At 70.1% G+C, this 228,215-nt stretch carries 203 protein-coding genes and 18 pseudogenes (2 of these 221 cut by a window edge); 96 read left to right on the forward strand and 125 right to left on the reverse strand.

Annotated features, from left to right (window positions below; all coding sequences use genetic code 11):
- A protein-coding gene (locus Rai3103_RS04715; protein WP_153571609.1) for a hypothetical protein crosses the window boundary here: on the reverse strand, positions 1–187 show its 5' end (the start). The gene continues 485 nt to the left of window position 1, outside the view; only the first 187 of its 672 coding nucleotides appear in the window; the start codon lies at positions 185–187; the stop codon falls past the left edge of the window.
- Between the two features lie 100 nt (positions 188–287).
- Between Rai3103_RS04715 and Rai3103_RS04720 the strand changes: the two genes are divergently transcribed.
- From Rai3103_RS04720 to Rai3103_RS04730, 4 genes are read left to right on the forward strand one after another with little or no spacing between them, the layout of a single operon-like run.
- Complete coding sequence (locus Rai3103_RS04720) at positions 288–443, forward strand: hypothetical protein (RefSeq protein ID WP_194793270.1); 156 nt, start codon at positions 288–290, stop codon at positions 441–443.
- A 14-nt stretch (positions 444–457) separates the two neighbouring features.
- A complete protein-coding gene (locus tag Rai3103_RS16895; RefSeq protein ID WP_194793271.1) occupies positions 458–1,039 on the forward strand; it encodes a P-loop NTPase family protein in 582 nt (193 codons plus the stop codon).
- A 2-nt stretch (positions 1,040–1,041) separates the two neighbouring features.
- On the forward strand, positions 1,042–3,231 hold the full coding sequence (locus tag Rai3103_RS04725) for a YhgE/Pip family protein (protein ID WP_194793272.1): 2,190 nt from the start codon (positions 1,042–1,044) through the stop codon (positions 3,229–3,231).
- The gene (locus Rai3103_RS04730) at positions 3,231–3,872 is read left to right on the forward strand and encodes a TetR/AcrR family transcriptional regulator (protein ID WP_153571612.1); all 642 of its coding nucleotides are present in this window, start codon (positions 3,231–3,233) and stop codon (positions 3,870–3,872) included. The genes Rai3103_RS04725 and Rai3103_RS04730 overlap by 1 nt, the downstream gene beginning before the upstream one ends.
- Positions 3,873–3,875: 3 nt before the next feature.
- Here the strand turns inward: Rai3103_RS04730 and Rai3103_RS04735 are convergent, their stop codons facing one another.
- The 6 genes and pseudogenes from Rai3103_RS04735 to Rai3103_RS18395 form a co-directional block, all read right to left on the reverse strand.
- On the reverse strand, positions 3,876–4,118 hold the full coding sequence (locus Rai3103_RS04735; RefSeq protein ID WP_153571613.1) for a hypothetical protein: 243 nt from the start codon (positions 4,116–4,118) through the stop codon (positions 3,876–3,878).
- Positions 4,119–4,197: 79 nt separating this feature from the next.
- Positions 4,198–4,824: a DUF2207 family protein gene (locus Rai3103_RS18380; protein ID WP_422396035.1), complete on the reverse strand. Its 627-nt coding sequence runs from the start codon at positions 4,822–4,824 to the stop codon at positions 4,198–4,200.
- Positions 4,824–6,122 (reverse strand): DUF2207 domain-containing protein, encoded by a 1,299-nt coding sequence (locus Rai3103_RS18385; RefSeq protein ID WP_194793273.1) that lies wholly within the window; start codon positions 6,120–6,122, stop codon positions 4,824–4,826. Before Rai3103_RS18385 ends, Rai3103_RS18380 begins: the two co-directional genes overlap by 1 nt.
- Positions 6,123–6,175: 53 nt before the next feature.
- Positions 6,176–6,937: a precorrin-6A/cobalt-precorrin-6A reductase gene (locus Rai3103_RS04750; RefSeq protein WP_153571616.1), complete on the reverse strand. Its 762-nt coding sequence runs from the start codon at positions 6,935–6,937 to the stop codon at positions 6,176–6,178.
- Positions 6,934–7,095 carry a bifunctional adenosylcobinamide kinase/adenosylcobinamide-phosphate guanylyltransferase gene (locus Rai3103_RS18390; RefSeq protein WP_277872998.1) on the reverse strand — a complete coding sequence of 54 codons (162 nt, stop codon included), beginning with the start codon at positions 7,093–7,095 and terminating at the stop codon, positions 6,934–6,936. Before Rai3103_RS18390 ends, Rai3103_RS04750 begins: the two co-directional genes overlap by 4 nt.
- 143 nt (positions 7,096–7,238) lie before the next feature.
- A pseudogene (locus Rai3103_RS18395) lies at positions 7,239–7,469 on the reverse strand (bifunctional adenosylcobinamide kinase/adenosylcobinamide-phosphate guanylyltransferase); the annotation flags it as partial.
- A 46-nt stretch (positions 7,470–7,515) separates the two neighbouring features.
- Here Rai3103_RS18395 and Rai3103_RS04760 point away from each other — a divergent pair.
- The 4 genes from Rai3103_RS04760 (at position 7,516) to Rai3103_RS04775 (ending at position 11,077) form a co-directional block, all read left to right on the forward strand.
- Complete coding sequence (locus Rai3103_RS04760) at positions 7,516–8,013, forward strand: low molecular weight protein-tyrosine-phosphatase (protein ID WP_153571617.1); 498 nt, start codon at positions 7,516–7,518, stop codon at positions 8,011–8,013.
- A gap of 109 nt (positions 8,014–8,122) precedes the next feature.
- Positions 8,123–9,436, forward strand: a complete 1,314-nt coding sequence (locus tag Rai3103_RS04765; protein WP_153571618.1) for a YibE/F family protein — start codon at positions 8,123–8,125, stop codon at positions 9,434–9,436.
- A 99-nt stretch (positions 9,437–9,535) separates the two neighbouring features.
- The gene (locus tag Rai3103_RS04770) at positions 9,536–9,943 is read left to right on the forward strand and encodes a VOC family protein (RefSeq protein WP_153571619.1); all 408 of its coding nucleotides are present in this window, start codon (positions 9,536–9,538) and stop codon (positions 9,941–9,943) included.
- 519 nt (positions 9,944–10,462) lie between these two features.
- Positions 10,463–11,077, forward strand: coding sequence for a cation diffusion facilitator family transporter (locus Rai3103_RS04775; RefSeq protein ID WP_153571620.1), 615 nt, complete (start codon positions 10,463–10,465; stop codon positions 11,075–11,077).
- 31 nt (positions 11,078–11,108) lie between these two features.
- Here Rai3103_RS04775 and Rai3103_RS04780 read toward each other — a convergent pair whose 3' ends face one another.
- The 3 genes from Rai3103_RS04780 to Rai3103_RS18405 are packed head-to-tail and all read right to left on the reverse strand — an operon-like array spanning position 11,109 to position 13,624.
- Positions 11,109–11,423: a type II toxin-antitoxin system PemK/MazF family toxin gene (locus Rai3103_RS04780; protein WP_153571621.1), complete on the reverse strand. Its 315-nt coding sequence runs from the start codon at positions 11,421–11,423 to the stop codon at positions 11,109–11,111.
- 3 nt (positions 11,424–11,426) lie between these two features.
- The gene (locus tag Rai3103_RS18400; protein WP_277872999.1) at positions 11,427–12,893 is read right to left on the reverse strand and encodes a ribbon-helix-helix domain-containing protein; all 1,467 of its coding nucleotides are present in this window, start codon (positions 12,891–12,893) and stop codon (positions 11,427–11,429) included.
- Positions 12,890–13,624: a hypothetical protein gene (locus Rai3103_RS18405; protein WP_194793274.1), complete on the reverse strand. Its 735-nt coding sequence runs from the start codon at positions 13,622–13,624 to the stop codon at positions 12,890–12,892. Before Rai3103_RS18405 ends, Rai3103_RS18400 begins: the two co-directional genes overlap by 4 nt.
- 89 nt (positions 13,625–13,713) lie before the next feature.
- Here Rai3103_RS18405 and Rai3103_RS04795 point away from each other — a divergent pair, with 89 nt between their 5' ends.
- The 3 genes from Rai3103_RS04795 (at position 13,714) to ade (ending at position 16,814) form a co-directional block, all read left to right on the forward strand.
- Positions 13,714–14,277 carry a hypothetical protein gene (locus Rai3103_RS04795; protein WP_153571622.1) on the forward strand — a complete coding sequence of 188 codons (564 nt, stop codon included), beginning with the start codon at positions 13,714–13,716 and terminating at the stop codon, positions 14,275–14,277.
- Positions 14,278–14,434: 157 nt separating this feature from the next.
- Positions 14,435–15,130 carry an NAD-dependent deacylase gene (locus Rai3103_RS04800; protein WP_153571623.1) on the forward strand — a complete coding sequence of 232 codons (696 nt, stop codon included), beginning with the start codon at positions 14,435–14,437 and terminating at the stop codon, positions 15,128–15,130.
- Positions 15,123–16,814, forward strand: coding sequence for an adenine deaminase (gene ade / locus Rai3103_RS04805; protein ID WP_153571624.1), 1,692 nt, complete (start codon positions 15,123–15,125; stop codon positions 16,812–16,814). Before Rai3103_RS04800 ends, ade begins: the two co-directional genes overlap by 8 nt.
- On the opposite strand, the gene Rai3103_RS04810 is transcribed toward ade, so the two are convergent.
- From Rai3103_RS04810 to Rai3103_RS04820, 3 genes are all read right to left on the reverse strand, one after another.
- Positions 16,740–17,051, reverse strand: a complete 312-nt coding sequence (locus Rai3103_RS04810) for a HypC/HybG/HupF family hydrogenase formation chaperone (protein ID WP_239022388.1) — start codon at positions 17,049–17,051, stop codon at positions 16,740–16,742. The genes ade and Rai3103_RS04810 overlap by 75 nt on opposite strands.
- 7 nt (positions 17,052–17,058) lie before the next feature.
- Positions 17,059–17,463: a hypothetical protein gene (locus Rai3103_RS04815; RefSeq protein WP_153571626.1), complete on the reverse strand. Its 405-nt coding sequence runs from the start codon at positions 17,461–17,463 to the stop codon at positions 17,059–17,061.
- A gap of 89 nt (positions 17,464–17,552) precedes the next feature.
- Positions 17,553–18,353: a nickel-dependent hydrogenase large subunit gene (locus Rai3103_RS04820; RefSeq protein WP_194793275.1), complete on the reverse strand. Its 801-nt coding sequence runs from the start codon at positions 18,351–18,353 to the stop codon at positions 17,553–17,555.
- Between the two features lie 38 nt (positions 18,354–18,391).
- On the opposite strand from Rai3103_RS04820, the gene Rai3103_RS04825 reads away from it, so the two are divergent.
- Positions 18,392–18,835 (forward strand): hydrogenase maturation nickel metallochaperone HypA/HybF, encoded by a 444-nt coding sequence (locus Rai3103_RS04825; RefSeq protein ID WP_153571628.1) that lies wholly within the window; start codon positions 18,392–18,394, stop codon positions 18,833–18,835.
- Here the strand turns inward: Rai3103_RS04825 and Rai3103_RS04830 are convergent.
- The 5 genes from Rai3103_RS04830 to hypB form a co-directional block, all read right to left on the reverse strand.
- Positions 18,765–19,304, reverse strand: coding sequence for a hydrogenase maturation protease (locus tag Rai3103_RS04830; RefSeq protein WP_153571629.1), 540 nt, complete (start codon positions 19,302–19,304; stop codon positions 18,765–18,767). The two genes, Rai3103_RS04825 and Rai3103_RS04830, sit on opposite strands and share 71 nt — an antisense overlap.
- Entirely contained in the window at positions 19,301–20,557 is a 1,257-nt protein-coding gene (gene cybH, locus Rai3103_RS04835) for a Ni/Fe-hydrogenase, b-type cytochrome subunit (protein ID WP_228489173.1), read from the reverse strand. Before cybH ends, Rai3103_RS04830 begins: the two co-directional genes overlap by 4 nt.
- Entirely contained in the window at positions 20,554–22,293 is a 1,740-nt protein-coding gene (locus Rai3103_RS04840) for a nickel-dependent hydrogenase large subunit (RefSeq protein ID WP_153571630.1), read from the reverse strand. Before Rai3103_RS04840 ends, cybH begins: the two co-directional genes overlap by 4 nt.
- A 3-nt stretch (positions 22,294–22,296) precedes the next feature.
- Positions 22,297–23,523 (reverse strand): hydrogenase small subunit, encoded by a 1,227-nt coding sequence (locus tag Rai3103_RS04845; RefSeq protein ID WP_153571631.1) that lies wholly within the window; start codon positions 23,521–23,523, stop codon positions 22,297–22,299.
- A gap of 133 nt (positions 23,524–23,656) precedes the next feature.
- Entirely contained in the window at positions 23,657–24,949 is a 1,293-nt protein-coding gene (gene hypB / locus Rai3103_RS18410; protein WP_153571632.1) for a hydrogenase nickel incorporation protein HypB, read from the reverse strand.
- 91 nt (positions 24,950–25,040) lie between these two features.
- Here hypB and Rai3103_RS18960 point away from each other — a divergent pair.
- Together Rai3103_RS18960 and hypF are read left to right on the forward strand one after the other, a co-directional pair.
- Positions 25,041–25,250: pseudogene (locus tag Rai3103_RS18960) on the forward strand (acylphosphatase); the annotation flags it as partial.
- Between the two features lie 107 nt (positions 25,251–25,357).
- Positions 25,358–27,394, forward strand: a complete 2,037-nt coding sequence (gene hypF, locus Rai3103_RS04855) for a carbamoyltransferase HypF (RefSeq protein ID WP_228489175.1) — start codon at positions 25,358–25,360, stop codon at positions 27,392–27,394.
- 44 nt (positions 27,395–27,438) lie between these two features.
- Here the strand turns inward: hypF and hypE are convergent, their stop codons facing one another.
- Both hypE and Rai3103_RS18965 read right to left on the reverse strand, forming a co-directional pair.
- Positions 27,439–28,149: a hydrogenase expression/formation protein HypE gene (hypE, locus tag Rai3103_RS17505; RefSeq protein ID WP_338420091.1), complete on the reverse strand. Its 711-nt coding sequence runs from the start codon at positions 28,147–28,149 to the stop codon at positions 27,439–27,441.
- Between the two features lie 14 nt (positions 28,150–28,163).
- Positions 28,164–28,784 (reverse strand): annotated as a pseudogene (locus Rai3103_RS18965) (AIR synthase related protein); the annotation flags it as partial.
- On the opposite strand from Rai3103_RS18965, the gene Rai3103_RS04865 reads away from it, so the two are divergent.
- The 5 genes and pseudogenes from Rai3103_RS04865 (at position 28,678) to Rai3103_RS04885 (ending at position 31,977) form a co-directional block, all read left to right on the forward strand.
- Entirely contained in the window at positions 28,678–28,953 is a 276-nt protein-coding gene (locus Rai3103_RS04865) for a HypC/HybG/HupF family hydrogenase formation chaperone (RefSeq protein WP_153571633.1), read from the forward strand. The pseudogene Rai3103_RS18965 and the gene Rai3103_RS04865 overlap by 107 nt on opposite strands.
- A 7-nt stretch (positions 28,954–28,960) precedes the next feature.
- Positions 28,961–30,109: a hydrogenase formation protein HypD gene (hypD, locus tag Rai3103_RS04870; RefSeq protein ID WP_153571634.1), complete on the forward strand. Its 1,149-nt coding sequence runs from the start codon at positions 28,961–28,963 to the stop codon at positions 30,107–30,109.
- Positions 30,106–30,555: a helix-turn-helix transcriptional regulator gene (locus tag Rai3103_RS04875; RefSeq protein ID WP_153571635.1), complete on the forward strand. Its 450-nt coding sequence runs from the start codon at positions 30,106–30,108 to the stop codon at positions 30,553–30,555. Before hypD ends, Rai3103_RS04875 begins: the two co-directional genes overlap by 4 nt.
- Positions 30,556–30,593: 38 nt before the next feature.
- A pseudogene (locus Rai3103_RS04880) lies at positions 30,594–31,000 on the forward strand (VOC family protein).
- Between the two features lie 143 nt (positions 31,001–31,143).
- Entirely contained in the window at positions 31,144–31,977 is an 834-nt protein-coding gene (locus Rai3103_RS04885) for a trypsin-like serine peptidase (protein WP_153571636.1), read from the forward strand.
- Here the strand turns inward: Rai3103_RS04885 and Rai3103_RS04890 are convergent, their stop codons facing one another.
- Positions 31,978–32,808, reverse strand: coding sequence for a DUF542 domain-containing protein (locus tag Rai3103_RS04890; RefSeq protein WP_153571637.1), 831 nt, complete (start codon positions 32,806–32,808; stop codon positions 31,978–31,980).
- 158 nt (positions 32,809–32,966) lie between these two features.
- On the opposite strand from Rai3103_RS04890, the gene Rai3103_RS04895 reads away from it, so the two are divergent.
- Positions 32,967–33,743 carry an SDR family oxidoreductase gene (locus Rai3103_RS04895; protein WP_153571638.1) on the forward strand — a complete coding sequence of 259 codons (777 nt, stop codon included), beginning with the start codon at positions 32,967–32,969 and terminating at the stop codon, positions 33,741–33,743.
- A gap of 23 nt (positions 33,744–33,766) precedes the next feature.
- On the opposite strand, the gene Rai3103_RS04900 is transcribed toward Rai3103_RS04895, so the two are convergent.
- Positions 33,767–34,774 (reverse strand): aldo/keto reductase family protein, encoded by a 1,008-nt coding sequence (locus Rai3103_RS04900; RefSeq protein ID WP_153571639.1) that lies wholly within the window; start codon positions 34,772–34,774, stop codon positions 33,767–33,769.
- 129 nt (positions 34,775–34,903) lie between these two features.
- Between Rai3103_RS04900 and Rai3103_RS04905 the strand changes: the two genes are divergently transcribed.
- Positions 34,904–36,286, forward strand: a complete 1,383-nt coding sequence (locus Rai3103_RS04905) for an HNH endonuclease signature motif containing protein (RefSeq protein ID WP_194793276.1) — start codon at positions 34,904–34,906, stop codon at positions 36,284–36,286.
- Positions 36,287–36,344: 58 nt separating this feature from the next.
- On the opposite strand, the pseudogene Rai3103_RS04910 reads toward Rai3103_RS04905, so the two are convergent.
- From Rai3103_RS04910 to Rai3103_RS04920, 3 genes and pseudogenes are all read right to left on the reverse strand, one after another.
- Positions 36,345–38,527, reverse strand: a pseudogene (locus Rai3103_RS04910) (RecQ family ATP-dependent DNA helicase).
- 9 nt (positions 38,528–38,536) lie between these two features.
- Complete coding sequence (locus Rai3103_RS04915) at positions 38,537–40,486, reverse strand: M3 family metallopeptidase (RefSeq protein WP_153571641.1); 1,950 nt, start codon at positions 40,484–40,486, stop codon at positions 38,537–38,539.
- 40 nt (positions 40,487–40,526) lie between these two features.
- Positions 40,527–41,279 (reverse strand): HEAT repeat domain-containing protein, encoded by a 753-nt coding sequence (locus Rai3103_RS04920; protein WP_153571642.1) that lies wholly within the window; start codon positions 41,277–41,279, stop codon positions 40,527–40,529.
- Positions 41,280–41,453: 174 nt separating this feature from the next.
- Here Rai3103_RS04920 and Rai3103_RS04925 point away from each other — a divergent pair, with 174 nt between their 5' ends.
- Positions 41,454–42,698 carry a hypothetical protein gene (locus Rai3103_RS04925; RefSeq protein WP_153571643.1) on the forward strand — a complete coding sequence of 415 codons (1,245 nt, stop codon included), beginning with the start codon at positions 41,454–41,456 and terminating at the stop codon, positions 42,696–42,698.
- A gap of 60 nt (positions 42,699–42,758) precedes the next feature.
- Here the strand turns inward: Rai3103_RS04925 and Rai3103_RS04930 are convergent, their stop codons facing one another.
- Both Rai3103_RS04930 and Rai3103_RS04935 read right to left on the reverse strand, forming a co-directional pair.
- A complete protein-coding gene (locus tag Rai3103_RS04930; RefSeq protein ID WP_153571644.1) occupies positions 42,759–43,841 on the reverse strand; it encodes an oxidoreductase in 1,083 nt (360 codons plus the stop codon).
- A 124-nt stretch (positions 43,842–43,965) separates the two neighbouring features.
- Complete coding sequence (locus Rai3103_RS04935; protein ID WP_153571645.1) at positions 43,966–44,841, reverse strand: helix-turn-helix domain-containing protein; 876 nt, start codon at positions 44,839–44,841, stop codon at positions 43,966–43,968.
- A gap of 101 nt (positions 44,842–44,942) precedes the next feature.
- Between Rai3103_RS04935 and Rai3103_RS04940 the strand changes: the two genes are divergently transcribed.
- The 3 genes and pseudogenes from Rai3103_RS04940 (at position 44,943) to Rai3103_RS04950 (ending at position 47,880) form a co-directional block, all read left to right on the forward strand.
- Positions 44,943–46,193 (forward strand): multidrug effflux MFS transporter, encoded by a 1,251-nt coding sequence (locus tag Rai3103_RS04940; RefSeq protein ID WP_228489178.1) that lies wholly within the window; start codon positions 44,943–44,945, stop codon positions 46,191–46,193.
- A 60-nt stretch (positions 46,194–46,253) separates the two neighbouring features.
- A pseudogene (locus Rai3103_RS04945) lies at positions 46,254–47,275 on the forward strand (zinc-dependent alcohol dehydrogenase family protein).
- A 224-nt stretch (positions 47,276–47,499) separates the two neighbouring features.
- A complete protein-coding gene (locus Rai3103_RS04950; RefSeq protein WP_153571647.1) occupies positions 47,500–47,880 on the forward strand; it encodes a cyclophilin-like fold protein in 381 nt (126 codons plus the stop codon).
- 122 nt (positions 47,881–48,002) lie between these two features.
- On the opposite strand, the gene Rai3103_RS04955 is transcribed toward Rai3103_RS04950, so the two are convergent.
- The 5 genes from Rai3103_RS04955 to nirD are packed head-to-tail and all read right to left on the reverse strand — an operon-like array spanning position 48,003 to position 53,587.
- Positions 48,003–49,562 (reverse strand): FAD-dependent oxidoreductase, encoded by a 1,560-nt coding sequence (locus Rai3103_RS04955; RefSeq protein ID WP_153571648.1) that lies wholly within the window; start codon positions 49,560–49,562, stop codon positions 48,003–48,005.
- Entirely contained in the window at positions 49,559–49,948 is a 390-nt protein-coding gene (locus Rai3103_RS17510; RefSeq protein ID WP_228489179.1) for a molybdopterin dinucleotide binding domain-containing protein, read from the reverse strand. Before Rai3103_RS17510 ends, Rai3103_RS04955 begins: the two co-directional genes overlap by 4 nt.
- Positions 49,863–51,716 carry a molybdopterin oxidoreductase family protein gene (locus tag Rai3103_RS04960; RefSeq protein ID WP_228489180.1) on the reverse strand — a complete coding sequence of 618 codons (1,854 nt, stop codon included), beginning with the start codon at positions 51,714–51,716 and terminating at the stop codon, positions 49,863–49,865. The genes Rai3103_RS17510 and Rai3103_RS04960 overlap by 86 nt, the downstream gene beginning before the upstream one ends.
- Before the next feature lie 11 nt (positions 51,717–51,727).
- Positions 51,728–53,167, reverse strand: a complete 1,440-nt coding sequence (locus tag Rai3103_RS04965; protein WP_153571649.1) for an MFS transporter — start codon at positions 53,165–53,167, stop codon at positions 51,728–51,730.
- 48 nt (positions 53,168–53,215) lie between these two features.
- Entirely contained in the window at positions 53,216–53,587 is a 372-nt protein-coding gene (gene nirD, locus Rai3103_RS04970; protein WP_153571650.1) for a nitrite reductase small subunit NirD, read from the reverse strand.
- Between the two features lie 217 nt (positions 53,588–53,804).
- Here nirD and Rai3103_RS17515 point away from each other — a divergent pair, with 217 nt between their 5' ends.
- The 7 genes from Rai3103_RS17515 to Rai3103_RS04995 all read left to right on the forward strand — a co-directional run bounded on the left by Rai3103_RS17515 (position 53,805) and on the right by Rai3103_RS04995 (position 65,471).
- The gene (locus tag Rai3103_RS17515) at positions 53,805–55,613 is read left to right on the forward strand and encodes an FAD-dependent oxidoreductase (protein ID WP_228489181.1); all 1,809 of its coding nucleotides are present in this window, start codon (positions 53,805–53,807) and stop codon (positions 55,611–55,613) included.
- Complete coding sequence (locus Rai3103_RS17520; RefSeq protein ID WP_228489182.1) at positions 55,610–56,515, forward strand: nitrite reductase large subunit NirB family protein; 906 nt, start codon at positions 55,610–55,612, stop codon at positions 56,513–56,515. Before Rai3103_RS17515 ends, Rai3103_RS17520 begins: the two co-directional genes overlap by 4 nt.
- 62 nt (positions 56,516–56,577) lie before the next feature.
- A complete protein-coding gene (locus Rai3103_RS04980; protein ID WP_277873000.1) occupies positions 56,578–57,162 on the forward strand; it encodes a uroporphyrinogen-III synthase in 585 nt (194 codons plus the stop codon).
- 32 nt (positions 57,163–57,194) lie between these two features.
- A complete protein-coding gene (locus tag Rai3103_RS18415) occupies positions 57,195–57,725 on the forward strand; it encodes a winged helix-turn-helix domain-containing protein (RefSeq protein WP_277873002.1) in 531 nt (176 codons plus the stop codon).
- Between the two features lie 70 nt (positions 57,726–57,795).
- The gene (locus tag Rai3103_RS04985) at positions 57,796–58,965 is read left to right on the forward strand and encodes a type IV secretory system conjugative DNA transfer family protein (RefSeq protein WP_228489292.1); all 1,170 of its coding nucleotides are present in this window, start codon (positions 57,796–57,798) and stop codon (positions 58,963–58,965) included.
- Positions 58,962–60,026, forward strand: a complete 1,065-nt coding sequence (locus Rai3103_RS04990) for a DUF4913 domain-containing protein (protein ID WP_153571652.1) — start codon at positions 58,962–58,964, stop codon at positions 60,024–60,026. Before Rai3103_RS04985 ends, Rai3103_RS04990 begins: the two co-directional genes overlap by 4 nt.
- Before the next feature lie 540 nt (positions 60,027–60,566).
- The gene (locus tag Rai3103_RS04995) at positions 60,567–65,471 is read left to right on the forward strand and encodes an IPT/TIG domain-containing protein (RefSeq protein ID WP_153571653.1); all 4,905 of its coding nucleotides are present in this window, start codon (positions 60,567–60,569) and stop codon (positions 65,469–65,471) included.
- Here the strand turns inward: Rai3103_RS04995 and Rai3103_RS05000 are convergent.
- Both Rai3103_RS05000 and Rai3103_RS05005 read right to left on the reverse strand, forming a co-directional pair.
- Positions 65,468–65,944, reverse strand: a complete 477-nt coding sequence (locus Rai3103_RS05000) for a DUF4411 family protein (RefSeq protein ID WP_153571654.1) — start codon at positions 65,942–65,944, stop codon at positions 65,468–65,470. The two genes, Rai3103_RS04995 and Rai3103_RS05000, sit on opposite strands and share 4 nt — an antisense overlap.
- Before the next feature lie 3 nt (positions 65,945–65,947).
- A complete protein-coding gene (locus Rai3103_RS05005; protein ID WP_153571655.1) occupies positions 65,948–67,117 on the reverse strand; it encodes an XRE family transcriptional regulator in 1,170 nt (389 codons plus the stop codon).
- Positions 67,118–67,465: 348 nt separating this feature from the next.
- On the opposite strand from Rai3103_RS05005, the pseudogene istA reads away from it, so the two are divergent.
- Both istA and Rai3103_RS05015 read left to right on the forward strand, forming a co-directional pair.
- Positions 67,466–69,027 (forward strand): annotated as a pseudogene (gene istA / locus Rai3103_RS05010) (IS21 family transposase).
- Entirely contained in the window at positions 69,024–69,776 is a 753-nt protein-coding gene (locus Rai3103_RS05015; RefSeq protein ID WP_153571656.1) for an ATP-binding protein, read from the forward strand. The pseudogene istA and the gene Rai3103_RS05015 overlap by 4 nt, the downstream one beginning before the upstream one ends.
- 570 nt (positions 69,777–70,346) lie before the next feature.
- Here Rai3103_RS05015 and Rai3103_RS05020 read toward each other — a convergent pair.
- On the reverse strand, positions 70,347–71,321 hold the full coding sequence (locus Rai3103_RS05020) for a hypothetical protein (RefSeq protein WP_153571657.1): 975 nt from the start codon (positions 71,319–71,321) through the stop codon (positions 70,347–70,349).
- 417 nt (positions 71,322–71,738) lie between these two features.
- Between Rai3103_RS05020 and Rai3103_RS05025 the strand changes: the two genes are divergently transcribed.
- Positions 71,739–73,091, forward strand: a complete 1,353-nt coding sequence (locus Rai3103_RS05025) for an acetamidase/formamidase family protein (RefSeq protein ID WP_153571658.1) — start codon at positions 71,739–71,741, stop codon at positions 73,089–73,091.
- A gap of 286 nt (positions 73,092–73,377) precedes the next feature.
- On the forward strand, positions 73,378–74,103 hold the full coding sequence (locus Rai3103_RS05030; RefSeq protein WP_153571659.1) for a GTP pyrophosphokinase: 726 nt from the start codon (positions 73,378–73,380) through the stop codon (positions 74,101–74,103).
- A 3-nt stretch (positions 74,104–74,106) separates the two neighbouring features.
- On the opposite strand, the gene Rai3103_RS05035 is transcribed toward Rai3103_RS05030, so the two are convergent.
- The 7 genes and pseudogenes from Rai3103_RS05035 to Rai3103_RS05060 form a co-directional block, all read right to left on the reverse strand.
- Entirely contained in the window at positions 74,107–74,790 is a 684-nt protein-coding gene (locus tag Rai3103_RS05035; RefSeq protein ID WP_228489183.1) for a TetR/AcrR family transcriptional regulator, read from the reverse strand.
- Positions 74,791–74,825: 35 nt separating this feature from the next.
- Positions 74,826–76,517, reverse strand: coding sequence for an allophanate hydrolase (gene atzF, locus Rai3103_RS05040; protein ID WP_153571661.1), 1,692 nt, complete (start codon positions 76,515–76,517; stop codon positions 74,826–74,828).
- Entirely contained in the window at positions 76,514–77,233 is a 720-nt protein-coding gene (locus tag Rai3103_RS17530; RefSeq protein ID WP_338420092.1) for a biotin/lipoyl-containing protein, read from the reverse strand. The genes atzF and Rai3103_RS17530 overlap by 4 nt, the downstream gene beginning before the upstream one ends.
- A pseudogene (gene uca / locus Rai3103_RS05045) lies at positions 77,231–80,244 on the reverse strand (urea carboxylase); the annotation flags it as partial. The gene Rai3103_RS17530 and the pseudogene uca, both read right to left, overlap by 3 nt.
- The gene (locus tag Rai3103_RS05050; RefSeq protein WP_239022391.1) at positions 80,241–80,816 is read right to left on the reverse strand and encodes a DUF1989 domain-containing protein; all 576 of its coding nucleotides are present in this window, start codon (positions 80,814–80,816) and stop codon (positions 80,241–80,243) included. The pseudogene uca and the gene Rai3103_RS05050, both read right to left, overlap by 4 nt.
- 171 nt (positions 80,817–80,987) lie before the next feature.
- A complete protein-coding gene (locus tag Rai3103_RS05055; RefSeq protein WP_153571662.1) occupies positions 80,988–81,872 on the reverse strand; it encodes an urea amidolyase associated protein UAAP1 in 885 nt (294 codons plus the stop codon).
- A 61-nt stretch (positions 81,873–81,933) separates the two neighbouring features.
- Positions 81,934–83,538: an APC family permease gene (locus tag Rai3103_RS05060; RefSeq protein WP_153571663.1), complete on the reverse strand. Its 1,605-nt coding sequence runs from the start codon at positions 83,536–83,538 to the stop codon at positions 81,934–81,936.
- Positions 83,539–83,843: 305 nt separating this feature from the next.
- Here Rai3103_RS05060 and Rai3103_RS05065 point away from each other — a divergent pair, with 305 nt between their 5' ends.
- Complete coding sequence (locus Rai3103_RS05065) at positions 83,844–84,371, forward strand: hypothetical protein (RefSeq protein ID WP_153571664.1); 528 nt, start codon at positions 83,844–83,846, stop codon at positions 84,369–84,371.
- Between the two features lie 137 nt (positions 84,372–84,508).
- Positions 84,509–85,363: a hypothetical protein gene (locus Rai3103_RS05070; protein WP_153571665.1), complete on the forward strand. Its 855-nt coding sequence runs from the start codon at positions 84,509–84,511 to the stop codon at positions 85,361–85,363.
- Positions 85,364–85,503: 140 nt separating this feature from the next.
- On the opposite strand, the gene Rai3103_RS05075 is transcribed toward Rai3103_RS05070, so the two are convergent.
- The 9 genes from Rai3103_RS05075 to Rai3103_RS05115 all read right to left on the reverse strand — a co-directional run bounded on the left by Rai3103_RS05075 (position 85,504) and on the right by Rai3103_RS05115 (position 95,439).
- Positions 85,504–86,220, reverse strand: a complete 717-nt coding sequence (locus Rai3103_RS05075; protein ID WP_153571666.1) for an L-ribulose-5-phosphate 4-epimerase — start codon at positions 86,218–86,220, stop codon at positions 85,504–85,506.
- Between the two features lie 241 nt (positions 86,221–86,461).
- On the reverse strand, positions 86,462–86,920 hold the full coding sequence (locus tag Rai3103_RS05080) for a ribose-5-phosphate isomerase (protein WP_153571667.1): 459 nt from the start codon (positions 86,918–86,920) through the stop codon (positions 86,462–86,464).
- Complete coding sequence (locus Rai3103_RS05085; protein ID WP_153571668.1) at positions 86,917–88,659, reverse strand: dihydroxyacetone kinase family protein; 1,743 nt, start codon at positions 88,657–88,659, stop codon at positions 86,917–86,919. The genes Rai3103_RS05080 and Rai3103_RS05085 overlap by 4 nt, the downstream gene beginning before the upstream one ends.
- 107 nt (positions 88,660–88,766) lie before the next feature.
- The gene (locus tag Rai3103_RS05090) at positions 88,767–89,888 is read right to left on the reverse strand and encodes an ABC transporter ATP-binding protein (RefSeq protein ID WP_153571669.1); all 1,122 of its coding nucleotides are present in this window, start codon (positions 89,886–89,888) and stop codon (positions 88,767–88,769) included.
- Positions 89,885–91,045 (reverse strand): ABC transporter ATP-binding protein, encoded by a 1,161-nt coding sequence (locus tag Rai3103_RS05095; RefSeq protein WP_153571670.1) that lies wholly within the window; start codon positions 91,043–91,045, stop codon positions 89,885–89,887. The genes Rai3103_RS05090 and Rai3103_RS05095 overlap by 4 nt, the downstream gene beginning before the upstream one ends.
- On the reverse strand, positions 91,045–91,908 hold the full coding sequence (locus Rai3103_RS05100) for a carbohydrate ABC transporter permease (protein WP_153571671.1): 864 nt from the start codon (positions 91,906–91,908) through the stop codon (positions 91,045–91,047). Before Rai3103_RS05100 ends, Rai3103_RS05095 begins: the two co-directional genes overlap by 1 nt.
- Before the next feature lies 1 nt (position 91,909).
- Entirely contained in the window at positions 91,910–92,857 is a 948-nt protein-coding gene (locus Rai3103_RS05105) for a carbohydrate ABC transporter permease (RefSeq protein ID WP_153571672.1), read from the reverse strand.
- A 47-nt stretch (positions 92,858–92,904) separates the two neighbouring features.
- Positions 92,905–94,308 (reverse strand): ABC transporter substrate-binding protein, encoded by a 1,404-nt coding sequence (locus Rai3103_RS05110; protein ID WP_228489184.1) that lies wholly within the window; start codon positions 94,306–94,308, stop codon positions 92,905–92,907.
- Positions 94,309–94,353: 45 nt separating this feature from the next.
- The gene (locus tag Rai3103_RS05115; RefSeq protein ID WP_153573614.1) at positions 94,354–95,439 is read right to left on the reverse strand and encodes a zinc-binding dehydrogenase; all 1,086 of its coding nucleotides are present in this window, start codon (positions 95,437–95,439) and stop codon (positions 94,354–94,356) included.
- 178 nt (positions 95,440–95,617) lie between these two features.
- Here Rai3103_RS05115 and Rai3103_RS05120 point away from each other — a divergent pair, with 178 nt between their 5' ends.
- Positions 95,618–96,604, forward strand: coding sequence for a sugar-binding transcriptional regulator (locus Rai3103_RS05120; RefSeq protein WP_153571673.1), 987 nt, complete (start codon positions 95,618–95,620; stop codon positions 96,602–96,604).
- Between the two features lie 35 nt (positions 96,605–96,639).
- On the opposite strand, the gene Rai3103_RS17535 is transcribed toward Rai3103_RS05120, so the two are convergent.
- The 7 genes and pseudogenes from Rai3103_RS17535 to Rai3103_RS18170 form a co-directional block, all read right to left on the reverse strand.
- Complete coding sequence (locus Rai3103_RS17535; RefSeq protein ID WP_228489185.1) at positions 96,640–97,365, reverse strand: phosphoribosylanthranilate isomerase; 726 nt, start codon at positions 97,363–97,365, stop codon at positions 96,640–96,642.
- Positions 97,362–97,499 carry a PEP-utilizing enzyme gene (locus Rai3103_RS05130; RefSeq protein ID WP_153571674.1) on the reverse strand — a complete coding sequence of 46 codons (138 nt, stop codon included), beginning with the start codon at positions 97,497–97,499 and terminating at the stop codon, positions 97,362–97,364. The genes Rai3103_RS17535 and Rai3103_RS05130 overlap by 4 nt, the downstream gene beginning before the upstream one ends.
- Entirely contained in the window at positions 97,499–99,133 is a 1,635-nt protein-coding gene (locus Rai3103_RS18970) for a PEP-utilizing enzyme (protein ID WP_239022392.1), read from the reverse strand. The genes Rai3103_RS05130 and Rai3103_RS18970 overlap by 1 nt, the downstream gene beginning before the upstream one ends.
- Before the next feature lie 33 nt (positions 99,134–99,166).
- Positions 99,167–99,214: pseudogene (locus Rai3103_RS18975) on the reverse strand (hypothetical protein); the annotation flags it as partial.
- Between the two features lie 101 nt (positions 99,215–99,315).
- A pseudogene (locus Rai3103_RS18420) lies at positions 99,316–100,071 on the reverse strand (PEP/pyruvate-binding domain-containing protein); the annotation flags it as partial.
- Between the two features lie 29 nt (positions 100,072–100,100).
- Complete coding sequence (locus Rai3103_RS17540) at positions 100,101–101,294, reverse strand: mannitol dehydrogenase family protein (RefSeq protein WP_239022393.1); 1,194 nt, start codon at positions 101,292–101,294, stop codon at positions 100,101–100,103.
- Positions 101,261–102,739 (reverse strand): substrate-binding domain-containing protein, encoded by a 1,479-nt coding sequence (locus tag Rai3103_RS18170; protein ID WP_239022394.1) that lies wholly within the window; start codon positions 102,737–102,739, stop codon positions 101,261–101,263. Before Rai3103_RS18170 ends, Rai3103_RS17540 begins: the two co-directional genes overlap by 34 nt.
- A 203-nt stretch (positions 102,740–102,942) precedes the next feature.
- Between Rai3103_RS18170 and uxaC the strand changes: the two genes are divergently transcribed.
- The 8 genes and pseudogenes from uxaC (at position 102,943) to Rai3103_RS05185 (ending at position 112,072) form a co-directional block, all read left to right on the forward strand.
- Positions 102,943–104,409 carry a glucuronate isomerase gene (gene uxaC, locus Rai3103_RS05155; protein WP_153571677.1) on the forward strand — a complete coding sequence of 489 codons (1,467 nt, stop codon included), beginning with the start codon at positions 102,943–102,945 and terminating at the stop codon, positions 104,407–104,409.
- A gap of 17 nt (positions 104,410–104,426) precedes the next feature.
- Positions 104,427–105,854 (forward strand): glycoside-pentoside-hexuronide (GPH):cation symporter, encoded by a 1,428-nt coding sequence (locus Rai3103_RS05160; RefSeq protein ID WP_153571678.1) that lies wholly within the window; start codon positions 104,427–104,429, stop codon positions 105,852–105,854.
- Between the two features lies 1 nt (position 105,855).
- Positions 105,856–106,478 (forward strand): annotated as a pseudogene (gene eda / locus Rai3103_RS05165) (bifunctional 4-hydroxy-2-oxoglutarate aldolase/2-dehydro-3-deoxy-phosphogluconate aldolase).
- A gap of 10 nt (positions 106,479–106,488) precedes the next feature.
- Positions 106,489–107,613: a sugar kinase gene (locus Rai3103_RS05170; protein ID WP_153571679.1), complete on the forward strand. Its 1,125-nt coding sequence runs from the start codon at positions 106,489–106,491 to the stop codon at positions 107,611–107,613.
- Positions 107,614–107,624: 11 nt separating this feature from the next.
- Positions 107,625–107,987 (forward strand): UxaA family hydrolase, encoded by a 363-nt coding sequence (locus Rai3103_RS17550; RefSeq protein ID WP_228489186.1) that lies wholly within the window; start codon positions 107,625–107,627, stop codon positions 107,985–107,987.
- A pseudogene (locus tag Rai3103_RS05175) lies at positions 107,984–109,209 on the forward strand (UxaA family hydrolase). Before Rai3103_RS17550 ends, Rai3103_RS05175 begins: the two are co-directional and overlap by 4 nt.
- A 277-nt stretch (positions 109,210–109,486) precedes the next feature.
- Positions 109,487–109,702 (forward strand): heavy-metal-associated domain-containing protein, encoded by a 216-nt coding sequence (locus Rai3103_RS05180; RefSeq protein WP_153571680.1) that lies wholly within the window; start codon positions 109,487–109,489, stop codon positions 109,700–109,702.
- A gap of 162 nt (positions 109,703–109,864) precedes the next feature.
- A complete protein-coding gene (locus tag Rai3103_RS05185; RefSeq protein WP_153573616.1) occupies positions 109,865–112,072 on the forward strand; it encodes a heavy metal translocating P-type ATPase in 2,208 nt (735 codons plus the stop codon).
- A 23-nt stretch (positions 112,073–112,095) separates the two neighbouring features.
- On the opposite strand, the gene Rai3103_RS05190 is transcribed toward Rai3103_RS05185, so the two are convergent.
- Positions 112,096–113,103, reverse strand: coding sequence for a DUF808 domain-containing protein (locus tag Rai3103_RS05190; RefSeq protein WP_153571681.1), 1,008 nt, complete (start codon positions 113,101–113,103; stop codon positions 112,096–112,098).
- Between the two features lie 162 nt (positions 113,104–113,265).
- Between Rai3103_RS05190 and Rai3103_RS05195 the strand changes: the two genes are divergently transcribed.
- Entirely contained in the window at positions 113,266–113,913 is a 648-nt protein-coding gene (locus Rai3103_RS05195; RefSeq protein ID WP_228489187.1) for a DUF1345 domain-containing protein, read from the forward strand.
- Positions 113,914–113,986: 73 nt separating this feature from the next.
- Here Rai3103_RS05195 and Rai3103_RS05200 read toward each other — a convergent pair whose 3' ends face one another.
- A complete protein-coding gene (locus tag Rai3103_RS05200; RefSeq protein ID WP_153571682.1) occupies positions 113,987–114,658 on the reverse strand; it encodes a DedA family protein in 672 nt (223 codons plus the stop codon).
- A gap of 460 nt (positions 114,659–115,118) precedes the next feature.
- On the opposite strand from Rai3103_RS05200, the gene Rai3103_RS05205 reads away from it, so the two are divergent.
- A complete protein-coding gene (locus Rai3103_RS05205; protein WP_194793278.1) occupies positions 115,119–115,550 on the forward strand; it encodes a DinB family protein in 432 nt (143 codons plus the stop codon).
- 28 nt (positions 115,551–115,578) lie between these two features.
- Here the strand turns inward: Rai3103_RS05205 and Rai3103_RS05210 are convergent, their stop codons facing one another.
- Positions 115,579–116,904 (reverse strand): MFS transporter, encoded by a 1,326-nt coding sequence (locus tag Rai3103_RS05210; protein ID WP_153571684.1) that lies wholly within the window; start codon positions 116,902–116,904, stop codon positions 115,579–115,581.
- A 62-nt stretch (positions 116,905–116,966) separates the two neighbouring features.
- A complete protein-coding gene (locus Rai3103_RS05215) occupies positions 116,967–117,908 on the reverse strand; it encodes an aldo/keto reductase (protein WP_153571685.1) in 942 nt (313 codons plus the stop codon).
- A gap of 123 nt (positions 117,909–118,031) precedes the next feature.
- Between Rai3103_RS05215 and Rai3103_RS05220 the strand changes: the two genes are divergently transcribed.
- From Rai3103_RS05220 to Rai3103_RS05230, 3 genes are all read left to right on the forward strand, one after another.
- Positions 118,032–118,661, forward strand: coding sequence for a hypothetical protein (locus tag Rai3103_RS05220; RefSeq protein WP_153571686.1), 630 nt, complete (start codon positions 118,032–118,034; stop codon positions 118,659–118,661).
- Between the two features lie 144 nt (positions 118,662–118,805).
- Complete coding sequence (locus tag Rai3103_RS05225) at positions 118,806–120,614, forward strand: ATP-binding cassette domain-containing protein (RefSeq protein WP_228489188.1); 1,809 nt, start codon at positions 118,806–118,808, stop codon at positions 120,612–120,614.
- Between the two features lie 68 nt (positions 120,615–120,682).
- Positions 120,683–121,579: a DMT family protein gene (locus tag Rai3103_RS05230; protein ID WP_153571687.1), complete on the forward strand. Its 897-nt coding sequence runs from the start codon at positions 120,683–120,685 to the stop codon at positions 121,577–121,579.
- Between the two features lie 43 nt (positions 121,580–121,622).
- On the opposite strand, the gene Rai3103_RS05235 is transcribed toward Rai3103_RS05230, so the two are convergent.
- The 3 genes and pseudogenes from Rai3103_RS05235 to Rai3103_RS05245 all read right to left on the reverse strand — a co-directional run bounded on the left by Rai3103_RS05235 (position 121,623) and on the right by Rai3103_RS05245 (position 125,482).
- Complete coding sequence (locus tag Rai3103_RS05235) at positions 121,623–122,657, reverse strand: glycosyltransferase family 2 protein (protein WP_153571688.1); 1,035 nt, start codon at positions 122,655–122,657, stop codon at positions 121,623–121,625.
- Entirely contained in the window at positions 122,658–123,911 is a 1,254-nt protein-coding gene (gene glf, locus Rai3103_RS05240; protein WP_153571689.1) for a UDP-galactopyranose mutase, read from the reverse strand.
- Between the two features lie 285 nt (positions 123,912–124,196).
- Positions 124,197–125,482: pseudogene (locus Rai3103_RS05245) on the reverse strand (alpha-amylase family protein).
- A gap of 97 nt (positions 125,483–125,579) precedes the next feature.
- Between Rai3103_RS05245 and Rai3103_RS05250 the strand changes: the two are divergent.
- Positions 125,580–126,209 carry a TetR/AcrR family transcriptional regulator gene (locus Rai3103_RS05250; RefSeq protein WP_153571690.1) on the forward strand — a complete coding sequence of 210 codons (630 nt, stop codon included), beginning with the start codon at positions 125,580–125,582 and terminating at the stop codon, positions 126,207–126,209.
- 107 nt (positions 126,210–126,316) lie between these two features.
- On the opposite strand, the gene Rai3103_RS05255 is transcribed toward Rai3103_RS05250, so the two are convergent.
- On the reverse strand, positions 126,317–126,664 hold the full coding sequence (locus Rai3103_RS05255) for an HNH endonuclease signature motif containing protein (RefSeq protein ID WP_228489190.1): 348 nt from the start codon (positions 126,662–126,664) through the stop codon (positions 126,317–126,319).
- Positions 126,607–127,641, reverse strand: a complete 1,035-nt coding sequence (locus Rai3103_RS17555) for a DUF222 domain-containing protein (RefSeq protein WP_228489191.1) — start codon at positions 127,639–127,641, stop codon at positions 126,607–126,609. The genes Rai3103_RS05255 and Rai3103_RS17555 overlap by 58 nt, the downstream gene beginning before the upstream one ends.
- Before the next feature lie 130 nt (positions 127,642–127,771).
- Here Rai3103_RS17555 and Rai3103_RS05265 point away from each other — a divergent pair, with 130 nt between their 5' ends.
- Complete coding sequence (locus Rai3103_RS05265; RefSeq protein WP_228489192.1) at positions 127,772–128,554, forward strand: queuosine precursor transporter; 783 nt, start codon at positions 127,772–127,774, stop codon at positions 128,552–128,554.
- Positions 128,555–128,559: 5 nt separating this feature from the next.
- Here Rai3103_RS05265 and Rai3103_RS05270 read toward each other — a convergent pair whose 3' ends face one another.
- Complete coding sequence (locus Rai3103_RS05270) at positions 128,560–129,621, reverse strand: alpha/beta fold hydrolase (protein WP_228489296.1); 1,062 nt, start codon at positions 129,619–129,621, stop codon at positions 128,560–128,562.
- 204 nt (positions 129,622–129,825) lie between these two features.
- Between Rai3103_RS05270 and Rai3103_RS05275 the strand changes: the two genes are divergently transcribed.
- Positions 129,826–130,266: an ACT domain-containing protein gene (locus Rai3103_RS05275; RefSeq protein ID WP_153571694.1), complete on the forward strand. Its 441-nt coding sequence runs from the start codon at positions 129,826–129,828 to the stop codon at positions 130,264–130,266.
- Positions 130,267–130,326: 60 nt separating this feature from the next.
- Here the strand turns inward: Rai3103_RS05275 and Rai3103_RS05280 are convergent, their stop codons facing one another.
- Positions 130,327–130,758: a GNAT family N-acetyltransferase gene (locus tag Rai3103_RS05280; protein WP_153571695.1), complete on the reverse strand. Its 432-nt coding sequence runs from the start codon at positions 130,756–130,758 to the stop codon at positions 130,327–130,329.
- A gap of 471 nt (positions 130,759–131,229) precedes the next feature.
- The gene (locus Rai3103_RS05285) at positions 131,230–131,991 is read right to left on the reverse strand and encodes a glycerophosphodiester phosphodiesterase (RefSeq protein ID WP_153571696.1); all 762 of its coding nucleotides are present in this window, start codon (positions 131,989–131,991) and stop codon (positions 131,230–131,232) included.
- A gap of 127 nt (positions 131,992–132,118) precedes the next feature.
- On the opposite strand from Rai3103_RS05285, the gene Rai3103_RS05290 reads away from it, so the two are divergent.
- Positions 132,119–132,802: a response regulator transcription factor gene (locus Rai3103_RS05290; protein WP_153571697.1), complete on the forward strand. Its 684-nt coding sequence runs from the start codon at positions 132,119–132,121 to the stop codon at positions 132,800–132,802.
- Here Rai3103_RS05290 and Rai3103_RS05295 read toward each other — a convergent pair.
- Together Rai3103_RS05295 and Rai3103_RS05300 are read right to left on the reverse strand one after the other, a co-directional pair.
- The gene (locus Rai3103_RS05295) at positions 132,769–133,848 is read right to left on the reverse strand and encodes a sensor histidine kinase (protein WP_194793279.1); all 1,080 of its coding nucleotides are present in this window, start codon (positions 133,846–133,848) and stop codon (positions 132,769–132,771) included. The two genes, Rai3103_RS05290 and Rai3103_RS05295, sit on opposite strands and share 34 nt — an antisense overlap.
- Entirely contained in the window at positions 133,755–134,177 is a 423-nt protein-coding gene (locus Rai3103_RS05300) for a hypothetical protein (protein WP_153571699.1), read from the reverse strand. Before Rai3103_RS05300 ends, Rai3103_RS05295 begins: the two co-directional genes overlap by 94 nt.
- A 166-nt stretch (positions 134,178–134,343) precedes the next feature.
- Between Rai3103_RS05300 and Rai3103_RS17560 the strand changes: the two genes are divergently transcribed.
- From Rai3103_RS17560 to Rai3103_RS05325, 6 genes are all read left to right on the forward strand, one after another.
- Positions 134,344–135,423, forward strand: a complete 1,080-nt coding sequence (locus tag Rai3103_RS17560; protein WP_228489193.1) for a hypothetical protein — start codon at positions 134,344–134,346, stop codon at positions 135,421–135,423.
- A complete protein-coding gene (locus Rai3103_RS16905; RefSeq protein ID WP_228489194.1) occupies positions 135,324–135,635 on the forward strand; it encodes a phosphodiester glycosidase family protein in 312 nt (103 codons plus the stop codon). Before Rai3103_RS17560 ends, Rai3103_RS16905 begins: the two co-directional genes overlap by 100 nt.
- Before the next feature lie 104 nt (positions 135,636–135,739).
- Positions 135,740–136,246 carry a GNAT family N-acetyltransferase gene (locus tag Rai3103_RS05310; RefSeq protein ID WP_153571701.1) on the forward strand — a complete coding sequence of 169 codons (507 nt, stop codon included), beginning with the start codon at positions 135,740–135,742 and terminating at the stop codon, positions 136,244–136,246.
- Positions 136,247–136,409: 163 nt separating this feature from the next.
- Positions 136,410–137,066 carry a CueP family metal-binding protein gene (locus Rai3103_RS05315; protein ID WP_153571702.1) on the forward strand — a complete coding sequence of 219 codons (657 nt, stop codon included), beginning with the start codon at positions 136,410–136,412 and terminating at the stop codon, positions 137,064–137,066.
- A gap of 62 nt (positions 137,067–137,128) precedes the next feature.
- Positions 137,129–137,881, forward strand: a complete 753-nt coding sequence (locus tag Rai3103_RS05320) for a response regulator transcription factor (RefSeq protein ID WP_228489195.1) — start codon at positions 137,129–137,131, stop codon at positions 137,879–137,881.
- 5 nt (positions 137,882–137,886) lie between these two features.
- Positions 137,887–139,050 (forward strand): sensor histidine kinase, encoded by a 1,164-nt coding sequence (locus tag Rai3103_RS05325; RefSeq protein WP_153571704.1) that lies wholly within the window; start codon positions 137,887–137,889, stop codon positions 139,048–139,050.
- Between the two features lie 30 nt (positions 139,051–139,080).
- Here Rai3103_RS05325 and Rai3103_RS05330 read toward each other — a convergent pair whose 3' ends face one another.
- Positions 139,081–139,797: a response regulator transcription factor gene (locus Rai3103_RS05330; protein ID WP_153571705.1), complete on the reverse strand. Its 717-nt coding sequence runs from the start codon at positions 139,795–139,797 to the stop codon at positions 139,081–139,083.
- The gene (locus tag Rai3103_RS05335; protein WP_153571706.1) at positions 139,794–141,956 is read right to left on the reverse strand and encodes a sensor histidine kinase; all 2,163 of its coding nucleotides are present in this window, start codon (positions 141,954–141,956) and stop codon (positions 139,794–139,796) included. Before Rai3103_RS05335 ends, Rai3103_RS05330 begins: the two co-directional genes overlap by 4 nt.
- Before the next feature lie 193 nt (positions 141,957–142,149).
- On the opposite strand from Rai3103_RS05335, the gene Rai3103_RS05340 reads away from it, so the two are divergent.
- Together Rai3103_RS05340 and Rai3103_RS05345 are read left to right on the forward strand one after the other, a co-directional pair.
- Positions 142,150–142,848 (forward strand): hypothetical protein, encoded by a 699-nt coding sequence (locus Rai3103_RS05340; protein ID WP_153571707.1) that lies wholly within the window; start codon positions 142,150–142,152, stop codon positions 142,846–142,848.
- Between the two features lie 249 nt (positions 142,849–143,097).
- Positions 143,098–143,952 (forward strand): aminodeoxychorismate lyase, encoded by an 855-nt coding sequence (locus Rai3103_RS05345; RefSeq protein ID WP_153571708.1) that lies wholly within the window; start codon positions 143,098–143,100, stop codon positions 143,950–143,952.
- A 283-nt stretch (positions 143,953–144,235) separates the two neighbouring features.
- Here the strand turns inward: Rai3103_RS05345 and Rai3103_RS05350 are convergent, their stop codons facing one another.
- The 4 genes from Rai3103_RS05350 to Rai3103_RS05365 form a co-directional block, all read right to left on the reverse strand.
- Entirely contained in the window at positions 144,236–145,375 is a 1,140-nt protein-coding gene (locus Rai3103_RS05350; protein WP_228489196.1) for a cation diffusion facilitator family transporter, read from the reverse strand.
- The gene (locus Rai3103_RS05355; RefSeq protein WP_153571709.1) at positions 145,375–145,737 is read right to left on the reverse strand and encodes an ArsR/SmtB family transcription factor; all 363 of its coding nucleotides are present in this window, start codon (positions 145,735–145,737) and stop codon (positions 145,375–145,377) included. Before Rai3103_RS05355 ends, Rai3103_RS05350 begins: the two co-directional genes overlap by 1 nt.
- A gap of 118 nt (positions 145,738–145,855) precedes the next feature.
- Complete coding sequence (dctA, locus tag Rai3103_RS05360; protein WP_153571710.1) at positions 145,856–147,166, reverse strand: C4-dicarboxylate transporter DctA; 1,311 nt, start codon at positions 147,164–147,166, stop codon at positions 145,856–145,858.
- A gap of 53 nt (positions 147,167–147,219) precedes the next feature.
- Positions 147,220–148,350, reverse strand: a complete 1,131-nt coding sequence (locus tag Rai3103_RS05365) for a PrpF domain-containing protein (protein ID WP_153571711.1) — start codon at positions 148,348–148,350, stop codon at positions 147,220–147,222.
- A 125-nt stretch (positions 148,351–148,475) separates the two neighbouring features.
- On the opposite strand from Rai3103_RS05365, the gene Rai3103_RS05370 reads away from it, so the two are divergent.
- Both Rai3103_RS05370 and Rai3103_RS05375 read left to right on the forward strand, forming a co-directional pair.
- Positions 148,476–149,396 (forward strand): LysR family transcriptional regulator, encoded by a 921-nt coding sequence (locus Rai3103_RS05370; RefSeq protein WP_153571712.1) that lies wholly within the window; start codon positions 148,476–148,478, stop codon positions 149,394–149,396.
- 53 nt (positions 149,397–149,449) lie between these two features.
- A complete protein-coding gene (locus Rai3103_RS05375) occupies positions 149,450–150,784 on the forward strand; it encodes an FUSC family protein (RefSeq protein ID WP_153571713.1) in 1,335 nt (444 codons plus the stop codon).
- Here Rai3103_RS05375 and Rai3103_RS05380 read toward each other — a convergent pair whose 3' ends face one another.
- Positions 150,785–151,297, reverse strand: coding sequence for an NUDIX domain-containing protein (locus Rai3103_RS05380; RefSeq protein WP_153571714.1), 513 nt, complete (start codon positions 151,295–151,297; stop codon positions 150,785–150,787).
- Between the two features lie 149 nt (positions 151,298–151,446).
- On the opposite strand from Rai3103_RS05380, the pseudogene Rai3103_RS18690 reads away from it, so the two are divergent.
- From Rai3103_RS18690 to Rai3103_RS05400, 5 genes and pseudogenes are all read left to right on the forward strand, one after another.
- Positions 151,447–151,695, forward strand: a pseudogene (locus Rai3103_RS18690) (4a-hydroxytetrahydrobiopterin dehydratase); the annotation flags it as partial.
- 110 nt (positions 151,696–151,805) lie between these two features.
- Positions 151,806–152,117 (forward strand): VOC family protein, encoded by a 312-nt coding sequence (locus Rai3103_RS18695; protein WP_194793346.1) that lies wholly within the window; start codon positions 151,806–151,808, stop codon positions 152,115–152,117.
- A gap of 10 nt (positions 152,118–152,127) precedes the next feature.
- On the forward strand, positions 152,128–153,975 hold the full coding sequence (locus Rai3103_RS05390; protein WP_153571716.1) for a cation:proton antiporter domain-containing protein: 1,848 nt from the start codon (positions 152,128–152,130) through the stop codon (positions 153,973–153,975).
- Between the two features lie 172 nt (positions 153,976–154,147).
- A complete protein-coding gene (locus Rai3103_RS05395; protein ID WP_153571717.1) occupies positions 154,148–154,810 on the forward strand; it encodes a PadR family transcriptional regulator in 663 nt (220 codons plus the stop codon).
- Complete coding sequence (locus tag Rai3103_RS05400) at positions 154,807–156,432, forward strand: DHA2 family efflux MFS transporter permease subunit (protein ID WP_153571718.1); 1,626 nt, start codon at positions 154,807–154,809, stop codon at positions 156,430–156,432. The genes Rai3103_RS05395 and Rai3103_RS05400 overlap by 4 nt, the downstream gene beginning before the upstream one ends.
- A 131-nt stretch (positions 156,433–156,563) precedes the next feature.
- Here Rai3103_RS05400 and Rai3103_RS05405 read toward each other — a convergent pair whose 3' ends face one another.
- The 10 genes from Rai3103_RS05405 to Rai3103_RS05435 form a co-directional block, all read right to left on the reverse strand.
- The gene (locus Rai3103_RS05405; protein ID WP_153571719.1) at positions 156,564–157,355 is read right to left on the reverse strand and encodes an ABC transporter ATP-binding protein; all 792 of its coding nucleotides are present in this window, start codon (positions 157,353–157,355) and stop codon (positions 156,564–156,566) included.
- On the reverse strand, positions 157,352–158,284 hold the full coding sequence (locus Rai3103_RS05410) for an ABC transporter ATP-binding protein (RefSeq protein WP_153571720.1): 933 nt from the start codon (positions 158,282–158,284) through the stop codon (positions 157,352–157,354). Before Rai3103_RS05410 ends, Rai3103_RS05405 begins: the two co-directional genes overlap by 4 nt.
- Complete coding sequence (locus Rai3103_RS17575; protein WP_228489199.1) at positions 158,281–158,796, reverse strand: branched-chain amino acid ABC transporter permease; 516 nt, start codon at positions 158,794–158,796, stop codon at positions 158,281–158,283. Before Rai3103_RS17575 ends, Rai3103_RS05410 begins: the two co-directional genes overlap by 4 nt.
- A gap of 64 nt (positions 158,797–158,860) precedes the next feature.
- Positions 158,861–160,081 (reverse strand): ABC transporter permease subunit, encoded by a 1,221-nt coding sequence (locus Rai3103_RS05415; protein WP_228489200.1) that lies wholly within the window; start codon positions 160,079–160,081, stop codon positions 158,861–158,863.
- A 17-nt stretch (positions 160,082–160,098) separates the two neighbouring features.
- Entirely contained in the window at positions 160,099–161,019 is a 921-nt protein-coding gene (locus Rai3103_RS05420) for an ABC transporter substrate-binding protein (RefSeq protein WP_194793281.1), read from the reverse strand.
- Positions 160,935–161,264 (reverse strand): hypothetical protein, encoded by a 330-nt coding sequence (locus tag Rai3103_RS16915; RefSeq protein WP_194793282.1) that lies wholly within the window; start codon positions 161,262–161,264, stop codon positions 160,935–160,937. The genes Rai3103_RS05420 and Rai3103_RS16915 overlap by 85 nt, the downstream gene beginning before the upstream one ends.
- Before the next feature lie 95 nt (positions 161,265–161,359).
- Positions 161,360–161,920 (reverse strand): uroporphyrinogen decarboxylase family protein, encoded by a 561-nt coding sequence (locus Rai3103_RS17580; protein WP_228489201.1) that lies wholly within the window; start codon positions 161,918–161,920, stop codon positions 161,360–161,362.
- Positions 161,893–162,447 carry a hypothetical protein gene (locus Rai3103_RS17585; RefSeq protein WP_228489202.1) on the reverse strand — a complete coding sequence of 185 codons (555 nt, stop codon included), beginning with the start codon at positions 162,445–162,447 and terminating at the stop codon, positions 161,893–161,895. Before Rai3103_RS17585 ends, Rai3103_RS17580 begins: the two co-directional genes overlap by 28 nt.
- Positions 162,448–162,732: 285 nt before the next feature.
- Complete coding sequence (locus Rai3103_RS05430) at positions 162,733–165,108, reverse strand: nitric-oxide reductase large subunit (RefSeq protein WP_153571722.1); 2,376 nt, start codon at positions 165,106–165,108, stop codon at positions 162,733–162,735.
- A gap of 160 nt (positions 165,109–165,268) precedes the next feature.
- Positions 165,269–166,111 (reverse strand): YhfC family intramembrane metalloprotease, encoded by an 843-nt coding sequence (locus Rai3103_RS05435; protein ID WP_194793283.1) that lies wholly within the window; start codon positions 166,109–166,111, stop codon positions 165,269–165,271.
- 106 nt (positions 166,112–166,217) lie between these two features.
- On the opposite strand from Rai3103_RS05435, the gene Rai3103_RS05440 reads away from it, so the two are divergent.
- The 3 genes from Rai3103_RS05440 to Rai3103_RS05450 are packed head-to-tail and all read left to right on the forward strand — an operon-like array spanning position 166,218 to position 168,720.
- Entirely contained in the window at positions 166,218–166,553 is a 336-nt protein-coding gene (locus Rai3103_RS05440) for a PadR family transcriptional regulator (protein ID WP_153571724.1), read from the forward strand.
- Positions 166,550–167,437, forward strand: a complete 888-nt coding sequence (locus tag Rai3103_RS05445) for a DUF5808 domain-containing protein (protein ID WP_153571725.1) — start codon at positions 166,550–166,552, stop codon at positions 167,435–167,437. The genes Rai3103_RS05440 and Rai3103_RS05445 overlap by 4 nt, the downstream gene beginning before the upstream one ends.
- Before the next feature lie 44 nt (positions 167,438–167,481).
- Complete coding sequence (locus Rai3103_RS05450) at positions 167,482–168,720, forward strand: FAD-dependent monooxygenase (protein WP_153571726.1); 1,239 nt, start codon at positions 167,482–167,484, stop codon at positions 168,718–168,720.
- 10 nt (positions 168,721–168,730) lie between these two features.
- Here Rai3103_RS05450 and Rai3103_RS18425 read toward each other — a convergent pair whose 3' ends face one another.
- Positions 168,731–169,921, reverse strand: coding sequence for a PucR family transcriptional regulator (locus Rai3103_RS18425; RefSeq protein WP_153571727.1), 1,191 nt, complete (start codon positions 169,919–169,921; stop codon positions 168,731–168,733).
- Between the two features lie 22 nt (positions 169,922–169,943).
- Positions 169,944–170,297 carry a GNAT family N-acetyltransferase gene (locus Rai3103_RS05460; RefSeq protein ID WP_153571728.1) on the reverse strand — a complete coding sequence of 118 codons (354 nt, stop codon included), beginning with the start codon at positions 170,295–170,297 and terminating at the stop codon, positions 169,944–169,946.
- A 303-nt stretch (positions 170,298–170,600) separates the two neighbouring features.
- On the opposite strand from Rai3103_RS05460, the gene Rai3103_RS05465 reads away from it, so the two are divergent.
- Positions 170,601–171,266, forward strand: coding sequence for a hypothetical protein (locus Rai3103_RS05465; RefSeq protein WP_153571729.1), 666 nt, complete (start codon positions 170,601–170,603; stop codon positions 171,264–171,266).
- 43 nt (positions 171,267–171,309) lie between these two features.
- Entirely contained in the window at positions 171,310–172,005 is a 696-nt protein-coding gene (locus tag Rai3103_RS05470) for an NADPH-dependent F420 reductase (protein ID WP_194793284.1), read from the forward strand.
- 176 nt (positions 172,006–172,181) lie between these two features.
- Here Rai3103_RS05470 and Rai3103_RS05475 read toward each other — a convergent pair whose 3' ends face one another.
- Positions 172,182–172,772 carry an SRPBCC domain-containing protein gene (locus Rai3103_RS05475; protein WP_153571731.1) on the reverse strand — a complete coding sequence of 197 codons (591 nt, stop codon included), beginning with the start codon at positions 172,770–172,772 and terminating at the stop codon, positions 172,182–172,184.
- 174 nt (positions 172,773–172,946) lie between these two features.
- Between Rai3103_RS05475 and Rai3103_RS05480 the strand changes: the two genes are divergently transcribed.
- Both Rai3103_RS05480 and Rai3103_RS05485 read left to right on the forward strand, forming a co-directional pair.
- Positions 172,947–173,510: a GNAT family N-acetyltransferase gene (locus Rai3103_RS05480; protein ID WP_153571732.1), complete on the forward strand. Its 564-nt coding sequence runs from the start codon at positions 172,947–172,949 to the stop codon at positions 173,508–173,510.
- Between the two features lie 135 nt (positions 173,511–173,645).
- Positions 173,646–174,839, forward strand: a complete 1,194-nt coding sequence (locus Rai3103_RS05485) for an amino acid aminotransferase (protein WP_153571733.1) — start codon at positions 173,646–173,648, stop codon at positions 174,837–174,839.
- Between the two features lie 70 nt (positions 174,840–174,909).
- On the opposite strand, the gene Rai3103_RS05490 is transcribed toward Rai3103_RS05485, so the two are convergent.
- Together Rai3103_RS05490 and katG are read right to left on the reverse strand one after the other, a co-directional pair.
- Positions 174,910–175,293: a nuclear transport factor 2 family protein gene (locus Rai3103_RS05490; protein ID WP_153571734.1), complete on the reverse strand. Its 384-nt coding sequence runs from the start codon at positions 175,291–175,293 to the stop codon at positions 174,910–174,912.
- A 79-nt stretch (positions 175,294–175,372) separates the two neighbouring features.
- Entirely contained in the window at positions 175,373–177,604 is a 2,232-nt protein-coding gene (katG, locus tag Rai3103_RS05495) for a catalase/peroxidase HPI (protein ID WP_153571735.1), read from the reverse strand.
- Positions 177,605–177,754: 150 nt separating this feature from the next.
- On the opposite strand from katG, the gene Rai3103_RS05500 reads away from it, so the two are divergent.
- Positions 177,755–178,609, forward strand: a complete 855-nt coding sequence (locus Rai3103_RS05500; protein ID WP_228489204.1) for an MOSC domain-containing protein — start codon at positions 177,755–177,757, stop codon at positions 178,607–178,609.
- Between the two features lie 39 nt (positions 178,610–178,648).
- Positions 178,649–179,968, forward strand: a complete 1,320-nt coding sequence (locus Rai3103_RS05505; protein ID WP_194793285.1) for an MATE family efflux transporter — start codon at positions 178,649–178,651, stop codon at positions 179,966–179,968.
- Between the two features lie 245 nt (positions 179,969–180,213).
- Here Rai3103_RS05505 and rplI read toward each other — a convergent pair whose 3' ends face one another.
- From rplI to rpsF, 4 genes are all read right to left on the reverse strand, one after another.
- On the reverse strand, positions 180,214–180,660 hold the full coding sequence (rplI, locus tag Rai3103_RS05510; protein WP_153571737.1) for a 50S ribosomal protein L9: 447 nt from the start codon (positions 180,658–180,660) through the stop codon (positions 180,214–180,216).
- 22 nt (positions 180,661–180,682) lie between these two features.
- Complete coding sequence (rpsR, locus tag Rai3103_RS05515; protein WP_153571738.1) at positions 180,683–180,916, reverse strand: 30S ribosomal protein S18; 234 nt, start codon at positions 180,914–180,916, stop codon at positions 180,683–180,685.
- An 81-nt stretch (positions 180,917–180,997) separates the two neighbouring features.
- Positions 180,998–181,582, reverse strand: a complete 585-nt coding sequence (locus tag Rai3103_RS05520; protein ID WP_153571739.1) for a single-stranded DNA-binding protein — start codon at positions 181,580–181,582, stop codon at positions 180,998–181,000.
- A gap of 162 nt (positions 181,583–181,744) precedes the next feature.
- On the reverse strand, positions 181,745–182,038 hold the full coding sequence (gene rpsF / locus Rai3103_RS05525; RefSeq protein ID WP_153571740.1) for a 30S ribosomal protein S6: 294 nt from the start codon (positions 182,036–182,038) through the stop codon (positions 181,745–181,747).
- Between the two features lie 256 nt (positions 182,039–182,294).
- Between rpsF and Rai3103_RS05530 the strand changes: the two genes are divergently transcribed.
- Both Rai3103_RS05530 and Rai3103_RS18980 read left to right on the forward strand, forming a co-directional pair.
- The gene (locus tag Rai3103_RS05530; protein WP_153571741.1) at positions 182,295–182,711 is read left to right on the forward strand and encodes a DUF805 domain-containing protein; all 417 of its coding nucleotides are present in this window, start codon (positions 182,295–182,297) and stop codon (positions 182,709–182,711) included.
- A 182-nt stretch (positions 182,712–182,893) separates the two neighbouring features.
- Positions 182,894–183,193, forward strand: a pseudogene (locus Rai3103_RS18980) (DUF805 domain-containing protein); the annotation flags it as partial.
- 612 nt (positions 183,194–183,805) lie between these two features.
- On the opposite strand, the gene Rai3103_RS05540 reads toward Rai3103_RS18980, so the two are convergent.
- The 3 genes from Rai3103_RS05540 to Rai3103_RS05550 all read right to left on the reverse strand — a co-directional run bounded on the left by Rai3103_RS05540 (position 183,806) and on the right by Rai3103_RS05550 (position 188,013).
- Positions 183,806–185,683, reverse strand: a complete 1,878-nt coding sequence (locus Rai3103_RS05540; protein ID WP_153571742.1) for an AMP-dependent synthetase/ligase — start codon at positions 185,681–185,683, stop codon at positions 183,806–183,808.
- A 7-nt stretch (positions 185,684–185,690) separates the two neighbouring features.
- On the reverse strand, positions 185,691–186,749 hold the full coding sequence (gene mgrA, locus Rai3103_RS05545; RefSeq protein ID WP_277873003.1) for an L-glyceraldehyde 3-phosphate reductase: 1,059 nt from the start codon (positions 186,747–186,749) through the stop codon (positions 185,691–185,693).
- A 139-nt stretch (positions 186,750–186,888) separates the two neighbouring features.
- Complete coding sequence (locus tag Rai3103_RS05550; RefSeq protein ID WP_228489206.1) at positions 186,889–188,013, reverse strand: ClC family H(+)/Cl(-) exchange transporter; 1,125 nt, start codon at positions 188,011–188,013, stop codon at positions 186,889–186,891.
- 294 nt (positions 188,014–188,307) lie between these two features.
- On the opposite strand from Rai3103_RS05550, the gene Rai3103_RS05555 reads away from it, so the two are divergent.
- A complete protein-coding gene (locus Rai3103_RS05555; RefSeq protein WP_153571743.1) occupies positions 188,308–188,943 on the forward strand; it encodes a TetR/AcrR family transcriptional regulator in 636 nt (211 codons plus the stop codon).
- Between the two features lie 140 nt (positions 188,944–189,083).
- Positions 189,084–190,262: an FAD-binding domain gene (locus Rai3103_RS05560; RefSeq protein ID WP_153571744.1), complete on the forward strand. Its 1,179-nt coding sequence runs from the start codon at positions 189,084–189,086 to the stop codon at positions 190,260–190,262.
- 29 nt (positions 190,263–190,291) lie between these two features.
- Here Rai3103_RS05560 and Rai3103_RS05565 read toward each other — a convergent pair whose 3' ends face one another.
- A complete protein-coding gene (locus tag Rai3103_RS05565; protein ID WP_153571745.1) occupies positions 190,292–190,807 on the reverse strand; it encodes a DUF3592 domain-containing protein in 516 nt (171 codons plus the stop codon).
- 81 nt (positions 190,808–190,888) lie between these two features.
- Between Rai3103_RS05565 and Rai3103_RS05570 the strand changes: the two genes are divergently transcribed.
- The 6 genes from Rai3103_RS05570 to Rai3103_RS05595 all read left to right on the forward strand — a co-directional run bounded on the left by Rai3103_RS05570 (position 190,889) and on the right by Rai3103_RS05595 (position 197,775).
- Positions 190,889–191,701: a deoxyribonuclease IV gene (locus tag Rai3103_RS05570; RefSeq protein WP_153571746.1), complete on the forward strand. Its 813-nt coding sequence runs from the start codon at positions 190,889–190,891 to the stop codon at positions 191,699–191,701.
- Positions 191,702–191,711: 10 nt separating this feature from the next.
- Positions 191,712–192,500 carry an SDR family NAD(P)-dependent oxidoreductase gene (locus tag Rai3103_RS05575; protein WP_153571747.1) on the forward strand — a complete coding sequence of 263 codons (789 nt, stop codon included), beginning with the start codon at positions 191,712–191,714 and terminating at the stop codon, positions 192,498–192,500.
- A 99-nt stretch (positions 192,501–192,599) separates the two neighbouring features.
- Entirely contained in the window at positions 192,600–193,421 is an 822-nt protein-coding gene (locus tag Rai3103_RS05580) for a lysophospholipid acyltransferase family protein (protein WP_153573621.1), read from the forward strand.
- Positions 193,422–193,494: 73 nt separating this feature from the next.
- Positions 193,495–195,234 (forward strand): FAD-binding oxidoreductase, encoded by a 1,740-nt coding sequence (locus tag Rai3103_RS05585; RefSeq protein WP_153571748.1) that lies wholly within the window; start codon positions 193,495–193,497, stop codon positions 195,232–195,234.
- Between the two features lie 267 nt (positions 195,235–195,501).
- Positions 195,502–196,635 (forward strand): lipid II:glycine glycyltransferase FemX, encoded by a 1,134-nt coding sequence (locus Rai3103_RS05590; protein ID WP_153571750.1) that lies wholly within the window; start codon positions 195,502–195,504, stop codon positions 196,633–196,635.
- Positions 196,636–196,692: 57 nt separating this feature from the next.
- Positions 196,693–197,775, forward strand: coding sequence for an alanine racemase (locus tag Rai3103_RS05595; protein ID WP_228489207.1), 1,083 nt, complete (start codon positions 196,693–196,695; stop codon positions 197,773–197,775).
- Positions 197,776–197,797: 22 nt separating this feature from the next.
- Here the strand turns inward: Rai3103_RS05595 and Rai3103_RS05600 are convergent, their stop codons facing one another.
- The 4 genes from Rai3103_RS05600 to Rai3103_RS05615 are packed head-to-tail and all read right to left on the reverse strand — an operon-like array spanning position 197,798 to position 204,442.
- A complete protein-coding gene (locus tag Rai3103_RS05600) occupies positions 197,798–198,646 on the reverse strand; it encodes a tyrosine-protein phosphatase (protein ID WP_228489208.1) in 849 nt (282 codons plus the stop codon).
- Positions 198,647–198,691: 45 nt separating this feature from the next.
- Positions 198,692–199,030: a hypothetical protein gene (locus Rai3103_RS05605; RefSeq protein ID WP_153571751.1), complete on the reverse strand. Its 339-nt coding sequence runs from the start codon at positions 199,028–199,030 to the stop codon at positions 198,692–198,694.
- A gap of 34 nt (positions 199,031–199,064) precedes the next feature.
- Positions 199,065–201,506: a YhgE/Pip domain-containing protein gene (locus tag Rai3103_RS05610; protein WP_153571752.1), complete on the reverse strand. Its 2,442-nt coding sequence runs from the start codon at positions 201,504–201,506 to the stop codon at positions 199,065–199,067.
- Positions 201,503–204,442: an MMPL family transporter gene (locus Rai3103_RS05615; RefSeq protein ID WP_153571753.1), complete on the reverse strand. Its 2,940-nt coding sequence runs from the start codon at positions 204,440–204,442 to the stop codon at positions 201,503–201,505. The genes Rai3103_RS05610 and Rai3103_RS05615 overlap by 4 nt, the downstream gene beginning before the upstream one ends.
- Positions 204,443–204,641: 199 nt before the next feature.
- Between Rai3103_RS05615 and Rai3103_RS05620 the strand changes: the two genes are divergently transcribed.
- The 3 genes from Rai3103_RS05620 (at position 204,642) to Rai3103_RS05630 (ending at position 206,330) form a co-directional block, all read left to right on the forward strand.
- Complete coding sequence (locus tag Rai3103_RS05620) at positions 204,642–204,905, forward strand: TetR/AcrR family transcriptional regulator (protein WP_153571754.1); 264 nt, start codon at positions 204,642–204,644, stop codon at positions 204,903–204,905.
- Positions 204,902–205,300 carry a hypothetical protein gene (locus Rai3103_RS05625; protein WP_153571755.1) on the forward strand — a complete coding sequence of 133 codons (399 nt, stop codon included), beginning with the start codon at positions 204,902–204,904 and terminating at the stop codon, positions 205,298–205,300. Before Rai3103_RS05620 ends, Rai3103_RS05625 begins: the two co-directional genes overlap by 4 nt.
- 91 nt (positions 205,301–205,391) lie before the next feature.
- Entirely contained in the window at positions 205,392–206,330 is a 939-nt protein-coding gene (locus Rai3103_RS05630; protein ID WP_153571756.1) for an SMP-30/gluconolactonase/LRE family protein, read from the forward strand.
- Here Rai3103_RS05630 and Rai3103_RS05635 read toward each other — a convergent pair.
- The 17 genes and pseudogenes from Rai3103_RS05635 to Rai3103_RS05715 form a co-directional block, all read right to left on the reverse strand.
- Complete coding sequence (locus tag Rai3103_RS05635) at positions 206,311–208,242, reverse strand: M48 family metalloprotease (RefSeq protein WP_153571758.1); 1,932 nt, start codon at positions 208,240–208,242, stop codon at positions 206,311–206,313. The two genes, Rai3103_RS05630 and Rai3103_RS05635, sit on opposite strands and share 20 nt — an antisense overlap.
- A 38-nt stretch (positions 208,243–208,280) precedes the next feature.
- Positions 208,281–208,793 (reverse strand): hypothetical protein, encoded by a 513-nt coding sequence (locus Rai3103_RS05640; protein ID WP_153571760.1) that lies wholly within the window; start codon positions 208,791–208,793, stop codon positions 208,281–208,283.
- A 125-nt stretch (positions 208,794–208,918) separates the two neighbouring features.
- Positions 208,919–209,944, reverse strand: a complete 1,026-nt coding sequence (galE, locus tag Rai3103_RS05645) for a UDP-glucose 4-epimerase GalE (protein WP_153571762.1) — start codon at positions 209,942–209,944, stop codon at positions 208,919–208,921.
- 255 nt (positions 209,945–210,199) lie between these two features.
- The gene (locus tag Rai3103_RS05650) at positions 210,200–211,183 is read right to left on the reverse strand and encodes an ROK family protein (RefSeq protein ID WP_228489209.1); all 984 of its coding nucleotides are present in this window, start codon (positions 211,181–211,183) and stop codon (positions 210,200–210,202) included.
- 71 nt (positions 211,184–211,254) lie between these two features.
- Positions 211,255–211,413, reverse strand: a pseudogene (locus tag Rai3103_RS18985) (winged helix-turn-helix domain-containing protein); the annotation flags it as partial.
- A 62-nt stretch (positions 211,414–211,475) separates the two neighbouring features.
- Positions 211,476–212,507 carry an ABC transporter permease gene (locus Rai3103_RS05660; protein WP_228489210.1) on the reverse strand — a complete coding sequence of 344 codons (1,032 nt, stop codon included), beginning with the start codon at positions 212,505–212,507 and terminating at the stop codon, positions 211,476–211,478.
- A 4-nt stretch (positions 212,508–212,511) separates the two neighbouring features.
- A complete protein-coding gene (locus Rai3103_RS05665) occupies positions 212,512–214,014 on the reverse strand; it encodes a sugar ABC transporter ATP-binding protein (protein ID WP_153571765.1) in 1,503 nt (500 codons plus the stop codon).
- 65 nt (positions 214,015–214,079) lie between these two features.
- On the reverse strand, positions 214,080–215,159 hold the full coding sequence (locus Rai3103_RS05670) for a sugar ABC transporter substrate-binding protein (RefSeq protein WP_153571766.1): 1,080 nt from the start codon (positions 215,157–215,159) through the stop codon (positions 214,080–214,082).
- 499 nt (positions 215,160–215,658) lie between these two features.
- Positions 215,659–216,509: pseudogene (locus Rai3103_RS05675) on the reverse strand (HAD-IIA family hydrolase).
- Positions 216,509–217,854 (reverse strand): annotated as a pseudogene (locus Rai3103_RS05680) (sn-glycerol-1-phosphate dehydrogenase). Before Rai3103_RS05680 ends, Rai3103_RS05675 begins: the two co-directional pseudogenes overlap by 1 nt.
- 45 nt (positions 217,855–217,899) lie before the next feature.
- Positions 217,900–218,157, reverse strand: a complete 258-nt coding sequence (locus Rai3103_RS05685) for an HPr family phosphocarrier protein (protein ID WP_153571767.1) — start codon at positions 218,155–218,157, stop codon at positions 217,900–217,902.
- Positions 218,154–218,522 (reverse strand): PTS glucitol/sorbitol transporter subunit IIA, encoded by a 369-nt coding sequence (locus Rai3103_RS05690; RefSeq protein ID WP_153571768.1) that lies wholly within the window; start codon positions 218,520–218,522, stop codon positions 218,154–218,156. The genes Rai3103_RS05685 and Rai3103_RS05690 overlap by 4 nt, the downstream gene beginning before the upstream one ends.
- An 18-nt stretch (positions 218,523–218,540) precedes the next feature.
- Entirely contained in the window at positions 218,541–219,587 is a 1,047-nt protein-coding gene (srlE, locus tag Rai3103_RS05695) for a PTS glucitol/sorbitol transporter subunit IIB (RefSeq protein WP_153571769.1), read from the reverse strand.
- A 5-nt stretch (positions 219,588–219,592) separates the two neighbouring features.
- Complete coding sequence (gene srlA, locus Rai3103_RS05700; RefSeq protein ID WP_153571770.1) at positions 219,593–220,144, reverse strand: PTS glucitol/sorbitol transporter subunit IIC; 552 nt, start codon at positions 220,142–220,144, stop codon at positions 219,593–219,595.
- 180 nt (positions 220,145–220,324) lie between these two features.
- Positions 220,325–220,783, reverse strand: a complete 459-nt coding sequence (locus Rai3103_RS05705) for a transcriptional regulator GutM (RefSeq protein ID WP_153571771.1) — start codon at positions 220,781–220,783, stop codon at positions 220,325–220,327.
- Positions 220,784–220,792: 9 nt separating this feature from the next.
- On the reverse strand, positions 220,793–222,694 hold the full coding sequence (locus Rai3103_RS05710; protein WP_153571772.1) for a BglG family transcription antiterminator: 1,902 nt from the start codon (positions 222,692–222,694) through the stop codon (positions 220,793–220,795).
- 287 nt (positions 222,695–222,981) lie between these two features.
- The gene (locus Rai3103_RS05715) at positions 222,982–223,899 is read right to left on the reverse strand and encodes an MmyB family transcriptional regulator (RefSeq protein ID WP_153571773.1); all 918 of its coding nucleotides are present in this window, start codon (positions 223,897–223,899) and stop codon (positions 222,982–222,984) included.
- Between the two features lie 146 nt (positions 223,900–224,045).
- Between Rai3103_RS05715 and Rai3103_RS05720 the strand changes: the two genes are divergently transcribed.
- The 3 genes from Rai3103_RS05720 (at position 224,046) to Rai3103_RS05730 (ending at position 227,172) form a co-directional block, all read left to right on the forward strand.
- Entirely contained in the window at positions 224,046–225,416 is a 1,371-nt protein-coding gene (locus Rai3103_RS05720; protein ID WP_153571774.1) for a DHA2 family efflux MFS transporter permease subunit, read from the forward strand.
- A 59-nt stretch (positions 225,417–225,475) separates the two neighbouring features.
- Positions 225,476–226,333 carry an aldo/keto reductase gene (locus Rai3103_RS05725; RefSeq protein WP_153571775.1) on the forward strand — a complete coding sequence of 286 codons (858 nt, stop codon included), beginning with the start codon at positions 225,476–225,478 and terminating at the stop codon, positions 226,331–226,333.
- A gap of 143 nt (positions 226,334–226,476) precedes the next feature.
- Positions 226,477–227,172: a flavodoxin gene (locus Rai3103_RS05730; RefSeq protein WP_153571776.1), complete on the forward strand. Its 696-nt coding sequence runs from the start codon at positions 226,477–226,479 to the stop codon at positions 227,170–227,172.
- Here the strand turns inward: Rai3103_RS05730 and Rai3103_RS05735 are convergent.
- Positions 227,163–227,870, reverse strand: coding sequence for a hypothetical protein (locus Rai3103_RS05735; protein ID WP_153571777.1), 708 nt, complete (start codon positions 227,868–227,870; stop codon positions 227,163–227,165). The two genes, Rai3103_RS05730 and Rai3103_RS05735, sit on opposite strands and share 10 nt — an antisense overlap.
- 207 nt (positions 227,871–228,077) lie before the next feature.
- Positions 228,078–228,215: the 3' end of a glycerol-3-phosphate dehydrogenase/oxidase gene (locus Rai3103_RS05740; RefSeq protein WP_153571778.1), read on the reverse strand. It continues 1,590 nt past the right edge of the window; the window shows 138 of its 1,728 coding nt (coding positions 1,591–1,728); its start codon lies off the right edge, out of view — the gene reads right to left on this strand; the stop codon is at positions 228,078–228,080.

Raw genomic sequence — 228,215 nt, forward strand, 5'->3', positions numbered from 1 at the left:
CGAGCAGCCCCATCCCGAGGGCACCGAGGACGACGAGGACCAGCGCGTTACCGGCGACGAAGCGCCAGCGGTCGGAGCGGCCCCGGTGGGCGACCACGGTGGAGGAGTTGAGGAACATCACCGGACTGATCATCGCCAGCACCGTCAGCGGCAGGAGCCACAGCAGGAGGCCGCCGATGCTGGTCATGGAGGCAAGCGTACGTGGACTGTGCCTGATGCCGAGATCCGGTGCGCCTCCCGACGTTGGACCACCGTTTGTTTTTAGACTGACTGGTCAGTATAAAGAAATGGTGACTTCCGAACCCCCCGTGATCCGTGCCCGCGACCTGCGGCTCGAGTCGACCCGCGGCACCGTCTACGGACCGGTCGACCTGGATGTGCCGGCCGGCCGCCTGCTCGGCCTGGTGTCCCCGAGGGCGGCGGGCGCACGAGCCTGCTGCTGACCCTCGCGGGCCGGATGCGCTTCAGCGCGGGGAGCCTGCAGGTCCTCGGCCACCCCTTGCCGCGGGCCACCGGGCAGGTGCAGCGGCACAGCGCCCTGGCCAACTTCGCCGACATCGACAGCCTCGACGACGGACTCACGCCGCGCGAGGTGCTGACCGAGCGAGCCGGACTGTTGACGCCGCTGTGGCGGCGCGTCCCCGGCTGGCGCGATCCCGCGATCGCCGGCCTGCTGGACCAGGTCTTCGTCGACCGGCCGATCCCCGACCCCGACGTACGCATCTGGGAGCTCAGCGCCCTCGACACCACGCTGCTGCGGATCGCGATGGCCCTGATGGGTGGCCCACTGCTGCTCGTCGTCGACGACATCGACGCGCTGCACGACCCGGCCGACCAGCTCGCCGTCTGGCGAACCCTGCAGCGGCTCACCGACGACGGCCCCGTCGCTCCCCGGCCGGAGCGCGCCGGCCTCCCCCTGACCGTGATCGCCTCCGCGGCGGCGCCCGATCTGGTGCCCCCACAGGTGCGCTGGGTCGACCCGCACGGCGCATCGGCCGCCACCCTCGTCCTCACTCCCGTTCCCGCCCAGGAGGGCTGACCGTGCTGCGTTTCATCCGTTTCGGCACCGAACTGCGCCGCTTCTCCCGCAGCCGGATGCAGCGGTTGGCGATCGTCGCCGCCTGCCTCATCCCGCTGCTCTACGGCGCCCTCTACCTGTGGGCCTTCTGGAACCCGACCGGCCACCTCGACCGCATCCCGGTGGCCATCGTCGACCAGGACACCGGTGCCACGAAGGACGGCACCGCCGTCCACGCCGGGCGCGACCTCACCGACGAACTCGTCCGTACGGGCACCCTGCAGTGGCACACCACCGACGGCGCGACGGCTCACGAGGGTCTGGTGAGCGGGGACTACTACGCGGTGCTGACCATCCCCGCCGGCTTCTCGCAGGCGCTGACCACGGCGGGCACCGACCATCCCAGGCAGGCTCCGCTGCAGGTGCAGTACAACGACGCCAACGGGTACACCACCCGGACCATCCTCTCGACGGTGATGAAGGAGGTGCGCTCCGGAGCCTCCGACGCGATCGGCGCCCAGCTGGTAGACAAACTGCTGATCGGCACCTCCGACATCCGCGCCGGCCTGGTGAGCGCCTCCGACGGTGCGGGCACCCTCAGCACGGGCGCCGACAGCGCCCACAGCGGGGCGGCCACCCTGACCGACGGTCTCGCCCGGCTGGACACGGGCGCCGGCCAACTCGCCAACGGCGCCGACTCCGCCGCCACCGGGGCCCACACTCTGGCCGACGGCACCGGCCGGCTCGCGGACGGGTCGGCCACGCTCGCCACCGGTGCCGGCCAGGTCGCCTCCGGCGCGTCGTCGCTGGCCACCGGCGCCGACCAGGCCCACCAGGGCGCCCAGCAACTCGCCACCGGTCTGGACACGCTCACCGCCAAGACCCAGGGCCTGCCGGCAGCGACCCAGAGGCTGGCCACCGGGTCGGCCCAGGTCGCTGCCGGCAACAAGCAACTCGCCGACAAGGCCTCCGTCGCGGCCGGGAAGATCGCCACCGCCTCCACCGATGTCCGCGCCGTGCTCGCGACGCTGCCCGCCGACGACCCACGGGTGCAGCAGGCGTACGCCGCCCTGGCGCGGGTGGACACCCAGACCACGACCCTCAACAGCCAGGTGCAGGCCCTCTCGACCGGCGCCCAGCAGGTGGCCGACGGCAATGCCCAGCTCGCCGCGTCCGCGACCGCGCTGAGCAGCGGCATCGCGGCGGCCGACCAGGGGGCCAACAGCCTGGCCACCGGCACCGGCCAGCTGGCCGACGGCGCCCGTACGCTCAGCAGCGGCGCCTCCTCGGTGGCGCAGGGCGCCGGCCAGGTGCACGACGGCGCTGTCCGGGCCCACGAGGGATCCACCGCCCTGGCCACGGGCCTGGACACTCTCGCCTCGGGCGCCCACACCCTGGCCGACGGGGTGCGCAGCGCCCGGACCGGGTCGTCGACGCTCACCGAGGGGCTCGGCCGGCTCGCCGACGGGGCCCGGACGCTCTCCTCAGGGCTGCACGACGCGGTGGGGCAGATCCCGTCGATGGATCGTGACACCCAGCAGGCCAATGCGGACATGATGAGCGCGCCGGTCTCCCTCGACTCCGCCTGGGTGCACCAGGCGGCGGCCAACGGCGAAGGCTTCGCCCCGTACTTCATGGGTCTGGCCCTCTACGTGGGGGTGCTGATCACCTGGATGCTGCTCCGCCCGGTGTCGGACCGCTCCCTCGCCGCCCCGGTGCCGGCGCTGCGGGTGGTGCTGGCCAGTTGGCTGCCGGGCGCCGTGGTCGCGGTCCTGCAGGTCGCCGCGCTCCTGGCCGTGCTCGTCCTCGCCCTCGGGCTGCACCTGGCCCACCCGCTCGCCACGATCGGCTTCACCCTCCTGGTCGGGCTGACGTTCCTCACCCTGCAGCAGACGATCAACGTGCTGCTCGGCCCGGCCGTGGGCCGGGTGGTGGTGCTGGTGCTGCTGATGCTGCAGCTCACCTCGGCCGGCGGCACCTATCCCGCGCTGACCACGCCGTCGTTCTTCCAGGCGATCCACGGCTGGCTGCCGATGACCCACGTGGTGAACGGGCTGCGGGAGGCGATCACCGGCGATCTGGGGGTGCAATTCCACGCGGCGGTGGCCTACCTTGTGGTGGTGATCGCCCTGAGCCTGGTGGCCAGCACGTGGTCGGCGATGCGCCGCCGCGTGTGGACCGTCCAGCGTCTGCACCCCGAAGTGTCGATCTGATGTCCGCGGAGGCGGCCGGTGAGGGTACGAGGACCGACGGGCGTACGGCCCGGCGGGTGGCCACCCGCGAACGGGTGATCGCCGCGGGACTCGAACTCTTCGCCGAACGCGGCTACAGCGCCACCTCCGTGGAGGAGATCGCCGAGCACGCCGGGGTGAGCAAGGGCACCGTCTTCTACAACTTCGGCTCGAAGCAGGGCCTGGGGGCGGCCGTGGTGCGGGAATCGGCCGACCGGATCGCCGCCGTGGTCGAGGCTGCCCGGGCACCCCACCGGGGGTGGGCGGCGCTCAACGCCATCGTGCTCGCCTTGCTGCGCGCATTCGACGCCGACCCGGCGACCTGTCAGGTGCTGCTCACCGAACTGTTCCGCAACGAACGTCCGTGGCACGAGGACCTGCCCGCGACCCGGGCCGCCCTGATCGCGCCGGTGGTGGCGGTGTCGATGGAGGTGCACGAGCAGCGGTACGCCGCGGGCCTGACACACGTCCGGCCGGAGGCTGAGCACTTCGAGATGATCGCGATCGCCATCCTCGGGGCCCTGGCGTTCTCGGCGCTGGATCGGGCGACGTTCCATCCGCGGCGCAGCATCGAGGACGTGCAGCGGGCCCTGATGGTGACGATCAGCGGCCTGGCGGTCTAGGAGTCAGTTGAGCTCGAGGCCACTGAGCGCCTCCGGGGCGAGGGTGCCGTTCGGCGGGGTGAGGTCGCGCAGCGCCGCGGCGGTGTCGGACCGGATCGGCAGGTGGCGATCACGGGCGAGCATCAGGTAGGTCTGGATCAGCACCAGCAGGTCGCCGCTCGCGCGGGCGGTGGCGACGTCGCCGTCGGGGACGACCCCCCGAAGATCCCGTTCGAGCAGCTGCGCGGCCTCGCGGTAGATGGACATGCCTCATCGTAGGACGCGGAGGGCCCGCGAGGGCCGGCGGAGCGAGCGGGATCACCGGCCTGGGATCACCGGCCTGGGATCACCAGCCGCCACCACCACCACCTCCGACGCCACCGCCCACCGAGCCGCCGCTCATCCCGGACATCCCGCCCGCCCCGGTGGAGGCCGACCAGACGCCGCTGGTCGAGGCGACGTCCATGAAGGCTCCCTCCGCCCCGAAGAAGCTGTTGTTGCCCAGGAAGACCGACGTACCCGCCCAGGTGTGGTACCAGGTCGGTTCCATCACCGGCCGGCCGCTGGCGATGATCTCGCGGAAGACGCCGACCCAGTGCGACTCGGCCCCGAAGGCGATCGCCCAGGGCAGGTAGCGGGAGAAGATGTCCTGATCCTCCTCGACCCGGATCTGGTCGGCCTCTGCGGTCATCAGGTACTCCTTGAAACCCAGCGCCTGGACCAGGATCGCGCTGCCCTCGGCGGTGCGCGACGAGGCGAACGCGCCCAGCACGATCACCAGGATCCCCAGCAGGATGGGTCCGAGACCGGCCAGGCCCCAGCCGATGGTGGCCCCCAGGGCGAGGCCCAGCCCGACCCCCAGCAGGACGAGCAGGACACCCGTCATGATCCACAGAGCCTTCTGCAGGTCAGGACGGATCCGGTACCAACCGCGGGCGACCACGCCCTTCTGCAGGGCGTTCTGCTCCTTCATCACGATCCGGGCGATGTCGGTGTCGAGGTCGTGGCGCAGGCGCGGGGCCTCGTGCTTGGCGAAGAGCGCGTCCTCGAGCGTACGCAGCGGAGCCGGCAGCGTCGTCCGGTCCGAGGGGAGCCGGACGAGCCGCCAGTCGGTGAAGGTGCCCTTCGAGCCGGCCATCGCCTTGGCGAGCATCCCGGCGTCCTCGCCGACCTCCGGGGGATCTCGTCGATGCGCAGGTGTCCACGGACGGCGAGGTCGACGATGCCGGCCACGACGTCGTTGCGACCGGCACGGCCGTCGATGAGGGTGCCGATCTCGCTCGGCGCGGCGTCCTCCGGCGGGGTGAAGCGGACGGCGACGGGCTCCTTCTGGCGCGGGCCGATGGCGCTCTCCTGCCCGGGCGCCGGGCGCAGCCCAGGGGTCAGCCCGGCGTACGCCAGGTCGCGGCCGCGGCGCCGGAACAGGATCAGCGCCAGCAGGCCGCCGAGCACCAGGGTGCCAGCCCCGAGCCCGAGGGCTCCGGGGCTGGGGGCGATGGTGGAGGCCGGCGAGAAGCGCTTGGCGTACGTGGGGGTGGCGTCGACGAAGGTGCCGACGGGCCACTGCCCCACCACGGTCAGCCCCTGCTTGGGGTCGAGGTGGGCTTGGGTGAAGACGGCGCGGTTGCCGGTGGCGATGGCGGAGCCGCAGGCGGCGCTGTCGGCCTTGGCCCCGGCGTAACAGGCGACGCCAGTGACGTCGGCGGGGCCCTGGAGGGTGACGCTCACCTGGTCCATCGGCGTCTCCCACCCGGTGCCGAGGACGTTCCAGTAGATCTCGTCACCGTGCCCGCCCCGGGCGTCGGGGTTGACCACGCCAGCGAGGTCGTAGGTGAGGATGTAGCGCTGGGTGCCGGAGACGGTGCGATTGGGGTCTCCGACGCGGATCTTGTACGTGCCGGCGGCGTCGTCCTTCTGCAGCTGGGTCGGCGCGCCGGTGGGGCTGGCGGCGCGAACGTTGCTCACGGTCAGCACGCGCCAGTGCTCGGAATCACCGGTGATGGCCTGGCGTGTGACGAAGTAGACGTAGGGACCGTGATTGCCGGACCCGAAGAACTGCATGTCGAAGTCCTGGGTGACGTGCATCGTTCCGCGCTCGCGGTCGGCGACAGCGGTGATGTCCATCCGGCGGATCACCGGGGTGTCGGCCGCTCGGGCCGGTGCCGGCGGGGCCAGCACGGGTGGGGTGACGACGAGGGCGAGGAGCGCGAGGACGAGGAGGATGCCCCGCAGCGAGTGGACGGGGTGAGAGGACCGGGGCGACGGTGCCATGTCCCTACGGTACGGGCCCGAAGGGGCACGCATCCGGGGATCCGAAGGCTGCGTCAGTAGTCCTGGGGGCGCCAATGGCGCGCCACCCAGGCGTGCGCGGCGTCGACGCTCTGGACGACGCGCAGTCCCGGCGGCAGCGCGGGACGGCGCAGCATCACCACGAAGATCCCCAACCGTTCGGCGACCCTCAGCTTGGCCTCGTCGAGGGTGCCGCCGGCGTCCTCGGTCACCATCACATCGATCCGCCGCGAGGAGAGCAGGGCGAATTCCCCCGCGTACGTGTGCGGGAATCCGCTGGAGCGGATCACCTCCCAACTGGCCGGGATCTCCCAGGCCGGTCGGGCGATGACGCGGGCCAGCACGTAGCGGTCGTCCCAGTCGATGAACTCCCGCAGCGGATCGCGCCCGAGGCTCAGGAAGGGCCGGCTACCACCGAGCCGCTCGACCGTACGCTTCGCGGCGGCCGCATCGTCCACCCAACGCCAGGCCTTCGGCCAGCGCTGCGCCTCCCAGGCCGGCGGGAGGAGCCGGACGTACGGCACACCCGCCGCCTCCGCGGCACCGAGCGCCGTCCGGGTCACCTCGGGGGCGAACGGATGGCTGGCGTCCACGACACCCCGTACGCCCCGGGATCTGAGGAAGCCGGCCGCCTGTTCCGGGCTGTCGAATCCGCCGGACATCAGCGCGATCGGCGAGTCGGGCAGGTGGATGTTCTCCTCGCCGAAGAGCACGGCCTGCACGGGGATCCCCGACTCCTCCAACCGGAGGGACAGGTCGCGGGCGTAGGCGGTGCCCCCAAGGACGAGGAAGGTCACGGCAGCTCCAGCGGCCGTCCGGCGACCAACAGCACCAGCCGGTCACTGGCGGCGGCGATCGCCTGGTTGGTGCGGCCGAGCAGGTCGGCGAAGACCCGGCCGGAGGGGTAGGAGGGGACGACGCCCCAGCCGACCTCGTTGGTGACGGCGACGAGCATCTGGTCGCTGGATGCCCAGGCGTCGACCAGGTCGTCGAGCCGGGCGAGGAAGTCGCCGACCCATTCCTTGCGGGGACGTCCCAGGTGCCCAGGTCGTCGACCGTACGGGTCACCCAGGTGCCGAGGCAGTCGACGAGCACCGGCGTCCGGGCGGCCCGCACCGCCGCGGCGACGTCAGCGGTCTCGACAGTGGTCCAGCCGTCGGGGCGGCGGGCCTGGTGGGCGGCGACCCGGGCGGCCCACTCGGGGTCGACGCTCGGGTCGGGCACCGGGCCGGGGGCGACGTACGTCACGGCCGGTTCGCCGGACAGTAGGCTCTCGGCGTAGGTGGACTTCCCGGACCGGACACCCCCGGTGACGACAGTGCGCGGCACGCGGACAGTCTAGAGGCCGGTCGCCGCGCCGAACGAGGAGGGAACCATGGGTCTGGACGTCGTCTTCCTGTGCCTGGGCAACATCTGCCGCTCACCGATGGGTGAGCGGGTGGCCCTGTCACACGTACGCGACACGCCGTGGGCGGGACTGGTCCGGGTGACCAGCGCCGGCGCGAGCGCCGAGGAAGAGGGCAACCCGATGGACCCGCGAGCCCGGGCGGCACTGACCGGGCGCGGCTACGACGGGCACACAGCGCATGTCGCGCACCGGATCACCGAGGCCGAGGCGCGGCGGGCCGACCTGATCGTGGCCGCCGAGCGCCGCCACCTCACCGCGCTCGAACGGCGCGGGATCGACCTCTCCCCCGATCGTGCCGTGCTGCTGACCTCGTACGTTCCGGGAGCCCGTGCGGGCAGCCCGCTGCCCGACCCCTGGTACGGGGCGGCGGCCGATTTCGAGGACACGCTGTCGGTGCTGGAGGCGGCGATGCCGGCGTTCCTGACCGACCTGGGGCGGCGGCTGGGGGGCGGTCCGCGGTCCTGAACGGGCCGCACCGGAGGGCCCGCCGGGTCTCGTTCCGTGGCCGACGTACGCGACGGCGCGGTAGCGTGGTGCCGTCCTGCCCGCATCACGAGGGAGACCAGGCACCATCGTGTCCCACTCTCATGCCCACGCATCCGCCGAGCCGACGACCCTCGAGGGTCGGCTCCGGCAACGTCGCGCCTCCCAGATCCTCATCGTCATCCTGGTCCCGCTGGCGATCTGGACGCTGGTGGGGCTGGTGCTGCTCTGGCCGACCAACCTCAGCGCCCACATCCAGAAGGACGTCGCACAGTTCTCCGTCGCCGGCCTGACGATGCCCAAGGGTGAGGTGCAGGCGGTCAACGAGATCAGCTGTGCCGGGCTCGAGGGCTCCACGTCCGCGTCGGCACAGGTCTGTGCCGCCCTCACGGTGAAACTGCTCGACGGTGAGGACACCGGCAAGGACGTCCAGGTGAACGTCACGGCACCGGTCTACCGGTCCGGGATCCGACCGGGCCAGCGGGTGGTCGTCTACCGGGTGCCGACCATCAACGGGCAGGCGAACTACCAGTTCGCCGACTTCGCCCGGACGGCACCGGTGATCTTCTTCGCCGTGCTGTTCCTGCTGGTGACGGTCGCGGTCGGGCGCCGGCGCGGGCTGATGTCGGTGCTCGGGCTGGTCTGGGCGGGCTTCATCATGATCGCCTTCGTCTTCCCCGCCCTGATCGCCGGTTCGAACGCCATCATGGTCACGCTGGTCGGCGCCTCGGCGATCATGTTCGTCGCGCTCTATCTCACCCACGGCTTCAACACCCGGACGACGACGGCCTTGCTGGGCACACTGTTCGGGCTGGGGTTGAGCGCCGTGCTGTCGTACGCGGCGCTGAACTGGGCCCACCTCACCGGTGTGGCGACGGAGGAGGACTACACCCTCGGCTCTGCCGCCCCGGACATGAAGCTCACCGCCGTGGTGCTCTCCGGCATGATCATCGCCGCCCTCGGTGGCCTCAACGACGTCACGATCACCCAGGCCTCGGCCGTCTGGGAACTGGCCGACGACCCCGGCAAGTCCGCCGGGCAGATCTATCGGCAGGCGATGCGGATCGGCCGCGACCACGTCGCCTCCACGGTCTACACCATCGTCTTCGCGACGGTGGGTACGAGCATGTCGGTGCTGCTCCTGCTGGCGATGTACGACCGGCCGCTCTACTCGACGATCATGACCGAACAGTTCGCGGTGGAGATCCTGCGAACGCTCGTCGGCGCCATCGGCCTGGCGTTGTCGATGCCGCTCACCACGGTGATCGGCGCCCTGCTGGTCAGCCGCAAGTCCGACTCCACCGACGAGATCGACGCGACGCGGCTCGCGGCCCCGAACACCAGTGACGAACTCGTCGACGTGGACGACTACCACCCACGACCTGCGGGCTCCTTTTCAGACTGAGTCGCAACGGCTCCTCTGCGGGCTTCCCCCGAGGGAGGCGGGTTCCTAGGCTGGACGTACGCGTCACTCCCGACGCATCGACTCCGGAGGAGCATGCCCATGTCATTGCCCACCCCCTATCTCTCCTTCCACGGCCAGGCCCGGGAAGCCATGGAGTTCTACCACTCCGTCTTCGGCGGCGAGCTGACGTTCTCGACGTACGGCGACTTCGGGTTCGAAGGCGGTCCCGCCGACGGGATCATGCACAGCACCCTGAAGGGTGACGGCTTCGACCTGATGGCGTCGGACACCCCGCCCGGGATGCCGCACCAGGAGGGCAGCTCGATCTCGCTGAGCCTCGCCGGCCCGAAGGCGGACGAGGACCGGCTGAGGGGCTGGTTCGAGAAGCTCTGCGAAGGCGGAAAGGTCACTATGCCCCTGGAGGAGCAGATGTGGGGCGACCTCTACGGCGCCTGCACCGATCGCTACGGCCTGAACTGGATGGTCGACATCGGCCAGGAGGACTGACGGCCCGCGAACCTCGGCACCCGGTGCTGGCGATGCCCCGTCGAGTCCAGCGCCGCTGGATCGGCGGGGCGTCGTGCGCATCCGGACATCGCGAGCGAGTTACACGGATGTAGTTATCCACAGGGGTTATCCCCACTGTGGAGAATCACACATGTGTAAGACCGGGCTGTCGGGCTGTTCGGCCTCGTCCTTCCCGATGCGACCGGTCGCGTGCTTCGGCAGAAGGTCTGCGCTCGGTCGCCTCGCGCGGGCTGAGCATCAACTCACCTCCACTGCTGGCCGCGCAGACGGCCACTACCGCAGAGATGCCCGCATCGCCAGACATTCCTGGCCGACGAAACCGGCCCCTTCGTACAGTCGTCGACCCGCCTCCGTGGCCATCAGCTCGGCACGTCCGGCCCCCGACGCCCGCGCCCACACCATCAGCGCGTCGAACGCGCCCCCCGGGAGTAGCCGGATCAGTCTCGCTTACTCGGTTGCCGAACAAATCGGAGCTGTGGCCTGGGCTAGGGTCTTCGGGTGAGTCAGGCCCGTCGCGTCACCCTCGTCCTCCTGCTGAACATCGCCATGATCGGAGGACTGGTGGTCGCCGGTCTCGCGGCCCACTCGCTCGCCCTGGTGTCCGAAGGCGGCGACTTCTTCGCCGATTCGGCGGCACTGGGCCTGGGGTTGCTGGCGATCTACCTCCGCGACCGGCACAAGAACGAGAACGCCACGACCTGGGTCGCCCTCATCAACGGGCTGTGGCTGGTGATCCTGTCGGTCTGGGTCACGGTGGCCGCACTCGTACGACTGGCCCATGGCAGCCCGGAGGTCCATGGCTTGCCGGTCCTGATCACGTCGGCGATCGCCGCCCTGGTGATGTTCAGCGCCGCGGCGATCCTGGGCGCGGACGCCGGCAGCGAGGACCTGCACATGCGTTCGATCCTTCTGGACACGCTAGCGGATGGCGCAGCAGCGGCCGTCGTCGCGGTTGTCGGCGCCGTCATCGCAATCGCCCACCGCTGGTTCTGGCTCGACGCGGCCGCCGCATGCCTGGTCTCGGTCATCGTGGCCATTTCGGCGGTGCGACTGCTGACTGACGTCGTGAAGGCACTCCGCTCGGGCGAGGCGTACGTGCCGGACGAGGACTAGGAGCCGGACGTGATCTCCGCGCGAGCGCGGATCAGTCCAACAGGGGCAGGTCAAGGTCGTACGCCAGAACCACGGCCCGCGCCAGCCCGGCTTCCTGGACCTCGGTGAGGAATCCGACGGTGCGTCCCAACAGGGCGACCGGGATGGTGACCACGTTGTCGAGCGATATCGCCCCGTCGTGATCCAATCCGTTCTCCGGCCCCACGGGCACCTCACTCGACAGCCCCTTGATGGTGGAGGTGATGGGTGCGACGGTCACCTTGGTCATGGCGGAGCGGGCGGCGTCTCGGGTCAGGACGACAACCGGTCGAGTCTTGTCCAGCCGCGCCAGACAGATCTCTCGCACCCGCTACTCCTCAACGGCGGAGTGCGAGGCCGCCCACGTGACGAGGTCGTCCAGGTCATCGGCCGGGCCCTTGGCGCGCAGGATGGCGGCGTCCCGCTCGGCGGCCTGCCTGCGCATCTCCCTCTCGAGGGCACGTGCGACCAGAGCAGCCCGGCTGGGCGCGTTCCCTGCTGCCACGGATTGATCGAGAAAGGCGACCATGTCGTCCGGCAGGCGGATGGCGATCTGAACGGACATGCGACTAGCATACCGTTCCTCATCCCAGAATGGGATGCACTGACCATCCGCGGAGGCACTGCCGGGCTCGGCGGTGTTCGCCGTGGGGGTGAGTCCCGCATCGGCAGTGAGTTCCAGCGCACAGGTCCACGCCGTCAACGGTTGAGCGGGATGACCTGCGCAGGAGCCCCCTCGCTGGCGCCCGGCCGGTCTCCCGCCGTTGCCGGGCGGCGCAGTGATCGGCAGAGGCTGGACGATGCCGGTGTTCACACCGGCGGGCAGATAGACGGTGATGTTGCCGTCGCTGGCGACACCGTTCCCACCGTCACCGCCGTCGCCACCCACACCGCCCGCACCGCCGGGGCCGGCATCGCCGCCCCCGTTGCCGGTGCAGTCGCAGGTCGCCCCCTGCCCTCCGTTTCCACCCTGCTGGCCGGGGCCGCCCGGGCCTCCGTCGCCGCCGTCGCCCCCCGGTCCCGACTGCGTGGCGACGAGGAGGGACGGGACGCCCGACAGTGTGATGGCGTTCGTGATCGAGATCGTGGCAATGCAACTGGGGATGCCATCGACGCCGCGGGTCCCGTTGGTCCCCTTCGTCCCGGCCGCCCCCGGGACTCCGGGACCACCGGCATCACCCGCTACGCTCCCGGGCAGGCACTGGCCGGCCGCACCGGATGGCGCCTGGCCGGGCGCCGGTGGGGCCGCGGGGGTCGGCACCGGATCACCCTTCCGCCCGAGGATGTTGAAGTCGCCGGCATATCCCGCAGGCGGCCTGCCGCTCCGGGTCAGGGACGAGCAGGTGAACTGCAGCGGCGTGGCCCGGGCGACGATGCACCCGCCGTCGACGAGTTCGAGGCCGTTGGGGAGATCGATCACCTTCATTTCCCCATTGGGCGTCGACACGTCCCAGACGGAGTCCACCCGCTTGGACGGCTCGGCGGGATCCTGGGCGAGGACGTGGGCCGTGAGGGGGAACGCCGGAGCGAGCGACGCTTCGTCGTCCGTAGGGAGATCCTGGCTGCCCACGACATGCCGGACCAGGCTGTGCACCAACCGGACCGCGGATCCCTCCTCGGGTCGAGCGAGGCCGTCGAGCAGGGCGTCGGCGTGCTCGCCACGTTGCCCCGGGCTCAGGCCGATGTCGAGCAGGTCGCGGAGCTCGCTCGCGTCCCGGAGGACGGCGATGCGGGTCTCCGGGTCGGCGCCTCGCGAACGGAGTGCGTCGGCCTCCTCTGGGATGTCGTCGATGCTCATGACCTGGTCTCTCCTTCTACGCGTCTTCCGTTGACGAACACCGCAGGACCGGGCCGGCGCAGCCCGTTGCGCCCGTCCGGACCAGCGCACCCGGGGGCGGCACGGGGCGACTCCACGTCCTCGGGCCGGACGCCGGTCACCGGGGCTCCGCTCCGGCCGCCCCTGCCTCCCTGACCGCCGACGCCTCCCCGACCGCCCTCGCCCGACACCGTGATGACCCGGAGCTGCCCCGCCGACGCCGGCGGCAACGAGATGAACACATTCGAGCTGATCCCACCGTTGCCGCCCTTGCCCCCTGCACCGCCGTCCCCGCCGTGACCGCCCGCACCTTGCCGCCCCGGTCCGAGGACGCCCGTCGGCGTACGCAGGGCGGGAGTACCCGTTCCCCCGTCGCCGCCATCCCCGCCGTCGCCGCCTGCCCCGCCACTGCCGCCCGCCCCGCCCGCGGCGAGGAGCAGCAGCGTGCCGCTGAGACGGCCGATCGTGACCTCGGCGATCTTTGTCGCACCGCCGGTGCGGCCAGGACTGCCCGCCTCACCCGCCGCACCAGGGCTCCCGTCCGCGCCGTCCATCCGCAGGTCGGGCGGCTCGGAGAGGACGTAGCCGATCATCGTCGGTCGTCCGGCGGGTCTGACCCCATCGATCCCGGCGGCCCCCTCCAGTCCGGGACGTCCCGGCTGGCCGTTCGTGGGGCCGGAGCGCCGGTCGACCGAGCCCGGGGTGGGCAGCACGCCGAACTGGTAATCGCGGTCGTCGGCGGGAGCATCAGGACACGCGAGGTGCTGACAGGAGAAGAAGAGGAGATTCCCCGGACGATCACGTGGGCGCCGGGTTCGACGACGAGCTCGCCGACATTGACGACATTGACGAGGTCGTCACGCTCGTCGAGGCCGAACTCCTCTCCCGCTGCCGTGAGGTCCCAGACCTCGCCTGCCGGGACGCGGCGGTGCAGCACGCTGAGCAGCCTTACGGGGAACGGAAGCCGCCCCGCCAGGCGCGCGAGGTCGGCCTCGTCGACCGTCCCATCGGCGAAAGCGTACGCCTCACATCGATCGTGGACGCCCTGGCCGAGGCGGCTGCGCATCGCGATGGCCCGGTGGAAGAAGACCTCCTGTCGGGCTCTGCGCTCAGCAGGGTCGGCGCAACTCAGTCCACGGAGCCGCTCGAGGGTGGCCATCACCTGGCGGGTCTCGACGGGAGCGCCAGCGAGCAAGGCTTCGGGGTCGTGACCGAGGCGGCGGGCCCGTTGCAGGAAGGCGGCGACCTCACGGTCCGTCAGCCCGTGCCCGGGGGATGTCGCGGACCGAGCCGCCCACCGCGGCGGTGGTGCCGGACTGTCGAGGACCACGGATCCCACCTTCTGTCGAGCGGGTACAGGCTGTGACGTCATGCACAGCCGACGTGCTGTCACGGACATCCGCACCGTTGATGACCGGCACGGCGGTGCGCCACGACGCCTGCCCGAAGCCAGCTGTGTCCTACGCCACAGAAACAGGGCCCGTACGGCGCCATGCGCTCCCGCGAGAAGCCAGAATCGACCTATGCGGATCGTGGTGCTGACCGGGGCGGGCATCTCTGAGGAGAGTGGCTTGGCGACCTTCCGGGGTGCTGGAGGTCTGTGGGAGGGGCACCGGGTGGAGGACGTCGCGACGCCCGAGGCGTTCGAGCTGGATCCCGAGACCGTGCAACGGTTCTACGACGCCCGGCGGCGGGCCGTCGCGTCCGTCGCCCCCAACGCAGCCCATCAGGCGCTGGCCCGGCTCGAACAGGCCATCGGTGACGACCTACTCGTGGTGACGCAGAACATCGACGACCTCCACGAGCGCGCGGGCACCCACCACCTCGTGCACATGCACGGGGAACTGCGGCGTGCCCGCTGCCTGCACTGCGGGGAGCGCCCGTGGTGGGACGGCGACCTGGTCGACCGCCCGCCGTGTCCCCTGTGCGGACAGCGGATGCTGCGGCCCGACGTCGTCTGGTTCGGCGAGATGCCGTACGACCTCGACGTGATCGAGGAGGCGGTGGTGGCCTGCGACGTGTTCGCGGCGGTCGGCACGTCCGGCGTGGTCTACCCGGCCGCCGGGTACGCCGCGATGGCGAAGGCCTTCGGCGCCCGTACGATCGAGCTCAATCTCTGGGCGACCGACGCCCCGCTACCGTTCGACGAGATCCGGGAGGGGCGGGCCACTGTGGTGGTCCCCGAATGGGTCGATGACATCATGGGGTCCCATGCGTGAAGGATCAGGGCGTGAAGGATCAGGGCGTGACGGATCGGGGTCCGTACGGGCCAACGTGGTCGACATCGAGGGCCGGCGGATCCGGCTGGCCGACGTCGAGTGGTCGGCCGGGGTGATCACGGCCATCACCGAGCTCGGACCGGAGACGGCCGGGTTCGGCTATCTGATCCCCGGCTTCGTGGATGCGCACGTCCACATCGAGAGCAGCCTGCTGGCCCCGACCGAGTTCGCCCGGATGGCCGTACGGCACGGGACCGTGGCGAGCGTGTCCGATCCGCACGAGATCGCGAACGTCCTCGGCGTCGACGGCGTCCGGTGGATGATCGACAACGCTGCGGCCACCCCGTTCCGGGTGCTCTTCGGGGCACCGAGCTGTGTCCCCGCCACCACCTTCGAGACCGCCGGCGCGCGCATCGGCCCCGAGGAGGTCGACGCGCTGCTCGCCCTGCCGGACGTCGGCTACCTGTCGGAGATGATGGACTTCCCCGGCGTCCTCTCCGGGGACGCGGCCGTGGGGGCGAAGATCGACGCGGCGCTGCGGCGGGGGTACCCGGTCGACGGGCACGCGCCGGGGGTGCTCGGCGACCAGGCCCGCGCGTACGCCGAGGCCGGCATCAGCACCGACCACGAGTGCGCGACGCTGGAGGAGGCTGAGGACAAGGTCGCGGCCGGCATGCTGATCCTCATCCGTGAGGGGTCCGCCGCCCGCAACTTCGAGGCCCTGCACCCGCTGCTCGACAGCCATCCGGGCCGGATCATGCTGTGCAGCGACGACCTCCACCCCAGCGAACTGATGCACGGCCAGATCGACCGGCTGGTGGCGCGCGCGGTGGCGTACGGACATGACGTCTTCACCGTCCTCGCGGCCGCCTGCCTCACCCCCCAGGACCACTACGGTCTGGACCTCGGCCGGCTGCGCCTCGGCGACCCGTTCACCGCGGTGCTGCTCGACGACCTGCGGGACTTCCGGGTGCGGCGGACGTGGATCGACGGCCGGCGGGCCGCCGAGGACGGGACGAGCCTGCTCCCCCGCCTGACCGCGGAGCCGCTGAACGCGTTCGCCGCGGCTCCCGTACGGCCCCAGGACCTGGCCGTGCCCGGTCCCGCAGCAGCGGGCAGCGTCGGGTGCCGTGTCATCACCGTCACCGACGGCGACCTGCTGACCGGCTCGGTGCTCGTCGACCTGCCCGTGCGGGACGGGATCGTGCAGCCCGACCCGGCCGACGACGTCCTGCTGATCACCGTCGTCAATCGCTATCGTCCGGCGCCGCCGGCCGTCGCGTTCATCCGCGGCTTCGGGTTCGTCCGTGGCGCGATCGCGTCCAGCGTGGCCCACGACTCCCACAACGTGATCGGGGTGGGGACCGACGCCGCGTCGCTCGCCCGGGCGGTCAACGCTGTGATCGAGCACCGCGGGGGATTCGCGGTCGCCGACGACGAGACCGTCGAGGTGCTACCGCTGCCGATCGCTGGGCTGATGAGCGATCGGCCTGCCGAGGAGGTCGCCCGGTCCTACCAGGGCCTGCTCAGCCGGGTCCGGACGGGCCTCGGCTCGCCCCTACAGGCGCCGTTCGGGACGTTGTCGTTCATGGGCCTGCTGGTCGTCCCGTCACTGAAGGTGAGCGACCGTGGCCTGTTCGACGGGGAGCGGTTCGCCTTCACGGAGGTCGTCCAGCCCGGCTGACATGCTGTCGGCCGAGGCGTCGATGAGCCCCAGTTCGGCGAAGGCGCTCAGCGACTGCGCGGCCGATGCGGGGTCGAGGAGCTCGATCGCGAAGCCGTTCTGCACCAGCACGAAGTCACCGACCTCTGCCTCCGGAACGTACGCCAGGCAGCAGGCCACCTCTCGCTCCCCGACCCGGACATCGGCCATCGGCAGGACGCCCGGGGTGATCCTGACGATCTTCGAGGGTACGGACACGCACACGCTAACGACCTCCTGCCGGATCGTGACGTACGACGCTGGTGGTCTCCTCGACCACCAGTCCCATCGCACCGGCGGGAGCCGACGAGCAGGGCAGACACGGGTCCGCCTCGCGGATGGCGTCCTCCAGGCCGAGGTCGGCGCGGGAGCTGGCGCCGGTCCCCGCCCCGACGGCCTGCCGCAGCAGGTGCGACAACCAGTACTCGTTCTGCGCCGTCGGGGTCAACACGACGGCGGCCGCTACCCGGCCGTCGCTCGCCGCCCGGTAGCGGTGCACGAGCAGGCCCCGCGGACCGTCGACCCAGCCGATGCCGACCCCCTCCCCCTCCGCTGCCGTGGACGGCAGGTCGGTGCGGAGCGGTCCGTCGAACAGGTCGGGGCGAGCGAGCAGGGCGGCGATCACCTCCACCGAGTGGACGGTGACGACCGTCCTGGCCCCGGCGGCATGACCACTCCGACGTGACCAGAGCTCCTGCAGCTCGGCGGCCCGCGGCGTGGTCAGGGTCCCGATGCGCAGTTGCGCGACCGGCCCGACGCGGTAGGCGCCCCGCCGCGGTCCCAGGGCGACGAGGTAGGGCCGGGGGCGGGCTGGCCCGGCGCCGATTCGGCGACCAGACCGTCCCACCCGCTCGTCCCGGCGGCGGCAACGAGCACCTCTCCGTCGGCCGACACGGCCCTCAGCCGGGAGCCGAGCAGGTCGGGCCGACCCTGGTCATCCACCAGGGCAACATCGGCACCGCGGAAGGCGTCGGTGGGGCCGGGGACGGGCAGCGTACGCTCCGCGATCCGGCCGGCGGCCGACAGGGCAGCGGGCAGCAGCTCGAGGCAGCGTCCGCGGTCCTCGACGCCGACCCGGGAGGCGACCCCTCCCGGCACCGCGGTGACGGGAAAATGCCCGGGCGAGCCGACCGCGGTCATCACGGCCTTGGCGAATCGGCGCAGCGTCACCGCACCCTCCCGATCGGTCCCGACGGCCCGCACGGCATGGGAGGCGATCGCGGAGGCGTGGTGCAGGAGGCGGCGCGAGGCGACGGCGGCCGCGGGCAGATCGACGCCGCCGGCGAGGGATTCGAGCGCCCGGATCCCCGCCAGGTGGTGGGCGGCGGGACAGACCCCGCAGAGCCGCTCCACGAGGGAGGGCACCTCGGCGACCTGCTGGCCGGTGAGCAGCGCGTCGATCCGCGGCAGCCCGGCGAGGTCGAACCTGGCCTCACGCACCGTCCCGTCGGGGGCCCGGTCCACGACGACCTTCGCGCCGTACGGGTCGACGATCTCGTCGAGCACCCACCGTTGCGTCACGCCTGACACCCCTTCCGGGTCGGTGGGAGGATAGGCCGGTGCACGAACTGGGACTGCTGCGCTCCGTGGCCGATGCGGTCAGTGCCGCCGCCGCGCGGGCCGGGGCCATCGGGGTGCAGGCGGTGGGGCTGCGCGTCGGAACGCTGAGCGGCACGGTCCCCGAAGCCCTCGAGGGCGCCTGGCCGATCGCCGTCGCCGACACCGTCGCCGAGGGAGCCAGGCTGGAGCTGGAAGTCGTCCCCGCCACGGTGTGGTGCCCGCGCTGTGCGACCGACCAGCCGATCGACGAGTTCTTCGCCCTGACCTGCCCGGTGTGTGGCACGCCGACCGGCACCCTGACGCACGGCCGGGAGTTCGAGGTGACCTGGGCGGATCTCGACATCGACCCCGACGAGCCCGGATCCGCGACCCTCAGCCATCATGGCTCTGCGCCCCGAGCCCGGCCGGCAGCCACTGGTCCAGGAGGCGCTCGGCCCACCTGACCGCCTCGGGGACGGCCGCGGCGACAGCCGGGCTGAGTCCGAGTCTCAGGTCCACCGACTCCGGGACGACACCGATCACCTCGACGATCGACGGCTCCCGGCCGAGCAGCCGGGCCGCCGCGAACACGTCCAGCAGCCCCACCTGGTGGGGCGACAACTTCGTGGACAGCATCCGCGGCACCTGGTCACCGGCCAGGTGCACGACGGTGCCGGGCACCGGGCCGGCCACCGCGTCGAGGACGAGCAGCCGATCGGCCTCCTCGACCAGCGGGAGCAGCGACATGCCGCCGGTGCCCCCGTCGACGTACTCGACCCGCACTCCGCCCGACTCGGCGTCGCTCGTCCCGCCACCGCGCGCCTCGCGCAGCGCGTCCAGCAGGGCCAAGCCGACACCGTCGTCACCCATGATCGGGTTGCCGACGCCGAGCACGACGGTCGCGCCGATCGCCCCTGCACCGGCCGGGATCATTCGACCTCCGGGGCGTCGACCGGCTTGGCGCCGCGTCGCAGCCACACGCCACCGTTGATCATCGACGACAGGCCGCCGTGGCGCTCCAGGGAGTCGGCCCGCACCGCCAGGTAGACGTGGATGATCACGAAGACCCACAGCAGGAACATCATCGCGGTGTGGAACAGCCGGACCCCGGGCACGCCGAACCAGTGGACCGGCAATGCCGCGACCCGCCACAACGCGTTGCCCTGGTTGTACAGGCCGAACAGGGTCAGGCCCGTGGCCATCTGGACGGCGCAGGCGACGTAGACCGCGGTATAGGTCAGTTGCTGCAGCGGATTGTGGGCCAGATAGAGGGGCCCCTCCTTCTTGATCAAGGCGTAGTGCTGGACGACCCGACCGAGGTTGCGGACGTCCTCCTTCTTCTTCAGTGGCCAGAACGCGGACCAGCGCAGATAAGGGTCGCGGGAGATGAAGGCCAGCACCACGCGGGTCGCGCCGACGACGAGCCAGACGAACGCGGCCCCGAAGTGGATGAGCCGCATCCACCCCATCAGGAAGCCGGTCGGGGTCCCGTTCGGTGCGGCGGGGCCGAAGAACGGATCCATGATGAAGTAGCCGGTGCAGCTGAGGATGAACACCATGGCGACGTTGATCCAGTGCTGGAGTCGCAGGGAGCCCGTCCACACGTTCACCCGCACCCAGTTGCCCGGGTGGGCGGCCATCGTCCCGCCCTCCAGTGCCGCCGCGTCGGGTCGTACGGTGACGTACCCCTCCAGCCGGTACTTCCCGGGGACGCCGTCGGGGCCGATCGGCGCCACCGCCACGGCAAGGGTCCGGCAGCCACGCCGCAGGGCGACCGCGGCGTTACGCCTGGCGACCGACTTCTCCTCCGGGCCGTTGCTGACCTGGCGCAGCACGTCGGTCATCCGTCCCCGCATCACCATCACATCGGCGCTGGAGCCGGCGGAGAGCGGAAAATCTCGCGCCCGGGTCAGGCTGTAGCGGCGGTCCACCCGGGCGGGATCGACGTCGGCGGGCTCGACCTCGGGCAGCCGGATGTCGGGACGCTCCGACCGCAGGGCGCGCCCGAGTGCCCGGTCCACCGGGTCGGTGCTGCCCCTCGGCGCCAGTGCGGCCAGGGCCAGCACGCGCGCCTCGCTCAGGTGTTCCAGGCTGAAGGCCGATCCGACCCACATCCGCGGCTCGGCACGAGGCGTGGTGGGCACCGAGGGCGCGGATGCGGAGGAGGAGTCGGCGGAGACGCTCATGACGTCGCCACCTGCAGTTCGGCTCCCTCCGGGTCCATCACGTGCACAGCGCATGACATGCACGGGTCGAAGGAGTGGATCGTCCGCAGCGGCTCGAGCGGCTGGGAGGGATCAGCCAGCGGGTGCTGGCCCTTGCCGGCCAGCGACTCCTCGTACGGTCCCTGTCTGCCCTGGGCGTCGCGGCCGCCAGCCAGCCACGTGGTGGGGACGACGGCCTGGTAGCGCGCCACCTTCCCCTTCTCGACGCTCACCCAGTGACTCAGGAAACCTCGCGGCACCTCGACCAGGGAGAAGCCGGAACTGCTCGCCGGCCACGACGACGGCTCCCACTTCGACGGGTCGAAGACGTCGATGTCGCCGCCCTTGAGGTTCTTCACGAACGTCGGGAAGGTGGTCCGGGCGAGGATGTCGGCCAGCACCGAGCACTCCAGGGCACGGGCCAGGGTCCGGCCGGCGGTCGAGTTGAGCTGGCCGACGGTGATGCCGAGTTTCTTGGTGGCGGCATCGACCAGTGCCTTCGTCGCCGGGTGCCCCTGCGCGTACGCGAGCATCACCCGCGCCACCGGCCCGACCTGGACCACCCGACCGTCGTACCGCGGAGCCTTGCTCCAGGTGTACTGGGGGTGATCGGCGACCCAGTCGTACGGGGGCTGGGGGCCGGTGTAGTGCGGGGTGGTCTCACCCTTGTCGGGGGTCAGACCGACGTCGCCGTCCTGGTAGGTGTACCAGGCCGAACTCACCCATTCGGCGATCCGGGTCGGGTCGAAGGGATGGACGGTGCCAAGGTCACCGTCGTAGATCGCCCCCGGCTTCACCGCGGTGAAGGCCGAGGTGAGCCGGGAAGCGGCAGGGTCACCGGCGTAGGTGGCTCCGGCCAGACCGACGGCCAGGTAGTTCGGCTGCGCGGCGCCGATGTCGAAATAGTCCTTGTAGACGCCCATGATCGCGGTGGCGTCGGGGAGGTAGCAGTCGTTGACGAACTCGGCCGACTCGGCGATCCATTGCCTGATCTGGTCGATCTGCACCTGGTTGATCGACTCGGAGTGGCTCGGGTCGATCGTGCAGGCCATGCCCCCGACGAGGAAGTTGGGGTGCGGGTTCTTGCCGCCGAAGACCGTGCCGATGCGGATCATGGAGCGCTGGAACTGGAGGGCATCCAGGTAGTGCGCGACGGCCATCAGGTTGGCCTCGGGTGGCAGCCGGTAGTCCGGGTGGTTCCAGTAGCCGCCGGTGAAGATGGTGAGCTGGCCGGAGTCGAGGATGCCCTTGACGGTGTCGCGCACCTCCGTCATCCGGGCGACGGTGTTGCCCTTCCAGGTGGACCCGATCGCCTTGGCGAAGTCCACCGCCTTCTGCGGGTCGGCGGTCGCCGCGGAGGGCACGTTCACCCAGTCGAGCGCGTGCAGGTGGTAGAAGTGGATGACGTGGTCCTGGATGTTCTGGGACGCCAGGACCATGTCGCGGATCAGCCGGGCCTGCGTCGGCGGATTCGAGCCGATGGCGTTCTCCACCGCGACGATCGACGCGACCGCGTGCACCGAGGTGCACACCCCGCAGATCCGCTGCACGAAGGCCCACGCGTCGCGCGGGTCTCGCCCGGCGACGATGGTCTCGATGCCACGGAACTGGGTGGTCTCGCTCCACGCCTTGTCGATCTTGTGGTTGCCGGTCTCCAGTTCGATCCGCAGGTGCCCCTCGATCCGGGTGAGGGGGTCGATCACGACTCGCTGTGCCATCGCCTACTCCGCCTTCTCCGAACCGTCCGTGGCCGCGTCATCCGGCCCCGGCGAGGAGGACTCCGACCGCCACTCCCGCTCGCTGTCGCCGAAGGCCTGCATCGGGCCCGCATCGGCGGCCGACCGACGAGCGGCAGCGTGGCGCACGCCGGTGAGGCCGGCGTGGACGCCGACTCCGGCGACGGTGGCGCCGACCAGACCCCAACCGATCTTCTCCGCCGTCGACTCGATACCGAGGCCCGTGACGTCGGGGAGCACCTGGTAGAAGGGGGTGAACCGGTCGAAGAACTGCTTCTCGGTGCAGCCGAGGCAGGGGTGTCCGGCACCGATCGGCCAACTGGTGTGCAGGTTCCACTGGAAGACCGGGCACGGGCTGAAGGTGCTCGGGCCCTTGCACCCCACCTCGTAGAGGCACCACCCAGAGCGGGCACCGGCATCGTCGAACGTACGGACGTACTGGCCGGCGTCGAAGTGCGGTCGGCGGGGGCATGAGTCGTGGATCCGCTGGTCGTAGGCGAAGAGCGGGCGGCCCTCCGCGTCGGTCTTCGGCAGGGCCCCGTCATGACTGAGGACGTACGCCACGGTGGCGGTGATCACCTCTCCGATCGGGGGGCAACCGGAGACGTTGATGACGGGCTTGTCCTTGATGATCTGGTCGACGCCGACGGCCCCGGTCGGGTTGGGCTTCGAGGCCTGCACCGACCCCCAGACGGCGCAGGCGCCGACGGCCAGGATCGCGGTGGCGTGTTGGGCGGACTCCCGGAGCACCTGCTCGGCGGACTTCCCCCCGATCGTGCAGTAGACGCCGTTCTCGTTGAGCGGCACGGATCCGTTCACGACCAGCAGATGGTCCTTGGCGTTCGTCTCGTCGAGTGCCTTGTTGGCCGCCTCGCCCGAGGCCGCCATCACCAGTTCGTTGTAGTTGACCGACAGGAGGCTGAGGACGACTTCCTCGATGGTGGTGCCACCGGATCGCAGCGTGCTCTCCATGCAGCCGGTGCACTCCTGAAGCTGCAGCCAGACCACGTTCGGCTTGGTGACCGCGCCCAGTTTCCCGGCGATCTCCTCGGCGGTGGCGGGAGGTGCGCCCGCGGCGGAGGCTGCGCCTCCCATCGCGAAGATCGCCGCCAGACCGCCACAGAACTTCAGGAAGTCCCGCCGCTCGACCCCGGCTCTCGCGAGGTTCTCGGCGAGCGTCGGCTCCCGCCAGCCCTCCGGTTGGTACGTCATACCCCTGCCATCTCCTCACACGCGCGGAAGCGCACGCCTCGGCAGCAGGCTGCGTCACGCCCCGATACGCGGCGAGTCTGCACTGAACCTGCTCAGAGTAGCGATGTACGGGACGTGTAGTGGACGATACGGCTCAGCCGTGCGGCGTGATCCGGTCGAGGGCCCGTGAGTCCTGCGTCACCCAGTCGATCCAGGCGTCGACCCCCGCCCCGGTGCGCGCCGAGGCCTCGATCACGACGGCGTCGGGGTTGACGGCTCGAAGGTTGCGCAGGAACAGGGCCCGGTCGAAGTCGAGGTAGGGGGCGAGGTCCATCTTGTTGAGCACGACCGCCTCGACGGCGCGGAACATCACCGGGTACTTCAGCGGCTTGTCCTCCCCTTCCGTGATGGAGAAGACCATCGCCTTGCGGTGCTCGCCGACATCGAACTCGGCCGGGCAGACCAGGTTGCCGACGTTCTCGATGATCACCAGGTCGAGAGAGCTCAGGTCCAGCCCGCGCAGGGCCGTCGCCACCATCGGGGCATCAAGGTGACACTCGCCACCGAACCCGTCACCGGTGTTGAGCAGCGAGATCTTCGCGCCGTACCCCGCCAGCCGTTCGGCGTCCAACGGGGTCTCGATGTCTCCCTCGACCACTCCGACGCGCAGCCGGCCCTCGAGCGCGGCCAGGGTCCTGGCGAGCAGCGTGGTCTTGCCCGCGCCGGGGGAGCTCATCAGGTTCACGGCGCGGACACCGGCAGCGTCGAGGGCCCGCCGATTGGCGGCGGCCAGCCGATCGTTCTCGGCGTAGATGTCCTCGAGGATCTCGATCCGCTCCCGGCCGGTGCCATAGCCGGAATGGTCACCGATCAGCTGGTCGAGCTCCGCGGACCCCGTCCGCGGCAGTCCGTCGTGGCTGTGCGTCCCCGGCCCGTGCTCGCCATGCCCGTGCTCGTCATGCCCGTGCTCGTCCTGCTCGTGCCCATGGCCCTCGTCGTCGTGCTCGTGGACGTGGACCGTGCCGTCGTCATGTCGGTGGAAGCGCCCCATCGCGATCTCCTTTCCCCGGGTCAGTCTCGCACCGGGCCGTACGGTCGTCGGTGGGGGCGGGGTGCGGACGTCGACGGCGGTGAGGACGAACTGCTCGCCGCTGGTCAGCACCGTCTCCGGTGACCCGCAGGCGCGGCAGTCGAAGCCGAGGTCGGACCCCAGTCGGCTGCTCGCCCCGCAGGCACGGCAGGCGAGCTCGGCCGGCAGCGTGCGCATCTCCAGGCTGGCGTCTTCCAGTGCCGTGCCCTTCACCACGAACGTCCAGGCGAACCCCATCGCCGCCGGCACGACCTGGCGGAGCTGGCCCACGTCCACGTACACGGTCTCGACCTCACGGCCTCCCGTGGCCCGCGCGACGGCGGCCGCCAGTTGGCGGCACAGGGAGACCTCATGCATGGGATCCAGTCTCGCACCCGCGGCCCGGCCGGGGTCGTGCCCGGTCGGGCCGCAGCCGGCAGTAGGGTGGCGCAGCGTCGAGGAGGGTGTGATGACCACGGTTCGCCAGGAGATCCTGCTCCGCGGGGTCGTGCAGGGCGTCGGATTCCGGCCCCACGTCGCGGTGGTGGCCGCCCGGCATGCGGTCACCGGGCTGTGCGGGAACGACGACCTGCAGGTGTTCGTGGAGACGCAGGGCCGCCCGGGCGAGCTCGACGACTTCCTGGCCGATCTGCTCGCCACGCTGCCACCGCTGGCCCGGGTGATCGACGTCACCCGCCGGGACCTGCCGCTGGTGCTCGACGAGGTGGGGTTCCGCATCGTGCCCAGTCGGCACGTGCCGGGTGCGCGTACCCTCATCCCCCGGATGTGGCGACCTGCCCCGACTGTCTCTCCGACATGGCCGATCCGGCGAACCGCCGCTACCGCTACCCGTTCACGACATGCACCAACTGCGGTCCACGACTGTCGATCATCGAGGACCTGCCGTACGACCGGCCGGCCACCACCCTGCGCGACTTCGCCCTGTGCCGGGCCTGCGCCGCGGAGTACGCCGATCCCTCCGACCGGCGCTTCCACGCCCAGCCGATCAGCTGCCCGGACTGCGGCCCTCGGCTGTGGCTCGCCCGCCCCGGTGAGGACGCCGCCGAACGCCCGATCGCCCCGGCGACGAGTACTGAGCAGGACGCGGTGATCACCGAGACACGACGCCGCCTCCTGGCCGGGGAGATCGTGGCCGTGAGGGGACTGGGCGGCTTCCACCTGATGTGCGATGCCCGCAACAGCACCGCGGTGGCCCGGCTGCGGGACCGCAAGCACCGCGCCGGCAAACCGTTCGCGGTGATGGTGGCCCAGCCCGCGACGGTCACCCGCCTGGCGCGACTCTCTCCCCCTCAGCTGGCCCTGCTCACCTCGCCGGCGCACCCGATCGTCATCGCCCCGAAGACCGAGACGTACGACCTGGCGGCAGCGGTGGCTCCGGACTCCGACGACGTCGGGCTGATGCTGCCGTACACACCGCTGCACACCCTGCTGCTGGACTCCGTTGACGGGACGGCCCTGGCTCTCGTCGCGACCTCCGGGAACCTGTCGGAGGAGCCGCTCTGCCACACGAACGCCGACGCCCTCGACCGGCTGGCGAGGGTCGCGGACAGCTTCCTGCTGCACGACCGCGGGATCTCGGTGCCGGTGGAGGACTCCGTCCTGCTGGCCCACCCGGACTCCGACGCACTCCCCCTGCGCCGCTCCCGGGGGTATGCACCCCTCCCCCTGATGCTGCCGCGGAGGCCGGGCAGCGATGAGGGGCCGGTGGTCCTGGCCGTCGGCGCCGAGCTGAAGAACACGTTCGCCCTGGCGACCGGGGACCTGGCCTTCGTGTCGGCCCACGTCGGCGACATGGGCTCACTCGCCTCCCAGCGGGCGTTCGACGCCTCGGTGCGGCAGCTCCTGACGATGCAGCGACGCGAACCGGAGGTGGTCGTCTGCGACCTGCATCCGGGCTACGCGACGACGGCATGGGCCGAGCGCTACGCCGAGGGGCATCCCGAGGTGACGCTGCTCCGGGTGCAGCACCACCACGCGCATGCCCTTTCCTTGCTCGCCGAACACGGCATCGCGGAAGGACCCGTCGTGGTGGCGGCCCTGGACGGCACCGGTTACGGCGATGACGCTGCGGCCGGCGCCACGATCTGGGGCGGGGAGGTGCTGGTGCTCGGGTCCCACGAGGACCCGTCGCCCTGGTCGTGGCGGCGCGCCTGGCACGTCCCCTGGTATCCCCTCGTCGGCGGGGACCGAGCCGTCCGCCAGCCGTGGCGGGTGGCGCGAGGCCTGGCCGCTTCCTGGGACCTGGACCTCCACGACACCCCCGCCATGACGTCCGCCCCGCTGGCGGAAGGTCGCCTGGTCGACTCCCAACTCGCCTCCGGCCGGGGGACAGTGGCGACCAGCTCGACCGGCCGGCTCTTCGACGCGGCGGCGGCCATCCTGGGCTTGTGCACGGAGGTCAGCTACGAAGCGCAGGCGGCCATGCTGCTCGAGCGCTCCGCCACCCGCTGGGCCGAGGCCCACCGACAGGAGGAGCCGTACGCTCCCGGCAGGGATCTGCGGGAGGTCTTCCTCGACCTGCTGGAGCGCCCCGGCGCCGGCGTCGAGGAACGAGCCTGGCGCTTCCACCGGGGCCTGGCGCACGTCTTCGCCGAGCGGATCACGGCGGCAGCCCTGGAATCAGGCACTGACACCGTGGGTCTCACGGGCGGGGTCGCCGTGAACCGCCTCTTCAGCGGCGCTCTGGTGTCCCTGCTGCGGGAGCGCGACCTGCACGTCCTCACCCACCGCATCGTGCCGCCCAACGACGGCGGGCTCTGCCTGGGGCAGGCGTGGGCGGGCAGGTTGGCCGAGGGCCGGTGACAGACGATCCCGCCTGCTCCCGGGAGGGGATCAGAGGATCAGCGTCAGCAGATCCGTGGCAGCGGGTCGCCGACGAGCATGTCGACCATCCGGGTGCCGCCGAAGCCGGTGACCAGCACGACCGACGCGGCGGGCTCCGCCACGATCCGGCCGATCAGCGCCGCACCCTCGCCACCGGGCAAGGCTCGCACCGCGGCCAGGGCGGCGTCGGCCTCGTCGGCCGGGACGACGGCGGCGAAGGTGCCCTCGTTGGCGACGTAGAGCGGGTCCAGCCCCAGCATGTCGCACGCCGCCCGGGTCATCTCCCGGACCGGGACGGCGTCGTCCTCGACGACCACGCCCAGTCCACACGCCCGGGCGAGCTCGTTGAGCACGGTCGCCAGACCGCCGCGGGTGGCGTCACGCATCCACCGCGTCCCCGGCGCCGCGGCCACCAGCGCCTCGACCAGACTGTTGATGGCTCGCGTGTCGGAGCGGATCGGTGCCTCGATCGCCAGGTCGCCGCGCGCGAGCATGACCGCCATGCCGTGGTCGGCGATCGGCCCCGACACCAGCACCCGATCACCTCGCTCGACCCGGGCGGCCCCCAGCGACCTCCCGGACGGGACGAGCCCGACACCCGCGGTGGTGATGAAGAGCCGGTCCGCCGCTCCGCGCGGGACGACCTTGGTGTCGCCGGTGACGATGCGTACGCCTGCCTCCGCCGCCGCTCGGTGCATGGCGGCGACGACCCGGCGCAGGGTGGAGATCTCCAGCCCTCCTCGAGCACGAAGGCGGCCGACACCACGGCGGGCCTGGCGCCGCTCACCGCGAGGTCGTTGACGGTGCCGTTGACGGCCAGTTCACCGATGCTGCCGCCGGGGAACTCGAGGGGATTGACCACGTACGAGTCGGTGGACATCGCCAGCCGCGCGTCCGGCCCCGCCTCCCCGAGGGCGGTCAGCCCCACGACACCGGCATCACCCAACTCGGCCAGGACGTCGTTGCCGTATCCGTCGAGGAACACCGCGTCGACGAGGGCGGCGGACGCCTTGCCGCCGGCCCCGTGGGCGAGCGTCACGTACTCGTCGGTGAACCGGGGTCGACGGGCCCGGACCCTGCTGATCCGCTCGTTGACGTCCTTCTCGTCGTCGTTGAGGCGATTCCTGGGGTCCATCGGTCCGCTCCGTTTCTCGCGCCGCGGGCCGACCCGTGCACTCGGTGACCTCGGTGACACCCCGGCTGCGTCCGGGAGGATGATAGTCCCGCACCGGCGGAGAGGCCGGGGCGGAGAGGATGCGCTCATGTGCCTGGGAGTGCCGGCGGAGGTCATCGCGATCCCGGAGTCCGGTGAACCGCGGGCCCGGGTCGCCATCAGCGGCGTGGAACGTACGGTCGCGACGGATCTCATCGCGGCTGAGGAGCTCCGTGCGGGCGACTGGGTCCTGGTCCATGTCGGGTTCGCCCTGAGCCGGATCGACGCGGAGGAGGCGGCCATCACCCTAGAACAGATCCGCCGGCTGGGCGGCACCGTCCTGGACGATGAACTGGCCGCCTTCGGCCGCTCGGCGATCGACTGAGGACACCGTGAAGTACGTCGACGAATTCCGCGACCCCGCCGCCGCCCGCGCCCTACTACGCCGCATCGACGACCTCGCCGAGCAACTCGAGCGGCCGCTGCGGGTGATGGAGATCTGCGGCAGCCACACCCACACCATCTACCGCCACGGACTGGAGCACCTGCTCCCGGAGTGGATCGAGTTCATCCACGGGCCGGGCTGCCCGGTCTGCGTCATTCCGATGGGCCGGATCGACGACGCCCTGTGGCTCGCGCGCCAGCCCGACGTGATCCTCACCACCTTCGGCGACATGATGCGCGTGCCCGGCTCGGAGGAGTCGCTGCTCCAGGTGCGGGCGACCGGCGCCGACGTACGCTTCGTCTACTCGCCGTTGGACGCCCTGCCGATCGCCCGCGACAACCCGGACAAGCAGGTGGTGTTCTTCGCCGTCGGATTCGAGACGACGGCGCCGTCCACCGCGGTCACCCTGGAACGGGCGCGCGGCGAGGGACTGGCGAACTTCTGCGTCTTCAGCAACCACGTCACCACCGAGCAGCCGCTGCGCGCCATCGTCGACGGTGGTGAGACCCAGATCGATGCCTTCATCGGCCCTGGGCACGTGGCGTCGGTGGTGGGTGTGCACGCCTTCGACTTCCTGGCGGAGGAATTCAACCGGCCGGTGGTCGTCACCGGCTTCGAACCACTCGACGTCCTCCAGGCGGTCGCGATGCTGCTGGAACAGTTCACCTCCGGGGAGGTCGCGGCCGGGCGGGCCACCGTACAGAACCAATACGCCCGCGTCGTGCGCTCCGACGGCAACGTCGTCGCCCAGAGGCTGATGGATCGGGTCTTCCGCACCCGGGACACGTTCGAGTGGCGTGGGCTGGGCTGGATCGAGCATTCCGGCCTGGGCATCTCACCCGAGTACGCGGCCTGGGACGCCGAGGAGCGGTTCGCGGTGCCGGGCGTACGGGTCGCCGATCCGCCCGCGTGCGAGTGCGGCTCGGTGCTGACCGGCAGGATCAAACCCTGGCAATGCCGCGTCTTCGGCACCGCCTGCACGCCGGCGACCCCGATCGGCACCTGCATGGTCTCCCCCGAAGGCGCATGCGCGGCGTACTACAACTTCGGCCGCCTCGACCGCGAGACGGCGAACGCCGTCACCATCCGGGAATGACGCCCGGTCCACGTGGCACCATCGCACACGTGACCGACAACACCTCGCGCCTGCGCGACCTGGCCCTCCTGCGGACGGTCCGCGACCGGATCGATCGGGACTACGACCAGCCGTTGGACGTGGAGGCGCTGGCTCGCGGCGTGCACATGTCGTCAGGTCACCTCAGTCGGATGTTCCGGGCGGCGTACGGTGAGTCGCCGTACGCCTACCTGATGACCCGGCGGATCGAGCGGGCGATGGCACTGCTCCAGCGCGGCGACCTCGACGTCACGGCGGTCTGCTTCGCTGTCGGCTACTCCTCGCTGGGCACCTTCAGCACCCGGTTCTCCGAGTTGGTCGGCATGCCGCCGAGCGCCTACCGGCAGACGGCGTCCCAGTGGGCCGGTCTGCCGGCGTGCGTGGTCAAACAGATCGCCCGACCGACCCGCAATACCGGTCAGGAATGAAGAAGCATCGTCACCGGCCCCCGTCCTAGCGTGGAGACATGGACATCACCATTCACTCCACGTTCCTCCCGCAGACCGATCCGGAGGCGTCCCTCGCGTTCTGGCGCGACACCCTCGGCTTCGAGGTCCGCCTCGACGTCGGTTCCGGGGCCATGCGCTGGCTCACCATCGGCCCGGCCGGTCAGCCCGACACCAACATCGTCCTCGCGCCCCCGCGGTCGACCCGACCTTGAGCGACGACGAGAAGCGCACCATCAACGAACTCATCGCCAAGGGCAGCTACGCCATGGTGCTGCTCAGCACCGACAACCTCGACGACACGTTCGCCACGGTGGAGGCGAGTGGCGCCGAGATCGTCCAGGAGCCCACCCAGCAGCCGTGGGGCGTCCGCGACTTCGCGGTCCGCGACCCCGCCGGCACCATGGTGCGGGTCAACCAGCGCTGAGCCGGCCGGCCCTGGCCTTCCTCGTTCGGGTCGCTTGGGCACACAGGGTCCACACATGATGGTCATACCCATGACATGCGACCGATGCCAAGATGAACGCAGGAGGCGGGGCACGGGACCGACCAGGGCACGGGGAGGCGAGCATGGCCATACGGCACATCCGCAGGCGTGGGCTCGCCGCCGGTGCGGCCGGTGTCGTCCTGGTCACGGCCGCGTACGGTCTGCCGGCGGCCGCCCACGGCGATCTGCTCGCGCGCTTCCTGCATCCCGGCGCCACGAGCGCAGCAGCCGCCCCTGCACTGACGACCCCGACCACCCCGGAGCCGACCACCCAGGAGCCGACCACCCCGGAGCCGACCACCCAGGAGCCGACCACCCAGGAGCCGACCACCCAGGAGCCGACCACCCAGGAGCCGACCTCGGCCTCGGCCTCGGCCTCGGACCTGCACGCGAGGATCGTCCAGGCCTCCTGCACCGCGGCGGTGCTCGACTCGCCCTCCGGTTCGTGGCTGGTCACCGCCGCGCACTGCGACGTGCCGGAGTCGATCGAGGCCGCGGGCCGTACCTGGACCGTCATCGACCACGTCACGACCGATGACGTCACCACCGCGGGCACGAGCACCGAGGACCTCGCCCTGCTGCGGGTGGACGGCGACATCGAAGCGGCAGTGGGCGGTGGATTCGTCGTCGGCACCGCGCCCGTTGACGGGTCGGCGGTGTCGATCTGGGGCTACCCCTCGGCGACCGGCGAGTTGATCGGCTGCGACCAGATCGCCGTGACCGTACGGTCCAACGCGATCGCCGTGGACGACTGCGACCTTCCCGACGGGACCAGCGGGTCGCCGTGGTACACCGCCGACGGCGTCCTGCACGGGGTGACCGGAGGGCCCGACGACGGCGGCACCAGCGACTGGGACACCGAATCGATCCGCTTCACCGACGACACCGTCGCGTGGATCAGGTCGGTGGTCGGCTGATCAGCGCAGGCCACCCACCCGGTAGTGCAGCTCCAGCGCCCTCGGCAGCAGGATGTTGCCCTCCTTGTGGACGTGCAGGTGCAGGTCGGTCTCCAGCACATGCAGCCGGAGCATCATCGCCGCGTAGGAGGAGCATCCGTCATCCGGGGTCGTGTAGCCCCCGGTGATCCGGCGGAGCTGGCCGACGAGGTCACCGATGATGTCGTGTTCGTCGGTCAACCTCTGCACCGCGTCCACGAAGGACGTTCCACGCATCCGTACCGGCGTCTGCGTACGTTCCAGCTGGGCGATCGCCGGGAAGACGATGCGCTCCTCCCGGGTGAGGTGGACGTCGAGATCCGCCACCAGTCGGTCGTACACGGCGAGGATCCGCTTCAGTTCCGGGTGGCGCTCCGCGTGCGCACTGACGACGGTGGCGACCAGCACCTGCAGCCGGGGCAGTTCCTCCCACAGATAGGCGTGGTGGGTGTCGACGATGTCGTGCGCCAGCCCGGCCAGATCGGCGCTCGTCACCCGAAGTGGCGCCGACTCGCCCGGCAGCTCCAGCGCCCGGGCGACGAGTTGGGCGTCCAGGCCCCGGGCGGTGGCGGCTTCGAAGAGACTGCGCTGTCCCCCACAGCAGTACTCCAGGCCGTACGCCTCGAGGACGGACGCGCGGCGCAGGTCCTCGGTGACGAGGTCGCTGAGCAGTGAAGAGGTGAGGACGGTCATGGTCGCTCCCTTGCGATGCGGTCGGATCTGCGATGCGGTCGGATCTCGCCCGGCGAGCCGGGCGATGTGGCGACCGTACGCGCGGTGGCGCCAGTGCGCCTTGACGCGGATCAAGAACACCGGCACTCCAGGTCGGGGTTCCCGCGTTCGAGCCTCGCGAAAGTGCCCAGAGCTTTACAGTGAAAATGTTCCGCCCCTCGCCGGTCACGATGAGGGCAGCGCCCCGCTGCGCACGAGCCCGGCCCGTACGAGGCAGGGCACGGCCAGAGGAGGCTGTCATGCGAACCATCGTGGTGACCGGTGCCGCATCAGGCATCGGCAGGACACTGGCGGGGATCCTCGCCGACCGAGGCGACAGGGTCATCGGCGTCGATCTCCACGATGCCGACGTCACAGCGGATCTGACCACCCCGGAGGGGCGGACGGCGCTGGTCGAGCGGGTGCGGGAGGTGTCGGGCGGCTCGATCGACGCGATCGTGGCGAACGCCGGACTCGCCCTCGCCATCCCGAAGACCGTCTCGGTCAACTTCTTCGGGGCGATCGCGACGCTGGAAGGGTTACGGCCCCTGCTCGCCGGGTCGGCCGCGCCGCGTGCGTCAGTGACGTGCTCGATGGCGTCGCTCTATCCGCCGGACCAGGAGCTGCTCGACGACCTGCTGGCCGACGACGAGACCGCAGCCCTTGCCCGAGCCGAGGTCCTCGCCGCCGACCCGAAGCTCTCTGCCCTGATCTACGGCACGACGAAGCAGGCGCTGGCGAAGTGGGTCCGCCGCCGCGCCGCGACCGCGGACTGGGCGGGAGCCGGCATCCCGCTCAACGGCATCGCCCCCGGCATCGTGCTGACACCGATGACGAAGGACCTGACGTCCACCCAGGAGGCGGTCGATGCGCTCCTGCAGCAGGTCCCGATGCCACTGAACGGGATGATGGGGCCCGAGGTCCCCGCCCGGCTGCACGCCTGGCTGGTCTCCGAGGAGAACAGCCACCTGTGCGGGCAGATCGTGTTCGTCGACGGAGGCTCGGACGTGGTGATCCGGGGCGATTCGACCTGGTGAACGTCAGGCCAACGAGCTGACGGTCAGGACGGGCGACCCGCCGGGGCCCGAGTCAGCGCGGGGTCCCGGACGACGACGTCACCGAGCACCTCGTCGATGCGGGTCATCAGTTCCGCCGGGATGGTGACGCCGGAGGCCGCGACGTTGTGGGCGATCTGCTCGGGTCGCGAGGCGCCGACCAGGGCGGCGGCGACGTTGCCGTTCTGCAGCACCCAGGCGATCGCCAACTGGGCCATCGACAGCTCCAGCTCGTCGGCGATCGGGCGCAGGTCCTGCACGCGGGCGACCAGGTCCTGGTTGTCGAGGAAGCGCTTGATGAAGGTGGCGCCGCCCTTCTCATCGGTGGCGCGGCTGCCTTCGGGGGCCGGGGCGCCAGGCTTGTACTTGCCGCTCAGTACGCCCTGGGCCATCGGGGACCAGACGATCTGGGAGATGCCCAACTCCTCGGAGGCGGGGATGACCTCGGGCTCGATCACCCGCCACAGCATCGAGTACTGCGGCTGGGAGCTGACGATCCGGAAGCCGAGCTGGGTGGCCAGTTCCTGGCCGGCGCGCAGCTGCTCGGCGGTCCACTCGGAAACGCCGATGTAGAGCGCCTTGCCCTGGCGGACGATGTCGCCGAAGGCCTGCATGGTCTCTTCGAGCGGCGTCTCCACGTCGTAGCGGTGCGCCTGGTAGAGGTCGACATAGTCGGTGCCGAGCCGCTTGAGTGAGCCGTTGATCGACTCCATGATGTGCTTGCGCGACAGGCCGCTGTCGTTGTGGCCCTTGGGACCGGTCGGCCAGTAGACCTTGGTGAAGATCTCCAGGGATTCGCGCCGCTCACCGTTCAGGGCTTCACCGAGGACGGTTTCGGCGGCGGTGTTCGCGTACGTGTCAGCGGTGTCGAAGGTGGTGATGCCGGCGTCCAGCGCGGCGTGCACGCAGGCGATCGCCGTCTCGCTCTGCACCTGCGAGCCGTGGGTGATCCAGTTGCCGTACGTGATCTCGGAGATCTTGAGACCGGAATTGCCGAGGTAACGGAACTTCATGCTGCGACTCTAGCCCGCTGCCCGCGCCGTGCGGGTTCCCTTCCGATGCCCTTCCGGTGCGCTTCCGGCGCCGTGTCAGTGGTCTGCCGGAGACTCTTCTTATCGAACGTACGTGTCTTTGGGGGAATCATGTGGGACTGGTCGGAGGCTGTCGATGCGGATCGGTTGCCGCGTCCGGAGGCGGAGGATCTGGGGATCGGGATCCAGGGTGCGGCGACGGCTCAGGCCCGAGGTGACGCCAGACTCCTGGAGCTGGTCGGACAGTTCGACGCGGGCGCGGGGTGGGCGTGGTTCGAGGGGATCACCTCGTGCGCCCATTGGCTGGGGTGGGCCTGCTCGATGAGTCCGGGCACGGCTCGGGAGCACGTGCGCGTCGCGCGAGCCCTGCGCTCCATGCCGAGGGTGGCGGAGCTCTTCGCCGACGGCGCCCTGACCTACTCGAAGGTTCGCGAAGTGACCCGGCTCGTCGGGCGGGTCGAGGAGGGCGGTCTGTGTGAGTTGGCCCGGGCCCAGACCGCCTCGCAGTTGGCCCGCACGGTCCGCTCGTACCGCGCGCACAGCGGGACGCATCTGGGTCAGGTCGAACGACGCCGGCTGTCGTGGCAGGAGACCGATGACGGCATGGTCACCCTCAGCGTTCGCATGTTGCCTGAGGAGGCCGCGACGGTACGCGGGGCCGTCGAGGCGGCGACTGATCGTCACCTCGACCAGCCGGACGATCCGCTCGCCTCGGATGGCGACCCGGCCGACCGGCCGGTGATCGACCCCGTCGCGGCACTGTGCGACGTGGCCCGCGGCTACCTCGACGGGGCCCCGACCACCAGCGTCGACGACCCGAACCTGGTGGTGGTCCATGTCGGCCTCGAGACGCTCGCCGGAGTGGCGCTTGCGCCCAGCGAGGACGTTCCCGCGGGAACGCCGCCGGACCCCACAGCCGGGTCGGGATCAGCGGATCTGCGGGCTTCGCAGGCCTGGATCGAACGTGGCGGACCGATCGAGGCGGCGACCGCGGCCCGGCACGCCTGTGACGGCGACGTCGTCGGGATGATCATCGATGCCGAGGGTGACGTGTTGGCCATGGGCAGGACCCGACGGTTCGCCACGCCTGCCCAACGACGCGCCCTGCGGGTCAGGGACGGGGGCTGTCAGTTCCCCGGCTGTCAGCAGCGACGGCGCTTGAAGGCGCACCACATCGCCTTCTGGGCCAATGGCGGATCCACCGATCTGGACAACCTGTTGCTCCTATGCCAAGCCCACCACACGTACGTGCACGAGGGCGGCGTGGAGGTGACCGGACGTGCCGGGGCCTGGGTCTTCACCCTGCCTGACGGACGGCCCATCAGCACCGGCGACGCTCCGGATCCCGACCTAGTGGAAAGCATCCTGCTGGACGCAGCCGCAACGGCTGCCGAAGAGCCGGACCGGATCTTCCCGCCCCTGGCCGGGGAAGGCTTCAGCCTCTATGAATGCGTCCAGGTCCTCTTCGACATCGAGCTGCCCAGCGCCGCCTGACCGCTGGATCCACCACCGGACTGGATCACCACCTGAAATCTCGCCGGACCTGCGCGCTTCAGCCCGCGATGCCCAGGGCCAACGGCAGGACGGCCGGCGCCCCCGCTCGGCGCAGCATCCGTCCCGCGACCGCCATCGTCCAGCGGGAGTCGACCAGGTCATCGACCAACAGGACGGGGCCGTCGAGTCCGGCCAGGCGGTCGGCGAGCTCGGCGGGCATCTCCCAGCGGTCCCAGACCGAGGCGAGCCGGAAGGCGCTGTTACCGGTCGTCGTCGGCCCTACGCCGGCGCGCACCGGAAGCAGGCCCAGGTCGGTCAGCCGCCCGACGCAGGCGAGGCCGGAGACGAGCGAGGCGACCAGTTGCGGACGGCCGACGGATCCGACCCCGATGACCGCGACCGGGCGTACGGCCCAGTCCCAGCCACTCAGTACCCGAACGCAGGCCTGGGCCAGGGAGGGCGGCAGAGGGCGGTCGACCGGCCGGCCCTCGCTGTCCGCGGCGAACAGTTCCCGCAGGGTCCGGCCATGCCCCAGATCTGTCAGTCGGGCGACGGCACGGCCCTCCTCGACGGTCTCGTCGGTCGGGATCCGCCCCTTGAGCCCGATGCCGAGCCGGTCCATGCCGGAGGGCCACTGGTGCCGGGCCTCGATCGGCACGCCGACGTGGTCGAGTTGGGCGCCGGCCAGCGCGAGGGCCCCCTCAGGGACGTCCTCCGCGTACCAGGCCTGCTCCCCCACCGCAGCCAGGCAGACATCACACCGCCCGCAGGGATGGGCCTGCGGATCGTCGAGCTGGGCTGTGAGGAACTCCATCCGGCAGGTGGCGCCCCGCTCGTACTCGAGCATGGCCTGCTGTTCGGCGGCCCTGGCGGCGGCGATCCGCCCATAGCGGTCGGCGTCGTACGTCCACGGGGTCCCGGTGGCGATCCAGCCCCGGTCGACCTTCTCGACGGCGCCGTCGACGGCGAGCACCTTCAGCAGCAGCTCCAACGGCGTACGGCGGATGTCGACGCGGGCCTCGAGCGCCGCGACCGACAGCGGCCGACCGGCCTCCGCCAGCGCGGTGAGGACGGCGGAGGCCTTGGCCTGGCTGGGCATCGAGGCGGACGCGAAGTACTGCCAGATGTCGCGGTCCTCCGGCCCGGGCAGCATCAGGACGTCGGCGCTCGCCACACCGCGGCCGGCGCGGCCGACCTGTTGGTAGTACGCGACAGGTGACGAGGGCGCCCCGAGGTGGAGGACGAAGCCCAGATCCGGCTTGTCGAAGCCCATTCCGAGCGCACTGGTCGCCACCAGTGCCTTCACCGCGTTGGTCTTCAGGGCCTGTTCGGCGGCCTCGCGGTCGGCGGGGTCGGTCCGGCCCGTGTAGGCGAGCACGCGGTGGCCGTGGGCGGCGAGCAGGCGCGCCGTGTCCTCCGCGGCTGAGACCGTGAGCGCGTAGATGATGCCGCTCCCGGGCAGGTCACCGAGGTGGGCGAGCAGCCAGCCGAGGCGGTGACGGGAGGTCGGCAGCGTTAGGACACCGAGGCGGAGGGAGTCCCGCGCGAGTGGGCCACGGACGACGAACACCTCGTCGGACGCCGCTGTGGCCGCGGCCGCGGCCGCGGTGGCGGTCGCGGGAGCATCCTCGAGACGTACGCCCAGTTGTTCCGCGACGTCGGTGATCACCCGACTGTTCGCGGTGGCGGTGGTGGCCAGGATCGGCACGCCCTCGGGGAGTCGGGCGATCAGGTCGCGGATCCGCCGGTAGTCGGGCCGGAAGTCGTGGCCCCAGTCGGAGATGCAGTGCGCCTCGTCGACGACCAGCAGTCCCATGTCGGCGACCAGGGCGGGGAGCACCGTCTCGCGGAACCGCGGATTGGTGAGCCGCTCCGGCGAGATCAACAGCAGGTCGATGTCGCCGGCGTGCACCGCGGCGATCGTCTCGTCCCACTCCGTGGCGTTCGCCGAGTTGATCGCCGCCGCACGGATGCCGGCCCGCCCCGCCGCGGCGAGCTGGTCCCGCATCAGCGCCAGCAGCGGCGAGACGATGACCGTCGCCCCGGCCCCTGGCGACGGCGGAGCAGGCAGGACACGAAATAGACGGCCGACTTCCCCCAGCCGGTGCGCTGGACCACCAGGGCCCGGCGCCGGTCGGCGACCAACGCCTCGATCGCCTCGAACTGCCCGTCGCGGAAATCCGCCCCCGGCACTCCGGTCAGGTCGTGCAGGATCGTCCGAGCCTCGTCACGCAGTGACATCGGCGAGCCCTACCGCGCCAACCAGGCGGCGTACGCGTCGAACGTCGACGGCCGGCCGAGGAAGTCCTCGACCAGTTCCGCGGCGTCCTTCTCCCCGCCACGCGCCAGGATGGTGTCGCGATAGCGGGCGGCCACAGCCGGTGCGAACAGGTCGTCAGGATCGAAGGCCGAGAACAGATCCTTGGCGATCACCTGCGACCACGCGTACGTGTAGTACCCGCTCGAGTAGCCGTCGAGATGGCCGAAGTTGCAGTGGAAATGCGTGTCCGCGATGTACGGGAACAGCGAGTAGCGCTCCTGCAGTTCCCGGACCCGCGCGGTGAGATCCGCATGGTCGTGGGCATGCAGGTCGTACGCCAGCGCCGCGTAGAACATCTGGGTGCGGGCGTGGTAACCCTTGCCGAAGTCCTCGGCGCGGCGCATCCGCTCGACCAGGTCGGCCGGGATCGGCACCCCCGCCTCATCGGTCGCGAAACTGGCCAGGACCATCGGGTCCCAGGCCCACTCCTCCAGCAACTGACTGGGCGCCTCCACGAAGTCCCATTCGGTGGCGACGCCGGAGAAGCGCACCCACTCCGACCGCCCGCCGAGCACGTGGTGCACCAGGTGGCCGAACTCGTGGAACAGCGTCACCACGTCGTCGTGCTGCATCAGGCCGCGCGGGAAGTTGCACACCAGCACGCCCTCGGGCAGCCGGCGATCCCGGACGCCCTCGGCGAGGGTGAACTGCGCGGCGTGCTTGTACTTGCCCTCGCGCGGGTGCAGGTCGAGGTGGATCCGGCCGATCCGCTCCCCCGCGCCCGAGCCCGCCCCGTCGTCCGGCGTGCGCAGGACGTCGTACGTCGCCACGTCCTCGTGCCAGACCCGTGCCTGTCCGGGGTCGACGGGGACGTACGTCAGGCCGAAGAGCCGGCCCGTGACCTCGAGCAGGCCGCTGCGGACCTTGGCGAAGTCGAAGTAACGGCGGACGTCCTGGGCGTCCACCTGGTACTGCTCGCGGCGGACCAGTTCGGCGTAGTACGCCGAGTCTGCGGCGTCGATGGCGGTGGCGCCGGGCCGGTCCTGACGCAGCCGCTCCAGCAACACGGCCCGGTCCCGCAGGCCCGGCTCGAGAGCGAGGGCGGCGATCCGGTCGACGAAGGCGGGGATCGCGTCCCCGGTGCCGATCATCATCACTTCGGAGGCGTAGTCCGGCCAGTCGTCGTAGCCCAGCAGGTCGGCCACCTCCCGGCGCACGGCGAACAGCTCCCGCAGCACCGCGTCGTTCTGCGGCCACCCCCGGTTGAGGAACTCCACCCGCAGCTCCCGGCGCGCCGCGGCGTCCTCGGCGAAGGTGAAGAACGGGACGGCGTCCGGGTAGTCGGTGCTGACCGCCACGAGCCCGTCGTCACCGACGGGGTGCGCGGCGATCCAGTCGTCCGGCAGTCCGGCCAGCCGGTCCGGGGCGATGCGGATGCAGCGTACGTCGGCCCGAATCGTCCGGCTCATCTGCTGGCCGAGGTCGACCTGCCGCGCCTCCAACTCCCGCAGCCGGCCCCGGGTGGCCTCGTCACGGTCGACACCGGCCCGCCGGAAGTCGCGCAGCACCCGGGCCAACAGCCGGTCGGCGATCGGGTCGAGGGCGTCCGGGTCGAGCTCGGCGAACACCGCGTAGAGCGCGGGATCCAGGGACAGCTCGGTGGAGACCTTGCTGGCCTCCTGGACGATGCGGTCGCCGAGCGTACGGACCTCCTCGTCGGGATGCACCTGGGCGTAGACCGAGCCGATCGCCGACAGATCACTGAGCGCGAGGGCGATGTCGTTCCACCGGCGCAGCGTCGCCTGCGGGTCACCGGTCGGCGCCACCCGCAGGTCGGCCACCCTCCGCTCCACCTCCGCGAGCAGGGTGGTCCGGCGCTCCTCCAGCCAGTCGGCGGCGCGCTCGGGGGCTGGAAGCTGCAGCGGTGCGGGGCAGGTCATGGGCAGCACTGTACGAGGTGCCGGGGACACTCCGGCCCCGTCAGCGCTGCAGCAGACGACCCGCCACGTAGGCCAGTTCGGGGTCGGCGCCCTCGGCCAGCTCTCGCAGCAGCCCTGTCGTCCGCACCGGGTCCAGCCGGCTCAGCGCACAGGCCATCGCCAGCCGGACATCCGGCTCAGGATCGATCAGGTGCCTCGCCAGTACGGGGATGGCGTCGTCGGCCCCGGGACTGCCGAGGTCGGACAGCGCGTCCGCCGCATGGATCCGGACGATCGGGTCACGGTCGTCGACGGCGGCGATCAGCGGCCCGGTCGACCACGCCGACAGCACGAGCAGGGCGTCGGTGAGGGCGTCGCGGACCGCCGCGTCGCCGTGCCCGAGGCGCGCGATCAGTGCGGGGACGACCTCGGGGCTGCCGGTCGAGGCCGCCGCCCGGCAGGCCTTGACCGCGACCACGGGATCCTCGTCGGCGAGCACCGGGATGATCGGGCGGACGACGACGTCACCGCCGATCTTGCTGAGGACGTGGGCGGCCTGCGCCCGGACCGCGCTCTCGGCGCTGTAGAGCTGCACCATCAGGGCGTCCATCGCCTGGTCGGCGTGCTGCACCGTCGCCCAGGTGATCATCTCCTTGACGGCGGGGTCGACCTCCGTGCCCAGCCGGGCCACGAGGACGGCGGCGGCCTCGGGATCATCGGAGGTGCCGAGGTCCATCGCGGCGCGCAGCCGCACGTTCTCGTCCTTGTGGGACAGCCGCTGGGTGAGGGCGCTGGTCGTGGGTCGGCTGGTCATGGTTCCTCCTCGTTCCGAGACTAGATGACGGCTCAACTCCCTGGCCGGCGCCCCGGCAGGTGCGCATCGACCGGCACCGCCGCGCGGGGAGAAGCACGCGCGTACGTGGGAGAACCATGAGAAGGAGCCCGACGGATTGGAGATCGGCCCGCGGGCGGTCCTAGGTTGGTAACGATGTCGTTATATTTCGCGCCGGACCAGACCGTGAGCCGCCGGTCGAGCGCCGATGCCTACGGGCGCCGTGTGTTCGCCACCGGTGCACGGCGTCGTACGGCACTGTGGACGGCGCTGGTCTGGTGGACGATCCTCTGGGCGGCCGTCAGCGCCTACCACGGGCTCTACTCGTGGCACTACTTTCGCACCGGCGGCACGGCCCTGCTCGACCCGACGTCGCACGGCGGCCTGCATGTGTTCGCCACCCATCCGGAACTCCAGATGGGTCCGCTGACGCTGGTGGTCGCCGCGCTGCTCGTCGCGGTCGCCGGAGCCTCCGCGAGTGGCTGGGTCGGCGCCGCCCTGATGCTGGGGCTCGGCATCCTCGACCTGTGGTTCCTCTGGCAGGCCGGAGCCGCCGGGTCGACGAGCGGGCGGACGACGGGGCGGACCGGCGGCGGGGCACCCGCCGGCCGGGTCGTGGCCGTGGCCGGGGCGATGATGTTGCCCGTCTGGTCGGTCGTCGCGGTGCACTACGGGCATCTGGACGACGTCTTGGCGATGAGCCTGGTCTGCGCCGGTCTGCTGCAGGCGACCCGGGGCCGGTCGTGGTCCGCCGTGGTCCTGCTGGCCCTGGCGACCGCCGCGAAGCCGTGGGCGCTCCCGATGATGCTGATCGCCTGGGGCGAGCGGGAGGGCCGGCTGCGCCGGGCGGTGGTGGGCCTGGTCGCCGTCGTGCTGCCGTGGCTGGCCTTCGTCATCGCCGATCCGCGCACGCTCACCGTGGGCTCGTTCACCATCACCACCGAGCTCGACTCGGTGCTGCGAGTGCTGGGCGTGACCTCCCCGACGACCCCGGCATGGGACCGTCCGGCACAGCTGCTGCTCGGCGTCCTCGTCGCCTGGCTGTGTGCCCGGCGCGGTCGGGTCGGCTGGATCCCGCTCGCCGTGATGGTGACCCGGCTGCTCCTCGATCCGGGCACCTACCTCTACTACACCAGCAGCCTGGCGCTGGCGGCGGTGGCCGCCGACCTCGTCGGCCGCCGCACCGGCCGGGTGCCGTGGCTGACGATCGGCGTGACGGCGTGGTTCGTCGTCGACCTGTTCCTCAAGCTGCAGTTGCGTTTCGGCCTCGCCGGCCGGTACCGATCCGTCGTCCTGCTCGCGCTGGTCGCGCTGGTCTGCGCGGTCACCGCGACGCCTGTCCGCTGGATGGATCGGCTCCGGTCGTCGGACCGTACGACCCTGGCCCGCAGGGCGGCCTGAGACCAGAACACCAGGTCGACGACTGTCGGGATGTGAGCGCCGCCGACCCGGCGAAGGGGGTCAGTGCGTCCCGGCGAAGGCGTAGTCGGTGTAGCCGCGGGCGCCGCCGATGTAGAAGGTCGTCATGTCCGGGACGTTCTCGCCCAGAGAGTCGCGCCACCGCTCCACGAGGTCCGGATTGGCGATGAACGCGCGACCGACGGTGACAGCGTCGGCGAGTCCGTCAGCGACGATGTGCCGCGCCTGTTCGTGATCGGTGACGTTGGAGAAGCCGCTGTTCAGCAGGAAGGCTCCGCCGTCGTAGTTCTCCCGCAGGTGGCGGACCAGGTCGCCGTCGATGTCCGCGTGCAGCACGGACAGGTAGGCAGTCCCGAGGCCGCGCAGGCCGTCGAGCAGGGCATCGTACGTGGCGAGCACATCCGTACGGTCGAGTTCGAGGACGCCTTGGATGTTGTGCTCGGGCGAGATGCGCAGGCCGACGCGCCCGGCGCCGATCGCCGCGGCCACGGCGCGGACGACCTCGACGACGAAGCGCGCACGGTTCCGTGGGGACCCGCCGTACTCGTCGGTGCGGGTGTTGGACACGGGGCTGAGGAACTCATGCAGCAGATAGCCGTTCGCGCCGTGGAGTTCGACCCCGTCGACCCCGGCATCGACGGCCCGGCGCGCCGCGGCGACGAACTCGTCGCGCACCCGCGCGAGGTCCTCGGTCGTCAGAGCGTGCGGCACCGGGGCGTCGGCCTTGCCCTCGGGCGTGTGGACCATGACCCCCGCGGCGACCGCACTGGGGGCTTCCGGCTCCTGACCGCGGGCGACCGCGGGATGGGCCATCCGACCGGCGTGCATGACCTGCATGACCAGGGTGCCGCCGCGGGCGTGCACGGCGTCGGCGACGCGGCGCCACCCGGCGGCCTGCTCGTCATCGGCGATGCCGGCCGCGCCCATGTAGCCGCGGCTGCGGAAGGAGGGGAACGTCCCCTCGGTGACGACGAGGCCGGCGGAGGCGCGCTGGGAGTAGTACTCGACCAGCAGGTCGTTCGGGACGCCGTCCTCACCGGCGCGCTGCCGGGTCATCGCCCCGATCGTCACGCGATTGCGCAGATGCAGGTCTCCGGCGTCGATGGGGTCGAACAGTTCGGTCACGGCAGGTCCTCTCGGGTCAACAACGGTCCGCTGGATCGACGCTGACCCGCCCCTGCTCAACCGCGGGCCGCCGCGGGCTATTCCCGGCGGCGGATCCGGTGCCCACGACGCCGGTCGGTGGTGGTCAATGGCCGGCCTCCACCACGGCGGTGGCGGCCCACGAGGCGAGCAGTCGCAGCGCGTCCTCCGTCCTCGAACCGGGCTCGGCCGCGTAGATCGTCAAGGTGAGCCCGGGCTCGGACAGCATGTCGACGCTCTCGTAGGCCAGCTCGAGATCACCCACCACCGGGTGGCGGAACATCTTCGTCCCCGCCCCGTGGAGCCGTACGTCATGGCTGCTCCAGCGCTGCCGGAAGGGTTCGCTCAGGGTGGACAGCTCCCCCACCAGGTCCTGCAACTGCCGGTCGTGCGGGGCCCGTCCGGCCTCGGTACGCAGGATCGAAACGCTGATGTCCGCGGCCGTCTCCCAGTCCGGATAGAAGTCGGACGCTTCCCGGTCGAGGAAGGTGAAGCGGGCGAAGTTCGGCACGCCGGCGCTCGTGCGCTCGTACAACGGGGAGTGCATCGCCCTGCCCAACGGGTTCGTCGCCAGCAGGTCCATCCGAGCGTTGCGGACGATGGCCGGACCACCCGTGATCGTGTCCAACACCCACTGCAGGCTCGGCGGCGGGGTCCACGGTCGGGCCGTCGAACGACGCGGACGCAGCAGGGCGCTGGTCCCTTCCGCCGCCTCCGCCAGCAACAGCAGGTGCGCCCGCTCCGCGTCGTCGAGCCGCAGCGCCTGGGCGATCGACTGCAGGACGGACGGGCTCACCCCGCCCAGCCCGCCGCGTTCAATCCGGGCGTAGTACTCGACGCTCATCCCTGCCAGCGCTGCCACCTCGCTGCGGCGCAACCCGGGCACGCGGCGACGCCCTGCCTCCGGGAGCCCCACGTCACGGGGCGTCACCTTCGCCCGACGCGACGTCAGGAACTCGCGCACCTCGGCCGAATTGTCCATGCCCCCACGGTACGGGCGAAGGCAGCGCCGTAGGGATGTCCTGCTGGTACACCCCTTCGCAGGGACTCCCGCACGCATCCGACGGCGGCCAGAGTGGTGGCGTGAGCGTACGCGAGATAGCCCGGGACGATGCAGCGGAGGAGGCCGACGTCGGCCGCGGGGCACGGCTGACCGGTGGGATGCAGGCGGCCGTCGTGCTGATCGGGGGGATCGCACCGCTGGCCACCGACCTGTACGTGCCGGGCTTCCCCCGCGTGGCCGCCGACCTGGGCGCCACCGCCACCCAGGTACAGCTCACCCTGACGACGTTCTTCCTCGGCATGGCGCTGGGTCAGCTTGTCGGCGGCCCTGTCTCCGATCAACGGGGACGGCGCCGCCCGCTTCTCGGGTCGCTGGTGGTCCTGGTGCTGACATCGCTGGCCTGCGCGGTCGTGCCGTCCGTCACCGCCTTGATGGCGTTGCGGTTCCTGCAGGGGCTCAGCGGCGGCTGGGCCATGGTGATGGCGAGGGCGATGGTGGTGGACCTGGCGCACGGTGACGCGCTGGTGCGGGCCATCAACCTGATCGCGGGCGTCGGCGGGATCGCCCCGATCGTCGGCCCGCTGCTGGGTGGAGTGATCCTCCAGCTGGCGTCGTGGCGCGCATCGTTCCTTGTCGTCGCAGGATTGGCGGCGACGATGGCAGCTGCGGTGACGCTCGTCGTTCCGGAGACCCTCCCGCCCGATCGTCGGCACAGCGGGGAAATGCGGGAGCTGGCCCACGCCGCCCGCGACGTGCTGGGCCAGCGGAGGTTCGTGGCGTACGCGGTGGTGGTCGCGTTCTCGATGGGCGTGACCTTCGCGTACGTGGCGACCTCGGCCTTCATCCTGCAGTCGATGAACGGCTTGTCCCCGATGCTCTACTCGGTCGCCTTTGCGGCCAATGCCGTCGGGCTCGCCGTGGCCACCCTGCTGGCGGGACGGCTGGCCGGACGTGTCCGCACCCGGTCGGTGATCGGGGTGGGATTGGCCCTCACCGGCGTCGTCGGACTGGTGCTGCTGGCCGCCGCGATCTCATGGGGGATGCCGCTGTGGGTCGCACTGATCGGATTCTTCACGTTGATGAGCGCCCAGGGACTGGTCGGCGCGAACGCCGGCGCACTGGCGTCCCTCGAGGTGCCCGACCATCCCGGCACCGGCTCGGCGGTGCTGGGCTTCCTGCAGTGGTGCATGGCGGGGGTCATCGCCCCGCTGGCCGGCCTCGGCGGCGACCGTACGGCCGTCCCCATGGCGGTGATCATCATCGTGCTGACCACCGGGTCCCTCACCGCGATGGCCCTGACCGTGCGGCGCACCCCACGACTGAACACCTGAAAGACCGAGACCCAGCAGAGAAGACCCAATGACTCACACCCCAACGAAAGGCAACCACCCATGCGTGCAGTGAAGTTGTACGGAAGCCATGACGTGCGCGTCGAGGACGTGCCGATGCCCACGATCCGCGAGGATGGCGATGCGATCATCAAGCTCGCTGCCGCCTGCGTGTGCGGCTCGGACCTGTGGGCCTACCGAGGCATCGACCCCATCACGGACCCGATCACGGTCGGCCACGAGTACTGCGGCACGGTCGTCGAGGTCGGCCCGAGCGTACGCAACGTGCAGGTGGGCGACTTCGTCGTCGGCTCGTTCTTCGCCTCCGACGGCACCTGCGAGATCTGCCGGTCGGGCTATCCCAGCGGCTGCGTCGACCGGCGCGGTATGGGCGGTGAGAACTGCCAGGCCGAGTACGTCCGCGTCCCGCTGGCCGACGGCACCCTGGTCGCCACCCCTGGCCAGCCCGAGCCCGATCTCATCCCCAGCCTGCTGGCGGCATCCGACGTCCTGGGCACCGGCTGGTTCGCCGCCAAGGCAGCCGAGGTCGGCCCGGGCAAGACCGTCGCCGTGATCGGGGACGGAGCCGTCGGCCTCCTCGCGGTCATGGCCGCTCAGCAGCTCGGCGCCGAGCGGATCATCGCGATGAGCCGCCACGCCGACCGGCAGAAGCTGGCCCTCGAGTTCGGCGCCACCGACATCGTCACTGAGCGTGGGGACGAGGGCGTGGCCAGGATCAAGGAGATGACCGGCGGGCTCGGCGTGCACAGCGCGCTCGAGGCGGTCGGCACCCAGGAGTCGATGATGCAGGCGATCCGGTCCACCCGGCGCGGCGGTCATGTCGGCTACGTCGGCGTCTCCCACGACGTCACTCTGCCGGGACTGGAGCTGTTCTTCAGCCACGTCCACCTGCACGGGGCCCGGCGCCCGTCCGCGCTTACCTGCCGGACCTGATCGATCGGATCATGACGCGCCGGATCGACCCCGGCCGTGTCTTCGACCTCGAGCTGCCCTTCGACCGAGCGGCCGAAGCGTACGCCGCAATGGACGAACGTCGCGCCATCAAGGCGCTCCTGCGGTTCTGATGTCGCGGGTCCTGAGCCGAGGTCAGCGTCCGGCTGGGGGTACGGGGCACCTGCGAAACGCGGTGCATCGACGTGGACTCACGGTGGTCCTGCTGGCAGCTGCCCTGCTGCCGGCAGGATGCGCCGGTGGGGCGCGGGGAACGGCCGCATCGGTCTCCCCTGCCGTATCGGTCTCCCCGGTCGCGACCTCCCCATCCGCCCAAGCGAGCCAGGAGGAAGCGAGCATGGCGCCCACCGAGCACGGCCGGACAACCCGAATCCGGGTGCGCGCAGAGGGCGTGGTGCTGCTCGGGCGTCTGGACGACAACCCCGCGGCGCGGGCGCTGGTCGAACAGCTCCCCGTCACCCTGACCTTCCGGCATTTCAACGCAGCGGAACTGATCTCCCCACTCCACAGGCCCCTGCCGATGGCCGGCATGCCGGCAGGCGCCGACCCGTCGCCGCAGGACATCGGCTACTACGCCCCCTCGCGTGACCTGGTGTTCTACTACGGCGACGTCGGGTTCTGGAACGGCATTGCCATTCTCGGGAGCTTCGAGAGCGACCTTGCCGCGCTCGCGCACCACGACGGCGACGTCACCGCCACCGTCGAACTGATGCAGTGAGGGCTGAGCACACGGCGCTCGGCCACGTGGGGGGCCAGCCTCGGCTCCCGGGTGGCCGAGACCGCCCGGACCTGGATCGCCGGTCGCGCAGGTTCCTTCGGCAAGGAGCTGGGACCCCGGGCTCAACCGGCCTGCGGCACCAACTCCCGCAGCAGCTTCTCCACCGATCCCCGGCACCCCCCACAGCCTGACCCGGCCCGGGTCGTCGTACGGACCTCCTCGACAGTGGAGCAGCCGCCGCTGATCGCCTCGCTGATCGTGCCGGCCGCCACCCCCGCGCAGCGGCAGACCGTCGAGGCGGGCGTGAGCTCCTCCTCCCCGCCGTCGGCACCGTCCAGGCGCAGCAGCACCGACAGGTCGACCGGGGCAGGCCGGCCGGAGGCGTGCAGCAGGGCGAGTTCGGCGCCAGCTCGAGGCATCCCGAGGCTGATCCAGCCCACCACGACGCCGTCGCGCACGACCGACTTCACCAGCTTCCCGCGGGCCCCGTCGACCCACAGGGCGACGCCCTGGCCGGCCGGCTGCGGCTGCCAGGGTTCGCCGGCCAGCAGACCGCCCGCGCCGAAGTCGAGCCGGCGGGCCTTCAGCCGGATGCTGTCGACGTCCTCCTCGACCAGCGGTTCGAGTGGACCCGGGTCGTTCCGGAGCGCCGCGAGGAGGCGGCGGGCGAGCCACTCGGCCTGGCGCCAGCCGGGGCCCACCAGGCCCATCGGCCCTCGGCCCACGCGCGCCGGGCAGACCGGGCAGGAGGGGTCGTCGCAGAGCACCTCGGCACAGTCGCCGAGGGCGAAGACCCGTGCCTCGGGATCGGCCTCCAGTTCGTGGTCGACGACGATGCCGCGGGCCACCCGCAGCCCCGCCCCCTCGGCGATCCGGGTCCTCGGCGTGACGCCACAGGACAGCACGAGGACGTCGCCTTCGACCGTACGACCGTCGGCGAGCCGCAGCGCACGGAAGGCGCCGGTCGCGTCGCGGAGCACCTCCTTGGCCACCGCGTCGGTGACCACCTCGACCCCGTGGCGGGCCAGCACGCCGTTGAGCATCGCGCCGGCGATGGCGTCGGTCGAGCGGGTGAGCAGCCACGGCCGGTGGTGCACGACGGTGACGGGGCAGCCCTCCTCATGCGCGGCCAGGGCCACCTCCACCCCGAGCACCCCGCCGCCGAGCACGACGACCCGGCCGCGACGCGCGACGGCCTCGCGCAGGTCGGCGGCGTCCTCGGGGGTCCGCAGGACGGTCACCCCGGGCGGCAACAGCGCGGCGGCACCGGGATCGGGGTTGATGCCGCGGAGCACCGGGAGGTTGGGCCGGGCACCGACGGCCAGCACGACGAGGTCGTAGTCGAGCGTCGCCGGGGTCCGGGTGACGGTGTCGACGACGTGCGCCTGCCGGGCGGAGCGGTCCAGCCAGGTCACCTCGGTGCCCGTGAGCACCTCGACGCCGCGGGAGGTCCAGTCCTCGAGGTCGAGAAGGGCCAGTCCGTCCTCGTCGAGGCGGCCGACGCCGTACTCGCCGACGAGCACCCGGTTGTAGCCCACACGGCTCTCGGCGCCGACCACGGTCAGGCGCAGGTCGCCGCTGGCGACGGCGGGCAGCAGTTCGTCGACCAGGCGAACGGCGACCGGGCCGAAGCCGATCACCAGCAGGTGGTCGCCGCGGCGGGGTTCGTACTTCTGGATCATCGGGGGTCCTTCCGGGACGACGGGACCCGTCCGGGACGCTCGGCCGCAGCGACCCGTACGGACACCGGGGTGGCCTTGAAGTCGGGCATCCCGGAGACGGGGTCGGTGCGCGATTCGACGACCCTGTTGACGGCGAGGGGGCCGGCGAAGTGGAACGGGACGAAGACGGTGTCGGGGCGGATGGTGGTGGACAGGACGGCGCGGGCGAGGGCGCACCCGGTGGTGGACCGCACCTCGGTGAGGTCTCCGTCGGCGATGCCCCAGCGCTGGGCGGTGTCCGGGTGGATCTCCAGTCGGGGCTCAGGGACGGCCGCGGCCAACGACGCGACCCGGCGAGTCTGGTTGCCGGACTGGTAATGCTCCAGCGTGCGGCCGGTCGTCAGCACCAGGGGGCGGCGCTGCGCCCCGGCGATCTGGCGGGACGGACAGGGACGAGGCGCGCCCGGCCGTCGGGGTGACCGAAGCGGTCACGGAAGACGCGGGGAGTGCCGTCGGGCCGGCTGCCCGGGGCGGGCCAGTGGTGGGCCGCGTCCTCCGCGTCGAGCAGGGCGTGGGAGAGCCCGGAGTAGTCCGCCCGGCCCCCGCCGAGGCTCGGGCGAGCTCGTCGAACACCTCCGCCGGGTCGGTCGACCACGTGCCCGGGGCGCCGAGTCGTGCGGCGAGGTCGGTGATGATCCGCAGTTCCCCGCGGACGCCGGGGGGAGGGTCGACCGCCCGGCGGCGCCGCAGCACGCGGCCCTCGAGGTTGGTCATCGTCCCCTCCTCCTCGGCCCACTGCGGCACCGGCAGCACCAGGTCGGCGTGCCTGGCGGTCTCGGAGAGGAAGAAGTCGGCGACGACAAGAAAGTCGAGCCGGTCGAGGGCCTGCGCGACGCCACCGGCGTCGGGGGCGCTGACGACCACATTGGCGCCGTTCACCCACAGGCAGCGGACGCCGCCCTCGCGGCCCAACCCCGCGAGCAACTCGACCGCAGGGAGGCCGGGGCCGGGGAGGGACGCGGGGTCGACACCCCACACCGCCGCCACCGCGGCGCGGTGCGCCGGGTCGGTGATCGAGCGGTAGCCGGGCAACTGGTCGGCCTTCTGGCCGTGTTCGCGGGCGCCCTGTCCGTTGCCCTGACCGGTGAGGGTGCCGTAGCCGGAGCCCTCTCCGCCGGGTAGCCCGAGCAGCAGGGCGAGGTTGATCGCGGCGGTGGCGGTGTCGGTGCCGTCGGCGTGTTGTTCGACGCCGCGGCCGGTGAGGACGTACGTCCCGCGGGGCCGGGCGGCGAGCCGGCGGGCGACCTCGCGGATCCGGTGGGCGGGGACGCCGGTGACGGTCTCGGCCCGCTCCGGCCACCAGGCGTTCAGTGTCGGGCGGAGCCGATCGAGCCCGACCGTACGCTCCGCGAGGTAGGCGTGGTCGACCAGGTCCTCGGCCACCACGACGTGCGCCAGGGCCAGCAGCAGGACGAGGTCGGTGCCCGGCGTGGGCTGCAGGTGCACCCCGCCCCCGTCGCCGGTCAGCGCGGCGGTCGCCGAGCGGCGAGGATCGATCACCAGCAGGCCCCCGGCGGCGCGGGCCGCGGCGAGGTGCTGGACGAAGGGCGGCATCGTGTCGGCCGGGTTGGAGCCGATCAGCAGCACGGTGTGGGCGTCGTCGAGGTCGGTGACCGGGAACGGCAGGCCGCGATCCAGGCCGAAGGAGCGGTTGCCGGCCGCCGCCGCGGACGACATGCAGAACCTGCCGTTGTAGTCGATCCGCGACGACCCCAGCGCGATCCGGACGAACTTGCCGAGTTGGTAGGCCTTCTCGTTGGTCAGGGAGGCGCCGCCGAACACGCCGACGGCATCCGGACCGTACGTCGCCTGCGCTCGCCGGATCGCGGCCACCCACCGGTCGTACGCCTCGTCCCAGCTGACCGGCTCGAAGCTTCCGTCGGCCCGCCGTGCCAGCGGCGTGGTGAGCCGGTCGGGGTGGTCGAGGAGTTCCGCGGCGGTCCAGCCCTTGCGACACAGGCCGCCGCGGTTGGTGGGGAACTCACGCGGTACCACGGTCAGCATCGGCGTCCCTGTGGGGGCCGTCGCCGCGGTGTCCGCACCGACGAGGCTCATCGCGCACTGCAGCGCACAGTAAGGACAGTGGGTCGAGGTCCGGGTCGTGGCGCGCTCCATGGGGTGCCCCGTCAGACCTTGGCCCGCGCCATGGCGCCCGACCGCAGGTAGACGACGACGGTCAGCAGCACCGCCAGCAGGTAGAAGGCGATGAACCCGTCGAAGGCGTCGGTGTAGGCACCGGTCGCCCGGCGGGAGGCCGCGAGGGCCTGCGGGATGAGGAAGCCCCCGTACGCCCCGACGGCCGCGATCAGCCCCAGCGCGGCCGAGGACATGCGTTCCACCGACACGGTGCCGCCGGCGGTCCGCCGCTCACCACGGGCGCGGTAGACGGCGGGGATCATCCGATAGGTCGACCCGTTGCCGATCCCCGCCGCGATGAACAGGGCCAGGAACAGCAGCAGGAAGGGCAGGAAACCGGCGCTGCGCGGGGTGACCGCCAAGGCGGTGGCGAGGCCCGCCATCGCGGCGAAGGCGAGCACGGTGATGCGCGCGCCGCCGAGCCGGTCGGCCAGCTTGCCACCGTACGGTCGGGACAGGGAGCCGACCAGCGGGCCGAGGAAGGACAGCGACACGGCCACGGTGCCGACCGCGACGGTCGAGTAGGTGGGGAACAGGTCGGCGATGAGCTTGGGGAACACCCCGGAGAAGCCGATGAACGACCCGAAGGTGCCGATGTAGAGCAGCGACAGCAGCCAGAAGTGGGGTTCGCGGATCGCGGCGAGCGAGCCGGCCAGGTCGCCGCGGGCGTGGGACAGGTTGTCCATCCAGCGCATCGCGGCAGCGGCGGCCAGCAGGATCAGCGGGACCCAGATCCATCCGGCCAGCGGCAGGCGCAGCGTGCCGGCGGCGCCGATGCTGATCACCAAGGGGACGACCAACTGCGCGACGGCCGCGCCGAGGTTGCCGCCGGCGGCGTTGAGCCCGAGCGCCCAGCCCTTCCGTTCGGCCGGGAAGAACCAACTGATGTTGGCCATCGACGAGGCGAAGTTCCCACCGCCGAAGCCGGCCGTGGCGGCGACGAGCAGCAGCCCCCAGAACGGCGTCTCGGGCCGCGACAGCACCGCACCCATACCGATCGTCGGGATGAGCAGGAGCAGGGCGGACACCACCGTCCAGTTGCGGCCGCCGAAGCGGGGGACCATGAAGGTGTACGGGACACGCAGCGTGGCACCGACCAAGGACGGCATGGAGATCAGCCAGAACAACTGGCTGTCGGTGAGGTGGAAGCCCGCGCCGGGCATCTTCACCACGGTGATCGACCAGAGCTGCCAGACGATGAAGCCGAGGAACTCACAGGCGATGGACCAGCGCAGGTTGCGGGCCGCGATCCTGCGCCCCTCGCCCTCCCACTGGACGTGGTCCTCGGGGTCGTACCCGTCGATCCAGCGGCCGGATCGTACGGACAGCGCGGCGGGGTGGTGCCCGGGGGGCGCGGAGGTGGCGGGGGGCGCGTGCTGGTCGGTCACCCCGGGGGTGGCCGGCTGGGGGGTCTCGTCGACGATGCTCATGGGGAGGCCTTCCGTACGTCGCGGGGTTTCGTGACTGGCTGGGGATGGTCAGGCGGCGAGGGACACTTCGACCCAGCCGTCGACCAGGCGGGTCGGGTGGACCGGCAGGGCCAGGGCGGGGTCCCCGACGCAGCGGCCGGTGGTGAGGTCGTAGACCTGCTTGTGCAGGGGGGAGGCGACGGTCGGCCGATCGGCGCCGTCGACGCGGGTCGAGCCGGTGATGCCGCGGGCGATGACGCCGGCCCCGGTGGCGGGGTCGACGTGGCCCACGGCGTGCACCCCGTCCTCGAGGAGGAAGAGGGCGACCTGGCGTCCGTCGACGAGGGCGGCCTCGCCGAAGCCCGGTTCGAGATCGGCGACGCGGCAGATCCGGCGCCAGTCGACGGCGTCCGCGGTGTCGGGGATGAGGGTCTGGGTCATGACGGCTCCCGGTGATCTGGGGGTTGCGGAGTGCTTTCGACGCTAAGGACGGGCTGTTACGCGCTCCGTCGCCGCCGGTGAACGCGGCGTTACAGGCCTCTCTCGCCGTGCGGCCGATGCCGTGAACTCGATGTCACGGAGCGGTGACGACAGCGGAACCGCGATGTGACGGCCGCTTCCTAGCGTGGAGTCAGGCCCGATAACCCCAGGAGGACCCATGACCCCCACGAGCCCGCACCCCACCGGTCCGATGGTCGGACGCCCCGCAGGCAGCCGCCACCTCGTCGTCGTCGGCGGAGGTCCCGCGGCCCACCGTGTCGCGCGCTCGCTGGCCGAGGCCGTCGACGCGGGTCGTACGGTCGGCTCCCCGGTGCACGTCACCGTGATCAGCGAGGAGCCGGCCCTGCCGTACGACCGGGTCGCCCTCTCCACCGCCCTGTCCGCCCCCGACACCGACCTCACCCTCGGCGATCCCGGCCTGTGGGAACGCCCCGACGTCGACCTACTCACGGGCGAGCGGGTGCTGGCGATCGACCCCGAACGGCGGCTTGTCACGACGACCCTGCAGGAGGTGGCGTACGACGAACTGGTGCTGGCCACCGGGTCGTACGCCTTCCGTCCGCCGATGCCGGGCGCGGAGGCCCTGCACGTCTACCGAACGCTGGCCGACATCGCCACGCTGACGGGCGAGGCCGAACGCCTGCGCGAGGAACTCGGCCGGGCGCCGCGGGCCGTCGTCATCGGTGGCGGCCTGCTCGGCCTGGAGGCGGCCGCCGGCATGAAGCACCTCGGCTGCGAGTCGGTCGTGCTGGAACGGGCCGACCGGCTGATGGCCACCCAGCTCGACCTCGGCGGCGGCGAGGCGCTCTCCCGACTGGTCACCCCGACCGGGATCGCCGTGCGGGCGGGTGTCACGACCACGCACGTCGAGGTCGTCGACGGTCGCGTGGTCGGCATCGGGCTGGAGGGCGAGGACCTGCTGCCGGCCGACCTGGTGGTGGCCGCCATCGGCGTACGTCCCCGCGACGAACTGGGACGCGAGGCGGGCCTGGAGATCGGGCCGCGCGGCGGCATCATCATCGATGCGGCCTGCGCGACCTCGACGCCGCACGTCTGGGCCATCGGCGAGGTGGCCTGCTTCGAGGGCCGTTGCGTCGGCCTGGTCGCCCCGGCCACCGCGATGGCCGACGTCGTCGCGGATCGGATCACCGGTGGCGCGGCGACCTTCGAGGGCTTCGACACCTCGACCAAGCTCAAGCTCTCCGGTGTCGACGTCGCGTCGTTCGGCGACGCGTTCGCCACCACGCCCGGCGCGCTGGAGGTGGTGTACGCCGACCCCGCCCGGGGCCTCTACCAGAAGCTGGTGGTCTCCGACGACGCCGGCACGCTGCTCGGCGGAGTGCTCGTCGGCGACGCCTCGGCGTACGCGGCGCTGCGTCCCCTGGTCGGACGGAAGCTCCCGGCCGAGCCCGCCGCCTACCTCGCCGCCGGCGGGGAGGGGGTGCCCGACACGGACCTCCCCGACGACGCGATGCTGTGCTCGTGCAACGGCGTGGCGGCGGGCACGGTCCGGGCCGCGGTGCGCGGTGAGCTGGGCGACCCGTGCCACGACGTGCCCTCGCTCAAGGCCTGCACCAGGGCCGGGACGACCTGCGGCTCCTGCGTCCCGTTGCTGAAGAAGACCCTCGACGCGGAGATGGCCGCGCAGGGCCTGGAGGTGTCGACCGCGCTGTGCGAACACTTCCCGATGCCCCGGGCGGCGCTGTTCGAGGCCGTGCGGGCGCTGCAGCTGCGCTCGTTCGAGGAGATCCTCGATCGGTTCGGCACCGGGCTGGGCTGCGACGTCTGCAAGCCGACAGTCGCGTCGATCCTGGCCACCCAGTACGACGAGTACGTCCTGGACGCCGGCCGGGCCGGGCTGCAGGACACCAACGACCGGGCGCTGGCGAACATGCAGAAGGACGGCACCTACTCGGTCGTGCCGCGGATCCCGGCCGGCGAGATCACCCCGAGGGCCTCGCGGTGATCGCACAGGTCGCCCAGGACTACGGCCTCTACACGAAGATCACCGGCGCGCAGCGGATCGACATGTTCGGCGCCCGGCTGGAGCAGCTGCCGGACATCTGGAAGCGGCTCGTCGACGCGGGGTTCGAGTCCGGGCAGGCGTACGGCAAGTCGCTGCGGACGGTGAAGTCGTGCGTCGGCAGCAGTTGGTGCCGCTACGGCGTGCAGGACTCGGTCGCCATGGCGATCGACCTCGAACTGCGCTACCGCGGCCTGCGCTCGCCGCACAAGCTGAAGATGGCCGTCTCCGGCTGCGCCCGGGAGTGCGCCGAGGCCCAGAGCAAGGACGTCGGCGTGATCGCGACCGACAAGGGCTGGAACCTGTGGGTCGGCGGCAACGGCGGGATGACCCCGCGCCACGCCCAGTTGCTCGCCCAGGACCTGAGCGACGAGATGCTGATCAGGTGCATCGACCGGTTCCTGATGTACTACATCCGCACGGCCGACCGGCTGCAGCGTACGGCTCGGTGGATCGAGGAGCTCGACGGTGGGCTCGACCACCTGCGCGAGGTCGTGGTGGAGGACTCGCTGGGTATCGGCGCCGACCTCGAGGCGGCGATGGCCCGGCACGTGGAGCACTACCAGGACGAATGGGCGGCGACGCTCAACGATCCGGAGCGGCTGCGCCGGTTCCGGTCCTTCGTCAATGCGCCGCTCACCCCCGACGACGGCCCGGCGTACGTGGTGGAACGGGGTCAGCGCCGCCCGGCCACCGCGGCCGAACGCGCCGGTGTGCTGGCCGAGGGCGTCGAGGCGTACGAGGCGCCGGCGCGCGAACCGGTGCTGCTGGCCGGGCCGCTGCTTCCGGTCGGGTCGCACCTGCCGGTCGGGTCGCAGACGGGACGCGATGGCGGCACGGCTTGATGGGCCTCCGCCGGGATCCGTACGCTGCGATCAGTGCCACTTCCGGGAGAGGGGACCGACCGATGAGCCAGGCCGAGACCCGCGGCTCCGGGCCTGACGCGCTGCCGCTGCTCGGGTTCCGGATCGGGGTGACCGCGCACCGGCGCGCCGAGGACCTGATCGCGGCCTTCGAACGACGCGGGGCGGTCGTGCTGCACGTTCCCGTGCTGCGGATCGGCCCGGTGGCCGAGGACACCGCGCTGCTGGCCGACACCCGCCAGGTCCTGGCCACCCCACCTGACATCACCATCGTGTCGACCGCGTACGGCATGCGCCGGTGGGCCGAGGCAGCCGACGCCGCGGGGCTGATGGACGACCTCGTCGAGGTGCTGGGCCGGTCCCGGCTGATGATCCGCGGGACGAAGGCCCGTGGGCAGGTCCGGGCCCTCGGACTCGACGACGCCGGGGCGCCGGACGGCGAACTGACCGCCGAACTGGTCGACCTGGCGCTGGCGGAGGGGGTGGCGGGGAAGACGATCGTCGTGCAACTGCACGGGTACACCGACCACCACCAGCTCGAGCGGCTGCGGGAGGCCGGGGCCACCGTCCTGGCCGTGGAACCGTACCGGTGGTTGTCCGGGGAGGACCTCGCCCCCTGGACCAGCTGATCGAGACCGTGGCCCGCGGCGCACTGGACGTCGTGACGTTCACCAGCGCACCGGCCGTGGATGCCCTGCTCGATCGGGCCCGCGACATCGGCGCGCTGGACGGGCTGCTCGAGTCACTGCGCTCCGGCGAGGTCGTCGCGGCGGCGGTGGGGCCGGTCACCGCGGGACCGCTGGAGGAGCTCGGCGTGCCGGTGCAGTACCCCGACCGGCACCGGATGGGCGCGATGATCAAGGAGGTCACGGACTTCCTCACCACTGCCCGCTGCCGGATCGTCGCCACCGGCGCCGGCCCCTTGGAGTTGCGCGGCCATGCGGTGATCGTGGACGGTGAGCCCGTCGACCTGTCCCCGGGATCGATGCGGATCCTGCGTCGCCTGGCGGCGACACCCGGTCATGTGGTGAGCCGAGAAGACCTGTTGGCCGAGCTGTCCCCCGGCACCACCCCGCACGCCCTCGACGTGGCGGTCAATCGACTGCGCGCCGCCCTGCCCGACGGGCGCGTGGTCCGGACGATTCCACGGCGGGGCCATCTGCTGGTGGTGGATCCGGCGGGTCTGGGCTGAGCTTCCGCCACCCGGTAAGGATCGTCGGCTCGAGCACCACGGCCAAGACTCTGCAACGGTCAGCGGTGTGATGCCGAGCACATCGCGCCTAAGAGGGTTGCGTCTGCGGACAAACGGGGCGGTGTGGGTGTTCGACCCCCAGAACATCATCGGCGAACCCGCCACCTGGTGGTGGAACCCCCTGTCCTACGTCACCGGCATCGCCCAGGCCGAGGAAATGGCCGCCCTGTTCGCCGCCTCCAGCAAGGACGCCGATGCCAGAACCGACGCCTACTTCGACACCGCCGCTTCGAACTACCTCGCCTGCCTGCTCCTGGCCGCCGCCACCGGTAACGAACCCATCACCACCCTCTACCGGTGGGCGTCGAACCCCGACGACGAAACCCCCGCCCTCATCCTCCGCATGGCCGGACACACCGGCCCCGCGACCACCCTGTTCGCCATCATCGCCCTCTCGGAGCGCCAACGCGACGGCGTCATCGGGACCGCCGCCAAGATGCTGACCTGGCTCACCAACCCCGACCTGCTGCCCTGGATCACCCCCGGGGCAGGTGAGCGGCCCGAGTTCCGGCCCGACGCGTTCGTGCGCTCCACCCAGACCCTCTACCTGGTCTCCATGGAAGGACGCGGCACCGCCCGCGCCATCGCCGCCGCCCTCACCGTCGCCGTCGTCAGAGCAGGCGAGCAGTACGCCTCCCACTCCCCCGGCGGCCGACTCCCCGTCCCGCTGATGGTCATCCTGGACGAGGCCGCCAACGTCGTGCGCTGGCCCGACCTCCCCGACCTCTACTCCCACTTCGGCTCCCGCGGGATCGTGATCTCCACGTTCCTGCAGTCCTGGAACCAGGGCGTGGCCGCCTGGGGCCGCGACGGCATGGAAAAACTCTGGTCCGCCGCCAACCTGCGCGTCATCGGCGCCGGCATCGCCCAAGCCGACTTCCTCACCAACACCTCCCGCCTCATCGGCGACCACGACGTCGTCCGCCACGACACCTCCACCTCCGGCAAAGGCGGCGGCATCTTCGACTCGGGGCGCTCGACCTCGACCCGGCTGCAACGTGAGTCGATCTTCGAGCCCGGCGAACTGGCCTCCCTGCCCCGGGGACGGGCGGTCATGCTCTCCTCCGGCGCCCCCGCCGCCCTCGTCGAACTACGGCACTGGAGCACCTGCGACTACGCCGACCAGGTACGGGCCTCCGAGACCTACTACACCAACCTCGCCACCCAGAAGGCACCATGAGCGACCCCACCAGCCAGGAGACGACCAGCGAGAAGGCGACCAGCCAGGACGCCGCTGCCAACGAGATGACGCAGTCACCTCTGCAGGCGGCCGAGGAGGCTCTGCGCGCCGCACGGGCCGCCCTCGACGACGCTGTGGCCAACGGGTCCTCGGCCGACGTGCTCACCGCCCAGGACGTCGTGGACCGGGCACAAGCCCAGGTCGACGCCCTGCGCACCGGCGCCATCGAGGCCGACAACGCCGCCTACAGCGCCACCGTCGCCGACGACCTCGAACAGGCCACCGCCGATGAGCACCCGATGCTCTACTCGAACTCGGCCGACTGGCTGGTCGGCTACATGCTCCCCATGTGGCGACGCGGACCCGAAGCCCGCTGGTGCACCAAATGGTGGCTCCACGCCGAGGCCTACACCCGCATCGAAGCCCTCTGGCGCACCTGGGAAGCCCTCCGCTACGAAGGACCCCACGGCATCGCCACCTGGCTCCTCACCTACGCCGACCCCCTCATGCGCGAACTCACCACCCCCACCGGACCCGTCCGCAAATGCCACCCCCTCACCGGCGAACACGACCAACTACCCGCCTGGACCGCCGAACCACCACCCCCGGCATCTTCAACTGAAAGGAGACACAAGATGGACCTTGGTTTGATCACGTCGGGGGTCGGCCGGGACGCGCTCATGTGGGCTTTCAAGACTCGAGCCCAACTTCTCAGGGCCCAACTGAACGAATGGGACGACCTCGACCAGGCCGTCGAGCGGGTCACCGACATAGAACGACGAACAGGCGTCAAGCTGCCCGCTGCGAAGGCGGGCCTCCGTGACGAGGCAGCACGCAAGCTTGCTCACCGGCTGGTCTGGAACGACTGGATCGCGGGGCGACATGCCATCTGGCGGTGGGTCGAGGGGATCTTGCTGGCCGTTGGGGGCCTCTCGTTCTTGGTGGGTGTGTTCCTTCTCTCGTTGCCCCACCCCGCCCGCGGCTTCCTGGCTTTGGTCGGCACCGTCATCATGGCGGCCCCCTCGGGATGCACTGGTTGGTGGGAAAGACGCCGAAGCTGAAAGACAAAGAGAACAAGCTGTACAAGGCACTCAATGGGGATGCCCCCGAACAGGCCAGCACCCCCGAAGAGCCCAGCGCCCTCCAAGAACGTTTGAGCACCGAGAAGATGCCCGACGCCACCACCGAACTCCCCGAAGCTCTACCGCTTGGCTAACCCCCAGTCCGACCACTAGCGTGCGAGACCTTGGGGCGACTTCACCAGGGTTCTTGCACGTTCGTGGTGCGATCAAGAACTCCCGGCAGCAGCACTGACCCGGTCTATATTCCTCTCGGTGTGAGCGAATCCATACGGTCCCGTACAGGGCTGTCGGTTCGTTCGAACCTGGGCTGAGCCACTCCTCGGTAGTGTCTGCCTCGATCGTGTGGGCGAAACTTGGGGGCTGGTCATGCGGAAACTCGGCGTTGCGATTTATCAGCTCCTAGCTGCTTTGCTGCGACGAGTTGTCGCCCACGCCTGGGGAGAGCGGCACCACGCGGCGGCTCCCAGGGGCCGCAGGCGGATATGGATCGAGCTGATCACTCTAGATCGCCCCCGTCGCATGGAACGAATCTTCAAGGCCGTGCTGACCAGCTTGCTCGCTGTCGCTCTATTCCTGCCGGGTTCGGTCGGCACTGCAATCACCAGTGCCAGTGCAGCTCCTGGCGCAACCATTCCAGTGGTGGGGTCGCTGAGTCCCTCGACCGGTTCGACCTCGGGTGGGGTCCTGGTCACGATCACCGGCACCGGCCTGACCGGGGCGACCTCAGTGATGTTCGGCAAGACCGCGGGCACCCAGATATCCGTGATTTCCGACACGAGCCTGAGTGTGCTGAGTCCAGCCGCGTCCGCCGGGACTGTCGACGTGCGCGTGACGACTCCCGGCGGAACATCACAGAAGAGTAAGGCCGACTCGTTCACGTTCGTGCCCGCACCAGTACCGACCGTGGGGTCGCTGAGTCCCTCGACCGGTTCGACCTCGGGTGGGGTCCTGGTCACGATCACCGGCACCGGCCTGACCGGGGCGACCTCAGTGATGTTCGGCAAGACCGCGGGCACCCAGATATCCGTGATTTCCGACACGAGCCTGAGTGTGCTGAGTCCAGCCGCGTCCGCCGGGACTGTCGACGTGCGCGTGACGACTCCCGGCGGAACATCACAGAAGAGTAAGGCCGACTCGTTCACGTTCGTGCCCGCACCAGTACCGACCGTGGGGTCGCTGAGTCCCTCGACCGGTTCGACCTCGGGTGGGGTCCTGGTCACGATCACGGGCACCGGCCTGACCGGGGCGACCGCGGTGATGTTCGGCACCGTGGCAGCCACCAACGTCGTGGTGGTCTCTGACACCCAACTCACCGCGACCAGCCCCGCGATGAAGACCGCGGGCGGCATCGACATCACCGTGACCACCCCCGGCGGGACCACCGCCACCACCCCCACCGACCGGTTCACCTTCGCCGATGTTCCGACCCTGACCCAGGTCTCCCCGGCAGCGGGCCCGACCGCGGGAGGGACCACCGTCACGATCACCGGCACCGGCCTGACCGGGGCGACCGCGGTGATGTTCGGCACCGTGGCAGCCACCAACGTCGTGGTGGTCTCTGACACCCAACTCACCGCGACCAGCCCCGCGATGAAGACCGCGGGCGGCATCGACATCACCGTGACCACCCCCGGCGGGACCACCGCCACCACCCCCACCGACCGGTTCACCTTCGCCGATGTTCCGACCCTGACCCAGGTCTCCCCGGCAGCGGGCCCGACCGCGGGAGGGACCACCGTCACGATCACCGGCACCGGCCTGACCGGGGCGACCGCGGTGATGTTCGGCACCGTGGCAGCCACCAACGTCGTGGTGGTCTCTGACACCCAACTCACCGCGACCAGCCCCGCGATGAAGACCGCGGGCGGCATCGACATCACCGTGACCACCCCCGGCGGGACCACCGCCACCACCCCCACCGACCGGTTCACCTTCGCCGATGTTCCGACCCTGACCCAGGTCTCCCCGGCAGCGGGCCCGACCGCGGGAGGGACCACCGTCACGATCACCGGCACCGGCCTGACCGGGGCGACCGCGGTGATGTTCGGCACCGTGGCAGCCACCAACGTCGTGGTGGTCTCTGACACCCAACTCACCGCGACCAGCCCCGCGATGAAGACCGCGGGCGGCATCGACATCACCGTGACCACCCCCGGCGGGACCACCGCCACCACCCCCACCGACCGGTTCACCTTCGCCGATGTTCCGACCCTGACCCAGGTCTCCCCGGCAGCGGGCCCGACCGCGGGAGGGACCACCGTCACGATCACCGGCACCGGCCTGACCGGGGCGACCGCGGTGATGTTCGGCACCGTGGCAGCCACCAACGTCGTGGTGGTCTCTGACACCCAACTCACCGCGACCAGCCCCGCGATGAAGACCGCGGGCGGCATCGACATCACCGTGACCACCCCCGGCGGGACCACCGCCACCACCCCCACCGACCGGTTCACCTTCGAGAGCGCCTGCGGCAGCACCTACTCCCAGTTTGTGGACGTGTACGGAGCGATCACGTCGAACACCGATTGGGGGCCCGAATGTGCCAATGTCTACGTGCTCCACGGAATTGTCGGTGTGGCCCCCGGTGTCCAGCTCACTCTTGAGCCGGGGAGCTTGATCGAGGCAAACAGCGACGGCTCCTTGCAGGTCGGCGGCACGCTGACCATATCCGGCAACGGAGCATCGCCTGTGGTGGTCACATCCACAGGCGACGCCTCCGGCGGTCAGCCCATTCCCAACGTCGCTTACCCGCCCCCAGCGAGCACAACCTGGGGAGGCGTGAATGTGTTGGCTGGTGGTGTGGCCCGGGTCTCTGGGGCCAGCATCCGATACGCGAGTTACAACGGGCTGAGCGTCGCCAATGGCGGATCCGCCGACGTGACCGGCTCCCAGTTCATCAGCAACGGAACCGGGATCTCGTTCGATCCGGGTAGCAGCGGGTCGGTGACGGGGGACCAGTTCACCGGAGGTACCACCGGCCTGGTCGTGACAGATGGCGCCAACGTCACCATCGACGCTGACAGCTTCACCGCAATGCAGACCGGCATCTCCTTGTCGAACCCGGCCACGATCGTGTCGAACTGCACCTTCGACACCATCAACGCCGACACGATCAAGGTGAGCACGTCCTCGCCGTTCGATCCGGCCAAGATCACCCAGGGCAACACCGCCACCAACTCCCCCATCAACGGCGTCCACCTCAAAGACCCCGTCTTCGCCGACGGAGCCACACTCTTCGGCCGCCCCGGGTGGGGCCTCGTCCTCTCCAACGCATCCGGGTCCACGGTCAACGTACCCGCCGGTTCTTCCGTCACGGTCCCCGCGGGGGCGGTCATCAAGTTCCAATTCCTGGACCACTGGCCCTTTGGTGCGGATCGGGGCGTCCTCGCTGTCGCGGGTGTTCTCAACGTCAATGGGACGTTGACCAAGCTCAACGACGACACCGCCGGCGGCCCCATCTCCACCACCGTCACCTACACGGACTCCTACTACGGCTCGCACTTCCAAAGCGTCGACGTGTTGGCTGGTGGTGTGGCCCGGGTCTCTGGGGCCAGCATCCGATACGCGAGTTACAACGGGCTGAGCGTCGCCAATGGCGGATCCGCCGACGTGACCGGCTCCCAGTTCATCAGCAACGGAACCGGGATCTCGTTCGATCCGGGTAGCAGCGGGTCGGTGACGGGGGACCAGTTCACCGGAGGTACCACCGGCCTGGTCGTGACAGATGGCGCCAACGTCACCATCGACGCTGACAGCTTCACCGCAATGCAGACCGGCATCTCCTTGTCGAACCCGGCCACGATCGTGTCGAACTGCACCTTCGACACCATCAACGCCGACACGATCAAGGTGAGCACGTCCTCGCCGTTCGATCCGGCCAAGATCACCCAGGGCAACACCGCCACCAACTCCCCCATCAACGGCGTCCACCTCAAAGACCCCGTCTTCGCCGACGGAGCCACACTCTTCGGCCGCCCCGGGTGGGGCCTCGTCCTCTCCAACGCATCCGGGTCCACGGTCAACGTACCCGCCGGTTCTTCCGTCACGGTCCCCGCGGGGGCGGTCATCAAGTTCCAATTCCTGGACCACTGGCCCTTTGGTGCGGATCGGGGCGTCCTCGCTGTCGCGGGTGTTCTCAACGTCAATGGGACGTTGACCAAGCTCAACGACGACACCGCCGGCGGCCCCATCTCCACCACCGTCACCTACACGGACTCCTACTACGGCTCGCACTTCCAAAGCGTCGACGTGTTGGCTGGTGGTGTGGCCCGGGTCTCTGCAGCCAGCATCCGATACGCGAACAACGGACTAAACGTGGCCAGCGGCGGATCCGCCGAGGTAACCGGCTCCCAGTTCATCAACAACGGAACCGCGGTCACTGTGGCCGGCGTCTTGGAAGCTACTGGCGTGGACGTGCGCAACACCGGGACCGGAATCAAGGCAGTCTCAGCCTCACGAACGCTATTTCGTGGCTCGTTCACGCAAGTGAATACAGGAATCTCAGCTGATGATTCTTCTTATGTCGATGCTCGCGACGTGAATTGGGGGGCAGCTTCTGGTCCTGCTCCAACTGGGGCTGGCGCCGCAGCGATCGGACCAGTCCTCTATTACCCTTGGAGCGGCTATACTGCTCCCGTAGTAGCACCCATCGCAGCAACGACTAACGTTCCGAATGTATCGACATGCTCAAACATTCTCGCTTTCGGTCTACGTGGATCGGGCGAGTTGCCTCAATGGAGCGGTCAGGTGGATAATGGACTAGAAGCGGCATATTTCAGCACATGGGAGGAGGGAATGGGGAAACCTGGCCAGACTGCCTACGACGCCTACAAATCAGTAGCGCAGGCCAAGGATCCCTCGCTCACAATCGAACAAATCGGAGTCAGGTATGAGGCTAAGCCGGTCGCAGTCTTGCCGTGGGAGTTCCAGCACAGCATTGATGATGGAGTGGCAAAGACGCTGCAGTACCTACGAGATGCTCACGACAGGTGTGGCTACGCTGGCCAGCGCTACGTGCTTATCGGGTACTCACAAGGTGCTGCCGTGATCCATAAAGCACTGACCCAGCTCACGCCGGAAGAGCTCGACCTGATCCAAGGGGTGATTCTAGTTGGCGACGCAGGACGTCAGCCCGACGCGCGTGAGCATCTCTTCGAAGGGCTGGACGCTTCCGGGAATCTGAAGGTGGCCGGTTGGTGGGTCGCTGGCGCGAACGGCATGCTTGCACTGCAAACTCAGGGCATCCCAGACAGTCTGACCTCCAAGACCTACTCGTTGTGCCACGCAGGAGACCCGATCTGCACGATGACACCCACCAACGGAATGGGTGTGTGGCTGCAAATGGCGCTCCAATGGCCCAGCCACACCGGTTACTCGGAGCCCGAACTCGCAGCCTTGACAGAGGAGATGTTTCGCAGCTACTAGAACGTCCATCCCTGCGCCGCCACGAACTGCGGCAGCGTCAAGCACGGCACGTCCATGGCTTCGCACACGTCTGGGATTCGCGGCTTGGTCAACTTGCCGCTCCGCGTCTCCTGCGTGACGACTGTTCCCTCGTGGGCGAGTGCGAGGGCGATCACGAAGGGATCCGCGCCGCTCTTGTTACTTCCCAGGCTGATCAGTTTCGGATGGGCATCCAAAACTCTTGACGTGGCCTCTTGGACCTCGCGGGTTAGCGGCACGAAGAGCCCCTTCTGTGCCCGCACCCATTTGGCCGTGTCATCGTCGTGTCGGGACACTTCCCGCTTCACCTCATCCACCGCACGCACTAGCCCTGAGGCGATCATCACCTCGATGTTCTTCCACACGCCGAGGAAGGCGGAGGGGATGAAGATGTCACGCCGCCCGTTGATGAACGCGCCGGAGTCGAACGAATAGTAGGGCAGCAATTGCTTCATCCTCTAGGAACCGGACACCTCGGCCAGTCGGGCAATCTGCCCCACTTTGGCGTCCAAGTACTCGGCGGCAGTGGTGCTGTCGATCAAGGAGCGTCTATGCGCACCTGCGACGGTCCTGACATATCCCTTCCCAAGATCACGAGCCTTGGTGAAGTAGAACGATCCACCCGAGGGCCTCTTCTTGACTGCGGCGGATCCTTGCTGCGCTTCCCTGAACGCTTGATAATCGGCCAGCGATACTTGCTGGAGGGTGACCAGCCGTCGCAGAAGTGCCTCGACGCTAACACCAAACGGCCTGGCGGCCTCGATGAGGTCTCCCAAAATCCATGGATCGCCTGGGTGGTGTTGCCTGACAAGCACGGAGCCCAGGACACTCTCGCGGGGCATCAGGATCTCAGCAGCGAGGGCGTTGCAGCGGGCTTCCAATCGACGGTCCTCGGTGACTGCGTACTGGTCGGTGGTCATATCGCACAGGCCCTCCGTGTGGAGCAGGAGGTGCATGTACTCGTGGAGCAGTGAGAAGAGCCTGCCGCGGGGTGCGTCCGCACCATTGAGCATGATGACAGGCACCTCATCGAAATAGAGGCTGAATGCACGCATCTCTTCCACAGAGACGAGCCCACCCTGCGTAGACATGACAAGAACACCCGCATCCTCCAGCGCCCGCGTCCAGTAGCCGAGGTGGCTGTACTCGTCAGACGATGCTGTGGGTACCTTCAAGTCCACGAGGCTCATGAGACGCCGGCGGACGCTCTCGGCAAGCTGCTCGTCCGTTCCACGAAGTTGCGACAGGCGCCAATCGCTGGGTGGCCTTTCCTGGTCCAGCTCCGCGAGCTCCAGGAGAACATCTCTTTGGAAGTGGGCACGGCGATACTCCCCGTGCAGCGCGGTAGACCACCCACCCGATTGACTCGGACCCAACCGGCGGAAGTTCCGCAGAGTCTCGTATCCCTCGGGCGGTTCGGGCAGGTAGAACACCGCCAAGGGCCGACGATAGACCGTGGTGGCCTTGCGCAGTTGCGTGATCGTGGGACGTTTTTGACCCGCTTCCCACGCTGCAATCAAGTCCTCAGGGACGCCAATCTTGCGCGCGGCCGCAATCGGCTGGATATTTGCGCTGGTGCGCGCCCACTTCAGCAACTCCGGCTTGACGTAGGCGGAGATCGAAGGCATGTAGCCAGTCTCTCCCAAAGCTCTAACATTTGTTCCGCGTTAAGTAACTTCGCAGCCAGAGGAGTCGGTCCGGCCACCCCGGCATGGCCCAGGTGATCGGCAGTTGGACTCAAGCCGGCGACGGGGGCGCTCCCACGTCAGCCTTCACTGCAGGTCTCGCCGTACGTCCCGCCGGTCAGGACGGATTGGGTGAATATTCGGTCTGAGGGGCACCACCAGTAGTGGGTTCGAGCGCCACCGTCCGGGTGACGGGTTAGTTGGCTTGAGCGCCGGGGTTGGCGTGGTTCAGCGCCATCCTGTCAGGCTCCTTCTGCCATGCGCCTACCGCATGGCAGAAGGAGTATCGCAATGGTACGAAGGATTCAGGCGAAGTCAGTGCTTCGTCTCCGGGCCGAGGGCCTGTCAGGGCGAGCGATCGCCGCGTCCCAGCAGATGTCGCGTCACAGTGTCGCGGCGGTGATCGACGCCGCGCAGGAGGCCGGGGTCGGCTGGGACGACGTCGCCGACCTGCCCGAGGCCGAGGTGTATGGCCTGTTGTTCCCGGGCCGGGGTGAGCATGTCAGTGTGTTCAGCGAGCCGGACTGGGCCGGGGTCCACCGGGAGTTGGCCCGGGTCGGGGTGACGCTGCGTCTGCTGCACGCCGAGTACGTCGACGCCACGACCGGTGCTGGCCAGGTGGCGATGGGCTATGACCGGTTCTGCAAGTCCTACGGCCACTATCTGCTGGTGACCGGCGCCTCTTCGCGGGTTGGTCACAAGGCCGGCAGGACCGTCGAGGTCGACTGGTCGGGCCCACCATGAAGCTCACCGACCCGATGGCCGGGACGACGCAGAAGGTGTACTTGTTCGTGGGGTGTCTGCCGTTCAGCCGGTATGCGTTCGTGGAGCCGGCCCAGGACATGCGCCAGGACACCTGGCTGCGGGCGCACGTGGCGATGTTCGAGTTCTTCGGCGGGTCGGTGCCCCGGATCGTGTCGGACAACCTGAAGACCGGCGTGATCACCCATCCCCGGGAGGGTGAGATCGTGCTGAACGACGCCTACCGCGAACTCGCTGCCCACTACTCGGCGGCCGTGCTGCCGGGGCGGGTCCGCAAGCCGAAGGACAAGCCGAGCGTGGAGAACACGGTCGGCAACATCGCCACCGCCGTGATCGCCGCGCTGCGCGCCGAGACGTTCACCAGCCTGGCGCAGTTGCGGGCGGCGATCCGGGAACGACTGGCCGACTACAACGCCGCACCCTTCCAGAAGCGCGCGGGCTCACGGGCCTCGGTGTTCACCAGCGAGGAGGCGCCGCTGCTGCGGCCTCTGCCGGCCGTGGCGTTCGAGATCTCCGCCTGGGTCCGGGGCCGGCGGGTCGGGCGCGATGGGCACGTGGTCTGGGCGCGCAACCGGTACTCGGTGCCGTTCGTCCACATCGGGACCCATGTCGACCTGCGCGTCACCGACACCACGCTGGAGGTCTGGCGCCACGACGAACGCCTGGCCTCCCACCCGCTGCTAGCGGCCACGGCGGTCAACCAGTACCGCACCCGGCCCGCCGACCTGCCCGACGGCAAGCCCTGGCGCGAATGGGACCCCGACCGGGTCAGGGCCTGGGCGGGCCGGATCGGCCCCGACACCACCACCGTCGTGGATCGGATCTTCGCGTCCGTGACGGTCGACGAGCAGGGCCTGGACCCGGCCCTGGCCGTCCTGCGCCTGTCACGGCGCTACTCCGCGGCCCGGCTGGAAGCCGCCAGCCGGATCGCGCTCACGGCGGGCATCCGCTCGCCCCGCTACGCCCACCTGCAGCCGATTCTGGCGACCGGGCAGGACAAGACCCGCCCCGACCACACCCCACCACCGCGCGAGAGCGCCGACGCCGGGTTCGTCCGCGGGGCCGACTACTACGCCGGAGGGGCCCGATGAGCGCCCTGGACATGGAGACCAAGCGCAAGCTGCGCGAGATGGGCGCGGCCGACCTGGCCGCCGCGCTCGAAGCCCAGGACGAGGCCCTCACGATGGATCTGCCGTTCGCCGAACGGGTCCGGCTCGCGGTCGACGACGCGCACGGCGCGTTCACCGACACCAAGGTCGCCGGCCTGATCCGCCGGGCCGGGCTGCGCTACCCGCACGCCGACCTACGCGCCCTCGACCTGATCGAGCAACGTGGCCTGGACCGCACTGTTCTGGCCGAACTGGCGACCTGCCGGTTCATCACCGCCAACCGCAGCGTGGTCCTGGAAGGCTTCACCGGCTCGGGCAAGTCCTACCTCGCCTCCGCGCTGGCCCGCAACGCCTGCCACCACCGGATCCGGGCCCACGTGATCCGGATGCCCGACCTGGTCGAGGCCTGGACCCTGGCTCGCGACCAGACCCAGGGCGCCACCAAGTTCCTGCGCAAGTACGCCGCGTTCAACCTCCTCGTGCTGGACGAGTGGCTCCTCGACCAGCCAGACGAGGCCACCCGGACCATGCTGCTCGAACTGATGGAACGCCGCCACGACACCGGCTCCACCGTGTTCGCCACCCAGTACCCCAAGAAGGACTGGCACCAGCGCCTCGGCGGCGGAGTCCGCGCCGACGCGATCATGGACCGGATCGTCCACACCGCCATCTGGATCAACACCGGCACCATCAATATGCGCGAACGAGCGGCCCGGACCCAGACCCCCTGACCCCCGGTGAGCGCCAGCGGCACCCACCCACGCCGCTGGCGCTCTCCCGCACGACCAGGTGGCGCTCAAACCCGATAACCGGTGGCACCCAGCGTCCAGAACGGGTGGCTCTCAGACCACCAAATACTCAATTGGGCGCCCCTGTTGGACGTGAGGTCACCCCGAGGGGGTGCGACCCACTTCCGGCTGGAGGTCCTGAAGAGGCGCATGGGGGGAGCGTCTCCCCAGGACCAGATTGAGTGTAGTGAGTCGATCGATCAGCCTCGTCGTTGGATCGATGTGGCGCCTGACACGGAGTTCGGTCAGGAGCTGATCTTATAGGCGTCGCACGCCACAAAGCGATGTCGCCGCTGTCGCAACCCGGCGCGGAGAATGCCACGGCTCTTGCCACGCTCAGCCCCTCCCGGCATCAACGTCATCCTTGTGGCCGGGCACGTGGACAGGTAGAAGGCACCCACTGATGAGTAGGCGAGGCCGAACCTTCCCCATCGTGGGTCGATGAACTCGTCCGGCGCTTCGCCCAGATAGAGGTTGCCCTGGCGACGCTGGCAATCCTGACCATGGTTAGCCTCAGTCAGGACCGCTGGCCACGACACGCTGCCAGACCCACGGCGCGATCGATACGGGGAATTCGATGAATGTGTAGGCAGCCCGCAACTGGGGAGACAATAGGTAGACCGCCCAGAATGCGAGGACAACCAAAGCCGTCAACATGACTGCCGCAGTGCGCTCATCCTCATTCAAAGCATCCTTGGCGTTCGAGGATCTGCTCGCTGCCGCCAGCGAGGCGGCAGCAGCGATCTCCAGAGGGGGTGCAGTAAGCCCCGCCTCTTCCGCCAAGTCCCCGGGCACCAGATCTTCAGGGAAAGAGCCATCCGCCAAGAGACGATCCCAGGTCGCATCTTCCAGGCCAGCCACCCTCGACCCGCCCGGAGCGGACGAGTCGGTTCCACCGACCGTCTTCGACAGCGCAGCGAACGCATCCTTCATGATCGTGGTCGTGTCGAACCCGGCCAACGCCCCCTGCATCAACTTGGACGTGTTGAAGAGGTTGGCCACGGTCGCCGTCGTGTCGAACCCGGCCAACGCCCCCTGCATCAACTTGGACGTGTTGAAGAGGTTGGCCATGGTCGCCGTCGTGTCGAACCCGGCCAACGCCCCCTGCATCAACTTGGACGTGTTGAAGAGGTTGGCCACGGTCGCCGTCGTGTCGAACCCGGCCAACGCCCCCTGCATCAACTTGGACGTGTTGAAGAGGTTGGCCATGGTCGCCGTCGTGTCGAACCCGGCCAACGCCCCCTGCATCAACTTGGACGTGTTGAAGAGGTTGGCCACGGTCGCCGTCGTGTCGAGCCCGGCCAACGCCATGCTCGCCCGAGAAGCGGGAATTTCGGACTGCCTCGTCTGTTGAGACTTGGAATCAGCAGCCTGATCACCCGGCTGTCTGTGTTGGTAGCAGAACGGATCCCCCGGCCGCTTGCATCGTCGCCCGGACCTAGTTACTGCTTGACATCTACTGTGCTCCGGTTCGACGAGCTCGTCCATGCCGGGACCATACCGCGAGGTCAATCCTTCATGGTGCTCTCACTGTTGAGGCAGCCGAGAGCGGAGGCAACAGTCAATGAACGGCCACTGCTCCTTGCTGAGCTTGGAGCAGACGCCAACCCGAGATCCTGCTTGACACGTTCCCCGTCAGAACCATCTAACAATCTCGTTCGTTTGATAGACACCAGCCCAGTGAGTGCGAGACGCGGGCAAAGAACCGTCGGATTCTGTCCAACAAACTATGTCCGGTCAACGTATGAGTTGACGGTCACCCAATCCGCGTCTCCCGAGTTCCCTGGATGGCTCCCCAGCCGTAACAGCTCCGTCGATCCCCTGTCACCGCACGCGTCATCACCCTCACTAGCGTCCGGAACGGGCTATCCGGCTCGGACAGAAATACAACGACGGGGAGACACCATGGCACCCACGGGCAAGGAAGCAGCAGAGCTCATCGAACGCGGGGTGGGCCGTCGCGGTCTCCTGGGAGCTGCGGCCGCCATGGGCGCGATTGCCACCCTCGGCGGCTCCACGAATCGGGCCTTCGCCGCCCCGAAGGCGACCACATCCACCGGCGGCGGCGATTTCTTCCGCGGCGTGCTGCAGCCGGGCCAGGGCCCCATCGCCGGCCAGCACTACCTGTCGTCGCGAACAGAGGACGTGCTGTGGGGGTACGTCCCGACCGTCCACGCGGCACCGGTGGCGACCATCGGCTCCGGCGAGACGATCACCATCGACGCCCTGTCGCACGAGGGGATCCTCGAGGACCAGGGCCGCGATCCTTTGGGCTGGTTCGGCGCCCACGGTGTGCCGCGGACCCGGGTCCTCGACGACGCCATCGACGTCGCCGCGAACTACCACCGCACCCAGCGGTCCTTCGACATCGACGGCCCGCACGTGGTGACCGGTCCGGTCGCGGTCACCGGCGCCGAACCGGGCGATGTGCTGAAGATCGAGACGCTGGACCTGCTCGCCCGGGTCCCGTACGGCGTGGTGTCGAGTCGCCACGGCAAGGGAGCCCTCGGGCGGACCGCCACGGGAGCTCCGGCGGGGATCACCCTCGACGAGGTGATGCCGCCCATCGCCACCGACGGCCGGGCCACGAAGGATCCCACCCGGTACGGCAACGTCTCGGTCTTCGCGTCGGTCAACGGCAACCACGGGATGATGAATGACGGGGCGCACACCTTGCAGTTCCCGCTCCGGCCGTTCTTCGGCATGATGGGCGTCGCGTTCAGCGAGGCCCAGGGCCTCACCGACCCGAGTGCCAACTCGATCCCCCCGACGCTCGGCGGGGGCAACATCGACATCCGCCAGCTCGGGGTCGGTTCGGCCTTCTACCTCCCGGTGAAGGCGCCCGGCGCACTGTTCTACGTCGGTGATCCGCACATGGCGATGGGTGACGGGGAGGTCGCCCTCACGGCGATGGAGGGATCGATCCGCGGGACCTTCCGGTTGACCGTGTGCAAGCCGGGCAGCGGTGACGCCCCGAGCGTGGCCTATCACTACCCCTTCGCGGAGACCGCCGAGCACTGGATCCCGATCGGCCTCTCCGATCCGGACGGCTCGAGCGGCGGCCAGATCAACGACCTGAACATCGGCATGCGAAGGGCAGTGGTCAATGCCCTCGACTTCCTCGAGCACGACAAGGGGTTGAGCCGGTCCGTGGCGTACGCCTACCTCTCGGCCGCGGCGGATTTCGTGGTGTCGCAGGTGGTCGACCGTACGGTCGGCGTGCATGGCCTGATCAGCAAGAGCGACCTGGTCGGCTGACCGTGCGGGATCCGGCGGAGCCCGGCCCACCAACCTCGTGGACCGAGGCCGGGGAACGTGGTCACGACGGCCGAGGATGGCCGAGGATGGCCGACGGTTCTCAGGGCCGCCGATGACTCTGAGCCTGGCCGACCTTGCAAGATCGGCCAGGCTGAGAATCGTCGCGCTGCCTGAGAATCGTCGCGCTGCCTGAGAACCTTCACGCCGTCCGAGAGAGACCGCACCGCCGGGATCCATCGGCCACCTCCGGGGCCACCGTCGTGTCACGGGCCCTACCCTGGAAGCTATGGGCGATGACATCGATGCTGATGATCCCCGCGAGGACACCTTCGCAGCGCACGAGCGGCTGGTGGACCACGGCAGCGAACTCGCCCGGGTGCTGATGACCTATCAGGCCGGCATCGACGAGATCATGACCAAGCTGACGATCCTGCGGCGCGAGTACGAGAACGCCTACGACTACAACCCCATCGAGCACCTGGCGGCCCGGCTCAAGTCCCCCACCAGCATCCTCGCCAAGGCTCGCCGGCGACACGTCGAGCCGACGATCGAGGGGGTACGCGGGGCGATCACCGACATCGCCGGGGTCCGGGTGATCACGTCATTCGAGAGCGACGTCTACCGCGTCCGCGACGTCCTCTGCCAGCAGGAGGACCTCACCGTGCTGCTGGTGAAGGACTACATCGCCGAGCCGAAGCCGAACGGCTACCGCAGCCTCCACGTCATCGTCGAGGTCCCCGTCTTCTTCACCGACCGGATCGCCCGGGTCCCGGTGGAGGTGCAGTTCCGCACCATCGCCATGGACTTCTGGGCCGCGCTGGAGCACAAGATCTACTACAAGTTCGACCGTACGGTGCCCGAGGCACTGCTCGACAGTCTCTACAGCACCGCGTTGACCTCGGCGAAGCTGGACGCCGACATGGAGGCACTGCACCGCCAGATCCGTGGCGCGGAACCCCAACTGCTCGACGGCGTTCATCCCCCGACGGACGGGGGGTCGGTGCCGTTCTGAGGGTCAGGCCGGATCCTCGAGGAACGCCCTCGCCTCTCGTACGGCCAGATCGATCTCCACGTCGCCCACTCCGAGCATCCGCAAGCAGGCCTTGGCGATGTCGCCCTCGTACTCGGTCCGGAAGCGATCCGCCGTTCGCAGGCCGATCACCGACTCGACGAGTTGCATCACCAGGGTTCCGCAGAGCGTACGGTCGACCAGCGGCACCACCGCCCCGGCGAAGTCGCCGTAGACAGTGATCAGCTCGTGCCTCTCGGCGCGGAACCCCGCGAACTGCGCCTTCTCCTGGACCTCCGGAAGGCCGTACAGGCTGGCGATGTTGTGCCGGGCACCCGCAAGCAGCCGGACGTCCGCGATCACCAGCGCACACAGCCTGACGGCCGGGTCATCGGGCGCGTCCGGATCCTCCCGGAGCCGGACGGCGAAGGCCAGGCTCGGCCGGATCGAAGAGGAGAGCAGCACCAACAGGACCTCGTCCTTGCTGGCGAAGTGGTAGTACACCGAGGCCTGCCGGATCCCGGCGCGCTCGGCGATCTGCCGGGTGGTGCAGGCGCCGAAGCCCTCTTCCACGAACAGCGCCGCCGCCGCGTCGAGGATCTGGTCGCGGGTGGAGAGACCGGACGCCTGGGTCGCCGGGTTGGCCCGCGGCCGACCCGGGCGCCGGGGATGATCCGTTGCCTGGGTCACGTCAGGCATTATGGCACCGGCGGGCCACAGGGCCGTCATCTCGCGGCCACCCAGGAACGCCAGCCTCCCCAGGCGGTGATGTCCTCGGCGTCGGCCACGGCCGCCGGTTCGCAGAGGAAGCCCGGGACCACGCGGCCGTCCTCCAGCTCGACCGAGCCGATCGTCATCGGCCGGGGCAAGCCGGCGACGAGGTGGCCCAGGCCCGCCACCGGCAGCCGCCACAGCTCTCCGACGACGGACGCACCCCCGGCGTCCCCCCGGACCCGGACCAGCCCCGGCTTGGCCGGGGTGGTCGCCAACGCGTACAGGCGATAGATCGGCCCCGTCCGCACCGGCCCGACCAGGACACCACCGCGAGCGGTGAGCTCATGGTTGAGCGGCATCCCGGACAGGTGCGCGCCGACCACGACGAGCTCGACGCCATCGCCGTCCCGAGAGATCTCCGCGACGATCCCGGCCAGCAGGTCGTCCGCCCCAGCCGGAGCCGTGAGCATGGCTCCGAAGGGCAGACCCGAGACGGTTCCGGCGGGGAAGGCGATCGACGCCATGTCGAGCAGGTTCGCGTAGTTGGTGAACCTGCCCATTGCCGCGTTGATCGCCACCGGATCCGCCCTCACGGCCTCGATCGTCGGGTGGCGGGTGGTGGTCGGCGTCAGCAGCGCGTCGACGTCGGCGAACGTCCGCTCCGCCGCCACCGCCAGGAACTCGAGCCGCGCCAGGTCGTCGAACAGGTCCGCGGCCGTCGGCTCGCCGGAGGCCAGCACGATCGCCGCGACCGTGGGATCGATCTCCTCCCCCACCAGGTCACGGTGCCGGGCGATGAACGGCCCCACCGCGGCGAACCGTTCCGCCACGAACGCCCCGTCGTACAGCAGGCCGGCGGCCTCCAGGAAGGGGTCCAGGTCGACCGGTACGACCTCGGCGCCGGCGGCCCGGCACCGCGTCACCAGGGCGTCGTACGCCTCGCGCCAGCCGGGCTCCAGCTCCCCCAATTGCTCGGGGAACGGCACCCCCAAGCGGACCTGGCGGGCCGGTCGCGCGGCAGGTCTCAGGGCTCGGTCCCGGATCCTGCGGGCCGCGATCTCCTGGTCATCACCGGTGATGGCCCGGACGGCCGTCCGGGCGGCGTCCAGTGATCGGGCGAAGACCGTGACGCAGTCCAGACTGCGGCAGGCCGGGACGACACCGGCGGTGGAGACCAGCCCCCGCGTGGGCTTGATGCCGACGATGCCGTTCAACGCCGCTGGCACCCGCCCCGAGCCGGCCGTGTCGGTGCCCAGGGCGAGGTCGACGAGACCGAGTGCGACGGCGACTGCCGAGCCGGAGCTCGACCCGCCGGAGACCCGCGATGGGTCCCAGGCGTTGCGCACCGCGCCGTACGGGCTGCGGGTGCCGACCAGCCCGGTGGCGAACTGGTCGAGGTTGGTCTTCCCGATCAGCACCGCGCCCGCCGCCCGGAGCCGCGCGACGGCCTCCGCGTCCTCCGCCGGATCGTACGCGTACGCGGGGCAGCCGGCCGTCGTCGGCAGGCCCGCCACGTCGATGTTGTCCTTCACCGCCACGACCGACCCGGCGAGCGGCAACTCCTCCCCGGCGGCCACCCGCGCGTCGACGGCTGCCGCCTGGGCGAGCAGCGTGTCGGGATCGGCGAGGGAGATCCAGATCTCCGGCCGCCCCGACGAGGCGATGGCGTCCAGAGCGGCGGCAGCCCGCTCCACGGCCGTCATCGCCCGGCCCCTGCCGCAACCGTCAGCCCTGCGGACCGGCCGGCCGGGTCCGCTGGGGCGTCGGGCGCCTCCGACGAGGCTGGCGCGTCCGAGCCGCCCACAGGACCATGCGGCCCCACGACCGCCAGCACCTGGCCGGCCGACACCTGGTTGCCCGCCGTGACGTGGAGCGCCGTGACGATCCCGTCGCCTGGGGCGGTGACGCGGGTCTCCATCTTCATCGCCTCCAGGGACACGAGCCGGTCACCCTTGCGGACACGATCGCCGACAGCCACGTCGACGTTCAGCACGTTGGAGACGAACGGCGCCTCGACCCCGACGTGCCCCGCGGGCACCTCGATCGTCGCGACGGCTTCCACGTGGGGGTGCTGGAGCTGGACGTCGAATTCCCCCGAAGCGTGCCAGCGCTCCTTCTCCTCGGCGAACGCCCGCTCCTGGGTGCTGCGGAAACGGTCGATCGACGCGGAGTTCTCCGCAAGGAAGCGGGTGTAGTCCCCGTAGTCGAAGACGCCGTCGGTCACCTCGGCATGGGAGGCCCGACCGGCCTCGACGTCGGCGCGCATCGAGAGGAGTTCGTCGGCCTCGACCGGGTACCACTGGATCCGGTCGAAGAACCGCAGTGACCACGGGTGCTCGGCGAACATGCCGGCACGACGGAAGCGGTTCCACACCTGGGTGGTCCGGCCGACGAACTGATAGCCGCCGGGCCCTTCCATCCCGTAGATGCAGAGGTAGGCACCGCCGATGCCGACCGAGTTCTCCGCGGTCCAGGTCCTGGCCGGGTTGTACTTGGTGGTGACGAGACGGTGGCGGGGATCCAGCGGCGTGGCGACCGGGGCGCCCAGGTAGACATCGCCCAGCCCGAGGACCAGGTAGCTGGCGTCGAACACGATCCGCTTGACGTCCTCGACGCTGTCCAGACCGTTGATCCGGCGGATGAACTCGATGTTCCACGGCGTCCAGGGTGCGTCGCTGCGGACGCTGTGCATGTAGCGCTCGATCGCCACCCGGGTCGCCGGGTCGTCCCAGGACAGCGGTAGCCGGACGACGCGGGACGGCACGGTGAGCTCGCGGGTGTCCGGGAGGGCATCGTCCAACTCCCGGAGCAGCCCCATCAGCGTGCTGGCCCGTCGGCGGGTGGGATCGGTGTGCACCTGGAGGGAGCGGATGCCCGGGGTGGCGTCGATGACGCCGGCCGGGGCCTCCGCGCGGAGGGCGTCGAGCAGGGCCTGGACCCGCATCCGCAGGCCGATGTCGAGGACCTGCTCGCCGTACTCGACGATGATGTTGTCGTCGCCGTCACGGCGGAAGGTGAGGGCCGGTCGGTCCTCGCGTGCGTCGATCCGGGCCAGCACCCCGTCGTCGCCGTCGCCGACTCCGGTCAGCCGGGCGGCCGAGGCCCTGGCCCGTAGACCGGCGGCCTCCTCGTCCCGCACCGGGACGAAGCGGACGGTGTCACCCGGACGCAACTGCCCCAGCTTCCACCGCTCGCCGGAGGCCACGACGGCGGGGCAGACGAACCCGCCGAGGCTCGGCCCGTCCGGGCCCAGGATGATCGGGGTGTCGCCGGTGAAGTCCAGAGCGCCCACCGAGTAGGGGGTGTCGTGGATGTTGCTGGGGTGCAGGCCGGCCTCCCCGCCGTCCTCCCGGGCCCAGGTGGGACGGGGACCGAGCAGACGGACGCCGGTGCGATCGGAGTTGAAGTGCACCTCATAGTGGGCGGCGTACAGGTCGTCGATGTCGGCACGGGTGAAGAACTCCGGGGCCGCATGCGGTCCCTCGGTGACGCCGATCCGCCAGTCCCGGGTGAGCCGGGGTCGCCGCGCCAGTGGCACCGGGCCTGCGACCGGGGCGAGGCCCTCCGGTTCGGCGGCGCGTAACACGTCGCCGGCCTGCAGCGCTCGCCCGGCATGCCCGCCGAAGCGGCCCAGGGTGAACGTCGAGGCGCTGCCGAGATAGCGCGGCACGTCGAGGCCGCCACGGACGGCCACGTACGTCCGCTGCCCCGGGCCCACGATCGACCCGATCTCGACGGCTTCACCGGCGGGCACCTCGAACGGCGTCCACCACGGGATCGACTCCCCGGCCATGGTCGCCTGAGCCGGCGCGCCCCCAGACAGATCCAGGTGGGATGCGAGAAGCGCAGGGTGGGGCCGGTGGCCGTGCACTCCAGCCCGGGGGCACCCTCGGGGTTGCCGAGCGCGCGGTTGGCCTCCCGCAGGGAGACATCGTCCATCGGGCCACTCGGCGGCACACCGATGTCCCAGTGGCCGAGGCGGCCGGGCAGATCCTGCACCGTCGTCATCAGGCCGGGCTGCTCCACGTCGATCCGCGGCTCCGGGTCGCGCACCCCGTCCAGGGTGTGCGTGTGGTGGGTGACACCGGCGACGTCATCGCGGCGGAGGACCGTACGCAACAGCCCGAGATTGGTCTGCACGCCGTCGATCCGCACCTCGTCGAGCGCCGCGGCCAGGCCGGCCAGGGCAGCCGCGCGATCCGCGCCGTGCCGGATGACCTTGGCGACCATCGGGTCGTAGTGGGTGCTGACCTCGCTGCCGGTCTCGATCCACGCGTCGACGCGGACGTCCGAGGCGGGCCATTCGACCCGGGTGACCAGGCCGGCGCTGGGCCGGCCGCCGTGGTTCGGGTCCTCGGCGTAGATCCGCGCCTCGACGGCATGGCCGGTCGGTCGCAGGTCGGCCGTCATGAGGTCCGTCACGCCGGCGGGACCCTGGCCGGCCAACCGCAGCATCTGCTCGACGAGGTCGACCCCGAAGACCTCCTCGGTGACGGGGTGCTCCACCTGGAGCCGCGTGTTGACCTCGAGGAAGGACGCCTCCTCCCGGAGCGGGTCGTAGACGAACTCGACGGTGCCGGCGCTGCGGTAGGCCACCGAGGCGGCGAGGCGACGGGCGGAATCGTGCAGTGCCGCCCGGACGTGGTCGGGCAGGCCGGGGGCCGGCGCCTCCTCGACGACCTTCTGGTTGCGACGCTGCAGGGAGCAGTCCCGGTCGCCGAGGATGACCACCCCGCCGGCGCCGTCACCGAAGACCTGCACCTCGACGTGCCGGGCGGGGCTGACCAGTCGTTCGAGGAAGATTCCGGCGCTGCCGAAGCTGGCGGCGGCAAGGCGGCCGACACGGTCGTACGCGTCGGCGACCTCGGCAGGTCCGGAGCAGGTGAGCATGCCGATACCACCTCCGCCTCCGGTGGCCTTGACCATCACCGGGTAGCCGATGCGCTCGGCTGCGTCGACGGCCTCCTGGGCCGAACCGAGCAGGCCGGTGCCGGGCATCAGGCAGACTCCGGCCGCCTCGGCCAGTGACCGGGCGGTGTGTTTGAGGCCGAACTGCTGCAACTGCTCCGGAGTCGGGCCAACGAAGGCGATCCCGGCCGCCTCGACACGCCGGGCGAAGTCGGCGTTCTCCGACAGGAAGCCGTAGCCCGGGTGGATGGCACCGGCACCGGTCGACCTGGCCGCCGCGAGCACCGCGTCGACGTCGAGGTAGGAGGCCCGCGCACTGGCCGGGCCGAGCAGCACCGCCTCGTCGGCCTCGCGGACGTGCGGGGCCGACGAGTCGGCCTCGGAGTAGACCGCGACGGTCCGCAGGCCCAGGTCGCGAGCCGTCCGGATGATCCGCCGGGCGATCTCACCGCGATTGGCGACGAGGACGGTGTCGAAGGCCCAATCCGGGCCGGTGATCGCGGGCGTACGCGTGGTGCTCATCGGTGCTCCTCGGGGTCCGTGACGATCATCCGCAGTGGGGTCGGATTGAACTCGTTGCAGGGGTTGTTCATCTGCGGGCAGTTGGAGACCAGCACCAGGAGGTCCTTTTCCGCCCGGAAGGCGACCCGGCGGCCCGGCCCGGAGATGCCGTCGACGATGCCGAGGGCGCCGTCCGCCTCGACCGGCACGTTCATGAACCAGTTGAGGTTCGAGACCATGTCCCGGGCGCCCAGGTCGTAGCGCGACCCCTCGGCGAGGAAGTTGTCACGGCAGGCGTGCTCGGTCAGCGTGTGGTGCCCGTAACGCAGGGTGTTCGACTCCTTGCTACAGGCACCGCCGATCGTGTCCTGGCGGTCCACCTCGTTGGCCACGACGGTGGCCAAGGGCTCACCGAGGGTGGAGCGGAGCACTGTCCCGGTCCGTACGTAGGCATTGCCCTGCCAGGCGAGGGTGTCCGGGACGCTGTAGCGCTCGTCGGTGTCGTCGGCGTTGAACAGCAGGCAGTCCCCGATTGGTTGCCGCCGACGTCCACGATGGTCAGGACCTGACCGGCGGCCAGGCGCACGGACCACGGCGCCCGGGCGGGGACGACCTCGTCCCGTACGATCGCGCCGTCGGTCAGGGGGCCGGCGAGGTCGAGGACCGTCCCTTCGGCGTACCGCGAGGCGTCCAGCACCTCACCGAGCGGGAGAGGGCAGGTGGGCGTACGGCCCATGGCGTCCACGATGGTGGCAGTGGTCATGTCACAGTCCTCGCGCGGTCAGGTAGTCGGCGGTGTTCAGGTAGGCCCGGTGGATCTCGGGCGAGGTGTCCCGGAGGGGGTCACCCGCGGCGGTGGGGGCGCCGCGCCAGGCGTGCACCCGGAGCATCCCGTTGGTGTAGTCCGGGCGCGGGTCCAGCGGGTGCGGGGAGGTGGCGACGAGCACGATGAGGGGCATCTCCGCCACGAGTTCGACGCTGCGGCCGGCGCCCGCCGACCCGGTGAAGGTCAGCGTCCCGTCCTCCTCGACGCGTACGCCCTGGAAGAAGGAGACGCTCGGCGGCAGGTCCCGAGGCGTCAGGCCATGCTTCGCGGCTGCCAGGGTGAACAGGGACCGCCCGGAGGGCGACGCGCTCTCCGGGGCGCAGGCGCCGTACTTGGCGATGGCTGCCGCATCCGACAACGAGCCGCAGAAGCCGTCGTGGTGACCGGAGTCGTCGGCCACCAGGGTCGCCAGCACCCGCCCGTCCCCGGAGAGCAGCGGATGTCCAGCTCCGAGGTAGGCCTGCCAGGGAATCTTCATCGTGTCCGCGACGTTCAGCCGCTCCCAGGGCTCCAGCGCGTTGAACAACAGGAGGTGCGCGCAGGCGGTGCCCTCGACATCCTCGAGCCGTACGTGCGTCCCCGCCGCCACGACCTTGTGGGTGTAGTTGCCCCCCGCGACCGTCTCGGCCCAGACCAGACCCTCCGGGTCGACCCCGGCCGGGACGTACGGCGAGGAGGCGGCCGGCAGATACGGCATGGCCTCGGCGCGCCGCCCGGTCCGGCCGCGTGCGTCGTCACGCGCTGCCAGGACGGTATCGGTGCGGTGTTCCTCCTGGGGGCTGAGTGCCTGAGGGCCAGGCTGGTCGTGGGTCACTGCGGTCATGGGGATCCCCTCTAGGGTGGGTCGGGACGTACGTGTGGGGATGGACGGATGAGGTGGCGGGTCAGGCGAGGTCGGCGACGGGCTCGGCGACCTCGACCTGTCCACGGGCGTGGACGGCGGCCAGCGGGATGCGGGTGGCGTGCGGGTGGAGGCGCCGGTGGACGAGCACGCCGACGACCAGGCAGAGGCCGATGAACAGCACCGCGCTCCACTGCAGCCACCAGGTGCCGCCGGTGAGGTCGTAGACGGCGGCCCGCGGCCAGGCGAGGTTGACCACCGCGACGACCTGGTAGGCGACGGCGAGGACGTTGACCGGGATGCCCCAGCGGCCCAGGGAGAACAGCGGCCGTCCGGTCTCGTCGAGTTCCTCCACGGTGCCGAGCCCGAGCCGGGCCTCACGGACACGGGCGATGAGCAGGGGGACGGTCACACCCAGGTAGGCCAGGTAGATCATCGCGATGCAGAGGCTGGCCAGGGCGGTGAAGATGGCGGTCTGGTGCAGGTTGACCGCCAGGGCGAGCGCGGCCAGCACACCGACGACGATCGAGGAGACGATCGGGGTGCCCGTCCGGGGGGAGACCATGGACAGCGCGCGGTGGAAGGGCAGGGCCTTCTGCCGGGCCATCGAGAACATCATCCGAGAACCGGAGGTCTGCACCGCCAGGGTGCAGGAGAAGACCGCGATGGCCACGTCGGCAAGCAGGATGCGCCCACCGACAGGCCCGAGCACCTCGTTGAGGACCCAGGGCAGACCACCGGTGGCGAGGTTGCCGTCGGTGAGGCTGGGGGCCGCGAAGAGGGCGCCCATGATGAGCAGCCCGCCGCCGATCCCGGAGACCCACAGGGCCCGCAAGATCGTCCGAGGTGTGGTGCGCCGCGGCGTCGTCGTCTCCTCGGACAGCTCGCCCGCAGAGTCGAAGCCGACCATGACGTACGCCGCCATCAGGCCGGACGCGAGCCAGGCGGAGAGCACGGACGACCCGGGTGCGAGGTTGGCCCCGGTGGCGGTGAACAGGATCGCGGGGCCCCGGTGGGCGTGGAACAGCAGCGCCGCGACGATCGCGACGACCCCGACGATCTCGAGCACTGTGCCGGTGGAGTTCACCAGCGCCATCACGCGGACGCCGACGACGTTGATGACGGTCGTCACGACGAGGAGGCACACCCCGAGCACAACGGCGTTCGCCGCCCCGGTGGCGGAGGTGGGGGCCGCGTCGGCGCCCGGGCCGCCGACGAGTTGGAAGCCGGACCAGATGGCCGGTAGGACCGCCTGCAGGGCGATCGCCGCGGTGGCGACCGTGAGGATCTGGCCGATGATCATCAGCCAGCCGGTGAACCAGCCGAGGGTCTGGCCGCCCAGCCGGGAGGACCACTGGAAGATCGCCCCGGAGATCGGGAACCGCGCGGCGAGGGTGGAGAAGTTGAGTGCGACGAGGTACTGGCCGAGAAAGACGAGCGGCCAGGTCCAGAAGAACGCTGCGCCGCCGAAGCCGAACCCCAAGGCGAAGAGCTGGAAGACGGTGGTGAGGATGGAGACGAAGGAGAATCCCGCCGCGAAGGACGAGAAGCTTCCGACACTGCGGTGGAGTTCCTGCCGGTACCCGAACCGGGCGAGGTCCTCGGGTTCGGCCTGTGCGGGCACGAAGCCCGCGGTGGTGGTGGCCATGGCTGCCCCTCTTGCTCATTATCTGTCGAGCGACAGATACCTGGGACCCATCGTTGTGGCCCGGGAGGCGGCGGTGGTTTCGCCGGGGTGACAGCTCTGTAACCGGTGGGGCGCGCGGATGACGATCACGTGTCCGAGCGACTCGACCGGCGCGGGTGCCAGGAGGGGTCCAGGTGTGCAAGAGGGGCTTGGCGCTGGCTCCATCAAGGGGCGACAATTCAGACAAAGGACAGGGCGGGGGGCCCACCCACTAAGAACGGGGCGGATTTCTGGCGCCACCCCGATGACCGAGGGTTGGTGCGACAGTGATCAAGCACACCGCAGTGGGAGTGGCCGCCCTGGCCGCCTCGCTCCTCCTCGCCGTTCCACCCCAGGCCGCCTCGGCCGCGGAGGCGGCCCAGACGTATTCCACCCATGCCTACATCACCCAGTACGGATGGCCGGACAACAGCGGCGAAACCGAGGAGGTGCACGGCGGCAACCTGATCGCCTACCCGGTGATCCACTCGTCCGCCGGGGGGCGCGGTACTTACTCGAATCCGCGGACATTCGCCAGTGATGAAAGGGAGTTCCCGGTCGGGACGAGGATCTACGTCCCCGCTTTCCACCTGTACTACATCATGGAAGACCAATGCGTGGAATGTGAAAGCGATTGGTCCGGCGGAAAGCGCCACATCGATCTCTGGATCGGCGGGAACGGCACCGATGACGACGCCGTCCTGGCGTGTGAGGACAAGTGGACCCGCGACAGCGGTCGCATCCTCGTGAACCCACCCGCCGGTCTGCCCGTCGGTCCCCCGCTGTACGCCCGGTGGCGCGGTGGGTGTCTGTGACGACCGCGGCGCGGCGCGGAATGCCGCGACGCTGAACTGATATCGGGATCTGTAGCGACGAAGGTGCAGGCCAGGTCATGACGATGGCGGTGAGGCCCGGCGTCTGGCGGCAGGACGTTTTGACGCGCGTCGGCCGGATGACGACGGAGATCGAGTCCCGGCAGGACAGCGCGGCGCCGGAGGACGCGCTGCTGCTGAACCGGGCCAGGAACTACCTGGCGACTGCCGCCGGGTTGGCCGAGGACGGCCTGAATCCCCTGGAGTGGTGGACCGGGAGCCAGATCGAGGCGGCCTGGTCGCAGCTGCGCCTGGCCGAGGAGAACCTCGTCCGCGCCTCCTCGCACGACGCCGGCGTGCTCCGCGCCGACGCCCTGACCGAACTCGCCCACGCCGTGTCCGTCGGCGTCGCGGCCACCGACCCGCGGCTGGCGGCCCTGCGGGAAGCCCTCGCCGCCCCGGCCCCCGACCTGACCCAGCTGCGCGAACTCACCGTCCGGGTCACGGTGGCCGCGCACCTTCTCAGTGACCAGATGCACCAGGCCCAACGCGGGTTCCGCAACCAGCTGCGCGGGATCACGATCCTGCTCATCGTGCTCGCGGTCGTCACCGTGGCCGGCGTCTCGGCCGTTCCCGGTGCCGAGGCACTCATCCCCCGCCCGGACGGCCTCGCGATGCTGCCGGCCCTCCTGCTGGCCTTCGGGATGGGCGGCATCGGCGCCCTGTTCAGCGCGGTCCCGTCGTTGTCCCAGATGCCCCAGCAGATCTCCCCGTTCAACACGGCCCGGGAACAGGCCACGTTGAAGGTGATCACCGGCGCCTGGTCGGCGGTCGTCGGGCTCGTGGTGGTCGCCGCGGGGATCAGCGGCGGCATCACCGGCGACCCGATGACGGTGCCGGGTTTCGCGATCGTGTCGGCGCTCTTCGGAGCGCAGCAGGAGGCCCTGACGCGGTTCGCCGACCACAAGGCGGCCACGATGACCCCCGGAGCCTGAGCCCGAGGAGCCTGAGCCCCGGGAGCCTCAGCCCCCGGAAAAGCCGTACGGCGCCCCCGTCACGGGGCGAGGCGTGGCCTCTCGGAGGCGCCGTACGACGTCCTGTTCCCCTCAGTGAAGGCCGCTGGCCTCCGCGGCGCTCACGACGCGCCCTCGGCGTGCTGGCCGTAGACGTTCTGGTAGCGGTACCAGAGCTTGTCGATCATGTCCTGCGGGAGGGGCGCGACCGGGCCCTTCAGCTGGGCGATGCTGACGGTGCGCGCGACCTCCTCGCACATCACCGCCGCCTTGACCGCGTCGCGGCCGTCGGCACCGATGGTGAAGGGCCCGTGCTGGGCCATCAGAACGGCCCGTGAGCGCTGGCCCTCGAGCGTTTCGACGATCCCGCGCCCGATCGAGTCGTCGCCGATGATCGCCAGGGGCCCGACCGGGATCGGGCCACCGAACTCGTCCGCCACCATGGTGAGAACGCACGGGATCTCCTGACCCCGGGCCGCGAAGGCGGTGGCGTACGTGGAATGGGTGTGCACGACCCCACCGACGGCCGGCATGTGCCGGTAGACGTACGCATGGGCGGCGGTGTCGGAGGAGGGGTTCAGCCCGGTCGAGGTCCAATCCTCGACCTTGGTCCCGTCCATCCTGCAGACCACCATCCGCTCCGGCGCCAGGGCGTCGTACGTCACTCCGGACGGTTTGATCACGAAGAGATCCGCACCCGGCACCCGTTCCGAGACGTTGCCGGCGGTCCAGGACACCAGGCCCCAGCGGGGCAGTTCGGCGTGCAGGGCGGCCACCCGCTCACGGGTCTCCGCCACGGCCTGCCGGACGTCGTCCGGCAGTGAGTCGAGTTCAGTCATCTGCGCCATCCCAATGTCGAGGGGTCGGAATCGTGGTGGTGGGAATCGTGGTGGTCGGAATCGTGGTGGTGGGAATCGTGGTCGTCGGGCGTCGTGGTCGTCGATGGAGGTTGACACCGGCCCCGGGTCCGGGTGGGGGGATCCGAACCCGGGGCAGGTGCTTCCCGGTCAGGGACCGGGAGTCTCAGCCGACCCGTCGAGACGTCCCGCTGGGACGTCCCGTCGATCGGCAGGTGGGTGATCAGCAGTCGTACGAGTTGATGGCGGCCACCTTCGTCGCCGACGGCGAGCCCTCGTCGAAGGTGTAGCCGAGCCACTCCTTGGCCAACCGCCGGGCGAGTTCGATGCCGACGACCCGCTGGCCCATGCAGAGCACCTGGGCGTTGTTGCTGAGCACCGAACGCTCCACGGAGTACGAGTCGTGGGCGGTGACCGCCCGTACGCCATGGACCTTGTTCGCGCTGATCGCCATCCCGAGACCGGTGCCGCAGATCAGCAGACCGCGGTCAGCCTCGCCCTCGGCGATCTTGCGGGCCGCATCGACGGCGATGTGGGGGTAGTCCGTCAACTGCTCGGAGTCCACGCCGACGTCGATCACCTCCGCGACGCGCTCGTCCTTCTCCAGGTCCGCCTTGATGCGTTCCTTGTAGTCGTAGCCGGCGTCATCGGCGCCGACCACCACGCGGTACTTCTCCGTCATACCTGTTCACCTCCTTGAGCCTTGCGGCTCGCCAGTACGGTGGCGACCTCCACGGCGCACATCGCCAGGGACGTCGCACCCGCATCGGGGGTCCCGATGCTGCGTTCTGCCAGGGGTCGGGCGCGCCCGACCTTCGGCGCGAGGGCGGCCGTCGCGGCCGCGGCCTCTACGGCGACCTGGGCGGAATCCGTCCAGGCCTCGGTGAGGGACCGTCCGGCGGCCACCTCCTTCTCGAGCCCGTCCACGAAGGGGACCAGCGCGTCGAGCATCGTCTTGTCGCCGACGTGCGCCTTGCCGAGGGTCAGCATCGAGTCGAGGAAGGCCCTCGCCCCCGCCACGACGTCGGTCGGGGCGAACGCCTCGGTGTCGTCACCGAGCGCCTCGCCGAACGCCTGCAGGGCTCGGCCCCACAGTACCCCGGAGGTCCCACCGGCCTTGCCGGCCCAGGCCTCGCCGGCCGCACCGAGCACGGACCGTACGCCGCCGCCTGCGTCAGCCGCCGTGCGGGCGGCCTCCAGGGCGTGGCCCACGCCGCGGACCATGCCGCGGCCATGGTCGCCGTCACCGGCGACAGCGTCGATCCGGGCCAGTTCGTCCTCCTCGGCCCGCATCTTGGCATCCATCGCCGCCAGCGCCGCCACGGCGACGCCAGCCGCTGCCCGGGAGGCTTCACTGCCCTCACGTACGGCGTCGCCGCTGGAGACCAGCGAGGAGAGGTCGCGTTCCGGCGCGTCGTGACGGTCCACCGCGCCCTTCTTGTAGGCGGGGGTGTCCGCGGGTGCGGTCCAGTACTTCTCGAGTTCGTCGTCGAGGTAGGCCAGGGTCAGCGAGATGCCGGCCATGTCGAGGCTGGTGACCAGTTCCCCGACCTCGGGGTCGACGACCGTGTAGCCGCGTTCGGCCAACTCGGCCGCGACGGTCTTCCAGACCACGAAGAGCTCTTCGTACTTGGTGGCGCCGAGTCCGTTCAGGATGACGCCGACCCGCTTGGTCGAGTCGGCCGGCTCCTCCGCCAGGACCCGCTCAAGCAGCAGCAGCCCGAGGTCCCGGGCGGGGAGCAGATCGCTCTCCGCGATCCCGGGCTCCCCGTGGATGCCCAGACCGACACCCATCCGTCCTGCCGGGACGTGGAACAGCTTGTCGGACGCGCCTGGCATGGTGCAGCCGTCGAGGCCGACGCCCATGGTGCGGGTGCGGTCGTTGGCCTTCGCCGCGAGCCGTTCGACCTCGGCCAGGTCGGCACCCTCGTCGGCGGCGGCACCGGCCACCTTGAAGACGACGAAGTCTCCGGCGATGCCGCGCCGCTTCGCGATCTCGGCGATCGGGGCACTGGCCACGTCGTCGGTGACATAGAGGTTGCGTGTCTCGATGCCCTCGGCGTTGAGCCGGTCCTGGGCGAGGTTGAAGTTCATCACGTCACCGGCGTAGTTGCCGGTGATGAAGAAGACGCCGCCGCCGTTCTGCGCGGCCCGACCCACGTTGTAGGCGTCCTCGGTCGAGGGCGAGGTGAAGATGTTGCCTACCACCGCCCCGTCCGCGAAGCCGTCGCCGACGACCCCGCAGAAGGCCGGGTAGTGCCCCGAGCCGCCACCGACGACGACGGCCACCTTGCCCTCCGGGGTCGCGGCTCGGCGGACGACGCCACCGGGGACCTGCACCACGTAGCGGGAGAAGGCGTCACAGAAGCCGTCGAGGGCGTCCTCCATGAAGGTGTCGGGATTGTTGAACAGATGAGTCATTGCGCAGTCCTTTCGCTCGCTTGCTCATCGCGAGGATGACCGGCCGGGCGGCCGGCGCGGTGGGTGGATGTGGCCCGCCCACCGGCCGCTCCGGGCCGTGAGATGGCTCAGCGGATGCGGTCTCCGCTGTCCTTGTCGAACAGGTAGACCCGCTTCGGCGGCGCCGAGAAGGTCACCGACTGGCCGGTCTCGAGCTGCAGCTCGGCGGGGGTCTGGACGACCAGGGGCTTGTCCGGGACGGCCGGGTGGTTGACCCGGGCGATGCCGTGCTCCATCAGGTCCTCGTAGACGAAGATCGAGCCGCTGAGTCCCCTCGTCACGTTCTTCATCGTGCAGTCCTGGGGACGGATACCCACGGTCACCTCGGCGCCGTCGGGGGCGTTCTGTGCCGCAGTCTCCAGGACGTCGTTCCCGACCCGGATCATGGTCCGGCCCCCGTCGCGGACGACCGTGGCGGTGAAGAGGTTGATGCTCGGCTCGCCGACGAAGTCGGCCACGAAGAGGTTCGCCGGATCGTCGAAGATCTCGTCGGGGGTGCCGAACTGCTGGATGATGCCGGCGTCCATCACGGCCATCCGGTCCGACAGCGTCATCGCCTCCAACTGGTCGTGGGTGACCACGATCGTCGTGTAGCCGAACTGCCTCTGCAGCAGCTTGAGCTCGCGACGCACGTGCTGGCGGGCCGACGCGTCGAGGTGACCCAGCGGCTCGTCGAGCAGCAGCACGGGAGGCTTGCGGATCAGGGCCCGGGCCAGCGCGACGCGCTGCTTCTGGCCACTGGAGAGGGAGGCCGGCCGCAGGTCCAGCAGGTCGTGCATCTCCAGGCGGTCCGCGAGCTCGTCCACCGTCTTGTCCGGATCGGCCACCCGTTTGCCGGCCTTCAGACCGTACGCCAGGTTCTCCCGGACGTTGAGCGGCGGGTAGAGGGCGTAACTCTCGAAGCCGACGCCCACGTTGCGCTTGCTCGGGGGGAGGTCGTTGACCCGGGTCGTGCCGATGAAGACGTCACCCGAGGTGATGGTCTCCAGGCCGGCGACCATCCGCAGCGTCGTGGTCTTGCCACAGCCGGACGGGCCGAGCAGGGTGATCAGCTCGCCGGGTTCGATGTCGAGGTCCATCGACTTGACGGCCTCGACACCCTTCTTGCCGCTGCGGTAGACCTTGCGAACGTTGCGGAGCCGCAGGGGCAGGGCCTCGCCGCCCCGCAGCTCGTCGACCTTGGCGCTCATTCGCCCAACTCCTTCTCGATGTCCTGGGGACTGGCGGCCGCGGTGCGTCCCAGGGCGGATCCGATCCGTGGGGTGTCCTCTCCCTCGGCGCCGCCCGCGAACAGGTGGACGTTCGGCAGGTGGATGTCGAGCACCACCTCTTCGCCCTCCTGGTAGGCCCGGTCGGCGCGCTCGACGACGATCAGGTTCCCGTCACCGACCTCGATGTCCAGTTCGACGTCGCGGCCGAGCCGCTCCGTCAGACGGATCCGGCCGTCGACCCGCATCCAGCCTTCGCGCGCCACCTCACGGTTCACCATCAGCTCGCTGGGGCGCATGCCGATGCGCAGCGCCTGCCCCTCGGTGAGCCCCAACTCGGCCGGCGCCGCGAACTCGACGGCCCCGCCGAGTGCCCGGACCCTGCCGCCGCTGACGGTTGCCTCGGCCAGGTTGATCTCGGGCTGGCCGACGGCCTTCGCGACGAAGGTGTCGACCGGCTCGCGCCAGATCTGCTCCGGTGTGCCGATCTGGACGAACCTGCCCTTGCGCAGCACCGCGATGCGGTCCGCCAGGGCCAGGGCCTCCTGGTAGTCGTGGGTCACATAGAGAGTCGTGGTGTTCGACTGGGACGCGATCGCCTTGAGTTCAGCGCGCATCGACGCGCGCAGCTTCGCGTCCAGGTGGGACAGCGGTTCGTCGAGGAGGTAGATGCTGGCCGGTCGGACCAGCACCCGTCCCAGCGCGGTGCGCTGGCGCTGACCGTTGGACAGCTCCTTCGGGAACCGGTCGAGCAGGTGGTTGATACCCAATGTGGTCGTGACATCGTCGATCCGACGCTTCCGCTCTTCCTCCGAATAGTGCGCGTGACGTCCCGACTTCAGGGGGGACGCCAGGTTCTGGGCGACGGTCTTCTGCGGGTAGAGCGCGTAGCTCTCGAACGCCATCGCCACGTTGCGGTGGTACGGCTCCACCTGGGTCATGTCGACCCCGGCGATCTCCACACTGCCGTCATCGATCTCGACCAGACCGGCGACGGCCTTGAGGGTGGTCGTCTTGCCGGCGCCGGACGGACCGAGGATGACGAAGAACTCGCCGTCCCGCACGTCGATCGTCAGATGGTCGATGGCAGTGACGTCACCGTACTTCTTGGTCACGTCCTGGATCTTGAGAGTTCCCATCAGCCCTTCACCGCCCCGAAGCTCAGGCCCTGGACCAGGTAACGCTGAATGGTGAGCGCCAGGATCAGCGGTGGCAGGGCTCCCACCACGCCGGCCGCTGCCGTCAGGTTGTAGTACGCCTGTCCGCCGCCACCGAGGAACTTCGTGATGGCGACCGTGACCGACCCCGAGTTCGTCAGGATCAGCGGGAACATGTAGTTGTTCCAGGCGAAGATGAAGGCCAACAGGGCCGAGGCCGCGATACCGGGCCGGACCAGCGGCAGCGCCACCATGGTGAAGGCCCGCCGGCGGGTGTAGCCGTCGAGCAGGGCCGCCTGCTCCAGGTCCTCGGGAAGGTCCTCGAAGTAGGAGCGCAGGATCCACACCACCAGGGGCATGGTGACCAACTGCAGCACCCAGACCATGCCGAGAGAGGTGTCGAACAGGCCGATCGTGTTGTAGATCACGAACAGCGGGACGATGACCATCAGCTCGGGGGCGAAGCGGAAGCTCAGCAGGTTGAACATCAGGCTGTCGGACCCACGGAAGCGCCACCGGCCAGCAGCGTACGCGGCGGGGATGCCGACGAGCAGCGAGATGACCACGGCGCCCAGGCAGTTGATGGTGCTGGACAGGATGGCGGCCGGGAAGTTGACCGAGGTCAGCAACGTGCCGCGCTCGGTGAGCACGGTGACGAAGTTGTCCAGGGTCGGCGCGAACTTGAAGTAGGTCGTGGTCTGCTCCGACGGCGTCTTCAGGGCCAGCATCACCATCCAGACGATGGGGAAGAGGCTGAAGACGAACCAGCCCAGGATCGCCAGGTCCGCGATCACCGCCGGGACGGTGAATCGCTTCTGGCCCGGCATCAATTCCTTCTGTGCCATGTCACGCCTCCGATCCGGCAGCACGGGCCTGGGCACGACCCAGGAGCTTCACCAACTGCTGGGCGGTCAGGTACACGATGATCCACAGGATGAACATGTACGTGGCGCCGCCGGAGTAGTTGAAGTTGATGATCGAGTTGATGTACGCGTTCACCTGCAGGGTGCTGGTCGCGTGGCCGGGACCACCCTGGGTCAGCACGTACACGATGTCGAAGACCTTCAGGCAGTCCATGAACCGGAAGATGACGGCGACCAGGATGTACGGCCACATCATCGGCAGCATCAGCCGCCGGAACATGTAGAACCAGTTGGCGCCGTCCACGGCGGAGGCCTCGAAGGGCTCCCGCGGCAGGGACCGGACGCCCGCGAGCACGAGGATCGCGACGAACGGGGTGTAGATCCACAGGTCGACCAGGATGATCGACCAGAGCGCACGGTCGGCGCTGAGGAAGTCGTACGTCGACCCGAGGCGGAAGATGTGGTTGAGGATGCCGAACTGCGGGTTGAACATCAGCTTCCAGATCACCGCGGCGATCACCGGCGCGATCATCAGCGGGAGGATCAGCACCTTCTCGAAGATCTTGCCGATCATGCTCGACCGGTTCAGCAGCAGCGCGATGATCACCCCGAGGATGGTCTCGACGACGGTCGCCACGATGGCGAACGTGCCGGTGATCCGGACCGAACTCCAGAAGAGCGGGTCGGTGAAGACCGCGACGTAGTTGCCGACGGCGATGAAGTGCGGGTTGGGCTCGGTCGCCCGGTAATTGAGGAAGGTGTAGCCGACGCCCTGGACGAAGGGGTACAGGATGCCGATCAGGATGATGGTGGCCGGGATGGACAGGATGTAGGGACGCCACTTACGCCTGGCAGGCGACACGGCCGGGGGCTGGTGCCCACCGACCGTGTCGTCAGCACTGCGCATCGCCCCGTGTTGGCGGATGCTCATGGTGGATTGAGGACCTTCCGATCCTGGGAACGGCCGACGCGCAGGCGTCAGCTGTTCACCTTGTTGGTGTTGGAGGAGGCCAGGGAGTCCAGCGTCGACTTCGCGTCGGCACCGCCGTAGATGCTCTGCAGCGCGACGGCCCAGTCCTCAGTCGTCTCGAGGAAGCGCTTCTGCGGGGTGAAGAGCACCTTCGCCTGGGGCACCTGGGCCTCGAAGGCCTCCAGGTAACCCGGGAACGACCCCAGGGTCTGCTTGAACGAACCGTTGAACACCGAGGTGCGCACCGGGTCCGCGAACGCACCCGACTTCACGGCCTTGTTCATAGCGTCCTTGCCGGAGGCCCACTGCATGAAGAGCCACGCGGCCAGCTTGTTCTTCGAGTTGGCGTTCATGCCCCACGCCCAGGTCCAGATATTGGTGGCCAGGCTGCCACCGGGACCGGCCGGGCCCTGGTGCCAGGCGAGCTGGCCTGCCATCTTCGACGCACCCTTGACGTTCTTCGGGTACGTCGCCGAGTCGGCGTCGTACACCATCATCGCCTTGCCGTCACCGAGGTCACCGGTGCAGTTCGGGTACTCGTACGTCGTCCAGGAGGTCGGGCCCGCGGCCTTGGCCAGGTCGGCCCACTTCTTGGTGAAGTCGACGGCCGTCGGGGAGTTCATCACGGCAGTGAGCTTGCCGTTCTGGACCTCGTAGTCCTTGCCGCCCATCCGGCTGTACTGGGTCATGAAACCGGGGTGGATGGTCGCCCACGACTTCGACCCGCGGAAGGCGATGCCGTACTGGTCGTTCTTGCGGTCGGTGAGGTCGGTGGCCAGCTGGATGAAGTTGTCGAAGGTCTCGGCAGGCTTGATGCCCTTCTTGTCGAACACCGTCTTGTTGTAGGCGATGTTGTTCAGCTCGAAGCCCCACGGCAGGGCGTACGTGCCACCGGTACCCGCCGCGCTGCCGACCTTGAAGTCCCACTTCATCGACGTGCGCAGGCCTTCGAAGAAGTCGTTGTAGTCGAACTCCGCCCCGGTCGCCGCGCTGTTGTTGATCCACGGGTCCAGGTCCTCGAGCCACCCGGGCGGGCCGTACTGCCAGACCCAGTAGGCGCCCATCATGAACACGTCGTGGGTCGAGCTCTTGCCGGCGAGCTCGGTGTTGAGCTTGGTGAAGTAGTCGGCCTCGGGGACCAGGTCGGCGGTCACCGTGATCCCGGTCAGGTCGGTGAACTCCTTGAAGAGCGGCTGGTAGGTCTGCTGGTAGACGTGCGGGGTCTGCAGGATCTTGATGGTCGTCCCCTGGGCCTTCTTCCAGTCGAACGACCCGGTGACGGAGTTGGCGCCATTGTTGGTGGACTTCTGGCCTGTCCCGACACAGGCGGACAGCACCGGGACGGTGGCGGCAAGGCCCATTCCCTGGAGAACGCGGCGGCGGCTGAGGGGGGAGCTGAACGGAGAATTCATGATGTCCTCGACTTCATTGTCCGGAACGAGAGGGGGGTGCTGTTATCAGGGGATCAGGCTGACCTTGATGGACTCCTTGCCGGACTCGACCATGTCGAGACCCTTCTGGAAGTCCTCCAGCGGCAGCTGGTGGGTGCAGATCTCGTCGAGCGGGAGCTTGCCGGCCTCGATCAGCCGGATGGCGGCCGGCCAGCAGTGCGGGCCGAGGTGTGCGCCGAGGACGTCGAGCTCCTTGTCGTCGGAGATGATCGACCAGTCGACCGAGACGTTCTCCTTGAACACGGAGTACTCGACGTAGGTGCCGAGCTTGCGCAGCAGGTTGAGGCCCTGGGGGACGGCCGACGGGTGGCCGGTGCCCTCGAGGTAGACGTCGGCACCGTAGCCGCCGGTGAGGTCCTTGATCACCTGGACCGCGTCCTGCTCGGCGATGTTGATCGTCATCGTCGCGCCGGTCTTCTTGGCGATCTCCAGCTTGCGCGGGTCCATGTCGAGGGCGATGATCTGGGCCGGCGACTTGGCCACCGCGCCGGCGATCATGCCCAGGCCGATCGGCCCGGCACCCGCCACCACGACGACGTCGCGGAACTTGATGTTGGCCCGCTCGACGGCGTGCAGGGCGCAGGACAGCGGCTCGGCGAAGGCCGCGTGGGCCGGCGGGATGTCCTTGCTGATCTTGTGCACCAGGGAGTTGGTGCTGACGGTCATGTACTCCTCCATGCCGCCCGGGTTGGCCCGCTTGAAGCCGTACATCATGTGCGGCGCGCACATGTGGTAGTCACCGTTGTCGCAGTAGAGGCAGTCCCAGCACGGGACGATCTGCTCGAGGACCACCCGGTCGTCGAGCTCGACGTCCCAGTGCGCCCGCGCCTCGTCGTCGAGGTCGATGATCCGGCCGGTGATCTCGTGGCCGGGTACACACTCGGTCTCGGACCAGGCGGGACGGTTCTCGTCGCCCCAGAACTTCGCCGCACCTGCCCAGTTCTTCAGGTCACTGGCGCAGATGCCCACCGCCTCGACCTTGAGGAGCAACTCCCCGGGTCCTCGGGTCGGCACAGGGATCTGCTCCAACCGGTAGTCGTGCGGCCCGTGATTGATGACTGCCTTCATCGTCTCGGGAAGTGTGTTGTTCACCATCGAACTCCGTCCCTCTATGGGTGGACACGCGCCTCATTGCGCCGTCTGTAGAGACCTTAGAAAGTGTTCCGACATTTGTCCAGCACTTTTGTGCAACTCTTGTGCTGAACACCCGTTCAAGGGATAGTCTCACCGCAGGACGTCATCGTGGATGTCGACGAACAGGGGATTGGGCATGAGTGATGACTCGGGGTCGAGTCGGGGCCAGCGCTCGTCGGTCTCGTCGCGCGGGCGCTTCGACCCGGCCGTCCTGTACCAGGCGGCATTGGCCTACTACGTCGATAACGCCACCCAGGCGGAGATCGCCGAGTCCCTGGGAGTGAGCCGGCCTACCGTCAGTCGGTTGCTGAGCGAGGCCCGGGCGGCGGGCATCGTCACCATCGAGGTCCGCGAGCCACGCTTCGAGGAGGACGCCGAGCTGGCCGGTCGGTTGGCGGAGGCCCTCGGACTGCGCAAGGTCTACGTCACGCCCACCGTCGGGCGCCGCGACGTCGGCGCCGTCCTGGCCCCCGGTGTGGGCCGTGCCCTCGAGGACGCCGCCCTCGTCGCCGGCGACGGGCTGCTGATCTCCTCCGGCGTCACCGTCTACCAGGTGGTCGACCACCCGCTGCCGCAGCTGCCCGGCGTGCTCGTCGCCCCGACCGTGGGCGGCCAGCTCGAGGCCGAGGGTCCCTACCAGACGAACGAGATCGCCCGCCGGCTGGCCATGAAGGTGAACGGGCGCCCCGTCCTGCTCTACGCCCCGGCTCTGCCGAGCGCCGAACTCTACTCGTCACTGCTGCGTGATCCGCACATCCAGGAGGTGCTCGGCCTGTGGCAGACGGCGAAGGCCGCCCTGCTGGGGGTGGGGGCACCCCCGCTCACCCGGACCATCATGCCGAGCACCTTCCAGGGCAACCCCCGGTGGCTGCGCTCGGCGGTCGGTGACATCAATGCGCGCCCGTACGACGTGCACGGCACACCCATCGAACTGGAGAGCAATGAGCGGCTGATCGCGATGCGCCTGGAGGAGCTCCGCGAGGTGCCCCACGCGATCGCGGTGGCGGTCGGGCGCAACAAGATCGGCTCGATCATCGCCGCGGCCCGCGCCGGTTTCTTCAACCACCTCGTCACGGACACCGACACCGCCGCCGCGCTCGAGGCGGCGGCGGCCGGCCGCTGACCGCTTCGGCCTCCTCCCGACCAGGGGACGGGCTGCTACTGCGGGGTGGAGTCCTGCACCGGCCCCGGGGCCGGCACGTCGCCGCCGCGCGCGGCGAGGACGAACGCGGCGACCTTCGCCGGATCCTTCCGGTGCCCGGCACGCTCTACCCCGGTGATCACGTCGACGCCGTACGGACCGACGTCGTCGATGGCCGCCCTGACGGTGTCCGGGCGCAGCCCAACGGCCAGGACGACCGGTACGCCGGCCCCCTCGCGGATCGTCCGGGCCAAGGCCATCGCTGCCGGCCGGGTGGGGACCGGCGGCGTGGCGCCGACCAGGTCGACCATCAGCAGGTCCACTCCGGTGGCCGCGACGATCCGGGCCGCCGCGAGCGGGTCGGTCGGGTGCGGATGGCGACCGACAGGTCTCCCGTCATCCCGCCGGAACCGGAGCGTCTTCATCACGGCGATGTCGTGGCCGTGCAGGAGTTCGACGAGTCGCTGGGTGACGGCGGGCGGCTCGTCGGCGTGCAGTTGGACGATCCGGGGGCGCAACCGACGGGCGATCTCCAGGATCCGGTCGGGATCCTCCCCGACCACCGCCACCCGCTGCACCGTCTCCGGCACTCCGAGCACCAGTTCCTCGGCCTCGTCGAGCGACAGGTCCCAGGGCACCCGCCCCGGGAAGCCGACCACGAACCCCAGCGCATCCACCCCCAGACCCGAACACAGCGCGACATCGTCGGGGTGTCGCAGCCCACTGACCCCGATCCAGGTCATGACAACACCTCGATCACCCCCGTGGAACCGTCCAGCCGGATGCGCTGACCCGTGGCGAGCCGCGTGGTGGCCTGATGGACGCCGACGACGGCGGGGATGCCGTACTCCCGGGCGACCACCGAGCCGTGGGTCATCAGACCGCCGACCTCGGTGACCAGTCCCCCGCCGCCAGGAAGAGCGGCGTCCAGGCGGGGTCGGTGCCGGGGCAGACGAGGATCTCGCCGGGATCCAGGTGCGCGGTCGCGGGATCGAACACCACCCGGACGGTGCCCTCGACGACTCCCGGGGAGACCGGGCTGCCGAGGATCCCCTCGGTGCCCTCCCCCAGCCCCTCATACCAGGTCCGGCCGTCGCCGGCGATCAGGCGCGGCACCTGGCGTCGTCGTGTCTCCCGGTCGTACGCCGCCCGCCGGTCCGCGATCCGGGCGCGGAGATCCTCCTCCGGGTGGATGCCCAGGCCGCGCAGTTCGTGGAAGTAGAGGAACACCACGTCCTCGGCCCGTTCGAGCCGTCCGAGCGCCACCAGGTCCCGCCCCGAGGCCAGCAGCCCGGCCCGGATCTGCCCGAGGAGCCGGACGAGCGCGAACTTGGGCACCTCCCGGGCTCCCAGCAGGATCCGCAGCCGCGTCGCCACGAACCAGACGACTCCCGCCGGCAGCCAGGGGCGGTGCTCGGCCAGCAGGGCGACGAGCCGGTCGACCGCCTCCCAGCTGGTCCGCAGACCCTCGGTGAAGATGACGTCCGGGGCGACCGCGGGATCCTCCATCGTGAGGTAGCTGCGCAGCGTCGCCATCACCTGGACCGGCTGGTCGCGCCAGCGCGGCGCGCCGAGGTCGATCTCGGCGACCCCCCGCATGCCGTACGTCTCGAGGAAGCCACGCAGGGCGGCGGTGGCCGCGCCCGGCAACGCGCCGTCCTGGAACAGCCGGGCCAGCTCGTCGGCGTCCCGGTCGAGGAAGAGGGCTCGCGCGGCCGGGTCCCGACGGACAGCGACGGCCACCTGCCACAGCGCGAGATCCATCGCCGTGGTCGGATTGCCGGGCAGGGAGCGCTGGACCTCCATCACCAGCCGCTGCGCCTCCGGCCCGGCGGCCGCCGCGATCCGCCCGAGCAGCGCGATCATGCCGGCACCCGGCGCCATCATCGGGGCGAACCGCCGCAGGGCGTTCGCCAGAGCCCCCTCGAGCGCCGCCTCCGCGGCGTCGATGCGCCGGGCCAGGCGTTCGTAGGGATCCGTCGGCCGCGACGCCTCCTGCTGCGCGGCTGCCCCGCTGGCGACCATGCCGGCGATGAAGCGGTCGAAGCGGCGGCGACGTAGGCCCGGAGCGAGCAGGCTGAGCGGCAGGCCGCGGGCCACCGCCCCGACGAACCGGCGGGCCGGGGCGAGCGCGGAGGGCCGCAGCCGCCCCTCGACCGGTTGCCAGCGCGGATCGTCCTGCAACCGGCGGATGATCGCGCCCGTGCCCGGTTCGCCGATGGACAACATGACGGGCAGGACCCGGGCGCCGAGCGGGTGGCGGAGCACCCCGTCGATCCGGGCCCAGAGCCGCTCGCCCGCGACGACGACGAAGCCCTGCCGCGCCGGGTCGCCGGGCACCCCGGTGAAGGCCGCCGACCCGCCCGAGGCCAACCGGATCAGAGCCTCCCGGCCGATCGGGGTGATCGGGCGCAGCATGCCCTGGAAGGCGCCCACCGAGAACCACAGGGCGTCCCGGTCACGCACCGGGGGCACCGGATAGAGGGACGTGATGGCGCGGGTCTGCACCACCTGGATCCCCGCGTCGCCGATCGCCCACTCGATGTCCTGCGGAGCCCCGTACTCGGCCTGGATCCTCCTGCCGACCGCCACCAGAGCGGCGACCTGCTCGTCGGTGAGGGCGGCGTCGCCGGTCGGCCCCCGGCGGCGGGCGCGGTTGACGTCGGCACGGTTACGGCTGGCACCGTCTCGACACCCCCGCCGGGGGTGGGCACGGTCGTCACCGCCTTGGCTCCCAGGGCGCGCTCGAGGATGCGGCCGTCGGCATCGGCGACCCAGTGGTCCGGCTCGACCTGGCCGGAGACGAGGGCCTCACCGAGCCCGGCGACGGCGTCGATGACCGTACGATCGCGCAGGCCGGTCAACGGATCGGCGGTGAACATCACCCCGCTGGCGCGGGCCGCCACCAGTTCCTGGACCACCACCGCGAGGCTGACGTCCTCACTGGGGATGGCGCTGCGCAGCCGGTAGCCGATGGCGCGGGCGGTCCACAGGCTCGACCAGCAGTCGACTACGGCACGCAGCAACTGCTCGGCGCCGAGGACGTTGAGGTAGGTCTCCTGCTGGCCGGCGAACGAGAGGTCCGGCAGGTCCTCGGCGGTCGCGGAGGAACGTACGGCGAGGGGCACCGCGGTGAGACCCCCGGCAGCGGCGAGGATCGCCTCGCGGACGGCCTGCGGGATCGCCCCGGCGGCGAAGGCCGCCCGGATCCTCGCCGACGCCTCCTCGAGGGCCGGCGCGTCGGCCGGATCGAGGCCCTCCAGCGCCCGTTCGATCAGCGGCCCGAGAGCGTGGGCGGTCACGTGCGCCGTGTAGGCGGCGGTGGTGATCACGAGGCCACCGGGCACGTCGAAGCCGGCACGGGTGAGCCGGATGAGGTTGAGTCCCTTGCCGCCGACGATGGCGAGGGTTGCGTCCGCGTCGTCGAGGGGCACCGTGAATGCTGCCATGGGACGAGCATCCCACCCCCGGGCCGCAGTCAGACGAGGAGGCCCGCGACGTCCTCGACCAGTTCGTCGCGCACCGCCGCGACCTGTGGCAGGTCGTCGCCGAAGATCTCCTGGAGGCCGAGCAGCCGGTCGACGACACCGGCGGCGTCCGTACGGCCGCGGACGAGCGAGGCGAGGCAGTCGGCCATCGGGTCGTCGATGGGCAGGTCCAGCCCGCCCTTGCCCTGGGGGGAGGCGAGGTAGGCCATCCAGGCGGCGACCCCGAGCAGGGCCGTGTGCGGCTGGTGGCCGCGGGCCAGGTTGTCGCGTACGGTCTCGAGCAGGCGCAGCGGAATTTTCTGCGAGCCGTCCATGGCGATCTGGGTGGTCCGGTGGGCCAGGGCCGGGTTGGCGAAGCGCTCGAGCACCGACTCGCCGTACGCCTCGAGGTCCTCACCGTCCGGCCGTTCCAGCACCGGGATGACGTCCTCGGCGATCAGCCGACGGGCGATGTCGAGGAGTTCCGGGTCGGCCACCGACTCCGCGATGGTCCGGTAGCCGCGGAGGGCACCGAGATAGGCGAGGGTGGAGTGGGTGCCGTTCAGCGTCCGCAGCTTCATCGCCTCGTACGGCGCGACGTCGGCGGTGAACTGGGCGCCGACCAGTTCCCAGGCGGGGCGCTCGGCGCTGAACCGGTCCTCGATCACCCACTGCTTGAAGAGTTCGGCGGTCACCAGTCCGTCATCCTCGAGACCGAGCACCTCCCGGCCCAGTGCCCGGTCGGCGTCGGTGGTGGCGGGCACGATGCGGTCGACCATCGTGCAGGGGAACGTGACGTGGGACCCGATCCACCGGCGCAGGTCCGCCCCCTCGGGAAGCGCGTCACAGAACTCGAGGACGAGCCGGCGCAGGACGGTGCCGTTGTCGGTGAGGTTGTCGCAGCAGACGACGGTGAGCGGGAGGTCGCAGAGGTCGGCCCGCGCCTGCAGGCCGCGGACGAGGCGGCCCACGGCGCTGGCGGGCCGGCCACCGGTCAGATCGGCGGCGACGACGGGGTCGGTGACATCGAGTCCGCCCTCGGCGTTGCGGCGATAACCCTTCTCGGTGACGGTCAGCGTGACGATCCGCGTCGTGGGGGCGGCGATCCGGGCGAGCACGGCGTCCAACTCGTCGGCGGGGAACAGCACCTCCCGTACGCTCCCGACGACCTTCACCCCGGTGTGGCCGACAGCGCGTTCGAGCACCCCGTACAGCCCGTCCTGGGGGCGAGTTGGCGGCGCACCGCGTCGGAGCGCTGGGTGACGCCGCAGATGCCCCAGCGGTCGTCGCCGGTGGCGGCGAAGGCGTCCTGGGTGAAGACGGCCTGGTGGGCCCGATGGAAGGCGCCGATGCCGAAGTGGACGATGCCGACGTCCTGGCCGGCCCAACCGGCCGGCGGGAGGATGACGGTGTCAGCGGCGGACCGGGTGGACAAGGCGGCTCTGCCGAGTCGTTCCATGGTGATCTCGATTCTGTCGGCCACAGCGGTCTGTGGGCACGGTGGATACCCGTGCGGCGACACGGGGGCCTGAGGGGTGGTAGCAGGGAGTCGGAGGGTCGGACGGTCAGCCGGTGAGGGCGCCATCCTGGGGAGCGGGGTCCTGGGAGCGGGGTCTTGGGGAGCGGGGTCTTGGGGTGCGGGGTCGGACCGCGCGGCCAGCGGTGCGCGGGGTGTCTGCGGGGGTCGCGTCGTGGTGCGCCGGAAGACCAGGTGGGTGTCGAGGGTCGGCGGATCTGCCACCGCGCCGGCCAGCCGGGCGAGCAGGAACTCGACGGCCGAGCGTCCGGCGTCCTCCCGCGGCATGTCGACCGTGGTGAGGGGCGGGGTGAACATCTCGGCGAACTCGATGTTGTCCCAGCCGATCACGCTGAGGTCCTCGGGGACGCGCAGGCCGTACGCCAGCAGGCGGCCGACCAGCCCCAGGGCCATCACGTCGTTGTAGACCATCACCGCGGAGACCCCGGCCACGAGCACGTCGTCGGCGGCCCGGCGGCCGCCGTCGAAGTTCGGTTCGTAGTGGCCGACCGTGATGACCTCGAGGCCCTGGGCGGGGAACTCTTCGGCGAGCGAGGACTCCCGCGCGCGGTTGCTGAAGCTGTGGCCGGGGCCCGCGACATAGGCGACCCGGTGGTGCCCGAGGGCCCGCAGGTGGGCGGCCGCCTCCTGGACCCCCCGGCGGGAGTCGAACCGCACCGCCGGGATGCTCGGATGCGTCCGGTTGACCAGGACGACCGGGCAGAGGGTGCGGATCCGCTCCAGTTCCTCATCAGACATCCGGCTGGAGCAGAGGATGATCGCGTCCGTCCGTTGCGACAGCTGCTCGGCAAGCCGCAGCTCCACCGAGGGGTCCTCGTCGGTGTCGGCGATCAACAGCGAGGTGCCGGCGGCCCGGACGCCCGCCTGGGCGCCCTTGACGATGCCGGAGAAGAAGGGGTTGTTCAGGTCGGGGACGACGAGTCCGAGGCTGCCGTTGCGCCCGGTGCTCAACGCCTGGGCGGCCCGATTGGGGCGGTAGTCGATCTCCTCGGCGAGCCCGAGGATCCGCTCGCGGGTGGCTGCCTCGACCTTGTCGGGCTGATTGAAGGCCCGCGACGCGGTCGCCACGGACACGCCGGCCAGCTTGGCCAGTTCTCGCAGTGTCGCGCCCATGCGTCCACCTCCCGTCGTTCGGCAGCTTTACTGTAACAGCAATGCAAACGGTTACACAACGGCTGCCAGTGACGACTTCTGCGCCACAGCGTCACACGTCCCGCCAGGAACGGACTCCTACTTAGGGCGCCAACGGCCGGCCCTTGACAGTCGGCAGGTGCGCATGTAACCGTTTACATCAGTCTCAACGAGGAGCCCGATCCATGGCTGTGAAACTCGCAACGCCCCAGACGTCGGCCACGCGCCAGAAGCTGGAGCTGCACCCCGACCGCGCATTGCCGGTCGATCCCGACCAGCGCGCCATCGCGCGCACCATCTACGCGCAGACGAAGGACCTTCCGCTGATCTGCATGCACGGGCATGTGGAGGCCGAGGTCTTCGCCACCGACCAGCCGTTCGCCGATCCGGCGCAGCTGCTGATCGTCCCGGACCACTACGTCACCCGGATGCTGGTCTCCCAGGGAATGACCCTTCCGGAGCTCGGCGTCCCACGCCTGGACGGGGGCCCGGTGGAGACCGATCCGCGGACGATCTGGCGGGCGTTCTGCACCAACTGGAAGCTCTACCGCGGCACCCCGTCGCGCTACTGGCTGGAGCACGAGCTGGTCGAGGTGTTCGGGGTCGACCTGGTGCCGAGCGCCGAGACCGCCGATGCCCTCTACGACCGGATCGCCTCGGTCGTCGCCGATCCGGACTTCCGCCCGCTGGCGCTGCTCGACCGGTTCAACATCGAGGTCATCTCGACCACCGACGCCGCCTCCAGCGACCTGTCGCACCACCGCAGCCTCGCCGAGCAGGGTTACGGCGAGCGGGTGCTGCCGACCTTCCGGCCCGACGCCGTGGCGTGCATGGATCGCGCCGGCTGGCGTCGGTCCGTCGATGCCCTGGGTGTCGCCGCCGGTATCGAGATCGGCGATTTCGCAGGCTTCCTCGAGGCGCTGCGCTCCCGTCGCCGGGCGTTCGTCGCCGCCGGTGCCCGGGCGAGCGACCACGGTCACGACCTCGCCGACACCACCCCGATGGATGGCCACGCCGCCGAGCGGCTCTTCGCGCGCGCCCTGGCCGGAGAGCAGGTCTCCCTCGAGGAGGCCCGCGCCTTCGCCGCGCACATGCTCTTCGAGTTCGCCGGGATGTCGGTCGAGGACGGGCTGGTTATGCAGCTGCACCCCGGCGTGCTGCGCAACCACCACGACGGCATGTTCGCCCAGCACGGCCTCGACAAGGGCTTCGACATCCCCCACGCGGTCGAGTACACCCGAGCCCTGCGACCGCTGCTCCAGGCGTACGGCACTGATCCGCGGTTCAGGATGATCCTCTTCACCATCGACGAGACCGTCTACACCCGCGAACTCGCCCCGATGGCCGGTGTCTACCCGGCGGTGAAGCTCGGCGCGCCGTGGTGGTTCATCGATTCCCCGGAGGGCATGCGCCGCTTCCGGGAGACGGCCACCGAGACGGCCGGCTTCTACAACACCTCGGGGTTCGTCGACGACACCCGCGCGTACGCCTCCATCCCCGCCCGCCACGACCTCTTCCGTCGGATCGACGCCGGATTCCTCGCCCGCCTGGTGCTCGAGCACCGGCTGGGCGAGGACGAAGCCGTCGAGACCGCGCAGGACCTCGCCTACCACCTCCCGAAGGCGGCCTACGCCCGCCGTGACCAGATCTGACGAAGGAGTCGGAACACATGGCCACCACAACCACCTCCATGAACACCATCGGCAAGGTGCGACTCTCCCTGAAGGAGAAGATCGCCTACGGCATGGGTGACCTCGGCAACGGGTTCATGTTCGACCTCGGACAGGCCTATCTGCTGAAGTTCTACACCGATGTCGCCGGACTGCCCGGCGCCGTCGCCGGCGGTGTCTTCCTCTTCACGAAGGTCTTCGACGCCTTCATGGACCCCCTCGCAGGGACCTTCATCGACACCCGCAGGAGGATCGGCAAGCACGGCCGCTTCCGCCCGATCATGCTCAAGTCGTCCATCGCGCTGGCGATCCTGACGATCTTCACCTTCTTCACCCCCGGCGCCCACGCCAGCACGAACCTCATCTACGCGTACGTCTCCTACATGGCGTGGGGCGTGCTGTACTCCTTCACCAACGTGCCGTACGGCTCCCTCGCCTCGGTGATGACCCAGGACAGCGAGCAGCGCGCCCAGCTGGCCTCCTTCCGCCAGGCCGGATCGGTCAGCGCCCTGCTGATCACCGGCGTCGCGTTCATGCCGATCGTGCTCGCCTTCGGTGACAACCAGCGGCTCGGGTTCGCAGTCGCCGCGGGGCTGATGGCCCTGGTCGGCGTCCTCTGCTTCAGCGTCACCGCCGGCTTCACCCGGGAGCGGGTGCCCGTCGCCCGGACGTACGAGAAGCTCACCGCCAAGGAATTCTTCCGCACGATCGGTCAGAACCGGCCGCTGCTGGTCCTCATCCTGATGACCGTCTTCTCGATCTCCGCGTACAACCTCACCACCGCGATGATCGTCTACTACACCCAGTACTACCTGGGCGACGTCCGCCTGCTGCCGTACGTCAACTTCATCAGCATCGGCGCCTCGATCATCGGCATCCTCTCGATGCCGTGGCTCACCCAGGTGATCGGCAAGAAGCGCACTGCAATCCTCGGCTTCGGGATCGCCGCGGTCGCCGACGCGCTGAACCTGCTGCTACCCACCCACCTGGTCTCCTTCACCGTCCTGCTGAGCCTCGCCTTCATCGGCGTCGCGCTGCCGAACGGCATCACCTGGGCGCTGGTCTCCGACGCCATCGACTACGGCCACTGGCGCACCGGCTCCCGCCGCGAGGGCATCACCTACTCCGCCTTCAACTTCTCCCGCAAGATCGCCCAGTCGATCGCCGGCGGCCTGGCGGGCTTCGGCCTGACCCAGATCGGCTACCACCCGCACGTCGCGCAGACCGCCCAGACACTGGCGGGCATCCGCTTCCTCCAGGTCGGCTACCCGGCCATCGCCCTCGCCCTGGCCGGCGTGATCCTCGGCTTCCTCTACCCGCTGTCCGACAAGCGCCACGCCGAGATCGCCGCGGAGATCCACTCCCGCGAGGCCGGCAAGGAGTTCATCGAGGGCACCGACACCCCCACCACCCCGATCGAGGAATGACATGCTGACCGACATCACCGCTCACCGGATCGTCCCGGTCGTCGTCCTGCACGACGCCGCCCGGGCCCACCACCTCGGCCAGGCCCTGGTCGACGGCGGTCTGCCCGTCGCCGAGGTGACCTTCCGCACGGACGCCGCCCTCGCCTCCCTCGAGGCGATGGCCGCCCGCGGCGACCTGGTCGTCGGTGCCGGGACGGTCGTCGAGCCGGGACAGGTCGACCGCGCGGCGGCGGCCGGCGCGACCTTCATCGTCAGCCCCGGGCTGTCCGTCCCCGTCGTCGAGCGGGCCCTCGAGCTCGGCCTCGACGTCCTGCCCGGCACCGCCACGCCGAGCGAGATCACCGCGGCCCTCGCCCTGGGGCTGACCACGGTGAAGTTCTTCCCCGCCTCGGTCTACGGGGGCACCGAGCGATCAAGGCCCTGTCCGCCCCGTTCCCCCAGGTGTCCTTCATCCCGACCGGCGGTGTCGGACCGGACAACCTGGCCGACTACCTCGCCCTGCCCTGCATCCCCGCGGTGGGCGGCTCCTGGATGGTGCCGGCGGCGGCGATCGCCGAGGGCCAGTTCGAGACCATCACCCGACTCACCCGCACCGCGGTCGACGCCGCCTGTGTGACCGTCTGAGGAGACCTCCATGATCGACCAGTTGACGCCGTCCGATCGGCTGACCATCCGTCCGGCCGCCGAGTGCCGCTACGACGCCGTGTCCCTGGGGGAGGTGATGCTCCGGCTGGATCCCGGCGACGGGCGGATCCGGACCACCCGTTCCTTCCGCGCCTGGGAGGGCGGCGGTGAGTACAACGTCGTCCGGGGCCTGCGCAAGGTCTTCGGCCTGCGCACCGGCGCGATCACCGCCCTGGTGGACAACGAGATCGGCCACCTGGTCGAGGACCTGATGATGGCGGGCGGTGTCGACACCTCGCTCATCCACTGGGTGGAGGGTGACGGAGTGGGCCGTACGGTCCGCAACGGCCTCAACTTCACCGAACGCGGCTTCGGCGTCCGCGGTGCCGTCGGGATCTCCGACCGCGGCAACACCGCGATCGCCCAACTGCGGGCCGAGGACGTCGACTGGGACCACCTGTTCGGCGACCTCGGCGTGCGATGGCTGCACACCGGCGGCATCTACGCGGCCCTCTCCGAAACCGCCGCCCGGACGGCGAAGGCCGCGCTGGAGGCCGCGCACCGCCACGGCACGGTCGTGTCGTACGACCTCAACTACCGCCCCAGCCTGTGGAAGGCGATCGGCGGGCAGGCCCGCGCCCAGGAGGTCAACCGGGAACTGGCCCGCCACGTCGACGTGATGATCGGCAACGAGGAGGACTTCACGGCCTCCCTCGGCTTCGAGGTCGAGGGCGCGTCGGCGGGGCTGACCGACCTGCAGGTCGATCACTTCGCGGCGATGATCGACCGGGTGGCCGCCGAGTACCCCAACTTCGGCGTCATCGCGACGACCCTGCGCGGCGTACGCACGGCCACCGTGAACGACTGGAGCGCCATCGCCTGGAGCCGCGGGACCGGTCTGGTCCAGGCCACCCAGCGCGAGGGGCTCGAGATCTTCGACCGGGTCGGCGGCGGGGACTCCTTCGCCTCCGGGCTGGTCTACGGCCTGCTCAACGGGGAGGGTCTCGCCACGGCCGTCGAGTACGGCGCCGCCCACGGCGCGCTGGCGATGACCACCCCCGGCGACACGTCCATGGCGAGCCGCCGTGAGGTGCTCAAACTCGCCGGCGGTGGCGGCGCCCGGGTCGACCGGTGAGGGGCCGGACGATGACCAGCCTGCCGACCAGCCACGCGCTGCACCTGCTCGATCACACCGACACCGTGGCCGTGGCCGTGCGCGACCTGGCCGCCGGCGAGACCATCGAGACCACCCCGGGGCACACCCTCACCGTGCTCGACGATGTGCCCCGGGGCCACAAGGTCGCCCTCGCCGACGTGGCGGTGGGCCGGCAGGTCCGCAAGTACGCCCACGTGATCGGCCGGGCGACACAGGACATCCGAGCCGGAGAGCATGTCCACTCGCACAACCTGGCTTTCTCCGACCATGTCCTCGACGAGAGCGCCGACAGCGCGGTGGGGGCGACGCGAGCGCGATCGAGCACGCCCACGGCGTCGCCGAGGGGGCGATGAGACTGCCGAGGCGGCGCACGTTCCGCGGGATCCGGCGCAGTGACGGCTCGGTGGCCACCCGCAACCACATCGCGATCGTCAGTTCGGTGAACTGTTCGGCGACGGTGTGCAAGGCGATCGCCACCCGCGCGGAAGCCTCCGGATTGCTGGAGGAGTACCCCACCATCGACGGTGTCGTCGCGGTCACCCACGACCAGGGCTGTGGACATGTCGGCCAGGGTGAGGGACTGGCGATGCTGCGCCGCACCCTCGCCGGGTACGCCACGCACCCGAACGTGGGTGGCGTGGTGCTGATCGGCCTCGGCTGCGAGATGAACCAGCTGGAGGGGCTGCTGGACGGCCTCCCGCTGCGCCCCGCGGTCCCGTTGGTCTCCTTCACGATCCAGGACGAGGGCGGCACCAAGGCCGCCGTCGCCCGGGGACTGGCGGCGATCCGGGAGATGGCGCCCCAGGTGGCCGACGTCTCACGCGAGGACGTCCCGGTCGGTGAGCTCGTCGTCGGCCTCAACTGCGGTGGCTCCGACGCCTGGTCCGCGGTCACGGCCAACCCGGCCCTCGGCCATGCCTCGGACCTCATCGTCGCCCAGGGGGCCGTACGGTGCTGGCCGAGACCCCCGAGGTGTACGGAGCGGAGGACCTGCTGATCCGCCGGGCGGAGCGACCGGAGGTGGCGCAGGAACTGCTGGACATCATCGGCTGGTGGGAGTCGTACACCGCGGCCGACGGCGGCGGGACGATGGACAACAACCCCTCCCCCGGCAACAAGGCCGGCGGCATCACCACCATCCTGGAGAAGTCGCTGGGCTCCGTGGCCAAGAGCGGGCATTCCCCGCTGCGCGCCGTCCAGCGCTACGCCGAGCCGATCACCACCCGGGGCTTCACTTTCATGGACACCCCTGGCTATGACCCGGTGTCGGTGACCGGGTTGATCGCCGGCGGCTGCACCCTGGTCTGCTTCACCACCGGTCGCGGCTCAGCGATCGGGACCCGACCCGCTCCCACGCTCAAGCTCGCCACCAACTCCGACCTCTACCGGCGGATGAGCGACGACATGGACCTGGACTGCGGCGTCGTCCTCGAGCAGGGCGTCTCCGTCGAGGAGATGGGGCTGCGGATCTACGACGCGATCCTCGACGCCGCGTCGGGCCGGCCGACCAGGAGCGAGGAACTCGGCTACGGGGAGAACGAATTCGTCCCGTGGCATGTCGGTGCGGTGACCTGACGCCGCCACGACTCGGACCGTCGGCATCCTGACGATCCATCAGCGTACGGAGGAGGCCCGCCCACACGGCGGCTTCCTCCGTTCGTCGTTCTCCGGGGGCGACCTCGGGGGACGACACCCGTCTCCCCCGATCAGCTGCCCCTGGCAAGCCCGGCATACCCCCCACGGGTATATAGTCATTGCTGTCGACGGATACCCCTGCGGGGTACTCCGCCAGGGTACTACCGCCGTAGTACTTCAGCACTCGTCGGGCGTACGCCCAGGAAAGGACATCGCGATGTCGACCACGACCGAGTACCAGGTCTCCGGCATGACCTGCCACCACTGCGAGATGTCGGTGAGCGAGGAGGTCGGCGAGATCCCCGGCGTCGAGTCCGTCGAGGTCAGCCACAGCACCGGCCGCCTGGTCATCACCAGCGCTGCCCCGATCGATCCGGCCGCCGTCACCGCCGCCGTCGAGGAGGCCGGCTACCAGGTCGTCGACGCCGCCTGAACCTCGACCACCCCGTGGGGCCGGCCCGCCACACGGCCCCTCGGTCCCCCTACGTCCACCCTCGGCAGGAAGAAGCCCACCGTGTCCACGACCCAGGTCGACCGGAGCGCCATCCTCGCGGCTCCCGGCCACGTCACCGATATCGAGCTCGAGATCGGTGGCATGACGTGTGCCTCCTGCGCCAACCGGATCGAACGCAAGCTCAACAAGCTCGAGGGCATCACCGCCTCGGTGAACTACGCCACCGAGAAGGCCCACGTGACCATCCCCGAGGGGTACGACCCCGGGCTGCTCCTTGAGACGGTGGCCGAGGCCGGCTACACGGCCGCCCTGCCGAAGGTCGAGCCGACCACCGCCGACCGCGACGATGACACCCCCGACCGCCAGGAGCTCGAGCTGCGGACCCTGCGCGGCCGCCTCATCGGCGCCGCGCTCCTGTCCGTGCCGGTGATCCTGCTGGCGATGGTGCCGGCCCTCCAGTTCGACAACTGGCAGTGGCTGTCGCTCACCCTCGCCTCCCCGGTGATCGTGTGGGCCGCGTGGCCGTTCCACCGCGCCGCCTGGACCAACCTGCGCCACGGTGCGGCGACGATGGACACGCTCGTCTCGATGGGAACCGGCGCGGCCTACCTCTGGTCGCTCTACGCCCTGTTCTTCGGCACCGCCGGGATGACCGGGATGAAGCATCCGTTCGAACTGACCGTCGGGCCGAGCGACGGAGCGGCGAACATCTACCTCGAGGTCGCCTCGGGCGTGGTGATGTTCATCCTGCTGGGCCGCTACTTCGAGAAGCGCTCGAAGCGCCGGGCCGGCGCCGCGCTGCGTGCCCTGCTCGACCTCGGCGCCAAGGACGTCGCGGTGCTGCGCGGCGGCACCGAGGTCCGGATCCCGGTCGACGAGTTGCGCGTCGGCGACGAGTTCGTCGTACGCCCCGGTGAGAAGATCGCCACCGACGGTGTTGTCGTGACCGGCACCTCCGCCGTCGACGCGTCGATGCTGACCGGCGAGTCGGTGCCCGTCGAGGTCGGCCCCGAGGATGCCGTCACCGGCGCCACGGTCAATGCCGGCGGCCGGCTCGTCGTCCGCGCCACCCGGATCGGCGCCGACACCCGGCTGGCGCAGATCGCGAAGCTGGTGGAGGACGCCCAGTCGGGCAAGGCGGAGATCCAGCGGCTGGCCGACAGGGTGTCCGGCATCTTCGTCCCCATCGTCATCGTGGTCGCCCTCGCCACCCTGGGCACCTGGATCGCCCTCGAGTACCCGATGACCGAGGCGTTCACGGCCGCCGTGGCGGTGCTGATCGTCGCCTGCCCGTGTGCCCTCGGCCTGGCCACCCCGACCGGCCTGCTCGTCGGCACCGGTCGCGGCGCCCAGCTCGGCATCCTGATCAAGGGCCCCGAGGTGCTCGAGTCGACCCGCAAGGTCGACACCATCGTGCTGGACAAGACCGGCACGGTGACCACGGGCACGATGACCCTGATGGACACGTACGCCGCCGACGGCACTTCGCTCGAGGAGGTGCTGCGTCTGGGTGGCGCGGTCGAGGAAGCCTCCGAGCACCCGATCGCCCGCGCGATCGCCGCCGGGGCCCAGGAGCGCGTCGGTGTCCTGCCGGCCGTGGCCGACTTCGCCAACCTCGAGGGCCGCGGGGTCCGGGGCTGCGTCAACGGCCACGACGTGCTCGTGGGTCGGGCGACGCTCCTGGCGGACCACGGGATCACACTCTCAGACGACCTGGCTGCGGCCCGGTCTGAGGCCGAGTCGGGCGGCCGGACGGCCGTGCTCGTCGCCTGGGACGGGGAGGCGCGTGGCGTCATCACCGTTGCCGACGCCGTCAAGCCGACCAGTGCGGAGGCCATCGCCCGTTTCCGCCGGCTCGGACTGACGCCGGTGCTGCTCACCGGCGACAACCGGACGGTCGCGGAACGTGTCGCCGCCGAGGTGGGCATCGACCGGGTGATCGCCGAGGTGCTGCCGCAGGACAAGGTCCGGGTCGTCACCGAACTCCAGGCCGAGGGTCGGGTGGTGGCGATGGTCGGGGACGGCGTGAACGACGCGGCTGCCCTCGCCCGGGCCGATCTGGGGCTCGCGATGGGCACCGGGACCGACGTGGCGATCGAGGCGGCCGACCTGACCCTGGTGCGCGGAGACCTGCGGGTGGCGGCCGACGCCATCCGGTTGTCGCGCCGCACGCTGGGGACGATCAAGGGGAACCTGTTCTGGGCCTTCGCCTACAACGTGCTCGCCATCCCACTGGCGGCGACCGGCCTGCTCAACCCGATGATCGCCGGGGCGGCGATGGCCTTCTCCAGCGTCTTCGTGGTGAGCAACAGCCTGCGGCTCCGCGGCTTCCGGTCCGACCTCCGCTGAGGACCGCACCGGCAGAGGGGGGCTCAGGCGTCCCTCTGCCGGGGACCGTCCTCCTTGGGGGTCCGGGCCGGCCCCTCGGTCTGCGCCGACGTGCGGGCTTCCGCCGACTCGTGGGCGTCATGGCGGCGGAACGGCAGCAGGTGCGCGATGCTCGTCAGCACCCCACCGATCACCAGCGCCACCACGCCCGAGCCCAGGGTGTCGATCAGCCAGGCCAGGAAGCCGCCCACCCCGGGCACCTCGTGGGCAGGCGCGGCGAGGTGGTGCAGGAGGTCGGCCGGCGCATGCCAGCCCAAGGTGTTGGCGCCGGAGATCAGGATGTGCCCCCCGACCCACAGCATCGCGGCGATCCCCACCGTCGACAGCACCGACAGCACGGTCGGCATGGCGCGGACCAGCGCAGCACCGATCCGCTGGGTAGCGGGCCGCTCGCGCTCCTTCAGCGCCAGGCCCATATCGTCCATCTTCACGATCAGCGCGACCACGCCATACACGAGCACCGTCAGCACCACGCCGACGACCGCGAGGGTCAACATCTTGGGCACCAGCCCCATCCCGGCTCCCTGGCCGGCGTTGACCCCGGCCAGGGAGATCACCATGATCTCCGCGGAGAGGATGAAGTCGGTGCGTACGGCACCGCGGATCAGGGCCTTCTCCGAATCCGCGCCCCGTTCGACCGCCGGGCCGGACGGTCCATCCTCGCCGTGGCCGCCGCGAAAGGCCTCGAGAACCTTCTCGGCCCCCTCGAAGGAGAGGTAGAGACCACCGAGCATCAGCAGCGGTGTCAGGACGACGGGCAGGAAGCGGTCGAGGACGAGCAGGACGGCGATCAGGATCGCCTTGTTCAGCAGGGAACCCCGTCCGATCCGCCAGACGACCGGCAACTCACGGCTGGGGTGGATGCCGGCGACGTACTGCGGGGCCACGGCCGTGTCGTCGACCACCACCCCGACCGTCTTGGTGCTGGTCGCGCTGGCCGCCTTGGCGATCATCGCCACGTCGTCCAGCAGGGCGGCGAGTCCTCCGGCCATGGGTTCCTCCCGGGAGTACGGTCCGTGGTGGGCGGGCGTACCGCTGGTGGCGGACGCGTGTGAGGGAAACCTAGCAGCCGGCTGTGACACTCCCGGTTCGCGCGTGCTCCCCGGCCCACTCTGTCAGTCTGGCCGAAAGGGCCCTCGAGAAGAGGAGACACCGTGGCAACGACCCGACCGTTCCACCGGCGTGTGCTGGTCAGGCTGGTGGTCGCCGCCGTCCTGGGCATCGTGACCGGCGTGATCGTCACCATGACCTGGCGGTCCGAGGCCTCCCCCGTTGCGGGGTGGATCGTGACCGCCCTGGTCTACTGCGGCTGGACCTGGGCCACCATCGCCCCGATGGACGCCGAGCAGACCCGCTCCCACTCCACGGCGGAGGACGCCGGTCGTGGGACCACCGACGTGATCCTGCTGATCGCCGCCCTCGCCAGCTTGGTCGGAGTCGCCGTACTGCTGGCCGCCGGCTCCCAGAAGGGGTCGTCCGCCATTGCCGAGACGGGACTGGGCGTGCTGTGCGTGATCTCCTCCTGGCTGCTCGTCCACACCTTGTTCACCATGCGCTACGCGCGCCTGTACTACGAGAACGGCGGCGGCATCGGCTTCAACCAGGACGAGGACCCCGACTACCAGGACTTCGCGTACCTGACGTTCACGGTGGGGATGACGTACCAGGTCAGTGACACCGACATCACCTCGAAGGCGATCCGGCACACCATCCTGCGTCATGGCCTGTTGAGCTACCTGCTCGGTGCGGTGGTGCTGGCGTCGACCGTGAACCTGGTCGCCTCCATCGCCTCGAACGCCTGAGCGACTCGCACGCCTCGAACACCTGAGCGTCCGGGACCAGCGGCCGGGTGCCGCCGGGTGCGCCGGGCTGTTGTCAGAGGGCTTCCGCCGGACCCTCGGGATCGACCTCCGCCGCCCGGCGCTCCGCGGCGTAGGCCTCGACGCGGCGTTCGAAGGTGCGCCCTATCAACCGGCCGACCACCAGGGACACGATCGCCGCGACCCCGAACAGCCCCCAACTGGCGTCCTTCACGTACCGCTCCGCGGCCATGCCGAGGAAGTGCACCAGGAGGGTGATGCCCCCCGCCCAGCAGGCGGCCCCGGACGCGTTCGCCATCAGGAACCTCGGGTAGGTCAGCTTGAGCGCCCCGGCCAGGGGGCCAGCGAACATCCGCAACAGCGCGATGAACCGGCCCAGGAAGACCGTCCCCACGCCGTAACGGGCGAAGAGGTGCTCGGCGTAGAGGATCCGGTCGGCAGAGACGTGACGCGGGAACCGTACGGCCAAGCGATCGAGCAGGGCAGGCCCGAAGTGGCGTCCGACCGAGTAACCGATCGAGTCGCCGATCACGGCGCCGGCGAAGGCGGCGAGCGCCACCCAGATCGGCGAGATGTGCAGCTCGCTGCGAGAACTCATCAACGACCCCGCGATGAGGGCCGTCTCGCCGGGCACCGGCACGCCGATGCTCTCGATCCCCACCAGCAGCCCGATCAGGGCGTAGACGGCCACCGGCGGGATGGAATGGAGGAACGTGATGAACGACATGGCATCCAAGAGGTCGGGAGGACCGGCGAACGGCACCACCGGTCGTACGTAGTCCTCCGACCATAGTCGGCTGCCGCTGAGAGTCCACGCAAGGCGCGATCGTCCGCCGCCGTTGTAGGCACACGCGGCAGTTGCAGTCACCCGCCGGGCGCCGACGCGCGGCAGGAGAATGGCACCTCGGCGCCTGAACGGAACCACGGCGGCCGTGCTCTCGGAGAAGACCGCGCACAATCATCGACCCCGAGGATGACCGCTCCCGGCAGGGCGTTCCGCAGGGAGCCCCAGCCCTGAGAGCGCGGCGGACACCGATCTGGCCCCAGGACGGGAACAAACCTACGATTGGGCCGTGGAAATCTCTCACCAGCCGGCACACAGCACACCGTCCCGCCCCGACACGACCGACTGGACGGTGCCGAGCGCCCAGGGATGCCCACAGTGCGGCTTCGTTCCCATCCGTCCGTTGAGCGGCGTCGCCCGTCGGCTGCGCGACTCGGTGGAGCGCTGGCAGGCGGTGCTGGAGCTGCCCGATGTCGCCGTCCGGCCCGAACCCGACGTCTGGTCGCGGCTGGAGTACTGCTGCCATGTGCTGGACATCAACCGGGTGTTCACCGTCCGGGTCGAGCGGATGCGGTCGGAGGACGTGCCGACCCTCGAGGGCTGGGACGGTGAGGTGGCCGCTGTCGAGGGCGACTACAACGCCCGGGATCCCCGGTCGGTCGCGTCCGACTACGAGACGGCCGCACACCGGGCCGCGGAGCTCTTCGCCTCACTCGAGGAGGACGCGTGGCACCGACAGGGCGTCCGCGAGGACGGCAAGAGGTTCACCATCGCGACGCTGGCGGACTACTGGCTGCATGAGGTGCAGCACCACCTGGCCGACGCCGAACGCTGATCGACCCGTACGGCGCTGATCGACGCGCTCAGCCGGTCCCGGGCTCGGTGGCGCCGGCCGCGTACTCCGCCGAGAGCACCTGGTAGGACCGGGAGGCGAACGCCAGGCCGGTGACCAGCAGGCCGATGGACGACGCACCGATGAAGACCAGGGCGATGCCCCGGGCCTCGCCCGCACCGACCAACCATCCGAAGGCCCGCCGGCCTGGATCGGACGCCATGTACGGGATCAGCCCGTACTGGGCGAGGGGACCGATGAGGAAGGCGGTCAGCGGCGCGGCCGCCGTTTCCACGGCCTGCGCGAAGCCGAAGACCCGGCCCTGCAGGCCGTACGGCACCACCCGTTGCAGCGTCGTCTGTTCGGCCGCCTCCACGACCGGGATGACGGCCATGTAGAGGAGCAGGCCCGCGGCGAGCAGCGCGACCGACTCGCGGAGGGTGAAGAGCAGGCCGATCAGCTGGATGACGACATCGCCGAACAGCAGCAGGCGCAGCGGCTTGCGGCCGAGGCCGACGGTGGCCACCACCGCCCCGCCGATGATGAACCCGAAGCTCACCACGCCCCAGAGCAGGCCCCACGCCTCGACCGACATCAACGTCAGACCGTACGGATCCAGCAGGGCCAGGAAGACGCCGCCGACGAGGTTGTTGAAGGTCGAGAAGATGATCAGGGCGAGCAGACCCGGGATGGCGACGACCGTGCGGGCCGCGGCGCCGAGGGCGACCGGCCGTGGCGCCGTCGCGGCGTGCTGGACCGCGGGCTCCGGGACGGCGATCGTCACCAGGTGTCCCAGCGAGAGCACCGAGAGCACCACCGCGACCACGATCGTCCAGCCCATGCCGATGAGGCCCAACGCGAGGCCACTGAAGACGGAGGTGACGGCGAAGCTGAGCCCGTTGACGATGCCGACCCGACCGTTCGCCTTCGCCCGGCCCTCGACCGGCACGAGCAGCGTGACCGTCGTCGGCAGCGCGATCTCACGGGCGCTCTCGGCGATGCCCCCGAACAGCACGGCCGCCACGAAGATCCAGAACGGGACGGCACCGATGGTGAGCAGGCGGTCGTGCGGGAAGACGTGGTAGCAGACCAGAGCCGCGGCGAAGGACACCGCGGTCAGGACCTGGCTGGCGACCATCACCGACTTTTTGCGGAGACGGTCGACCAGCATGCCGAAGGGCACCGCCACCACGGCGACGAGCAGCATGTACGCGCCACCCATGATCGAGGTGGCGAGCACCGACCGGGTCTCCAGATAGACCCAGAAGGTGGCGGCGAACCACAGGAAGTTCGTGGTGAGGTTGGCGATGAAGGTGTTGACCAGCAGCAGGGCGAAGGCCCGGCTCGGGGTGTGCATGGTTCGGCTCCGTACGGTGGGCCCGGAGGCCTCCCATCGTACGGGCGGTCGTCCGCGGACGGTCAGGCGAAGGGGGCGGAGGCCTTGTCGAGCGCGGCGACCTGCTCCTGGGTGAGGGTGAGGGCGGCCGCAGCCACCAGGTCGGGGAGCTGCTGGGTCGTCCGGGCCGAGGCGATCGGCGCCGTGACCCCCTTGGCGAGCAGCCAGGCCAGAGCGACGGTGGCCGGTGCCACGCCGTGCTCCTCGGCGACGGCGACGAGGGCATCCACGACGCCCAGGCCGTCGGCGTTCAGGTGTCCCTCGGCCCGCCGTCCGCGGACCGACCGCTGGAGGTCCTCCGGGGTGCGGTACTTGCCGGAGAGGAAGCCGGAGGCCAACGCGTAGTACGGGAACACGGCCAGGCCCGCGGAGGCGGCGATCGGCGCGTAGCCGGTCTCGTAGCGATGGCGGGCGACGAGGTTGTACTCCGGCTGGAGGGCGACAGGGGCGGTGAGCCCCTCGGCCGCGGCCGCGTCAAGCCAGGCGCGCATCCGCTCAGGGGTGATGTTGGACATCCCGATCGCCCGGATCCGGCCGTCCCGGACCAGCGCGTCGAACGTGGCCGCGATCTCCTCGATCGGCCGCTCGGTGTCGTCGTAGTGGGCGTAGTAGAGGTCGATCCGGTCGGTCCGCAGCCGGCGCAGCGAGTCGTCGACAGCCGCTCGTACGTTGTCGGGGGCCAGTCCCTTGCGGCCCTGGAGGGCACCGACCTTGGTGGCGATGACCAGGTCGTCGCGGTTACCGCGGGCGGCCATCCAGTCGCCGATGATCTCCTCGGACTCGCCGCCCCGGTTGCCCGGGACCCAGGCGGAGTAGGAGTCGGCGGTGTCGATGAAGTTGCCGCCGGCGGTCACGAAGGCATCGAGGACGGCCTCGGATCCCACCCGGTCGGAGGTCCAGCCGAACGTGTTGCCGCCGAGATTGAGCGGGAAGATCTCGGTCTCGAGCGTCGGGATGCTTGCCATGTCCTCACCTTGCCACACCTGCTTCAGGATTCAAGCACGTACGACACGTCGCCGCCGTACGGCACCGGAAGGCGCGACAGAGCTGGTGCGGGACGGCACACTGGAGACACGAGGAGGGGCAGCATGATCGAGTTCACCTGGACGGACACGGTGGCCGAGGCCCACCTGTGGGCCCGGGAGCTCCGGCCGTTCGCCGAGATCGCCACGACCATGGGCGAGCTCGCCGCGCGCCGGTCGACCCTCCATCCGCGGCCGCTGCCAGCAGGCGTTTTTCCCAGTGGGACCACCGACCTCGATCTGCTCGACCAACTCCTGGTGGCGCGCCGCCCCGAGACGCTGGTCGCCGACGTGACGCTGGAACCGGCCAGGGAGATCGAGGCGCGGTGCGCCCGACTGGTCTTCGACGATCCCGGCCGGGTTGCGGAATGGGACCGGGACCAGCCCATCGTGGCGCTCGCCGCTCCGATCATCCGCGACGATGAGGTGCTCGAGACCGTCGTATTCAATGCCGACTGCCTCGACATCCAGCAGCACGAGTGGGACGAGTTGCGCGAGGGCTGGCTCCCTCGCCTGGCGGACAGCGGCTGGCAGCCGTGCAGCACGGCCTTCCTCACCGCCGCGATGACGGGATTCCTCGACGTGTACCAGCGCCAGTCGGCACCGCGGATGCACGATCTGGTCCTGGTGGAGCCCCTGTGCCCGCACCCCGTGGTCCGGGCGGCGTTGGACTCGCTGCGTCCCGTACGCCAGTGACGGCGACCCCGGCGGCAGGGCAGTAGGGCGAGGCGGTCGCGCGGGGGCGGTGGTAGCATCACCGCATGCTGTCCTGAGGATCGTGCCGGTCCCACGTCCGAGGCGTCTGCCCGGTGGGAACCCTTCACCACTCCTGGATCCCTCATGTCCTCAGCACTCACCCCTTTCTCGCCCTCCACCGCCTCGGGCGCCGACCACCTGCGCGTCGAGGGGGTCTCCCGCTCGTTCCCTGACCGCCGGGTGCTCACCGATGTGTCGTTCGTCGTCCCGGCCGGGAGCCGTGCCTGCCTGATCGGCGAGAACGGGTCGGGCAAGTCCACCCTGCTGCGGATCGTGGCCGGTCTCGACCAGCCCGACGCGGGCACGGTGAGCGCCCCCGGCACCGTGGCGCTGTACCACCAGCAGCCGCCCTTCCCGCTCACGCTCACTGTCGGGGAGGCGCTGCGGGATGCGACGGCGCCCCTGCGCGAGGTGGTCCGCCGGGTCGAGGCGGAGGGGGAGGCGATGGCCCACCCGGAGGTGATGGCCCACCCGGAGGTGGTGGCGGGCGCGGGGGCGGCCAGTGGGGCCGCCGACCGCTTCGAGGCAGCCCTCCGGGAAGCCGAGGCGCGCCAGGCATGGACGGTCGATCATCTGGTCGACCGGCTCGTCCACGGTCTGGGGCTCGGCGGCATCGCGCCCGACCGGCGCGCCGACAGCCTGTCCGGAGGCCAGGTGAGCCGACTGTCACTGGCCTGGCTGCTCATCCGCCGGCCGGACACCCTCCTGCTCGACGAACCCACCAACCACCTCGACGACGCGGCCGTCGCGCTCCTCACCGAGTTGCTCGCCGGCTGGTCCGGGCCGGTGCTCATGGCGAGCCACGACCGGGCCTTCCTGGACGAGGTGGCAACCCTGCTGCTCGACCTGGATCCCGCACCGCTGGCCCACGCCGCCGTACGCCACGACCGGGACTCCCCCGGCTCGGGGTTCGGCGTGACCAGGTTCTCCGGGACGTTCACCGCCTACCGGCAGCACCGCGAGGCCGCCCGCGACCGCTGGGAGCGGCAGTACCGCGAGGAGCAGGACGAACTCGACCGGCTGCGGCGCCGAGCCCGCGACGACCATGCGGTCGGGCATCCGGGCCGTGGGCCGCGCACGGAGGCGCGGGCGTCGAAGAAGTTCTACGCCGATCGCAACGCCACCGTCGTGTCCCGCCGGGTCAACGACGCCTCCGCCGCGCTGGCCGCGCTGGAGGCGGCCCAGGTCCGCAAGCCGCCGGCCGATCTGCGGTTCCGCGGCCTGACGGGCACGCCCTCGGCACGGATGCGTACGCCCGGGCCGCTGCTCGTCGCGACCGAGGTGGCGATCCCGGGCCGCCTGGCGCCGACTTCCGTCGCGCTCGGCGCTGACACCCGACTACTGGTCACCGGCCCGAACGGCTGCGGCAAGTCGACACTGCTCTCGCTCCTCGCTGGTCGGCTCGAGGCGGCCACTGGGACACTCACCCGTCTCGGCCGGCTGTCGGTCGGGATGCTCGGACAGGACGTCGCGGCCCGCGAGCCGTCCCGTACGGTCGCCGACACCTATCGGGACGCCGTCGGGGTCGAGCGCGCGGAGCGTACGCCACTGAGCCGTTTCGGCCTGGTGGCGGGCCGGGACGAGGAGCGGCCGGTGGGCAGCCTCAGCGTGGGCCAGCGACGGCGGCTGGACCTCGCAATCCTGCTCGCCCAGCCCCCGACGTGCTCCTGCTCGACGAACCGACGAACCACTTCTCGCTGCTGCTGGCAACGCAACTGGAGGCGGCGATCCCGGACTACCCGGGGGCGGTGGTGGTGGCGAGCCACGACCGCAGGCTACGGGCGACGTGGACGGGAGAGGAGCTGGCACTCAGTGCCTAGACGGTCCGGGAGGTGCCCCCACTGTCCCCGGAACACCGACCCCACCCCGGGTCGGAGGCCGCCTCGGCCGTAGGTTGGTGGAAACATGGCTGTCGCACCACGGCAGTGACCCTGCCACCCCTCGACCGAAGGACCAGCACTGTGGGCCAGAACACCACCCTCGCGATCACGCTGGTCGTCTTCGGTTCGTTCTGCTACGCCCTGTCGGCCTCGTTCCAGCACCGGGCGATCAAGCGTAAGGTCCGGCGCAACGAGGAGAAGGCGCCCCTCGGCTTCCGAGCCTTCCTCAGCACGATCCGCTCGCGGCGCTGGCTCGCGGGGGCAGGCCTCCTCGGGGTCTCCGCCCTCCTGCAGGTGATCGCCCTCTCGATGGCTCCGGTGAGCGTCGTCCAGCCCGTCGGGCTGCTCGCGTTCCCGTGGTCGATCCTCATCCAGGCGCGGCTGCACCGGCAACGGATCCGTCGCCGGGTCGGGCTGGCGGTGCTCCTCACCGTGGGCGCCACGGCCGCGTTCACGGTGCTCAGCGCCCTGCACGCCGTCCCCCAGTCGGACCTCAACGGGGTGCGGGTGGCGGTCGGTGCGGCGGTGGTCTACCTGCTCACGCTGGCCTTCGGCCTGCTCGGCGCCCGAGGTCCGAAGCACTGGCGGTGTCTGCTCTGGTCCTCCGGCGGCGCAATGCTGTACGGGCTCGAGGCGGCCCTGGTGAAGTCGCTGATCGACTTCATCCGCCACACGCAGTGGTGGCACTCACCCCTGCTGATCGGGATCCTGGCGGCGCTGGTGATCGGCAGTTCGACGGCGGGCTGGATGATCCAGCAGGGCTTCGCCACCGGACCGAGCGAGATCGTGGTCGGGTCGACGACCATCACCAGCCCGGTGATCGCCGTGACGTACGGCATCGCCGTCCTCGGTGAGGGCCGGCTGCTGGACAACCTCACCGGTGGCCTGATGGCGCTCTTCGCGGCCCTGGCGGTCGCCGGCGTGGTGGTGCTGACCCGGCTCGACAAGTCCTGGGACGAACGCCCCCTGCTGCACTGAGGGCTCGTCCCTTGCGGACCTGCCGAACCGGGTCCCGCGACGATCAGTTGAAGTGGTACAGCCGCTGCGCCAGGCGATAGCCGAAGAGCGACAGCCGTCGCCCAAAGGGTCCCGCGAGGTTGGTGCCGAGGACCACGGAGTGCCGCCCGAGACGGGCGCGGAGGTTCGGGTCGACGGAGTCGATGTGCTCCCACATCGCCCGGCGCATGACCAGCCCGTCGCCCCCCTTGATCACCGAGAAGATCGACGACGCCGCCACGATCAGGGCCAGGTAGTTCTCCATGTACCGGGCCAGCTTCGGGTTCGGGATGTCGTCGGGAAGCTTGTGCGCCTCCACCATCACCGCGGTGATCCGCATCTGCTGGTCGAGCCGGCCGACCATGATCGGCTCGTTGACCGACTGGTCGTCGCGGCCGATGAAGTAGTGGTAGAGATCGACCGGAAGGTAGTACAGCGTCTTCACCAGCGGCAGCGGCACGTAGACGAAGATGTTGTCGACGTAGAAGGTGTGCTCGGGAAGCTTCAGCCCGCTGTCACGCAGGACCTGCGTACGGTACGTCGCGGCGTGCATGAGGATGTTCTGCCCGCGCCCGAAGAGGCGGGTGCGGTCCCAGGTGATCTGCTTGTTCGTCGGCAACGGCCCGCGGTAGCGGATCACCCGGCGGTTACCGGTGGCGACGTGCTCGTAGACGTAGTTGGTGACGATGAGGTCCGCCGGGTTGTCCGAGGCGATGAAGCCGCGGAGCTTGGTGAGCAGCAGCCCCAGCGCGTCCTTGTCGAGCCAGTCGTCGGAGTCGACGACCCGGAAGTAGTGCCCGGTGGCCGCCGCGAGGCCGGCGTTGACCGCACCGCCATGGCCCTTGTTGGGCTGGTGGACGACCTTGATGGTGTCGGGGTGGCGCCGGGCCCACTCGTCGGCCTTGGCCGCGGTGTCGTCCTTCGTCGACCCGTCGTCGACGATGATGATCTCCAGGTCCTTCGCACCGACCAGCATGGACTCGACGCAGTGGTCCATGTAGTCGGCGGAGTTGTAGCAGGGGATCGCGATGGTGAGCGTCGGACGATGCTCGGCGGTCATTCAGTCCTCCTCGGGGCTGGTCGTGGTGGCCGGTGCGTCGGCGAGCAGCCGGTCGGACAGTTCCAGGGCGTTGGCCACGGTCGCGTCCATGTTGTAGTAGCGGTACTCGGCGAGCCGCCCGATCGGGTGGAAGTCGGCGAACTCCCGGGTCAGTGCCACGTACTTGCCGTGCAGCGCGAGGTGCTCCTCGTCGAGGACCGGGTAGTACGGATCCATGCCCGCGTCCGGCTCGTACGGCTTGGAGTACTCCCGCACGATCGTGGTGACCCCGGGCAGCTCCTGGCGGGTGAGGTACTTGAACTCGGTGATCCGGGTGAAGTCCTCGGAGACCGTGTAGTTGATGGTGCCGCGCTGCTGGAAGTAGTCCTGCGGGTAGGTCTCGAAGACGAAGTCGAGCGAGCGGTACGGCAGGCGGCCGAAGCGGCAGTCGAAGAGTTCGTCGAGCGGGCCGGTGTAGATGACGGTGCCGCCGAAGGTCTGCCCGCCGATCCGGACCTCCCCGGGGGTGGTCAGGTCGAGGACCGTACGGGCATCGACGTCGGTGCGGACGCTGATGCCGGGGTGGTCGAGCATCCGGGCGATCAGCGCGGTGTACCCGTCGGTCGGCAGGCCCTGGTGCGGGTCCTGGAAGTAGCGGGAGTCCTCGGAGAGGAAGACCGGCACCCGCGCGGTGACCGAGGCGTCGATCTTGTCGGGCGTCGTCCCCCACTGCTTCACCGTGTAGTGCAGGAAGACGTTCTCGTAGACGTAGTCGGCGACCTCGACCAGGTCGGGGTCGTCCTCGGCGCGCAGCTCGTTGATCGAGACCTTGGCGCCGTCGCCGTAGCGGGCGACCATCTTGGCGATCAGCTCGTTGCCGCGCTCCTCGCCGAACGCCATCCGCATCGAGATCTTGTTGAACGGCACGGGCATGAAGGTGCCGTAGACGTTCGCGAGGACCTCGTGGGAGTAGCCGTTCCACTCGGTGAAGCGGGACAGGTAGTCGAACACCCGCTCCACCCGGGTGTGGAAGATGTGCGGGCCGTACTTGTGCACCAGCACCCCCGCGTCGTCGACATGGTCGTACGCGTTGCCGCCGATGTGCGGGCGCTGCTCGAGGACGAGGACGCGTCGGCCGCCCCGCTCGGCCAGCTCCCGGGCTATCGTCGTGCCCGCGAATCCCGCCCCGACCACGATGGCGTCGTACGCCCCGACATCCAGGCCCTCGAGGGCCCCACCGGTCTCGACCACAGTCCTGCCTTCCTCACCGCTCATCCGGGCCACCACCGGGCCGCTGCGGGAGCGATCGGCTGGTCCGCGACACCGCTGGGCATCCGGGACATCGTGGCACTGTTCAGGGATGCTAGTCGGCGCGCCCCCGGGTTCCCGCATCGGGATGGCATGAGTCACACGCACCCCCGACGTACCGCACAGCGGACTGCCGCCGGACCGGCCAGGGCCCGAGGAGTCAGGTCACCTTCCGGGCACCGAGTCGTCATCCAGCGCTCACCCTCCGGACACCTCCGGGTCCGACACCTCCGGGCCGTACGTCCGGCGCGCTCAGCCGACCCGGCTGCTCGACCACCGGTACTCCTCGTCCGCGGATGCCCCCTGGCCCGGCTCGGTGGCGACGATCCGCAGGGTCGGCCGGGGGTCGAGGGTGATCTCGACACGGACGACCTGGCCTTCGGGACCGGTCGACTCGTACGTGATCCAGGTGCAGTCCTTCCCGACCACGCGCAGTCGGGACCGGACCAGCCACGGGTGGCGTCGCCGGAAGCCGATCAGGTCCTGGTGCAACCGGCGCATCCAGCCACCGAAGGGCGCGAGCTGCTCCGGGGAATCGGGCAGCGGCGGACGCAGCGGATCATCGGCGCCCGGGCCACTGCCCCGGGTCCCGCGGAACGCCTCCTCATCGCCGTAGTACACGCTGGGCATGCCCGGAGTGGTCATCAGGATCGCCAGGGCGAGGGCGGCACCGTCGTCGCCGACCGTGGAGGCGATCCGATCCACGTCATGGTTGCCCACGAAGGTCTGCAGGACGACGTCGCGGGAGAACCCGTCGTGCCGCTCGAGCGCCCAGGCCAGTTCCCAGAAGTTGCGATCGCGCAGCGAGCTCCAGGTCGCCTTCCACAACTCGTAGCCGGTGATGGAGTCCAGGCTGCCAGCGGCCGCGATGGCGGCGTAGTCGCCGTGGATGACCTCCCCGATGAACAGCGCCTCGGGGAATTCCGCCCGCACCCGGGCCAGGACCGTACGCCAGAAGGCCGGCGGGACGGAGTAGGCCACGTCGAGTCGCCAGCCGGCGATGCCGCGCCGTAGCCAGTGCAGCATGATCGCGGCCACGGCATCGGCCACCCGCGGGTCGTCATGGTTGAGAGGGACGAGGTCCCCGTGGCCCTCCCAGGTCCCCGGGACGCCCCAGCGGTGACCCTGCCCGTCGTCGTGCCAGTCGATCCGGACCAGGTTGGCGGTCTCGCTCTCCGGGCCCTTCGCCAAGGCCTGCTCGACCCAGGGGTGACGGCGCCCGACATGGTTGAACACCCCGTCGAGCACCACGGCGAGCCCGCGACCGGCGGCCGCAGCGAGGAAGTGGTCGAGATCGGCCTCGTCCCCGAGACGGGGGTCGATGGCGAAGTGGTCGAGGGTGTCGTAGCCATGCGTGTCGGAGGCGAAGACCGGGCCGAGCAGCAGTCCGGAGCACCCCAGGGCGACGACGTGGTCGAGCCAGGCCTCCAACGCCGGCAGTCGATGGACCACCTCGCCGGGGCGGTCGCCGCGGATCGGGGCACCGAGGGCGCCGAGGGGTAGACGTGCCACCAGATGGCGGAGTCGAGGAGAGACACGGGATTTCCTTCCGGCCGAGTCGGTGCTGCTGGGTACTACTGAGTTGCCCTCAGTAACTATAGTGAGCCTAACTCACTAGTGGACTAGGATGAAAACGTGACCCCAGACAACGACCGCACCACACGGACGGACCGCGTCCCACGGCAGCGTCTCGACGCCGACACCCGGCGCGGAGAGATCCTCGCTGCCGCCGACGGGCTCTTCGCCGCGGCACCGTACGCCGACGTCTCTGTCGTCGCCGTCGCCACCGCGGCGGGCGCCTCTGAGGCCCTCGTCTTCCGCTACTTCGGCACAAAGGCCGCCCTGTACGCCGAAGTCGTCCGTGCCTCCCTGGCGGAACTCGCCCGCCAACAGGCCGCCGCTGTCGCTGCCCTACCCCCCAACACCTCGGCGCGTGACCGCGTGACCACCTCCCTCGGGATCGCGCTCGACCACGTGGCCGACGGCACGCCGGGGGCGCGCGGGTTCCTCGAGGGCGGCACGGAACCTCCGCAGGCCCTCGCGGTCCGCCGGGAAGCCCGCCTGGCGACCGTCGAGGCCCTTCGCCAGATGCTGGTGCCGAGTCCGTGGGATCGCCACGAGTACGCCCTTTGGGGCTTCCTGGGCTTCCTCGACGGTGCCTGCGCACACTGGATCGCCGGCGGCTGCCGTGAGGAGGAGCGCTGGCCGTTGATCGAGGCGGCACTCGGCGCCCTGCAGGGCGCCCTGGGCGACTGGGGACGCTGACCGCACCGCCACGCCCCCGGAGGCACGGCCACATCGACGTACGCCTCCACCCGCCCACGTCGGACGGCATGGACGTACGGCAGCATCGGCGTAGCGCAGCATCGGCGTCAGGCGGACAACGGGGCGCGGAACCGTTGGTGGCGGCGAGGCCGGCGGCTCCGATCCACATGGACCGGCGGCAGGACCTCGGGGACGCCATCGGCGCCGATGCGGATCTCCCACCGGCGACCGGGCGGGTCGGCGGTCGGCTCCACGATCCCGTGATGATGCGCACACACCAACACCAGGTTCTCCACCGACGTCACCCCACCGCTCTGCCAGGGCACCACGTGATGCGCATGACATGCGGCGGGCGGCTTGTCACACCCGGGGAACGCGCAGCCCCGGTCCCGCACCATCAGCGCCGTACGGATCGGGCCGGTGACCAGTCGATGCTCCCGCCCGACGTCCAACACCTCGGAGCACCCACCCAGGGTGACCGGGACGAGGTCGGCATCGCAGCAGAGCTGTCGCAGCTCACTCGCCGCGACGGGCACCCCGGCCCCACCAAGCCTCCGGAGGCCGCCAGATCGGTCAACCGCTCCTCGGGGATGGTGACCACGATCCGGGGCCGATCACCCCCGTGGGCGGGTGCATCCTGGTGCAGCGCGGCAGCAGCGGCGAGCTCGACCAGGGCATCGGCGCGTCGCATCGCCGGCGTCACGTCCTCGGCCAATGGATCCAGGGCATCCAGGGCTCGCCGGTGGTCCCGAGCGACGATCGCGTCGATCTGGACGATGAGCGACTGTGCCGCGAGCACCGGCAGCTTCCCCTTGATCAGCACCGATCCGTGTCGGTCATCAGCGAAGTCGAGGCCGCGGTTGCGCCGGGCCAGCCGCAACTCCCGCTCCAGTCTCTTTGCCTCCAGATCCTCCGCCGTCTCAGGCGCGAGAACCTCCAGCAGGTGCTCGGCGGCGGTCGCCAGACCTCGAGAATCGAGACCGGCCGCATAACCGACCATGTCCGACTCCGCCTGCCGGAGCATCGCGGGCCCGAGCTCATCGGGCAGATCGACCAGCACGTCGCAGATCGCCCGCGCCTGTGTCGGCGACAGGCGGCCTGCCAACCCTGCCGCGCGCACCATCGGAAACTCCGCCAAGTCACGCCCCTGGTGGACCAGAGTCCACACCTCCGGCCGCGTCATGCGACGTGTGTCGGCCAACCAGCTCACCACCGACAACCCGGTTGCCGCGACATCAGCACCGGTCGCCTCGGCCTCACCGACCAGCACCGCCGCGAGCAGGCGCAACCGGTCCGACGCCTCGATCGCGACCGACGCGAGGTCCACTCGCTCCCGATCGGTGGCGAGGCCACGGTCATCATCGAGACCGTCCAACAGCCCCAGGATTCCGGCGAGCATCTCACCGGTCGGGGTCCCCCATTCCCGTTCCATGCCCCTGACTCTAGAAGTGACCACTGACATTCGAATCGAACGCGCGTATGGCTAGGGCAGGGAGGCGCAGACCCCCGCTGAGGGCCTTCTCAGGGAGTTCCGACAGCTCCGACGCCTAGACTGCCGACCTGTGACAGCAGTGACAACCGATGCCCAGCAGGACCAGCCCCGGCGCCGTGTGGCGTACGCCGATGCCGGCTCCCCCCGCTACGCCACGATGCTCGCCATCCTCTGCGTGGTCGTCGTCCTCTCCAACATCGGCGGATCGAAGGGCGTCGTCTTCGGCCCGATCATCACCGATGGCGGCTTCTTCCTGTTCCCGCTGGCGTACATCCTCGGCGACACGATCACCGAGATCTACGGTGTCCGCGCCGCCCGCCGGGCCATCATCTCCGGCTTCGCGACGAGCGTCGCCGCGGTCGTGACGTACGCCGTCATCATCGCGCTGCCGGGTTTCACCGACGACTACGGGATGGCCAAGCAGGCGGCCCTGGAAACGGCCCTCGGCCCGGTCTGGCAGATCGTGCTGGCGAGCATGCTGGGCTTCATCTGCGGCCAGTCGATGAACTCCTTCATCATGTGGGCCCGCAAGAAGCGCCGCCTGGAGCGCGGCCTGATCGGCCGGCTGGCCGGCTCGACGGGTGCCGGTGAACTCGTCGACACCCTCGTCTTCTGCTCGGTGGCGGCCACCGCGATCGGCATCACCACGCTCGGCCAGTGGGCGAACTACACGTTCTTCGGCTTCGTCTACAAGGTCGCCGTCCAGTACGCGGTGATGCCCCTGACCGCATACGTCATCCGGCGGATCAAGCGGGCCGAGCCGAGCTATCAGGCCGCTCTGGCCGCTGCCGGTGACGAGGACGGGCAGGACGGGTCGCGCCCGGCGGACCGAGGGGTCGCCAGCAGAGCCTGACCCCGTCAGGCTCCCGGCAGGGTTCCCGGCGGCGGTCCCTCCCGCCACAAGGCCGCCGACAGTCGGTCGGCGGCCAGCAGTCCGCCGACCAACGGCGCAAGGTGACGAGTCATCCCGCGCCGCCGCAGCCCACCCAGGGTGATCGGCTTGCCGCTCAGCAGGGCCCGTACGGTCGCCAACAGCGCCTCGGGATGGGAGTCGAGCACGCTGTGCCCGACGCCGGGGACCCGGATGTAGCGGCCCTTGCGGGCGAGTGCGGCCGTACGTTTCGCGACGCTGGCGGGCGTGGTCAGGTCCCGCTCCCCACCGAGCACCACCACGGGCCAGTCGAAGAGCGGAAGCGACGCGGGTAGGTCGAAGGGTTCCCGCTCGAACGCGGGGAACCGCCCGAGCAGCCCCGAGGTCCCGTACGCCGGATCGAAGATCAGCCCGTCGGGCTTCGGCGCGTACTGCAACTCCCGCGTCGCCAGGTTGCCGACGAGACCGAACTCCATCACATACGGCACCGATCGCAGGGTCAGCCCGCCCTGCATCACACGGAACGTACGGTCCACGAGGCTGACCCGGTTCCGGCCGCGCTGCTCCAGGTAGCGCTCGAGCCGGGGCAGCCCCCCGAACTCGTAGAGGAACGCGGACGCGGCCCCGAGCGGGAGCGGGTCCGCCCCTCCCTTCTCGACGAGTCGCCGGATCCGGTGGGCCGCGGCGGCCGTCGCCGCCCGTTCCCCTTCCCACAACAGGCTGCGGGCGTGGGCGCGCACGTCGTGGTGGTCCTCGGCGGACAGGAGTGTCGAGTCGAGCACCATCGCGTGGACCCGCGCCGGGTGCCGCACGCCGAACCCCTGAGCGAGATAGGTGCCGTACGAACTGCCGACGATCACGGCCCGATCCACGTGCTCGGCATCCAGCACGGCCGCGATGTCGTCGACCGCCTCGGTGACGTTCATCGCCGAGGCCGGCAGGTCGGCCCCGGTCAGGTCCCGGCGCGAATGCCCGACGCCGCGATGCTCGACCATAATGATGTCGAGGTCGGGAGCCCCCGCCGCAGGGCGCTGTAGACGCGGATGGATCCCAGCCCCGGCCCCCGGGGATGATCACCACGGGCACACTCGCCCCCTGATGCGCCCGTACGTACGCAAGGTCGAACTCCGGCGTGCCAGGGGTCGCCGGTCGCCGGACCGTACGGATCTCCGGGGCCATATCCGCAAGCGTACGCGGCAAGACGCGGCCACCGGAGGGTCGCTGCCGCTCGGGGCTGGGTGGAGACTGGCCGTATGACGTCACCCCGCCACGTACCCGAGAGCGGGTCGGGCCGCGCCCCTCGGTCCGGCGGCGTCACCGATCTGGACGTGCTGCTGGGCGCACTGACGCCACAGCTGACACCCGACCCGATGGTGTACGCGGTGGTGCAGGACGGCCGCGTCCCGACCGGTAGCTTCGCGACCGTGGAGGAGGCGGAAGGGCTCACCGTCGTCCTCGACCAGCGATCGGCCGACCGGGAAGGCCTCGGCTACGACCACGTCGCTGCCCTCATCACGCTGCAGGTCCACTCCGCCCTGGAGGCCGTCGGGCTGACCGCCGCGGTCTCGACGGCCCTCGCCGCCCGCGGGATCAGCTGCAACGTCATCGCCGGTGCCTACCACGATCACCTGCTGGTGCCGTGGAATCGTCGCGCGGAGGCGATGGCCGCCCTCGAGGCGCTGCGCGCCGGCTGAGCGCCGCTGGTCGGTGACCCGAGCTGATCGCTCGCTGGGTCGCTCCTCGAGCCTGGTCGACTACTCGTCGACCTGGAGGCTCTCGGCGAAGTGGAACGACACGATGTCCAGCCGCTCCCGCAGATAGAAGCGGTGCGCCGCGTGGCGCTGCACCCCGGAGTCCAGGTCCAGCACCGCGCAACGGTGGCGCCGGGCGAGATCCTCGGCATGTTCCAGCAGGGCGGCACCGATCCCCTGGGAACGGGCCGAATCGGCGGTCACCAGGTCGTCGATGTAGAGCTTGCGGCCGGCGGAGGTGTTCGCGATGACCCGCCAGCCGCACACGCCCAGGCACACACCGCCCTCGAACGCGGCGAAGAACGACGGCCGTTGCGCCTCCGAGGACAGCACCGCCTCAAGATCCGCGGCCCCCAGGTGCGTCCGCAGCTGCTGCAACACCGGTAGCGCCGCATCCCAGTGCGGATCACCCGCCGGCAGGTTGACGATCTCCATGGCACGGCCTCCTCGTTGTGCGGTACCGCCTCGACGGGCCGGACCAGTCGGCCTCGCGGCCCTCCCTCGTCACGACTCTAGCCAGGCAGGGCCCGCCCCGACGGGGTCAGACGTCGAACGACTGACCCATCTAGCCGGAACCCTTCACGGCACCGGTTGACGTTTCTCGGGCCGGTCGACGTTTCTCGGGCCGGTCGACGTTTCTCGGGCCGGCCGAGGCATTGAGTCCTCAACCTGGCCGACGATTCTCATACCGGCCGACGACTCTCAGCCATTGCGACCTTGCAAGATCGGCCAGCCTGAGAATCGGCAGCGTTCGTGGTTAAGGTCGGCCCGGGTGACAATCGTCGGTCGACTCTGGAACCGGGCCCCAAGGGAACGGAAGGGCAAGGGGCAAGGGGACGAACGGGGCAGGGAAGCAAACGTCGGAGCCACGGTCACGCCCCCGACCGACGGTCCCGGCTCCCCGAATCAGTCCCCGACCAACTGCAGCGCCAGGTCCGGATGATCAGTGGTGATGGCTTCGACCCCGAGACCTACGCAGAAGGCGATGTCGGCCGGGTCGTTCACCGTCCAGACATGCACCTCGAGGCCGGCGTCGTGGGCGCGGCGGACGAGATCGGGGTCACGGCGCACCATCCCGAGCCAGGGACTCACCGCCGGTGCGTCCACACCCTCGAGCACCTGCACCGGATACTGCAGCTGCGACCGCGGGACGTCCGGCAGCAGCTCGGCGAAGACGTGCACCCCGGCCGGATCGAAGCTGATCATCCGTACTGGCACCTCGGCGCCGACCCAGCCGCGCTGGCGCAGCAGGTCGGCGAGGGCCCGCTCGACGTCGGTGCCGCGCGGGTTGGGGTGCTTGGTCTCCACAACAGCGACGACGTCGACGCCGCGTCCGCGCGCCGCGGCCACCAGGTCGAGGAGCTCGGGGACGGTCATGAGTTCCCGTTGCTCCGCGGTCGCCCCGGGTCCGACGAGCCAGGAACCGATGTCGAGGCGCTTGAGTTCGGCCACGGTGAGCTCGCGAGCGGCCACCTCCACCCCAGCCGTACGGGCCAGGTCCAGATCGTGCAGGCAGATGAGCTGGTCATCGGCACTGAAATGCGTGTCGCACTCCAGTCCCAGCCGCCTGCCGGTGCGGGCAGCCAGGTCGATCGCGGCGACGTACGCCGCCCTGCTCTGCTCGGGTTCGCGGCCGGACCATCCGCGATGGGCGATGACGAAGGTCACGCCCGCACGCTAGACCCGACCGGGTCACGCCGCACCCCGCCCCCGGCGATCCCCCGGCGACCCCCCAGCACGCCCGCCCCGGCGGGGCAACGTACGGTCACCGGCGCCGAGGGATGACAATGGGGCCATGCGTGTGCTGATGGTCGAGGACGATCCCTCCCTCTCCAAGCTCGTCTCCGAGGGCCTGCGGAGCGAGGGGTTCATGGTCGACGTCACGGCCAACGGCCGCGACGGCCTCTGGATGGCCGTCGAGGGAAGCTACGACGTGGCGGTCATCGACATCATGCTGCCCGCGCTCAACGGCTACGACATCGTCAAGGGGATGCGCTCGCGCCAGGTCTGGACCCCGGTCCTGATGCTCACCGCCAAGGACGGACCGTACGACCAGGTGGACGCCTTCGACGTCGGCGCCGACGACTACCTGACCAAGCCCTTCGACTTCGTCGTCCTGGTCGCCCGGCTGCGGGCGCTGATCCGGCGCGGGGCCCCCGAGCGGCCGACGGTCCTGACCGTCGGTGACCTCTCCCTCGACCCGGGGAGTCACCGGGTGTGGCGCGGCGAGGAGGAGATCGAGCTCACCGCCAAGGAGTTCTCGCTGCTCGAGTTCCTGATGCGGCGCCGGGATCAGGTGGTGACCAAGTCGCAGATCCTCGACGGCGTCTGGGACCCGGCCTTCGCCGGCGACACCAACATCATCCAGGTCTACGTCAGCTACCTGCGGCGCAAGGTCGACGAGCCCTTCGGCCGGCACTCGATCGAGACCGTGCGTGGGGTCGGCTACCGCTTGGTGGACAGTCCCCCGGCCGGCTGAGCCGGCTCCGGCTGGTCCAGCGGGATCCGTACGGTGAACCTGGCGCCACCCAACGCCGAGGCGTCCACGTCCACGGTCCCGCCATGGTTCGTGACCAGTTCGCGGACGATCGCCAGCCCCAGTCCGCTGCCGCCCTCGTCGCGGGTGCGGGCGGCGTCGAGCCGGACGAACCGTTCGAACACCCGTTCCCGCTCCTGGGGCGGGATGCCGGGGCCGTCGTCCTCCACCCGGAGCACGGCACAGCCGTCGTCGGTCTCGACGGACAGCACGACCAGGGACGTCGCTGCCCGGACGGCGTTGTCCGCCAGGTTGCGCAGGACCCGGACGAGCTGGAGCCGGTCCCCGCGGATCCGTGCCGGTTTGACCTCGAAGACCACCGCGACCCGCCCGGGACTCCGTGGCCGGCGGGCCTCCTCGACCACCAGGTCGTCGAGGTCCACGTCCCGCCATCGCCCCACCGGCACCATCCCGGCATCACCGCGGGCAAGGGTGAGCAGGTCGTCGACGAGCCGCTCCATCCGGCGGGTCTCCGTGGTCATCACCGGGGTGAGGTCCTTCCACCGCTGCCCGGTCGGGTCGCTCGACCCCATGTCGAGGGCGGTGTGCAGGCTCGCCAGCGGCGAACGCAACTCATGGCTGGCGTCGGCGACGAATTGGTTCTGCTGCTGACGGCCCCGTTCGAGGCGGGACAACATCGCGTTCATGGTCAGGGCGAGCCGCCCGATCTCGTCGTCGACGGTCGGGATCGGCACCCGGGCGTCGAGGTGGCGCGACGAGATCGACTCCACGGTGGTCCGGATCGCCTCCACCGGCCGCAGCGACCGGCTGACCAGCCACCACGCCACCACGCCGGCGGCGAGGACGATCAGCGGTGTGCCGATCAGCAGCAGCTTGAGCACGGTGTAGACGGCCTCGTACTGGGAGTCCTGGGACACCCCGACGACGGCGGTGCTCAGCTGCCCGCCGTACGCCACGCCGGTCGAGGCGATGACGAGGTCCGGGTCCTCCGTGGGCTGCGGCAGGGGTGTGGCCCCCTCGAGAACCACCTGGCCCACACCCGGTCGGGCGTGGGTGAGGGCGGTGTTCCCCCCGAGGAGTAGACCAGTGACCCGCCGGCGTCGATCAGCTGGACGGTGGCGCCCATCGCCACTTCGGCTCCGGTCTCGCCGCTGAGCCCGTCCAGACCCTCGCGGCCGATCAGGTCGGCGACGGCGCTCAGCTGGCTGGTGGCCTCTCTGGTCACCGAGGACATCAACGCGGTGTAGAGGGCTAGGCTGACGATCCCGGTGCCGACCACGAGCGCCATGCCGACGATCGCCATCGTCGCGGCGGCGAGCTTCGCCCGCATGCCGATCCCGGGCATGCTTCGCGCCATCGGTCCTCCTCAGCCGGCCCCTGTCCTGGCCAGCCTACGGTCGGAAATGGCACGGATCGGCTCTTTCTCAACCTCTTCTCACCCCCGTACGGCAGAGTAGTCATGATCCGCTGGCCGGTGTTCGGGGTGACGACGCCCGGTCTGTCGTTATCCCGGAAGGACCCTTGTGCCCGATCTCGCCACTGACGAAGTCCCCACCGACGAACTCCCCACCCAACCGCGCCGCGCCATCCTGCCGGCGCCCACCGCCTCCGCTCCGGCCCGCGGGATCCCCCTGCCGAGCCGCGCGCTGGGCGACACGAAGGGGCCGCGCGAGGACCGGAAGCGGCGCAGCGACCGGAAGGCGCGCAGGGACCGGAAGGGGCGGAACGGACGCCGGCGGCGTTGGCTGGCGATCCCCGCCGCACTGGTCGCGGCGGTCGTGCTGTGGACCTCGGTCACCCTCGGCCCGGCGCTGGCCGCGCCGGGGACCGACACGACGATCGCCCGGATCGCCGAATGGGCCCGGGACCAGCACCTCGGCGGGCTCGTGACACTGCTGGAGCAGTGGCAGTACCAGCTCGACCCGCCGAAGTCGGGCGGCACTCCCGACGCGTCCGCCCTCAAGGCCGGCGCCGACGCCGCCATCCGCACCAAGACCGCCCGGCCGGCGACCATCCGCTCACAGGCCGGGCAGGCGCTGCCGGGCGAGGGCGAGTGGCACTCCCTGTACACCGTGAAGGGCGATGACGCCGCCCTGGTCGCCTCCCTGCGCCCCGACGCCGTCCACACCTCGTACGTGGTCCACGTCGTCTGGATGGACCCCAAGCTCAACTCCTTCGTCCTGCACCCGGGCACCAAGGAACCCGGCCCGGTGCCCGGACAGTCGAGCCAGCTCTCCGGCTCGGCCGCCAACACGGTGCTCGCCACCTTCAACAGCGGCTTCAAGATGTCCGATGCCCGCGGCGGCTACTGGCAGGCCGGCCACACCGTCTCCCCGCTGCAGGCGGGCGCGGCCTCGATGGTGCTCGGGACCAACGGCTCACTCAAGGTGATCTCCTGGCCGGGCGGGACCCGGGCGAGGGCGTCGCCGCGGTCCGGCAGAACCTCATCCCGCTGGTGCACAACGGCGCCGTCGCCCCGGAGGTCTCCGATCCGAGCGCGGCGGTGTGGGGCAAGACCGTCGGCAACGCCGCCGCCGTGTGGCGCAGTGGCGTCGGCACCCGTGCCGACGGGTCGACCGTCGTCGTGCTGGGGCCGTCCATGACCGTCGGCGCGCTGGCACAGATCCTGCACGATGCGGGCGCCGTCGAGGCGATGCAGCTCGACATCAACAAGGACTGGACGAGCTTCATCACCTACAGCCACAGCAACGGCGGGAACTCCCCGAAGAAGCTGACCGACGACGAGACCGCCGCGGCCGACCGCTACCTGCAGCCCTCCAGCCGGGACTTCGTCGCGGTGATGCCCCACTCGTAGCCGCTCCCGGCCGGCCGGGCGCGCCCCCTCGCGACCCGCTGTCCGGCCAGCCGCTTCCGCGACCCAGCGCAACCCATGCTCAGGCTCTGCACAGGCGCCAGGGGATGGCGAAGTTGGTAGCGGGCACTTCCGGTGTCATCATCATGTTCATGGCACTTACCCTGCCCCTGACCGTCAGGCACACGACGGAGGGCGACATCGAGGCGATCCTTCGTCTGGAGAAGTCGACGGACACCGCCGAATGGCTCGGTCCCACTGGCCGCGACTACCACGAGGCGTCGCTGGCCGACCCCGACCAGGAGCATCTCCTCCTCTTCGAGGGCACCGAACTCGCCGGTTACGCAATCCTGAGCGGCGTCCTGGACGGAGGTGACATCGAGCTCCGTCGCATGGTGGTCGCCCCCGCGCACCGCGGCAAGGGCCTCGGGCACCAGTTCGTCCGCTACGTCGTCGACTACACCAAGGAGACGTACGCCTGCCGCGGCATGTGGCTGGACATGAAGTGCCACAACGACCGGGCCCGCAAGCTGTACGCGAGCGAGGGGTTCACCTCGTTCGTCCCTGCCCGCGACGGCAAGCTGGGCCGCTCGTACATGCGCCGCAAGCTCTGAATCGTCACCTCACCGCCGGGCCGCCCGGATCTTGACCGGATCTTGACATCAGCGATCCGGAAGCTTGACCTAGCTCCGCATGGATAGGGGTAGCGGGCCCGCGTCGATACCGAAAGGCACGTCGCGGGCACCGCGCCAACCCTCGACGTCCCACGGAGGAATCGTGAAGAAGGCCCTGACCACCCGGCCACTCGCAGGTCTGGCGTTGACCATCGCCGCGCTGACCCTGACCGGGTGTGCGGCGACCGCCTCGAGCACGGGTGGCCCGGTGGCCGGCTCGAGCCCCTCCACCACCCCGAACGCCACCGCCTCGACATCGGCGGCGCCGGCCACCGACGAGGCCAGCGTCTCCGCAGTCCTGACGTCGGCGGGTCTGCAGGGCCGGAGCACCGCGGAGGTGGTGGCGGCCCTGGAGGCCTCCACCGAGGATCGTACGAAGGGACCGGCCGGGTCGGTCCGCTACGACCAACTGGTCCTCACCTCCGCCGATCACAAGGTCGCCATGCCCATCCCCGCAGGGCAGTTCTACCTGTCCATCGCCCCGTACGTGACCAAGACGCACGACTGCTACTACCACAACCTCGCCACCTGTCAGGGCGAGCTGGCGGGCAAGCAGGTGCACGTGACCATCGCCGACGCGGCCGGGACGTCCCTCGTCGACCGGGACGTCACCCTCGGCGCCAACGGGTTCGCCGGGTTCTGGCTCCCGCGCGACAGCCGGGCGACGCTGACCGTGACCTACGAAGGGCGGACCGTCACCCAGGCGATCTCCACCGGCAAGGGCGACCCGACCTGCCTGACGACCCTCAAGCTGGTGTGACCGCGACGGGGAACACCGCGGCCGGCGACATGGCCTCCCGGCCTATGACGTATTTTCACAGCATGGAACCGACCGAGGCGGGTTCGCCCCGCATCCTCGTCGTCGACGACGAGAAGGCCCTGGCCCGAATGGTCGCGAACTATCTCGAGCGCGCCGGCTACACCACCCGCCTCGAGCACACCGGCCCCGACGCCCTGGCCGCGGTGGGGTCCTGGGATCCCGACGTCGTCATCCTCGACCTCGGCCTGCCCGGCCTGGACGGGATGGAGGTGTGCCGGCAGCTGCGGGCGACCTCCGATGCGTACGTCATCATGCTCACGGCCCGCGACGACGAGTTCGACACGCTGATGGGCTTCGCCGCGGGAGCCGACGACTACGTCACCAAGCCGTTCAGTACGCGCACCCTGGTGTCGCGGGTGCAGGCGGTGCTGCGTCGGCCCCGGGTACGCCCCGACCGGGCCGCCGGCGCAGCCGACGCCCCGGCCTCTCCGGCGGAGGACGAGCCCACCGGCCTGGACCGTACGTTCGGTGGGCTGCGGATCGACGTCGCGGGACACGAGGCGTTCCTGCACGGGGCACCGCTGGCGCTCACCCCGACGGAGTTCAGCCTGCTCCTCGTCCTCTCCGAGAAGCCGAAGTGGGCGTTCAGCCGGCGCCGGCTACTCGACACCGTGTGGGGCGAACACTGGGTCGGCGACGACCACATCGTCGACGTCCACATCGGCAACCTGCGCCGCAAGCTCGGCGACGATCCCGAGCACCCGCGGTTCATCCTCACCGTCCGCGGGGTCGGCTACCGGATGGGGCAGGGCTGAGCCCGATGGGCCGCTCGCGGCGACGGCGCCCCTCGACCAGTCTGTCCACCCGCCTGCTGGTCACGCAGGCCATCGTGGTCACGGCCAGTCTGGCCACCGCCGGGCTGGTGTCCTCGCTCGTCGGGCCGTTGATCTTCCACCGCCACCTCGTGCAGGCCGGTGGGGGGATGGCGGCCCCCGAGCTCGCCCATGTGGAGTTCGCCTTCCGGGACGCGAGCACCATCGCCCTCGCCGCCGGTCTGGGGGTGGGGGTCGTCGTCGCGCTGGCGGTGAGCTGGTACGTCGGGCGGCGGCTCCGGGCGCCGCTGCGGGAGCTCACCCGGGCGGCCGGTCAGGTCGCCGCCGGTGACGAACCGTCACGGCTGCCGGAGCGCGGCAACGGGCGAGAGCTGGACGAACTCGCCAGCGCCTTCAACTCGATGGCCGAGACCATCTCCCATGCCGAGGACACCCGGCGCCGGCTCCTCACCGATGTGGGTCATGAGCTGCGCACCCCGCTGGCCACCATGGCCGCGCACCTCGACGGGCTCGAGGACGGCATCATCGGCTGGGACGAGGACCTGGAGCGGTTGTTCCGGGGCGAGGTCGACCGGATGAGTGCCCTGGCTCACGACATCGCCGAGGTCTCGCGCGCCGAGGAGGGGGCCGTACGGCTCGACCTGCAGCGGGTGGACCTCGGTGAGGTGATCGACACGGCGATCCATGAGTTCTCCGGGGCGTATGAGGCGAAGGGCGTACGCCTGGTGACGGGCACCGCGCCGACCCTCGGCCTCGTCCGGGGCGACCCCGCGCGTCTCACCCAGGTGCTGGTCAACCTGCTCAGCAACGCGCTGCGCCACACCCCGAGCGGGGGCACCGTGACCGTGTCCGTCCACCCGGCGGCCGGTGGACCGGTGCACGGTGGGCCGGCGGCGCAGGTCGAGGGCGTGGCGATCACCGTCGCTGACGACGGCGAGGGGATCTCTGCCGAGCAGCTGCCGCACGTGTTCGAGCGGTTCTATCGGGGCAGTTCGGCGCGCGAGCACGACCACTCGGGCTCCGGGGTCGGCCTGACGATCAGCCGGGCCCTCGTGGTCCGCCACGGCGGCACGCTGACCGCCGCCAGCCCGGGCAAGGGTCGTGGGAGCACGTTCACCGTCTGGCTCCCCGCCTGGCCGCGTACGCCCTGAATCGAGGCGAGCGCGACGGCGCGTGACGGGTCAGCGAGGAGCGCCGGGCCGGTCCTGCGCCGGTGACATCGACATGTTCCTCAGATAGGAGAGGACTGCAGCGACCCGGCGGCTCGTACCCGGCTCCTCGGAAAGGCCGAGGCTGTTGAAGATGGTGTTGACGTGCTTCTCGATGGTCGACTCCGACAGGTGCAGGGCCGCACCGATCGCCGCGTTCGTCCGTCCCTCCGCCATCTCCCGCAGTACGTCCAACTCGCGCGGGCCGAGTCTGCGCAGGGGGGATTCCGCCTGGACGGCACGCTGGTCGACCAGTCGCTCGACCACCCCGGGATCCACCACCGAGCCACCCTTGGCGACCTCCACCAGGGCCCGGAGCAGATCGTCCAGGTCACCCACCGCGGCCTTCAGGAGATAGCCGAGGCCGGCCGTCCCTTGGGCGAACAGCTCGACGGCGTAGTCGGCATCGGAGTACTGGGACAGCACGACGACGCCGATGCGGGGGAACTCCGCACGGATCGCGTGCGCGGCCGCGATCCCCTCGGTCGCGTGGCCGGGTGGCATCCGGATGTCCGTGATGACCACGTCCGGACGGGTCGTACGGACCGCCGCCAGCAGTTCCTCCCCGTCCGCCACCGCGGCCACGACCTCGACGCGACCCGAGTCCTCGAGCAGCCGCCGGGTGCCCTCACGGACCAAGTAGCTGTCATCGGCGATCACGACGCGCAGTACCGCGGCGACCTCGGTCATGATGTCCCTCCTCCTGACGTCGGGAGCTCGGCGGTGATCGTGGTGCCCATCCCCGGACGGCTGCTGACGTCGAGGCGCCCCCCGCACGCCTCGACGCGATCCTGCAGGCCCGTGAGTCCACTGCCCCAGTGCGAGTCGACGTCGAATCCGGGCCCGTCGTCGGTCACCGATAGGTGGAGCAGATCGTGGGCGAGCCGGAAGGTGACCGCCACCGAGGCGTAGGGGGCATGCTTGGCCACGTTGGTCAGGCACTCCGACACGACGAAGTAGGCGCTGGACTCGACGTCGTCGGTGAATCGTCCGGACCGGGCCGCCTCATCGCTGCTGACCGCCACCGGAACGGGCATCCGGACGGCACGAGCCTCCACCGCCGCCACCAGGCCTCGGTCGGCGAGCAGGGTGGGATGGATCCCGCGGACCACCTCCTGCAGATCCTCCAACGCCGTCCGCGCCTCGGCATGGGCATCGGCGATCGTCCCCGCAGCCAACGGCGAGCCGCGCCGCAGCTGGTTCGCGGCCAGCCCCAGCCGGGCGAGGAGAGCGACCAGCTCCTGCTGGACGCCGTCGTGCAGATCCCGCTCCAGCCGTCGGCGGCCGGCCTCCTCGGCCTGCAGGATCCGCACCCGGGACGCCTGCAGCTCGTCGACCTTGGCAGTCAATTCTCGTGAGAGCTGGACGTTGCGGAGGGCCCAGGCCGCCTGCCGGCCCAGGGTCTCGACCAACAGGGCGTCGCGGTCCGTGTAGGCACCATCCAGCTTGCTCCCGCAACGGATCTCGCCGAGGTGGACCCCGTCGATCTCGATCGCTGCCACGAGCCGCGGTTGGTCCATCCCCGGCACGACGTCGGGCGCCGGCGGGGCGACCGACGCCGGCCGGGCGACCGCCAGGGGCGCCGGCGCCCCGCGACGCTGCGGTGCGCCGTCTGCGGAGACCGCTCTCGACAGCGATGCGGCAGCCACCGGGTCCCCGTCCGCCAGGCGCACGACGACCCACTCGGCCCGAACGCCCTCCCGGACGGACTCGGCGATGTCGAACGCGGCGTTGTCCATCCCGGACCCACGGGCGAGCTTCCTCCCGACCTCGCCGAGAAGGAGGTCCCCCTCGGCACGCCGTCCGAACACCAGTCGATCGGCGAGTCGCTCGAGGTGGCGACGGGCGGGGGCCGACACGAAACCCACCAGCACCGTGGTGGCCACCGCCATGGCCAGGGGTAGTCGGCTTCCCGCCACCACCCCGGCGGCAGCAGTCAGCCCCAGGTAGGCGACCGCGATGGCCATCCACAGCGCGCCGTAGACAACCGACCGGCTGACGACGACGCCGATGTCGAGCAACTGTCCGTTCACGATCCCGACGACGAGGGCGATCGGGACGAACAGGACGACCGGAGCCCAGGCCAGGGCCTGCAGCCACGCGGGCCATGGCGGTAGCAGCGCATGGGCGGCGCCCAGGCCGAGCATGGCGAGCCCGGTGGCGGCGAAACCGACCAGCGGCCAGGCGATCCGCCGCCGGTCCTCCGCCTCCGAGCCGCGCCAACGCAGCAGGAGGAGGAGCGCCCCGATCAGGGTCAGCAAGGGCCCGCCCGGCCCCAGCCCGAGGGCTCCGACCGCCCCGACACCGGACAGCGCCGGCACGGCCCACGGATTGGGGGCTCGCGCCTCGTCCGACCAGACCAGGTCGCCGGTGCGGATCTCCGGCTGTCCGATCAGCTGGCAGACGACGAAGGCGGCGAGGGCCACGACGGCCCAGCGGATGACCGCCCGGTCCAGGGGCCGCCGGTAGGAGCCATCGGGGAAGACCAGGAACAGGGACACCAACGCGAGGTTCCCCAACCAGGCCAGCACCTCGATCCCCACCAGCCCCGCCCACCCCCAGCCCGGCACCAGGCCAATGGCCACTGCCGCGGAATAGACCGCTCCCGCGGCGTACCCGACCGTCATGGTCACGGCCCAGACCACCATGCGCTGCGCCGCCCGGTGCATCGGCCGCCTCCACACCGCGTAACCCGCCACGCCCAGATAGACGATGGCGTTGACCAGGGGCAGCAACGCCGGGAGCAACTGCTCGTGTGGCACCCGCGCGAAGCCCACGGCCGCCGGCAGGGCTGCCGTACACACTGCGCCGCAGGCCAGCAGCGCAACTTCGCGTCGTCGCGGACTCACCCGGCAATTGTGCGCCGCGTCACACAAACGGCGGAAGGTGGAGAACCTCCTCCTCACTGGCGGACCACCGCCGACATGACCGCGCCATCACGGGGGTCGAGGAGGCGGTCCGGCGGGTGCCGCCGCAGCGCTCCGCTCCGTAGCGTCGACGGTGTAGGGCCGACCGTCGACCCGAGTCGGAAGGGATCTCGTCATGAACCGTTCGTTCCTCACCCCCACGCAACGTTGGATCGCCGCGGGCTGCCTCGTGGCGGCCCCGCTCCTGTTCGCCGCAGCCGAGTTCCTCTCGCCGAGCGGCGAAGGAACACCGGACCAACTGCTCGACGCGCTGGCGGCCGCGTCCCGGACCGCGCCCCTGGGCCTGGTGGCCGGTCTGCTCTCCTCCGCCTTCTTCGTCCCCGGCCTGTTCGGGCTGCTCTCGCGCCCCATGGCCAGGGGCCGGCTGCTCGCCGAGGCCGGGCTCACCTTGCTCTATTACGGGCTGCTGGCCAACATCGCGCTGGGCGGACTCAATGTCATGTTCCTCGCGATGGCCGATCCCCGGATGGATCGGGCCGCGATGGTGCAGCTGTTCGACCGGATGACCCGCGAGCCCGTCGTCGGCCCCCTCCTGGCCGGCCACTACCTGATGGCGCTCGGAGCCCTCCTCCTCGGCCTGGGATTGTGGCGGGGTGGGGTGGGACCGCGCTGGGCAGCGGCGGCTGTCGGGCTCTCCGGGGTGACCGACGCCGCGCTCGGCATGGTGGCGCCCGACCTGGTCGCGTCGGTGGTCTCCAACGGTCTGCTCATCGGCGGCTTCGTGGCGTACGCCTGGACCGTCTCGAGGGAGTCCCGGCCGACGACGGCCGTCCACCCGGCTACCCATCCGGCATCCTCGACGACGATGGCCTGACCCAGCGGTGGCGAAGCATCCTCCGGACGGCCCGTCCTCCCGCTGGAGTGGACGGGCCCTCCCGAATACCCCGCGTCGCGGAGGAGCATCTGCTGCGCACCGGGCGACTGACACCTAAACTCCCCAGCGGAACCCTCGGGACGTACGCCAGGGAAGGACTGTCATGGAACGCATCCGGCGGCAGAGCCAGGACCAGCGCCAACGCGAGGGTCAGCTCCCGGGCCCGAGCCTGCGGGCAGGGAGCACCCGATGACCGCCCAACTCGTCGCCGTCCTGGGGCGCGGCGTGGTCGATCCCGACGAGCCGGTGCTCTACGCCGATGACGCCGGTCTGACCCGCGGCGACGGCGTGTTCGACACCTGCCGGGTCGTGCACGACGGATCGGCCCGGGTCCTGCACCTCGACCGGCACCTGGCCCGCTTCGCCGAGTCCGCCCGGGTCCTCGGCCTTCCGGCGCCCGACCTGCCGGCCTGGCGCGATCTCATCACGACCGCGCTCGACTCCTGGACCGAGTCCGGCGAGGCCAGCCTCAAGATCATCCTCACCCGCGGGCCGGCGCATCGACCGGGGACGCCGACAGGGCTGCTCCTACTCACCGCGGTCGACCCCGACAGCCAGGCCAGAGCGCGCGCCGGGCTGCGCGTCGTCACACTGAGTCGGGGCTACCGCTCGGACGTCTTCGCGTCGGCTCCGTGGCTGCTGGGTGGTGCCAAGACCCTGTCGTACGGCATCAACGTCGCGGCGAAGCGCGAGGCGACGGCCCGCGGGGCGGACGACGTCCTCTTCGTGTCCACCGACGGGTTCCTCCTCGAGGGGCCGACCGCTGGACTAGTGGTGGCTCTCGGACGGCAAATCGTGTCAGTGCCGACCGGTGCGACAGGGGTCCTCGCCTCCGTCACCGTCGAGACCATCACGGCGGGAGCAGCCGCGGCCGGCTGGGAGACGGCGGCCGAGCTGCTGACTCCCGACGACCTGGCCGACTGTGCCGGGGCATGGCTGGTCTCCACCGTCCGCGGGGTGTGCCCGATCCTCGACCTGGACGGCACCAGCCTGCCGTACGATCCGGAGCTCACGGCGACGGTGGCGGGTTGGGCCGGATTCTGAGCCGCACCAGGCCGACCAGCCTCACGCTGGCCGACCAACCTCAGGCTGGCCGACCAACCTCAGGCTGGCCGACCAACCTCAGGCTGGCCGACGTTGCACGGGCGAGCAAGGTCGGCCGGGCTGAGAACAGTCGGCCGGGTTGAGAATGATCGGCCAACCGGAGAAGTCATCGGCGGAACACGTCCCCTTGGCTGTTCCCACCGACAGCTGGGCGTCGGCCCCCCTCACCCACACCGTCGCCGGACGACGGACTCGGGCACGAGGTGATAGGCGACCCGCATGGTCAGCGGCCGACGTGCTCGGCGTGACAGGAGAGCGTCAGCCCGTCGAGTCGAGGCACCCGCTCGCGGGCGACCGCCTCAGCCCGGGCACGGACGTCCTCGGCTTCCGCCATGGTGAGGTGACCCGGGACGTCGAGCGTCACCTCCATCAGGTGGGCGTGGCCCATCGCGCGGATCCTCAGATCATGGACGCCGGTCACTCCCGGCAGAGCCACCAGTGCGCCCAGCACCTCGTCGGTCAGGTCGGGATCCGTTCCATCCATCAGGCGCAGCCCGATGTCCTGCGCCGTACGCCACAGCATCGCGACGATCATCACCGAGATCAGCAGGCCGACGATCGGATCGGCCAAGGGGAACCCGAGCCAGGCGCCGAGCGCGCCGAACACCACCGCGAGCGAGGTGAAGCCGTCCGTACGCGCGTGCACACCATCGGCCTCCAGGGCAGCGGATCCGATCCGGCGGCCGACCCCGAGCCGGTAGCGGGCGACGAGCTCGTTGCCCAGGAAGCCCACCATCCCCGCGGCCGCGATCCACCCGAGGTTCTCCAGCGGGTGGGGATGGATCAACCGGTCGATCGACTGCCACGCGGCGACGACGGCCGAGGCGACGATCACCCCGACGATGAACAGCCCTGCGAGGTCCTCCGAGCGCCCCAGTCCGTAGCTGAACCGACGGGTGGGAGCGCGGCGGGACAGTGCGAAGGCGATCCACAACGGCACCGCCGTCAGAGCATCGGAGAAATTGTGGATGGTGTCCGCCAGCAGGGCGACCGACCCACTGACCACGACCACCGCGGCCTGGACGACCGCCGTGGCCAGCATCAGGACCAGACTGATCCGGACCGCCCGGATGCCTTCGGCACTGCCCTCGAGAGCATCGTCGATCCGGTCGGCGGCGTCGTGGCTGTGCGGGACGAAGGTCTCGTACAGGAAGCCGCGCACCCCGCCGTGCTCATGCCCATGCCCGTGCCCATGCTGATGCCCGTGCCCATGCCCATGACCGTGCCCATGCTCATGCTCAAGACCGTGCCCATGCCCATGCTCATGGTCATGCAGGTGGTCATGGTGATGATGCTCGTGGGGGTGGTCGTGACCACCGGCGTGGGCGTCCATCCCGGCGGCGGCCGGGTCCGATCTGCGCATCAGCGGTCCTGTCCTCGAGCGGCGGCAAGGTGGTGGGCCGGCGCGTCGGAGGCGGCATGCTCGGCCTGTTCGAGCGCGGCCCGGACAAGGAGTTCGGCGTGCTCGTTCGCCAGCCGGTAGTGGACGTACGTCCCCACCTGGCGGCCCACCACGATCCGCGCCAGACGCAGCTTCGCCAGGTGCTGGGAGACCGCCGCCGGGGACTTGTGCACCAGCTTCGACAGTTCTCCGACCGACATCTCGTCGTGGTTGACCAGCGCCACCACGATCCGCACGCGCGTCACGTCGGACAGCATGCTGAAGATCTCAGCCGCGAGCACGATGTCGGGATTGCCCGGGTCCATACAACTATCTGCATGCATGCGCACATAGTAGACGAGCAGACGAACCGTCCACGCTACGCGCAGGATCGCTCCAGAGCTGCGGCTCCGGAGCGATCCGTACGGGTTGGCGTGGGTGGTCGACAGACCCGGCCGTTGGTCAGTGGACGGGAATGGCAGCGGCGAGCGCGTGCTTCTCGGTTTCGGTGGCGACGAACCCCGCGCTGAGCTCGGCCTGCAGGACGTCCATGTCCAGGGCCTTCTCCCAGCGGGCCACGGCGATGCAGGAGACGATGTTGCAGATGGTGCTGGTGAGGGCGCGTGCCTCGCTCATGAAGCGGTCGATCCCGACGATCAGGGCGACGCCCGCGACCGGGAGGGTGGGCATGACCGTGAGGGTGGCGACGAGGGCGACGAAGCCGCTGCCGGTGACCCCGGCTGCCCCCTTGGAGGTCAGCAGCATCATGCCGAGCATCAGGAGGATCTGGCCCCAGCCGAGGTGGATGTCGCAGGCCTGGGCGATGAACATGGAGGCGAGGGTGAGGTAGATCGCGGTGCCGGTGAGGTTGAAGGAGTAGCCGGTGGGGACGACGAGCCCGACGATGCCGCGTTGGCATCCGATCCGCTCGAGCTTGGAGAGCAGGCGGGGCAGCACGGGCTCGCTCGAGGACGTGGCGAGGACGATCAGGAACTCGTCCTTGAAGTAGCGCAGGAGTCGCCAGAGGCTGAATCCGGTGATCTTGCTGAGGATCCCCAGACCGATGACGACGAAGAGGATGCAGGCGGCGTAGAAGGCCAGGATCAGCATCCCGAGGTTGCCGATGGAGCGCGCGCCGTACTTGCCGACGGTGAAGGCCATGGCCCCGAAGGCGCCGATCGGAGCGACCTTCATGATGTAGCCGAAGACGACGAACAGGACCTTGTTGAAGCTGTTGACGACGTCGAGGGCGAACCGGCCGTGGGCGCCGAGCTTGGTGAAGGCGAAACCACACAGCACCGCGACAAGGAGCACGGGGAGGACCTCGCCGTTGGCGAAGGCTCCGACGAGCGTGGCGGGGATGATGTTCAGGAGGAAGTCCGCCGGGTTGTTGCTCGGCAGCTGGCTGGTGTACTTCGAGGCCACGGAGCCGTTGAGGTGCGCCGGATCGATGTGCATCCCCACTCCCGGCTGGAGGAGCAGGACTGCGGCGAGACCGAGGGCGAGTGCCAGGACGGTGAGGGCGTAGAAGAGCCCGAGCGAGCGCAGCAGCGTCGGCCCGATCTTCTTGGTGTCGGTCAGGGACGTGATGCCACTGACGATCGTGCAGAAGACGATCGGGGCGATGAGGAACTTCACGAGCTTGATGAACCCGTCGCCCAATGGCTGGAGCGAGGCGCCGAGGTTGGGCCAGAAGGCGCCCACGAGGACGCCGAGCGCGACCCCGATGAGGACCTGGACATAGAGGTGCCCGAGGATGGACTTGATCTTCATTGAACAACTTCCTGGGTTGGCCATCCATGATGGCAGGGCTGGTCGATAGTAGGTCAGGCGGTGTGAGCCATGGAAGGGGCGACGTCGATGTCGGCGAGGGCGAGCTGACGCGCTGCCCGATGGAGGGTGACGGCGGTGACGGTCCCGGCCTCATCGGTGACGACTTCGGTGGTGATGACCCCAGCGGGTGTGCCGAGGCGCAACAACCGTCCCGTCCGCGCGGGCGGCAGCAGTACGTCGGCGACGACCGACGAGGGCACGGCGGCCGCGAGGGAGACCGCGACCGCGGAGGTCAGGCCGATGGCGGGGTGGGCCGCCAGCATCGAGAGCATCCGCACCCGCAGGTCGTGACTGCCCGCACTGATCAGGGTGCCGTCGGACGCGGTGTAGTCAGCCGCGGGCGCCACGACGCCGATCTTCGGGATGGCGTTCTGGGGCGGATCCTCCGGCTTCCTCAGGCCCATCGCCAGGCCAGCGGCGGCTCGGGTGGCGATGAGTTGGGGCAGGTGCCCGGCGAGGCCGGCGGTCATCGAGGACAGGTCGATCCCCACCTCATCGGCCCGGACGAGGACCGCGGGGGCGCCCGCATCGACCATGGTCGCGCGGAACGTCGCCCTTCCGACGACCAGGTCGTCGGCCGCGCTGCCGGTCGGGAGCACGCTCCCGGTGGTCTGGCCCCAGGGCGAGTGGAAGGTCAGGCTCACCGGCACGCCGGGCGCGCTGCTGCCCGGGACCGTCGCCCGCCCGGAGGTGGGGACGCGCCGGCCGGGTGTCGCGATCGTCCCGGTGAGCACGGCCCCGGTGTTGACGTTGCGCATCCGGACCTGGGTGGCGCCCTCCTGCGGGGCCACGATGCCGGCCTGGACGGCGTACAGGGCGATGGCGGTGGCACAGTTCCCGCAGTTGGAGCCCAGTTCCACCGTCGGGTCGCCGATCCCGACCTGAGCGAACAGGTAGTCGAGATCCGAGGGTGCTCCTGGGGTGGGGGTGATGATCGCGGCTTTCGACGTCGTCGAGGTGCCGCCTCCGACGCCGTCGAGCTGCCGGGCATCCGCTGCGCCGAAGGCGTCCGCCAGCAGGTGGATGACCTCCTCAGGGGTGCGGGCGTGCCGGGCCACGTCCTCGGCATCGAAGAGCCAGCACTTGCTCGTACCGCCTCGGTACCAGTGGCCGCGAAGTTGCACGGTCGTCTCCTTCACTCTTGCGTGATGCGCCTCACGGCGCCTTCTTCTTCTACGATCAGGGCCAGCCAGGCTTCAGCACAATCACAGATGAGTAGAGGACCCTTCAGTTCTGCTAAAGTCTCCCCATGGCTGAGCTTGATCTGCACCGGCTCCACCTGCTGCGGGAAGTGGGTCGACTGGGCTCCCTGACGTCGGCCGCGGCGGCCCTGTCCTTCACGACGTCCGCGGTCTCCCAGCAGATCTCCAAGCTCGAGCGCGAGATGGGGGTGGCACTCCTGGAGCGGCATCCCCGAGGGGTGGTCCTCACCGAGGCCGGCACGGCGCTGCTGCGGTACGCCGACGACCTGGACCGCACGATCGAGGCGGCCCACGCCGAGATGGCCGAGTTCGCCGGTCTGGGGAGGGGCCAACTGCGGATGGGCACCTTCCCCACCGTCGGCGCCTCGCTCATGCCCGACGTCGTCCTCGCCTTTCGCGCGCGCTTCCCGGAGGTGTCCGTGACCGTGGTCAGTGCCCGACGAGGAGGTCTCATCGAGCGGCTCAAGCGCCGGGACATCGAGCTGACGCTGCTGTGGGACTACCCGTGGGAGCAGATCGAGGACGAGGAGCTGGCCCTGACGCCGCTCATGAACGACCCGACCGTGCTCCTGGTCCCCCGCCAGCACCCCCTCGCCGCCGGCGGACCCGTCCGCATCGGCACCCTGCAGGAGCAGGAGTGGATCGTCCGCGACGAGCACCCCGTCGCCGACGTCCTCCGACGCGTGTGCCGTGATGCCGGCTTCGAGCCCCGCATCGCCTTCGCCGCGAACGACTATCAGGAGACCCAGGGCATGGTCGCGGCCGGCATCGGGATCGCGCTCGCGCCCGAGCTCGCGCTGAGCGCCCTGCGTCCCGACGTCGCGGTCGTCCCGATCGAGGGATCCCCCACCCGCCGGATCCTCCTCGCCCGGCTCACCGGACGCCGGCTGAGTCCGGCAGGGCAGGCGGCCACGGCGGTGTTCCGGTCAACGGCCGAGCGCACCCAGAGCCCGGCGCGGCGCCCCTGACGAGGATGACGCGTGACGAAACGCCCGGCTGCTCGACCCCCTAGAGTGACGCCATGAGCCACCCCTCTTCGGCCGGGAGGCCCACCTCGTCGTCGCTGCGGCGCACACCGCGTCTGGTCCTCGCGTACGTACGCTCCACCGCCCGCGCCGGATGGCTGCGCGTCCGCGGCGCGGTCGTGCCCAACACCCAGTCGGCGGTCTTCGCCACCGCGTCCTGGCTGATCTGCCGGTACCTGATCGGCGACCCGAGCCCGATCTTCGCGCCGATCGCGACGTTCCTCTGCCTCGGCTTCACCCGCAACCGCGAGCCTCGCAAGGTGATCGAGGTGGGGATCGGCGCGACCATCGGTGTGCTGCTCGGCGAGGTGGTGGTCGCCGCGATCGGCTTCGGCTGGTGGCAGCTGGGGCTGGTGCTGCTGACGACACCGCTGTTGGGGCGGTTCCTGGACCGGTCCGACCTGATGACCTTCCAGACCGCGATCAACACCATGGTGGTGGGGTCGATGTCGCTCGTCGCGGCGACGGCGCGGGCGCCCGGCGCGGTCAGCGCCCCGTTCGGCCGCTGGGTCGATGCTCTCGTCGGCGTGGCCGTGGCCCTGGTGGCGGCGGCGGTGCTGCCCCAGAGCCTGACGAGCCGGCCACGTCGCTACACCGCCTCGGCCCTGGCCGGACTGGCGCGGGCGCTGGATTCCATCGCCGAGGGCATGACGGACGGTGACGTCCGCAAGGTCGCCGAGGCGTACGCCGACCTGTCGGTGGCCCGCAACCAGGTCGGCGACGGGCAGACGGCTCGGCACTCCGCCGCGGACATGGCCCGGCTCAACCCCGCCCGACGCGCGGACCGGCACCAACTGGCCGAACTCGACCGACTGCTCCGGCTCAGCGACAGGCTCAACGGCACCCTCTTCGTCCTGGCGCGCCAGGCCGCCGGGATCGTCGGCGAGTCGGGCCGTCAGCCCGCTGTCGCGGAACTGGCCTCCGACGCCGCGGCGTCCCTGCACGACCTGGCGCGCCAGATCGGGCACTGGGAGAAGCCCATCCGGGCCCGGGAGACGGCCCTGATGATGGCGGCCCGGCTCTCTCCCGACGACATCGACACGTCCACCGGCTGGCGGACCACGGCGCTGGTCTCGCTGTTGCGCGCGGTCGCGGTCGACCTGCTGCAACTGACGGGGCTGTCCCTGCCGCAGGCCCGGGCGGCGCTGCCTGACATCGGACGGCTCGATCCCGGGTCGGGCTCCGACGACGTCATCGCGATGCCCGAGGAAGCCCCCTCCAATCTGTGGGGGACATCAACCTTTCCCGTCATCCCCGAGCACCCGCCCTCGCGTCGCCGACCGAAGGACTCCCCGCACCAGGACACGCCGGACGACGAAGGGTCGGGCTGATCAGCTGATCCCGGTCACCGGGCGCCCGTTCTCCAGGTAGACGCAGCGCCGGGCGACGAGCGCGCGGCGGACCCGGCGCCGGACGGGCTTGCGGAGCAGTTCGAGGCCCTCCTCCACGGGGACGAACCGGTACTCCGCCACCTCCCGCGGGTCGATGGCGATATCGGCCACCCGTTCTTCCGACAGCGCCCCGCAGTGGAAGAGGAACCGCAGGCCGAGCTTGCGCCCGTCCCGGCCCGGCCGGGTGTCGACGCAGACCAGGCGCGCCTCGTCGACGACCAGCCCGACCTCCTCGAACACCTCCCGCCGGCAGGCCTCCCACGGCGTCTCACCGCTCGCCTCCATGATCCCGCCGGGGATCGTCCAGCCCGACTTGTACGTCGGCTTGAGCACCAACAGGCGGCCTGCCCCGTCGAGCAGGATCGCCCCCGCCGAGACGGGGATCTCTTGTGGCACGTAGCCCGGGAACGGTGCCTCCGGACCGGCTGCGGCCGCCTCGGGTGTGTCGGTCATGGCTCCAGCATGCACCGGTCGGGGTCGCCGGACCCTGCGGGGGGTTCACAGCGGGCCCGGGAACGGTGACCATGGACGGGTGGGCCGTCCCCCGCGATCGGCCGGACGACCACCGGAGACCGGAAGCCCCGCTGAGGAAGGCACGTCCCATGAGCACCATCCTGACCCCCCGTGAGGCGAGTGTCGCGGCACCCGGCTGGCGGCTCCTCGCCGGCCAACTGCACCTTTCCGCCGACTTCGGCGACTTCGACCGGGCGATGGAGTTCGTCACGGCCGTCGCCGAAGTGGCCCGTACGCTCGACCATCACCCCGACATCGACATCCGCTGGTCACGGGTGCACCTCAGCGTCTCCACCCATGCCGTCGGCGCCCTCACCAACCGCGACGTCCGCCTCGCCACCCAGGTCAGTGGGCTGCTGGCGGACCGGGGCATCCAGCCCGACCACGCGCGGCTGAGCGCGGTCGAGATCGCCATCGACACCATGGACAGTGACGCCATCCGGCCGTTCTGGGCGGCGGTGCTGGGCCGCCCGCTCCCCAAGGTCGAACTGCCCGACGAGGAGGAGCCGGACGTCCCCGACCCGGACGCCCTGGGCCCGCGCATCCGGTTCGAACAATTGCTGGCCCCCTGCCAGGTCGCAACCGGGTGCGCGTGGACGTCTGGGTGTCCCACGACGAGGCCGAGCGGCGGATCGAGCACGCCCGGGCCGCGGGTGGCCGCCTGGTGAGCGAGGCCCATGCGCCGGCGTTCTGGGTCCTCGCCGACGCCGAAGGGAACATCGCCTGCCTCTGCACCTGGCAGGGCCGCGACTGGGAGTGAGACGGGCGCCATGGACGTCGTCATCACGCTCACCCTGTTCACCTTCGTCGTCCTGGTGGTGACCTGGTGGGCCGAGCGGTTGCGGATCCCGGCGCCCTTCGCGCTGATCCTCGTCGGCATCACGGGATCCGTGCTGCCCTTCCTCCGGGTGCCGGCCCTGTCCCCGGATCTCGTCCTGGTCGGCCTGCTGCCGCCACTGCTCTACGCCGCCGCCGTCAACACCCCGCTGGCGGACTTCCGCTCGCACCTCACGTCGATCGGCTGGTTGTCCATCGGACTGGTGCTGTTCACCACGGCGGGGGTCGCGCTGGTGGTCAGGCCGCTGCTCGGGGTCCCGTGGCCCGCCGCCCTCGCCATCGGCGCGATCGTCGCCCCGCCGGATGCGGTGGCCGCGACCGCCGTGGCCCGCCGGGTCGGGCTCCCCCGGCGCGTCGTGACGATTCTCGAAGGCGAGTCGCTGGTCAACGACGCCACCGCGCTGGTGAGCCTGCGCTCGGCCACCCTGGCGCTCACGGCGGCCCTCTCGGTGGGCGCGGTGCTGCTGGACTTCGGCCGGGCCGTCGTCCTCGCGGTGGCCGTCGGCCTCGGGGTGGCGCGACTGGCCGGGCTCTTCTTCCGACGTCTCCGGGACGCCGCGATGACAGTGGGCCTGTCCTTCCTGGTGCCGTTCACGGCGTACGCCGTCACCGAGCTCCTGCACGGCTCCGGCGTCCTCGCCGTCGTGGTCGCCGGGATCGTGCTCGGCCACCGGGCGCAGCGCGAGCAGACGGCGGAAGCGCGGCTCTCGGCGCGGATCAACTGGCAGACCCTGCAGTTCCTGCTGGAGAACGCCGTGTTCCTGCTGATCGGGCTGCAGACGCGCGACATCGTGGCCTCCGCCTGGGGCTCCGCCACCAGGCACGGGACCGTGATCGCGGTCTGTCTGGCGGCCCTGGGCGCCGTCATCGTGCTGCGCCTCGTCTGGCTGCTGGGCACCGGGGTGCTCCTGGTCCGCCGCGGCTCTCGTCCCTGGGCCGAGACACTCGTCCTGGGCTGGGCGGGGATGCGGGGCGTGGTGACGCTCGCGGCCGCCCTGACGCTTCCGCTCTCCACGCCGGGCCGCCCGGTGCTGGTGCTGATCGCCCTCGTCGTCACGCTGGGGACGCTGTCGATCCAGGGGCTGACACTGCCCCCACTGGCCCGGCGACTGGAGCTGCGGGGACCGGACGCCCGCGAGGACGCGATCGAGTCCGCGATGATCCTGCAACGCGCCTCGGCGGCAGGCCTCGACGCCGCCGACGAGGCTGCGGGCCCGGAGGACGAGGGGACGGTCGACCTGCTCAGGGCCGAGAACACCCACCGTCTCAACACCGTGTGGGAGCGCCTCGGACGGCCCGGCTCCGAACGCGAAACCCCCGAGGCAGCGCATCGCCGGCTGCGTCGGGTGGCGCTGGAACGCGAGCGGGAGGTCATCCTCGACATCCGCGACGAGGGCCGCGCGGACCAGACGGTCATCTCCCAGGTGCTGAACGCCCTCGACCTGGAGGACGTGATGACCCAACGCCTCGTCGACCGCAGCGAGGCGATCCGGGGCGGCCTGTCGGTGCACAGCCTGGCCGAGCCGTGCCAGCACCTGCAGGAGGCGGCCGACTGCGCCAAACCCGGCTCGTACACGGGCTGCCCGGACTGTGAGCGGGAGGGCCTGGTCTGGGTCCACCTGCGGATGTGCCTGACCTGCGGCAACATCGGCTGCTGCGACTCGTCGCCGGGCAACCATGCGCGCAAGCACTTCGACCGGACCGGGCATCCCGTGATGCGGTCCTTCGAACCCGGTGAGGCCTGGCGCTGGTGCTACCTCGACGAGGTGATCTCCGAGTGAGGTGATCTCCACGTGACGGATGTGCGCGTCCCACGCTGAGGCACGAACCAGGCCCGCGGTAAGGCCCGCCTTGCCCCCACTTACTCCACGTGGAATAGTTGGCGCGGAACATCGAGCCGTGACCTGCACCACATCCACGGCCCGGACGACGCCAGCAGGGGGAGGGGACCAGATGGCGCTCACACCGCTGCAGCTCTCCGCCCTGGCGATCCTGCACGAGGGCCCGTCGCACCCGTACGAGGTCTACCAACTCATGCTCCAGCGCCGCGAGGACCGGGTCGTCAAAGTCCGGCCCGGCACGCTGTACCACGCCATCGGCCGCCTGGCCGACGAGGGGCTGCTCACCTCCTGCGGCACGGACCGGTGCGGCAACCGCCCGGAACGTACGACCTATCGGATCACCGAGGCGGGCCGATCCGCCCTCCGCGCGACGGTCGACGAATGGGTGTCCCGGCCGGTCTACGAATACCCGCGCTTCCCCTGCGCCATCGCCGAACTGCACGAACTGCCCGCCGAGGAGGCCGTCGCCCTGCTCACCGTCCGCGCCGAGCGCCTCGAGGCCGAGCACGCCCTCCTCACCAAGGCTCTGGCGTACGTCGGCGCCCGGGGTCTCCCGGAGCGTTTCGTCCTCGATCTCGACTACCAGGCCACCGTCCTGGTGGCCGAGACCCGCTGGTTGCGCACGCTGGCCGGCAGGATCGGCGACGGCAGCCTGAGCTGGGACTCCCCCGCTCCCGACCGCGGCCCGGGCGACCTCCCCGACCGGCCGCTGAGCAGCTCCCCCTACTACGACCCATCCCTGTACGGACCCCACGAACTCGAGGAGAAGCCATGAGCAGCACCCGCGACGACCGGGTCGACGCCGGCCCCGTCGAGTCAGCCCCCGAACCAGCCCCCAGCTCCGCTGGCACTCAGGCCGGGCATCCGGTCGAGGACCACGGCATCTCCACCCGCGACGCCTGGCGCGCGCTGGTCGCCCTGGTCGTCGGATTCTTCATGATCCTGATCGACACCACGATCGTCTCGGTGGCGATGCCGCACATCATCACCGGACTCAACACCACCCTCACCGCGGCCATCTGGGTCACCAGCGCCTACCTGCTGGCGTACGCCGTCCCGCTGCTGATCACCGGCCGGCTCGGCGACCGCTACGGCCCGAAGAACCTCTACCTCATCGGCCTGGCCGTGTTCACCCTCTCCTCGCTGGCCTGCGGCCTGTCCGGCACTGCCGCCGCGCTGATCACCTGGCGCGTGGTGCAGGGCCTGGGCGCCGCGCTGATGACCCCGCAGACGATGGCGGTGATCACCCGGCTGTTCCCGCCGAAGGAGCGGGCCCAGGCGATGTCGCTGTGGGGTGCCACCGCCGGCGTCGCGATGCTGGTCGGCCCGTTGCTCGGTGGTCTGCTGACCGACGGCTTCGGTTGGGAGTGGATCTTCTTCATCAACGTGCCCGTGGGTGTCCTCGGCTTCCTCGCCGCGGTGCGTCTGGTGCCGGCCCTGCCGGTGCACTCGCACTCCTTCGACTGGCTCGGTGTGGCCCTCAGCGCGATCGGCACCTTCCTGCTGGTCTTCGGCATCCAGGAGGGCAACACCTACCACTGGGCCGGCATCACCGACGACCTCACCATCGGCGGCCTGCACACGCACGTCCCGGTCTCCGTCCCGGGGCTGATCATCATCGGGACCCTCGTACTGGTCGCTTTCGTCGCCTGGCAGGCGCTCAACAAGCGCGAGCCACTGGTCCCGCTGGGCCTGTTCCGGGACCGGAACTTCTCCGCCGCCAACGCCGCGATCACGGTGATGGGCTTCTGCGTCGTCGGCACCTCGTTCCCGCTGATGCTCTTCTACCAGGAGGTCAAGGGCCTGACTCCGACCCAGGCAGCCCTGACGATGATCCCGATGGCGCTGCTGTCCGGCGGTCTGGCGCCGCTCACCGGCAAGTTGCAGACGCAGGTCAATCCGAAGTGGCTGGCCGTGCTCGGCTTCCTGCTCTTCTCCGCGTCGCAGGTGTGGGCCTGGTCGATCACCAAGGCCGACACCCCGATCTGGATGTTCCTGCTCCCGCTCGCCCTGCTCGGCCTGGCGAACAGCCTGATCTGGGGCCCGCTGTCGATGACGGCGACCCGCAACCTGCCGCCCCGGCTCGCCGGCGCGGGCTCGGGCATCTACAACACGACGCGGCAGATGGGCAGCGTCCTGGGGTCGGCGTCGATCGCCGCGGTGATGTCGAGCCGCCTGCAGGTCCAGATGACCAAGGCCGTCGACGCCCTGCCGCCGGCCCAGCGCGCCCACATCCCCGCCGGTACGTCGACCGAAGGCTTCTCCGGGGCTCTGCCGGCATTCCTGCACGACGCCTTCGCCACGGCCATGGGACAGTCCCTGCTGCTCGGCGCCGCCGCGATCCTGCTGGGTCTGGTGGCGGCGCTGTTCTTCGCCAAGCCCCCGCTGAGCACATGAACCGCCGCGGCGCCTGAGGCCTTCGTACGGTCGGGGCCTGGTGGCTCGCGCCGGGACGCGCCGGTCGGACAGGCGCACGCCGGACGCCCTGCGGGAGGGGTTGGGACCCACTTCTTCACCATAGGTTTGCCCTATGGCTGCTCCGCAGACACCGTACTGCGCCGTCGTGTGGTGGAGGGCCCTGGTGGCGCCGCATCGCCGCGGACGACCCGGCCGAGGTACGCCTCCTGCACCCGGGGGTTGTCGAGGAGCTCCGACGCGCCGCCCTCCAGCACGATCTCCCCGGTGGCCAGCACGTAACCCCTGGAGGCGATGGAGAGCGCCAGTTCCGCCTGCTGCTCGACGAACAGCACCGCCACTGCGAGCTCCCGGTTGATCCGTACGATCTCGTCCAGCACCTGGTCGACGAGTCTCGGGGCGAGTCCCATCGTCGGCTCGTCCATGCACACGAGCTTCGGGCGGCTCATCAGGGCGCGGGCGAAGGCGAGCATCTGCTGCTCCCCGCCCGACAAGGTGCCGGCCTGCTGGCGGCGTCGCTCGCCGAGGCGCGGGAAATGGTCCCGCATCCGCTCGAGGTCCTCAGCGATGCCGGTCTTGTCGCGGCGAGTGTAGGCACCCGCGATCAGGTTCTCGTCGACGGTCATCTGCGGAAACACGCGCCGTGCCTCGGGCACGGAGGCGATGCCGGCCCGGACGCGTTGGCTCGTGGAGGCGTGGGTGATCTCCTCGCCGTCGAAGTGGACGGTTCCGGACTTCGGCCGGACGAGGCCGAGGACCGTCTTCATCGTGGTCGACTTGCCGCTGGCGTTGCCGCCGAGCAGGGAGACGATCTCTCCTCGCCCGACGCTCAGCGTGTTGCCGCGCAGGGCGTGGAACGGTCCGTAGTACACGTGGATGTCGTGGAGTGCGAGCAGGTCGTTCACAGCAGATCCGATCCTCCGAGGCCACGGCGGCGACCGAGGTAGGCCTCGACCACCACTGGGTCGTGGCGCACCACCTCCGGGCGCCCCTGAGCGATGATCCGACCGCCGTCCATCACGATGACCCGGTCCGAGACGCTCATCACCAGGTCGAGCTTGTGCTCCACCAGGAGGATCGCTTGTCCCTCCGCCTTGAGGTCGAGCAGTTGCTCGAGCACCTCGGCTGTCTCGGACGGGTTCATCCCCGCGGTCGGCTCGTCGAGGACGAGCAGCTTCGGCCTCACGGCCAGCGCCCGGGCGATCTCCGTCCGTCGCCGGTTGGCGTAGCTGAGCGAATACGCCGGGTCGTCGCGGCGCGGGCCGAGCCGATCCTCGAAGCGACGAATCTCGGCTGCGACCGTGGCATCGATCAGCGCGCGCTCCCGGCGGGACGCCGGGGTCCCGATGATGGCGATGAACAGCTCGCCGAGCAGAGCGACCCACCGCAGCAGGAACAGGTGCGCCAAGGACCGGAAGGGTCTGCTGGCCCGGAGTGTCGAGTGCATGCCCACCTCCACGTTGTCCGCCACCGACAGCGTCGCGAAGGCTCTGCCGTTCTGGAACGTCCGGGCGACGCCGAACTCGGCGATCCGTGCGGCGTCGGCGGTGTCGATGCGGACCCCGTCGAGGGTGATCCGGCCGCCGTGCGGCGGGATGGTGCCGGTCACGAGGTTGAGGGTGGTGGTCTTGCCCGAGCCGTTCGGCCCGATGATCGAGACGACCTCCCGGGGGGCCACCGTGAACGAGATCCCGTCCACGGCCTTCAGCCCGTCGAACTGGCGCTCGAGACGGTCCACCTCGAGCAGTGCCCGCGGCACCCGTCCGCCATCCGCACCCGTCCCCCGTGGCCGTAGGCCGTCGAGGAGTGTCGGGTCGAGTAGTGCGTTGCTCATGAGTTCCTCACCAGGATTCCGCCCGGACGGAACCTCACCACGAGGATCAGAACCAGGCCGTAGACGATGATCCGGAGCTCCGGGGTGAACCGCAGCAGCTCCATGGCGCCGATCAGGACGATGCCCCCGACGACCGCGCCGTACGGCAGGCCGACGCCGCCCATGATGACGATCGTGACCACGAGCAGGGACATCAGCATCGTGAAGATCGTCGGGTCGATGTAGGTGTACTGATGGGCGAGCAGTGACCCTCCGACACCGGCGAAGAACGCCGACACGGCGAAAGCGAGGGCCTTGTAGTCCCGTACGCGCACGCCGGAGGCGAGCGCCGCCACCTCGTCGGAGCCCACCGAGGCGATCACCTTGCCGAGATGCGAACGGCGGATCCGCCACATCACGAGCAGGGTGAGGACGAGCACCGCGAAGTCGATCAGGTAGTAGGCGCGCGGCGTCGCCAGCACCGTGTCGCCCCACCGCGGCATCGGGATGCCGTAGATGCCCTGGGGCTGCATCAGCCGATGACCGCCACGATGACCGTTCCGACGCCGAGGGTGGCGATCGAGACATAGTGGCCCTTCACCCCCAGATCGGCGACGCCACGACCGAGGAGACGATCGCCGCGACCAACCCGGCGAGCGGGACGGCGACCCAGAACGGGACCGGGGCGTGCAGCGTCAGCAGCGCCGAGGTGTAGGCGCCGATGGCGATCGGCCCGGCCTGCCCGAGTGCCATGACGCCCGCCTGCCCCGCGGTGAGGGTGAATCCGGCGGCGATGACGGAGTAGATGAGCACCTGGGTGCCCGTGGTGAGGACATAGTCCCCGGCCACCAACGGGACGAGGATCCCGCCGACGGCGAGCGCCACCGGCCAGACCCAGCGCGGGATCACCAGCGGGCGGCCCTTGCCGAGGAAGGTGCCGGTGAGCGGCTCGGTGGAGATCAGCGGCACCTTGCCTAGCAGTCCACCCGGCCGGATGATCAGGACAAGGATGAGGATCGCGAACGTGATGATCTCGCGGGCCGTGTCACCGAAGAAGTGGATACCGAAGGCCTCCAGGACACCAAGGGCGAGGCCGCCGACGACGGCGCCGGCAAGGGAGCCCAGACCGCCAAGGGTGGCGGCGACGAAGGCGGTCATCCCGGTGTTGAGCCCCGAGGTCGGGTTGGCCACGCCGACGTACAGAGCGATGAAGACGCCGGCCAGTCCGCCCAGGGCGGAGGCGATCACGAACGCCACGTGCTGGACGAGACTGACCGGGATGCCCATCTGGAGCGCGGCCTCCTGGTCCTGGGCGGTGGCCCGGATCGCCTGGCCGACCTTCCCGTACCGGAGGAAGGCGCCCATGGCGAGCATGACGACGGTGGTGATGCCGAGCATGACCAGGTCGGAGGTGCCGAAGCGCATGTTCCCGATGTGGAGGTTGGAGGTCGGCAGCACCTGCGGGAAGACCCGGAACTCGGCAGTGAAGGCGATCTGGGACGCGTTGTCCAGGATCTGCGCCACGGCGTACGTGGACAGCATCGCCGCGAGGGGCAGGAACCTGGCCAACGGCCGTACGACCGTGATGTTGACCACCAGCCCGAGCGCGCCGCAGATGGCGACCACGAGGGGTAGCGCAACCCAGAAGGGCAGGCCCTGCTCTGCCACGAAGAGCCAGGCGAGCATGGCACCCAGTCCGAAGAAGGAGAACTGGGCGAAGTTGATGACGTTCATGACGCCGAAGACGAGGGAGATACCGACCGCTCCGAGGGCGTACACGTTCCCCCGGAGCAGGCCGGCGATCAGGGTGTCGACCATGATGTGCGGACAGACTTTCAGGCCGTCTTGTACTCGACCCAGGTGCCACCCTTGAGGATGGTCGGGGTGAGTTTGGGGGACTGCACGCGACGGGTGGCCTGATCGAAGGTGACCGCGCCATAGATGACGCTCGGGACGTCCTTGACCTCCTTGAAGCCCTGCAGGACGCCCTCGCGGGTGGTGCCACCCTGCTTGGCGGCCGCGACGGCTACGTTCAGCGCGTCATAGGCGTGCGCCTCGAAACTGGTGACGTGCTGCTCCGTCGGGTACTTCTTCCTGAAGGCGTCGACGAAGGCCTTCACCCTCGGGTCGGAGCTGGTCTCCAGGAACTGGGCGCCGATGATCGACCCCGCGGCGTCCGGGGTGGCGTCGAACGACTTCTCGTCCTGGCCTCCATAGAAGGCGCCTTGGTAGCCGATGGCACGCAGCTGGGTGACGAGCTTGGCTGCGTCCGGGCCGTAGCCGATGTGGACGAAGGCCTGGGGCTTGCCCGCCACGGCCTTGGTCAGGGACGGCCGGTAGTCGTCCGAGCTGTCCAACACGCCCTCCGCGTCGGTGATCGTCAGGCCGACCTTCTCCGCCTCCGCCTTGAAGGCCTGGTAGGCGGGGATGCCCCAGTCGGCGGTGTTGAGGTAGGTGACGGCGACGGAGCTCACGCCCTGGCTCTTGATGTAGTCAGCGGTCCACTGGTAGTTGGCGCTCGTGGTGATCGCGGTCGACCACTGGTACTCGGTGCCCTTCTGGGTGAAGGCCGGGTTCGAGTTGTTGAACCCGTACTGGAGAAGCCTTCCCGAGGTGTAGATCGGCGAGGCGGGGATGGAGGCGGCGGACGAGTAGTCGCCGAAGGCGAGGATCACGTCCTTGTCGGCGACGAACTTCTGCGCCACGGTGACAGACTGCTTGGGGTCGGATTGGGAGTCCTCGTACTTGAGGGCCACCGGGCGGCCGTTGATCCCCCGTTGGCGTTCACCTGCTCGACCGCCAGGTCGAAGCCCTCTGTGAACTGTTGGCCGTACTGCGCGTACTGACCGGTTGTCGCCGACGACACGCCGAAGTAGATCGGACGTGTGGTGGCACCGCTGCCGGCGGAGGCCGATGAGGAGCACGCGGCGGCTCCCACCGTGGTGGCCGCGGCGAGGACGAGAGCGGTTAATCTGCGCCGGCTGGGGGTGAGGAACGGCATGGTGCGGTCTCCTTCGGGTGGGAATCGTGGTGCGGTGGGGAGCAGAGAGTGCGAGCAGGGGGTGGGAGAAGGGAGTGTGAGCAGAGTGGGCGGCGTCAGCGGGCTTCGCGCAGCAGCCTCAGGGAGTCCCCGTCGGCCGGGGTCGGAACGGTGCAGCTCGGCGCGAGGAGGAACGGCCGGTCGGGCGCCGCTTCCAGCGTGGCCTCGAGCTGGGCCGCGACCTGCGTACGGTCGGCGTCGACGGCGAACAGGTCCTTGTTGACCCCGCCCACGACGGTCGTGCCGAAGGGTGCGTCGAGCTGGGGGTTGCCGGGCTGGAACTGGTCCCAGTGCAGCGCGTCGATCCGCTCGTCGGCGAACCACTCGGGGTGCGACTCGGCGCCGCAGGTGTGCAGGACCACCAGACCGTCGCCGACCGCCTCGAGCACCTGCCGGTCGTACGGCCGGGAGAACTCCTCGAAGCGGGCCCGGCCGAGCAGGTCCGTGTTGGCCGTCCCGGTGACGGCGTAGAAGATGCCGTCGAGTCCCGGGCCGCCCGCGGCGACAGGTGCGAGCAGGTGTCGGACGTAGTCCCCCAGCGTCCGGGCGATGGCGATGAGCGCGCGGTGTGTCGCATCCAGATCGCGGGTCAGCAGTTCCTCGGCCGTGATGTCCACCGCGGCTCCCGGGACGACGTCCCCGGGTAGAGGGGCAGCCCGGCCAGCTGCAGCAGGACCGACAGTGGGGAGAAGACGGTCTGGAGCAGCGCCCTGTCCGGGAGTCCTTCGCGGATGAGCGCGGCCGACGCGAGGTGCTCCGCCAGGGCCGGGTTCTCCCTCGGATCGAGGGGGCGAATCGTGGCGAGGTCGGCGACGCCGCGCACCGCGGGCGAGACGAGCCGGGGGATGACGCCGACGTAGTCATCAGGGTCATAGACCGAACCCCAGGCCTCGGCGTAGTAGACCGCCCGGGGATTGATCTTCACCCAGTCCCAGTCCCAGGCACGGTTGAACGCGACCGTCGCGCCGGCGAAGCGGGACGGGTCGTACTCCTCGCCGACGAAGTGCTGCCAGGCGCTCGTGAGGAAGCGTCGGGTCGAGTCGCCGCCGCGAAGCAGGTCGGCGAACTCCGATCGCCTGTCGGCCACTGCCGGTCCCCGTTCTGGTCCGGAGGTCTCAGCGTCGACGGAGGTGGCTGCGGGCATGGGAATACTCCTTAAACCTGTAGGTATGATGCGCTATATCCCGACACGAGCCTTGGGATCCCTACAGGGTGGGAGGTGAGCTGTGCGTGGAATGTTTCGCTGCCAGAAACATAACATCGACTTAAGTCATGAATCAACTCAGCTTTACTACGCAACCCGTCCCCGGACGCAGTGACGGGCGGCCGCGTCGGTGTGACGCGACCGCCCGTCGGGCGATCCAGGGTGAGTCAGGTGCACTCACCTCAGGCGATGCCGCCTCATGCGGGGCTCACCTCAGGCGATGCCTCACTCCTCGCCGGAGACGCCGGCACCCACGCCGACCTCCTCCTCGTCGTGCAGCTGGTTGAAGACCGAGCCGCTGATCTGCTGGCCACCCGACTTGCGCACGGACCAGCCGAAGAGCAGGCCGATCATGAACACCCCGATGGACAGGCCACCGATGCTGAAGACGATGTCACCGGGCGTACGCATCCAGCGGATCACCGTCAGGACGGGCGAGTAGAGGAACTCGGAGCTGCGCGCGTACCAGAAGCCGTGGGTGATCGAGGCCCAGGCCTGGGCCAGACCCAGCGGTAGCAGGGACAGCAGGCACATCATCAGCAGGCCGATGTTGAGGCCCCAGAAGCCGATGGCGATCGCCTTGTCGTTCCACTCCCGGCTGGGCATCAGCGAGCGCAGGCAGAACAGCATCAGGCCGATGCCGAGCATGCCGTACACACCGAAGAGGGCGGCGTGTCCGTGCAGCGGCGTGAGGTTGAGACCCTGCACGTAGAACAGCGAGATGGGCGGGTTGATCAGGAAGCCGAAGATGCCGGCGCCCAGCATGTTCCAGAAGGACACGGCCACGAAGAAGTAGACCGCCCACTTGTAGCCGACCGCCCAGGAGCTGACCTTCAGCAGACGCAGGTGACGGAAGGCCTCGAAGCCGACCAGCGCCAGCGGGACGACCTCCAGCGCGCTGAACGCCGCGCTCCAAGCCATCAGGAGATCGTTCGAACCGGTGAAGTACAGGTGGTGACCGGTGCCGATGATGCCGCCGGCCAGGAACACCGCGGTCGAGGAGATGGTGGCGGTGGCCGCCATCCGGCTCCGGACCAGGCCGAGCCGGGCGAACAGGAAGGCGATGACGGTCGTGGCGAAGACCTCGAAGAAGCCCTCCACCCACAGGTGGACGACCCACCAGCGCCAGTACTCCTGGATCGACAGGTGCCCACCGTCGGACATGCCGAAGGCCGCGCCGAAGAAGCTGGCGATGGCCAGCGAGCTCATCAGCAGCATGAGGATCAGCGAGCGCTGTCCGCCGGCCGCCAGCGGAGCCGTTTCGGTGGGGCTGTTTCCCTGGCCCGCACGGGCCCGCCGCACGGCCGGCCACATCCCGCGCGCCATCAGGAAGAACCACAGGAACAGGCCGATGAACAGGCCGATCTGCCAGACGCGGGCCAGATCCAGGTACTCCTGGCCGGTGGTGCCGAGCCACCAGTTGATCGCCAGGCCGTGACCCATGTAGCCCTGGATCGACAGCCACTCACCGGCCATCGAGCCGCCGACGACGACGATCAGCGCCCAGAAGAGCACGTCCACGCCAAGCTTCTGGTACTTCGGTTCGCGACCACCGACGGCCGGGGCGACGTACAGGCCGGTGGCGAGCCAGGCGGTGGCGATCCAGAGGATGCCGAGCTGGGTGTGCCAGGTGCGGGTCACCGCGTACGGCAGGATCCGGTCGATCGGGATGCCGTAGAGCGATCCACCCTCGACGCCGTAGTGGGCACTGATGATGCCCATCGCCATCTGCAGGACGAAGAGCGCGCCGACGATGTAGAAGTACTTGATCGTCGCCTTCTGCGACGCGGTGGCCCGGTAGCCGAGCAGCGGGTCACGCTCGGGCACATCGGTGGGCGGCGCGTCGTCCTCTTCGTGGTAGTTGTGGTACCAGACCAGACCGCCGATACCGGCGAGCAACAGGATGAAGCTGATGATGCTCCACAGCACGTTGACCGGGGTGGGAACGTTGTCGATCAGCGGCTCGTGAGGCCAGTTCTGCAGGTACGTGGCGTCGTGGCCAGGGGCGTTCGTCTCCGCCGCCCAGGCGCTCCACCAGAAGAAGTCGCTCATCTGCTGCAACTGCGTGGCGTCGGTCAGGGCGCCGCTCGGGATCGCGTACGCCACGTTGCCCTGGGAGAAGACCTGGGCATAGTGCTCCGAGGAAAGCTTCCAGGCGTCGACCCGGGTCCGGTCGATGGTGACCGTGTCGTTCGTCGCGTTGTAGGTGTTCGTCCGGATGGCGGTCTTGAGGCGGGCCTTCAGCGCCGCCTGCCGCTCGACGTCCAGGGCGTCGTAGGAGGTGGCGCCCTCCTGCTTCGCGTACTGGTCGAGCACGTAGGTGACCTCGCGGTGCAGCATGTCGGCCGTCCAGTCAGGAGCGACGTACGCGCCGTGTCCCCACACGGAGCCGATCTCCTGGCCACCGATCGACTGCCAGACCCGCTGGCCCTCGGTGATGTCGGCGCCGGTCATCACGACGTTGCCGTTGGTGTCCACGACGCGGGCGGGGATCGGCGGCTTGCTGATCCGGATCTGGTCGCCGAGGAACAGCAGCACGGCGAAGGACGAGACGACGACGAGGACGAGAGCGGTCCACCAGCGCCGATCTCGCGGACTCATCGAACGCTGGGGGGTGGTGGGGGGCGGTGGGTTGAGATCCCTGACGGTCGACACTGAGGGCTCCTTTAAATATGGGACTACCGTATTTAATATCGCACTCGTCCCACCCACGGCAAACCCGGTGGGACGCCCTCAGTCCAGCACTCTTACGTGGTGTTCGTCACACTCTTTGAGCGATCGGTGGCGGCATCCTCCGTAGGTCGGGCGTCACGTCCGCGGCCATCGCGGGACGCAGCCGTACGGCCAGGACCAGCAGCGCCGCCGCCAGGACCAGCAGGACGAGCTCGATCCACCACGGCCCGATCCTGGCTCCGGCCATCAGGATCGCGGTGAGATTCACCGTGCCATGCAGGACCACCGCCACCAGCCACGCCAGCGCCTTGCGCTGACGGTGCACCCCCCACAGCACCAGCACCGAGAGGGCCACATGGACCCCGATCGCGCTGATCCGCTCGACACCGGCGGCCAGGAACAGGACGGATGGGGTGCCGACCATGGCGTCGCGGACAGCGCCGGCTCGGTCGGCGGGAAGCATGGCGGCGAGACGGGACCACTGGCCGGTGTTGATCATCACCGCTATGACCAGGTTGGACACGTAGCTGAGCCCCACCAGAAGCATCGCCTCGATGCCACCGTGACCCAGACCGAACGAGACACCGTCGATCCAGCGATGGAAGCGCCGCAGCAGGAGCACCATCACCACGAGCCGTCCGGTCTCCTCGAACAGCCCCGCCGTGTAACTGGCGACCGGCCCGGACAGCAGGAAGGCCGCCAGCGGGTGCGCGCGGTGGGTCGCCAGCAGCGCCATCAACGGCAGCCGCGTCAGCACCTGGGCGGCGGTGAAGGCGAGGGCGCCGCAGAGGAAGGCACGCCCGACCGCCGGATAGCGGGGAGCGCCGCCCGACGTCCGCCGGGTCTGCAGCCAGATCAGGCCGCCGAGCGGGACACCGAACGCGATGACAACCGTGACCGCCATGAACACGAACGAGGCGACGGGAACCATGGAACACCCTCCGCGGATCGGATCGGATCGGAACGGGGCGCACCGGATCCGTCCGGCACGTCCCAGCATATTGACAAAACCCAGTACTTTGCAATGCACTATAGCCATGCGCACCGACCACTTGACCCAACTGCGCAAGGGTGCCCTCGAGCTGGCCGTCCTGGCCCTGCTCGACCGCGCCCCCTCGTACGGTTTCGAGATCGTCGACGGCCTCGCCGGCCTGCCCGGACTGGAGGCCACCACGGGAACGATCTACCCGCTGCTGACCCGGCTGAAGAACTCGGGACTGGTGGAGACGACGTGGCGGGAATCGCCGAAGGGGCCACCGCGCAAGTACTACACACTCGGAGCAGTCGGCCGGGCCGAACTCGCCGCGCAGGCGGCCGCCTGGCGCCAGGTGGCCAGCGCCATGGACGAACTGCTCCAGAAGGACTCCCGATGAACCTCCCCGCACCCGATCCGATCGCCACGTACGTCGAGGAGGTGGCACACCACCTGAGGACCCGCGGGCACGCCCGGCACCAGGCCCTCGCTGATCTCGAGGCCGCCCTGCGCGAGACCGCCGCGGCGTACGCCTCCGGGGAGGCCGAGGGCGAGGTGACCGAACCGGCCGCGGAGACCGGGACCGACCCGGCGGTCGCCGCGGTGGCCGACTTCGGCTCGGCCCGTGCGTACGCGGCCGAGCTCGACGCCGAACTGCGGACCGAACGCCGCTTCCGGACGGTGCTGGGGGTCCCCAATTCCCTGACCACCGGCATCCTGACCCGGATGGCCGCCACCTTCGACCCCGCGGACCACCACGTCGTCGTGCCGCACATCTTCGGCCTCGGCTGGGCGATCAACTGGGGGGCGGTCGCGGTCCGGCTGGGACTGCTCAATCCCGACGACCTCGACGACGAACTGCTCGAACGCGCGATCGCCCTGTCCGGGCGGCGGACGCGGGCCCTGGCTTGGACAGCCGTCGGCACCGCCGTGGTGGCCGCCGGGACCGCGACGGCCCGTCGACGCCGGATCGGCTTCACCGGGTGGGCCGACGTCGCCGGCGCGGCCGCCGTCGTGACCGGGGCCGGGGCGTTGGCACGGCTGGGGGCCGATCGGCGCCTGCCCGCGGGACAACGCCTGGTGGCGCCCGCCTATGCCACCTTCCTCGCCACCATCATGGCGGCGGCGATGGCCGGCGTACGGAAGGACGGGGAACGTCCGCGAGGGGCCGGATGGTGGGGACTCCCCCTCGGCACGCTGCTGTGGTGGGCCTCGACGTACGGTCCCGTGACGACGGCCGTTTCCGACACAGTGCACGAAAGCAGCGCCCCCAATTCCCGCTGATCCGCCGATGACGCGCACACATCGTCCGACCTAGTGTAATCTGCATGACACACCAGGACACGATCCCCCACATCGACGTGGCGATCATCGGCGCCGGCATCGGCGGCCTCACCCTCGCCCTGGCGCTGCGGGAACGCGGCATCGAGGCGACCCTGCTCGAACGCACCGCCGAACTCCGCGAGGTCGGGGCCGCTGTGGCACTGTCCGCGAACGCCACCACCCTCTATCGCCGGTTCGGCCTGTACGACGCCTTGGGCGAGGTCTCGTGGGCCCAGACGGATCTGGTGTTCCGTGACGGCCGCAGCGGCGCGACGCTGGCGCGGACGCCGGTGGGTGCGACCTACCGTGAACGCTTCGGAGCCGACTACTGGGGCATCCACCGCGCCGAGCTCCAGCGCATCCTGTCGAGCGCCGTCGGCGCCGAGCACATCCGGCTCTCGCACAAGGTCACCGGCCTGCGGGAGGAGGACGACCGGGTGCTGATCGACCTTGCCGACGGCAGGCAGCTGAGCGCCGGGGTGGTGGTCGGCGCCGATGGCGCCCGTTCGATGGTCCGCCGCTGGATCGTCGGCCACGACGACGCGATCTACTCGGGACGCTCCGGCTTCCGCGGCATTGTCGCGACCGAGCGGTTGACCCAGCTCCCCGATCCCCGGGCCATCCAGTTCTGGACCGGCCCGACCGGCCACCTGCTGCACTACGCGATCGGCGCCCGCGGCGAGGACGTCAACTTCCTCGCGGTGACCCGCACCCCGGCGCGCTGGACGGCCCCGGAGTGGGTCGTCCCCGCCGAGGACCGGGAGAAGTTCGCGGCGTTCGAGGGGTGGCACCCGGCCGTGACCGAGATGATCGGGGCGGTCGAGGTCGGCCAGCGCTGGGCGCTGATGCGCCGGCCCCCGCTGCGCACCTGGCACCGCGGCCGGGTCGTGCTGCTCGGGGACGCCGCCCACTCTCTGGTCCCCCACCACGGCCAGGGCGCCAACCAGTCGATCGAGGACACGTACGTGCTGGCCGAGGAGCTCGCCCGGGCGGATCTGCACGATCCCGTCCCCGCCTTCGAGGCGTACGAGGCGCGGCGTCGGCTGCGGACGCGCGGCGTGCAGTACGCGTCCTGGCAGGTGGCGAAGGCGCTGCACGTGTCTGACGGCGCGGAGGCCGAGGCGCGGAACGCCGCGATGGCCGAGGAGGACTTCCTCGAGGACAAGCTCGCCTGGATCCACGGCTACGACGCGACCGTCGACAGCGGACTGCGGCCGGGATCGGTCGGGGCGATGGCGCGCTGAGGGTGCGGGATCAGGGGAGGTCGGCGAGCATCCCGGCGAGACGGGCCACGCGCAGCCCGGCGTGCAGGTCACGGCGGGCCAGGCCGTCGGCCAGGTCCACGTCCGTGGTGGCCCGGATCCGGTCCAGTCGGTAGTAGAGGGTCGACCGATGGATGCCCAGTGCCACCGCGGTGGCCCGGGCGTCACCGCCGGCAGCCAGGTAGGCCTCGAGTGTCGGCACGTCCACCTGACGGTGGTCGGAGGCCAGCAGGCGGGCGACGGGCCCCGGCAGGTCGTCCGGGCCCAGCCGGTCGAGGGGGAGCTCCAACAGCAGCTTGTCCAGCCCCAGATCGGCCCAGCGGGTGACCCGCGGGTAGGTCGACGGATCCAGGCACGACGCCCGCCAGGCACGATCCGCTTGCCGGTAGGACGTCGCTGCGGTCGCGAGCTCCACCACCGACCCCCCGATCCCGGCACGGACGCCGCTGAGTGTCGGGGCCTGGAGGATCCGGTCGAGACGATCCACCACGACCGGCCGCGGGAACACGAGGACTCCGCGGCCGTCCACGACGCCGCCCACGGCGGTGGCGGTGGACGCCCGGGCGACCAGGTCCAGGGTCGCCTCCACCGCTGATCGCGCCTTCCAGGCGCCCTCGTCGCGGATGTCCGAAGGAACGCCGAGCACGACCACGGTGTACTGCTCGGACCCGCCGACCAGCTCCTCCCGGACCAGAGCCTCAGCGGCCCGGTGCCGTTCCTCGACCGGGGTGCCGGCGGTGAGGAGCCCGGCGAGCAGGTCGCGGGCCCGCGCCGCGTCCCGTTCGGCGTACATCGTCCGCAGGGACAGCAGCACCCCGAGGCGTTCCCGGCCACCGGCGAGGTGTTCGGCCGCCGCCGGTGAGAGTTCCTCGGCCGCCGCCAGCGAGTACACCAGATAACCGACCCGGTGCCGATGGTCGCGCAGCGGCACCAGCACCCGTCGCTCGTCGGCACCGGCGTCCAGGACGAGCGGCTCGTCGCTGCCGGCGGGAGGGTGCTCCCAGGTATCGCTGTGTGCCAGGGCGTACGAGAGACGTGCCCGGTCGTCCTCCGATTCATGGATGGAGTACGCCAGGACCCGCAGCCGGTCGTCGAGGACGATGAGGCGCCGCTGCATCACCTCCGACAGGTCCTGCAGCGCGTCGTCGAGGTTCATCACCGGACGCACGGGGAGTCCCTCCACGGGGAGTCCCTCGGGGGCCGGCTCACTGCTCCCGGTACTCCTCCGGCACGACGTCGAGATGTTCGGGACGCACCGGCGTCGAGTGTCCGGCGTACTCCGCGTGTCGCTTCAGATAGGAGCGGACGTAGGGGCAGACCGGCACCACCGTCAGACCCTCCGCGACCGTGTCGTCCAGCGCCGCCTTGGCGAGCCGGCCCGCCAGGCCCCGTCCTTCGTACTCCTTGTTGACCCCGGTGTGGTAGAGGATGCGTTCCTTGCCGTCCTCTCCGAAGGCCAGGTAGTTGATCTCACCGATCTGCTTGTCGCCGTCCCGGAGGAGGAACTGCTGCCCGGACCGATCGTGCTCGATCGAGAAGTTGTCGACCTCATCACTCATGATCTCGAGCCTAGTCACCCGATTCCCGGGTCGTGGCGGATCGGCGGGTCGCTGATGGGCGGCAGGCGACGGCCGCGCGCGCCGACCCCAGTCAGGTATGTGTGTCAACGATTTCGTTCACCACCCGGGGGGTTACATGTCACCGGCGGGGTGACATCTGGCTCGACCCGCTCGGTCACACCCTCATCCCGGCTGATGCAGGGGGCTGACCCTGCCGGACGACAGAGTGGGGGCGTGGAGAATCGTCACCCCCAGGGTGAAATGCCAGGAAGACAACAGACTCCCGATTCCGACGGCCGCCACATGGCGGCGCCCCGCCCCGAGCTGGAGGGCGAGGACTCGCCCGAGGCGGAAGCACCTGCCGATCCCACGGCGGGTGGCGCGTCCGGCCGCTGGCAACTCGCCCTACCGCACCGGGTCCACGACGGCACGTTCCACGCCGCCGTACGGCGCCTCGCCGACGCGGGAGTGACGCCGGAGGCGCTCCTGGAGGCCTACGCCGACGGCGGTGACGCGCTCTACCGTTGTGCGGTCGCAGCCGGTGATCCCCTCGGTCGCCCCTCGGCGCCCGTGGACGACGCGGGGCCCCGGAGGACGGGACGACGTGCCGCCCGCGGCTGGGCTGAGGAATACGGCGGATGCCTGGCCGTCGCCCTTGTCGCGGCGGAGATCGGCGCCCTGACCATGCACCTGGGCGCCCGCGCCGCGTTCGTCCGGGCCCGGGCTGTCCGTGACCTGTTGCTCGAGTGGCCGGCCGCCACCCTGGCGGAGGATCTGGGCGTCGCCCGGCAGAAGGTGTACGACATCGGCCGAAGGGGCGGATCGCCCGACTTCATCGCGACGACACCCTGGGCTCCTCTCGACGCTTCCCAACCTGCCACCGATGCCCACGCGGCTCCGACCGCCGGCCATGCCTCCGACAGGGCCAGGTCCTCCCTGTGGGCGGGGCCGACCTGGTTCACTGGCTGACCCATTGCTCGCCCGGTCGCGTCCGGGCGACGACAATGGCGGGGTGACAACCACCACGCGACAGGATCACGCCAGCGACGGCCGCTCACCCTGGACGGCCCCGAGTGCGCGAACCAGCGTCGGCATCCTCGGCGCGGGAGAACTCGGCATGGCCCTGGCGTCACGACTGCTGGGGACGGAGTACGACGTACGCCTCGCCACTCGGCGGCCCGCCGCAGCGACGGCGGAGTTGATCGCGCCGTTCCTGCCCGGTGTCACCGCGGTCGGCCGGGCCGAGGCGTACGCCTGTGACATCGTCATCGCGGCCATCCCCCTGCGGCGCTACCGCAGCCTGCCGGCCGAGGCCCTGCGCGGGCGGATCGTCGTGGACGTGATGAACCACCGGCCCTTGGTCGACGGCCCGCGGCCGGAGTTCGACGAGGACCCTCGCGCGACGAGCGAGATCGTCCAGGAACACCTGCCGGGTGCGTACGTCGTCCGGACCCTGAACCACATCGGCGCCCGCGAGATCTCGAACGACTCCCGGCCGACCGGCGAGGAGGGACGCCGCGCGCTCGCGGTCGCCTCCGACCACCCTGCGGCCACGGCGACGGTGAGTGTGCTGGTGGACGCCCTCGGCTTCGATCCGGTCGACGCGGGGCCGTTGGCCCACGCACGCGCGTTCGAGCCCGGGACGCCGATCTTTCATGGCCGGTGGACCGCCGAGGGGCTCCGGTCCGCCCTGGCCGAGGCTCTCTGAGGGCTGAGCTCTGAGGGCTGAGCTCTAAGAGGGCTGAGGCTCCGACGGCCGAGGCACATGAGGGCTGAGGCTCCGACGGCCGAGGCACATGAGGGAAGCCGTGGCCGGCGGCTAATTGGGGGGCCGCCGGCCCACGGCTCATACTTCACGCTAGGGCGTTCGCGGGCCGCGGGCCATCACCAAAAGGCGCCAGTCGCCGTTCTCTGCCGAACCTCACAGATCTGCCGGGGCTCACAGGTCGGGCACCGGGGCATCGGAGGGAAGCCCGAGGCCACATAACGGTCGTACGCCTCGCGCCAGATGCCCGCCTCCTCGTCGACGTGCGGCCCCACGGTCGCCTGCCCGGCGAGCAGCGCGTCAAGGGAACGCAGGCACGCCTCCCAGCCGGCGGCGTTGCGCGCCGCGGCGCCGGGCTGGTCGAGGAGATCGGTCAGCGTGAGCGTGGCGCCGTCCCCGTCCCCGGTCCCTTCCCCGTCCGGCTCGACGTCGAAACGCACCTCGTCGCCGCCCCAGGAGAAGGCGAATCGACGCGGCGGATCCCACGTCAGCACGGTTCCCCGGAAGGTCGGCAGGTGCGGGTCACCAGCGAAACCGATCTCGGCCCCCACCCTCGGCTCGTACGTCACCTCCGGGGACGGAAACCATCGGGCCAGGTGCTCGGGCGCGGTGACGGCCTCCCAGACGCGGGCGCCGGATAGCCGGTAGCGGCGGACGAAGCGTACGGCCGCACGCTCGTCGACCTCGATGAACGTTGCGGGATCGGACATGTCTCCCCCTCCGGGTCGGTCCATTGACAACCGAGCCTACGAGCCGGGCCGGCCGACCGGAAGGCCCGGCGCCGGGCGAGAAGGCCCCTAGGGAAGGCCACTCGAGAGGGCCGACTCGAGAAGTGGGCATCCCCCTGGAATGATCGGTGGGGCCCGGCCTAGGCTGGGAATGCCATGCCGCGTACTTCAGTTCTCAACATCCGCATCGCCTCCCGGGCGGACATCGGGGCACTGCAACGACTCCTCGACACCCAGGTCGGTCATGGTCCCTTGGCCGCGGTGCCCGACGGCTTCCGCCGGGACCCCGACAGTTTCGCCTTCGTCGCGGAGTTCGACCACCGCATCGTCGGGGCGTGCCTCGGCACCGTGATGAAACCGGGTCCGATGTCCCAGGTACTCGGCAGGGGCCTGCCTGACGTGCTCCACGCGCGACGGATCGGCCTGCTGGACACCGTCGCCGTCGATCCCGATCACATCGGCCGCGGACTCGGCACACGACTCACCCTCACCGCCCGCCAGCACCTGCTCCGGAGCAAGACCCGCGTCTGGGCCTCCGCCGCGTGGAAATCGCCCGACGGCGTCAGCATGCACCGCATCTTCACTCGTTCAGGCCTCGAGCCGTTCGCGGAGGTCCCCGACTTCTGGTGGCACCACCGCGGCACGCATCCCGTCACCTGTCCGGGCTGCGGCCAGACGCGGTGCCGATGCTCCGCCGTGCTGTACGCCGGCGTCCTCTGACCCCAGCCGGCTCCGACCGCACGTCCACGGGGACGCGTCCGGACTGTTGCCACCGGCTCCGGGGAACGCTCCGCGCACTACGCTGGACACCGCGCCGTCATCGTGCGCAGCATCACACCCAGCGAAGGGGTCTCCATGTCCTTGTTCTCCGCCGTCGAAATGGCTCCCGCCGACCCGATCCTCGGCCTCACCGAGAAGTTCAAGGCGGACACCGATGCCAAGAAGGCCAACCTCGGAGTCGGGGCGTACCAGAACGCCGCCGGCCAGACCGCCCCGCTGCTGGCGTGTGTCGCCGAGGCCGAGAAGCGCATCGCGGCGGATCCCCAGGCCAAGCCCTACCTGCCGATCGACGGCATGGCGGCGTACAACCGGTACGTCAAGGAGCTGGTCCTCGGCGCCGGCAGCCCGGTGATCGAGCGGACGGCCACCGTCCAGGCCCTCGGCGGCACCGGTGCCCTGCGGGTCGGGGCCGAGTTCCTCAAGTCCATCGTGCCCGGTGCGACGGTACTGATCTCCGACCCGTCCTGGGAGAACCACCGGGCCCTGTTCACTGCCGCCGGCTACCGGGTGGAGAGCTACCGCTACTACGACGCCGCCACGCGCGGGATCGACGCCGCCGGGATGCTGGAGGACCTGGCCGCGGCAGCGCCGGACACGATCGTCGTCCTGCATGCCTGCTGCCACAACCCCACCGGCTACGACCTCGACGCCGACCAGTGGGGCAAGGTCATCGCGGTCGTCAAGGAGCGTGGCCTCGTCCCGTACCTCGACATGGCCTACCAGGGCTTCTCCCAGGGCCTGGAGGAGGACGCCCAGGTGGTGCGGCGGTTCGCCGACGCCGGTCTGCAGTTCGCCTGCTCCACTTCGTTCTCGAAGAGCTTCTCCCTCTACGGCGAGCGCGACGGGGCCCTCTCGGTGGTCTGCGGCGATGCGGACGAGGCCAAGCGCGTGCTCTCCCAGCTCAAGCCGGTGGTCCGTACGCTCTACTCCAACCCACCCACCCACGGCGCGAAGATCGTCGCCACCGTCCTCGGCGACCCCCAGCTGCGGGCCCAGTGGGAGGCCGAGCTCGGTGAGATGCGGGATCGGATCAAGGAGATGCGCGCGGCGCTCGTCGCCGGGCTGAAGGCCGCCGGGGTGAGCGACGACGTCTCGTTCATCACCGACCAGGTCGGGATGTTCTCCTACTCAGGCCTGACGAAGGACCAGATGGTCCGGCTCCGCGAGGAGTTCCACGTCTACGGCACCGACAAGGGCCGCATCTGCGTCGCGGCGCTCAACCCGGGCAACATCGAGCACGTGGCGCAGTCCATCGCCCAGGTCTGGTGAGCCGGTGATCTGGTGAGCCGTGCGCCGGGGTGGTCATCGGATCCGCTGACCACCCCGGACCGCACCCGCATCAGGCCAGGAGCGGGGTGATGGTGGCGATCTTCCACCATCCGTCGATCTGGACCAGCTGGTAGCAGTAGTGCTCCTGGTTCACCTCGCGGCCCTCGGCATCGAGGTTGGTGAAGGTGACGTACGCCGCCGCCACGCCCCGGCCGGGCTGGTCGCTCCAGGTGACAGCCGGCTGGGAGGCGACGATCCCCTTCTCGGCGTAGCCCTTCAGTGAACCGGCGAAGAATCGTCGGGTCTGGTCCTGGTCGGCGACCACCAGCCGGGCATGTGGCGCGATCACCATCGCCGGGTACACGTACAGCCTGGCGAGATGGTCCAGATCTCCCTCGGCCAGCAGGGTGCTGTAGGTCTCGAAGAGGGCGCTCAGGTCGCCGGAGATGTCCATGGCGAGGACGCTAACAGGCGACGAGCGAGCTCCGCCAGGCTACTCAGCGTGGCGGAGCTCGGCCCTACCGTACGGCCGGTCAGTCCAGGTCGAACCGGTCGTTGTCCATCACCTTCGCCCAGGCGGCGGCGAAGTCCTGCACGAACTTCTCCTTGGCGTCGTCCTGCGCGTACACCTCCGCCAGGGCACGCAGTTGGGAGTGCGAGCCGAACACCAGGTCGTTCGCGGTGGCGGTCCACCTCAGCTCACCGGTGGAACGATCGTGCCCCTCGTAGACGTTCGCCTCGGTCTGCGACGGCTTCCACTCCGTCCCCATGTCGAGCAGGTTGACGAAGAAGTCGTTGGTCAACGTGCCCGGCCGGTCGGTGAAGACGCCGTGCTTGCTACCGCCGTAGTTCGCCCCCAGCACGCGCAGGCCACCGATCAGGGCGGTCATCTCCGGAGCCGTCAGGTCCAGCAGGTAGGCCCGCTCCACCAGCAGCCGCTCGATCTGGGTCTCCTCGTCCTTGCGTACGTAGTTGCGGAAACCGTCGGCGCGGGGTTCGAGCACCGCGAACGCCTCGGCGTCGGTCTGTTCCTGGGAGGCGTCGGTACGCCCCGGCGTGAACGGCACCGTGACGTCGACCCCGGCGTTCCTTGCCGCCGCCTCGACGGCGGCCGAACCGGCCAGCACGATCAGGTCGGCCAGCGAGACCTTCTTCCCCTCGGCGGCCGAGGCGTTGAAGTCCTGCTGGATCCGCTCGAGTCCGGCGAGCACGGCGGCGAGGCGGGCGGGTTCGTTGACCTCCCAGTCCTTCTGCGGGGCGAGACGGATCCGGGCTCCGTTGGCCCCGCCGCGCTTGTCGGTGCCACGGAAGCAGGCTGCCGACGCCCACGCCGTGTACACCAGGTCACGCGGGGACAGGTCCGACGCCAGGATCGTGTCCTTGAGGGCGGCGACGTCCTGATCGTCGACCAGATCGTGGTCGACCGGCGGCACCGGGTCCTGCCACAGGTAGGTCTCCTGCGGCACCCATGGCCCGAGGTAGCGGGAGACAGGCCCCATGTCGCGGTGCAGCAGCTTGAACCACGCCTTGGCGAACGCGTCGGCCAGCTCCTCGGGGTGGTCCAGCCAGCGGCGCGTGATGTCGGCGTAGATCGGGCTCTCGCGCATCGATACGTCGGTGACCAGCATGGTCGCCTTGCGCTTCTTCGACGGGTCGAACGGGTCGGGGATGATGTCCTCGCCGTCCTTGGCGACGAACTGCCACGCGCCGGCCGGGCTCTTGGTGAGCTCCCACTCGTGGCCGTACAGGGTCTCCAGGTAGCTGTTGTCCCACTGGGTGGGGGTCGGCGTCCAGACCACTTCGAGGCCGCTGGTGATCTGGTCCTCACCCTTGCCGGTGCCGTACGTGCTCTTCCAGCCCAGCCCCTGCTGCTCCATCGGGGCGGCCTCGGGCGGGGGCCCGACGAGAGTGGGGTCTCCGGCGCCGTGCGTCTTGCCGAAGGTGTGGCCACCGACGATCAGGGCGGCCGTCTCCTCGTCGTTCATGGCCATCCGGCCGAACGTCTCGCGGATGTCGTACGCCGCCTTCACCGGATCCGGCTCGCCCTCCGGGCCCTCCGGGTTGACGTAGATCAGGCCCATCGTGGTGGCACCGAAGGGGTTGGCCAGCTCCCGCTCACCGGAGTAGCGCTTGTCGGTGGCCAGCCAGGTGTCCTCGAAGCCCCACAGCGTCTCCTCCGGCTCCCAGATGTCCTCACGACCGAAGGCGAAGCCGGCGGTCCGGAAGCCCATCGACTCTATGGCGACGTTGCCGGCCAGCACCAGCAGGTCGGCCCAGGAGAGGCTGCGGCCGTACTTCTTCTTGATCGGCCACAGCAGCCGGCGCGCCTTGTCCAGGTTGGCGTTGTCCGGCCAGCTGTTGAGCGGGGCGAAGCGCTGCGCCCCTTGGCCGCCCCCGCCCCGACCGTCGCCGGTGCGGTAGGTGCCGGCGGCGTGCCAGCTCATCCGGATGAACAGGCCACCGTAGTTGCCATAGTCGGAGGGCCACCACTCCTGCGAGGTGGTCATCACCTCGACCAGATCACGCCGCAGGGCCTCCACGTCCAGCTTCGTGAACTCCTCGCGGTAGTCGAAATCGGCGCCGAGGGGATTGGCCTTCTCGCCCTGCGCGTGGAGCACCGAGACGTCGACCTGGTTCGGCCACCAGTCCTGGTTCTTCATCGGGGCGTGCGTCGTGGGCTTCGGCGTCGGGATCGCCGGGTTCTCACTCTCGCTGGTGCTCTGCGTCTGGTCGGCCGGATAGGGCGGGCGGGCGTCGGAGGTCACGGGATTCCCCTTTCGATGGGTCGGTCGTTCCGGGCGATGGAGTGATCACGTCAGGGAGTGATCACTGCATGGAGTGATCACCTCGGCGTGCTCCCCCGTGGACATGACTCGACTGTGCTCCGCGTTCCGGGGTCCGTCAAGAGAACGCAGTTGACACCCGACACAGACCTGCGCTACCGCTCTCGACGCGCTGAGCAGTGCCGCGTCCCGAGCGATGAGGAGGAGGTCGCCGGCGCGTGGCACAGTGGCGGGGTGCACGTCACGCGGATCGGATTCACCTCGCTCAAGGGGGCCCGTCACCTGGACCGGCCGTTCGTCGACCTGGCCTGGGACGGTCCCGTCGGCGACCGGGTGTTCTGCCTCGTCGACCCCGCCCGGGAGCGGGTGCTCCGCACCGTCGAGAACCCGACCCTCATGGCGACACGGGCCCGCTGGGACAGCGGCGTGCTGACCGTGGCGTTGCCCGGCTGCCAGGTCGAGGGTGAGCCGGCCGGCACCGGTGAGACCCGTACGCTCGACTACTGGGGCCGACGCGTGACGCTCGAGGTGATCGACGGGCCGTGGGCGGCGGCGTTCTCCCAGCACCTCGGGTACGACGTCATCCTGGCCCGGTCCCCCGCGGGCGATGTCGTCTACGGCGCGAGCGTCAGCCTGGTCACCACCGGTTCCCTCGACGAACTCTCCCGCCGGGTCGGCAGCACGGTGCTCGACTCCCGGTTCCGCGCGACGTTCACGGTGCACACCGACACGCCGCACGTCGAGGACGCCTGGATCGGTCGGCGGCTCCAGCTCGGTGAAGCCGAGATCGAGGTCCGCAGCGCCATTCCGCGCTGTGCCGTGATCGACCTCGACCCCGACACCGGGATGCGTCGCAGCGATGCGATGCGGGCGCTGGCGGCCTATCGCCGACAGGGCAACGAGGTGATGTTCGGGGTGGACGCCATCGTGACCAAGCCGGGTCGCGTCCGGGTAGGTCACGCGGTCAGGCCAGGCGCCCCCGGCTGAGCCAGGGGCCGACGCGCGAAAGTGCCTAGACTTGGGCCGGTGACAGCGACCGCGCGGACCACGAGGTCCCTGAACCTCGAGATCCTCGCCCTGGCCGTCCCGGCCTTCGCCACTCTGGTCGCCGAACCGCTGCTGATCCTGGTGGACACCACCATCGTCGGCCACCTCGGCACCGCCCAGTTGGCCGGTCTGACCCTCGCCTCGAACGTGATCGGCTTCCTGGTCGGGCTCTCGATCTTCCTGGCGTACGGTACGACGGCGACGGTGGCCCGGCGACTCGGGGCGGGGGATCGGCGCGGGGCGCTGGCCGGCGGCCTGGACGGCATGGTCCTGGGCCTGCTGATCGGCCTGGTCCTCTGCGTCGGCCTGCTGATCGGCGCCCCGGCGATCCTCCAGCTGTACGGGTCGGGTCCCGGCGCCACCGGGTACGCCACGACCTACCTGCGGCTGGTCTCGCTCGGCCTACCCGCCCAGCTCGTCAGCCTCGCCTCCACGGGAGTGCTTCGTGGGCTGCAGGACACCCGTACGCCTCTCTACGTCGCCATCGCGGTGAACCTGGTGAACATCGCCCTCAACCTCACCCTCGTCTACGGCGTCGGTCTGGGCATCGCCGGAGCCGCGATCGGCACCGCCGTGTCCCAGTGGGCAGGGGCAGCCGTTCTCTCCGCGACCGTCCTGCGGGGCGCCGCACGTCGCGGGGTGCGGTTCCAGCCTCATCTCGGCGGGGTGCTGGCCGCGGCCCGATCAGGGGGATGGCTGGTGCTGCGGGCCGCGACGCTGCAGCTGGCGATCACGGTCACGACGTTCTCGGCCTCGGGGATGGGCGAGGTCACCCTGGCCGGGCACCAGGTCGCTTACAGCCTGTGGCAGACGATGGTCTACGCCCTCGACGCCTTCGCCATCGCCGCGCAGGCGCTGATCGGGCTGAGCCTGGGCTCCGGCGATGTCCCCGCCACGCGCCGGATCACCCGCCGGGTGCTGCTCTGGGGCGTCGGTTTCGGCGTGGTCGTCGGCACCCTGATGGTCCTGCTGCGGCCGGTGCTGGGCGGTCTCTTCTCTCCCGACCCACGGGTCCACGCCACCCTGATGGTGACCCTCGTCGTCCTCGCCGCCATCATCCCGGTCGGCGGGGTGACGTTCGTCCTCGACGGCGTGCTGATCGGCGCCGGCGACGCCCGCTACCTCTCCCTCGTCGGTGTACTGGTCACCGCGATCTACACCCCGCTCGCCCTGGTGGTGCGAGCGACCGACGCCGGACTTGCCTGGCTCTGGGCTGCGTACGGCATCTGGATCGCCGCGCGGGCGGTCACGCTGTGGATCCGGGCGCGAGGCACGGCGTGGATGGTGGTGGGCCAGTGATGATGTGGGAACCGTGCGGTGAGCGGATCCTGGCGACACCGCCGCCTGTTGCCGGACACTCACCGGCCAGGCCCACGGTTTGACGCCGATCTCATCTCCGCGTGGGGCGGCGTCGACACCTGAGCCGCCAGAATCCGCTCACGGTCCATCCCTGCCACAGGACCGGCTGGTCTTCGTCTGACAGCAGAAGGGGCCGATCCCGCAGGATCGGCCCCTTCTGTCTGCCACTGGGCGGTGTGTCAGCCTCAGGAGGCGATGACCTGCACCGGGAAGTGCGCGGTGACGGCCTCGTGGATCTTGACACCCACGTTGTGCTCGCCGACGGTCTTGATCGGCTTCTCGATCTTCACACCGCGCTTGTCGACGGTGGGGCCACCGGCAGCCTTGATGGCCTTGGCGACGTCAGCCGCGGTGACGGCGCCGAAGAGGTGACCCTCCTGGGACGCGCGAACGGTGACCTGGACCTTCAGGCCCTCGATCTGCGAACGCAGTTCCTCGGCGTGGGCACGGTCGCGCACCTGGCGGGCGTCGCGGTTGCGCTTGATGCCTTCGATCTGCGACTCGGCGCCACGGGTCCACTTGATCCCGAAGCCCTGCGGGATCAGGTAGTTACGGGCGTAGCCGTCCTTCACCTCGACGACGTCCCCGGCGATGCCGAGGTTGGCCACAGCGTTGGTCAGGATGAGCTTCATGGTGGTGTTCTCCTTCTCCTGATCAGCGGGTGGTCGAGGCGTACGGCAGCAGGGCCACCTCGCGGGCGTTCTTGATGGCGATGGCGACCTTGCGCTGGTCCTGGACCGACAGACCGGTCACGCGACGGGCGCGGATCTTGCCCCGCTCGGAGATGAACTTGCGCAGCAGCGCGGTGTCCTTGTAGTCGACCTTGCCGATGCGCGTCTTCTTGATCGGCGCAGCCTTCTTCTTGCTGATGGGCTTGCGTACGGCCATTGTGGTGCTCTCCTTCCAGAGCCCGGCGTCATGCCGGAATGTGCCTTCGGATAAGTGATGTGTCCCTCGACGGGAGACCGATCAGAACGGGGGCTCGTCGCTCTGCGGCTGACCCCACGGGTCGGCCATCTGCTCGCGGTTGTCCCCGCCGTACGATCCCTGGCCGGACTGGCCGCCCTGGTTGCCGTAGCCACCCTGGTTGCCGTAGCCACCGCCGGGCTGACCGCCCTGGGAGGCGCCGCCGCCCTGGTTGCCGTAGCCACCCTGGCCGCCACCCTGACCGCCCTGACCACCTTGACCACCCGAGGAACGGGTGACGGCGGCCGTGGCGTAGCGCAGCGACGGGCCGATCTCGTCGACGTCCAGCTCGACGACCGTACGACGCTCGCCCTGCTGGGTCTCGTAGCTGCGCTGACGGAGCCGACCCTGCACCAGGACCCGCATGCCCTTGCGCAGCGACTCGGCGACGTTCTCCGCCGCCTGGCGCCACACGGAGCAGTTGAGGAACAGCGCGTCGCCGTCCTTCCACTCGCCGGACTGCCGGTCGAACGTCCGCGGCGTGGAGGCCACGGTGAAGTTCGCCACGGCCGCCCCGGAGGGGAGGAAGCGCAGCTCGGGGTCGGCGGTGAGGTTACCGACGACGGTGATGACGGTTTCGCCAGCCATGAGGGATCTCCAGTCGAGATTGTTGGTGTCCGTTGACCCGACGCAGACGTCCTGCGTCAGACGGATCTGACACGTCGGACCGATGGTCCCACCTTGCCATGGACCACCGACATCGTGTCGGCGCCCCGACGCGGTGGCTCGGGTCGTACGGACGGGTGACGATCAGGCGTGCAGGTCGGGGCGGAGCACCTTGGTCCGCATGATCTGCTCGTTGATGGTCATCAGTCGGTCCATCTCCTGGACGGAAGCCGGCTCGGCGGTCAGGTTGATGACCGCGTAGAACGCCTCGGACTTCTTGTTGATGTCGTAGGCCAGCTTGCGCTTGCCCCACAGATCAACGTTCTCGACGCTGCCGCCTTCGTTCGTGATGGTCTCGAGGTGCTTGTCGAGCATCGGGCCGACCTGGCGGTCGTCGGTGTCCGGATCGATGAGGACCATGATCTCGTACTTGCGCATACGCGTATCCCACCTCCTGTGGTCTCTGCGGCCATGGGTCTGTCCCATGGCAGGAGGGCGTGTGCCGGTCCCTGCTCATGGGGAGCGGGGACCAAAGGTGAAGTCTAGGCGTCCCGGGGCGAGGACGCCAATCGCAGGTGTCCCCGCTCCGTGCCGCAGGCGAGGCGCCGGGCAGCGCGACCTGAACCCCTGCTGCCCTACGGTCATGCCGACCGGATCTCCCCTCCGGCACACCCCTGACTCCAGGAGTAACTTCATGGGCTTCTCCGAAGCGATCACCACCGGCTTCCGCAAGTACGTCGACTTCTCCGGCCGCGCCACCCGCGCCGAGTTCTGGTACTGGGTCCTCTTCGCCTTCGTCGTCGACGTCGTCGCGAGCATCCTCGACAACGTCCTCGGCCTCGGCCAGATGCCGGTCATCTCCGGCCTCGTCTCCCTGGCGCTGCTGCTGCCGGGCATCGCCGTCGCCGTCCGCCGCCTCCACGACCTCGGCCGCTCCGGCTGGGTGGTCCTGCTCAATCTGGTCCCCGTGCTGGGTGGCCTGTTCCTGATCTTCGCCTTCTACATCAAGGATTCGCAGGCCGCCGACAACGCGTACGGCCCGAACCCCAAGGCTGCCGTCCCGGCCGCCGACGCCGAGACCGTGGAGCAGGACCAGGTCCCGACCGTCTGAACCTCCCGGGCTGCGGCCCACTGCACGACCACGACGGCCCGGCGCATGGCGCCGGGTCGTCGTGCTGTCTTGTCCGACTGTCGTGGTGTCGGCGTGTCGAAGCGTCTGCCGTACGACCCTCGTGCGCCGTACCGTTGACCTGTGGCCGGCTCCTGCACCGGCCCCCGACTCAGGAGCGAACGATGGGGTTCTCCGAAGCGATCCAGACCGGCTTCCGCAAGTACGCCGTCTTCTCGGGCCGGGCGCGCCGGTCGGAGTTCTGGTACTGGTTCCTCTTCACCGTCGTGGTCGGCATCGCGGCAGGAATCATCGACGGCATCCTTGGGCTGGGCGCCGCGAACGGCGGCCCCTCGCCGATCAGCAATCTGACCAGCCTGGCGCTCCTGCTGCCCGGCCTCGGCATGACGTTCCGCCGTCTCCATGACGTGGGCCGTTCGGGCTGGTGGATCCTGCTGAACCTGCTCCCCGTCATCGGCACCCTGATCCTGGTCTTCATGTTCTACGTCCAGGATTCCCAGCCGGGCGACAACCAGTACGGCCCGAACCCCAAGGGAGTGGACGCCCCCTACCCCTACGGTTACCAGCCCGGCATCTCCCAGGATCCGTACGCGCAGTATCCGTACGGCCAGGAGCAGTACCCGCAAGCGCAGTACGGCCAGGACCAGTACCCGCAAGCACCGCTCGGACAGCAATACCCCTCCGAGCAGTACGGACAGCAGCCGCCCTACGGCCAGAACCCGCCGTCGGCGCAGTACGGGCACTATCCTCAGGACCCGTACTCCCAGCAGGCCCAGCAGCAGTACGGTCAGGCACCCTACGGTCAGGGCTATGGGCAACCCGCCGGCGAACCCCATGCCCAACCGCCCCAGACCCAACCGCCCCAGACCGCAACACCCGGGGCAGAACCGCCGCAGGGCGGCCAGGGTCGTCCCACTGGCTACCAGCAGCCCGGTGCGAATCCGCAGCACCCCCGCGGGCACAGAACCCCGAGGATCCCGGGAGCGACGACTCCGAGAACTATTTCGGGAAGTATCCCCAGGACCCGCCGCCAGGGCGGTCCTGATCGCCCTGGCGCACGCGAGGGTCACCGCGGCCTAGCGGTCCCCGTTGAGCCGGTGAGCCATCTGGTCCGCGGCTCCCCGGGCATGGCTCGCCGCGCTGCCCGCCGCCTCCTTGGCGACCTTCCGCGCAGCCGCGATCCGCTCGTACATCTCGTCGACGACGGCCGCGAACCGCTTCTCGACCGCGCGCCGGCGCACCTTCAGGGTCGGGGTGAGCAGCCCGTTCTCCATCGTGAACTCGTCGAAGATGACCCGCAGGTCGCGGATCTTCTCCTGGTGCGGCAGCTTGGCGGACACCTTCTCCACCCGCCGGCGCAGTTCGGCGAGGACGTCGGGGTGTTCCACCAACGCCTCGCGCGAGTCGTACGCGATGGCGTGCGCCTCGGCCCAGGCCTCGAGCTCACCCACGTCGGGAGAGATCAGCACGGTGACGCAGGGCCGCTCGTCGCCGACGAGGACCGCGTGGGCGATGAACGGATCGGCCCCGAGCTCCTCCTCGATCGGGCCCGGCGCGATGTTCTTGCCCTGCCGGGTGACGATCAGGTCCTTGAGCCGGTCGGTGATGACGAGATAGCCGTCGACGTCGAAATGGCCGATGTCGCCGGTCCGCAGCCACCCGTCGTCGAAAGCCTCGGCCGTCGTGTCCGGGTCGTTCCAGTAGCCGACCATGACGTTCGGCCCGCGGTACTGGATCTCGCCGTCCTCCGCCTCGGCATCGGACAGGCCGGTCACCCCGGGCACCGGCACGATCCGCACCTGGGATCCCGGCATCGGCCGCCCGACCGACCCGAACCGCACCTCACCCAGCCGGTTGTAGGTCATCAGCGGAGCGGTCTCGGTCATCCCGTACCCGGTGTGGATGATCATCCCGCAGGCCCAGAAGAACTCCTCGACCTCGCGGCGCAGCGGAGCGCCGCCGGCGACCATCAGCTTCTTCTGCCCGCCGAGGGCGTGGCGCACCTTGGCCAGCACCAGCAGATCCGCCACCGCGAGCCGGCCCCGCAGCCACGGATCCGCCCGCAGCCCGTCGCGCCCCGCCCGCTGGGCGGCCAGACCGACACCCACGGCCCAGTCGAGGATCCGCCGCTTCAGTGGGGAGGCCGCCTGGTCGCGGACGGTGGCGAGCACCCGCTCGTACACCATCGGCACCATCACCATCAGGGTGGGGCGGGCGCGGGGCATCATCGTCACCAGGGTGCGGGTGTCGGTGACGTAGGTGTTCATCGCCCCCGCCGCGAGCACGCAGAACGTCCAGGCCCGTTCCAGCGCGTGCGCCAGCGGGAGGAAACACAGGCTGCCGTCCTCCGGCGCCAGGTGGAACGACGCCTGCACCACCTCGATCTCGGCCAGGAACGCGCCGTGGGTGAGCATCACGCCCTTGGGGGTGCCGGTAGTGCCGGAGGTGTAGATGATCGTGGCGAGGTCCCCCGGCCCGATGGCGTCGCGGCGAGCACGGACCTCCCCGTACGCCTCGGGCGCGGGCACCTCGGTCAGGTCCTCGTCGTCCATCACCACGACCCGCTCGAGGGCGGTCAGCGCGTCACGGACCTCCGCCACCCGGTCCGTCTCGAGGAAGGATCCGCAGAAGACCCAGCGGGCGCCCGAGGAGGTGAGGATGGCTGCCGCCTGCTCGGCGGTGGAGGTCTGGTAGATCGGCACCACGATCGCCCCGACGGACTGGACGGCGAGGTCGATGACGGTCCACTGCGGGGAGTTGGGCGCGAAGATCGCCACCCGGTCCCCCGCCGCGATGCCGTCGGCCACCAGCCGGGACGCGACGGCGTCCACGGCCGAGGCCAGCTCGGTGTACGTCATCGTCACCCAGGCGTCGTCCACCCACACCCGGGTCGCGACGCGGGACTGGTGGGTGACTGCCCCGTCAAGCAGGAGCTCGGGGATCGACCGCGCCACGGTGGGGTCACTCCTCCGTCTGCTTGGCCCACAGGTTGATGCCGGACTCGACGGCCAGACCGTCGATCGCCGTCAGTTCCTCCTCGGTGAAGTCGAGGTGCCGCAGGGCGCCGAGATTGTCGTCGAGCTGCTGGACGCTGGAGGCGCCGATCAGCGTTGTCGTCATCCGCTCGTCGCGCAGCACCCAGGCCAGCGCCATCTGGGCGAGGCTCTGGCCGCGGCCACGGGCGATCTCGTTGAGGCCGCGGACCCGGTCGAGGATCTCCTCGCTGAGCCAGTCGGTGTCGAACGAGGAATGCATCGCCGCCCGGGAGTCCTCGGGGATCCCGTTGAGGTAGCGATCGGTGAGCAGGCCTTGGCCGAGCGCCGTGAAGGCGATGCAGCCCATGCCCTGCTGGTGGAGCATGTCCAGCAGCCCGCCCTCGATCCAGCGGTTGAACAGGTTGTACGAGGGCTGATGGATCAGCAGCGGGGTGCCGAGTTCACGGGCGATCTTGGCCGCCTTCTTGGTCTTCCCCGGCGAATACGAGGAGATGCCGACGTAGAGGGCCTTGCCGGAGCGGACCGCCTGGTCGAGGGCCATCATGGTCTCCTCGAGCGGGGTCTCCGGGTCGTAGCGATGGCTGTAGAAGATGTCGACGTAGTCCAGCCCCATCCGCTCCAGAGACTGGTCGAGGGACGCGAGGACGTACTTACGCGACCCGCCACCCTGACCGTACGGTCCGGGCCACATGTCCCAGCCCGCCTTGGTCGAGATGATCAGCTCGTCGCGATAGGGCTTGAGGTCGGTACGCAGGAACTGGCCGAAGTTGATCTCCGCCGCGCCGTAGGGCGGGCCGTAGTTGTTGGCCAGGTCGAAGTGGGTGATGCCGGCGTCGAAGGCGCGCCGGATGATCTCGCGCTGGTTGCCGAGCAGGTGGTGGTCACCGAAGTTGTGCCACAGGCCGAGGGACAGGACGGGAAGCTTCAGTCCCCACTTGCCGACCCGGCGGTAGACCATCGCACCCGGACGATCCGGGTCGTAGCGGTCCTCGGCGGCGACGTAGGGGGTTCCGGAGAGCATCATGGGCCCATTGTGCTCGGTGGGTCCGACAGTCGTCCGGCGGGTTGTCGCACTGGTAACCAGTGACGGCCGCACGCTGGGGCGGGCGACGTTCCTTCTCCCCAACCATGAGCCCCGGAGGCGCACGGCACGGGGGATCGAATCAGGGTCTCTCGTCGGCGTTCTGCTGGGCGGCTCGCGCAGCGCGGGAGGTGAGGGCGTCGTAGATGGGTTCGGAGTGCAGCAGGGTGGCCACCAGCATCGCCAGGGCGCAGGCACCCAGCATGGGCGGCAACTGGTCGGTGACACCGGTCAGTTCGGTGGCCAGGACCAGCCCTGTGATGGGTGCTCGCACGGTGGCAGTGAAGAAGGCTGCCATCCCGATCAGTGCCAGTGCAGCCGGTTCCGGGGTCCATTGCGGGACCGTGACGCGACCGATCAGGCCGACCAACAGGCCCAGGTGGCTGCCCACCACCAGCATCGGAGCGAAGAGTCCTCCCGGCGTCGCCGCGGCGTACGAGACCACGCCGAGCAGGATCCGCGCCACCAGAACACCCAGGACCACCAGGATGCTTCCCCGGGCCAGCAGCGCCTGCTGGGTGAGCAGATCCCCGCCACCGACGAGGTCGGGGGCCAGGAAGCCCACCGCTCCCACCCCCGCGCCGATGATCCCGGCCCGCACCTCCCGGGGGATCCGGCTGGCGTCCATCCGGTGCAGGCTCGCCATCACCAGGGCGTTGTAGGCCACGCCCACCAGCCCCGCGACCAGACCGACCACCAACACCAGCGGCGCGCCCTCGAGCCGTGGCCGACCCAGCGGCGCGGTCCGGAACAGTTGGATCGAGTCACCCAGGAGGAGCTGGGCGCTGGCGAAGCCCGCACCAGACGCGAGCAGGGTCGCGACAGTGGTGCGCGGATCGAACCGCTTGACCAGTTCCTCCAGAACGAAGACGCCGCCCGCGATGGGAGCGTTGAACGCGGTCGCCAACCCGGCTGCCGCGCCCGCCGCGACCAGGATGCGCAGGTCGTAGCTGTTACGACGGGTGATCCGGCTGACGATGATGCCGATGTTGCCGCCCATCTGGACCGAGGGCCCCTCACGCCCCAGGGCCAGCCCCGCTCCGATGGCCAGAAGTCCGCCGACGTACTTCACCGGGAGGATCAGGGGCGAGCCGGGCCTGGTCCGTCCTTCCACCACGGCCTCCACCCGCGGGATCCCGCTGCCCTCGGCGTGCGGTTCGACGCGATGGACCAAGGCCGCCGCGGCAGCGGTCGCCGCGGCACACACCAGAACGACAACGACCAGCCCCAGTACGGGGTCACCATGGGCCCACGCGATGAGTGCCCCCGGGCTTCGGAGACCCGATCCAGGCCCAGCCTGAACGTCGCCGCCATCAGTCCCGTCAGGGTCCCGACCAACACCGCCGTGGCCGAGAACGACACCAGCCGGCCGGGTTGGTCGGCCTCGTTCATGGCCGGCCACACGACACGCGAGATGCGCCCCATGCTCCTCCTCGACACCCGAAAAGGGTGACCAGCACGATAAGTGGACCACCCGGTCTACGAACGTAGACTAGCGCACATGCCCAGGACCGCTCAGCCCATGGATCCCGACCGCGAGGACCGCTTGATCGCCGCGGCCACTGCCGCGTTCACCGAGTCCGGCTATGAGGAGGCATCGCTGAACCGGATCATCACGCAAGCCGGCTGGGCCAAGGGCTCCTTCTACCACTACTTCCCGAACAAGCAGCGTCTCCATGACCATGTCGTCCTGACCATGCGGGAACGCCTCGGAACCGTCGTCGAGGTGCCCGACCTCGACGAGTTGACCCCCGAGGCCTTCTGGCCGGCCATGACAGGACTCGCGGCCTCCCTCATCCGCGCCGCGACCGAGCGTCCCGAGATCCGGCTGTTCGGACGGATGTTCCACCATCCACCGGCCGCCCGAGGCCCACAGGGACAACTCACCCGACTCCGCAATGACGTATCCGGATGGATCAGGCGCGCGGTCGACCGAGGTCGCCACCTTGGCATGGTCCGCGACGACCTCCCCGAGGCCCTGCTCACCGAACTCGCACTCAGCATCGTGACCGTCCTCGACCAGGGCGCCCTCAGCGCACAGGCTCCGCCCGGATACCGTCCGGAGTACGCGGCCCGGATCCTCCAGGACGCCCTGGGGACACCCCGCCCTGTCACCGGGCACGATTCCCCACCGTAAGGACACCGTCTCCGCATACCGCCCACCGCCTGCGGACTCGCACGAGTTCGCCCGAGAACCGGCGCTGCTCCCCGCGACGTCGACGACACGCCCGAGTAGGCTGGTGGCCGAACGTGTGGTCTGGGAGGGAGGCTCCCGGGGTGAAGGTGTTGATTGCCGGTGCCGGGATTGCCGGGCCTACCCTCGCCTACTGGCTGCTGCAGGCCGGGCACCGGCCTACCTTGGTCGAGCACGCGCCACAACTGCGCCGCGGTGGCTACCTGATCGACTTCTGGGGAGCCGGGTTCGACGTGGCCGACCGGATGGGGATCGTCCCCGAGCTGCGCCGGCACGGGTACGTCATGCGCGAGGCGCGCGCCGTCGACCGCAACGGACGCCGGATCGCCACGATGAAGCCGAACGCGATCATGGGACCGACCGAGCGCTACGTCAGCATCGCCCGTGCCGACCTGGCCGGAGCCATCTACGGTGCGCTGGAAGGCCGGGCCGAGCTGATCCTGGACGACACGGTCCATGCCCTCGACGACGACGGGAACCGGGTCCGTGTCACCTTCCAGGACGGGCCACCCCGCGACTTCGATCTGGTCGTAGGGGCGGACGGGCTGCACTCCCGGGTCCGCCGACTGGTGTTCGGGCCCGACGAGCAGTTCGAGCGCTACCAGAACATCGTCGTCTCGGTGTTCGACGTCCCCGGCTATCGCCCGCGCGACGAACTCGTCGCCATGATGCACGCCGAGGTCGGCTTCCAGGCCGTCCGGGTCTCATTGCGCAACCACGTCACCATGGTGGTCCTCACAGTCCGCCACGACGACCGGGTGCCCCTCGACAGCGTCGCCGACCAGCAGGCGCTGCTGCGCGAGCGGTTGAGGGGAGCGGGCTGGGAGATCCCAGCACTCCTGGAGGCGATGCCGCGGGCCACGACCTTCTACTTCGACGCGGTCAGCCAGATCCAGATGCCGTCATGGACCAGGGGCCGGGTGGCGCTGGTCGGGGACGCGGCGGCGTGTCCCTCGTTGCTGGCCGGCCAGGGATCGGCACTGGCGATGATCGAGTCGTACGTGCTGGCCGCGGAACTGGCCCGATCCGGTGGCGACCACGCGCTGGCGTTCGCCCGCTACCAGGCCCGGCTCGCACCGTTCCTGCGCTCCAAGCAGGCGGCAGCCAGGCGACTGGCCTCGGCATTCGCGCCCACCAGCAGATCCCAGCTACTGGCCCGCAACGCGGTGATGAAGCTGATGGAACTGCCGTACGTGACCGACTTGGCGATGGGCAAGAGCTTCCACGACGCCATCGAGCTACCCGCCTTCCCCGGCGCCTGAGCAGCGATCACAGGCGGCCGATGGCGACCTCAGGCTCGCCAACCGCCGATCACCAGCAGCCCCGCGCCGATCAGCCCCGCCAGCAACCCCAGGAGCGCCAGCAAGAGGCCTGCGGTCCGTAGTCCACGTACGCGAGCCACTGGCCCCATCCAGTGATCCTCGACCGTTGCGGCGCCGGGGTCCTCGGGCGCATACAGCACACTGACCGGCAGCGCGATCCGCGGGGCAGGGGCCGCCAGCTCGCCCGGCCGGCGCTGCACCAACAGGTACGGTCGCCCGTCCGGTCCGAGGTAGGTCACCTCGACCTCACGACGCGGCCCGGTGGTGTACGGCAATTTGGAGATCGCCCCGGTGGTGCGGACCCAGGTCATCCGCCACTGTCGCAGCCGCCGGCCGATGGCGACCGAGACGGCGATGAGCACCCCGGCGACCGTCATGATCGCCGCACCGGCGACGAGGAAGGCCCAGCCGACCGTCGCCATGCCGCTCCCCTCCCGACCCGTGCCGTCGGCGTGCCCGCGGCGGCGCCGTACGATCGCGCCCATTCTCACACCCAGCCTCTGCCGGTCCTCCGCCTCGAACGCGAATTGGACCCGGCACCCCTGCCCAGGGCTAGGGTCGGCCCCATGGCTGAACTCCCGGTGCCGCTCGGCGCCCACGTCGACGCCGCCTCCTCGCTGGACGAGGCGCGCGCGGTCGGGGTCCGCGCGGTCCAGATCTTCCTCGGTGACCCGCAGGGCTGGAAGAAGCCGCTCATCGACTTCGAGGGCGGCGCCGCCGCGTTCCGCGAAGCGATCGGCGAGGCGGGCATCACCGCGTACGTCCATGCGCCGTACGTCATCAACGTGGCCTCCACCAACAACCGGATCCGGATCCCCTCCCGCAAGCTGCTCAACCAGTCGCTGCACGCGGCCGCGGAGATCGGCGCGGCCGGACTGATCGTCCACGGCGGCCACGTGACGGCCGACGACGAGCCCGGCCACGGCTACGAGAACTGGTACAAGGCCGTCGAGGGCGCCGAGATCGAGGTGCCGCTACTGATCGAGAACACCGCCGGCGGGTCCCACGCGATGGCCCGTCGGCTCGACGCCCTGGACCACCTGTGGGCGGCGATCTCGGCCGCGGACGGGTCCGACCGCGTCGGCTTCTGCCTCGACATCTGCCACGCGTTCGCCGCCGGGCTCGACCTGACCACCGTCGTCGACGATGTCCGGGCCATCACCGGGCGGATCGATCTGGTCCACCTCAACGACTCCCGCGGCGAGGCGGGGTCGGGTGCCGACCGGCACGCGAGTCTCGGGGCGGGCCTGATCGACCCCGACATCCTCGTCGGAGTCGTACGGGCCGCCGGTGTCCCGGCGATCCTGGAGACCCCCGGTGGCATCGACGAGCGCCGGGCGGACCTCGCGTGGGTGCGTGACCACCTCGGACCCCGATAGGCTGACAATCATGGGAACTGCGCTGATCACCGGGGGGACCTCCGGCATCGGGGCCGCGTACGCGCGGGCACTGGCCGAGCGGGGCGACGACCTGGTCCTGGTCGCACGGGATCACGCCCGCCTCGAGGACGTGGCCGCCCGGCTCCGGTCGGCCCACGGTGTCGAGGTGGAGATCCTGCAGGCCGATCTGGCCGATCGTACGCAGGTGATGTCCGTCGTCGCCCGCCTCGAATCCTCCGTCGACCCGATCACCACCTTCATCAACAACGCCGGCTTCGGTCTCCACACCGACCTGCTGACCTCCGACACCGCCGAGGACGAGCGCGCCTTCGAGGTGATGGTCCGGGCCGTCTACCTGCTCGGCGGGGCGGCGGCCCGCTCCATGCTGCGCCGTGGCGGGGGGGAGATCATCAACACCGCCTCGTCGGCCGCCTTCATCACCACCGGCAACTACTCCGCGATCAAGTCCTGGGTGCTCATCTACAGCGAGGGGCTGGCCACCCAGCTGCGCGGCAGCAAGGTTCACGTCACCGCGTTCTGCCCGGGCTGGATCCACACCGAGTTCCACGAGCGGGCCGAGATCGAAGTGTCCAAGTTGCCGCCGATCGTGTGGATCGACGGGGACAAGGCGGTCCGCGAAGCACTCACCGACGTCGCCAAGGGCAAGGTCATCTGTGTGCCGGGCCCGATCGGCTGGAAGGCAGCCGTGGTGCTCGCCCGGTTCGCCCCGCGCTGGATGATCCGCTGGGCCTCGTCCAAGCTGGTGAAGTCCCGCGCGAAGGACACCGATGTCCGTTGAGGTGCACGGACCCGGCCCGCGGTCAGCACGACGCGGCCGGGGACTTAAGGTGATGCAGTGAGCACAGGACACCATCGCTACACCTCCGCCAGTTGGGCGATGGCTCGGTTCATCGCCCAACGCGGCTTCATGAAGCCACTGTTCTGGAGCATGCTGAACGTCCACGTGCACGGCAAGCGGAACCTCGCCGGCATGTCCGGTCCCTACATCGCGGTGGCCAACCACTCCAGTCACCTCGACGGACCGCTGGTGATGGCTTCCCTGCCGCCGCGGCTGACCCGCTACCTTGCCACGGGGGCGGCGGCGGACTACTTCTTCACCAGTCCGACCAAGGCCTTCGCCCCGGTGATGTTCATGAACGCCTTCCCGGTCGAGCGCGGCGGCGGCCGGTCGAAGCACAAGGGGCTGTCCGGCAACCTGCTCACCGAGGGCGTTCCGATCCTTCTCTTCCCCGAGGGCACCCGGTCCCGCACCGGGGCGATGGCCGCGTTCAAGCCCGGGCCGGCCGCCCTGTGCATCTCCCGCAACGTCCCGGCGATCCCGATCGCCATCGTCGGCGCCCACCTGGCCATGCCGACGACCTCCGCCCTGCCCAAGTCCGGTCGACCGGACGTCCACATCGTGCTGGGCAAGCCGATGTGGGCCGAGAAGGGCGAGACCGCGCGCAAGTTCGCGGACCGAATGCACGACCAGGTGCTGCGCATGCACGACTCCATGGCGCTCGCCACCGGCTTCCCGACCATCGCCGACTACGCGGCGGAGGCGGAGCGTCAGAAGGTGGAGAAGGCGGCGGCCGAGACACCCGCCGTGGACCAGGGCCCGGTGGAAGACGGCGCACCCAGAACCACTCCCGGCACCGACGCCGGCAAGGGGACCGCAGCCGACCCGGCCGCGGACGATCACACGACGGACGAGGCGTGAAGCACGCCGAGGACAGCATCCACGCAGGCGCGGACCGCCCGGCCACGCGTGACCGTGAGCGGAAGGACAACGTATGACCGGCGTCAAGCACCAGAAGTGGTGGGGTTGGGGTGTCGAGGGGATCGGCTTCGACCCGGAGGGCAAGCCCGCTTTCGCCCCCTTCGTGAAGAAGCAGATCGGCCTGGACGTCTCCAAGCCCGGCATCCCGCCGAAGTTCGAGGACCTCGACGTCCCGGCGCCGATCATCGACGGCGGCCTGCGCGAGCAACTCCTCGGCATCGTCGGCGAGCGCTTCCTGCTGGACGACGATCTCGACCGCATCGTGCACACCTTCGGCAAGGGTGTGCGTGACCTGATCCGGATCCGCCGGGGCGACCTGCGCCGTGTCGTCGACGTGGTCGTCTACCCGGCCGACGAGACCCAGGTGCAGGCCGTCGTCGACGCCTGTGTCGAGGCGGATGCCGTGCTGATCCCGTTCGGTGGCGGCTCCAACATCGTCGGCGCCCTCGAACCGATGCCCACCGAGCGTCGTACCGTCGTGTCGGTCGACCTCGGCCGGATGGCCAAGGTGCTCGAGATCGACGACGAGTCGGGGCTGGCCCGGATCCAGGCCGGCGCGCTCGGCCCGCAGATCGAGGAGCAGCTCGGCCGCCGCGGCTGGACGATGGGACACTTCCCCGACTCCTTCACCCACTCGACGCTGGGCGGCTGGATTGCCACCCGGTCGACCGGCATGCAGTCGGACAAGTACGGCGACATCGCCGACATCGTCAAGGGGCTGCGGGCCGTACGGCACCGCGAGGTGCTCGCCCTGCGGCCGCTGCCGTCGACCTCGTCGGGCCCGAGCGTCCGCGAGATGATCCTCGGGTCCGAGGGCCGGCTCGGCATCATCACCGAGGCCTGGGTCAACGTCCACCGGGTGCCCGAGGTCCGCGAGATCGTCGGCTACTTCTTCCCCGACTTCAGCTCCGGGCTGCGGGCGATGAAGGAGATCAACGACTCCGACGCGCATGTCACGGTGTCGCGCGTCTCCGATGCCAACGAGACGCAGTTCTCCTTCGCCACCCAGCGGGCGCAGCGCGGCGTGAAGAAGATCGTCATGGGCAGCATGTTCGGCTACCTCAAGCGCCGCGGCTGGGACCTGGACCAGATGTGCCTGTCGTACATCGGTTTCGAGGGCGGGCGCCGCTACGTCAAGCGCAACCAAGCGATCGTCAAGGAGATCGTCAAGGCGAACGGCGGCATCGTCGTCGGGACGGGCGTCGGCTCGGTCTACGACTCGAAGAAGTTCCAGACCCCCTACATCCGCGACTTCCTGCTCGACCGCGGGGCGACCGCCGACGTGTCGGAGACCGCCACCCCTTGGGCGAACCTGCAGAACCTCTACGACACCACCACCGAGGCGGCCCGGGCCGCCTTCGAGAAGGCACGCACGCAGGGGTTCGTGATGTGCCACTTCGCCCACTCGTACCACAGCGGCGCCTGCCTGTACTTCACCTTCGCCCTGCCCGACACCGATGCGGCGAACACGTACGCCAACTATGACCTGGTGAAGCGCGCCATCCAGCAGAACTTCATGGACAACGCCGCGACGGTGTCCCACCACCACGGGGTCGGCAGCGAGCACGCGCCGTGGCTGGACCAGGACATCTCGGTGGCCGGCACGAAGCTGCACCGGGTCCTCCTCGAGGGGGCCGACCCGGGCCGCAACTTCAACCCGGGCAAGATCCTCCACGACGGCAAGCCCGGCGTCGCCATGCACTCGTCCGATGCCCCCCTGCCGGGCGGCGTGCCGGGGACGCCGGAGGTCTGAGCCGGTCCGGCGCGGAGGCCTGAGTCCGCGAGCCTGAGCCTGGCGCGTCGCATCGGGAGTCTCGGTTCAAAGCGCAGTTTCACCCCGGGGGTGACATGTCACCCCCGGGGTGAAACGCATCCTCCATGACAGACTCCGCTCCGCCGCGCCCCACGACCCGGCAGGTCCGTCCCGCACGACATGGCAGGTCCGTCCCGCAGAGACGGCAGGTGCCGTGCACGGGTCCGGACGAATAAGCCCCCGGTGCCGACCCGCTAGAGTCGAGGGGTGGCGATCTCCGTACGTAGCATTCCGGCTTCCCAGCACCTCGAGTACATCTCCACCCTCCGCTCGGCGAGCTTCCTCCAGACCCCCGCATGGGCGGCGGTGAAGAGCGAGTGGCGCCACGAGTCCCTCGGCTGGTTCGAGTCCGGCGAGGGCGAGGGCGGCGAGCGGATGATCGGGGTCGCCCTGGTCCTCTACCGCCAGATCCCCCGGGTGAAGCGCTACCTGGCGTACGTTCCCGAGGGGCCGCTGCTCGACTGGGCCGGCGTCGACCTCGAGGCCGCCCTCAAGCCCTTCGTGGCCCACGTGAAGCAGCAGGGCGCCTTCGGCGTCCGGATCGGGCCGCCCGTCATCGTCCGCCGGTGGGGCACCCGGGCCATCAAGGACGCGCTGGCCGACGAATCGGTGACCTCGTTGCGGGCCGTCGAGCCCGACGAGACGAACATCGCGGCCGCCCGCGTCCACAACGCCCTGCGGACCCTCGGCTGGCGCCCGCCGAAGGCCGGTGAGGGCTTCGCCGCCGGGCAGCCCGAGTTCAACTTCCAGCTGCCGCTGACGGGCCGTACGCCCGAGGACGTCCTCAAGGGCATGAACCAGTTGTGGCGGCGCAACATCAAGAAGGCCGACAAGCTGGGCGTCACGGTCCGGCGCGGCACCGTCGCGGACCTGCCGGCCTTCCACACCCTCTACGCCGAGACGGCCGAGCGGGACGGGTTCACCCCGCGGCCAGCGAGCTACTTCCGCACCATGATGGAGGCGATGGAGGCGGAGGACCCCGATCGCATCCACCTCTACCTCGCCGAGCACGAGGGTGATCTCGTCGCCGCCACCACCTGGGTGCGGGTCGGCGGGCACACCTGGTACTCGTACGGCGCCTCCTCGACCACCAAGCGGGAGGTACGCGGCTCCAACGCCATCCAGTGGCGGATGATCCAGGACGCCCTCGAGGCCGGGGCCGACGTCTACGACCTGCGCGGCATCACCGACTCGGTGGACAAGAACGACCCGCACGTCGGGCTGATCGAGTTCAAGGTGGGTACCGGTGGGGAGGCCGTCGAGTACCTCGGCGAGTGGGACCTGCCGCTCAACCGGGTGCTCTACACGGCCTTCGACCTCTACATGAAGCGACGCGGCTGAGCTTCGCCGCTCCGGCGACACCCGGCCGCGACCCGACGGGCCGGTTAGGCTGACCCCGTGAGCGGACTGACCCTGACCATCGACACCGACGCCTGGCGCGCCCATCAACGGGCCGTCGTCGAGCGGACGCCGGGCATCATCCCGGTCGCCAAGGGCAACGGCTACGGCTTCGGCCTGACCCGGCTGGCCGAGGAGGCCCAGTCCTTGGGCGTACGGACCATCGCTGTCGGCGTCCCGGGTGAGGTGGCCGCCGTCCGCGACCACTTCGACGGGGACATCGTCGTCCTGCAGCCCTGGCGCCCCTTCGACGCCCGCGCGGTCGAACTCGCCCGTGATCCCCGGGTGATCTGGACCGTCTCCCGGCTCGACGACATCGAGGTGCTCGCCAACCTGGGTGGCGACGTCCGGCCCCGGGTGATCCTCGAGGTGCTCACCTCGATGCGGCGCCACGGGCTGTCGAGCGCCGACCTGGACGCCGGTGAGGAGGCCTCGGCAATGCTCGATGTCCAGGGCTGGACCATCCACCTGCCCCTGCACTCCGAGGCCACCGAGGCGGAGGCCCGTGACCTGGCCGCACGCGCCGTGGACGCGTTCCGCGCCCCGGTCTGGCTGTCGCACGTGCCGGTCTCCACCGCCGAGGCCATCTCCCACGAGCTCAGCGCCCAGGGGGAGCGGCTCGAGACGCGGCTGCGGGTCGGCACCGAGCTGTGGCTCGGGGACCGGTCCGCGTACTCGACCTCCGCGACGGTCCTCGATCTCCACGAGGTGTCGCGGGGGGATCGGATCGGCTACCACCAGCACCGGGCCCCCGGCGACGGCTGGGTGGTGATCGTCGCCGGCGGCACGGCCAACGGCGTCGGCATGGAGGCCCCGACGTCCGGGTCGACGATGCGCGCGAAGGCGATCTCGGTCGCGACGGGGGCGATGGAGGCCGCCGGTCGCGCCCTGTCGCCCTACACCTTGGACGGCAAGAAGCGCACCTTCCTCGAACCGCCGCACATGCAGTCCTCGATGATCTTCATGCCCAAGGGCTCGACCCCGCCGCAGGTCGGGGATCGGGTGCCCGTGGAGGTCCGGATGACCACCGCGCTCTTCGACATCGTCAGGGAGCGTACGGACACCGGACGCGTACCCGCCTGAATCCCGGATCGCACCCGGGAGCTCAGCCCCGCAGCTTCACCCGCATCTGCGCGGTGTCGGCGGGCGTCCAGCCGATCATGCCCAGCATCGGTTCGACGCCACCGAAGCGTTCCTCCGCATAGCCGAGGAACGCCCGCATGGACTCCGGGCGGGTGTGGTGGGAGGAGGCCGGGCGACCGGAGAGGTTCTCGGCGTACGTCTCGCGGGCCAGCAGACGGGCGAGGATGAGGTCGATCCGCTCCGTGCTGGCCGCATAGTCCTCGACCACCGCGTCGACGTCCGCCCCGGCGATCATCAGCGCCAGGGCCACGGTGGTCCCGGTGCGGTCCTTGCCGGCGGCGCAGTGCACCAGGGCGGCACCGTCGGCGTACGCCACGGCCCGCAGCGCGGCGAGCACCGACTCGGGACGATCCGCGAGGAATGACAGGTAGGACGACGCGAAGCCGTCCTCCACCTGGATCGTGTGGGGCCGTTCGCCGGCCCACGGCAGCACGTCGCCCGGTAGTTCGTCCCTTGCGTTCGCGCCGCTGGCCTCGATGCCGCCGGTGTCCCCCGCAGCCCCGGTCGCCCCGGGAGCCCCGGCACCGACGGACACCTGCTCGACGAAGAACGAGTGCCGGTGGATGGTGAACTCGGCCCGATGGTCCAACGGCCCGGGCCCTTCGGCCTGCACCTCGAACGCCGACCGCAGGTCGACGATGTCGGTGACGCCCAGGTCCCGCAGCCGCTGGATGTCGTCCGGCGTGAGCGCCTGCAGATTGTCGGACCGGATCAGCCGCCGGGGCAGAATCCGCCCGCCGTCGACCGTCGGGATGCCGCCCACGTCACGGGCGTTCACCAGCGAATCGAAGGCCAACCACTGCACGCTCACTCTCGCAGTGTGACATGCCGCGCCAACGACAGGTGAGCCTCTGGGTCAGCGGGTGCCAAGCGCGCCGAACACGAATCCTCCGACGACCAGGACCACCGCGAGGACGCCCCAACCGGGAACGGTCCGGGCCGGGGCGTCCCGACCCCCGTGCGGCGCGTCGCGAGGGATCGGCAGGGCACGCCAGCCCGCCACCGCGGCAGCGAGGAAGAGCACCGCCGACACGACGAACTCCCAGCGGCGGATCGTCACCGCCATCATCGTCTCCACCACCGTCATGAACAGCAGCGACACCAGCAGCGTCCAGCGCGACGAGAACTGGTGCGGGGCGCGCCCGCCGGGCGGCAGGCGCCGGGGTGGCAGGGGCTCGCGGAAGTGGTCCGTCACGTCGCCATGCTACGGGCCGCCCCAGCGCCCGCGCTCACGCGTACGCCCGGAGGAACTGTGCCACCCCCACGCGCCGCTCCCGCACCACGGCGAGCCCGCAGGCGATGGTGCCGATCAGCGCCCAGGCGAGGATCCCCAGCAGCGGTCCACTGAGAGATCCGCCGGTGGCCGCCGCGCGCACCGCATCGAGCACCGGGCTCGGCGCCAGGAGCGGCCGGACGACGTCGAAGAAGCCGGGCAGCGCCGAGGTGAAGCCGGCCGCGATGGTCAGCACACCCATCAGCACCGCCACCGCACGGCCGATGTTGCCGCCCCACGCGGCCAGCGCCTGCTGGACCAGGGCGAACATCACTCCGCCGAACAGCAGCACCCCGAACACGGCGACGGCCCTCCCCGCAGACAGCCCCATCACGACCTGGACGGCCAGGGCGATGCCGGCCGCCTGGACCAAGGCGATGCCGACGCCAGGACCGACCGTGCGCGCCAGCAGCCAGGGGGTCGAACGGGTGGAGGACAGCAGCCGGTGCGACAGCGGCCGACGCAGCACGTACGTCATGAGGGTGGCGAACCACAGCGCGGCCACCGCGAGCAGGGCGGCCGCGGCGACCAGCGGGGTCGCCGACACGGCGGCCAGGTCGGTCGAGATCGGCGAGGCGACGACGGCGGCGAGGTTCTTCCGCTCGGCATCGGTGTAGGTGGGGATCGACCCGACGTTGCCGGCGATGCCAGTGGCGAGCTGGTCGGCGCCGGCGGCGAGCTTGGCCGCCCCGTCGGCCAGCTGTCCCAGCCCGTCCGAGAGCTGACGGCCACCGTCGGCCGACTTCGCGATGCCCGCCGACAGCGGCACCATCCCGGCCGCGAGCTGTTCGGTGCCGTCGGCGAGCCGGGCGGACCCGGCGGCCAGCTGCGAGGCGCCGTCGGCGGACTTCGCGGCCCCGTCGGCCAGCTGTCCGGCACCGCCGGCGAGCTGGTTCGCGCCGTCGACGAGCCGCGGGCCATTGGCCTTGAGCTGGGCAAGGCCGCCGGAGAGCTGGGCCGCACCGTCGTTGAGCTGATGCACCCCGGACTGCAGCTGGGCGACCTGGCCGGGCAGGTCGTTGAGGGCAGCCATGATCTTGTCGATCTGGGCGGGGTCGAGGCCGGGCAGCGTCCCGCCGTTGGCCCGGACCAGCTCCTGGAAGCTGGTGGCCCCCGCATTCGCGGCCTTCGCGGCGCTCACGACGCTGTAGCCGGTGGTCGGGTCCTTGATGGTGAGCAGGGCGAGGGCGCGGTCCGACCCCGCCTTCATCCCCGCCTTCCAGCCGTCACAGGCCCCGGGGCCCTTGGCGGCGATGTCGGCCGGGCAACTGATCGAGCCCCCGGACACCGCCTTGAGGTCGCTGACAGCCTTGTCCAGACCGGTCACCACCGCGCCCGTGCCGGCGCTCAGCCGGTCCGCGGTGCCCTGCATGTCCTTGAGCGCGGCGGTGATCTGCGCGAGCACCGGCCGCAACTGGTCGATGGTCTTCTGGACCTGGGCCAGCTGCGCGGGGCTGGGCAGCGCCGAGTCGAGCCCGCTGCTCAGCTGGTTGATGCCGGAACTGAGCTGCGCGGCCCCATCGGCGGCGGCACCCACGCCATCGGTGTACTGCTTGACCCCCGAGGCGTACGCGGACGCGCCGCCGGAGAGCTGGTCTGCGCCGTCGGACAGTTGGCGGAGGCCACCGGAGAGCTGCCCCATGCCGTCGGCGATCTGTCGCGATCCCTGGGCCAGCTGGGCCGTCTGGGCGGGCAACTGGGCCGTGCCGGCCTTGAGCTGCGCGAGCCCGTCGGCGAGCTGCACCGATCCGGAGTGGGCCGAGGCGGTGCCGCCGGACAGCTGGGCGGCCCCGTCGGCCAGGTCGGAGGTGCCGGAGGCGAGCTGCTTCATCCCCTCCGCCGACTTGTTGAAGCCCAGGTACACCTGGTCCAGGTAGCCCTCCGTCAGGGTGGTGTTGAGACTGCGCGCCGCGGCATCGCTCAGCTGGCGGGCGATCTCCGCGTCGGCGACCCCGGTGATCGAGGAGGTGGTGACCTGGAGGGTGGCGTGCCGCGCGTCCTTGGCCGGACCGCCGTACGAGGTCACCGCGGCGGAGAAGTCCTTCGGGATGACCACCCGGGCGACGTAGCGCCCCGAGGCCAGCCCGGCGGCGGCGTCCTTGTCGTCGCTGAGCACCCAGGTGTAGCCGGTGCCCTGCGCGGGTCCCTTGACCAGGGCTGCCGACAACTGGCGGCCCATCGGGGCGAGATGGCCCTGGATGGTCACCGGCTCGTCGTCGTTGACGACCGCTGCCCGTACGGTCGGCCGGAGCGGCTCGGCGCGGGCGGTGACCCAGCCGAGCGAACCGACGATGAGCAGCGGCACCAGCACCAGGCCGAGGATGATGCCCCAGCGGCGGGCCCTGCTGGGGCCGTCGGGGCGGGTGGTCCGGGGAACGCCGGTGGAGGTCGAGGTCATCGGGCTTCTCCTGTCTGGAAGACGGGCATCGGCTCGGCCGAGGGGACGGCGGGTGGGGTGGGAGGGAGCGGCCGGCCAGGGGACTCGGGCGCGGCCGGTGCCGCCTGCGGGCCCGGGCCCGCAGGCGCGAGCAGCAGGGGCGACCCCTCGGAGGGCGGCTGCGCCGCTCCCGCGCCGTACGGGCGGGCGGCGACGTGCGGGGTGCCGAACGGCAGGATCGGGGCGAGTCCCTGCTCGTCCAGCGCTCCGATGACGACCGTGGAACCGCTGTGCCGCACCAGGGCGCCGAGCAGGGCCCTGGTGCGCACGTCGGCGGCCATGTCGGCGTCGTCGACGATGATCACGTGCTGCGGATCGCCGGCGGCGGAGACCAGCCGGGACAGTTCGGCGGCCGGCTCAGGACTGCGCCACAGGCTGACGTACGCGACCCGTCGCCGCACCCGACCGGCATGTTCCAGCAGCCGGCCCCCCACCCGGGCGCGGCCCTCGGCCACCCGCAGCCGACCGGCCAGGGCCAGCAACAGCGCCGTACGTTCCGCGGGCTCCCCGGTGACGAGCAGCCGGTCCCCAGGATGGAGCCGGATGTCGACCGGCGCGTGCAGGCGGCGGTCGAGGTCACCGGCGACCAGGCCCTGCGCCGTGAGCACGGTGGGCTCGCCGGGGGCCGGCCAGTGCTGCAGGGCCAGCTCGCGGGCCAGGTCGGATCCCTCGACGTCGAGCATCGGCATCCGGGCGTCCAGCCAGTGCGGCAGCCACCAGGCACGCTCGCCGAGCAACGCCATCACCGCCGGCACCAGCGTCATCCGGACCAGGAAGGCGTCCATGGCGACCCCGACGGTGAGGGCGAAGGCGATCGGCTGCATCGAGCCCCGGTCGGACGTCGGGACGAAGAACGCGAAGACCGACACCATGATCACCGCCGCCGCGACGACGACCATCGCGGAGCCGACGAAGCCGGTGTGCACCGCGGCCCGGGCCGGCGTGCCGTGGACGTGATCCTCGCGCATCCGTGAGACGAGGAACACCTCGTAGTCCATGGACAGGCCGAAGAGGATGCCCATCGTGATGATCGGCAGGAAGGAGATCAGCGGCCCCGGCACCTCGACGTTGATCAGCTTCGCGCCGACGCCATGGGTGAAGACGAGGGTGGTGAGCCCGAAGCAGGCGAAGACCGAGAGCAGGTAGCCGACGGTGGCCTTGATCGGCACCACCAGGGAGCGGAAGACCATGGTGAGCAGCACCATCGACAGGCCGACGACGAAGATGCCGAACGGCAGCAGGGCCGCCCCGAGACGCTGCGACACGTCGATCGCCACGGCCGTGTAGCCGGTCACCGCGGTGTCGGTGCCGTAGCGGGCCTTCCAGTCCGGTGCCGCCGCCCGGATCCGGTGCACGAGCTGCTCGGTGGCGGGGTCGTCCGGGCCGGTGGTCGGGAAGATCTGGACGATCCCCGTGTCGGCCGTACGGTTCGGGGTGGCGATCGCGACGACGGCGACACCGGGCATCGCCTCGATGTCCTTCTTCAGCCCGTCCATCACCCCGAGCGGGTCGGTCGAGGTGACGATCTGCGCGGTGACGACGAGCGGGCCGTTGAAGCCGGGCCCGAAGTGGTCCCGGATCAGGTCGAACGCCTCGCGGGCCGGTGTCCCGGCCTTGGCCTGGCCGGCATTGGGCAGGGCCAGCTGCATGTCGCGTGCCGGGATGGCCAGCCCACCGAGGACCAGCACCACGACGGCGATGGTGAGCGCCGGCACCTTCGTCACCGTACGCACCCACCAGCCGGAGGGCCCGCCGCCATGTCCCTCGGCGACGGCCTTCATCCGCAACCGGGCCGCCTCGTGCGGATCCTCCGAGTAGGTCCCGGCGGCCTGGCGCCGGGCCTGCCGGCGGGTGAGCCGGCGGGTGAGCCGGCGGTGCTTCGGACGCATCCGCTCCCCCGCCAGCCCGGCGAGCGCGGGCACCAGGGTGAGCGCGATGGCCACGGTGACGGCGATCGCGATCGCCGCGGCGATGCCCATCGTGGTGAGGAAGGGGATGCCGGCCACGCCCAGACCGATCAGGGCGATGAACACCGTGAGGCCCGCGAAGACCACGGCCGAACCGGACGTCGCCACGGCCCTCGCGGCGGACTCCTCGGTGCCCAGGCCCTCCCCGAGCTGTTCGCGGTGGCGGGACAGGATGAACAGGGCGTAGTCGATCCCGACGGCCAGCCCCAGCATCAGTGCGAGCATCGGAGTGGTCGAGTTGATCGTGGCCAGACCGGTGGCGCCGAGGATCAGCGTCATCGAGATGCCGACGCCGATGAGGGCGGTGACGAGCGGCATCCCCGCGGCGAGCAGCGAGCCCATGGTGAGCACCAGGACCACCAGAGCGACGCCGAGGCCGAGCATCTCCACCACGCCGACGTGCGGGATCGTCGCGTTGAACGCCTCACCGCCGAGCCGCACCGTCGAGCCGGGCAGCGCCGCCTGCAGCTGATCGGCCTTGGCGAGCAGGGCGGACTTCTGCTGCTCGGTGAAGTCGGTCATCCTGACCGTGAGCATGATCGAGGAGAGACCGGCGCCACGGTCGGGGCTGATAGTCCCGTGCATCATCTCGAAGTAGGGCGACTGGGCAGACCGGACGAAGTCGAGCTTGCCGATCTCGTCGGTCGTCCGCTCTATCGCGGCGCGGACCTGGGGATCGTCGAGCGTACGTCCGGGGCCGGCGACGACCACCATGGTGGCCGAGGCGCCGGACATCTCCGGGAAGGTCATACCGAGCTGGTCGAGGGCCTGCTGTGACTGCGTGCCGGGCAGGTCGAAGGAGTTGTCGAACTTGTCGTACAACACTCCGGCGGCGCCTCCCGTGACGAGCAACACGAGCAACCAGCCGGTGAGGACGCGACCTCCGTGACGGAAGCACCACCGCCCGATGGCGTAAAGGACCGACGACATCCTGACTCCCCATATCCGCGACATGCGCGACACCCGCGACGCCGCGTGACGCGGGCGCCGACCCGGCCCAGTTCCAAGACACTTGTGTATCCGCAGACCAGCGTACGCCTGCGACAGGCCGTACGACGCCGCAGTGGAACGCCGCACGGCGGGATATGGTTCAGCGGAAGCGTGTGGTCCGAGCAATCCGGAGGAGCCCATGTCCCACATCTCGATCTCGCCGCGGCGCGCGGAGACCCGCCAGCGTCTGCTCGACGGGGCCGTCGGTGTCTTCGCCGACCGTGGGGTGCTGGCGGCGAGTGTCGAGGAGATCTGCGATCGGGCCGGTTTCACCCGCGGCGCCTTCTACTCCAACTACGGCTCCAAGAACGAACTGGTGCTCGCCCTGCTCGAGCAGGACCGCGAGCGCCAGCGGGCGATGGTGGCGGGGTGGCGGAGTCCGGACTGGTGGGCCGGCCGGTGACCAGCACCAGCGAGTTGCGTGACCTGGTCGACCGCGCCGTGCGCCGCTTCATCTCCGTGCGCCGACTCGATCGCGACTGGGTGATGGCGACGGCGGAGCTGCGCCTCTACGCCGCCCGGGAGCCGGAGATCCGGGAGGCCTACCTGGCCCTGCGCCAGGAGACCCAGCGGCAGCTGCTCGAGGGCGCGGAGGCGATGGCGGAGGTCAGCGGCTGGGAGTTCGCCGTCCCACGGGACTCGGTGATGGAGATCCTGGACAACATGTACGAGGGGGCCGTCCTCCAGGCCCTGCTGCTCTATCCCGACCGGGGTGACGAGGAGCGGGTGCAGGCCTGCCTGCAGCCGTTCATCGACGTGATGGTGAGCATCGTCCGCCCGCTCGGCTCCCGCGTCTGAACGCGGTCATGGTCCGAGGTCGGGCCGATGTCGCTTCCCGGCGCGCTTTTCGACGGTTCCCGTCGCCTCCGCCGCGACGTAGCCTGACCGCATGACGCCCGAACGCCGCTCCGCCACCCGGATCACCGAGCCCCTGTGCTACCACGGGGAGGGACCGGTCTGGTCGCCCTCGTGGGGCGGGCTGCGCTGGGTCGACATGCTCGCCGGGGACCTGCTCACCCTGCGCGCCGACGGCTCGGTCGATCGGCTGCACGTCGGGACCGGCCCCTGGGTCGAGGCCGCCTCGGGCACCCGCGCGGGTGGTTCCTGGAAGCCGGTCGCCGCCTTCTGCCGCCCTCGGGCCAACGGGGGCTACGTGGTCGGGCTCGAGCGCGGCTACGGACTGGCACCCGGTCCTGATGCCGCACCGGATCGTGTCGTGGCGCTCTGGAATGATCCGAACCTGCGGATGAACGAGGGCGGCACCGACCCGTGGGGCCGCCTCTATGCCGGCGGGATGGCGTACGACCGTACGCCTGAAGCCTCGGCCCTGGTCCGCATCGACGCCGACGGGAGCGTCCGGACGGTAGTCGACGCCGTCTCCACCTCGAACGGCATCGCCTTCACCGCCGACGGCTCGAAGGCCTACTACAACGACACCGGCGTGAAGCGGGTCGACGTGTTCGACGTCGTCGGCGGTGAGCTGGTCGATCGACGACCGCTGCACGAGGCGCCCATCCTGACCCACGGGGAGCGCGCCGGCTCGCCGGCGAGCCCGGACGGGTTGTGCGTGGACAGCGCCGGCAACGTGTGGACCGCGATGAACCGGCTCGGCGAGGTGCACCAGATCTCCCCGGAGGGGAAGGTGCTCACCGTCGTGGAGCTGCCGGTCCAGCTCGTCACCGCCTGCACCCTGGGCGACGAGGACCTGCGCACCCTCTACATCACCACGTCGCGGGAGAACCTGGCCGACCCGGAGCCCCAGGCGGGCGCCGTCTTCGCCGTCGAGGTCGACGTGCCGGGGGTGCCGGTCACGCCCTACGCCGGCTGATGCGGGACGCGTCGGGTGGACGCCGGGCGGATTGCTCGCCCGACCCCGTGGGGCCACGGACAAGCCCCACCATCGCCAGGATCGGCAGGCCTGACAGCACCGCCCAACAGGTCCACCAGGCGAGGGTCCACAGGACATCCTCCACCGACACCACCCTCAGGGTGGCGGTCACCAGCACGAAGGCGATCGTGTCCAGGACCGTCCCTGCGACCCCGATTACCAGACCGGCAGCGGCACCCAGACGCAGCGAACCCGCGATGCCCACACCCAGCGCCACGACGAGGACGAGGGTCATCGGCGAACCGACCACTCCGGCAGCACTCGGGTCTGCCCGCTGCAGGACCGTCAGGGCCACCAGGGCGAGAAGGCCGGCCCCAGCCCCCGCCACCGACCAGCCCAGAACCCGCCGGCGCGGCTGAGGAAGGAGCATCACCGCCACCGTCGCCAGTAGAAGAGCCAGCGCCACCATCCCCGCCCCGGGAAGGGGAGGCCACAGGTACACCGCGGTCAAGGCGCCGGCCGTTGCACCCACCACGGCAACGATCCAGGAGACACGCCGACGAGAACGGCGGGTCGGTTCCTCGGACAACCGCACGAATGCCAAGGCATCTCCCGCCCAGACGAGCAGGCCGGCGACGCCCAGAGCGGACATCACGGCGGCCAGAGTCTGCAGCATCTGCAGCTGCAGCACCAGGCCACTCAGGCTTCCGCCCCAGGGGAGAGCTTCACGTCCGGTCATGCCGATGGAGAACAGGTCCCCGAGAGCCGCGCCGACCACCAGCGCCACGGCCGGACCCATCAGTGCGCGTGCTCCGGCCCGTCCCACCGAGGCGGCACGTACGACCTCCCCGGCCCCCACGATTCCGACCACACCGAACAGCAGCGCGCGGGCCACGCCGGAGGCGGTCAGGGCATCCATCCCGGCACTCCACAGCGCTTCCTGCAGCAGAAGGTGCGCGGCGCCCGCGACGTAGCCAGCGGCGCCCAGCGAGGTCCAGCGCGGAACACCGATCAGCCCGGGCTCCGCGACGACCGCCACCCTCTCGGCCGGGGCAGGATGCAGGGCGAGCCAACGCGGCGGCCGACGGCGTCGGGTGGGCCGCCGGGTGAGGTTCGGTGACGGGCTCCGTGCCTCGAGGCGCAGAGGTCGGCCGAGCATGCCAGCCGCCAGAGCCGCATCGAAGTCCCTCCGTTGCGCGAGCGTCGGAGTCGCCCGGGCATCCGCATAGTGCTCGCGGACGCGAAGCAACTGAGCGCGCACCGCGTACACCACCAGTGCCAGAACGCCCGCGCGGAGCAGGAAGCTCGGGAGCAGGCTGAGATCGGGGTTCCAGATCCGTACGACCAGGGGGACCGCCATGGCCAGCAGGGTGACATGCCAGGAGCGGATGGCGAAGGTGGCCAGCGCGACGTCTCCGGATCGGATGTGTGCCAACTCGTGTCGCACCAGGACGTCGAAGTCGCCCGGGCGCCGTCTCGCCAGACCCAGCACCGCCGGTGTCATCACGACCAGATACCGTCCAGGGCGACCCACCGACCTCGCGGAGATCGTCTTGTCCGCTGTGTTCGCCATCAGCGCCGGGCAGGGACGCACCCCCTCGGCCTCGGCCAGCATCCCGAAGCGCTGGGCACCGATGAGGTCACCCGAGACCGGCTCGAGATGACGCCGCCGGACCATGATCCGCGGCTCGAGCAGGGTCACCGCGCCGGTGAGCGCCAGGAGGAGCAAGGGAGGGCCCAGTACCCAGATGAGTGGGGTCGGGTTCGACGCGACAGCGCCCGGGGTGCCGAGCCAGAGCCAGTCACCGACCATTTCACCGGTGAGGACCACGAGGACCACCAGCAGCACGAACGAGGCGGCCGTGCTCGATGGCCACGGGGGACGGTCCGAAGGGGACTGTGAGGAGTCCATTGCGCGCACCGCCGTGACACCCGCTCGTCGATCGGCGGTCAGGCAGGCAGGGCAAGCCGACCGGTCACTGCGTCCGCCACGAAGCGCGCATCGACCTCGCCGAGATCCAGCCGGGTGCAGACGTCCGTCACCACCGCATTCACACGCGCCAGGTCCTCGGTAGACAGGGGCGGAAGCGCTTCCGGCTGCCCCGGCTCGTCGTCCGGGGCCTTCAGGTGGAACAGACGTCTGATCAGACTCGCGGCCTGCGGCTTGGTCTCCTCTTTGATGGCGTCACCGAGGAGACCGGCCACGAACTTCACAGCGGCAAGGGCCGCGGCGACGACGTAAGGAGTGAGCAGGACCACGATCTCGGCGCCGAACCCGGTCGCCTCGTCCTTGGCAGCTGCCAGCGGCGGGATGGTGCCCCGAGCATCGAGGTAGGCATCGCGGTCCGCCTCGAACACGCCCAGTTCTTCGGGCAGGGATTCGGTCATCGCGGCCCGCGTCAACTCTTCGACGATTTCCCGTTCCGCAACGGGGGTGAGTATCTCCTGCGATTGCTCGGTCATAAGTCCCACCACATCCGACGACCCGTAGGAACGAACGCTTCGGTACGTCTGCCCTGTCACCAGTCTCTCCCAAGGGAGCACTCATGTCCGTCGGATGCAGAGCATCCATCCCTCCACCACGCGTATCAGTCCTGCGGTGTCCCCGCGTAACCGTGCGGGTTCTGCTCCTGCCAGTGCCAGTGGTCCCGGCACATCTCGTCCAGATCGCGGGTGGCGGCCCAGCCGAGATCGGCCAGGGCGGAGGACGGGTCGGCGTACGACACGGCGACGTCGCCAGGCCGACGCGGGGCGACCTCGTAGGGGATCGGCCGACCGCTGGCGCGCTCGAAGGCGGCGCGGACCTCGAGGACGGAGTAGCCGCGGCCGGTGCCGAGGTTCCAGCGGTGCAGGCCGCCGTGCTTGGCCAGGTATTCGATCGCCGCGACGTGACCCTCGCCGAGGTCCATCACGTGGATGTAGTCGCGTACGCCGGTGCCGTCGGGGGTCGGGTAGTCGTCACCGAAGACCATCAGCTTCTCCCGCCGACCCACCGCCACCTGGGCGACGAACGGCATCAGGTTGTTCGGGATGCCGTTGGGGTCCTCGCCGATCCGGCCCGACGGGTGCGCGCCGACCGGGTTGAAGTAGCGCAGCAGCGCGACGTTCCAGCGCGGGTCGGAAGCCGCGATATCGGCGAGGATGTCCTCGACCTGCTCCTTGGTCCGCCCGTACGGGTTGACGGCGTCGAGGTTGAGTTTCTCGGTCAGCGGCATCTCGTCGACCTCGCCGTAGACGGTGGCCGAGGAGGAGAAGACGATGGTGCGGCAGTCGACCGCCTCCATCGCCCGGAGCAGGCTGATGGTGCCGGCCACGTTGTTCTCGTAGTAGGTCAACGGGATCTGCGCGGACTCACCGACGGCCTTCATCCCGGCGAAGTGGACGACCCCGTCGGGGCGGACCTGCTCCATCACCCGGTCCATGGCGGCCCGGTCACGGATGTCAGCCTCGACGAAGGGGACCTCGCGACCGCTCAACTCCGCCACGCGCTGCAGGGCGATCGGGCTGGCGTTGGAGAGGTTGTCGACGACGGTCACGTCGTGTCCGGCCTGCTGGAGCAACAACACGGTGTGCGAGCCGATGTAGCCGGCCCCACCGGTGACGAGGATCTGCATGGTCCTCACCGTACTGTGTGAGGATCCGTCCTCCGGCGGCCCCTGCCTCGCCACCCTGCCTTGCCTCGGCACCCTGCCTCGCCTCGGCTCCCGTCGCGGAGCCTCGCACACCCAGGGCTCGCACACCCAGGGCTCGCACACCCGGGGCTCGCACACCGCCAACCGGAGGCATGGTGCCGCAATCGGGTCATAGGGCAAACCTATGGTCGTTTTCCCGGACACATCCCCCAGAGCACGACCCTCCCGACCGCCACCTCACTGGTCCGGCGGACCGTCGGTCGCCCGACTGCCGTCGGCCATCCTGCCGCCCGATCCCCGACTCGCCAACGAGAGCGCCGTGTCGAGGTTCTGGCGGAATTCATCCACGAGGTAGAGGGCGGCACCGACGGCGATCGGGTGCTCGGTGAAGCTGCACGGCACCAGGTAGGTCTCCGCCGGGGCCTCCAGGAAGCTCAGCCGATCGACCTTGGCGCGCACGTCGCCGAGATGCGACCCGCCCTGGGCCCCGACGTCCCCGCCGAGGATGATCGTGCAGCCGAACATCACCCGGATGTTGTTGACGGCGATCGCCAGGTCAGACGTGTATCGCTCCCAGACCTCGACGGCCTCCGGGTCCCCGGCCGACAGACCCTCGAAGAAGTCCTCGATCGAGCCGTCGGTGTGCTGGGCCAGCACCCCCGAGTTGCAGTACGGGTCCAGGCACCCGTCGCGGCCGCAGTAGCAGCGCAGTCCGTGGTCGTGGATCCGCATGTGGCCGACCTCGCCGGCCAGTTCGCCGTCGCCGCGGTACATGCCGTTCGCGATCAGGACCGAGCCGCCGACGCTCTTCGAGAGGCTGATGTAGAAGGCGTTGTCGACGGTCTGCCGATCCCAGAACTCCGCGAACCCGGCTGCCTCCGAGTCGTGGACCAGACGCGTCTCGTACGGGATGTAGCGGGCGAAGTCGGCGGCGCTGAGTCCGGCGTTGTCGATGACGCGACCGTACGTCACCTTCCCCGTGGATTCGCTGATCAGGCCGGGGACGGCCACGCCGACCCCGAGGATGAGGCTGCGGTCGACGCCGGACTCCTCGATGGTGGCCGCGACCTCGTGCCCGACGAACTCGACGTACGACTCCGACCGCTCGAACTCCCGCCGGGTCCGACGGGAGACGAGGACCCGGCGCTCCAGGTTGACCACCAGGCAACGGACCCGGTCCCGGGTGATGTCGACCCCCACGGAGAAGCGGCCGTCCGCCACACAGGTGTACGCGATGGGGTTGCGTCCCCACTGGAGCCGGAGGAGAGCTTGGCGCCCTTCTTCAGCAGCCCGGCGTCCAGGAAGAACCGGACGTACTTGGCGACCGTCGGGAGGCTGATCCCGAGTCCGTCGGCGATGTCCTTCTTGGTCGCCAGACCCTGCTCGCGGACGAACTCGTAGACCGCGCGCCGGGTCCCGGTCCCTGTCTTGCCGACAGCCGCCTCCGACATCGGACCCGCCTCCCTTTCCCGATCCTCGGACGCATCACCGCGGCCTGCTCCACGGTAGCGATTCAGGTGCGCGCGTTGTACAGGTTTCGCAAGGCGTCGATCAGAACTGCCACGGCGATCATCAGGCCGCCGGCCAACGTGATCAGCGTCGACTGGATGCCGAGCACGGCCAGTCCGACCTGGATGACGGTGAGCAGCAGCGTGCCGGCGAGGACGCCGAGCATGCTGCCCTTGCCGCCGGTGAGGCTGATCCCGCCGATCACCGCCGCCGCGATGACCTGCATCTCGTACGTGGTGCCGAAGGATGAGGTGACCGCCCCCATGTAGCCGGACAGCAGCCACCCGGCCAGGCCGGAGAGCAGGCCCGACACGACGTACGCCCCGATCTTGACCCGGTCCACGTTGATGCCGGCGATGTAGGCGCCGCGGGCGTTGCCGCCCACCGCGAAGAGGCTGCGGCCGAAGCGGGTCCGCTCCCAGATCACGTGGAAGACGGCGAAGACCACGATCAGCACCAGTGGGAGAGCCGGCAGGCCGCCGATCTTGCCCTGGCTGAGGAACTTGTACGACGGCGGCAGCTTGGTGATCGTCGCCCCGGCGGTGATGGCGAGCAGGGCGCCCTGCAGGACCATGTTCATCGCCAGCGTGGCGATCAGGGCGTTGGCCTTCAGCTTCGTGACGATCAGGCCGTTCACCAGGCCGACGACGGAGCCCAACATGAGGATGAGAAGGATGGCCAGCGGCACCGGCAGACCGGCCTTCATGGCCATCACGCCCAGCAGGGCCGAGAACCCGGCGGTGCCTACGGTGGCGAGGTTGATGTCGCCCAGCAGGATCACCATCGAGATCGACACGGCGAGGATGCCGAGCACTGTCGCCTGGACGAGGATGTTCGACAGGATGCCGAAGGAGTAGAACGAGGGCTTGAAGATCCCCATGATGACGATGGCGAGGACCAGCAGGATCCACACCGCCTGATCCATGCAGAAGTCGAGGATCCGCTTGGCGGAGAGTGGGCTCCTCCCTGCGGCCGATCCGGGGCTCGTCGTGGCCGGTGAGGCCATGCTCGTGGTCGTCGATGATGTGGTGGTCATGTCGCTATACCGTTTCCTTCGCGCGGTCGCGGACCGCGGTCAATTCTTCGATGGTCATTCCGGTGTTCTCCAGGACCGTCACGATCCGGCCTTCGTCGAAGAAGACCAGGCGGTCCGCAACGCGGAGCAGTTCCTCGTAGTCGTTGGTGAGGTAGATGGTGCTCATGCCCAGGTGGGTGAGCTCGAGTACGGTGGAAATGATCTCCTCGCGGCTCTTGATGTCGATGCCCACGGTGGGTTCGTCGAGGATCAGCAGGCGCGGATCGGTGTTCAGCAGCCGGCTGACGATCACCTTCTGCTGGTTGCCGCCGGAGAGACTGCCGATCGCGTCGCCGGTGGAGTTGCAGCGGATCTTCAGCGCGTCGCGGTACTGGTCGGACAGCGACTTCTGCAGGCCGAGGTCGAGGAACCCGGCGGCCTTCCGGAGCTTGCCGGCGTAGCTGCCGATGCCGATGTTCTCGTTGACGTCGAAGGTCGGGATGATCCCCTCGCGGTGGCGGTCGAAGGAGATGTACGCGATCCCCCGCCGGAGCGCCTCGCCCGGGCTCTTCAGGCGGATGGCCTCGCCCTCGCAGCGGATCGTCCCGCCGGTGATCCGGTTGATGCCGAAGAGGGTCCGGCAGAACTCCCGCGCCCCGGAGCCCGGGAAGCCGATCACCCCGAGGATCTCCCCGGATCGTACGGAGATCGACACCCCGTGCAGGTCCCTGCTCTGCAGGTCCTGGACCCGGAGGAACTCGGGCCTGTCGGCCGATGCCGTGGCCTTCCGGTGCGACAGTTCGACCTCCTCGCCCGCCACCAGGCTGGCCAGGTGGGCCTCGGTGGCCTCGGTGATGTCGTCCACCGGGAACATCTGGCCGTCGCGCAGCACGGAGATGGAGTCGGACAGTTCCAGCACCTCACCGAGGTAGTGCGAGATGAAGATGAACGCGGTACCCATGGCCTGCAGGTCGCGGACGAACTCGAAGAGTTCCTCCCGCTCACGGTTGGTGAGGGCGGTCGTCGGCTCGTCGAGGATGATCAGCTTGGCTCCGGAGTGCATCGCCCGGATGATGTTCAGCTTGCGGGCATCGATCGAGCTGAGTTCGGAGACCTTGATGCGGGGATCGATGTCGAGTCCGTACGCCGCGAGCTCCTCGGCGGCGACCCGGTGGATCTCCTTCCAGTCGACCAGCCCCCGCTTCGTCGGCAGGACGCCGGAGAAGATGTTCTCCCCCACGGAGAGGTCGGGGAAGGAGTTCTCGTGCTGCGGCACCAACCGGATCCCGAGTTCCTGCCGCTCGAAGATGTTGAGCGGACGCAGGTCCTGTCCCTCGAACAGGACCTCGCCAGTGCTGGGTGGGTAGATGCCGGCGATGATGTTGACGAGGGTCGACTTGCCCGCGCCGTTGCGGCCGAGGAGCGAGTGGATCTCGCCCGGCTTGATCTCGAGACTCGCGTCGCCCAGCGCCGTGGTGGCTCCGAAGATCTTCGACACGTTGCGGACCTGGAGTAATGCATCAGTCATTGGTGGTTCCTGGTTCCTTTCGGCAGATGACGGCGCGCGTGAACCGCGCGCCGGCACCGGGAAGGTCACTGGTTCACGTTGCCCCAGATGAGCGGGTTGTCGGCGCCGGCGGCGTCAACCACGATCGGGGCGAGCATGACGGTCGAACCCGTCGGACTGGAGGTGAAGGTGACCTCCTTGTTGAGGTACTGGCCCTTCGGGGTGAAGGTGCCCGAGGTCGGCACGGCCTTGCCCTGCATCGGGTAGGCGTTGAGGATCTCTGTGGCGATGCCGCCGACGCCGAAGACGTCGATGACGACCTCGTCGTCGACGTAGCCGTCCTTGACCAGCTTCAGCACGTCACCGAGGCCGTCATGGGAGATGACCGCCACGTGGCCGGCCTCGCCGGCCTTGTGCCACAGGTTGTTGGTCTTGAGGGACTCGACGGCGCCCAGCGTGGCGGTGTCGGTCGGCGTGTTGACCAGGTCGATGGTCTTCCCGGCGGCCTTCTGGTCGGCGATGACGTTGTTCAGCGCGCTGGTGGCCTTGTCCTGCTGCGGCGCGCCGAGCACCGAGATCAGCTGGATGTTCGGGTACTTCTTGATCACCGACTCGAAGCCCTGCGCGCGCTCCTTGAAGACCTGGGAGACGACCTCGCCGTACATGTCGACGACGACACCCTTCGGCTCGCCGTACTTCTTCGTCAGCAGGTCGACGGCCTTCTGACCGGCCATCTCGCCGGACTTCACCGAGTCGAAGAGCACCGACACGTCCACCTTGGCGTTGTTGGCCTTGTTGTCGATGACCGCGGTGGGGATCTTGGCATCGGCGGCGCGGCCGAGGACGTCGGAGACGCTGTCGCTGTCGTACGGGTTCACGACGATCGCCGCCGGGCGGATGTTCTGCACGAGGTTGTTCAGCTGGTCGTTCTGTTTGGCGGCGTCCGCCTCGGCGACGACGACCTTGCCGTCAAAGCCGAGCATCTTGGCGCCGTTCGTCACGCCGTTGGCCATGGCGACGTGCACCTTCTCGGTGGAGTTCTTGGTGGAGTACCAGATCTCCTTCGACTGGCTGCCGGCGCCGGTCGAACCGCTGGCGCCGGTGCTGCAGGCGGTGACGGAGAGAGCCACGGCGGCGAGGGCCGCGACGATGCCGATCTTCTTCATTGAAGTCCTGTCTGGTGAGGCTGTTGCCCATTCGGGCGGGGATGTGGGAGAGGGGGTTCCGCGTGTTCAGCGATGGGGAAGGGCAGGCGCCGTGATCGTCACGGGCGGGGCCGATGCCGCGGATCCGCGGCGGCCCGAGGTTGTCGACCAGCGGACGGACGACGGTCGTCCGCTGGTCTCAGGCGATTCGAGTCCAAGGCTCGCTCCCATCGCGCGCACCTTTGCGACCTGGAACCGGCCACCTCGTCGTGGCCTCCGAGTTCCGGAAAGGCGTTTGATAAAACGATATTAGAAACTAGAGCACTGCGCTGTCAAGGAGGCGTCGTGCAGGCCGCGACCGCCGCGACGGTCTCCCTTCCCTGAACACGTCAGAGGGCCCGAGGACAAAGTCCTCGGGCCCTTCAGGTGACGCCAGACTCCGCCGGTCGTTCACGCTGATATCAGCAACCGGCGGGCGCCGTGGGATCTGCCGACTCCGGCCCAACCGGCCTGTGTGGCGTCATCGGGCTGGGAGGTCGCTCCCGGCCCCTGGCAACAACTCGTCCAGCGTCGACACCACGTAGTCCGGCCGCTGGTCCTCACCAGCACTCTCGGCCTCCGCAAGGGTGCTGTCCCCGGTCAGGACGAGTGCCGAGGCCATCCCCGCGGCCCGTCCCATGGCGATGTCGGTGGCCAACCGGTCCCCCACCATCAACACGTCGGCGGGCGCGACGCCCAGGCCGCGCACGGCCTCCTCGACCATGACCGCGCCGGGCTTGCCGAGGTTGACCGCGCAGGCGACCCCGGTGCTCGCCTCGATCGCCGCGGTGATGGCGGCGCAGTCCGGCTCCCCCGACCGCCGGGAAACGGGCAGTAGCGATCGGGGTTGGTCTGCACCAGGAACGCCCGGCGGTGCCGCCAGATCGCGTCGAAGGCGATCTGCAACTTCCGATAGTCGAACGTCCGGTCGTACGACGCCACGACGATGTCGATCTCGGCGGGGTCCTCGCTGATCCGCAACCCGGCCCCCACGAGCGCTCGGATCAGCGGCTCCTCAGCGATCGGGAAGACGACGGCCTCGGGATGGTGCGCCCGCAGCCAGCGGACGGTCGACACGACGGTGTTGACGATGTCCTCGACCGGCGTGTCCAGACCGAGACGGGCCAGCTTCGCCGCGTACTGCTCGGGATCCTTGGTCGGGTTGTTCGACAGGAACCGGATCGGGATGCCAAGCTTCCGCAATGCCCGCAGGGTGTCCCGTACACCGGGCAGTACATCGTCGCCCAGGTAGATGGTGCCGTCCATGTCGAAGACGTATGCGCCGTAGAGGCGGTCGGGGCGCACCGACGCGCCGCTCTCCAGGGTGATCATCAGGCCCAGATCCCGTCCGGCCCGAAGACCTCCTCGACCAGCCCGTCGAACCAGCCGAGTTCGCGACTCACATCGAGCACGGTGTACCGCGAGCGGTAGTACATCGCTCTCGGGAAGGTGTCCTTCACCTGCTGGGGCGTCAGACCGATATCCTCGGGACGGGTCGGCGCTCCAGCAGCGGCCAGCATCGCCTGCAGTTCGTGCGCCGGACGCAGTTGGGCCCGGAGACGGCCCCGCAGCACGCTCCAGTTGTCGACGAGCGTCTGCACGCGCGTACGCAGGCCGGCGGCGTCCACGTACTTCTCCCTGGTCTCCCGGACGCCCTTCTCGGCGAGCGCGCCGGTGAGCTTCGACCGGATGTCGGTCTCGACCGCTTCCCACGACGGCCAGGCCGCCACCACCCGGTCCACGTCGACCGCGGCCAGGTCGCGCGCCAGGAACTTCTCGTGGAAGGCGGTCATCGCCAGGGTGCCGATGGCCACCTTGGATCCGTGCGACAGCGGCGGATCCAGCTCGGCGCCCAGGTGGTCCAGTTCCCACAGGTGGCTGAAGTAGTGCTCGGCCCCCGAGGCGGGGCGCGTGCCCTGGTAGACCTGCATCGCGAGACCCGACAGCAACAGTCCCTCGACCAGACCTTCGTACGCGTCGGCCTCGCCGGCCGCCAGCGCGTCGGGGCGGGACAGCGCTTCGGCAACGCCACCCTGGACCAGGTCCCAGGCGAGCGGATCGATGGGATCGAGGCCCACGGCGTCGGCGAGGATCCAGTCGGCACCGGCGGGGATCTTGGCCGCCAGGTCGCCGTAGCCCGACGCCACCATCGACTTCGGTGCGGCGGCGGCGACGTCGAGGTCGAACAGGACGACGGCCGGCGCCGGGCAGGGCCGGGTGACCTTGACGCCGTTCTCCGTCATCGGGGCGCCGAAGCCGGAGTAGCCGTCCATCGAGGCGGCGGTGCCGACGACGGCGTACGGCTGGCCGAGCTCGCCGGAGGCGAGCTTCACCAGGTCGTTGAGAGTGCCGGCCCCCACGGCCACGGCCAGGGCCCGGTGGCGCACAGCCGTTCCCGGATGACCTCGCAGTGCTCGTACGCCGCGTACAGCGTGGGAGTGCCGGGGAAGATGAGCGGTTCGGCGAGAGCGACGCCGGCCTCCTCGAGGGACGCGGCGACACCTCGACCGGCAGCGTCCCACGTGCGGTCGTCGGCGACGAGGAGGACAGGGCGTCCGTCCTGCGCGAGGGACCGGGCGAGAATCTCGCCGGACCGTGGGAGGATCTCGCGGCCCACCTCGATGACCCGGGTGTCGCTGGCGTGGCGGAGGCCTTCTGCCATGGCTTCGTTGTTCATGGTCTTTCCTTTCGGAGTTCTGGGCTCGGACGGGTCCGGCTCAGGTCACGTGCTGGAGCTGAGATGCAGTGCGATGGCGTCGAGGGCCTCCGCCTCATCGGTGCCGTCGACCCAGACCGAGACCTTCGCGCCGTACGGCAGGGCCAGGGCGACCACCTCCACGACGCTGCGCAGACTCGCGCTGCCCTCAGGGGTCCGGAGGAAGATGCTGCTCCGGAACCGTTCGGCCTGCCGGGCCAGGTCGTGGGCCACAAGGGCGTGGATTCCCTGTGCGTGGCCCACGACGACGTCGCGGTGGATCACGGCACCAGGATGGCGATGGTGCTGCCCGCGGCCAGTTCCGGCATGATCTCTCCGCTGACGTGGATGGCACCGTGCATCTTCGCTGTGGCGGCCCCGTCGACGTTGACCGTGACGTGCCCGAGCTGGTCCAGGTTCTTGCGTGCCACATCACCCACCGCGGTGATGGGGTACGCCCGTCCGTCGAGGACGAGTTCCTGCCCCACCTCGATGTCCTGGCTCGTCTGCGCAGCCGCGTCGATGATGAAGCAGAACTCACGTAGTGCCTCGGGGGCGTCCTCGCCGAAGGTGACGAACATGCCCTGGCCGATGAAGGCCGTGGCCTCGGGGCCGGCTCCGCTGACGGTGGTTCGGTAGATCTCGGTCATGATGGGGATCCTTTTCGTTCAGGAGGCGTAGAGGCCGATGCTGGCGAGCCAGGCGACGGCGACGCGCGGGACACCGGTCAGGAACCGGGAGTAGAGCACCGAGGGGACGCCGACCTCGACGGTGGTCGCCTCCGCCTCCGCCAGGCCGAGGCCGACGGGGATGAAGTCGGCCGCATTCTGCGTGTTGATGGCGAACAGGGCCGGAAGGGCGAGGCTCGGATGGATGTTGCCCTTGCCGATCTCGACACCGATGAGCGTGCCGATGATCTGGCCGATGACCGCACCCGGGCCGAGCAGCGGCGACAGGAAGGGCAGCGAGCAGATGAGGCCGAGGACGAGCAGGCCGATACCCGAACCGGCCAGCGGCGTCAGCATCTTCGAGAACCACGTCCCGAACCCGGAGGCGTTGATGACACCGATCAGCATGGCGACGAAGGCCATGAACGGGATGATGGTGCTCAGCATGGTCTGGACCGCGTCCCTGGCGGCCTGGTAGAAGACCGACACGACGCGGCCGGCCCCGAGGCCGATCTTCTCCAGCAGGGACTTCTTCTTCTTGGCCGCGATCGTCTGCGAGATCCTCTTGTCGGTCGACCACTCACCCTTCACCGTGAAGGCCGGACCGGACGTCGGCTCCTGGCTGCTCGACTCCTCCGCGTGACCCGGGGTGGCCAGGGCCATCTCGGATTCCGGTGCCAGGCGGACCTGCACCGCGCTCACCGCGGACACGTAGATGTCCTCGGTGATGAACTGGGCGAGGGGGCCGGACTTGCCGGTCGCCATCACGTTGACCGTGGCGATGCCCTTCTTCGGGTACAGGCCACAGCGGAGTGTGCCGCCGCAGTCGATCACCGCGACGAAGGTCTCGTCGTCAGGCACCGAGGTGGCGAACCCGTTGACGGCCTCAGCTCCGGACAGCTCGCAGATGCGATCCACGACGTCGGGCTTCATCCCGCCGCCGACGATGTAGACGACCTTGTTCTTCTTCTCGTCCGGCGTGAGCGTCAGGGGGCCACCGAAGCCGCCGCTACCCCGCTCGATCACAATGGTGCGGTAGTCGCTCATCGGGTTCACCCTTCCAACTTCGGCTCGGCGCTGAGGACCACGCCCTGTTGCTTGCTGACGTACGAGGTGGTCAGGTCCGTGACCCAGCCGGCGATGAAGTTCATCACCAGGCCGACCAGCAGGTAGCGGATGGCCAGGGGGCCGGTGCTCAGGCCCAGCTTCGAGACGCCTTGGGCGATCCCGAGCCAGATGAAGAGTTCGGCCGGGTTGATGTGCGGGAAGATGCCGTTGCTGGTGTGGCAGAACTGCGCGGCACTGGCGAAGTAGCTGGGCTTGTAACGCTCCGGCATGAAGCGTCCGAGCGAATGCACCATCGGGTTCGCCAGCATGAAGGCACCGATGAAGGGCAGCAGCAGATAGCGGCTCACGGGGTTGTGTCCGGCCTTGGAGGCGAACCGGTTGATCCTGTTCTCACCGATCAGCTGGATCAGCGAGTTCATGGCGACCAGCAGCATCAGCACGAGGGGCACGATGGTGCCCATCCAGCTGATGAAGGTCGTGGCGCCGGCCTGGAACAGGCCGATGAACCACTCAGCCGCGTGGACGAGGATGTTCATGGTCACTCCTTTCTGGGGGTGTGGCGAGGTGGGGTGTGCAGAGGTATCGAGGGGTGTGGAGGGGTGCCCGCTCGGGCATGGCGGGGCCCACGCACCGGCGGTGAGCAGGCGTGGTGAGGTCGGAGCCCGGTGTGGGCGAGGGGCGCGGGGTCGGGCTCGCGAGGAGTGAGGGTGGCGGTGTCAGCGCCGGGCGGGGACCCGTCGCCCGAACAGGCGGCCGACGGCCGAGCCGATCCCGGCGAGGGGGCCCGGCGGTTCGGGTGCAGTTCCGCCGCCCATGATGATGCGGTAGTTCTCCCGGGCGTTGGCCACGGCGGCACGTATGCTCCGGTTGACCCGCCCGTCCGACTCGGGTCTCAGGGTGGCGAGGTCCTCGCCGTCGAAGGCGGGGAAGGGGCGGAAGCGGGAGAGGACGGTGACCCCCGAGAGCTTCCGGCCCTCGACGATCCGGCCCTCGGCGTCCAGGAGGAACATGACGATGGCGCCGGCGACGACAAGGCCCTGCTTCTTGCCGATCGCGACCCGGCCGCGTCGCCGCATCGCGGTGAAGGTGGTGGCGAAGTTCTTCGACTGTCGCAGGCCGAGGACGGTCTGCGTGAGGTAGATGACCGCAAAGGCGATCGCGATGGTCCAGAACATGGGCTGTCCTCAGGAGTGGGGATCGGTCGAGAGGTTCTCCATGAAGTAGAAGAACTGCTCGTAGCTGGTGAGTCGCGAGATTCTGCCGAGCGCCGCGTGGTTCGTCCCCAGGCGGATGATCTCGTCGTAGACACGGATGAGGATGGAGTCGTCGTACGACAACTTCTCGGGCACGGCCATCAGGAAGATCAGGCGGATGCCTGCCTCCTGGTCGGACCGCGGGACGACGCCTAGGGCGCAGACGGGGCTCACGAGGGTGGCGTCGGTCGCATGCGGGAAGCCGAGTTGGTCGGCGAGCTGCATGGTGGAGCGAGTCTGCCGCTCGGCGAGCGCCTCGGCGAAGCCTTCCCCGACGAGCCCGAGCTTCTGCAGCCGGCGGACCAGCCGGCGGGTGCCCTGCTCGTAGTCGCAGTCGGGCGGGAGCCGGACGAACCGGCTCTCGTCCAGCAACGAGGACAACACGGAGCCGACCGGGGCGGCGGGCGAGAGGGGACCACCGGTCGGAATCCTGAGGGAGTGGAGACTGCGTAGGACGGCCTCACGGTCGAACACCTCGGTGAGTTCCAGCACCGGGCGGTCGGTGGCGACCCTGGCCCCGGGCGTTGTCACGACGAGGTCGCTCGCCGTCAGGTCGCCGGGATCGGAGTCCGGCACGATCGTGTAGCGCGCGTCCCCGCGCAGGACCGACGCCAGATGGGAGCGGACCAACCGGGCCGTCGCCGGCCCACGACCGGCGACGATCGTCACCGCCAACCCATGGGACCGGTGCGAGGCATGGTCCTCGAGGAACACCTGGAAGTACGTCGTCATCAGGGACAGCTCCCCGGCTTCCATGACGAGTCCGGTCTCCTCCTCGATGACCTCACCGGCGATCGTTGCCATCCGGTAGGCGGCGGGGTACCGCTCCCGCAGGGATTCGGGCTGCGAGCCGGTGGTGAGGTGGAGTGAATAGCGCATCCGGTTGAGCAGGAAAGTGATGTGCTGGCTGAACTCGTGCACCAGCTCCGTGGGGTCGAGGCGTACGTCCATCTCGTCCGCGATCCGGTCGAAGATGCGCTGCACGCGCTCCTCGGCGGCGTCGGAAGCGGCCTCCTCCGCCCCCGCAGCAGGACGGTCGATCATCCGCAGGCCAGCCGCCGGCAGGGCGAGGAAGAGCACCTCGTCCTGCGGCAGGTGCTCGGCGAGGAGCGGCTCGAGGCGGTCGGCGAGGGTCCGGGCGAGGTCGTGGGCGGGGGTGCCGATCAGGTCACGGTAGGAGGAGGGCAGATCATCGACCGGGTGGTCCGTGACGTGCCGGTCCAGGACGACGGTCAGCCACCGCTTGAGCACGTCGGCGCTCTCGGTGGTCGCGTGGTGGTCGCGCAGGACGTTCTCCACCGTGGTCTCGAGCTCCTCACCGAGGGGGTAGTCCCGGTAGGCCGCTTCGTACGCGTGATTCAGGACGGCCAGCCGGATGCCGTGTTCCGGCCCCGACAGATGCAGTCCCACCCGCGGCCGCCCTTCGACAGACACGCCGTACGGCTTCAGCAGGTGGCGCACCTGCGCGATGTCGGCGACCACGGTCGTCCGTCCCAGCCCCATCTCGACGGCCAGGTCCTCCGTCCGCACCGCCGTGGTGCTGCGCAGCAGCCGGCCCAGGATGTACCCGGCCCGCCACTGCGGATCGTTGAACGACTCGTGCAGGGAGAGGATCCGATCGCGCTGGCGACGGTAGCCCTCGGCGTCCACGATGAGCAGGCGGTAACGGCCGTCCAGGTAGCGGATGGAGGCGGAGCCGGCGAGGCTGTCGTTGAGCTGGTCGACGTCCGCCGCGATCGTCCGAGGACCGACCCCGCAGCGCTGGGCGAGCGACTCCCGGGTCACCGAGAGGATCGATTCCAGTTGCAGAAGAACTGTGGCAGCGCGGTTCATGTCGTCCTCCTTTCGCGGCGTCCTTGACTGCTTCGAAGCTATCAACGGACACCCTCCGGGGGACCTTCCAATAGGTCGCCCTTTCGACCACTGGACGCCGACAGCCGACCGATATTCGATGTCAGGCACCCCCGCCGGGTGGCCGACTCAACCTTCCCTGTGACGGGACGGCCGAGCGAGCACCACGAAACTGGTGACACACACCGCGGCGCCGGCGACCATGACCGGGTCATGGGAGCGGCGGTGAAGCACCTACACCTACGCCCGGAGGATCCGCCGCCCCGGAGTCAGTCCTGCCGGTCGTCTCTGGGTGACCCGACGACTGCAGTCGACGGGGCGTCTGACGTTGATTCGATCTGGTGCTGAGCGGTGGCGCTCCAGCTGATGAGGAAGTCGAGTTGCTCCTGGGCATGGCTGCCGGGTTCAGCCGTGTAGGCGATGATGGTCAGCTCCTCTCCGGGCAAATCCAGGGCATCGCCGGTCAGTTCGATGTCGCCGACGAGGGGGTGGTGGAGCGTCTTGCGAGCCGAGCGATGGAAACGGACGTTGTGCCGTGCCCACCGCGTCGAGAACTCGGTGCTCCCCGCGGCGAGGTCACCGATGAGACTGTTCAGCGCCCTGTCGCGGGGAAGACGTCCCGATTCGGTGCGCAGCGCCGCGGCGAGGTCATCGGCGAGGGTCTCCCATTCGAGGAAGAACTCCCGGGAGCGCGGGTCGAGGAACATGAACCGTGCGAGGTTCAGCGGCAGGGTCTCGGGGCTGAGGATGCCGGTATAGAGGGCGAAGCAGAGCCCATTGGCGGCGACGATGTCCATCCGTGAGTTGCGCACGTACGCGGGAACGCCTGTCATCCCGGCCAGGATGCGCTCAACGCTGGGGCGCATCTCTTCGCGCACTCGCCGGGTCGCCGAAGCCTTCGACGACGCGGCTGCCCGGGCCAGGTCGAACAGATGGGTGCGTTCGGCCTCGTCGAGTTGGAGGGCAGCGGCGAGTGACGCCAGCACACTCTCCGAGACCCCCCGCAGGTTCCCTCGCTCGAGCTTGGCGTAGTACTCGGTGCTGACGCCGGTGAGCATGGCCACTTCCTCACGTTTGAGGCCGGCCACCCGCCTCGTCCCACCGTAGGCGGGCAACCCGGCCTGGGCGGGAGTGATCCGCGCCCGCCGGCTTATCAGGAACTCGCGGACGTCGTCGGCGTTCTGCATGCCGTCCACGCTACGACGGGACCCCACGGCCTGACAGGAACTGCCAGTACACCGCACGGCAGGCACTCCCGCGGGCCGGAAGACGCTGGTTCTCTGGAAGAAGTCCGGTTCTTCACGATTCCGGTTTCTTCTCCTGGAAGGACACGATGTCGCTTACTCTCGTGAGCCGCCCGGCCACCGCGTCGCGGCCGCGGGCTTCGCTGGTGGTCGCCATGCTGGGCTTCTTCGTCGTCGCCCTGGATGCTCAGATCGTCAATGTCGCCCTGCCCAGGATCCGCACCGACCTCGGAGGCGGCCTGTCCGGTCTGCAGTGGATCGTCACCGGCTACACCCTGATGTTCTCCGCGCTCCAACTCTTTTCCGGCACGCTCTCCGACAGAGCAGGGGCACGCCGAGCGTACGGCCTCGGCATGGTCCTGTTCACCGTCGCCTCGGCAGCCTGCGCGGTCAGCCCGAGCCTGCCGGCGCTCGTCGTCGGTCGCATCGTGCAGGGCATCGGGGCGGCGATGATCACGCCCAGCTCGCTGGCTCTCATCCGGGAGGCCTACCAGGACGCGACCAGCCGGGGGCGGGCGATCGTGTACTGGGGCCTGGGCGGCTCCGTCGCCGCGGCGGCCGGTCCGGTGCTCGGCGGCGCCCTGACCCAGATCGACTGGCGGCTGATCTTCCTGGTCAACCTCCCCGTCGGGGTGGCCGCCCTGTCCGTACTCTCCCGCGTCTCTCCCTCGCCCCGGCGTCCGATGCCGTTCGACTGGCTCGGGCAGGTCACCGCTGTGCTGGCCCTGGCCAGCCTGACGTACGGGATCATCGAAGGCGCCTCGGTCGGCTACGGAAGGCCCGAGATCCTCGCCCTGTTCGCCGTCTGCGTCGGGTCGGTCGCCGCTTTCGTGTGGGCGCAGTCGCGAGGAAGCCATCCCATGATCCCGCTGGACCTGTTCCGCTCACGCGCGGTCTCCACCGCCCTGGCCATCGCACTCGTCACGATGGCCGCCTTCTACGGCGTGGTCTTCCTCCAGAGCCTCTATTTCCAGCAACAACGCGGCGCGACCGCCCTCGTAACGGGGCTGCTGTTCCTGCCGATGACCGGTCTCGTCGCCCTGCTGAACCCCGTGGCGGCCCGGTTGATGGTGCGCTACGGCAATGTCGCCATGATCGTCGCGGGCCAACTCCTGATGGCCTTGGGCCTGGCCGGCCTGTGGCTGCTTCCCACCGACTCCTCCACCCTGCTCGTCTCGGTCGTGATGGTCCCCGTCGGGGTCGGCGGATCCTTCACCGTGCCCCCGATCATCGCCCTCGTCATGGACCACGTGTCGGCGGACAGAGCAGGCACGGCAAGCGGTGTCATCAACACCGCCCGGCAGGTCGGCGGGTCCCTCGGCGTCGCCGCCTACGGGGCCTTGCTCCAGGGACACGACTTCATGGGCGGGCTCCGCCTGGGCCTCGGCGCCACCGCCGTCGTCCTCCTCGTCCTCGTCGCCGCCTCCCTGCCCCTGCGGCACGCCCACCCGCAACGGTGACGTACGTCCCCTACCGACTCCACACGACCCGACAACCACACCCAAACAAAGGAACTCGCATGAAGAACGTGACCCTCAACAACGGCGTCGAGATGCCGATCCTCGGATTCGGCGTCTTCCAGATCCCCGATGAGGAGACCCAGGCCGCGGTCGAGGCCGCCCTCGCCATCGGCTACCGCCACCTCGACACCGCCGCCTCGTACGGCAATGAGGAGGCCGTGGGAGCGGCGATCAAGGCCAGCGGAATCGACCGCAAGGACCTCTTCGTCACCACCAAGCTGTGGATCCAGCACGCCCCCACCGGCAGCGTGCAGGACGACACCAAGCGCTCCTTCGAGAACTCTTTGCGCCGGCTCGGACTGGACTACGTAGACCTCTACCTCATCCATCAGCCGCTGGGTGACTACTACAGCGAGTGGCGGGCCCTGCAGGACCTCAACCGAGAAGGCGCCGCTCGTGCGATCGGCGTGTCGAACTTCCATCCCGACCGCCTCGTCGACCTCATCGACCACAACGAGATCGTCCCGGCCGTCAACCAGATCGAGACGCACCCGTTCCACCAGCGCACCGCGGATCAGGCGCTGATGCGCGAACGCGGTGTCCAGATCGAGTCCTGGGGGCCGTTCGCGGAGGGCCGCAACAACCTGTTCACCGACCCGATCCTCACCCCCATCGCCGAGGCACACGGCAGGTCCGTCGCGCAGGTCGTGCTCCGTTGGCTCGTCCAGCGCGAGGTCGTGGTGATCCCCAAGTCCGTACGTCCGGACCGCATGGCCCAGAACCTCGACATCTTCGACTTCGCCCTCACTGAGGACGAGATGCACCGGATCGCCACCCTGGACACCGGCACCAGCCTCTTCTTCGACCACCGCGACCCCGCCATGGTCAGCTGGCTCGGCGGACGCAGGATCAGCTGAACCCCGACTGTCCCCCGTCAGCGTCTTCCGTCAGGGTGCGGCCCGCCCGCCCTGACGGAAGGCGCCGTCCCTGGTGCTGAGCGACCGCTTCACCCCAGCAGCCCGGCCGCATCCGGCTCGCACACCCCGCAGAGAGACCCACGATGAGTACACGTCCACGGACCCTCAGCCGACGCCTCGTCCTCCGGACGGCTGCCACCAGCCTGGGTGCCGCCGCACTGACTGCCGCAACATCAGGCTGCTCCACCACTGATCGGACCGATCCCACGCCCATACATGACCCGACCAGCCGTCTTTCATCGCAAGACGCGGACCGGAAGGTACTGCTCGCGTACTTCTCCCGTGCCGGGGAGAACTACTACTACGGCGGGCGCACCGACCTGGCGGTCGGCAACACCCAGGTCCTCGCGGGCATGATCAGCGCACTCATCGGCTGCGACCTCCACCGCATCGACGCTGCCGATCCCTACCCGGCCGACTACATGGCCACCGTCGCACGCAACGTACGCGAGCAGAACGCCAACGCCCGACCTGCCCTGGCCCATCCCGTCCCCACCATCGACCAGTACGACACCGTGCTGCTGGCCAGCGGGATCTGGAACGTGAGGGCCCCGAGGATCATGACCACCTTCACCGAGAGTCTCGACCTCACCGGCAGGGCGATTCATCCGGTCACCACTCACGCCATGAGCGGGTTGGGCACCACCGAGCGGGACTACGCCAGGTCCTGCCCGGGAGCGGTCATCGGCGAAGGGCTGGCCGTGCGCGGGGAAGAAGTCCGACAGGCCGGCCCAGACATCGAGTCCTGGCTGCGGCGAACCGGGCTGATTCACACGTGACCGGCGATGGGTCCGCGCAGGTGCCGCCCGACAGCGAACAGCCAGACCGGCCAGGAGACGTACGCCAATCCCCCGACGCCATAGCCGACCACGTTCACGACCGCCCTCAGCCCCGGTGCTCGACCGAGGGTGAAGCCGAGGCCGACGACCGGCAGAGCCGCCAGCATCGCCACCCCGATCGCCCGCCCGACCCGCGCCAGCCGAGGCGGGTACCCGGGACGCCGCAGCAGTCGGTGCTGGGTGAGGGCGGCCCACGCCGCCTGGGAGACGATCCCGGCCATCGATACCGCCGTGGACGGGACGAAGGGAATGACCTGGAGGGCGAGCAGGATGCCGCTCACCGCGGCTGCACCGGAGCCGACGACCACCGTCGTCAGTCCGGCTCGACTCGCCGACGTGGCCGGCAGGCGCCGATGGACCTGGATGATCACCGGGATCGTCGCTGCGTAGAACAGCCCGCCGGCGACGTCGTTGAGGCGGCCGAAGACGAAGGGCCCACCGCGCGGAACCTCCACGGCATACATGACGGCAAGCGTGCCCACCGCGACGGCGCCGAGGCCGGCGGAAACGTACGCGGCAAGGCCTGCCGCGGGATCGCCGCGGAGAGACTCGTGCTGGGGTGCGTCGGGGTATCGAGGGTGGGGACGTACATGGTCGGCCACCTGGTGGGACGGCCTGACCCGGCGGTCGTCGGCCATACTGGCTCCTCAACCTCAGCGGGGGTTCCCCGAGGTCCTGAGGGCCTCGATGCGTCCATCATCGCCGTCTCACCGACGCCGAGTCCATGGGAAATATCACGGGCTGACACGCTGCTGACGCGTCAGATCGGGGCGTAGCCAGTGCACGGCGCCTCATATTGGGCGCCGTGCACGCTGGCAATCGTCTGGCATCCATCGCTGCCCGGCTCACACCCCCATTGGCACCAGGCTCGGCGCGGCCGCCCGCACCTCGGCGGCGGCGGCATCGGTGGCCTGTGCTTCGGCGTCGAGTTCGGCGCGGACCCGACGCAGATAGTTGTCCTTCTCCTCGGTCGTACGATCCTC

The organism is Raineyella fluvialis (assembly GCF_009646095.1).
GTDB lineage: Bacteria > Actinomycetota > Actinomycetes > Propionibacteriales > Propionibacteriaceae > Raineyella > Raineyella fluvialis.

Excerpts from the sequence above, each read along its gene's own strand:
- Rai3103_RS04720 (WP_194793270.1), top strand. The coding sequence starts at position 288 with ATGGTGACTTCCGAACCCCCCGTGATCCGTGCCCGCGACCTGCGGCTC.
- Rai3103_RS16895 (WP_194793271.1), top strand. The coding sequence starts at position 458 with ATGCGCTTCAGCGCGGGGAGCCTGCAGGTCCTCGGCCACCCCTTGCCG.
- Rai3103_RS04730 (WP_153571612.1), top strand. The coding sequence starts at position 3,231 with ATGTCCGCGGAGGCGGCCGGTGAGGGTACGAGGACCGACGGGCGTACG.
- Rai3103_RS04735 (WP_153571613.1), bottom strand. The coding sequence starts at position 4,118 with ATGTCCATCTACCGCGAGGCCGCGCAGCTGCTCGAACGGGATCTTCGG.
- Rai3103_RS18380 (WP_422396035.1), bottom strand. The coding sequence starts at position 4,824 with ATGAAGGAGCAGAACGCCCTGCAGAAGGGCGTGGTCGCCCGCGGTTGG.
- Rai3103_RS18385 (WP_194793273.1), bottom strand. The coding sequence starts at position 6,122 with ATGGCACCGTCGCCCCGGTCCTCTCACCCCGTCCACTCGCTGCGGGGC.
- Rai3103_RS18390 (WP_277872998.1), bottom strand. The coding sequence starts at position 7,095 with ATGCTCGTCGCCGTCACCAACGAGGTCGGCTGGGGCGTCGTCCCCTCC.
- Rai3103_RS04760 (WP_153571617.1), top strand. The coding sequence starts at position 7,516 with ATGGGTCTGGACGTCGTCTTCCTGTGCCTGGGCAACATCTGCCGCTCA.
- Rai3103_RS04770 (WP_153571619.1), top strand. The coding sequence starts at position 9,536 with ATGTCATTGCCCACCCCCTATCTCTCCTTCCACGGCCAGGCCCGGGAA.
- Rai3103_RS18400 (WP_277872999.1), bottom strand. The coding sequence starts at position 12,893 with ATGAGCATCGACGACATCCCAGAGGAGGCCGACGCACTCCGTTCGCGA.
- Rai3103_RS04800 (WP_153571623.1), top strand. The coding sequence starts at position 14,435 with ATGCGGATCGTGGTGCTGACCGGGGCGGGCATCTCTGAGGAGAGTGGC.
- ade (WP_153571624.1), top strand. The coding sequence starts at position 15,123 with ATGCGTGAAGGATCAGGGCGTGAAGGATCAGGGCGTGACGGATCGGGG.
- Rai3103_RS04830 (WP_153571629.1), bottom strand. The coding sequence starts at position 19,304 with ATGATCCCGGCCGGTGCAGGGGCGATCGGCGCGACCGTCGTGCTCGGC.
- cybH (WP_228489173.1), bottom strand. The coding sequence starts at position 20,557 with ATGAGCGTCTCCGCCGACTCCTCCTCCGCATCCGCGCCCTCGGTGCCC.
- Rai3103_RS04840 (WP_153571630.1), bottom strand. The coding sequence starts at position 22,293 with ATGGCACAGCGAGTCGTGATCGACCCCCTCACCCGGATCGAGGGGCAC.
- Rai3103_RS04845 (WP_153571631.1), bottom strand. The coding sequence starts at position 23,523 with ATGACGTACCAACCGGAGGGCTGGCGGGAGCCGACGCTCGCCGAGAAC.
- hypB (WP_153571632.1), bottom strand. The coding sequence starts at position 24,949 with ATGCATGAGGTCTCCCTGTGCCGCCAACTGGCGGCCGCCGTCGCGCGG.
- Rai3103_RS04865 (WP_153571633.1), top strand. The coding sequence starts at position 28,678 with ATGTGCCTGGGAGTGCCGGCGGAGGTCATCGCGATCCCGGAGTCCGGT.
- Rai3103_RS04875 (WP_153571635.1), top strand. The coding sequence starts at position 30,106 with ATGACGCCCGGTCCACGTGGCACCATCGCACACGTGACCGACAACACC.
- Rai3103_RS04885 (WP_153571636.1), top strand. The coding sequence starts at position 31,144 with ATGGCCATACGGCACATCCGCAGGCGTGGGCTCGCCGCCGGTGCGGCC.
- Rai3103_RS04895 (WP_153571638.1), top strand. The coding sequence starts at position 32,967 with ATGCGAACCATCGTGGTGACCGGTGCCGCATCAGGCATCGGCAGGACA.
- Rai3103_RS04900 (WP_153571639.1), bottom strand. The coding sequence starts at position 34,774 with ATGAAGTTCCGTTACCTCGGCAATTCCGGTCTCAAGATCTCCGAGATC.
- Rai3103_RS04905 (WP_194793276.1), top strand. The coding sequence starts at position 34,904 with ATGTGGGACTGGTCGGAGGCTGTCGATGCGGATCGGTTGCCGCGTCCG.
- Rai3103_RS04915 (WP_153571641.1), bottom strand. The coding sequence starts at position 40,486 with ATGACCTGCCCCGCACCGCTGCAGCTTCCAGCCCCCGAGCGCGCCGCC.
- Rai3103_RS04920 (WP_153571642.1), bottom strand. The coding sequence starts at position 41,279 with ATGACCAGCCGACCCACGACCAGCGCCCTCACCCAGCGGCTGTCCCAC.
- Rai3103_RS04925 (WP_153571643.1), top strand. The coding sequence starts at position 41,454 with ATGTCGTTATATTTCGCGCCGGACCAGACCGTGAGCCGCCGGTCGAGC.
- Rai3103_RS04935 (WP_153571645.1), bottom strand. The coding sequence starts at position 44,841 with ATGGACAATTCGGCCGAGGTGCGCGAGTTCCTGACGTCGCGTCGGGCG.
- Rai3103_RS04950 (WP_153571647.1), top strand. The coding sequence starts at position 47,500 with ATGGCGCCCACCGAGCACGGCCGGACAACCCGAATCCGGGTGCGCGCA.
- Rai3103_RS04955 (WP_153571648.1), bottom strand. The coding sequence starts at position 49,562 with ATGATCCAGAAGTACGAACCCCGCCGCGGCGACCACCTGCTGGTGATC.
- Rai3103_RS04960 (WP_228489180.1), bottom strand. The coding sequence starts at position 51,716 with ATGGAGCGCGCCACGACCCGGACCTCGACCCACTGTCCTTACTGTGCG.
- Rai3103_RS04965 (WP_153571649.1), bottom strand. The coding sequence starts at position 53,167 with ATGAGCATCGTCGACGAGACCCCCCAGCCGGCCACCCCCGGGGTGACC.
- nirD (WP_153571650.1), bottom strand. The coding sequence starts at position 53,587 with ATGACCCAGACCCTCATCCCCGACACCGCGGACGCCGTCGACTGGCGC.
- Rai3103_RS17515 (WP_228489181.1), top strand. The coding sequence starts at position 53,805 with ATGACCCCCACGAGCCCGCACCCCACCGGTCCGATGGTCGGACGCCCC.
- Rai3103_RS04980 (WP_277873000.1), top strand. The coding sequence starts at position 56,578 with ATGAGCCAGGCCGAGACCCGCGGCTCCGGGCCTGACGCGCTGCCGCTG.
- Rai3103_RS04985 (WP_228489292.1), top strand. The coding sequence starts at position 57,796 with ATGCCGAGCACATCGCGCCTAAGAGGGTTGCGTCTGCGGACAAACGGG.
- Rai3103_RS04990 (WP_153571652.1), top strand. The coding sequence starts at position 58,962 with ATGAGCGACCCCACCAGCCAGGAGACGACCAGCGAGAAGGCGACCAGC.
- Rai3103_RS04995 (WP_153571653.1), top strand. The coding sequence starts at position 60,567 with ATGGAACGAATCTTCAAGGCCGTGCTGACCAGCTTGCTCGCTGTCGCT.
- Rai3103_RS05000 (WP_153571654.1), bottom strand. The coding sequence starts at position 65,944 with ATGAAGCAATTGCTGCCCTACTATTCGTTCGACTCCGGCGCGTTCATC.
- Rai3103_RS05005 (WP_153571655.1), bottom strand. The coding sequence starts at position 67,117 with ATGCCTTCGATCTCCGCCTACGTCAAGCCGGAGTTGCTGAAGTGGGCG.
- Rai3103_RS05015 (WP_153571656.1), top strand. The coding sequence starts at position 69,024 with ATGAGCGCCCTGGACATGGAGACCAAGCGCAAGCTGCGCGAGATGGGC.
- Rai3103_RS05020 (WP_153571657.1), bottom strand. The coding sequence starts at position 71,321 with ATGGACGAGCTCGTCGAACCGGAGCACAGTAGATGTCAAGCAGTAACT.
- Rai3103_RS05025 (WP_153571658.1), top strand. The coding sequence starts at position 71,739 with ATGGCACCCACGGGCAAGGAAGCAGCAGAGCTCATCGAACGCGGGGTG.
- Rai3103_RS05030 (WP_153571659.1), top strand. The coding sequence starts at position 73,378 with ATGGGCGATGACATCGATGCTGATGATCCCCGCGAGGACACCTTCGCA.
- atzF (WP_153571661.1), bottom strand. The coding sequence starts at position 76,517 with ATGACGGCCGTGGAGCGGGCTGCCGCCGCTCTGGACGCCATCGCCTCG.
- Rai3103_RS17530 (WP_338420092.1), bottom strand. The coding sequence starts at position 77,233 with ATGGAAGGGCCCGGCGGCTATCAGTTCGTCGGCCGGACCACCCAGGTG.
- Rai3103_RS05055 (WP_153571662.1), bottom strand. The coding sequence starts at position 81,872 with ATGACCGCAGTGACCCACGACCAGCCTGGCCCTCAGGCACTCAGCCCC.
- Rai3103_RS05060 (WP_153571663.1), bottom strand. The coding sequence starts at position 83,538 with ATGGCCACCACCACCGCGGGCTTCGTGCCCGCACAGGCCGAACCCGAG.
- Rai3103_RS05070 (WP_153571665.1), top strand. The coding sequence starts at position 84,509 with ATGACGACGGAGATCGAGTCCCGGCAGGACAGCGCGGCGCCGGAGGAC.
- Rai3103_RS05075 (WP_153571666.1), bottom strand. The coding sequence starts at position 86,220 with ATGACTGAACTCGACTCACTGCCGGACGACGTCCGGCAGGCCGTGGCG.
- Rai3103_RS05080 (WP_153571667.1), bottom strand. The coding sequence starts at position 86,920 with ATGACGGAGAAGTACCGCGTGGTGGTCGGCGCCGATGACGCCGGCTAC.
- Rai3103_RS05085 (WP_153571668.1), bottom strand. The coding sequence starts at position 88,659 with ATGACTCATCTGTTCAACAATCCCGACACCTTCATGGAGGACGCCCTC.
- Rai3103_RS05090 (WP_153571669.1), bottom strand. The coding sequence starts at position 89,888 with ATGAGCGCCAAGGTCGACGAGCTGCGGGGCGGCGAGGCCCTGCCCCTG.
- Rai3103_RS05095 (WP_153571670.1), bottom strand. The coding sequence starts at position 91,045 with ATGGGAACTCTCAAGATCCAGGACGTGACCAAGAAGTACGGTGACGTC.
- Rai3103_RS05100 (WP_153571671.1), bottom strand. The coding sequence starts at position 91,908 with ATGGCACAGAAGGAATTGATGCCGGGCCAGAAGCGATTCACCGTCCCG.
- Rai3103_RS05105 (WP_153571672.1), bottom strand. The coding sequence starts at position 92,857 with ATGAGCATCCGCCAACACGGGGCGATGCGCAGTGCTGACGACACGGTC.
- Rai3103_RS05110 (WP_228489184.1), bottom strand. The coding sequence starts at position 94,308 with ATGAATTCTCCGTTCAGCTCCCCCCTCAGCCGCCGCCGCGTTCTCCAG.
- Rai3103_RS05120 (WP_153571673.1), top strand. The coding sequence starts at position 95,618 with ATGAGTGATGACTCGGGGTCGAGTCGGGGCCAGCGCTCGTCGGTCTCG.
- Rai3103_RS17535 (WP_228489185.1), bottom strand. The coding sequence starts at position 97,365 with ATGACCTGGATCGGGGTCAGTGGGCTGCGACACCCCGACGATGTCGCG.
- Rai3103_RS05130 (WP_153571674.1), bottom strand. The coding sequence starts at position 97,499 with ATGACCCACGGCTCGGTGGTCGCCCGGGAGTACGGCATCCCCGCCGTC.
- Rai3103_RS18170 (WP_239022394.1), bottom strand. The coding sequence starts at position 102,739 with ATGGGCGCGACACTGCGAGAACTGGCCAAGCTGGCCGGCGTGTCCGTG.
- uxaC (WP_153571677.1), top strand. The coding sequence starts at position 102,943 with ATGGCTGTGAAACTCGCAACGCCCCAGACGTCGGCCACGCGCCAGAAG.
- Rai3103_RS05160 (WP_153571678.1), top strand. The coding sequence starts at position 104,427 with ATGGCCACCACAACCACCTCCATGAACACCATCGGCAAGGTGCGACTC.
- Rai3103_RS05170 (WP_153571679.1), top strand. The coding sequence starts at position 106,489 with ATGATCGACCAGTTGACGCCGTCCGATCGGCTGACCATCCGTCCGGCC.
- Rai3103_RS17550 (WP_228489186.1), top strand. The coding sequence starts at position 107,625 with ATGACCAGCCTGCCGACCAGCCACGCGCTGCACCTGCTCGATCACACC.
- Rai3103_RS05180 (WP_153571680.1), top strand. The coding sequence starts at position 109,487 with ATGTCGACCACGACCGAGTACCAGGTCTCCGGCATGACCTGCCACCAC.
- Rai3103_RS05185 (WP_153573616.1), top strand. The coding sequence starts at position 109,865 with ATGACGTGTGCCTCCTGCGCCAACCGGATCGAACGCAAGCTCAACAAG.
- Rai3103_RS05190 (WP_153571681.1), bottom strand. The coding sequence starts at position 113,103 with ATGGCCGGAGGACTCGCCGCCCTGCTGGACGACGTGGCGATGATCGCC.
- Rai3103_RS05200 (WP_153571682.1), bottom strand. The coding sequence starts at position 114,658 with ATGTCGTTCATCACGTTCCTCCATTCCATCCCGCCGGTGGCCGTCTAC.
- Rai3103_RS05210 (WP_153571684.1), bottom strand. The coding sequence starts at position 116,904 with ATGCACACCCCGAGCCGGGCCTTCGCCCTGCTGCTGGTCAACACCTTC.
- Rai3103_RS05215 (WP_153571685.1), bottom strand. The coding sequence starts at position 117,908 with ATGGCAAGCATCCCGACGCTCGAGACCGAGATCTTCCCGCTCAATCTC.
- Rai3103_RS05220 (WP_153571686.1), top strand. The coding sequence starts at position 118,032 with ATGATCGAGTTCACCTGGACGGACACGGTGGCCGAGGCCCACCTGTGG.
- Rai3103_RS05225 (WP_228489188.1), top strand. The coding sequence starts at position 118,806 with ATGTCCTCAGCACTCACCCCTTTCTCGCCCTCCACCGCCTCGGGCGCC.
- Rai3103_RS05235 (WP_153571688.1), bottom strand. The coding sequence starts at position 122,657 with ATGACCGCCGAGCATCGTCCGACGCTCACCATCGCGATCCCCTGCTAC.
- glf (WP_153571689.1), bottom strand. The coding sequence starts at position 123,911 with ATGAGCGGTGAGGAAGGCAGGACTGTGGTCGAGACCGGTGGGGCCCTC.
- Rai3103_RS17555 (WP_228489191.1), bottom strand. The coding sequence starts at position 127,641 with ATGGAACGGGAATGGGGGACCCCGACCGGTGAGATGCTCGCCGGAATC.
- Rai3103_RS05275 (WP_153571694.1), top strand. The coding sequence starts at position 129,826 with ATGACGTCACCCCGCCACGTACCCGAGAGCGGGTCGGGCCGCGCCCCT.
- Rai3103_RS05280 (WP_153571695.1), bottom strand. The coding sequence starts at position 130,758 with ATGGAGATCGTCAACCTGCCGGCGGGTGATCCGCACTGGGATGCGGCG.
- Rai3103_RS05290 (WP_153571697.1), top strand. The coding sequence starts at position 132,119 with ATGCGTGTGCTGATGGTCGAGGACGATCCCTCCCTCTCCAAGCTCGTC.
- Rai3103_RS05300 (WP_153571699.1), bottom strand. The coding sequence starts at position 134,177 with ATGGCGCGAAGCATGCCCGGGATCGGCATGCGGGCGAAGCTCGCCGCC.
- Rai3103_RS05310 (WP_153571701.1), top strand. The coding sequence starts at position 135,740 with ATGGCGAAGTTGGTAGCGGGCACTTCCGGTGTCATCATCATGTTCATG.
- Rai3103_RS05320 (WP_228489195.1), top strand. The coding sequence starts at position 137,129 with ATGGAACCGACCGAGGCGGGTTCGCCCCGCATCCTCGTCGTCGACGAC.
- Rai3103_RS05325 (WP_153571704.1), top strand. The coding sequence starts at position 137,887 with ATGGGCCGCTCGCGGCGACGGCGCCCCTCGACCAGTCTGTCCACCCGC.
- Rai3103_RS05330 (WP_153571705.1), bottom strand. The coding sequence starts at position 139,797 with ATGACCGAGGTCGCCGCGGTACTGCGCGTCGTGATCGCCGATGACAGC.
- Rai3103_RS05340 (WP_153571707.1), top strand. The coding sequence starts at position 142,150 with ATGAACCGTTCGTTCCTCACCCCCACGCAACGTTGGATCGCCGCGGGC.
- Rai3103_RS05345 (WP_153571708.1), top strand. The coding sequence starts at position 143,098 with ATGACCGCCCAACTCGTCGCCGTCCTGGGGCGCGGCGTGGTCGATCCC.
- Rai3103_RS05350 (WP_228489196.1), bottom strand. The coding sequence starts at position 145,375 with ATGCGCAGATCGGACCCGGCCGCCGCCGGGATGGACGCCCACGCCGGT.
- Rai3103_RS05355 (WP_153571709.1), bottom strand. The coding sequence starts at position 145,737 with ATGCATGCAGATAGTTGTATGGACCCGGGCAATCCCGACATCGTGCTC.
- dctA (WP_153571710.1), bottom strand. The coding sequence starts at position 147,166 with ATGAAGATCAAGTCCATCCTCGGGCACCTCTATGTCCAGGTCCTCATC.
- Rai3103_RS05370 (WP_153571712.1), top strand. The coding sequence starts at position 148,476 with ATGGCTGAGCTTGATCTGCACCGGCTCCACCTGCTGCGGGAAGTGGGT.
- Rai3103_RS05375 (WP_153571713.1), top strand. The coding sequence starts at position 149,450 with ATGAGCCACCCCTCTTCGGCCGGGAGGCCCACCTCGTCGTCGCTGCGG.
- Rai3103_RS05380 (WP_153571714.1), bottom strand. The coding sequence starts at position 151,297 with ATGACCGACACACCCGAGGCGGCCGCAGCCGGTCCGGAGGCACCGTTC.
- Rai3103_RS05390 (WP_153571716.1), top strand. The coding sequence starts at position 152,128 with ATGGACGTCGTCATCACGCTCACCCTGTTCACCTTCGTCGTCCTGGTG.
- Rai3103_RS05395 (WP_153571717.1), top strand. The coding sequence starts at position 154,148 with ATGGCGCTCACACCGCTGCAGCTCTCCGCCCTGGCGATCCTGCACGAG.
- Rai3103_RS05400 (WP_153571718.1), top strand. The coding sequence starts at position 154,807 with ATGAGCAGCACCCGCGACGACCGGGTCGACGCCGGCCCCGTCGAGTCA.
- Rai3103_RS05410 (WP_153571720.1), bottom strand. The coding sequence starts at position 158,284 with ATGAGCAACGCACTACTCGACCCGACACTCCTCGACGGCCTACGGCCA.
- Rai3103_RS17575 (WP_228489199.1), bottom strand. The coding sequence starts at position 158,796 with ATGCAGCCCCAGGGCATCTACGGCATCCCGATGCCGCGGTGGGGCGAC.
- Rai3103_RS05415 (WP_228489200.1), bottom strand. The coding sequence starts at position 160,081 with ATGGTCGACACCCTGATCGCCGGCCTGCTCCGGGGGAACGTGTACGCC.
- Rai3103_RS16915 (WP_194793282.1), bottom strand. The coding sequence starts at position 161,264 with ATGCCGTTCCTCACCCCCAGCCGGCGCAGATTAACCGCTCTCGTCCTC.
- Rai3103_RS17585 (WP_228489202.1), bottom strand. The coding sequence starts at position 162,447 with ATGCCCGCAGCCACCTCCGTCGACGCTGAGACCTCCGGACCAGAACGG.
- Rai3103_RS05430 (WP_153571722.1), bottom strand. The coding sequence starts at position 165,108 with ATGAGTCCGCGAGATCGGCGCTGGTGGACCGCTCTCGTCCTCGTCGTC.
- Rai3103_RS05435 (WP_194793283.1), bottom strand. The coding sequence starts at position 166,111 with ATGGTTCCCGTCGCCTCGTTCGTGTTCATGGCGGTCACGGTTGTCATC.
- Rai3103_RS05440 (WP_153571724.1), top strand. The coding sequence starts at position 166,218 with ATGCGCACCGACCACTTGACCCAACTGCGCAAGGGTGCCCTCGAGCTG.
- Rai3103_RS05445 (WP_153571725.1), top strand. The coding sequence starts at position 166,550 with ATGAACCTCCCCGCACCCGATCCGATCGCCACGTACGTCGAGGAGGTG.
- Rai3103_RS05450 (WP_153571726.1), top strand. The coding sequence starts at position 167,482 with ATGACACACCAGGACACGATCCCCCACATCGACGTGGCGATCATCGGC.
- Rai3103_RS05460 (WP_153571728.1), bottom strand. The coding sequence starts at position 170,297 with ATGAGTGATGAGGTCGACAACTTCTCGATCGAGCACGATCGGTCCGGG.
- Rai3103_RS05465 (WP_153571729.1), top strand. The coding sequence starts at position 170,601 with ATGGCGGCGCCCCGCCCCGAGCTGGAGGGCGAGGACTCGCCCGAGGCG.
- Rai3103_RS05475 (WP_153571731.1), bottom strand. The coding sequence starts at position 172,772 with ATGTCCGATCCCGCAACGTTCATCGAGGTCGACGAGCGTGCGGCCGTA.
- Rai3103_RS05480 (WP_153571732.1), top strand. The coding sequence starts at position 172,947 with ATGCCGCGTACTTCAGTTCTCAACATCCGCATCGCCTCCCGGGCGGAC.
- Rai3103_RS05485 (WP_153571733.1), top strand. The coding sequence starts at position 173,646 with ATGTCCTTGTTCTCCGCCGTCGAAATGGCTCCCGCCGACCCGATCCTC.
- Rai3103_RS05490 (WP_153571734.1), bottom strand. The coding sequence starts at position 175,293 with ATGGACATCTCCGGCGACCTGAGCGCCCTCTTCGAGACCTACAGCACC.
- rplI (WP_153571737.1), bottom strand. The coding sequence starts at position 180,660 with ATGAAGCTCATCCTGACCAACGCTGTGGCCAACCTCGGCATCGCCGGG.
- rpsR (WP_153571738.1), bottom strand. The coding sequence starts at position 180,916 with ATGGCCGTACGCAAGCCCATCAGCAAGAAGAAGGCTGCGCCGATCAAG.
- Rai3103_RS05520 (WP_153571739.1), bottom strand. The coding sequence starts at position 181,582 with ATGGCTGGCGAAACCGTCATCACCGTCGTCGGTAACCTCACCGCCGAC.
- rpsF (WP_153571740.1), bottom strand. The coding sequence starts at position 182,038 with ATGCGCAAGTACGAGATCATGGTCCTCATCGATCCGGACACCGACGAC.
- Rai3103_RS05530 (WP_153571741.1), top strand. The coding sequence starts at position 182,295 with ATGGGCTTCTCCGAAGCGATCACCACCGGCTTCCGCAAGTACGTCGAC.
- mgrA (WP_277873003.1), bottom strand. The coding sequence starts at position 186,749 with ATGATGCTCTCCGGAACCCCCTACGTCGCCGCCGAGGACCGCTACGAC.
- Rai3103_RS05555 (WP_153571743.1), top strand. The coding sequence starts at position 188,308 with ATGCCCAGGACCGCTCAGCCCATGGATCCCGACCGCGAGGACCGCTTG.
- Rai3103_RS05565 (WP_153571745.1), bottom strand. The coding sequence starts at position 190,807 with ATGGGCGCGATCGTACGGCGCCGCCGCGGGCACGCCGACGGCACGGGT.
- Rai3103_RS05570 (WP_153571746.1), top strand. The coding sequence starts at position 190,889 with ATGGCTGAACTCCCGGTGCCGCTCGGCGCCCACGTCGACGCCGCCTCC.
- Rai3103_RS05575 (WP_153571747.1), top strand. The coding sequence starts at position 191,712 with ATGGGAACTGCGCTGATCACCGGGGGGACCTCCGGCATCGGGGCCGCG.
- Rai3103_RS05580 (WP_153573621.1), top strand. The coding sequence starts at position 192,600 with ATGGCTCGGTTCATCGCCCAACGCGGCTTCATGAAGCCACTGTTCTGG.
- Rai3103_RS05585 (WP_153571748.1), top strand. The coding sequence starts at position 193,495 with ATGACCGGCGTCAAGCACCAGAAGTGGTGGGGTTGGGGTGTCGAGGGG.
- Rai3103_RS05610 (WP_153571752.1), bottom strand. The coding sequence starts at position 201,506 with ATGACCTCGACCTCCACCGGCGTTCCCCGGACCACCCGCCCCGACGGC.
- Rai3103_RS05615 (WP_153571753.1), bottom strand. The coding sequence starts at position 204,442 with ATGTCGTCGGTCCTTTACGCCATCGGGCGGTGGTGCTTCCGTCACGGA.
- Rai3103_RS05620 (WP_153571754.1), top strand. The coding sequence starts at position 204,642 with ATGTCCCACATCTCGATCTCGCCGCGGCGCGCGGAGACCCGCCAGCGT.
- Rai3103_RS05630 (WP_153571756.1), top strand. The coding sequence starts at position 205,392 with ATGACGCCCGAACGCCGCTCCGCCACCCGGATCACCGAGCCCCTGTGC.
- Rai3103_RS05635 (WP_153571758.1), bottom strand. The coding sequence starts at position 208,242 with ATGGACTCCTCACAGTCCCCTTCGGACCGTCCCCCGTGGCCATCGAGC.
- Rai3103_RS05640 (WP_153571760.1), bottom strand. The coding sequence starts at position 208,793 with ATGACCGAGCAATCGCAGGAGATACTCACCCCCGTTGCGGAACGGGAA.
- galE (WP_153571762.1), bottom strand. The coding sequence starts at position 209,944 with ATGCAGATCCTCGTCACCGGTGGGGCCGGCTACATCGGCTCGCACACC.
- Rai3103_RS05660 (WP_228489210.1), bottom strand. The coding sequence starts at position 212,507 with ATGACCACCACATCATCGACGACCACGAGCATGGCCTCACCGGCCACG.
- Rai3103_RS05665 (WP_153571765.1), bottom strand. The coding sequence starts at position 214,014 with ATGACTGATGCATTACTCCAGGTCCGCAACGTGTCGAAGATCTTCGGA.
- Rai3103_RS05670 (WP_153571766.1), bottom strand. The coding sequence starts at position 215,159 with ATGAAGAAGATCGGCATCGTCGCGGCCCTCGCCGCCGTGGCTCTCTCC.
- Rai3103_RS05690 (WP_153571768.1), bottom strand. The coding sequence starts at position 218,522 with ATGACCGAGATCTACCGAACCACCGTCAGCGGAGCCGGCCCCGAGGCC.
- srlE (WP_153571769.1), bottom strand. The coding sequence starts at position 219,587 with ATGAGCGACTACCGCACCATTGTGATCGAGCGGGGTAGCGGCGGCTTC.
- srlA (WP_153571770.1), bottom strand. The coding sequence starts at position 220,144 with ATGAACATCCTCGTCCACGCGGCTGAGTGGTTCATCGGCCTGTTCCAG.
- Rai3103_RS05705 (WP_153571771.1), bottom strand. The coding sequence starts at position 220,783 with ATGTTCTGGACCATCGCGATCGCCTTTGCGGTCATCTACCTCACGCAG.
- Rai3103_RS05710 (WP_153571772.1), bottom strand. The coding sequence starts at position 222,694 with ATGAACCGCGCTGCCACAGTTCTTCTGCAACTGGAATCGATCCTCTCG.
- Rai3103_RS05715 (WP_153571773.1), bottom strand. The coding sequence starts at position 223,899 with ATGCAGAACGCCGACGACGTCCGCGAGTTCCTGATAAGCCGGCGGGCG.
- Rai3103_RS05720 (WP_153571774.1), top strand. The coding sequence starts at position 224,046 with ATGTCGCTTACTCTCGTGAGCCGCCCGGCCACCGCGTCGCGGCCGCGG.
- Rai3103_RS05725 (WP_153571775.1), top strand. The coding sequence starts at position 225,476 with ATGAAGAACGTGACCCTCAACAACGGCGTCGAGATGCCGATCCTCGGA.
- Rai3103_RS05730 (WP_153571776.1), top strand. The coding sequence starts at position 226,477 with ATGAGTACACGTCCACGGACCCTCAGCCGACGCCTCGTCCTCCGGACG.
- Rai3103_RS05735 (WP_153571777.1), bottom strand. The coding sequence starts at position 227,870 with ATGGCCGACGACCGCCGGGTCAGGCCGTCCCACCAGGTGGCCGACCAT.